The sequence below is a fragment of the Cognatiyoonia sp. IB215182 genome, assembly GCF_033963905.1.
Taxonomy (GTDB): domain Bacteria; phylum Pseudomonadota; class Alphaproteobacteria; order Rhodobacterales; family Rhodobacteraceae; genus Yoonia.
In genome coordinates this window covers 1-206735 of sequence record NZ_JAXBMB010000009.1, presented here as the reverse complement: position 1 = coordinate 206735, position 206735 = coordinate 1, and the positions used below count along the sequence as shown (strand labels likewise).

At 57.3% G+C, this 206735-nt stretch carries 216 protein-coding genes, 4 tRNA genes, 4 pseudogenes and 1 riboswitch; of the genes and pseudogenes, 85 read left to right on the top strand and 139 right to left on the bottom strand.

Going from position 1 to position 206735, the window contains the following annotated elements; all coding sequences use genetic code 11:
• A partial coding sequence (locus SLH47_RS19395; protein WP_320241845.1) for an RNA ligase occupies positions 1–929 on the top strand: 929 nt, incomplete at its 5' end.
• Between the two features lie 577 nt (positions 930–1506).
• Here SLH47_RS19395 and SLH47_RS19390 read toward each other — a convergent pair.
• The 7 genes and pseudogenes from SLH47_RS19390 to SLH47_RS19365 form a co-directional block, all read right to left on the bottom strand.
• Positions 1507–1791, bottom strand: a pseudogene (locus SLH47_RS19390) (transposase); the annotation flags it as partial.
• Between the two features lie 5 nt (positions 1792–1796).
• A complete protein-coding gene (locus tag SLH47_RS19385) occupies positions 1797–2156 on the bottom strand; it encodes a hypothetical protein (protein ID WP_320241843.1) in 360 nt (119 codons plus the stop codon).
• Positions 2153–5581, bottom strand: a complete 3429-nt coding sequence (locus tag SLH47_RS19380) for a DUF637 domain-containing protein (RefSeq protein ID WP_320241842.1) — start codon at positions 5579–5581, stop codon at positions 2153–2155. Before SLH47_RS19380 ends, SLH47_RS19385 begins: the two co-directional genes overlap by 4 nt.
• 519 nt (positions 5582–6100) lie before the next feature.
• Positions 6101–6256 (bottom strand): annotated as a pseudogene (locus SLH47_RS26395) (hypothetical protein); the annotation flags it as partial.
• On the bottom strand, positions 6237–8510 hold the full coding sequence (locus SLH47_RS19375; protein WP_320241841.1) for a filamentous hemagglutinin N-terminal domain-containing protein: 2274 nt from the start codon (positions 8508–8510) through the stop codon (positions 6237–6239). The pseudogene SLH47_RS26395 and the gene SLH47_RS19375, both read right to left, overlap by 20 nt.
• Positions 8511–8630: 120 nt before the next feature.
• Entirely contained in the window at positions 8631–10301 is a 1671-nt protein-coding gene (locus SLH47_RS19370) for a ShlB/FhaC/HecB family hemolysin secretion/activation protein (RefSeq protein WP_320241840.1), read from the bottom strand.
• A 44-nt stretch (positions 10302–10345) separates the two neighbouring features.
• Positions 10346–11002 carry an invasion associated locus B family protein gene (locus SLH47_RS19365; RefSeq protein WP_320241838.1) on the bottom strand — a complete coding sequence of 219 codons (657 nt, stop codon included), beginning with the start codon at positions 11000–11002 and terminating at the stop codon, positions 10346–10348.
• Between the two features lie 587 nt (positions 11003–11589).
• On the opposite strand from SLH47_RS19365, the gene SLH47_RS19360 reads away from it, so the two are divergent.
• A complete protein-coding gene (locus tag SLH47_RS19360; RefSeq protein WP_320241836.1) occupies positions 11590–12927 on the top strand; it encodes a P-loop NTPase fold protein in 1338 nt (445 codons plus the stop codon).
• 188 nt (positions 12928–13115) lie between these two features.
• Here the strand turns inward: SLH47_RS19360 and SLH47_RS19355 are convergent, their stop codons facing one another.
• Positions 13116–15572, bottom strand: coding sequence for a hypothetical protein (locus SLH47_RS19355; RefSeq protein ID WP_320241834.1), 2457 nt, complete (start codon positions 15570–15572; stop codon positions 13116–13118).
• A gap of 261 nt (positions 15573–15833) precedes the next feature.
• On the opposite strand from SLH47_RS19355, the gene SLH47_RS19350 reads away from it, so the two are divergent.
• Positions 15834–16058, top strand: a complete 225-nt coding sequence (locus SLH47_RS19350; protein ID WP_320241832.1) for a hypothetical protein — start codon at positions 15834–15836, stop codon at positions 16056–16058.
• A 4-nt stretch (positions 16059–16062) separates the two neighbouring features.
• Here the strand turns inward: SLH47_RS19350 and SLH47_RS19345 are convergent, their stop codons facing one another.
• From SLH47_RS19345 to SLH47_RS19310, 8 genes are all read right to left on the bottom strand, one after another.
• A complete protein-coding gene (locus SLH47_RS19345; protein WP_320241830.1) occupies positions 16063–16197 on the bottom strand; it encodes a hypothetical protein in 135 nt (44 codons plus the stop codon).
• A 15-nt stretch (positions 16198–16212) separates the two neighbouring features.
• The gene (locus tag SLH47_RS19340; protein WP_320241828.1) at positions 16213–17055 is read right to left on the bottom strand and encodes a hypothetical protein; all 843 of its coding nucleotides are present in this window, start codon (positions 17053–17055) and stop codon (positions 16213–16215) included.
• Entirely contained in the window at positions 17052–18410 is a 1359-nt protein-coding gene (locus SLH47_RS19335; protein ID WP_320241826.1) for a DNA methyltransferase, read from the bottom strand. The genes SLH47_RS19340 and SLH47_RS19335 overlap by 4 nt, the downstream gene beginning before the upstream one ends.
• Before the next feature lie 164 nt (positions 18411–18574).
• The gene (locus SLH47_RS19330; protein ID WP_320241824.1) at positions 18575–18763 is read right to left on the bottom strand and encodes a hypothetical protein; all 189 of its coding nucleotides are present in this window, start codon (positions 18761–18763) and stop codon (positions 18575–18577) included.
• Between the two features lie 359 nt (positions 18764–19122).
• Complete coding sequence (locus SLH47_RS19325) at positions 19123–19314, bottom strand: hypothetical protein (RefSeq protein ID WP_320241822.1); 192 nt, start codon at positions 19312–19314, stop codon at positions 19123–19125.
• A 138-nt stretch (positions 19315–19452) separates the two neighbouring features.
• Entirely contained in the window at positions 19453–21294 is a 1842-nt protein-coding gene (locus tag SLH47_RS19320) for a BCCT family transporter (protein WP_320241821.1), read from the bottom strand.
• 384 nt (positions 21295–21678) lie between these two features.
• Positions 21679–22245, bottom strand: coding sequence for an XRE family transcriptional regulator (locus SLH47_RS19315; RefSeq protein WP_320241819.1), 567 nt, complete (start codon positions 22243–22245; stop codon positions 21679–21681).
• 223 nt (positions 22246–22468) lie between these two features.
• Positions 22469–23053, bottom strand: coding sequence for a TetR/AcrR family transcriptional regulator (locus SLH47_RS19310; protein ID WP_320241817.1), 585 nt, complete (start codon positions 23051–23053; stop codon positions 22469–22471).
• 94 nt (positions 23054–23147) lie between these two features.
• On the opposite strand from SLH47_RS19310, the gene SLH47_RS19305 reads away from it, so the two are divergent.
• Both SLH47_RS19305 and SLH47_RS19300 read left to right on the top strand, forming a co-directional pair.
• Complete coding sequence (locus SLH47_RS19305; protein WP_320241815.1) at positions 23148–23540, top strand: RidA family protein; 393 nt, start codon at positions 23148–23150, stop codon at positions 23538–23540.
• 92 nt (positions 23541–23632) lie between these two features.
• The gene (locus SLH47_RS19300; protein WP_320241813.1) at positions 23633–24190 is read left to right on the top strand and encodes a hypothetical protein; all 558 of its coding nucleotides are present in this window, start codon (positions 23633–23635) and stop codon (positions 24188–24190) included.
• Between the two features lie 72 nt (positions 24191–24262).
• Here SLH47_RS19300 and SLH47_RS19295 read toward each other — a convergent pair whose 3' ends face one another.
• Both SLH47_RS19295 and SLH47_RS19290 read right to left on the bottom strand, forming a co-directional pair.
• Complete coding sequence (locus SLH47_RS19295; protein WP_320241811.1) at positions 24263–25072, bottom strand: hypothetical protein; 810 nt, start codon at positions 25070–25072, stop codon at positions 24263–24265.
• 2 nt (positions 25073–25074) lie between these two features.
• Positions 25075–25455, bottom strand: coding sequence for an MAPEG family protein (locus SLH47_RS19290; RefSeq protein WP_320241809.1), 381 nt, complete (start codon positions 25453–25455; stop codon positions 25075–25077).
• 110 nt (positions 25456–25565) lie between these two features.
• On the opposite strand from SLH47_RS19290, the gene SLH47_RS19285 reads away from it, so the two are divergent.
• Complete coding sequence (locus SLH47_RS19285) at positions 25566–26375, top strand: helix-turn-helix transcriptional regulator (RefSeq protein ID WP_320241807.1); 810 nt, start codon at positions 25566–25568, stop codon at positions 26373–26375.
• Between the two features lie 42 nt (positions 26376–26417).
• Here the strand turns inward: SLH47_RS19285 and SLH47_RS19280 are convergent, their stop codons facing one another.
• The 5 genes from SLH47_RS19280 to SLH47_RS19260 form a co-directional block, all read right to left on the bottom strand.
• Positions 26418–27539 carry a Gfo/Idh/MocA family oxidoreductase gene (locus tag SLH47_RS19280; RefSeq protein ID WP_320241806.1) on the bottom strand — a complete coding sequence of 374 codons (1122 nt, stop codon included), beginning with the start codon at positions 27537–27539 and terminating at the stop codon, positions 26418–26420.
• Positions 27536–28597, bottom strand: coding sequence for a sugar phosphate isomerase/epimerase (locus SLH47_RS19275; protein WP_320241804.1), 1062 nt, complete (start codon positions 28595–28597; stop codon positions 27536–27538). The genes SLH47_RS19280 and SLH47_RS19275 overlap by 4 nt, the downstream gene beginning before the upstream one ends.
• 81 nt (positions 28598–28678) lie before the next feature.
• A complete protein-coding gene (locus SLH47_RS19270) occupies positions 28679–29614 on the bottom strand; it encodes a substrate-binding domain-containing protein (protein WP_320241802.1) in 936 nt (311 codons plus the stop codon).
• Positions 29615–29641: 27 nt separating this feature from the next.
• Positions 29642–30649 carry an ABC transporter permease gene (locus SLH47_RS19265; RefSeq protein WP_320241800.1) on the bottom strand — a complete coding sequence of 336 codons (1008 nt, stop codon included), beginning with the start codon at positions 30647–30649 and terminating at the stop codon, positions 29642–29644.
• A 10-nt stretch (positions 30650–30659) separates the two neighbouring features.
• A complete protein-coding gene (locus tag SLH47_RS19260) occupies positions 30660–32186 on the bottom strand; it encodes a sugar ABC transporter ATP-binding protein (protein WP_320241799.1) in 1527 nt (508 codons plus the stop codon).
• A gap of 114 nt (positions 32187–32300) precedes the next feature.
• On the opposite strand from SLH47_RS19260, the gene SLH47_RS19255 reads away from it, so the two are divergent.
• The 5 genes from SLH47_RS19255 to SLH47_RS19235 all read left to right on the top strand — a co-directional run bounded on the left by SLH47_RS19255 (position 32301) and on the right by SLH47_RS19235 (position 37403).
• Positions 32301–33329 carry a LacI family DNA-binding transcriptional regulator gene (locus SLH47_RS19255; RefSeq protein ID WP_320241798.1) on the top strand — a complete coding sequence of 343 codons (1029 nt, stop codon included), beginning with the start codon at positions 32301–32303 and terminating at the stop codon, positions 33327–33329.
• Positions 33330–33470: 141 nt separating this feature from the next.
• Positions 33471–34895 carry a circularly permuted type 2 ATP-grasp protein gene (locus SLH47_RS19250; protein ID WP_320241796.1) on the top strand — a complete coding sequence of 475 codons (1425 nt, stop codon included), beginning with the start codon at positions 33471–33473 and terminating at the stop codon, positions 34893–34895.
• 1 nt (position 34896) lies between these two features.
• Positions 34897–35838 (top strand): alpha-E domain-containing protein, encoded by a 942-nt coding sequence (locus SLH47_RS19245; protein ID WP_320241794.1) that lies wholly within the window; start codon positions 34897–34899, stop codon positions 35836–35838.
• Complete coding sequence (locus SLH47_RS19240; RefSeq protein WP_320241792.1) at positions 35839–36636, top strand: transglutaminase family protein; 798 nt, start codon at positions 35839–35841, stop codon at positions 36634–36636.
• Between the two features lie 35 nt (positions 36637–36671).
• Positions 36672–37403 (top strand): peptidase, encoded by a 732-nt coding sequence (locus SLH47_RS19235; RefSeq protein ID WP_320241791.1) that lies wholly within the window; start codon positions 36672–36674, stop codon positions 37401–37403.
• 10 nt (positions 37404–37413) lie between these two features.
• Here the strand turns inward: SLH47_RS19235 and SLH47_RS19230 are convergent, their stop codons facing one another.
• Positions 37414–38028, bottom strand: a complete 615-nt coding sequence (locus SLH47_RS19230; RefSeq protein ID WP_320241789.1) for a TetR/AcrR family transcriptional regulator — start codon at positions 38026–38028, stop codon at positions 37414–37416.
• 130 nt (positions 38029–38158) lie between these two features.
• Here SLH47_RS19230 and SLH47_RS19225 point away from each other — a divergent pair, with 130 nt between their 5' ends.
• The 8 genes and pseudogenes from SLH47_RS19225 (at position 38159) to SLH47_RS19190 (ending at position 51413) form a co-directional block, all read left to right on the top strand.
• Entirely contained in the window at positions 38159–38623 is a 465-nt protein-coding gene (locus SLH47_RS19225; protein WP_320241787.1) for a (2Fe-2S)-binding protein, read from the top strand.
• Positions 38624–38625: 2 nt separating this feature from the next.
• Positions 38626–40788, top strand: coding sequence for a xanthine dehydrogenase family protein molybdopterin-binding subunit (locus SLH47_RS19220; RefSeq protein WP_320241786.1), 2163 nt, complete (start codon positions 38626–38628; stop codon positions 40786–40788).
• 1106 nt (positions 40789–41894) lie between these two features.
• Positions 41895–44243 (top strand): caspase family protein, encoded by a 2349-nt coding sequence (locus SLH47_RS19215; protein ID WP_320241783.1) that lies wholly within the window; start codon positions 41895–41897, stop codon positions 44241–44243.
• A gap of 386 nt (positions 44244–44629) precedes the next feature.
• Positions 44630–45844, top strand: a pseudogene (locus tag SLH47_RS19210) (IS3 family transposase).
• A 431-nt stretch (positions 45845–46275) separates the two neighbouring features.
• Entirely contained in the window at positions 46276–47616 is a 1341-nt protein-coding gene (locus tag SLH47_RS19205; RefSeq protein WP_320241781.1) for an HAD-IA family hydrolase, read from the top strand.
• Entirely contained in the window at positions 47613–49064 is a 1452-nt protein-coding gene (locus tag SLH47_RS19200; protein WP_320241779.1) for a hypothetical protein, read from the top strand. The genes SLH47_RS19205 and SLH47_RS19200 overlap by 4 nt, the downstream gene beginning before the upstream one ends.
• A 389-nt stretch (positions 49065–49453) precedes the next feature.
• Positions 49454–50383, top strand: coding sequence for a stealth family protein (locus tag SLH47_RS19195; protein WP_320241777.1), 930 nt, complete (start codon positions 49454–49456; stop codon positions 50381–50383).
• Positions 50384–50447: 64 nt separating this feature from the next.
• On the top strand, positions 50448–51413 hold the full coding sequence (locus SLH47_RS19190) for a glycosyltransferase family 8 protein (protein WP_320241776.1): 966 nt from the start codon (positions 50448–50450) through the stop codon (positions 51411–51413).
• Positions 51414–51968: 555 nt separating this feature from the next.
• Here SLH47_RS19190 and SLH47_RS19185 read toward each other — a convergent pair.
• A tRNA-Ser gene (locus tag SLH47_RS19185) sits at positions 51969–52058 on the bottom strand.
• Positions 52059–52449: 391 nt separating this feature from the next.
• A tRNA-Thr gene (locus SLH47_RS19180) sits at positions 52450–52525 on the bottom strand.
• 208 nt (positions 52526–52733) lie between these two features.
• Here SLH47_RS19180 and SLH47_RS19175 point away from each other — a divergent pair.
• On the top strand, positions 52734–53615 hold the full coding sequence (locus tag SLH47_RS19175) for a hypothetical protein (RefSeq protein WP_320241774.1): 882 nt from the start codon (positions 52734–52736) through the stop codon (positions 53613–53615).
• 2 nt (positions 53616–53617) lie between these two features.
• Here the strand turns inward: SLH47_RS19175 and SLH47_RS19170 are convergent, their stop codons facing one another.
• The gene (locus SLH47_RS19170; protein ID WP_320241772.1) at positions 53618–53875 is read right to left on the bottom strand and encodes a DUF2312 domain-containing protein; all 258 of its coding nucleotides are present in this window, start codon (positions 53873–53875) and stop codon (positions 53618–53620) included.
• A gap of 111 nt (positions 53876–53986) precedes the next feature.
• On the opposite strand from SLH47_RS19170, the gene SLH47_RS19165 reads away from it, so the two are divergent.
• Positions 53987–54202, top strand: coding sequence for a hypothetical protein (locus SLH47_RS19165; protein ID WP_320241770.1), 216 nt, complete (start codon positions 53987–53989; stop codon positions 54200–54202).
• Here SLH47_RS19165 and SLH47_RS19160 read toward each other — a convergent pair.
• Positions 54199–55248, bottom strand: coding sequence for a phosphotransferase family protein (locus SLH47_RS19160; protein WP_320241768.1), 1050 nt, complete (start codon positions 55246–55248; stop codon positions 54199–54201). The genes SLH47_RS19165 and SLH47_RS19160 overlap by 4 nt on opposite strands.
• Positions 55249–55344: 96 nt before the next feature.
• On the opposite strand from SLH47_RS19160, the gene SLH47_RS19155 reads away from it, so the two are divergent.
• Complete coding sequence (locus tag SLH47_RS19155; protein WP_320241766.1) at positions 55345–56574, top strand: acyl-CoA dehydrogenase family protein; 1230 nt, start codon at positions 55345–55347, stop codon at positions 56572–56574.
• Here the strand turns inward: SLH47_RS19155 and SLH47_RS19150 are convergent.
• A complete protein-coding gene (locus tag SLH47_RS19150; protein ID WP_320241764.1) occupies positions 56547–56864 on the bottom strand; it encodes a metalloregulator ArsR/SmtB family transcription factor in 318 nt (105 codons plus the stop codon). The genes SLH47_RS19155 and SLH47_RS19150 overlap by 28 nt on opposite strands.
• 87 nt (positions 56865–56951) lie before the next feature.
• Here SLH47_RS19150 and SLH47_RS19145 point away from each other — a divergent pair, with 87 nt between their 5' ends.
• The 4 genes from SLH47_RS19145 to SLH47_RS19130 are packed head-to-tail and all read left to right on the top strand — an operon-like array spanning position 56952 to position 59117.
• Positions 56952–57815 carry an MBL fold metallo-hydrolase gene (locus tag SLH47_RS19145; protein ID WP_320241763.1) on the top strand — a complete coding sequence of 288 codons (864 nt, stop codon included), beginning with the start codon at positions 56952–56954 and terminating at the stop codon, positions 57813–57815.
• A 9-nt stretch (positions 57816–57824) separates the two neighbouring features.
• A complete protein-coding gene (locus SLH47_RS19140) occupies positions 57825–58250 on the top strand; it encodes a YeeE/YedE family protein (protein ID WP_320241761.1) in 426 nt (141 codons plus the stop codon).
• Positions 58250–58681, top strand: a complete 432-nt coding sequence (locus SLH47_RS19135) for a DUF6691 family protein (protein ID WP_320241759.1) — start codon at positions 58250–58252, stop codon at positions 58679–58681. The genes SLH47_RS19140 and SLH47_RS19135 overlap by 1 nt, the downstream gene beginning before the upstream one ends.
• 10 nt (positions 58682–58691) lie before the next feature.
• Positions 58692–59117, top strand: coding sequence for a TIGR01244 family sulfur transferase (locus SLH47_RS19130; protein ID WP_320241757.1), 426 nt, complete (start codon positions 58692–58694; stop codon positions 59115–59117).
• Positions 59118–59277: 160 nt separating this feature from the next.
• On the opposite strand, the gene SLH47_RS19125 is transcribed toward SLH47_RS19130, so the two are convergent.
• From SLH47_RS19125 to SLH47_RS19105, 5 genes are all read right to left on the bottom strand, one after another.
• Positions 59278–60402 carry a FliM/FliN family flagellar motor switch protein gene (locus tag SLH47_RS19125; protein ID WP_320241755.1) on the bottom strand — a complete coding sequence of 375 codons (1125 nt, stop codon included), beginning with the start codon at positions 60400–60402 and terminating at the stop codon, positions 59278–59280.
• Positions 60403–60446: 44 nt separating this feature from the next.
• A complete protein-coding gene (locus tag SLH47_RS19120) occupies positions 60447–63143 on the bottom strand; it encodes an ATP-binding protein (protein ID WP_320241754.1) in 2697 nt (898 codons plus the stop codon).
• Complete coding sequence (locus tag SLH47_RS19115; protein ID WP_320241753.1) at positions 63143–63415, bottom strand: hypothetical protein; 273 nt, start codon at positions 63413–63415, stop codon at positions 63143–63145. The genes SLH47_RS19120 and SLH47_RS19115 overlap by 1 nt, the downstream gene beginning before the upstream one ends.
• Positions 63412–63780 (bottom strand): response regulator, encoded by a 369-nt coding sequence (locus SLH47_RS19110; RefSeq protein ID WP_320241752.1) that lies wholly within the window; start codon positions 63778–63780, stop codon positions 63412–63414. Before SLH47_RS19110 ends, SLH47_RS19115 begins: the two co-directional genes overlap by 4 nt.
• 77 nt (positions 63781–63857) lie before the next feature.
• Complete coding sequence (locus tag SLH47_RS19105) at positions 63858–65162, bottom strand: short-chain fatty acyl-CoA regulator family protein (RefSeq protein WP_320241750.1); 1305 nt, start codon at positions 65160–65162, stop codon at positions 63858–63860.
• Between the two features lie 220 nt (positions 65163–65382).
• On the opposite strand from SLH47_RS19105, the gene SLH47_RS19100 reads away from it, so the two are divergent.
• From SLH47_RS19100 to aat, 10 genes and pseudogenes are all read left to right on the top strand, one after another.
• A complete protein-coding gene (locus tag SLH47_RS19100) occupies positions 65383–66729 on the top strand; it encodes a substrate-binding protein (protein WP_320241748.1) in 1347 nt (448 codons plus the stop codon).
• Between the two features lie 122 nt (positions 66730–66851).
• Positions 66852–67883, top strand: a complete 1032-nt coding sequence (locus SLH47_RS19095; RefSeq protein ID WP_320241746.1) for a branched-chain amino acid ABC transporter permease — start codon at positions 66852–66854, stop codon at positions 67881–67883.
• Positions 67884–67886: 3 nt separating this feature from the next.
• Positions 67887–69086, top strand: a complete 1200-nt coding sequence (locus SLH47_RS19090; RefSeq protein WP_320241744.1) for a branched-chain amino acid ABC transporter permease — start codon at positions 67887–67889, stop codon at positions 69084–69086.
• Positions 69087–69097: 11 nt separating this feature from the next.
• Positions 69098–69616 (top strand): annotated as a pseudogene (locus tag SLH47_RS19085) (ABC transporter ATP-binding protein); the annotation flags it as partial.
• A 15-nt stretch (positions 69617–69631) separates the two neighbouring features.
• A complete protein-coding gene (locus SLH47_RS26390; protein WP_413785274.1) occupies positions 69632–69856 on the top strand; it encodes a hypothetical protein in 225 nt (74 codons plus the stop codon).
• Positions 69857–69925: 69 nt separating this feature from the next.
• Complete coding sequence (locus tag SLH47_RS19080; protein ID WP_320241740.1) at positions 69926–70675, top strand: ABC transporter ATP-binding protein; 750 nt, start codon at positions 69926–69928, stop codon at positions 70673–70675.
• Between the two features lie 112 nt (positions 70676–70787).
• Complete coding sequence (locus SLH47_RS19075; RefSeq protein ID WP_320241738.1) at positions 70788–71234, top strand: hypothetical protein; 447 nt, start codon at positions 70788–70790, stop codon at positions 71232–71234.
• 227 nt (positions 71235–71461) lie between these two features.
• A complete protein-coding gene (gene accB / locus SLH47_RS19070; protein ID WP_320241737.1) occupies positions 71462–71971 on the top strand; it encodes an acetyl-CoA carboxylase biotin carboxyl carrier protein in 510 nt (169 codons plus the stop codon).
• A gap of 11 nt (positions 71972–71982) precedes the next feature.
• A complete protein-coding gene (accC, locus tag SLH47_RS19065) occupies positions 71983–73329 on the top strand; it encodes an acetyl-CoA carboxylase biotin carboxylase subunit (RefSeq protein WP_320241735.1) in 1347 nt (448 codons plus the stop codon).
• Between the two features lie 5 nt (positions 73330–73334).
• Positions 73335–73994, top strand: a complete 660-nt coding sequence (gene aat / locus SLH47_RS19060; RefSeq protein WP_320241734.1) for a leucyl/phenylalanyl-tRNA--protein transferase — start codon at positions 73335–73337, stop codon at positions 73992–73994.
• On the opposite strand, the gene SLH47_RS19055 is transcribed toward aat, so the two are convergent.
• From SLH47_RS19055 to SLH47_RS19035, 5 genes are all read right to left on the bottom strand, one after another.
• Entirely contained in the window at positions 73949–74311 is a 363-nt protein-coding gene (locus tag SLH47_RS19055) for a DUF2155 domain-containing protein (RefSeq protein ID WP_320241733.1), read from the bottom strand. The genes aat and SLH47_RS19055 overlap by 46 nt on opposite strands.
• 9 nt (positions 74312–74320) lie before the next feature.
• Entirely contained in the window at positions 74321–74704 is a 384-nt protein-coding gene (locus tag SLH47_RS19050) for an NADH:ubiquinone oxidoreductase subunit NDUFA12 (RefSeq protein ID WP_320241732.1), read from the bottom strand.
• Between the two features lie 62 nt (positions 74705–74766).
• Positions 74767–75150 carry a RidA family protein gene (locus SLH47_RS19045; RefSeq protein WP_320241731.1) on the bottom strand — a complete coding sequence of 128 codons (384 nt, stop codon included), beginning with the start codon at positions 75148–75150 and terminating at the stop codon, positions 74767–74769.
• A gap of 24 nt (positions 75151–75174) precedes the next feature.
• Positions 75175–76440, bottom strand: coding sequence for an ATP-dependent Clp protease ATP-binding subunit ClpX (gene clpX, locus SLH47_RS19040; protein ID WP_320241729.1), 1266 nt, complete (start codon positions 76438–76440; stop codon positions 75175–75177).
• Between the two features lie 124 nt (positions 76441–76564).
• On the bottom strand, positions 76565–77185 hold the full coding sequence (locus SLH47_RS19035) for an ATP-dependent Clp protease proteolytic subunit (RefSeq protein WP_320241727.1): 621 nt from the start codon (positions 77183–77185) through the stop codon (positions 76565–76567).
• 132 nt (positions 77186–77317) lie between these two features.
• Here SLH47_RS19035 and SLH47_RS19030 point away from each other — a divergent pair, with 132 nt between their 5' ends.
• From SLH47_RS19030 to SLH47_RS19020, 3 genes are read left to right on the top strand one after another with little or no spacing between them, the layout of a single operon-like run.
• Entirely contained in the window at positions 77318–77635 is a 318-nt protein-coding gene (locus SLH47_RS19030) for a metalloregulator ArsR/SmtB family transcription factor (protein WP_320241726.1), read from the top strand.
• Positions 77632–78081: an SRPBCC family protein gene (locus SLH47_RS19025; protein WP_320241724.1), complete on the top strand. Its 450-nt coding sequence runs from the start codon at positions 77632–77634 to the stop codon at positions 78079–78081. The genes SLH47_RS19030 and SLH47_RS19025 overlap by 4 nt, the downstream gene beginning before the upstream one ends.
• A gap of 52 nt (positions 78082–78133) precedes the next feature.
• A complete protein-coding gene (locus tag SLH47_RS19020) occupies positions 78134–78913 on the top strand; it encodes a fumarylacetoacetate hydrolase family protein (protein WP_320241722.1) in 780 nt (259 codons plus the stop codon).
• A 1-nt stretch (position 78914) separates the two neighbouring features.
• On the opposite strand, the gene folE2 is transcribed toward SLH47_RS19020, so the two are convergent.
• Together folE2 and metZ are read right to left on the bottom strand one after the other, a co-directional pair.
• Entirely contained in the window at positions 78915–80018 is a 1104-nt protein-coding gene (gene folE2 / locus SLH47_RS19015; protein WP_320241720.1) for a GTP cyclohydrolase FolE2, read from the bottom strand.
• A 174-nt stretch (positions 80019–80192) separates the two neighbouring features.
• Entirely contained in the window at positions 80193–81368 is a 1176-nt protein-coding gene (metZ, locus tag SLH47_RS19010) for an O-succinylhomoserine sulfhydrylase (RefSeq protein WP_320241718.1), read from the bottom strand.
• A gap of 62 nt (positions 81369–81430) precedes the next feature.
• Positions 81431–81508, bottom strand: a riboswitch (SAM riboswitch).
• A gap of 84 nt (positions 81509–81592) precedes the next feature.
• Here metZ and SLH47_RS19005 point away from each other — a divergent pair.
• Both SLH47_RS19005 and SLH47_RS19000 read left to right on the top strand, forming a co-directional pair.
• Positions 81593–82300, top strand: a complete 708-nt coding sequence (locus tag SLH47_RS19005) for a glutathione S-transferase N-terminal domain-containing protein (protein WP_320241716.1) — start codon at positions 81593–81595, stop codon at positions 82298–82300.
• A 60-nt stretch (positions 82301–82360) separates the two neighbouring features.
• Positions 82361–82690 (top strand): hypothetical protein, encoded by a 330-nt coding sequence (locus tag SLH47_RS19000; RefSeq protein WP_320241714.1) that lies wholly within the window; start codon positions 82361–82363, stop codon positions 82688–82690.
• 114 nt (positions 82691–82804) lie between these two features.
• Here the strand turns inward: SLH47_RS19000 and SLH47_RS18995 are convergent, their stop codons facing one another.
• The 4 genes from SLH47_RS18995 to SLH47_RS18980 form a co-directional block, all read right to left on the bottom strand.
• Positions 82805–83416 (bottom strand): inner membrane-spanning protein YciB, encoded by a 612-nt coding sequence (locus SLH47_RS18995; protein WP_320241713.1) that lies wholly within the window; start codon positions 83414–83416, stop codon positions 82805–82807.
• Positions 83417–83503: 87 nt separating this feature from the next.
• On the bottom strand, positions 83504–84430 hold the full coding sequence (locus tag SLH47_RS18990; protein ID WP_320241712.1) for a hypothetical protein: 927 nt from the start codon (positions 84428–84430) through the stop codon (positions 83504–83506).
• Complete coding sequence (gene ftsY, locus SLH47_RS18985) at positions 84427–85641, bottom strand: signal recognition particle-docking protein FtsY (RefSeq protein WP_320241710.1); 1215 nt, start codon at positions 85639–85641, stop codon at positions 84427–84429. Before ftsY ends, SLH47_RS18990 begins: the two co-directional genes overlap by 4 nt.
• A gap of 79 nt (positions 85642–85720) precedes the next feature.
• Positions 85721–87406 carry an NAD(P)H-dependent oxidoreductase subunit E gene (locus tag SLH47_RS18980; protein ID WP_320241708.1) on the bottom strand — a complete coding sequence of 562 codons (1686 nt, stop codon included), beginning with the start codon at positions 87404–87406 and terminating at the stop codon, positions 85721–85723.
• Between the two features lie 153 nt (positions 87407–87559).
• Here SLH47_RS18980 and SLH47_RS18975 point away from each other — a divergent pair, with 153 nt between their 5' ends.
• The 4 genes from SLH47_RS18975 to SLH47_RS18960 are packed head-to-tail and all read left to right on the top strand — an operon-like array spanning position 87560 to position 90158.
• The gene (locus tag SLH47_RS18975; RefSeq protein WP_320241706.1) at positions 87560–88564 is read left to right on the top strand and encodes an alkane 1-monooxygenase; all 1005 of its coding nucleotides are present in this window, start codon (positions 87560–87562) and stop codon (positions 88562–88564) included.
• Positions 88557–88943: a hypothetical protein gene (locus tag SLH47_RS18970; RefSeq protein ID WP_320241704.1), complete on the top strand. Its 387-nt coding sequence runs from the start codon at positions 88557–88559 to the stop codon at positions 88941–88943. Before SLH47_RS18975 ends, SLH47_RS18970 begins: the two co-directional genes overlap by 8 nt.
• Positions 88940–89332 carry a hypothetical protein gene (locus SLH47_RS18965; RefSeq protein ID WP_320241702.1) on the top strand — a complete coding sequence of 131 codons (393 nt, stop codon included), beginning with the start codon at positions 88940–88942 and terminating at the stop codon, positions 89330–89332. The genes SLH47_RS18970 and SLH47_RS18965 overlap by 4 nt, the downstream gene beginning before the upstream one ends.
• On the top strand, positions 89316–90158 hold the full coding sequence (locus SLH47_RS18960) for an aminoglycoside phosphotransferase family protein (RefSeq protein ID WP_320241700.1): 843 nt from the start codon (positions 89316–89318) through the stop codon (positions 90156–90158). Before SLH47_RS18965 ends, SLH47_RS18960 begins: the two co-directional genes overlap by 17 nt.
• Here the strand turns inward: SLH47_RS18960 and xseA are convergent.
• Positions 90150–91652, bottom strand: coding sequence for an exodeoxyribonuclease VII large subunit (gene xseA / locus SLH47_RS18955; RefSeq protein WP_320241698.1), 1503 nt, complete (start codon positions 91650–91652; stop codon positions 90150–90152). The two genes, SLH47_RS18960 and xseA, sit on opposite strands and share 9 nt — an antisense overlap.
• Positions 91653–92243: a hypothetical protein gene (locus tag SLH47_RS18950; RefSeq protein WP_320241696.1), complete on the bottom strand. Its 591-nt coding sequence runs from the start codon at positions 92241–92243 to the stop codon at positions 91653–91655.
• 143 nt (positions 92244–92386) lie between these two features.
• On the opposite strand from SLH47_RS18950, the gene purD reads away from it, so the two are divergent.
• A complete protein-coding gene (purD, locus tag SLH47_RS18945) occupies positions 92387–93649 on the top strand; it encodes a phosphoribosylamine--glycine ligase (RefSeq protein WP_320241695.1) in 1263 nt (420 codons plus the stop codon).
• An 81-nt stretch (positions 93650–93730) separates the two neighbouring features.
• On the opposite strand, the gene SLH47_RS18940 is transcribed toward purD, so the two are convergent.
• The gene (locus SLH47_RS18940) at positions 93731–94237 is read right to left on the bottom strand and encodes a CarD family transcriptional regulator (protein ID WP_320241694.1); all 507 of its coding nucleotides are present in this window, start codon (positions 94235–94237) and stop codon (positions 93731–93733) included.
• A gap of 208 nt (positions 94238–94445) precedes the next feature.
• On the bottom strand, positions 94446–94781 hold the full coding sequence (gene fdxA, locus SLH47_RS18935; protein WP_320241693.1) for a ferredoxin FdxA: 336 nt from the start codon (positions 94779–94781) through the stop codon (positions 94446–94448).
• 200 nt (positions 94782–94981) lie between these two features.
• Here fdxA and SLH47_RS18930 point away from each other — a divergent pair, with 200 nt between their 5' ends.
• The 4 genes from SLH47_RS18930 to SLH47_RS18915 all read left to right on the top strand — a co-directional run bounded on the left by SLH47_RS18930 (position 94982) and on the right by SLH47_RS18915 (position 97974).
• On the top strand, positions 94982–96601 hold the full coding sequence (locus SLH47_RS18930) for a putative bifunctional diguanylate cyclase/phosphodiesterase (RefSeq protein WP_320241691.1): 1620 nt from the start codon (positions 94982–94984) through the stop codon (positions 96599–96601).
• A 122-nt stretch (positions 96602–96723) separates the two neighbouring features.
• Positions 96724–97446, top strand: a complete 723-nt coding sequence (locus SLH47_RS18925; RefSeq protein WP_320241689.1) for a DUF533 domain-containing protein — start codon at positions 96724–96726, stop codon at positions 97444–97446.
• Positions 97447–97521: 75 nt separating this feature from the next.
• Positions 97522–97857, top strand: a complete 336-nt coding sequence (locus tag SLH47_RS18920) for a DUF1905 domain-containing protein (protein ID WP_320241688.1) — start codon at positions 97522–97524, stop codon at positions 97855–97857.
• A gap of 6 nt (positions 97858–97863) precedes the next feature.
• The gene (locus tag SLH47_RS18915; protein WP_320241686.1) at positions 97864–97974 is read left to right on the top strand and encodes a YdeI/OmpD-associated family protein; all 111 of its coding nucleotides are present in this window, start codon (positions 97864–97866) and stop codon (positions 97972–97974) included.
• Here SLH47_RS18915 and SLH47_RS18910 read toward each other — a convergent pair.
• From SLH47_RS18910 to SLH47_RS18900, 3 genes are read right to left on the bottom strand one after another with little or no spacing between them, the layout of a single operon-like run.
• Positions 97971–98342 carry an RNA-binding S4 domain-containing protein gene (locus SLH47_RS18910; protein ID WP_320241683.1) on the bottom strand — a complete coding sequence of 124 codons (372 nt, stop codon included), beginning with the start codon at positions 98340–98342 and terminating at the stop codon, positions 97971–97973. The genes SLH47_RS18915 and SLH47_RS18910 overlap by 4 nt on opposite strands.
• The gene (locus tag SLH47_RS18905; protein WP_320241681.1) at positions 98339–101086 is read right to left on the bottom strand and encodes a helicase-related protein; all 2748 of its coding nucleotides are present in this window, start codon (positions 101084–101086) and stop codon (positions 98339–98341) included. The genes SLH47_RS18910 and SLH47_RS18905 overlap by 4 nt, the downstream gene beginning before the upstream one ends.
• Positions 101087–101113: 27 nt before the next feature.
• Positions 101114–101674, bottom strand: coding sequence for a tetratricopeptide repeat protein (locus SLH47_RS18900; protein ID WP_320241679.1), 561 nt, complete (start codon positions 101672–101674; stop codon positions 101114–101116).
• A 75-nt stretch (positions 101675–101749) separates the two neighbouring features.
• Here SLH47_RS18900 and SLH47_RS18895 point away from each other — a divergent pair, with 75 nt between their 5' ends.
• On the top strand, positions 101750–102040 hold the full coding sequence (locus SLH47_RS18895) for an SCP2 sterol-binding domain-containing protein (protein ID WP_320241677.1): 291 nt from the start codon (positions 101750–101752) through the stop codon (positions 102038–102040).
• A 6-nt stretch (positions 102041–102046) separates the two neighbouring features.
• Entirely contained in the window at positions 102047–103000 is a 954-nt protein-coding gene (locus SLH47_RS18890; RefSeq protein WP_320241676.1) for an alpha/beta hydrolase, read from the top strand.
• On the opposite strand, the gene SLH47_RS18885 is transcribed toward SLH47_RS18890, so the two are convergent.
• Both SLH47_RS18885 and SLH47_RS18880 read right to left on the bottom strand, forming a co-directional pair.
• Positions 102997–104115, bottom strand: a complete 1119-nt coding sequence (locus SLH47_RS18885) for an aminotransferase class I/II-fold pyridoxal phosphate-dependent enzyme (protein WP_320241675.1) — start codon at positions 104113–104115, stop codon at positions 102997–102999. The two genes, SLH47_RS18890 and SLH47_RS18885, sit on opposite strands and share 4 nt — an antisense overlap.
• A gap of 3 nt (positions 104116–104118) precedes the next feature.
• Complete coding sequence (locus SLH47_RS18880) at positions 104119–105450, bottom strand: threonine ammonia-lyase (RefSeq protein ID WP_320241673.1); 1332 nt, start codon at positions 105448–105450, stop codon at positions 104119–104121.
• Here SLH47_RS18880 and SLH47_RS18875 point away from each other — a divergent pair.
• Genes SLH47_RS18875 through SLH47_RS18865 form a run of 3 tightly spaced genes read left to right on the top strand, consistent with a single transcriptional unit; the run spans position 105449 to position 109917 of the window.
• Positions 105449–106462: a ligase-associated DNA damage response exonuclease gene (locus tag SLH47_RS18875; RefSeq protein ID WP_320241671.1), complete on the top strand. Its 1014-nt coding sequence runs from the start codon at positions 105449–105451 to the stop codon at positions 106460–106462. The two genes, SLH47_RS18880 and SLH47_RS18875, sit on opposite strands and share 2 nt — an antisense overlap.
• Positions 106459–108048 (top strand): ATP-dependent DNA ligase, encoded by a 1590-nt coding sequence (locus SLH47_RS18870; protein WP_320241670.1) that lies wholly within the window; start codon positions 106459–106461, stop codon positions 108046–108048. The genes SLH47_RS18875 and SLH47_RS18870 overlap by 4 nt, the downstream gene beginning before the upstream one ends.
• 51 nt (positions 108049–108099) lie before the next feature.
• Positions 108100–109917 (top strand): M3 family oligoendopeptidase, encoded by a 1818-nt coding sequence (locus SLH47_RS18865; RefSeq protein WP_320241668.1) that lies wholly within the window; start codon positions 108100–108102, stop codon positions 109915–109917.
• Here SLH47_RS18865 and SLH47_RS18860 read toward each other — a convergent pair.
• The 7 genes from SLH47_RS18860 to SLH47_RS18830 all read right to left on the bottom strand — a co-directional run bounded on the left by SLH47_RS18860 (position 109914) and on the right by SLH47_RS18830 (position 115149).
• The gene (locus SLH47_RS18860; protein WP_320241667.1) at positions 109914–110954 is read right to left on the bottom strand and encodes an alpha/beta hydrolase; all 1041 of its coding nucleotides are present in this window, start codon (positions 110952–110954) and stop codon (positions 109914–109916) included. The genes SLH47_RS18865 and SLH47_RS18860 overlap by 4 nt on opposite strands.
• Positions 110955–110994: 40 nt before the next feature.
• Positions 110995–111282: a DUF4389 domain-containing protein gene (locus SLH47_RS18855; protein ID WP_320241666.1), complete on the bottom strand. Its 288-nt coding sequence runs from the start codon at positions 111280–111282 to the stop codon at positions 110995–110997.
• 9 nt (positions 111283–111291) lie between these two features.
• On the bottom strand, positions 111292–112263 hold the full coding sequence (locus SLH47_RS18850; protein ID WP_320241664.1) for a Gfo/Idh/MocA family oxidoreductase: 972 nt from the start codon (positions 112261–112263) through the stop codon (positions 111292–111294).
• Positions 112264–112375: 112 nt separating this feature from the next.
• Positions 112376–113272, bottom strand: a complete 897-nt coding sequence (rpoH, locus tag SLH47_RS18845; protein WP_320241663.1) for an RNA polymerase sigma factor RpoH — start codon at positions 113270–113272, stop codon at positions 112376–112378.
• Positions 113273–113432: 160 nt separating this feature from the next.
• Positions 113433–114458: an RluA family pseudouridine synthase gene (locus tag SLH47_RS18840; RefSeq protein ID WP_320241662.1), complete on the bottom strand. Its 1026-nt coding sequence runs from the start codon at positions 114456–114458 to the stop codon at positions 113433–113435.
• 91 nt (positions 114459–114549) lie between these two features.
• Positions 114550–114626: transfer RNA gene (locus tag SLH47_RS18835), tRNA-His, on the bottom strand.
• Between the two features lie 43 nt (positions 114627–114669).
• Positions 114670–115149: a GNAT family N-acetyltransferase gene (locus SLH47_RS18830; protein WP_320241661.1), complete on the bottom strand. Its 480-nt coding sequence runs from the start codon at positions 115147–115149 to the stop codon at positions 114670–114672.
• A gap of 81 nt (positions 115150–115230) precedes the next feature.
• On the opposite strand from SLH47_RS18830, the gene SLH47_RS18825 reads away from it, so the two are divergent.
• The gene (locus SLH47_RS18825) at positions 115231–115422 is read left to right on the top strand and encodes a DUF6324 family protein (protein ID WP_320241660.1); all 192 of its coding nucleotides are present in this window, start codon (positions 115231–115233) and stop codon (positions 115420–115422) included.
• Here SLH47_RS18825 and SLH47_RS18820 read toward each other — a convergent pair.
• Positions 115409–115867 (bottom strand): MmcB family DNA repair protein, encoded by a 459-nt coding sequence (locus SLH47_RS18820; protein WP_320241659.1) that lies wholly within the window; start codon positions 115865–115867, stop codon positions 115409–115411. The genes SLH47_RS18825 and SLH47_RS18820 overlap by 14 nt on opposite strands.
• A 321-nt stretch (positions 115868–116188) precedes the next feature.
• Here SLH47_RS18820 and SLH47_RS18815 point away from each other — a divergent pair, with 321 nt between their 5' ends.
• Entirely contained in the window at positions 116189–116335 is a 147-nt protein-coding gene (locus SLH47_RS18815) for a hypothetical protein (RefSeq protein WP_320241658.1), read from the top strand.
• 216 nt (positions 116336–116551) lie between these two features.
• Here SLH47_RS18815 and SLH47_RS18810 read toward each other — a convergent pair whose 3' ends face one another.
• The 7 genes from SLH47_RS18810 to SLH47_RS18780 form a co-directional block, all read right to left on the bottom strand.
• Positions 116552–116743, bottom strand: coding sequence for a hypothetical protein (locus SLH47_RS18810; RefSeq protein WP_320241657.1), 192 nt, complete (start codon positions 116741–116743; stop codon positions 116552–116554).
• Between the two features lie 450 nt (positions 116744–117193).
• The gene (locus SLH47_RS18805) at positions 117194–117514 is read right to left on the bottom strand and encodes a hypothetical protein (RefSeq protein ID WP_320241656.1); all 321 of its coding nucleotides are present in this window, start codon (positions 117512–117514) and stop codon (positions 117194–117196) included.
• A 130-nt stretch (positions 117515–117644) separates the two neighbouring features.
• Positions 117645–118115 (bottom strand): transcription antitermination factor NusB, encoded by a 471-nt coding sequence (nusB, locus tag SLH47_RS18800; RefSeq protein ID WP_320241655.1) that lies wholly within the window; start codon positions 118113–118115, stop codon positions 117645–117647.
• Positions 118112–118651, bottom strand: a complete 540-nt coding sequence (locus SLH47_RS18795) for a 6,7-dimethyl-8-ribityllumazine synthase (RefSeq protein ID WP_320241654.1) — start codon at positions 118649–118651, stop codon at positions 118112–118114. The genes nusB and SLH47_RS18795 overlap by 4 nt, the downstream gene beginning before the upstream one ends.
• On the bottom strand, positions 118651–119781 hold the full coding sequence (ribB, locus tag SLH47_RS18790) for a 3,4-dihydroxy-2-butanone-4-phosphate synthase (RefSeq protein WP_320241653.1): 1131 nt from the start codon (positions 119779–119781) through the stop codon (positions 118651–118653). The genes SLH47_RS18795 and ribB overlap by 1 nt, the downstream gene beginning before the upstream one ends.
• 95 nt (positions 119782–119876) lie before the next feature.
• Positions 119877–120452 carry a hypothetical protein gene (locus SLH47_RS18785; protein WP_320241651.1) on the bottom strand — a complete coding sequence of 192 codons (576 nt, stop codon included), beginning with the start codon at positions 120450–120452 and terminating at the stop codon, positions 119877–119879.
• Positions 120453–120599: 147 nt separating this feature from the next.
• Positions 120600–120848 carry a hypothetical protein gene (locus tag SLH47_RS18780; protein ID WP_320241650.1) on the bottom strand — a complete coding sequence of 83 codons (249 nt, stop codon included), beginning with the start codon at positions 120846–120848 and terminating at the stop codon, positions 120600–120602.
• A 39-nt stretch (positions 120849–120887) separates the two neighbouring features.
• On the opposite strand from SLH47_RS18780, the gene SLH47_RS18775 reads away from it, so the two are divergent.
• Complete coding sequence (locus SLH47_RS18775; protein ID WP_320241648.1) at positions 120888–121556, top strand: FkbM family methyltransferase; 669 nt, start codon at positions 120888–120890, stop codon at positions 121554–121556.
• Positions 121557–121599: 43 nt separating this feature from the next.
• On the opposite strand, the gene SLH47_RS18770 is transcribed toward SLH47_RS18775, so the two are convergent.
• Both SLH47_RS18770 and SLH47_RS18765 read right to left on the bottom strand, forming a co-directional pair.
• A complete protein-coding gene (locus tag SLH47_RS18770; RefSeq protein WP_320241646.1) occupies positions 121600–121839 on the bottom strand; it encodes a hypothetical protein in 240 nt (79 codons plus the stop codon).
• The gene (locus tag SLH47_RS18765; RefSeq protein ID WP_320241644.1) at positions 121836–122432 is read right to left on the bottom strand and encodes a riboflavin synthase; all 597 of its coding nucleotides are present in this window, start codon (positions 122430–122432) and stop codon (positions 121836–121838) included. Before SLH47_RS18765 ends, SLH47_RS18770 begins: the two co-directional genes overlap by 4 nt.
• 141 nt (positions 122433–122573) lie before the next feature.
• Between SLH47_RS18765 and SLH47_RS18760 the strand changes: the two genes are divergently transcribed.
• Positions 122574–123845 (top strand): capsular biosynthesis protein, encoded by a 1272-nt coding sequence (locus tag SLH47_RS18760; protein ID WP_320241642.1) that lies wholly within the window; start codon positions 122574–122576, stop codon positions 123843–123845.
• 43 nt (positions 123846–123888) lie between these two features.
• Complete coding sequence (locus tag SLH47_RS18755) at positions 123889–125889, top strand: capsular polysaccharide biosynthesis protein (RefSeq protein WP_320241641.1); 2001 nt, start codon at positions 123889–123891, stop codon at positions 125887–125889.
• A 6-nt stretch (positions 125890–125895) separates the two neighbouring features.
• Here SLH47_RS18755 and ribD read toward each other — a convergent pair whose 3' ends face one another.
• The 5 genes from ribD to SLH47_RS18730 form a co-directional block, all read right to left on the bottom strand.
• A complete protein-coding gene (ribD, locus tag SLH47_RS18750; protein ID WP_320241638.1) occupies positions 125896–126996 on the bottom strand; it encodes a bifunctional diaminohydroxyphosphoribosylaminopyrimidine deaminase/5-amino-6-(5-phosphoribosylamino)uracil reductase RibD in 1101 nt (366 codons plus the stop codon).
• Positions 126993–127463 carry a transcriptional regulator NrdR gene (nrdR, locus tag SLH47_RS18745; protein ID WP_320241636.1) on the bottom strand — a complete coding sequence of 157 codons (471 nt, stop codon included), beginning with the start codon at positions 127461–127463 and terminating at the stop codon, positions 126993–126995. Before nrdR ends, ribD begins: the two co-directional genes overlap by 4 nt.
• A 150-nt stretch (positions 127464–127613) precedes the next feature.
• On the bottom strand, positions 127614–128105 hold the full coding sequence (locus tag SLH47_RS18740; protein ID WP_320241635.1) for a hypothetical protein: 492 nt from the start codon (positions 128103–128105) through the stop codon (positions 127614–127616).
• An 85-nt stretch (positions 128106–128190) separates the two neighbouring features.
• A complete protein-coding gene (locus SLH47_RS18735) occupies positions 128191–128598 on the bottom strand; it encodes a secondary thiamine-phosphate synthase enzyme YjbQ (protein WP_320241633.1) in 408 nt (135 codons plus the stop codon).
• Positions 128599–128638: 40 nt separating this feature from the next.
• Positions 128639–128905: a hypothetical protein gene (locus tag SLH47_RS18730; RefSeq protein WP_320241631.1), complete on the bottom strand. Its 267-nt coding sequence runs from the start codon at positions 128903–128905 to the stop codon at positions 128639–128641.
• 218 nt (positions 128906–129123) lie between these two features.
• Between SLH47_RS18730 and SLH47_RS18725 the strand changes: the two genes are divergently transcribed.
• Positions 129124–129546 (top strand): hypothetical protein, encoded by a 423-nt coding sequence (locus tag SLH47_RS18725; protein ID WP_320241629.1) that lies wholly within the window; start codon positions 129124–129126, stop codon positions 129544–129546.
• A 113-nt stretch (positions 129547–129659) separates the two neighbouring features.
• On the opposite strand, the gene SLH47_RS18720 is transcribed toward SLH47_RS18725, so the two are convergent.
• Positions 129660–129935 carry an HlyU family transcriptional regulator gene (locus tag SLH47_RS18720; RefSeq protein WP_320241627.1) on the bottom strand — a complete coding sequence of 92 codons (276 nt, stop codon included), beginning with the start codon at positions 129933–129935 and terminating at the stop codon, positions 129660–129662.
• Positions 129936–130142: 207 nt separating this feature from the next.
• Here SLH47_RS18720 and SLH47_RS18715 point away from each other — a divergent pair, with 207 nt between their 5' ends.
• Positions 130143–130931 carry a hypothetical protein gene (locus tag SLH47_RS18715; protein WP_320241625.1) on the top strand — a complete coding sequence of 263 codons (789 nt, stop codon included), beginning with the start codon at positions 130143–130145 and terminating at the stop codon, positions 130929–130931.
• Positions 130932–130980: 49 nt separating this feature from the next.
• Here the strand turns inward: SLH47_RS18715 and rpoD are convergent, their stop codons facing one another.
• The 6 genes from rpoD to SLH47_RS18685 form a co-directional block, all read right to left on the bottom strand.
• Entirely contained in the window at positions 130981–132972 is a 1992-nt protein-coding gene (gene rpoD, locus SLH47_RS18710; RefSeq protein ID WP_320241623.1) for an RNA polymerase sigma factor RpoD, read from the bottom strand.
• A 129-nt stretch (positions 132973–133101) separates the two neighbouring features.
• Positions 133102–135063 (bottom strand): DNA primase, encoded by a 1962-nt coding sequence (gene dnaG / locus SLH47_RS18705; protein ID WP_320241622.1) that lies wholly within the window; start codon positions 135061–135063, stop codon positions 133102–133104.
• A gap of 56 nt (positions 135064–135119) precedes the next feature.
• The gene (locus SLH47_RS18700; protein WP_320241621.1) at positions 135120–135644 is read right to left on the bottom strand and encodes a sarcosine oxidase subunit gamma; all 525 of its coding nucleotides are present in this window, start codon (positions 135642–135644) and stop codon (positions 135120–135122) included.
• Positions 135637–138543: a sarcosine oxidase subunit alpha family protein gene (locus tag SLH47_RS18695; RefSeq protein WP_320241619.1), complete on the bottom strand. Its 2907-nt coding sequence runs from the start codon at positions 138541–138543 to the stop codon at positions 135637–135639. Before SLH47_RS18695 ends, SLH47_RS18700 begins: the two co-directional genes overlap by 8 nt.
• Positions 138540–138803, bottom strand: coding sequence for a sarcosine oxidase subunit delta (locus tag SLH47_RS18690; RefSeq protein ID WP_320241617.1), 264 nt, complete (start codon positions 138801–138803; stop codon positions 138540–138542). Before SLH47_RS18690 ends, SLH47_RS18695 begins: the two co-directional genes overlap by 4 nt.
• Positions 138804–138811: 8 nt before the next feature.
• Positions 138812–140065 (bottom strand): sarcosine oxidase subunit beta family protein, encoded by a 1254-nt coding sequence (locus tag SLH47_RS18685; protein ID WP_320241615.1) that lies wholly within the window; start codon positions 140063–140065, stop codon positions 138812–138814.
• A 497-nt stretch (positions 140066–140562) separates the two neighbouring features.
• Here SLH47_RS18685 and SLH47_RS18680 point away from each other — a divergent pair, with 497 nt between their 5' ends.
• The 3 genes from SLH47_RS18680 to SLH47_RS18670 are packed head-to-tail and all read left to right on the top strand — an operon-like array spanning position 140563 to position 143362.
• Positions 140563–142170: a Tad domain-containing protein gene (locus tag SLH47_RS18680; protein WP_320241614.1), complete on the top strand. Its 1608-nt coding sequence runs from the start codon at positions 140563–140565 to the stop codon at positions 142168–142170.
• Positions 142167–142742, top strand: a complete 576-nt coding sequence (locus tag SLH47_RS18675; protein ID WP_320241613.1) for a TadE family protein — start codon at positions 142167–142169, stop codon at positions 142740–142742. The genes SLH47_RS18680 and SLH47_RS18675 overlap by 4 nt, the downstream gene beginning before the upstream one ends.
• Positions 142742–143362, top strand: a complete 621-nt coding sequence (locus tag SLH47_RS18670; protein ID WP_320241611.1) for a hypothetical protein — start codon at positions 142742–142744, stop codon at positions 143360–143362. The genes SLH47_RS18675 and SLH47_RS18670 overlap by 1 nt, the downstream gene beginning before the upstream one ends.
• Here SLH47_RS18670 and SLH47_RS18665 read toward each other — a convergent pair.
• On the bottom strand, positions 143359–143844 hold the full coding sequence (locus SLH47_RS18665; RefSeq protein WP_320241610.1) for a hypothetical protein: 486 nt from the start codon (positions 143842–143844) through the stop codon (positions 143359–143361). The genes SLH47_RS18670 and SLH47_RS18665 overlap by 4 nt on opposite strands.
• A 51-nt stretch (positions 143845–143895) precedes the next feature.
• Positions 143896–144483 (bottom strand): TetR/AcrR family transcriptional regulator, encoded by a 588-nt coding sequence (locus SLH47_RS18660; RefSeq protein WP_320241608.1) that lies wholly within the window; start codon positions 144481–144483, stop codon positions 143896–143898.
• 77 nt (positions 144484–144560) lie between these two features.
• Between SLH47_RS18660 and SLH47_RS18655 the strand changes: the two genes are divergently transcribed.
• The 9 genes from SLH47_RS18655 to SLH47_RS18615 all read left to right on the top strand — a co-directional run bounded on the left by SLH47_RS18655 (position 144561) and on the right by SLH47_RS18615 (position 151741).
• Positions 144561–144791: a hypothetical protein gene (locus SLH47_RS18655; RefSeq protein WP_320241607.1), complete on the top strand. Its 231-nt coding sequence runs from the start codon at positions 144561–144563 to the stop codon at positions 144789–144791.
• Positions 144792–144846: 55 nt separating this feature from the next.
• Positions 144847–146133, top strand: coding sequence for a homoserine dehydrogenase (locus SLH47_RS18650; protein ID WP_320241605.1), 1287 nt, complete (start codon positions 144847–144849; stop codon positions 146131–146133).
• Between the two features lie 68 nt (positions 146134–146201).
• Positions 146202–147167 carry a class II fructose-bisphosphatase gene (glpX, locus tag SLH47_RS18645; RefSeq protein ID WP_320241604.1) on the top strand — a complete coding sequence of 322 codons (966 nt, stop codon included), beginning with the start codon at positions 146202–146204 and terminating at the stop codon, positions 147165–147167.
• A 30-nt stretch (positions 147168–147197) separates the two neighbouring features.
• Positions 147198–148961: a single-stranded-DNA-specific exonuclease RecJ gene (recJ, locus tag SLH47_RS18640; RefSeq protein ID WP_320241602.1), complete on the top strand. Its 1764-nt coding sequence runs from the start codon at positions 147198–147200 to the stop codon at positions 148959–148961.
• 75 nt (positions 148962–149036) lie between these two features.
• Positions 149037–149111: transfer RNA gene (locus SLH47_RS18635), tRNA-Glu, on the top strand.
• A 105-nt stretch (positions 149112–149216) separates the two neighbouring features.
• Positions 149217–149645: a VOC family protein gene (locus SLH47_RS18630; RefSeq protein ID WP_320241601.1), complete on the top strand. Its 429-nt coding sequence runs from the start codon at positions 149217–149219 to the stop codon at positions 149643–149645.
• The gene (locus SLH47_RS18625) at positions 149639–150355 is read left to right on the top strand and encodes a DUF1194 domain-containing protein (protein ID WP_320241600.1); all 717 of its coding nucleotides are present in this window, start codon (positions 149639–149641) and stop codon (positions 150353–150355) included. Before SLH47_RS18630 ends, SLH47_RS18625 begins: the two co-directional genes overlap by 7 nt.
• On the top strand, positions 150352–151074 hold the full coding sequence (locus tag SLH47_RS18620) for a DUF1194 domain-containing protein (RefSeq protein WP_320241598.1): 723 nt from the start codon (positions 150352–150354) through the stop codon (positions 151072–151074). The genes SLH47_RS18625 and SLH47_RS18620 overlap by 4 nt, the downstream gene beginning before the upstream one ends.
• Before the next feature lie 40 nt (positions 151075–151114).
• A complete protein-coding gene (locus SLH47_RS18615) occupies positions 151115–151741 on the top strand; it encodes a YdcF family protein (protein ID WP_320241596.1) in 627 nt (208 codons plus the stop codon).
• 467 nt (positions 151742–152208) lie between these two features.
• Here the strand turns inward: SLH47_RS18615 and SLH47_RS18610 are convergent, their stop codons facing one another.
• From SLH47_RS18610 to SLH47_RS18600, 3 genes are all read right to left on the bottom strand, one after another.
• Positions 152209–152730 (bottom strand): MarR family winged helix-turn-helix transcriptional regulator, encoded by a 522-nt coding sequence (locus SLH47_RS18610; protein WP_413785657.1) that lies wholly within the window; start codon positions 152728–152730, stop codon positions 152209–152211.
• 91 nt (positions 152731–152821) lie between these two features.
• A complete protein-coding gene (locus tag SLH47_RS18605; RefSeq protein ID WP_320241594.1) occupies positions 152822–153094 on the bottom strand; it encodes a succinate dehydrogenase assembly factor 2 in 273 nt (90 codons plus the stop codon).
• Complete coding sequence (locus tag SLH47_RS18600; protein WP_320241592.1) at positions 153091–153486, bottom strand: helix-turn-helix transcriptional regulator; 396 nt, start codon at positions 153484–153486, stop codon at positions 153091–153093. Before SLH47_RS18600 ends, SLH47_RS18605 begins: the two co-directional genes overlap by 4 nt.
• Positions 153487–153567: 81 nt before the next feature.
• On the opposite strand from SLH47_RS18600, the gene SLH47_RS18595 reads away from it, so the two are divergent.
• Together SLH47_RS18595 and SLH47_RS18590 are read left to right on the top strand one after the other, a co-directional pair.
• A complete protein-coding gene (locus SLH47_RS18595) occupies positions 153568–154770 on the top strand; it encodes a pyridoxal phosphate-dependent aminotransferase (protein WP_320241590.1) in 1203 nt (400 codons plus the stop codon).
• Between the two features lie 36 nt (positions 154771–154806).
• On the top strand, positions 154807–156345 hold the full coding sequence (locus SLH47_RS18590) for a hypothetical protein (protein ID WP_320241588.1): 1539 nt from the start codon (positions 154807–154809) through the stop codon (positions 156343–156345).
• Positions 156346–156438: 93 nt separating this feature from the next.
• Here the strand turns inward: SLH47_RS18590 and SLH47_RS18585 are convergent, their stop codons facing one another.
• Entirely contained in the window at positions 156439–156633 is a 195-nt protein-coding gene (locus SLH47_RS18585; protein WP_320241586.1) for a hypothetical protein, read from the bottom strand.
• A 123-nt stretch (positions 156634–156756) separates the two neighbouring features.
• Between SLH47_RS18585 and SLH47_RS18580 the strand changes: the two genes are divergently transcribed.
• From SLH47_RS18580 to SLH47_RS18565, 4 genes are all read left to right on the top strand, one after another.
• Positions 156757–157905, top strand: a complete 1149-nt coding sequence (locus SLH47_RS18580; RefSeq protein ID WP_320241584.1) for an exo-alpha-sialidase — start codon at positions 156757–156759, stop codon at positions 157903–157905.
• Between the two features lie 65 nt (positions 157906–157970).
• Complete coding sequence (locus SLH47_RS18575; RefSeq protein WP_320241583.1) at positions 157971–158372, top strand: hypothetical protein; 402 nt, start codon at positions 157971–157973, stop codon at positions 158370–158372.
• Between the two features lie 106 nt (positions 158373–158478).
• A complete protein-coding gene (locus SLH47_RS18570) occupies positions 158479–159366 on the top strand; it encodes an AraC family transcriptional regulator (RefSeq protein ID WP_320241577.1) in 888 nt (295 codons plus the stop codon).
• 128 nt (positions 159367–159494) lie between these two features.
• Positions 159495–160472, top strand: coding sequence for an oxidoreductase (locus SLH47_RS18565; protein ID WP_320241575.1), 978 nt, complete (start codon positions 159495–159497; stop codon positions 160470–160472).
• Between the two features lie 4 nt (positions 160473–160476).
• Here SLH47_RS18565 and SLH47_RS18560 read toward each other — a convergent pair whose 3' ends face one another.
• The 24 genes from SLH47_RS18560 to SLH47_RS18445 all read right to left on the bottom strand — a co-directional run bounded on the left by SLH47_RS18560 (position 160477) and on the right by SLH47_RS18445 (position 179187).
• Positions 160477–160602, bottom strand: coding sequence for a hypothetical protein (locus tag SLH47_RS18560; RefSeq protein WP_320241573.1), 126 nt, complete (start codon positions 160600–160602; stop codon positions 160477–160479).
• Positions 160599–161807 (bottom strand): MFS transporter, encoded by a 1209-nt coding sequence (locus SLH47_RS18555; RefSeq protein WP_320241571.1) that lies wholly within the window; start codon positions 161805–161807, stop codon positions 160599–160601. Before SLH47_RS18555 ends, SLH47_RS18560 begins: the two co-directional genes overlap by 4 nt.
• Before the next feature lie 91 nt (positions 161808–161898).
• Complete coding sequence (locus tag SLH47_RS18550; RefSeq protein ID WP_320241569.1) at positions 161899–162306, bottom strand: universal stress protein; 408 nt, start codon at positions 162304–162306, stop codon at positions 161899–161901.
• 57 nt (positions 162307–162363) lie between these two features.
• Positions 162364–163314: a D-glycerate dehydrogenase gene (locus SLH47_RS18545; protein ID WP_320241567.1), complete on the bottom strand. Its 951-nt coding sequence runs from the start codon at positions 163312–163314 to the stop codon at positions 162364–162366.
• Entirely contained in the window at positions 163311–163649 is a 339-nt protein-coding gene (locus tag SLH47_RS18540) for a tRNA-binding protein (protein ID WP_320241566.1), read from the bottom strand. The genes SLH47_RS18545 and SLH47_RS18540 overlap by 4 nt, the downstream gene beginning before the upstream one ends.
• A complete protein-coding gene (gene proC, locus SLH47_RS18535) occupies positions 163642–164457 on the bottom strand; it encodes a pyrroline-5-carboxylate reductase (RefSeq protein ID WP_320241564.1) in 816 nt (271 codons plus the stop codon). The genes SLH47_RS18540 and proC overlap by 8 nt, the downstream gene beginning before the upstream one ends.
• A gap of 77 nt (positions 164458–164534) precedes the next feature.
• On the bottom strand, positions 164535–165038 hold the full coding sequence (locus SLH47_RS18530) for a YbjN domain-containing protein (protein ID WP_320241563.1): 504 nt from the start codon (positions 165036–165038) through the stop codon (positions 164535–164537).
• Positions 165039–165434: 396 nt separating this feature from the next.
• Entirely contained in the window at positions 165435–166847 is a 1413-nt protein-coding gene (locus tag SLH47_RS18525; protein ID WP_320241561.1) for a hypothetical protein, read from the bottom strand.
• Positions 166848–166943: 96 nt separating this feature from the next.
• On the bottom strand, positions 166944–169625 hold the full coding sequence (locus SLH47_RS18520) for a phage tail protein (RefSeq protein ID WP_320241560.1): 2682 nt from the start codon (positions 169623–169625) through the stop codon (positions 166944–166946).
• A gap of 4 nt (positions 169626–169629) precedes the next feature.
• Positions 169630–169806: a hypothetical protein gene (locus SLH47_RS18515; protein WP_320241558.1), complete on the bottom strand. Its 177-nt coding sequence runs from the start codon at positions 169804–169806 to the stop codon at positions 169630–169632.
• A complete protein-coding gene (locus SLH47_RS18510) occupies positions 169803–170240 on the bottom strand; it encodes a C40 family peptidase (protein WP_320241557.1) in 438 nt (145 codons plus the stop codon). Before SLH47_RS18510 ends, SLH47_RS18515 begins: the two co-directional genes overlap by 4 nt.
• Positions 170237–170746, bottom strand: coding sequence for a hypothetical protein (locus SLH47_RS18505; RefSeq protein ID WP_320241555.1), 510 nt, complete (start codon positions 170744–170746; stop codon positions 170237–170239). The genes SLH47_RS18510 and SLH47_RS18505 overlap by 4 nt, the downstream gene beginning before the upstream one ends.
• A gap of 11 nt (positions 170747–170757) precedes the next feature.
• Positions 170758–171180 carry a hypothetical protein gene (locus tag SLH47_RS18500; protein WP_320241554.1) on the bottom strand — a complete coding sequence of 141 codons (423 nt, stop codon included), beginning with the start codon at positions 171178–171180 and terminating at the stop codon, positions 170758–170760.
• Entirely contained in the window at positions 171177–173282 is a 2106-nt protein-coding gene (locus SLH47_RS18495; protein ID WP_320241552.1) for a phage tail length tape measure family protein, read from the bottom strand. The genes SLH47_RS18500 and SLH47_RS18495 overlap by 4 nt, the downstream gene beginning before the upstream one ends.
• Positions 173279–173458: a hypothetical protein gene (locus tag SLH47_RS18490; RefSeq protein WP_413785658.1), complete on the bottom strand. Its 180-nt coding sequence runs from the start codon at positions 173456–173458 to the stop codon at positions 173279–173281. Before SLH47_RS18490 ends, SLH47_RS18495 begins: the two co-directional genes overlap by 4 nt.
• A gap of 167 nt (positions 173459–173625) precedes the next feature.
• Entirely contained in the window at positions 173626–173955 is a 330-nt protein-coding gene (locus SLH47_RS18485; RefSeq protein WP_320241551.1) for a hypothetical protein, read from the bottom strand.
• Between the two features lie 21 nt (positions 173956–173976).
• A complete protein-coding gene (locus SLH47_RS18480; RefSeq protein WP_320241549.1) occupies positions 173977–174909 on the bottom strand; it encodes a phage tail tube protein in 933 nt (310 codons plus the stop codon).
• Position 174910: 1 nt separating this feature from the next.
• Positions 174911–175075, bottom strand: coding sequence for a hypothetical protein (locus tag SLH47_RS18475; protein ID WP_320241548.1), 165 nt, complete (start codon positions 175073–175075; stop codon positions 174911–174913).
• The gene (locus tag SLH47_RS18470; protein ID WP_320241546.1) at positions 175072–175503 is read right to left on the bottom strand and encodes a hypothetical protein; all 432 of its coding nucleotides are present in this window, start codon (positions 175501–175503) and stop codon (positions 175072–175074) included. Before SLH47_RS18470 ends, SLH47_RS18475 begins: the two co-directional genes overlap by 4 nt.
• Entirely contained in the window at positions 175503–175931 is a 429-nt protein-coding gene (locus SLH47_RS18465; protein WP_320241545.1) for a DUF1320 domain-containing protein, read from the bottom strand. The genes SLH47_RS18470 and SLH47_RS18465 overlap by 1 nt, the downstream gene beginning before the upstream one ends.
• Before the next feature lie 26 nt (positions 175932–175957).
• Positions 175958–176629, bottom strand: coding sequence for a hypothetical protein (locus tag SLH47_RS18460; protein ID WP_320241543.1), 672 nt, complete (start codon positions 176627–176629; stop codon positions 175958–175960).
• Positions 176630–176710: 81 nt separating this feature from the next.
• Positions 176711–177607 (bottom strand): Mu-like prophage major head subunit gpT family protein, encoded by an 897-nt coding sequence (locus tag SLH47_RS18455; RefSeq protein ID WP_320241541.1) that lies wholly within the window; start codon positions 177605–177607, stop codon positions 176711–176713.
• Positions 177608–177633: 26 nt separating this feature from the next.
• Positions 177634–178065 carry a hypothetical protein gene (locus tag SLH47_RS18450; protein WP_320241539.1) on the bottom strand — a complete coding sequence of 144 codons (432 nt, stop codon included), beginning with the start codon at positions 178063–178065 and terminating at the stop codon, positions 177634–177636.
• The gene (locus tag SLH47_RS18445; RefSeq protein ID WP_320241537.1) at positions 178066–179187 is read right to left on the bottom strand and encodes a phage protease; all 1122 of its coding nucleotides are present in this window, start codon (positions 179185–179187) and stop codon (positions 178066–178068) included.
• Between the two features lie 567 nt (positions 179188–179754).
• Between SLH47_RS18445 and SLH47_RS18440 the strand changes: the two genes are divergently transcribed.
• Positions 179755–180153: a hypothetical protein gene (locus SLH47_RS18440; protein WP_320241535.1), complete on the top strand. Its 399-nt coding sequence runs from the start codon at positions 179755–179757 to the stop codon at positions 180151–180153.
• A 388-nt stretch (positions 180154–180541) separates the two neighbouring features.
• On the opposite strand, the gene SLH47_RS18435 is transcribed toward SLH47_RS18440, so the two are convergent.
• From SLH47_RS18435 to SLH47_RS18315, 25 genes are all read right to left on the bottom strand, one after another.
• Positions 180542–181465, bottom strand: coding sequence for a DUF4435 domain-containing protein (locus SLH47_RS18435; protein ID WP_320241847.1), 924 nt, complete (start codon positions 181463–181465; stop codon positions 180542–180544).
• The gene (locus SLH47_RS18430; protein ID WP_320241533.1) at positions 181458–182972 is read right to left on the bottom strand and encodes an AAA family ATPase; all 1515 of its coding nucleotides are present in this window, start codon (positions 182970–182972) and stop codon (positions 181458–181460) included. The genes SLH47_RS18435 and SLH47_RS18430 overlap by 8 nt, the downstream gene beginning before the upstream one ends.
• A 789-nt stretch (positions 182973–183761) precedes the next feature.
• Entirely contained in the window at positions 183762–184412 is a 651-nt protein-coding gene (locus SLH47_RS18425; protein WP_320241531.1) for a leucine-rich repeat domain-containing protein, read from the bottom strand.
• A gap of 216 nt (positions 184413–184628) precedes the next feature.
• Complete coding sequence (locus SLH47_RS18420; RefSeq protein WP_320241530.1) at positions 184629–185096, bottom strand: phage virion morphogenesis protein; 468 nt, start codon at positions 185094–185096, stop codon at positions 184629–184631.
• Positions 185093–185908, bottom strand: coding sequence for a phage minor head protein (locus tag SLH47_RS18415; protein WP_320241528.1), 816 nt, complete (start codon positions 185906–185908; stop codon positions 185093–185095). The genes SLH47_RS18420 and SLH47_RS18415 overlap by 4 nt, the downstream gene beginning before the upstream one ends.
• A 5-nt stretch (positions 185909–185913) precedes the next feature.
• Positions 185914–187569: a DUF935 domain-containing protein gene (locus SLH47_RS18410; protein WP_320241526.1), complete on the bottom strand. Its 1656-nt coding sequence runs from the start codon at positions 187567–187569 to the stop codon at positions 185914–185916.
• 169 nt (positions 187570–187738) lie between these two features.
• A complete protein-coding gene (locus tag SLH47_RS18405) occupies positions 187739–189415 on the bottom strand; it encodes a hypothetical protein (protein ID WP_320241524.1) in 1677 nt (558 codons plus the stop codon).
• On the bottom strand, positions 189408–189566 hold the full coding sequence (locus SLH47_RS18400; protein WP_320241522.1) for a hypothetical protein: 159 nt from the start codon (positions 189564–189566) through the stop codon (positions 189408–189410). Before SLH47_RS18400 ends, SLH47_RS18405 begins: the two co-directional genes overlap by 8 nt.
• A 146-nt stretch (positions 189567–189712) precedes the next feature.
• Entirely contained in the window at positions 189713–190291 is a 579-nt protein-coding gene (locus SLH47_RS18395) for a DUF3486 family protein (protein ID WP_320241520.1), read from the bottom strand.
• A 1-nt stretch (position 190292) separates the two neighbouring features.
• Positions 190293–190592 carry a hypothetical protein gene (locus SLH47_RS18390; protein WP_320241518.1) on the bottom strand — a complete coding sequence of 100 codons (300 nt, stop codon included), beginning with the start codon at positions 190590–190592 and terminating at the stop codon, positions 190293–190295.
• A gap of 3 nt (positions 190593–190595) precedes the next feature.
• Positions 190596–191036, bottom strand: coding sequence for a hypothetical protein (locus tag SLH47_RS18385; protein WP_320241516.1), 441 nt, complete (start codon positions 191034–191036; stop codon positions 190596–190598).
• A 4-nt stretch (positions 191037–191040) separates the two neighbouring features.
• Positions 191041–191433 (bottom strand): hypothetical protein, encoded by a 393-nt coding sequence (locus tag SLH47_RS18380; protein ID WP_320241514.1) that lies wholly within the window; start codon positions 191431–191433, stop codon positions 191041–191043.
• Positions 191434–191466: 33 nt separating this feature from the next.
• Positions 191467–192357 carry an N-acetylmuramoyl-L-alanine amidase gene (locus SLH47_RS18375; protein ID WP_320241513.1) on the bottom strand — a complete coding sequence of 297 codons (891 nt, stop codon included), beginning with the start codon at positions 192355–192357 and terminating at the stop codon, positions 191467–191469.
• 96 nt (positions 192358–192453) lie between these two features.
• Entirely contained in the window at positions 192454–192849 is a 396-nt protein-coding gene (locus SLH47_RS18370) for a helix-turn-helix domain-containing protein (RefSeq protein ID WP_320241512.1), read from the bottom strand.
• A complete protein-coding gene (locus tag SLH47_RS18365; RefSeq protein ID WP_320241511.1) occupies positions 192849–193100 on the bottom strand; it encodes a hypothetical protein in 252 nt (83 codons plus the stop codon). Before SLH47_RS18365 ends, SLH47_RS18370 begins: the two co-directional genes overlap by 1 nt.
• Positions 193097–193546, bottom strand: coding sequence for a regulatory protein GemA (locus SLH47_RS18360; protein ID WP_320241510.1), 450 nt, complete (start codon positions 193544–193546; stop codon positions 193097–193099). The genes SLH47_RS18365 and SLH47_RS18360 overlap by 4 nt, the downstream gene beginning before the upstream one ends.
• A 40-nt stretch (positions 193547–193586) precedes the next feature.
• A complete protein-coding gene (locus tag SLH47_RS18355) occupies positions 193587–194120 on the bottom strand; it encodes a hypothetical protein (protein WP_320241509.1) in 534 nt (177 codons plus the stop codon).
• A 3-nt stretch (positions 194121–194123) separates the two neighbouring features.
• Complete coding sequence (locus SLH47_RS18350) at positions 194124–194786, bottom strand: DUF3164 family protein (RefSeq protein ID WP_320241507.1); 663 nt, start codon at positions 194784–194786, stop codon at positions 194124–194126.
• Positions 194783–195019, bottom strand: coding sequence for a hypothetical protein (locus SLH47_RS18345; protein ID WP_320241506.1), 237 nt, complete (start codon positions 195017–195019; stop codon positions 194783–194785). The genes SLH47_RS18350 and SLH47_RS18345 overlap by 4 nt, the downstream gene beginning before the upstream one ends.
• A complete protein-coding gene (locus SLH47_RS18340) occupies positions 195016–195384 on the bottom strand; it encodes a hypothetical protein (protein ID WP_320241504.1) in 369 nt (122 codons plus the stop codon). The genes SLH47_RS18345 and SLH47_RS18340 overlap by 4 nt, the downstream gene beginning before the upstream one ends.
• Positions 195384–195947 (bottom strand): hypothetical protein, encoded by a 564-nt coding sequence (locus tag SLH47_RS18335; protein ID WP_320241503.1) that lies wholly within the window; start codon positions 195945–195947, stop codon positions 195384–195386. Before SLH47_RS18335 ends, SLH47_RS18340 begins: the two co-directional genes overlap by 1 nt.
• Positions 195947–196687, bottom strand: a complete 741-nt coding sequence (locus SLH47_RS18330) for an ATP-binding protein (RefSeq protein WP_320241502.1) — start codon at positions 196685–196687, stop codon at positions 195947–195949. Before SLH47_RS18330 ends, SLH47_RS18335 begins: the two co-directional genes overlap by 1 nt.
• A gap of 57 nt (positions 196688–196744) precedes the next feature.
• The gene (locus tag SLH47_RS18325) at positions 196745–198880 is read right to left on the bottom strand and encodes a transposase domain-containing protein (RefSeq protein ID WP_320241501.1); all 2136 of its coding nucleotides are present in this window, start codon (positions 198878–198880) and stop codon (positions 196745–196747) included.
• Entirely contained in the window at positions 198877–199719 is an 843-nt protein-coding gene (locus SLH47_RS18320; protein WP_320241499.1) for a ParB/RepB/Spo0J family partition protein, read from the bottom strand. The genes SLH47_RS18325 and SLH47_RS18320 overlap by 4 nt, the downstream gene beginning before the upstream one ends.
• 739 nt (positions 199720–200458) lie before the next feature.
• Positions 200459–200710, bottom strand: coding sequence for a hypothetical protein (locus SLH47_RS18315; RefSeq protein WP_320241498.1), 252 nt, complete (start codon positions 200708–200710; stop codon positions 200459–200461).
• A gap of 65 nt (positions 200711–200775) precedes the next feature.
• Here SLH47_RS18315 and SLH47_RS18310 point away from each other — a divergent pair, with 65 nt between their 5' ends.
• The 4 genes from SLH47_RS18310 to SLH47_RS18295 all read left to right on the top strand — a co-directional run bounded on the left by SLH47_RS18310 (position 200776) and on the right by SLH47_RS18295 (position 203907).
• On the top strand, positions 200776–201531 hold the full coding sequence (locus SLH47_RS18310; RefSeq protein ID WP_320241496.1) for a helix-turn-helix transcriptional regulator: 756 nt from the start codon (positions 200776–200778) through the stop codon (positions 201529–201531).
• A gap of 382 nt (positions 201532–201913) precedes the next feature.
• Positions 201914–202531 carry an SOS response-associated peptidase gene (locus SLH47_RS18305; protein WP_320241494.1) on the top strand — a complete coding sequence of 206 codons (618 nt, stop codon included), beginning with the start codon at positions 201914–201916 and terminating at the stop codon, positions 202529–202531.
• Positions 202532–202709: 178 nt separating this feature from the next.
• Positions 202710–203234: a hypothetical protein gene (locus SLH47_RS18300; protein WP_320241492.1), complete on the top strand. Its 525-nt coding sequence runs from the start codon at positions 202710–202712 to the stop codon at positions 203232–203234.
• Positions 203235–203430: 196 nt separating this feature from the next.
• Positions 203431–203907: a GNAT family N-acetyltransferase gene (locus SLH47_RS18295; RefSeq protein WP_320241490.1), complete on the top strand. Its 477-nt coding sequence runs from the start codon at positions 203431–203433 to the stop codon at positions 203905–203907.
• A gap of 129 nt (positions 203908–204036) precedes the next feature.
• Here the strand turns inward: SLH47_RS18295 and SLH47_RS18290 are convergent, their stop codons facing one another.
• Positions 204037–206250: an EAL domain-containing protein gene (locus tag SLH47_RS18290; RefSeq protein WP_320241488.1), complete on the bottom strand. Its 2214-nt coding sequence runs from the start codon at positions 206248–206250 to the stop codon at positions 204037–204039.
• Positions 206251–206735: the final 485 nt, after the last annotated feature.

Here is a 206735-nt window from a genome sequence, read left to right as displayed (position 1 = left end):
CACGGCCGTTCCATAAATTCTTCAATCTGGGAGAGAAACGGCTGCCTCAGGATGAACCTTGGGACCAACCGCATCTGATCCTCGACAAGCTGGACGGGTCGATGATCCACCCGGCCCTTGTGGACGGGGAGATGGCGTTCATGACTCGGATGGGGATTACGGACCACGGGCGGACCGCTTTGACGTTGGCCTCTGGCGGGGTGCGGGCGGTCGCGCTCGAGATGCTGGAGGCCGGGTTTACTGCGATCTTCGAATATACTGGGCCCGAAAACCGGATCGTCGTGCTTTACGACAAACCTGAGCTGACGCTGCTGGCGATCCGGGAAATCCGTACTGGTTTCTATCTTTCGATGGAGGAGATCACGCGTATTGCGGCCAAGCATGATGTGCCGGTCGTGCAGTCCTTCGGGCAGGTCGAGGATGTGGCCAGCTTCATGCGGGACACCCGGGCACTTGAAGGGCTGGAAGGGTATGTGATTGCCTTTGAGGATGGTCACCGGATCAAGATTAAGGCGGACCTCTATGCGCTTCAGCACAAGGCTCTTTCCGATCTTTCGCAGGAAAAGAACCTTCTGGGCTTGATTGCCAAGGACTCCTTGGATGATGTGATGCCGCTCCTCGCGGAAGACATCGCAGCCGAAGTGCGGGGCTACAATGATCAGATAATGGCAAGCCTGAAGCGGCTGGAGGTCGAGATCACCGGTTTTGTCGAGGAGAACCGCCATCTTGAACGTCGCGACTTCGCAGCGAAAGCCAAGGCGGAGCTTGATCGCACCCTTCAAAGCGTCGCCTTCCGCGCCCTTGACGGGACCCCGCCCCGACGAGGACTGATGGAGATCCTGGAACGTGCATCAGCGTCTGAAAACAAGGTCGATGCAATACGGCCATTGTTCGGCATGGCTTGGTCCCCTTCGCATGCAATGAAGTGAGAATTAGCAAGGCCCCTTCGCACTTGGGGCCTTTCTTTTGAGCTTGGAGAGATCGGAACGGATGACCGTTTTGCCGCAATTGCTAGACTTTGGGAAAAGCTTTTGAATATCGGGTTTGTCCACTGTTCGATCAGTGCAGACCATAAATCGAATGCTCTGTGTGGATGGCGCCCGCATCGCAAGGGTTAAATGAGACAGTGTGCACCCTTTCAGAAGCACTCTAGCGTCCGGACTCGCATGATGATCTGTGCGTCAATTAGTTATTTCCGATTTCGGTGCCCGAGGTGAGCTCTCTTTCAGCAGACCCCTGTCTGAGAGTGTCCGGTCTTTTGTGTATGACTGATCCGGTTCATGCTTCACCGAAGGAAAGCATGAATGACAATCTCAAAGGGAACCCTGCACGAACTTCTGCAAGAGGTTAAGCGCCCGAAAGACTTGCTCGGCGGAAGTGACAAATCTTCACCAATCCTTGGAGCCAATTCACCGGTTGCGTCTCGCAGATCATCAAAATCTGCGACTTGAGCTAAATGCCAATCAACGCACTCTTGAGTACGGCAGGCGGCCAGCTTCGCATCGTTTTACGCAGGATCTCATTGGCCTGCTTAAACTCGCTGTTCTCGCGTTCCAACGCCTTCATCTTCGCAGCCATCTCGGTCGTGACACCAGCACGATCACCGCGATCAACCTCAGCCTTCTTGACCCATTCGTTCAGTGTTTGCGGCGCGCAGCCAATCTTCGAGGAAATCGACACAATCGCCGCCCAACGGCTCTCATGCTGCCCTGCGCCTTCCAAAACCATCCGTACAGCGCGCTCGCGCGCTTCTGGTGAAATCTGTTCGTCGTCTTTATCATGATGCTCCATCCTACTCATGAGTTGGAGCCTCCGGCAAACCCGGCGCGGTTCAGCATTTCTGATGGCATGAACGCATCATACTCAAAGTAGTATGTAGCAGCGGCACACTTAGCCGCCGTTGATGCATTAGTTTGGTAGTGGGCCAAATACTTCAAAACACCTTGCAAATCCTGTATCGACAAGAACTCTTTCATGCCCAGTCTTTCCGCCGCAAGTGGTGTGAAGTTATCAGAACCCAACTCCGCTTCGTTGGTATCGATTACCAAGCAGCGAGATGAAGACGATATTTTCTCTTCGATTTGGATGAAGACCCAATCTTTCCAAGAAAACCGATCAAGGTTTTCCATTATGTCGCCCAGTGTTGTGTCGATCATTCAGTACCCCAATCTGCGTATCCACCGGAACCACCTGGATGAAGTGTTTCTTGCACAGGACCCGGTGCCGTGTGCTGATCAAACGGAACTAACTGCATTTGACCCGGCTCAGTTCCATGGTGCCAAGTTACATCCGGTGTAGGTCTGTTATCTGGGAAAGCACCTCTTGGACCTGGTCTTACACCATCAACGATACCCGGATACAGATTTTCCATCTGCGCTGCGTAAGCTGGATCAGCCTCAAATGCCTCATGCAACGCTTGGTTTGAAATCTGGTTATGTCTACGACGTGAAACACCGGGATACGCGTTACTCGGCAATTGGACTTCAGTTGCTACTGAATAATTCGGACTATCAACCGACCTAACCAAAGCCCCGTTCGATGTCTCAATGGATGTTCTATTGGGAGCGTCACCGATCCTCGTCGTTGAGACACCTTCCATGCCGAGCGTCCGCATCACGACGGCGTTGGAGATAGCCAGACCCTGTAAGCTTTGCCCAAAGGCCTGCACGACCGCTGCGCCTTCTTCAGTACCGTCCCCAAAGTACAGATCATTCAGGCTCAACAAGCCATTTTGCCTACCAGCAACCATCGCATGTACATTCATGTTGCGGAAACCGGCGGACAGATCTTCTAGCTCGCTGATAAGATCCAGCGTTTCAGCAATTTGCTCGCGTGGGATTCTCCCAGACTGCACAGCATTGAGCAGCACACTAGCCTGCGCAGACATTGCGTCTGACATCCCTTTATTCGCAAGAATGAACTGCGTCAGATCCGATCGGCCATAGCTATCGAAGTATGCATAGAGATCGCCACCGATACCTTGCGCCGCCGTAAAGGTTGCGTAGCCAGGAGCGAGGCCAAACTGATCGACAAACGCGAGAGACTCGGCAATCGTGCCAAACTCACGCATGTTTATCGTAGAGTTCAGGTATTCTTCGGACTGTCCTTGAGACAAGTCGGCAAACAAGGATTGGCCATCCACCATCAATCCGCTCGGTGCCTGGGATGCAATGAACGCTGCTGCCGTTTCGTTTTCTGGTAACGACCGGAAGTCGTCACTAACTCGCCTGTTTAGCTCCAGCAGCAAAGCGGCCTGTGCTTCTTCACGAGATAAGCACTTACCTCCGCTCTGACAAAGCCATTGCTGATACTCTTCAGCATTGGCTTCCGCCCATTCAACTTCCTCAAGATGCATCTGACGGTTGTTTTCTTCGACTGATGCAGCAACCTCACCCGCAAAGCTTGCGGCATCTGCGTCACCATCACTTGCAATGAGGATGGCCGTTGTTCCGATGAGCCGTTGCAAGTCAGCCTGCCGATCGAGCGGCAACGTTGTATCCCCCACCAACGGCCCTGTTGCCTCTGCCAACGCGGCCGCCATCGCCCCATCGGCGAAGGATCTGCCCAATGCCTCGGACGCGAGACCACCTGCAACGGCATGTGCCAGCATTTTGGGCAGGCTGCCATCCGGCAACCCATGCGTATCACCGAAGTCACCGATTTTGTGTTGCACTCCGGCAAGCCCTGCCATGACCATGGCATTTGTCCAACCTGCAGTGAGGTTGTCACCAATATCACCGCCGCTGATTGCGGTGGAAACTGTTGCATTTACAGACGCACTAATGAGGCCTGTTTGCACGCGGTGGATGGTGTTTTCCATTGCGGTCACGGTCTGCGGATCAAAGTTTCCCAAACCAGCCGCGTTGTTGAGGTGTGCGGTGAAGCCAGCAGAGACCATCGCGGTGGCAAGGCTACGCAGGGCTTCATCGGAACCAAGCTGTTCGAGGGTCGCCGCCAGGTCTCCCTGGTTGTTCACGAGGGCCACGGATGACTGCGTGATCAGGTTGCTAATGCCAGCCTGTATCACAACTTGGCCTGTTGCACCCGCCCCTATGCTGGCGGCGATGCCTTCAGCCCAACCAGCGGTTAGGCCGCCTGTTGCGTAGGTCACGATAGCCGTTACCAGCAAGGCGCCCGCTTCTGTCAGACCCTGCTCTTCATAGTCCCATTCTTCAACCGTGGCTTTGATTCCAGTCCAATCCACACTTGGATCGGTACGCATGTTGCCCATCCACTCCAGACCCGGCTGCGCCGAGATTGTGGTGAGGGCATCGTCAAGATTTTCGTGGGTCTGATACTCAATGACGATCCCGGTACCAGCATTGATCGTAAAGCCACCATCAGCGTAAACTTCAACTATCTCAATGGTTTCAACGCTTTGACCTTCGTTTTCTTCGCTCCACCACAACAGATCTTCCTCACGCAGATAGTCCTGCTGGAATGTACTGTCAGTTTCTGCCAGGAGCCGCACTTCGCCTGCCGCCGTGAGGCGCGTTTCGCCACCGCTCTCCAAAATGGCAGCATCCACCGTCACATTGCTTGTGTTCGATGTGATCGTTAAACCACCACTGGCCGCAATTACCGTGCGTTGGGTTTCAACTGACACATCTTGCTGCCGGATGCTGGTATCAACCTCAAGCAACCCGCCATCAATTTCCAGACTGAAATCTGACTGATCAACATCCTGTACCGACGCAATCTCCACCGAACCCTCTGCTGTTAGGGCCGCGTCACCTCCAGCGCTGGCGTCAACGCCACGCAATGTAAGATCGCCACCGGTTGTTATGTTCAGGTCACCGCCCGCAGCAATGCTGGCAAGGGTATTGGTGCGGCTGAATTCATTGTCATAGCCGCCTCTGATTTCATCCTCCCGCTTGGTTTCAAGTGCCAATGCGGAAATCTCGACCCCATCACCTGCGCTAATAGTCAAGGCATCGCCAGCCACGAACTCTCCGCCGGTGGATTGTACACTACCGGTCACGTCGATCCGCAAATTGCCACCAGCTTGGATGCTGGCTATCTGCTGTACCCGATCATTGTACCCCGATGGCATATCGTCTCGTGACATCAGAGTATTGTGTATGACCTCGGCGGCGGCAATGTCGATGTCGCCATCACCGACAATCAAGCCGGATCGATTGGCAAAGATGGTACCGGCATTGATCGTTATATCGGCATTCGAAAATAAACTACCGCCATCGTTGGCAAAGACCGTGGCCGAACGTAAATCCAGTCTGTTTACACCCGAAATCCTACCAGAGTTGGCAATCGCACCTGCCAGAATATCCGTTTGACCACCCGTAATGCGCGCACTGTTCAGATCGATATTCGCCAGTGTCGCTTGCGAGAGATAAAGCCGAGGCACCAGAACCTCTTGACCCTCCACCAACTGCGTTTCCAACCATACAACATCATTCGTCAACGCTGCGATCTGGTCAGGGGTCAAAGCAACGCCGACGGTCAGGTTCAGATTGTGTTGTGCGTCGATGGCATTGTCATAGAGGGCGCGCATCTGCGCGACATCATCCAGTGATCCATTCAGATACCGCTCGCCTGTCAATCCAAAGATCTGTTCGCGCACTAACCGTGTCTCGATATAGCTGTCGCCAAAACGGCGCACGGTCCGGTCGGGGTTGTAGCCACTCACTTGGCCAAGGAAATAGTCTGAGCCCAAATAGAGACTTGGATCGATGAAGTCGGGACGGGTTTCAACCAGATATGGTGCGTTGGGGTCAGTCGTTGGATCGAAGAGCGCCTGGCGGCCCAGAACCGTATCAATGCTCAGATTCAGATCGGGTAAGCTATCGCCGTTCCTGCTTGCGGCATCGGCATCTGCGAGGGCACGGTCGCCAGAGGTCAAGCCGATCTGGTCTGCACCGTCGCGTGTTGCGTCGTTTGCAAGATAGCCGCTAACCAGTGCGTTCAGCGAACCACCCGCCTGGATGGTTGCATATTCAGCACTGATCGTCGCCGTTGTCTGATCTGTTCGGGTGGTTTCCCAGCGTCGGCTGTTGGTACCAACGCAAATGCCGAATACGTCATAGCGACACGAACGGCGCCAGTGATGTGTGACCGCCACTACATCAACCGTCTCAATCAAGTCACGCCCGGTATTGGTGACCGTCTCGGCAGCGATTGTCAGATCCCCGTTGGACATGATTTGACTGTAGTCATTGGTCACCGTGGTGGCGTCCAAAGTCAGATCACCACCCGCCAAGATACTCGCCGCAGCACCGTTATGCGCTGCGGTTTCCACGGGTCGTAGTTGTCGTCAGTGTCGCCCTGCGCGTACTCCCGCGGCTTGGCCGTCTTGGGCGATCAGAGCCAGTTACTTCAACAATGGGCGGCAGTGTTGTAATGGTTGGTGCAGGACGCGCATTAACGATACCCTCTGCGGCAATGAAAATATCGCCGCCAATGGCTTCAATCGTGCCCGAGTTGTTCAGAACTTCACCCGCCCGTGAACTCGTCAGCCCGATAATCGTCAAATCAGTTTCAGCAATCACATCAGCGTTCGTGTTGCGAAAATCACCATCCAGCCGATAGGTCGAGGACGTACTCGAATAGAGCAAGCCGGTGTTGATCAGGTCACCCGTCAAATCAGCAATTAAAGCCCCGGATGACGAGCCCGTTGAACCGGCGTTGTCCAGGGATGCAGCCTCAAGACGCAAACCGGCACCCCCGTTGATGAGACCACCGACTTCATTCGTAATAATGTCGGCTGCTGCGCCGTCCTTCCCTGTGATTGCAATCGAACCTTGGGCCACCACGTCGCCCGCATTCGTCACAGCACCGTTCGCGCGCAGGTTCAATGCAGACAAACCGACCAGGGCGCCCGTGTTGTCCAAATTGCCTTCCGTGGCCACAGCCAATGCACCCGTTTGTGATGCAATCAGTCCTCTGTTGTCCAACGACTGCGCGGTCACGTCGGCCACGGCACCAATAATCTGCCCTGTATCGCGGTTAGTAACAGCGCCACCGGCAGTTACAGAAACAGCTGTTTGCGACAGCACATCGCCAGTGTTGATGACATCTGTCTGCGCCGTTACGACGGTGCGGGCATCACCAGCCACACGGTTGTTGTTCGTGACAGAGCCGATTGTTGCATGCACCGCTGCTGTGCCTTTGGTCTTCAGTGTCGCGTTCGTTGCAATGCTTGCACCCGAAACGGTGAGCCCGCCTACAGATGCAAAATCACCACCTACAACAGTGAGATTGCCGTTGCTGACAATCGTCAGATTGTCGCCAGCACGAATTTGACCGTTCGTGGCGGTTAAATCATCCGTTGTAATAGTCAAATCGCTCAAAGCGCGCAGGTTGTCGTCAGCATCGGTTGCATCTCGTGACAGGTCAACAACACTTGCCTCCAGCGTAAGTGCGATCCCTGCCAGCAGGCGCCCTTCACCCGCATTGATGGTGTCGCCTACCAGCGACAGATTGCCTGACTGGGTCATTGCGCCGTCACGAGTGGTACCGGCGGCAACGATAGCGCCTTGCCCCAAGGAAATGCCGTTACCAAGAACACTCACATCGCCCTGCGAGGCCACAAGCGTATCCTCTGCAATCTCCACAGCCGTCATGCCCTGCAGAACAATCGCATTATCGGAAAAGATCGTCCGCTCGGCGCGCACAGTGGCGGACCGGGATGTTGCCCGCACAGGGCCAGCGGACTGCACTTGTGCCAGGATCAGTCTGCCATCGGCCGTCAGTGTCATCTCGCCTGCGTTTGATGCCATCTGACCTTGCATGTTTACGCCAGAGCCCGCTTCGGTCGACACAACAGATATCCGACCCGCGTACATGCCGCCCAAAAGCGAGCTATCAATCGCAATCGCCGGACCATCACCGTTGTCGGCAAGTGCGGTGGCATTGCGTGTCGCATAGTCAAAGCTGTTGCGACCCGCTGTCAGACCCAAGGTGCCGTCCACGGCAATCGGCCCCTCTACGGAAATACGCCGCGAGACGATATCGAAAATGGATGATCCACGCAGATCGGCACCGTTTTCCCCGATCAGCACATCGCCGCCGGTCACACGGAATGCGGCGAGTGCCCCATTGGCATCCAGTTCAGCGCTTCCGGTTGAGAGTGTCACGCGAGGGGTATTGATAAAGCCGCAGCCATCGCAGGTGATGCCGTTGGCATTGGCAATGATGACATCAGCAGAGGCGCCATGGACCTCGAGTGCACCCTCCAGAACAGACCGATTGCCGCTCGTAACCTCATTAAGAATGACACGTGCCGAACCGCTAGTGGCCAGATTGCCGTTGCCTTGCAACAGCCCGCCTAATTGCGATTGCGTGAGCGGTGCATCTGAGTTGTTCAGGATTGCGCCGCCATTGCCGACGCTGAAATCTGTGAATGTATTCTGGGACAGGCCAGCTGCGTTAGGCGTTGCAATATCAACTGTCGTGACACCATTTCCCGCTTCATAGACTGACGTGCCCGCACCGTCAGCCACGATGTTAGCTGTTTGTGCCATGATGGGTTGCGCCGCTACCAACAAGCTCATGAAGGCGCTCAGAGTATTGCGCGCAAACCGCGCAATACCCTTACGCTGTCTATAAGTGCCGTAGCTGTAAGTCTTGGAACGGGTTTTCGTAGGCTTGTTTTCCACGGTCTTCATGCTTTCTTATAACGAGATCGACAGTGAGGCTGCAAAGACACCGCTGTCGGGTCGTGCTGCGGGTAGGTTATCGGGCAAGTTGAGAACATCGGCATAGCTGATATCAAACGACATATGACCGCCTTGCGATCGCAGGCCAAAGGCAGTGCCGCTGAGGTTGCCGCCAGGAATACCGTACGGCGCCTGTGGGGCGACCCGTCCCAAATCAATCGCCAAGTAAGGCACGATCTGGCCAAAAGCTTGGGCGTATTTCTGGTGGTCAAAAAATGCCACAGGCATGGCAAATTCATTGCGCAGCGTCAAACCGCGATTCCCGAACAGTAAAGCTGATTCAGCACCCCGCACGCTCGAATGCCCGCCCAGCGACATCTGTTCTGATCCAAAAAGCAGATCGTCAGACCATTGTCCCGTGAGCCTCACGTTATACGTGACCGATTGGACCTGAATCGCAAAATTACGCGCATAGCCCAGGGCAAAGTCGTACTTGGTGAATTGTGCAACCGGCGCCCCATCTGGTGCATCATTGTCAACAATGGCGCCCAGGATGTCCAACCCGCGTGAAACTCCCAAAGACGCCAACCCCTGACCGCCCCAAATCTGGCGGCTGTGGGACACATCAAGGTTGAAGATGGACAATCTTCGGCTTGATACATCAATGCGGCTTCCGAGAATGAAGCTCTCGGTCTCTTTGGCTGTCAGCGTGCCGGCAGCCGTGGTCTTGGAAATCTGATCGCGGTGTACAATGCGCGAAACCCGCACGTTTTTGGTGCTTGAATTACCCGACGTCTCAATAGGGTCAATCGCACCATCAATCTGTGACTTGTACGCGTTACGATTGCCATCCAGCGCAAAGCTCCAATAACCATAAGGTACCTCGAACCTGGCGGTCCAGGTATCGCCATGCGGGCGGTTGTCAGAGAATGACAGTGGGCTGTCATCCATGGACCGCTGATAGGTCAGTGATAGTGTATCATTCAAGCCAAGGAGGTCGTCATAACCAAAGCTGAGACGGCTTTGATATTCACCCGTCGATGCGCTTCCCTGATCATCCAGACCCAATGACGCATGCCAGCGACGCCCAACCTGTCGGTTAACGGCCAACACTGACGCACCGCTCTCAGATCCCGCCGCCAGCTCCATTGTCGCGTTGACGGACCGCAAACGGCTGAGCTGATCAAGCCCCTGCTCAATATCGCGCAAATTGACCGGTGCGCCAACCATGCCGGGAAAGGCCGTCGCGCGCTGACGTGGGGCCACATCGGGATCACTATTGACGATAATCGCCTCAAGCGATCCTTCAACAACGACGACATCCAGTTGGCCATCAGATAAGTCTTGTTCAGGCAGAAAGGCACGAGCGGCGATATAGCCAGCCTCCACATAGGCAAAGGTAATGGCTTCCAGAACCGAATTGATCTCGGCCAGGCCCAAACACTGGCCTTGGACAGGCGCAACCACCCGTTGTACCCGATCAGACGAAATCAACGATACGCCAGCGACGTTTACGTCCGTGATGTCAATACAAGTCTGACCCACCGCACTGCGCACCAACGCAGGCGCTTGCGGACGTGCACCATCTGGCGCGTCAATAACAGGGTCCTGCTGCGCCTGTGCCTGCTCACGCTGAATAGCTGCCGCCTGCGCCGCGGCTTGTTCCTCGGCTGATTGGGCGTGCAAAGGTGCTGCACAAAGCATCAAACCAGTAAAGGCAAAAGGAAATCTCACTCGCCTGCCGACTGTGGTATCTGACCAGCAGCCAGCGCCTCAAACCCGGCAGTGAACCCACGCAATGAAAAGACAACGCTGACAACCTGTCCATTCAACAACCGGAAATTCGCGGCACCTTCAATGCCGCGCTTCATGGCGCTCAGTACAGCCTCATCGGCAGGAACAACGACCCAGCATCCGGCTTCATTACAGTTGCGATAGCGCGTCAAAAACGGTGCAGTATTGCCAAGCTTCAGACCAAAATCAGACGGCAAATGAACATCTCGTGGCGTCAGAACGACCAATGCCCAACCAACACTGCCTGCAGCATCATCGGCACGTGACAGTGCGATGTTCAAGACTTCGACAGATCGACCGTCTTGGTCGACCTGTACAGACTGGGACAATTCACAAGCGGCAGTTTGATCAGGTCTTTTATGCGAGATGCAACGATGCTGCCAGTCTTCAAATTGTTCTGCAACGACGGTTGTGGATTCACCGGACGCGGTCGCAGAAGTTGGCTGCGCAAACGCGGAGACCGGCAACATCAAGAAACCAAAAACGATTAAGCTGAAGCGCAACAAGATTAAGAGACCACCATTTCTATCCATAGACACGTTCATCGCTCTCTTCTGATCTTGTTCGCTGTGCTTCGACAGTTGTGGGTTCAATTGTGTAAGGCGGGTCTGTTACGGGAGCGGGGTAGACAGTTACGCTCAGACCGTAACTGGTCGCGGAACCGTTAGTTCACTTTGACCACACGTAACGGCGCGAAGGACGCTTGCTTGGATCGAGACGCCCAGAGGAAATCCAAAGTTGGGCTGCTAAGTTCGCCTTCCTTGTCAACGGTACTCCCCATCTGATCAGCGCGTCCGCCCTAACGAACACCGAATAATGTAAAGAAAGAGCTGCCGCCTGTTGTACTGAAAGAAGTAGTAGTGGCAGCGCAGATCAATTTCTCATTTGCTATAGCCAGACTAATCAGTGTTGGAAGTCGAAATAAAATACAAAAAAGAAATGGATCGATAGGATTTCACTATTCCCCGGCGCCCGTGGATCCGCAGCCGCATCGGATCAAGAACTACTTCATACCAATTTGGGGTGCGCCTCTTTTGGCAAAGGCAGCGCTCACAGCGGATGCAGCAAGACCGATTTCTGCCTCTTCGCATGATAGCAATTGTCTACTTGATTGAGTATTGAGTTGCGCGATCCGCGGGACACTATGGCCGCTGGCAAACATCGAGAGGAAGCCATCTAGATGCGACTAACGATCCCCGAGCCAACAATCGACCTGTACAAACAGGGTTTCGAAGGTACCGATAAGCTGCGGCGAAACGTCGATGGGAAACGCTTGTCAAAGCTGGTGGAGAATATCTCTGATCCAATGGTAATTGCTATTGATGCTCCATGGGGCGCGGGAAAGACTGTGTTTCTAAAGTGCTGGGTAGGCGCTCATACCCTTGAGAACGAAGGAACGGCCCAAACGGTATATTTTGACTCGTTTGCAAATGACTATTTCGACGATCCGTTGATCAGTATTCTTGAAGCTATCCAGAACCGATTCGAGAAACTTGGAGAGTCTGAACCTCAATCGGTAGCGAAGCTAAAGACATTTGGCTCAATCGTTGCCCGTAGTGCAGTACGAATAGCTGCCCGCTGGGTGACAGGGAACCTATCGGAACAGATTGTAGCGGAGCTTGGTGACGAAAACCTCGGCAATGCGGTTGGCGAAGACCTCAACGAAGGCGCAATTGCGAAAGCCAGCGCGCTATTCTCCGAGGCCACAAACGCATCTCAGGAAGCGTTTAGTAATTTCAGGACGGCTTTGGAGGAGTTATCTGCCACAGAAAAACTTGTCATCGTGGTTGATGAGTTGGATCGTTGCCGTCCAGACTATGCGCTCAGTCTTCTCGAAGTGATCAAACACTTTTTCAATGTTCCGAATGTTCATTTTGTACTTGGAACGAATCTTGATGCATTAGTGGACAGCGTTCGCGCACGCCATGGGAGTTCAATCAATGCACAGAAATACCTTCAAAAATTTATCAGTGTGACGATGCCACTTCGACGGAGACTGTCTCCGGTCAAAGGCGATACTGTCGAGGTCGCACATTTGCGTCACGTTGCTGGATGTGTCGATTTCGACAGTGTTTCGTTTTCATGGCTGGTCGAGGAGTACCTGTCGGTCTTGCAGCCGACGGCGCACATCACACTTCGCGACATTGAGCGCATTGTGACTAAGGCGATCGTTGCGCCGGAGCCGCCCACTTCTAACTCGCGCTTCAAAGATCATATGCTTGTAGGCGCAATTTTTCTCGGGGTCCTCGCTCCAGACGTCTTGGAAGCGGCGCGCAGGGGCGAAATGAAGAAGGCTGATTTCTATGCCATTTTTCGTCTAGATGCTGATAGAAACCTCTCCGCAGACGCACACGATGCGCATTGCGTTTGGGCAATGGTCTTCCGAGACCGAACCAAAGGGTTGCCTCAATATCTTGAGCGGTGGGAAACAAATGTATTCGGCAAGCGACATGCAAACGAACACCTTCGCGATGTCATTGCTGAGTTCCACGATCAGTTCCAGATAGAGGTTGGATAATGCCTGCCGAGAGGTTGCGAGCAGCTACCTGCAGTGAATGTCTCTTTAGACGGGCCGCGGAGAACCGAACTCTCAATTTCAGGTTAGGGCCGAGGTGATAGGGACGAACGAATGCTGTGCAACTACCGAAGTTGGCAAGGACAGCAACAAACAGTCAGGTCCGACGAACTCTCGGCATAGGTTTGCAGTCATTCGTCTGAATTCCGTGTGGGCTCGATCCATACGGGCAAACCAAGGTCGCCTTGCTCCAAGGTGACAACAAGCATGGACCGGACGAAGCTGTTCAAGCTCCCAACCTCATCAACGAGAGCCGAGTAATTCCTACAAATCCTTTCTCCTTGCTCATGGGCATTTCTCAAAGCGCGTTGCTCGTCTTCCGCGAAGCGCCAAAGCTCACACCCTGCCGTAAGTTCTTCTCTTTCGCGCTCACCGTTATCTGGTAGTACGGTTGCATTCGCTTGTCTAAGTCTCGCCTCCGGCATGTCCCAGCCCAACGGAATCTGAAGACCTTGCACGTCGTAGAAATGCTGAAGCAAGTATCCCTCCCGTAGGAACGCATCGACCTGATCTGACCTACAGGCCGGACAAAAAATCTGTAGAAAGCGTTCCTTTCCATTTCCAACGCGCGCCAGTCGGGCATTCATCATCGTGATCAAAGGATCGAGAAAATACCTCTGCAAAGTCAGTGGCTCTTCGCCTTGCGCCAATTGCCCACCTGTAAGGCTCGAGTCATCTAGTGGCTTTGAGCTATTGGCAGTCGAAAGCGAGATGAAGTGAAGGGTGAAACGTATGGTGCACGGATCTCGAGGGAAAACTTCATCGATAAATTCACGGCGGGCAATATCATTGATTGAAGTACCGATCTCGGTAGTTCCGCCGGAGCTATTCACGAATAGGAACGTGACTTCATCGCATTCCATAAGACGTGCCATGCCGACTTGGTAGCTGTCTGGCATAGTTTCTTGGTGCGTCAGCCTTGACGCGAACAGCCGTTCCACATCTTCCTTTCTTATTGAATTGAAGAAGGGCGCATAATCTGAGTATATTTTCAGCGCTGTTGTCAGCCCAGAGCCATCAAAGTACCCGCCGTCTACCAGCTTAAACGCCTTTGCTTCGTTACCTGAAGTATCAGGCAGGTTCAGTTGCAGCGCTGGAGTCACGTAAGGAAAGGCGGCACTCGCCAGAACGGCGTCAATAACTGAGATGTCGAAGGCACCGGGGTCATTGTTCAGCTCTCGCAACAAGGACAAAGACGGCGGCAGCGCCGCCACCGTCGGGCGAGAGCGACCGTGCCAAAGCGGGAATGGCGCCATCGCAAAATCATAGCCAGTCCGAACGTCCGTAGCAATCGGCACCTGAGCCGGTCGGCCGGAGACATCAATACCGCCATCGTCATTGAAATTCCAAAAGTGGCTGAATATGCCGACACTCGACGCATCTGGATCACCTGACGCCTCAACGAGAAGTTCACGAAAAGTATCAACTCTAGAAGAACTTGAAAGCATCCCAAAGAACAAACGGTTCGGGAAATCTGAAAACAGGAGCTTCATCACAAGTGGGGAGAGCATATCGCGATGGAGTACTTCGTCGACGATGTCTTCACTCTGAGACGTACCGTTGCATTTATCCACTATATTAGCTGGATTTACATGTTTCCTATTAGCATAAGAGGCAAGAAAGTTACCCACTGCCCCACCTGAAATCCCAATGGCTGCAAAAAGATGCTGTGTGAACATCGGGCAGATCTGCTGCGCTTTGACCTGAAAGGAGTAGGCGTGGGCTGCTGCGTACCCGCCTCCGCCAGAAGACATCAGGATAAGAACAGGATAGGGCCGGTCGCTGTCGATGTACCGAAAGAGATCGTTTCTGGTTAGCAACCACTTGTGCAGGCTGTTGTGCACGTCGCCTTGCCGCTCCCGCGAGATCGCCCTTTCCATTGAAACTTCGGCGCCCGACCGAGCTTCCGAAATGTGATGCCCATCGTTCCAAAAAAGTAGTGGAAGCGCCGCTAGTGCGAGGAGCAGCCCGCCTGTTCGGCCGAGCCGCAATAGCGCGGCAACGATTGACAAAAGCAGCGTCAGAAAAATCCCAGTGATCAAAACTACCCCGAGACTGCGGCCGATACCGATGGGGTCGATGGACGTTAGTATGAAAGCTATCAACCAGCCTGAGAAACAGAAGATGAGCGCAGCGCCCGTCTGGCCGATCCTAAATCGCAGAAGTTGGCTCGGAGGCATTGCCTTCCAAAGCGATTGAAGAAAGAGAATTAGAAAGCCAAATGAGGCGAGAAACAAAAATCCAACAAGTGCATAGACCCATGTTCCACGCGCACCAAAAAGACTAAAAAGTAGCGGGAGATATGTAAGCGTCGGCGCAATGACCACAACACCGGCAAGGAACCGCAGCGCGGGAACTTGAAGCAAAACCAAGCGGCGCGTCGAGTTACCAATCAGATAAAGAAAGCAGCCCGCTGCTAGCAAGAACATCGAATTCACGATCACTGCCATGAAGACGCTTTGTTCCCCTAGTGCGGACAGGAGTTGGCTATTACTGGGAAGGCCTTTAAGTACCGCCACACACACGAGAAAAACTAGATTTGGTAGCAGGGTGGCGATGAACCACGCAGTTCGCTTGAGCAGCTTCATTTCTGAAACCTTATGTATACTAGATGTGAAAATCCGATGCAAAATTCTATAACAAGTCGTCGATGAATTGGCGGAAAGATATCATTTTTTATTAGTTTTTGCACCAATTTTGTTTCGATAACAGACGCCTGTACGCATATCAGTATGCTGGCATTGATGTTCCAACACAACCAGCTACCACCGCTGGAATCACGCGTGATATACTTAAGTTCACAACACCAAATGGTGGGCTGGATATTGTAGTGAGACGGCAGTAAGCAGATGACAGAGATACGGTCGAGTTCAGAATTTGCAGAAGCGCTCTCCAGGCTTCTGGACGATAAGTCTTTCCCCGCAGAAAACGTTGATACGCCTAGATTTATTGAAGCCATGCAAGCTTGGCTTAAGGATGTAGAAGGCAACAACGGTTGGTTCGAATATCCAAATGATGCCCATATTACATGGTCAGATCTGTATAAACTTCTACAGGCAGCAGCGGTTTATTAATAGCTCATCTATTCAAATCACGCGCCACATTCATCAGCTCCAGTTCAATCGTCACACGCTCGACCAAATCGTGCAGTTCTTGGTGTGCAATGAACAATACCCCAAGCGGATCGGCCCTGTTGATTCCCGGCATGGTCACTTCAGGCCTCCCCGCTCAATCAGTGGCGCTTGCCATCCGCTGGCGGATCATGTCCTGCAGCGCCTGCATTTGCTGTTCGTCGTCGAGATCATCCGTGTCGCATATGCGTTTTGCGTCCGGAATCATGCGCAATATGCGCAGGATGTAACAGGATGACCGCAGTGTCGCTCCGCGCTTGATGATATAGCCCGCATCAAGCCAGGCCTGACGGGCCTTCGTGAGCAATTGCCGTTGCGACAGAGCCTCTCGCCGCATCATCCTGAACACGATGTCACCCCCACGCAGCTGTTCCCGCCGCGGCAAGGTCTGGTTGAGAAGCTCAGCCAGTAGCAGGCCCCCGCTTGGTGGGTCATCCTCCCGGTGCAAGCCATTCATCCGCCGCTCAAGCGCATCCTGCCAGAGACACGCATCAATGATGCGCTTGGTGTTCCGCATGGCGATGTATTCATCGTGATCATATGGGCCAAGGATCCGCACACCGGTGCGGTCATCAATCCAGATATCGTCGGGATGGGGAAAGTCCAAAGGTTCACACCCGTGGATCTTGCGGTAATCTGCATATTTGCGGAGCTGTGCCTTTTTAATCGCGCGCCACTCTGTCACAGATCTCTTGATGTCCAGTTGTTTGTTTTCTGCGGCCAGGCGCTGCAGTTCATTAAATTGCCGGATGCTTTGTACGCTCCCGTTCAGTGCCGATGAGGCTAGCTTCTGCAAAACAGCTGACTCTATTGAGGCCTCAGTCGGATGACCATCCATCAGGATGGTGACCTTGGTGCGCCCCACCGCCTCAACCAACTCCCAGAAGTCATTCATGCCACCATCGTCATCAATGGTGATCTTTGTGATTTTCTTTGTCATGCCGATTGGTCCTTACCGCGCGCCTCGGCGGCTTGGTCGCAGAAGCGCTCCCCATCCGCGTTGCGGACATCACGATCAGCGGTCAGCGCGATGTATCGTCGGATGATTGTGTCGCAATAATGCGGATCGATCTCGAGAAGCCTGGCTTTGCGGCCACAGCTTTCTGCCGCGATCAATGTGCTGCCAGCACCGCCAAAGCCATCCAGCACGATGCTGCCGCGCCGACTGCAATCCTTCAGGGCATCAACAATCAGTTCAACGGGTTTGACCGTGGGATGCATACCGAGTGCCTCGTCACGCGCAGCCCCCAACACATTGGCCCCGGCATAATCCCAGACATTCGTGCGGTAACGGCCGCTCTCGCCCAGACCAAAACTGTTGATATGAGCGGCCGTGCCAGTCTTGAAGACGAAGACCAGTTCATGTTTGGACCGGTAGAACGTGCCCATGCCAGCATTTGTCTTGTTCCAGACGCAGAGGTTCTTCAGCTCTGTTAAGGCTGTCTCTCCCGCAACAAGCAGTTCCTGCATGTGACGCCAATCCATGCAGACATAGGCAATTGCCCCATCAGCAGCGACCGACGCCATATTTGACAATGTACTGGTCAGGAATGCCGTAAAAGCCTCCCGGCTCATCTCGCCCGAGGCCACCGCAAACTCCCGATGCTTCTGCCGTCCAAGACCGGTGACGTTGCCATCAATCTTCACGTTGTAAGGCGGGTCGGTGAAGATAAGTGCAGCCCTGTCCTCCCCCATGAGCTGCGCCATTTCGCTGGCGGCGGAGGCATCTCCGCAAAGCAGACGATGTGCGCCCAGATGCCAGAGATCCCCGCGTCGCGTGACGGCAGGTCCAGGCGCCGGCTCATCCACCTTGTTCAGGGCCGGGTCGGGCTGCGCCTGCCCTGCCCCATCTAGTACCACTTCGATCTCGCCCAGTGAGAAGCCCGTCAGTGCGAGATCAAAGTCAATCTCGTTCAGCGCCTGCAATTCGATCGATAGAATTTCGGCATCCCAGCCGGCATTCTCGGCCAGCTTGTTATCCGCGATCACGTAGGCGCGGCGTTCCGCTTCGGTGAGATGCGACAAAGCCAGTGTCGGCACCTCGGACAATCCAAGTGCCGAGGCCGCGCGGACCCGACCGTGACCGGCAATGATCTCGCCATCATCAGAGACCAGAACCGGATTGGTAAAGCCAAACCGCTTGATGCTCTCTTCAATCTGCTTGATCTGCGCCTCAGAATGCGTGCGTGCGTTATTGCCATAGGGCGTCAGCGAAGCCGGATGCACATAGCGCAGGGCCGCGTGTTTGCAGGATTGGTCGCGAGGATGGTCGGGATGTGTGGTAGTCGAAGTCATGAGTAGGCCCTCTGTTCATGATGGAAATTGCGTCATGAACACGGGCTACCCCGTCAGAACGGTGGCTAATACACGCAAGGGCTTGCGGGTATAGCCTCAGCTATAGGCACCAAGCACACCTTGATGCGCGCGCATGCGAAGGGGACCACCAAGCCGTCCGGCACTTACCAAATCATGGCAAAAAGCCGGTACCGCGTGACAACAACACGCACCCGGCAAATGCCGCTGCCTTCCCACCAAACGACAATCCGATCCCAGATATCGACACTGCCGTCCCGCAAGACGACACCCACGTTGGCGGGTCGGATCGCAAAACCGCAACAAAGTGCCCGAAAGCGAACCCAAAACAGCAATCACATCCCGCCTATGGGACCCCAAAACACCCTTGGGAGATGGTCAGCAATAGAGCAGGAAAGCCATAAGCCTATGAAATATATATCTAATATCACATCCTGAGACCCGCCGGCCCACAAACAGAGACGAGTTCGAGAAAAAACCCCCGCTCCGCCACATTTAACCCTTTGTTTTTGAAATATTTTCTGGTGTTCCTTTCTCTCGACATTTTAAACCTGGTCGGATGCATTATCTGCACCTGAGACCGGATGAGCTGTGATCAAGTCGCCGTTTCGCCCGTCCGTCTCATTCGTCCGACAAGCCGGGTCCGTTTTGTGGCCTTGGGCAGAACGGCATTGAACCGTGATAAAATGGCGGTTTACAGCGCGTTGAAAAAGGCGCGTTGGGCATCCCAATTGGTGGGCAAATCGTGGGTCCTCAGCCATTCGGATGTGAAGCCAGAAGGCTGATGGCCGGCGGTGATCTGCGCGAGGAGATCTGGGGCGAGAAAGGCGAGGTTGAGATGGCGGCTGAGCCTGACGCGATGACTACGATCTTTCAGGGCATCCATGATCAGTTCAGCGGGTTTGACCTTGGGATGCGCCTGACGGTTGTCCAGTCACCGGTTCAGAGACTGTCTTCTTTAGAAAAGAGCTCCGGCGCTGGGATACCATGCGCCAGAGCCAGACTGCCTTGCTTCACCCGCCGACTATTCTGCGGGTTCCGCGACAACGAAACCTGATTTCTCGCGGCGGCTGTCATTGAAGAGCGCTTTCATCAGTGCAAATGCCATGATCACCATCACCATTGTGAAAGGAAGCGCGCCAACGATCATCGCGTCCTGCAGTGGTGCAAGTGGGTCGGCATTGTCCGGGTCCAAGGCGCCCGCCACCAGGAGGCTGCCGATCACGCCGGTCAGGATCAGGCCCCAGATAATCCGGTGTTTGATGCCGGTCTCGGTGGCACCGCCGGACATGATCGTGTTCATCACCAGGATGCCTGAGTCCGCCGAAGTCACCAAGAACGTCATGATCAGCACAACGCACATAATGATTACCGCACCGACCAACCATTCAGGCAGGATCATCTGCAACGAGACAAAGAGCTTGTTGGTGTTTGATGCGGCAATGATGGCACCTTCTGCGGCACCGCTTAGCTCTGCTTCGACGGCTGTGCCGCCAAGAATGGTCATCCAGGCAAAACAGACCAAGGCCGGCGCGACAACGCAGCCGAAGATGAATTCACGCACTGTGCGGCCTCTGGAGATACGCGCCAGGAACAGCCCTACAAAGGGGGAAAACGCGATCCACCACGCCCAGTAGAACGTTGTCCACCCGGCCTGCCAACCAAAGAGCCGACCTTGTGTCCCCGCATCGTATGCTGCTGCATGGAGGCTTGTATCAAGCGACGCAGCAGGGCCTTCGAGCCGGCTAACAAATCCATCAAAGCTGCCCCATGCATTCGTTGCACCCGAGTAGAGACCTCCTGCCGCGGCTTGCGCCTCTGCCGGTAATGCGGCCTCAAACCCCGTTTCCGAAAGCGGTCCATAGGCCTCAAAGCTCAGTGGGATGAAGTGCCAGATGTAGTCCGCTAGCGCGGTCGCGTACGTGGTCATGGAAAAGAGGAACGATCCAAACACAACGAAGGTGAGCAGCAACAGGAGTGACAAAACAAGATTGAGGTTTGACAGATACTTGATCCCGCGGCCTACGCCCGAGACCGCTGACAGAATTGACATGCCCATGATGATGCAAAGAGCCGTAATCAGGCCGACCGTGGACGGAAGTGGTGCCGCACCATCAACGGATGCCGCCATCAGCCATTCCATCCCTGTGACGTTGTAGACGCCATCGACAAACTGGCTGACGCCATAACCGATTGTCACCGCTACGCCGAGAATGGTGGCCACCACGCCCAGGACATCAACGATGTGACCAACAAACCCATTGGCGAACCGCCCCAAGACCGGGGTCAGCGCCGTGCGGATCGTCAGCGGCATGTCGCGGGTATAGGCGTAGTAGGCAAGGCTCAGCCCGGTCACCACATAAATCGCCCATGCGTGGAACCCGAAGTGCAGAAAGGTGTAGCGGAAGGCAGATTGCACCGCATCGGGTGAATTCGGCTCCGCTCCCTGTGCCACAATAATCGGGTTAGAGCCCCAAAGCCCGATAGGCTCGGCCGTGGCGAAAACCATCAGCCCGACACCCAGACCGGCGCCGAACATCATGGCAAACCAAGAGAAAGTCGAGAATTCGGGCTGCGTGTCGGCGCCGCCCAGTTTGCGCTTGCCCGTTGGCAGAACAGCGAGCGCAAAGAGGAAGAAGGCAAAAAAACCGACGGAGATGATGTAGAACGTATTAAAGCCGAGCAACGTGGCCCAGTTCCAACCGTCCAGCGTAGCAGTCGCGTTAATCGGCCAAATAATCGCCCACAGTACAAGACCAACCATGGTGGCCTTGGAAATCAGCGCAATGGGCAGGCTGTGCCCTTCGTAAAACCCCGCATCTTGCGTATTGATCTCGAGGTCGGTGAATGGTGCCTTCATTCTCATTGTCCTCTCCTATATCGTTGTTTTTATTGGTATTATTTATGATGTTGTGCATGACTGGTGGCGCCGAGAAGCAGGTGCGTGGGCAGCTCAGCCAGTTGGTTGACTGTTGCACTTCGTGTCTGGTCAGGGGTTTCGCCTGACGTGCACAAGTGTAACGCAATGGCGATTTTTGAAGCGTTGCCGCCAATTGCCGCATTTGGAGTGCCAAACCGGCAGAACGTGAAGACAACCTCCTGTCCATACAAGCCTTTTGGCTCGAACGAAGAAAGCGACTCTCTTGTTTGACACGGAAAACGGCTGAGCAACGGCGCCTCCACTTTTGTGGAGGCTATTCCGCAAAAGGGGATTCTGTCAAATGATGCGGTTCATCCGTGATAACGGAGGTTATCCCTCTCTGACGATCAGAAGCGCGCGGGCGGCAACAAGTGCATGGATTGCATGGTCCAGATCAGCAGCATAACGGATCGTGTCGCCTTCGGACACTTCTGCAGTTTCGTCACCGGACCTGACCGTCATCCGGCCTTCGAGAACAGTCAAATGTTCGACCGTGCCGGTCTTGTGTGGCGCGCTTTCAAGCGCCGCATCTGGTTGGAAGGTGATGTCGTAGATCTCAGTGCCTCCAACGTCCGACGCTGAACTCAGGATGCGGATGGAACAACCCGCCGCACGATTGTAGATTTGCGGTGTGGTATCGCCACGAACGATTTCGCGTATCGGATGTTGCGGCTCACTATCCTCATCCAGAAGCGTTGCGAAATCGACGTTCAGCGCTTTCGTAAGGTTCCAAAGGCTGGCAATGGTCGGACTACTTTCGCCCCGCTCCACCTGACTGAGCATCGAGCGCGAAACCCCCGAGAGATTGGCCAATGCATCAAGACTGAGCCCCTTGCTCTTGCGCTCTTCCTTCAAACGCGCGGCAAGTCTTGCGGTAATCTCAACGTTACGTGTCAACTATTCACTCGGCTCCTGTTTAGCGGACATGGTGCTACTATGCCGAATGCTGGAGCCGAAATACAGCCACGCTGCGCCGATGGAGCCACACAACCCGCTGTGACAATAGAGGTGAGGGACGCATGATCTAGCACCTGCCCGAATTCTGCGTCTCGTTCACGGAAAACACTGGCAAAGCTACCAAAGTTCGCCCCAATGCCAGCGCAACTCTTTTCAATCGGCTTCAGTCATCATCCCCTTTCTGCAGAAAGGAGCGCACGACGGCAGCCACTTGTTCCTGCGTGGGTGTCGTGCCTTGTCCGGTGGCATGCATCAAGCCGATGCCATCGATCAGACCGACACAGGTTGCAATCTCCACATCGCTATGGGTGCCCGCCATGAGTTTCAAAAAGAAGCCAATGGGCCGACGGGCCGCAGCAGTTAGGAGTTTACCAACCGAAGACAGGTCCTCTCGCCTAGCCGACGCCATAGTGAGTTCGACACGCGCAAGAAACAAAGACTTTGCCTCATCAGCATAGGACACAACCTCCCGTGCGACGTGATCAATAGCCGCCTTCATGCCCTGGCTGGCCGCTATTTCGGCAAAGCTGACCTGCAACGCATCGCAGTCTTTCTCAAGCAGCGCCGCAAGATGATGCGCCGTTGCCAGAAGAAGGGCACTCTTCTTTGGGAAATAGTATGTTGAAGATCCGACAGGCAGTTCTGCGGCCTGATCCACCGCACGATGGGTCACACCTTCAAGCCCACGCTCGGCAAGAACGCTGATTGTGGCATCCAGAATAGCTTTACGACGTTCAGGTTTTGCCATTGACACCAGTCCAATACATTTGCAGAGTTTTTCAATACATCTGTTGTGATTCCAGAATTTGGAGCATAGAAAAATGTCACAATCGTTGCAACGTATGAACCCGCCGACACTGCCGAATGCGGCCGAAATGGGGTATTCCCAAATATCTGTCGTCGAACCCGGTCGGTTGGCCTTTGTTTCGGGGCAAGTCGCCCAACCCGCGGGAGGCGGAGACGTTCCGTCCAGCCTCACTGATCAGGCAAAGCTTGTGGTGAAGAATGCGAAGGCTGCTCTTGATGCGCTCGGGGCAACGCCGCATGACGTTGCCATGGTGCGGATTTACATGGTGGACCTGACGGACGCCCGCCAACAAGAGATGTTCCCATACTTGATTGAAATGTTCGATGGTGCTCAGCCAAGTGTGACCGGGATTGGCGTTGCGGCACTGGCATCACCCGATTACCAAGTGGAAGTCGAGATGATCGCCAGACTACCCGACGGAACATAACCGCAAAGCACCGAAATCTCATGTTTCTAGGACATTATGGTGTCGCACTAGGTGCAAAGGCGGCCTTTCCAGAGACCCCTTTGCCGATGCTGATGCTGAGCACGCAATTGATTGACGTTGTGTGGTCGGGCCTGGTTCTGGCGAAAGTCGAAAAGGTCGAGATTGACAAGACGGCGACGCCAACCGTGCCATTGCGGCTTAGCTATATGCCCTATTCTCATGGGCTTTTCGGGGCGCTGACAATCAGTGGCCTCGCGTCTCTTCTTACATACGCCATCTATCCTGATGCCTCGTTGCAGGTTATATTTGTGATTTTTGCGGTCGGGTTCTCTCACTGGCTTTTGGATTTGATCGTCCATGACCATGATATGCCACTGATCGGAAACCGCTATCACGTCGGCTTTGGCCTTTGGCGCAATCGCCCGATCTCCATCGCGCTTGAAGTAGCAATCATCATTTGCGGGGCTGCTTTGCTACCCTTGTCGGGCGCGGTGGCGCCGGTGAAAGCACTGATTGTTGGCGGTGTCCTGACAATCATCCAGGTGGGCGTATTCTTCTCTTCACCGCCGGAAACACCAAACAAGCTGGCTGTTTCCATGCTTATGGTGTTCGCGCTGATGACAGTCGTTGGCATCTGGATGGACACCTGAGACCACATTTTCAGCCTTTTCGTCGTGGGTCCGCCTGGCCAAGCATATGCCGTGACTGATTTCGATCCATCGCTAAGCTTGCGCCTGCAGTATCGCACGTTCACCCCGAACCCAACGATAAGTGTCATACAGATCGAAGACGTTCGAGATGCCGATAATCACGAAATAGGCCCATGCGTAGACCGCGAGGCTGGGCGATAGGTCGCCCCAAACAAAGAGCCAGTAGCCTGCGTAGATTTGCAGCGGCACCCAAGGGATCAGATGCGGAAGCGATGTGATCTTCGAGATGCCTCGCTCATAAAGAACAATGGACATGTTGCTGAGCAGGACAAACATGAACCCTAAAGCGATCCAGCCAGGCAGAGGATGATTTGTGAACCCGTAAAAAACGAATGAGGCCATGTTAACGGGTGCCAAAAAGCTCCAAACCCAGATCTGGACCCAGATGGGCGCTGCGTTCAGCGACCGGAAAGCGTCCACCAAGCGGGACCAGAAATCGAAGGCCGCCTGAAAAAATGCTATCGCCAAGGCAAGGAAGAGGACGATCTCTCCCGGCATAAGGATCGCGATGGCCGAAAAGTCCTCATGAGCGGCAAGCGCGATCCACAGCCGCATCAACGACAGCGCAAGAAAACCTAGGCCCGTCCCCAATCCCACAGGCCCATGCAGATCAGTGCGCCGTGCTGTGAGCATCAGTATCGTACCCCACCCAATCATGACGGAGCCTGCCGTTGCGCCAAGATACAGCCCCATGGCATTGACGCCCGCTGCCGCGACCAGTTCTGTGCGCACTCCGCCAAGGTGTGCGCCCAGTGCAAGGAACAACGCTGTGCCAAGGCAGATCAGTAGAAGCCCAACAATCTGAAAAAGCGGCTTTGCCATGCCTACGTCGCCAAAATGGCGAGGGCCATTATGATCAGGCCGGCAATCCCGACCGTCCACAACGCGGACCGCAAGAGCGGGATACCAGCGATGTAGACCGGAACATAAGCTGCGCGTGAGAGGACAAAGAGCTGTGCGCCCAATACGGCCCCATCACTCGAAGCTCCCAAGACGGCAAGCGGCAGGAACATCATGTATTGTTCAATGCTGTTGGCCATGGCCCGCTCTGCCCGCGCGCCCAAGCGGGTCGTTTCAGGCGGGTCATCCCGCGCACCCAGCGTTGCCAAGATCTTTGGATCAGACCGCAGGATGTACCGAAATACGGGTGGAAGCAGCGTTTGCACAAAGAACAGCAGAAGGGAGAGTAGAATCCAGGTGATCACGTGGGAACCTCGTTTAGCGATACGTTTCTCGCAATTTGGGTCGCTGGCACCGAATGCTCAATTCCCTCGCAGGGAATGGTGCTGCCATACTTGCGTTGCTAGAGTGCAGTATGAATGTTGCAGCGCTTCCTTTGGACTTCGGTAATCTCCTGCGCTCCTGGCGGTCGGAAAGACGCCTTTCCCAGGCAGATCTCGCCAATGTCATTGAGACCCCGTCACGGCATGTCAGCTTCCTTGAAACCGGACGGGCCAAACCATCGCGCGAAATGGTCACCCGCCTTGCCACGGCGCTTCATGTACCCTTGCGCGATAGAAACCTCTTGCTTCGTGCCGCGGGCTTTGCAGACCTCTACGCAGAGCGTCACATGTCCGAGGAAGAGATGTCGATGCTTCGCAAAGCCGTTCTTCGTCTTATGACCGCGCATGATCCTTATCCGGCCTTTGTCGTTGACCGTGACTGGACCGTTCAGGATGCGAACGCGTCGGGTCGGATGATGCTGGCGCCAATCGCGGCGACCTTTCCGTTTGATGATCCCGAGAACCGGCCGAACATGCTCGACATCACGTTCAGCCCCGACGGTATCCGGCCTTTCATTGTCAATTGGGAGGATTATGCCCGCCAGGCCATTCAACGCATTCACCGCGAGGCGCTTGGACCGGCGGATGTCAGGCGCGCGCTTGACAGGATCGGCAGGCACCCGGATTTGCCGAAGGACTGGTGGGCATTTGACGTGCAGTACACACTTGACCCGATCTTCACCGTCCAATTGCGCAACGGTGATCGACGCCTCAACTTCTTTTCTGTTCTTGCCTCAATTGCCGTACCGACCGCAGCTTTGGCTCAGGAGCTTCGTGTTGAGACCTTGTTCCCTGCCGATCAAGAAACTGAAGACATCCTCTCAACTCTGGGAGAGGAATAGCATTTGGGGAGACTCCGCGGCGCAAGGCTCTAAACACATTCCTTAACGCGCAAGCGCTACCCATACGCCATCGTTCGATGATGAGGCGACGCAAGCTGCAATGAAGGCCATGCCTTCAAGTCCAGCGTCGAGGCCGGGAAGCAGGATTGCAGCATCTTCATCCCCACGAAGGCATTGGGCAATCTCGGAATAGAGCGTTGCAAAGGCCTCAAGATAGCCTTCGGGATGGCCTGCGGGCAGGCGCGTGGCTTGGCCGGATGTGCCGTCGCCCGCGCGTGTCATCCACACTGCCGGTTGCCCCAACCGGGTCAACCGCATCTGGTTGGGGTTCTCCTGCGCCCATTCGAGCCCGCCTTTTTCGCCATAGATGCGCAACCGAAGACCGTTTTCGCAGCCCACCGCCACTTGGCTCGCCCAAATTTGCCCGCGCGCGCCAGTCTCAAACCGCAAAGAGATATGGGCGTTATCGTCCAACGTCCGGCCCTCGCCAAAACATGTCAGTTCCGCCGACAACGCGTTGGGCTGCTTCCCGGTGACAAAGGTGATCAGGTTCAGCGCATGGGTCCCGATATCCCCAATCGCACCACCCGCACCTGAACGCGCAGGATCGGTGCGCCAGGCGGCCTGTTTCTGGCCATCACTCTCAATCGGCTCGGCCAGCCAGCCTTGCGCATACTCAGCCTGGATCACCCGCAAACGGCCCAGATCACCGCGCGCGATCATGGCGCGCGCCTCGCGGATCAGGGGATAGCCGGTATAGTTATGCGTCAGGAAAAAGGGCGTGCCCGTGCGCCGGACGACTGCGGCAAGCTCATCAGCCTGGTCTTGCGTCGCTGTGAGGGGTTTGTCGCAGATCACCGGGATCCCTGCCTCAAGAAAGGCGATGGCGGCAGGCGCATGCATGTGGTTCGGCGTGACGATGGCGACCGCATCGATCCGGTCATCGCGCGCGGCTTCTTTTCCGGCCATCGTCGCGAAGTCATCATAGCTGCGGGCGGGATCAACCCCAAGTTCGGCAGCAGATTTATGCGCCCGCGCCGGGTCAGAGGAGAAGGCCCCGGCGACCAAGTTCCAATGCCCATCAAGGCGGGCTGCCATACGATGGACCGCACCGATAAAGGCGCCTTGTCCGCCGCCCACCATCCCCAGCCTTAAAGGTGTCATTGCCCAATCCCCAAAATTGCATGATTGCGCGCGCGGTCTGTCTCTGCCCCGGCGAAATCGTCAAAGGCTTTTCCCGTCACCTCAATCAGGTGCCGCGCGATAAAGGGCGCGCCTTCGGCGGCCCCCTGTTCGGGTGATTTCAGGCAGCATTCCCATTCCAGCACCGCCCAACTGTCATACCCATATTGCGTGAGTTTTGAGAAAATACCGGAAAAATCAACCTGTCCATCGCCGAGAGAGCGGAATCGTCCGGCGCGGTCTGTCCAGGGCGCGTAGCCCGAATAGACCCCTTGTCGTCCCGTGGGGTTGAACTCGGCGTCCTTGACGTGAAAGGCGCGGACGCGGTCGGCGTAAAGGTCGATGAAGGCGAGATAATCCATCTGCTGGAGCAGGAAGTGGGACGGATCATAATTGATCGCAGCCGCTGCGTGACCGTCGACAGCATCAAGGAACCGCTCCCATGTCGCACCATCAAAGACGTCCTCGCCGGGATGAATTTCATAGGCAATCGCAACGCCTTCCTCCTGATAGGCATCCAGGATCGGTTTCCAGCGCCGGGCGAGTTCGGCAAATGCGTCCTCGATCAGCCCGGCGGGGCGTTGCGGCCAGGGATAGAGGTAAGGAAAGGCGAGCGAGCCGGTGAAGCTCACGGACACATCAAGGCCCAGACGTCGCGAGGCGCGGGCGGTAAGCTTCATCTGATCAACCGCCCAGGCCTGCCGCGCGGCGGGTTTGCCATGCATCTCAGCCGGGGCGAAGGCATCAAAGGCCAGATCATAGGCGGGGTGGACCGCGACGAGCTGGCCCTGCAGATGGGTGGAAAGCTCGGTGATCGCAACGCCTGCTTCCGCGCAGATCCCCGCGATTTCATCACAATAAGTCTGGCTTTCGGCGGCTTTGGCTAGATCAAAGAGCCGCGCATCGAAAGTGGGGATCTGAACACCCTTGTAGCCAAGGCCAGCCGCCCATTTGGTGATCTCGGCCAATGAATTGAATGGGGCCTGATCATCGGCAAACTGCGCGAGGAAAAGGCCCGGCCCTTTGATGGGACTTGGCATCGGGTCGTCCTTCAACAATATCTGATTGGGGCCCGTGGCGTGCAGGTCTGCCACCCGCCACAGGCTGGGAGGTCGCCTTGATTAGTAAGGCGAATCCGGAAAGTAGAATGCCGCCGCGTTGTCAGCGGTAATCAGTGGCGAGGCGAGGTTGAAAGTGCCTTCCACCGGGCCGTTGGACATAAACCGCGCCACGGTCAGATCGATTGCCGTGGCAATCATCGATGGCGGGTAAAGGACGGTGGCGGGGATCGCCTCATCCCCATCTGCGACGCCTTTGATGACAGCGGATGCTCCGCCGCCGCCGACCAGAAACATCTCATCCTCGCGGCCAGCTTCGCGGATCGCTTCCAGCGCGCCAAGCGCCATGTCATCATCAGCGGCCCAGACCGCGTCGATTTCGGGGAAGCGGACCAGATAGTCCTGCATCACCTCAAACGCCTTGTCGCGCGACCAATTGGCGTGCTCTGCCGCCATCAGGTCCACATCGGTGCCCGCAATCGCCTCTTCAAAGCCTTGCATACGCTGATCGTCGATCACGGTCGGGATGCCGCGCATCGCGACAACCTTGCCCGACCCCAGCTTGTCGACCATGTATTCACCGGCAGAGCGGCCAAAGCCCACATTGTCACCAGCGACATAGATGTTCTGGATCGTGGGGTCGGTTAAACCACGGTCGACCACGGTGATGAATGCACCACTTTCAGCGACCTGCGCGACCGGATCGGTCAGTGGATCGGATTCGAACGGCAGGATCACCAGCGCGTCGATGTTCTGGACGGCCACAAGATCTTCCAGCGCGTTGGCTTGCTCGGTCGCGGAATTCGCGGCTGAGATCACGATGTCCAGCCCTTCATGCGCAGCTTCCAGACGGCGCTCCGCCTCGGCGGCATGCCAGTTCAGGCCACCGGCCCAGCCATGGGTCGCGGCGGGGATTGAGACGCCGACGGTGATATCGTCAGCGATTGCTGCTGTTGCGGTGATCGCAAGCACAGCGGCTGTGGAAAACAAGCGTGTCATAAGTTCCTCCCTTGGGGTTGCTTGTGTTCAGGATTTGCGTGCCAGCCCGCGTTGCAGGAACACGGCGGCGATGATGATGACGCCTTGCACAGCGCCGTTGAGGTAGTTGGAAATCAGGTCGGTCAGGTTCAGGATGTTGCCGATCAGGGTGAGGATCAGCGCGCCCGCAATCGTGCCCCCGATGCGGCCATAACCGCCTTTGAGGAGCGTGCCGCCGATAATGACTGCGGCAATCGCTTCAAGCTCCCACAGCACGCCGGTGGTGGCAGAGGCCGAACCGAGGCGCGGGACATAGACAATGGTCGCAAGCGCGACGCACGCCCCCTGGATCATGAAGGCATAGACCTTGATCCGGTCGGTATTGATCGCTGAATAGCGGGCCACATCCTCGCTCGCGCCGACGGATTGCACATGCCGTCCAAAGGCTGTGTTATTCAGGATCACCCAGCCTGCCAGCGCTGTGAGCGCGAAAAGGATCACTGGCACCGCCAAGCCGAAGACATCGCCGTAGTAGACCGGCCGATAAAGCGCGCGCACGTCCCGGTCGAGGCTCAGCGTGCCGCCATCGGCGAGATAAGTCACAAGGCTACGATAGATGCCCATCGTGCCCAGCGTGACGATAAATGCCTCGATCCCGCCGCGCGTGATCAGGATACCGTTGAGCCACCCCGCCGCCGATCCGATCAGCGCGCCTGCCACGACCCCGGTAATGACGATCAGCCAGATCATGTCAGTCACGCCCAGCATCCAGTTCATTAGCATAATCATCACTCCCGCCGTGAAGGCGGCCATGGAGCCGACGCTCAGGTCGATCCCGCCGGCCGAGATCACAAAGGTCGCACCAATGGCGATGATCCCGATAAAGGCCGACCGCGTCAGGATGTTCAGCAAGTTGCCAGAGGACAGGAAGTTTTCATTCAGAAGCCCGCCGATGACCAACAGCAGCAAAAGCGCGGCCAGCGGCCCCAGGGTCTTCCAGTCTAACCGGCTGAAAAGGCCGGGATTTGCGCCTGAATTCGCGGATGTGTCTGTCATACTCTGTCCTCTATGCGGCGCGGTCACTGGCCAGGCCCGACGCGAAGCGCATGATTGTTTCTTCGTTGATATCTGTGCCGCTCAGGCAGCCGGCGACATGGCCGTCATGCATGACGACAACCCGGTGGCTGAGCCCGATGATTTCCGGCAATTCCGATGACAGCACGATAACCCCGCGCCCCTGCGCGGCCAGATCGGCGATAAAGCCATAGATTTGCGCCTTCGCGCCCACATCGATACCGCGCGTGGGCTCATCAATGATGATCACCTGCGGATCAGCCTCCAGCACCTTGGCCAAAAGCAGCTTCTGCTGGTTTCCCCCCGACAGGCTGCCTGCATTCAGCCGGGCAGAGGCGGCGCGCAAATCGACGGCTTTCGTGCGCGTATTGTAAGCTGCGCGTTCTGCCTTGCGATTAAGGAAAGGCCGCGCAAACTTTTCGAGCGAGAAAAGCGAGAAATTCCAGACCAGGTCATTGCCCAACAGCAGGCCCTTGCCCTTGCGATCTTTCGTCAGATAGGCGATCCCGGCCGCTTTGGCCTGCGCGACATCCGCGTAAGTCGCCGCGGCCCCGTCAAAGCGCACCTGCCCGCTTTGGATCGGTGCCAGGCCGATCAGCGCCTCCATCAGCGCGGTGCGCCCCGCACCCTGAAGCCCGGCAAAACCGATGACCTCACCTTTGCGCAGATCAAAGCTGGCATGCGTCACGCCCGGCGCGGCGAAATCCTGCACGGATAACAGCACCTCATCCTGTGGCGTGCCGAGATCGGGGTAGAAGTCAGAGAGTTCGCGCCCCACCATCATCCGCGCCATTTCATCCGGAGTCACGCCCGCGGCAGGAACAGTGGTCACATGCGTGCCGTCCCGCAAAACGGTGATCCGGTCGGCAATCTGCTCCACCTCATCCAGCTTGTGAGAGATGAAGACGATGCCAACGCCCTCTGCCTTCAGCCGCTCAACCAATGCGAAAAGCGATGCCGTCTCGGCCTTGGTCAGCACGGCAGTGGGCTCATCGAGAAACAGAACGCGCGCCTTGCGCGACATCGCCTTCGCAATCTCGACCATCTGCTTGTCAGCAACAGCCAATGAGGCGACTTGCGCAGTGGCGGGGGCGCCGCAGTTGAGTTGATCAAGCAGGTTGCGCGCCTCGGCCCGCATCGCGGACTTATCAAGGAAAGGCCCACGCTTGCGTTCGCGCCCCAGAAAGATGTTCTCCTCAACCGTCCGCAATTCGGCGAGGTTGAATTCCTGGTGGATCAGGACGATGCCCGCATCCTCGGCTGCGCGGACGGAGGCGAACTGGACAGGCGCGCCATCGACCAAAAGCTCCCCAGCGCTGGGGGCGACAAGGCCGGACAACATCTTGACCAAAGTCGATTTGCCCGCGCCGTTTTCGCCCAAGAGCGCATGGACCTCGCCCGCGCGGATATCGAAATCAACACCGTGAAGGACTTCGACAGGCCCATAGGATTTGCGCAAGCCTTGACCGGCCAGCACCACGCGCTTTGGTGTCTCCTCCGTCCCCATCTTGTCCTCCATCAGGCCATGTAAACCTTTACATACGAATGTAATCGTTTACAAAATGATTTGTAAAGAGCATTGTGCTCACCGACAACAACAGCGACAAAGCTATTGCGGGTCAAAGGGTTAGAGATGCAAAAGCGCGCCACAATCGAAGATGTCGCCCGGATCGCAGGTGTGTCGACCGCGACCGTCAGCCGGGCCATTCACACACCCGACGTTGTCTCTGATTCGACGCGGAAGGCCGTGAACGGAGCAATCGACGAAACGGGTTTCACGCTTAATCAGGCCGCGCGCAATCTGCGCCAGCAACGCGCGAATGCGATCATGGTGCTGGTCCCTGATATCGGGAACACGTTTTTCTCGGAGATTCTTGCGGGCATTGAACGCGTCGCTTCATCGGCTGGGCAGACCATTCTGATCGGCCACACCGCCAAAGATCCGTTGCGCGAAGAAAAATACCTCAATTCGCTCATTAACGGTCAGGCCGATGGGGCGCTTTTGCTAAACGGTCACCTGCCAAGTTCTTTTGTGCATCGCATCAAGGGCACGAGCCAAAAGCCGCTGCCAATCGTTTCGGTGTCCGAGGCGCTGGAAGATCAGATCGTTCCGCATGTGGGAACCGACAACGCACGGGCGGCAGAGACCGCTACGACATATCTACTCGAAAAAGGGCATCGCCATATTCTTCACCTGCGCGGCCCTTTGGACAACATTTTGACGCACCAGCGTATGGCCGGATTTCAGAACGCAATGGAAAAAGCCGGACAAATCGTTTCGCCGGCCTCATACATCGCTGGCGATTTCTCAATCGAAAGCGGCATCGCGGCGGCGGACCAGCTTCTGGCGGCAACTGAGCACCCAGACGCCGTCTTTTGCGCGAATGATGAGATGGCGATTGGCCTAATGTCCCAACTCGCGGCACATGGCGTGAAAGTCCCGCAACATATCTCGGTCATCGGATTTGACGACATTGCCTTCGCTGCGACGGCCTCCCCCGGACTGACGACGATAGCACAACCCCGCTCTGCGTTCGGGGAACGGTCAATGCACATTCTTCTGGATCTCATACAACAGGGTGGAGTTGCCACGAGGACTGAAGAAATTCTGGGCTTCCATCTGATCGAACGCGCGAGTGTCGAGACGCGCGGGAGGGACTAACCCGCGTCTCTAAGCACAACGCCCGGAAATTGGGATCGGCAGCAATGCCGCGATTAAAACTCGCGCACTTCCCGGGCTGGGTGCGACAGTCAGGCAAACGCGCTGACTTGCAAACCAATCAAGGGTCGTTATCGTCAGCCCATGGGTAAGGATGTGACGTTTTTCAACGAATTGCAGGTCAACGGGGCGGTACGAGAGCCCTATCGCAGCTACAACGACTGGTTTGCAGATCAGGACAATGTGCGCTTGCAGACCAAATCAAAAGAGGCCGAGGCCTTCTTTCGGCGCACCGGCATCACCTTCAATGTCTATGGACAGAGCGATGCAGAGGAACGCCTGATCCCGTTTGACCTGGTGCCCCGGATCCTCTCGAATACCGAGTGGAACCGTCTTGCCAAGGGGATCGCGCAGCGCGTGCGGGGCATCAATGCATTTCTGCACGACATATATAACCGGCAAGAGATCATCAGCGCCGGAATCTTGCCGAAGCGGCTGATCGCCGAAAACGATGCTTTCCTGCCGCAAATGATCGACTTCACGCCGCCGGGCGGTGTCTACACCCATATCGTCGGCACCGACATTGTCCGCACGGGCGAGAATGATTTCTTTGTCCTCGAAGACAATGCGCGCACGCCCTCAGGCGTGAGCTACATGCTCGAAAATCGCGAAACGATGCTGCAAATGTTTCCTGAGCTATTCAGCAAGATCAAAGTGCAGCGCGTCAGCGACTATCCCAAAAACCTGCGCCTCTCGCTTGAGGCGGCAGCACCCAGGCATTGTGAGGGCCGGCCCTGCGTAGTGGTGCTCACCCCCGGCATCCACAACTCCGCCTATTACGAGCACAGCTTTCTGGCCGATCAGATGGGGGTCGAACTTGTCGAGGGCCATGATTTGCGCGTGGTGGACGGGCATATCGCGATGCGGACCACCAAGGGCTACAAGGTGATTGATGTCATTTATCGTCGGGTGGATGACGATTTTCTCGACCCGCTCACCTTTAATCCGGACTCTATGCTGGGGGTGCCGGGCATCATGGATGTCTATCGCGCAGGCAATATCACCATCACCAATGCGCCCGGCACTGGTGTAGCCGATGACAAGGCGATCTACAGCTATATGCCTGAAATCGTTGAGTTCTACACAGGCGAAAAGCCGATCCTGAAAAACGTGGAAACCTATCGCTGTGCCGAACCGGAGGCGCTGCAATACGTGCTCGACAATCTGTCTGAACTCGTGGTGAAAGAGGTGCATGGCTCGGGCGGTTACGGGATGCTCGTAGGGCCGGCTGCGTCGAAAAAAGAGCTGGCCGCCTTTGAAAAGAAGCTGAAGGCAAAGCCCGCCAACTACATCGCCCAACCGACACTGGCACTATCGACCGTACCGATCTTTACCGAGACCGGGCTTGCCCCGCGCCATGTGGATTTGCGGCCTTTCGCACTGGTCTCGTCCAGTGGCGTTGACATTGTGCCGGGCGGTCTGACGCGCGTGGCCCTGACCGAGGGCAGCCTCGTCGTCAATTCCAGTCAGGGCGGCGGCACCAAGGACACCTGGGTTTTGGAAGACTGATATGCTGGGAAAAACCGCAGGTGGACTTTATTGGATGTTCCGGTTCCTTGAACGGGCCGAAAACACGGCGCGCCTGGTCGAGGCGGGCTTTCGCATCGCACTGACACGCTCAAGCGATCCGGTCTCAGAATGGAAGTCGGTCATTGTGACCTCGGCCGCGCAAATGGCCTATGAGGCGAAACATGACGGCTATGACAGCGCCCGCGTTATCGACTTTTTGCTGCGCGACACGGAAAACCCAAGTTCGGTTCAATCCGTCATCAAGGCGGCGCGAGACAATGCGCGGCTGGTGCGCACCGCCCTGACATCCGAAGTGTGGTCGGCAGTGAACGAAACCTGGATGCTGTTGACCGATCGGCTCAAGCACCCGGTGGCCGAGACGGATTTGCCAGAGGTCTTGGCCGCCATCCGCCAGCAATCGGCCCTCGTTCGGGGGGCTCTGCACGGGACAATGCTGCGCAACGACATCTACGACTTTTGCCGGATCGGCACCTTTGTCGAACGCATGGACAGCACGGCGCGCATTATCAATGTGAAATACTACACATTGCTCCCTTCCCCGTCGCTTGTGGGCAGCCGGATGGACAATGTGCAATGGGAAACGATCTTGCGTTCGGTCTCAGGACACCGGGCGTTTCGCTGGGCGATGGATGGTGAATATAACGCTGCCAATATCGCGCAGTTCCTAATCCTCGATGGGCGGATGCCAAGGTCGCTGGCCTTCTGTGCAGGCAAAATCGCCGACAATCTGACCTATCTGGCCAAACAATACGAGGATGAAAAGCAAAGCGTGACGCTTGCAAACGGCCTTCAACAGCGACTGCGTGATCGCAGCATTGATACGATTTTCGATGAAGGACTGCACGAATTTCTGACAACGGTCATCAACGACACTGCCCAACTCGGTCTGCAGATCGAGGATGATTACAGGTTCAACGCCTAGATGCTTCTCAAGATCAGCCACATTACCCGCTACGATTATGACCATCCGGTTGATTACGCGTTACAAAAGGTGCGGCTGCGCCCGCTGCCAAATCCACTGCAGGAGATCGAGGATTGGGATTTGACCGTTGAAGGCGGCAAGGTTGAGGCGACATACGCCGATCATTATGGCAACCATGTGGACCTAGTCAGCGCAACTCCGGGGACGCGGTCGGTAATCCTGACCGCGACCGGTACCGCGCTGACCCGCGACGCCGCGGGTATCCTTGGCCGCAATGCAGGACGCGCGCCACTTTGGCATTTTGCACAGACGACACCGGCAACGGTTGCGGGCGAAGGTGTCGAAGAATTGTCTCAGGTGATCGGACAACATGCGACACTGCTTGATGGATTGCATGCTTTGTCGGCGGCGATCCTTCAAAAAGTGCCCTACGAGATCGGCAAGACACATCCCAACACAAGCGCGGAAGAGGCGATCGCCATCGGCCACGGTGTCTGTCAGGATCACGCGACAATCTTTGTCGCCGCTGCCCGCAAGGCCGGTCTGCCCGCCCGCTACGTAAGCGGTTATCTCTTCATCCCCGACCGAGTCGATCAGGATGCTAGCCACGCCTGGGCCGAGGCGCATGTGGATGGTCTGGGCTGGGTCGGTTTTGATGTCTCGAACGGGGTATGCCCTGATGAAAAGTACCTGCGGCTTGCAATCGGTCGTGATGCAAAAGACGCAGCACCGATTTCAGGGCTTCGGATGGGAAGTGGACGCGAGGGCTTGATTGTATCTTTACAGGTCCAGCAGTAAGGCTTTCACATCGTGCAACCGACCAAAGGACTGATATGACATATTGCGTGGGCTTGCGCCTGAATACCGGGCTGGTCTTTATGTCAGACACGCGCACCAATGCGGGCGTTGATAACTTTTCGTCGGCCCGCAAGATGTTCACTTGGTCAATCCCGGGCGAGCGGTCGATCACGCTGATGACAGCCGGAAATCTGGCGACAACACAGGCCGTGGTTTCGCTGCTAGAGGAACGCTCCAAGGCGGTCGAGGATCGGGATCCCAGTATCCTGCGCCAATCGACAATGTTTCAGGTCGCGCGCCTTGTCGGCACAACCTTGAAAGAGGTGATTTCTTACAGCAGCCCGACCGGACAAACCGCCGATGACCGCTTTAGCGCGTCCGTCATCGTCGGCGGTCAGATCAAGGGTGGGCAGCCGACGATCTTCCTGGTCTATCCCGCGGGCAACTTCATTGAAATCACGGAAGACTCACCGTTCTTCCAGATTGGTGAGACAAAATACGGCAAACCCATTCTCGTTCGTGCCTATGATGCAGACATGCGCTTTGAAGAAGCGGTGCGTCTGCTGATGGTGTCCTTCGACTCAACAATCAAATCCAACCTCTCTGTTGGGTTGCCGCTCGATCTGCACATCTACGAAAACGACAGTTATCATACAGACCGTCAAAGGCGGATCGAAGAAGGCGATGTGGCTTATACAAAGACCACTGCCGCCTGGAGCAATGCGTTGAAATCAGCGCTGGAACAGCTGGAGACGTTCGAGATTTAGCAGAACGGCTTCAGCGGCGGTCTTGTTGACCATAGCGTCGCATCATCATCTCAACGCTACTGCTGACAATTTGCGCCATCTCCTTAACCGAGACCACAGGGGCGCCGAAAACCACCGGCCAGAATGCTTTGCCTTTCAGGAGCGAGATAAACTCTTCAGCAGCCTCTCGCGGGTCGTCGATACAAAGCTGGCCATCGGCTGCCGCCTCTCGCAGCATGGCCTCGAAAGACGCCTTGTAGTCGGTCTTTTCCTGATTTTCCTCGACCAGTTCGGGGCTACGCAACACCTCACTCATCACCAACCGGGTTGTCGCCATAATCTCGGGTGAGGTCATCAGGTGCCCTTCGGCCTCACCCAAAGCGGTCAATTGGTCGCGGATATCCCGCCCTTTCTCGTATCGCACATCAAGGGTTTCGGTGAACTTCGCCCAGTGACGGCGGATCAGTTCCTGAAAGAGTTTTTCCTTGCTTTCGAAATGCTTATAGACGGTCCGCTTTGAGGCCCCGGCCCGCGCCGATATCCGGTCCATGCTTGCGGCGCTGAACCCGTTTTCATGAAACTCGGCGACGGCGGCTTGAAAAATCTGCTCGCGCTTTACGTGTGTTGGGCAGACAGTGTCGTTCATGCGGTGCCTTCGGCTATCCTATTAGATTAATTGGTAAACGCACCGGTTTACAACTGTCAAACCGCGACGTAAGGTAAACTCACAAGTTTCCACCCACCTATAGCAATCACGCCAACAGGAAGGTTCAAACATGAGTCTCACACTCAAACTCAATGGCGTCGAACGTGTTGTCGACGCAGACCCGGATACCCCGCTTTTGTGGGTTCTCAGAGACGAGTTGCGAATGACCGGTACAAAGTTTGGCTGCGGTGTTGCATCCTGCGGATCCTGCACCGTGCATGTTGACGGTTTCCCAACCCGGTCGTGCCAGGCCTACGTGGGAGACCTCGATGGGGCCGAGATCACAACCATCGAGGCCATTGGCGAAACCAAAGAAGGTGCGGCTATTCAGCAAGCTTGGCAGGAACTGGACGTGGTGCAGTGCGGCTATTGCCAGTCGGGGCAGATCATGTCCGCCGTTGGCCTGCTGACCGAAAACCCCAAGCCGACGGTCGAAGAGATTAACGACTACATGCACGGCAATGCCTGCCGCTGCGCCACCTATCAACGCATCCGCGCCGGTATCCAGCGCGCATCAGAAATTCTGGAGGCTTGATCATGACTATCAACACGTCTCGTCGCGGTTTCCTGAAAGGCTCCGCTGCCGCCGGTGTTCTGCTCGTCATCGGCGCGCGTCCCGATGGCGCCTTGGCCGCGGGTGATGCCGCCGCACAATTGAACCCATTTGTGAAGATCGGCGCGGACGGCCGCGTCGTCGCCGTCATCAAGCACTTTGAAAAGGGGCAAGGACCAGCGACCGGTCTGTCAACGCTAATCGCCGAGGAAATTGGCGTCCGCATGGATCAGATCGATTATGAATTTGCGCCCTCCAATCCGGAACTCTACGCCAACCTCGCCTTCGGTCAGTTCCAGGGCACCGGCGGCTCAACGGCGATGGCCAATTCATTCATGCAATACAGGCAGGCCGGTGCGGCGGCACGGGCTGTGATCATTGACGCGGCCGCCACCGAATGGGGTGTTGACGCCGGATCGCTGGATATCGTTGACGGGGAAGTCACCGGCGCCGGCAACGCAGCTCCGCTGGGCGATTTCGTCGCCGCTGCAGCCGAGTTGACGGCTCCTGAGGAACCAGTGCTCAAAACACCGGATCAGTGGCGCCTGATCGGCAACCCGGATGTTCGGCGGCTGGACAGCGCGATCAAGGGTGACGGCACGGCGATGTTCGCAATGGACGTCTTTCTGCCGAACCAGATGATCGCCATGCTGGCCCGTCCGCCGCAAATGGGCGGTCTGGTGACAAGCTTTGACGACAGCGAGGCGCAGACAATCCCCGGTTTCATCCGTGCTGCGACATTGCCCAACAATGCCGCCGTGGCTGTCTACGCCGAAAACACTTGGGCCGCGATGCAGGCACGTGATCTGCTCACCGTCGAATGGGATCTGTCGAATGCCGAGGATCGCGACAGCGCCCAGATCAAGGACGAGATCATGGCGGCCCTTGATGCGGAAGAGGAATTCAACGTCCTCAAAAATGACCCCGCGCCGATAGATCAGGCCGCGACAGTCATTGAGGAAACTTTCTACTTCCCACTTCTGGCCCATGCGCCGATGGAGCCGCTGAACTGTACCATCGAAGCAAATGATGATGGCGGCATCACCTTGCACGATGGCGCGCAATTCCCGACCGGGCCGCATATGGCACTCGCGCAGATTTTTGAGCTGCCGATGGACAAGGTCCGCATCAACACGATGCTCGCCGGTGGGTCGTTCGGGCGGCGCGCTACGCCGACGGCAGATTATCAGGTCGAAGCCGGGCTGGCCTTTGCGATCACCGACCGGACCCGCCCCGTGAAGCTGGTGTGGAGCCGTGAGGACGATATCAAGGGCGGCTACTACCGCCCCGCCTTTGGCCACCGTGTGCGCGTGGGCCTCTCTGAAGCGGGTGAGATCGTCGCCTGGGATCACCGCATTGCGGGCCAGTCGATCATGAAGGGTACTGCCTTTGAGGCCTTCGCCGTGCATGACGGTGTCGATCATTCCTCGGTCGAAGGTGTCTCTGACACGCCCTACACGATCCCCGGCTTCCATGTGGGCCTGACTGATACCAGGAAGGCGACAAGCACGCTCTGGTGGCGCGCGGTTGGTCACACGCATACGGCTTATGCGATGGAAGTGATGATGGATAAGGCCGCCCGCGCCGCAGGCCGCGACCCCGTCGAATTCCGCCTCGCGCATTTGGGCGATAGCCTGGACGGTCAACGCAAGGCCGCCGTACTGCGACTGGCAGCGGAACAAGGCAATTGGGGTAATGCACCAGCAGGCCATACGCAGGGCATCGCGGTCCACAAGTCCTTCGGCAGTTTCGTCGCCGAGGTCATCGAGATCTCAGGCGATGCGGAGGCCGGCGTTCGTATCGAAAAGGTGACTTGTGCCGTCGATTGCGGGATCGCTGTGAACCCTGATGTGATCAAGGCCCAGATCGAAGGCGGTGTCGGTTATGGCCTTGGCCACGCGATGCGAGACGAGATCACACTGACCGGCGGTGTCGTTGATCAGTACAACTTCCCCGACTACGAGCCCTTGCGCATCGGCGATATCGGCGCGATCGAAACGCATATCGTTGCCTCAACCGAAGCCCCAACAGGCATCGGTGAACCAGGTACGCCCCCTGCCGCCCCAGCGCTGGCCAATGCCATCGCGAATGCTGGCACGCTGGTGGCGATTTTGCCAATGGTGAACGACGGCGTCGTGTTCGCTTGATTAAGTGGGATAGCTGCCGGCCATCCGGTCGGCGGCTTCCAACGCTATGCTTGTCCGACGTCCGGACAAGCCGGGAAAGCGGTCAAACCAGCCGCACGCCCCTCGCCATCGGGAGTGGCCAGTTTGCTGAGCTAAGCTTCCCTTAACGATCTCCAAAATTGACGCCATTCGATGCGCCTTCGGATAGATGGCGTCGACTCCCCGGCAGTCGAAACGCAGTTTCCATGAGAGGGGTTCATGACCGTCCTTAGCAGCCGAAACCTGATTGATGTGCCCGGATGACTGTGGCAGCGCAGGCCGGATGTTTGACACTGCAATGTGGATAACGCGCGCAAGGGGAGTATCGGATTGCCTGAAAGAACACAGTTTTCCGTATCTCTTGAGAGGCTAGGTCCAAGCGTCAAACTAACCATGCCCTGCCTCATCAAATTTGATCTTAGCTCAGAACCCAATGTCATGTGGGTTTGCTCCAAGAGCGCGCACAGCACGACAGCTGAGCGAGCAAAAATGTAAGGAATACCGTGCCTAGAACCAGTTGCCTCGATATGCTAGCCATGTCGGGACAACGCCATTCATGATGCAGCCGAGAGCTTATTACGATGAAACGTGTTTTTAGAAGTCGAGTTTACGTGAGTTTGTTGCTTTTGTCGGGGTGTGGCTATGCCTTTGACGCCGAAACTCTCACATTTGTCGAGGCACCAGGTACCTCGATGGGATTCAATGTCCAAGGTTGGGAATGGCCAGGCACAACAGCGCCAACACGTGTCGAATCGAGTGGCGAACAGGGCCAAGGTAATGGTCCCTCGTCTTCCGGATCGAATGAAAGCTCTGGAAGTGCTACGTCTGGCAGCAGCGACAGCTCGTCGTCGCAACCTCCGAGCAGTGACACCGATGATGACGATACGTCAAGCGGTGGGACAAGCCCTTCGCCAGCCGATGATGACAACTCGTCAGGCGGTGGCACAGGTCCTTCACTCCCTGGCGATGACAGGCCGGATCTTCCATCAATTCCGGGAGACATTGGCGGTCCCGGTCTTGGCGGAGGGGTCGATCCGGTGGGTGACCTACCCCCTGGTGGTGGCTTTAACGGGTTGTTCTAACGCATGATGCGGGCGGCGCTGTGCAGTTTTGCGATACTGGCTGCGGCACCCGTCTTTGCCCAACCTGAAACACCAAATTACCGGTATGCTATTGTTGTGGGCAATGCCGAATATGAGCATATGCCTGCACTGCCGAACCCGGACGCAGATGCAGACCTTGTTGCATCGTTTCTGGAAGATGCCGGATACATCGTCATTCAGCAGAACAATCTGACCCGTCAAGGCTTTGAACAGTTTTTTCGAAACGTGATCCATGGTCTGCCGGACGATTCTGAGGTCTTGTTCTATTACTCCGGCCACGGCTTCCAAATTGGGGCAAGTAACTACCTTATCCCAGTCGATGCGCAGATTTCGACCCAATACGATGTGCCGTTCCAGACGATGTCACTCGATACTTGGATTGCTGCGATTGCGGCCAAGGCTGATTTGAAGCTGTTTATTCTCGATAGCTGTCGGGATAATCCGTTTATCGGGACAAGTGTCGTTGATGGGCCGTTTTCGACGCAAGAAGTCGTTGAGACCGGGTTTTCCAGTCAGGTTGCGCCCACCAATTCAATAATCTCATTTTCAACATCTCCAGGTGCTGTTGCATATGACGGTATCGGCGACAATAGCCCCTATACCGGGGCGTTTATCACCGAGGCGCGCAGCAACCCCACCACGGCCATCGAAGCGATTTTTACAAGCGTGCGCGAAGAGGTTTCCTTTCGGACGGACGGAAGGCAGATCCCCTGGTCAAACTCTACGCTGGATGGGGATATCTACTTTTTCGTGGAAGATGTTCGGCCGCCGACTTTGGACGCTGACCGGCCAGCCATTGGCACAGGCGCAGGACTAGATCTGCCCGAAACTGTCAATATCTCAGAGGCTTGGGATCGCAATGTTCGCATCGGCACGCGCCTCGCTGACCTTGAAATCGACGCTGCACTCGACACTGTTACGCTGCTCAAGACACCGGAACACGGGCTGCTCACCTATACGGATGTCACGCGCGGCCTCCAACTGATTGGTGCAGAAATTGAGGTGGCACTGCGCGAAGGTGACACGGTGCCCGCAAGTGCGTTGGATCGCCTGAGCTATTCGCCCAGACTGTCAGATCTGACCGATATCAGCCAAGAGAACCCGGGACGCACGGACAACCTTGTTTTCGCCGCCGGCGACAATGAAATGAATGTCCAGGTCAACCTGACCGTCAACGCGTGCGACATAGAAGCCGGCGCACAGCTTGACCCACAAGGGGTGGGGATCGAAGTAACGGCTGAGGACATGCGCATCGATTTGGCATTGGAAGCCTGCCGCCAAGCTGTCGAGGATTTTCCAGAGACCGAACGATTTCACTACCAGTTCGCCCGCGCTCTTTTGGCGCACAAGCGTTATGATGACGCCAAAGAGCATCTGGAGAGAGCACGGGATCTGGGTCACATTCGCGCCTATACGGGGCTTGCGGGTTTGGAGACGATCCAGTCAGCCGTTGCGGGTGGCTTCCAGGTGGGCGAGGCGCCTGCCTCAGCACTGGCAAATTACGAAACGGCTGCGGCGAATGGCGATGCCTTGGGTGCTTATGGGCTGGGGCGGCAACTTCTTCGTTTTGGCGAAAGTGATGCTGCAAAAGACCGTGGGTATGAGCTGCTCTTGCGAGCTTTCGATGCGGGATATGTTCAGGCCTTGAATGAACTGGGTGCCTATCATTTCAATGAAAACGGCGGCGGTTACGAGCCGGAACGCGGACTGCGCTATTTTCAGGAGGCGGCGGGCCGTGGCAGCGCATTTGGCTTCAACAACCTTGGACTGATCTACACCAATGGTCTCGGCACCATTCCCCGTGATCTCCCTCTTGCGATCGAGAATCTCAAAGCGGCATCAGACAAAAGCCATCCGACGGCACCGACAAGTCTTGGGCGCATCTACGACGGTGCAGAAGGTTTTTCTGCAGATTATCAAGTCGCTATGGAGTGGTATGACCTCGGGCTCGCGCGCGGGGACCCTTGGGGCGGCGCGAACGGCGCCTGGATCATACTTAACCAAGCACCTGCCGGATACACCGAGGTTGATGCGGCAGTGCGTGCAGCAAAAGCCGCAGCCTTGCAAAATCGCGATGCGGCAGAGCAAGCCCGCAACCTATTGCAGCCACTTTCCAATCGCGTTCTTAACGCGGCCGCCCAAACGCTTTTGGCGGAGATGGGCTATCTGCAATCAGCCATTGATGGACAATTCGGCACCCTATCTCTTTCGGCCTATCGGCAAGCGTTAGATGGATATGCAGACATTGAGGCAGAGAACGAACCCCAAGCGCGGCTGGTTTCGATTGCACGTGCCTACTACAAAGATTCGAAGTTCAGGGTCGACACTTTCTAAGGTTGTCTTCGTTCTGGGCAGATCAGCATCTCTGGTGTTTTGGATGTGATCGACAACCGAATAAGGGCCAGCCTTCTTTGCCAATCGTCTATGCCACTCCCACAATTAAGGTCGATGTTTTGGGCAGCCCAAATTCATGTGTCGAAGACTGTTCGCACTTGAATTCTGATGTGTTCTCGGTATTTCCTCAACTGTACCCAGCGTACTGATCGACTGGAGTCTCCTCACGGTTTTTCCAAGACAAGACTTCGGCCTCGAAGCGAAAGAGGCTTTGGATGGGGGGTAGGTGTCGCTCGGATATCTGGTTGAGGGCCGCCCATTGTGACCCAGCTCCCTGAAATCAGGCCATTGAAGTGTTAGTGATCCGTCCGAGCAAAGGATGGACTATGAAACGTAGATTTAGTGACGAGCGGATCATTGGGATGATCAAAGAGTACGAGGCAGGGGTGAAAGCGCAGGAACTGTGCCGGAAGTACGGGATCAGCGACGCAACATTCTACAAGTACAAAGCCAAATTCGGCGGGATGAACGTGTCGGATGCCAAGAAGCTGCGGGCGCTTGAAGACGAGAACAATCGCCTGAAGCGTATGTTGGCAGATGCGATGCTCGACAATGCGGCACTGAAGGATCTCGCGACAAAAATTATTGACGGTTCGGCATGAGGCTGCCATCGGTCCGAGGACCATGCCGGACATGTGAAGCGAAGGGCCGTGTCAGACGTGATGGATCGGCATGGCCTCAGTGAGCGTCGGGCATGCGCGTTAGCTGATCTGCACCGTTCAGTCTTTCAGTACAAGAAGCAGGATCAGGGTGATGATGCTTTGCGCAAACGACTGCACGAACTGGCGAATGAGCGTCGCCGGTTCGGGTATCGCCGTCTGGGCATCTTGCTTGCCAGAGAGGGGTTCGAAGTGAACCACAAGAAGCTATTCCGGATATATTGCGAAGAAGGGCTGGCGGTGCGCCGGAGGCGGTCGCGCAAGCGTGCTTTGGGAACACGTCGGCCCATTCTGGTGCCGGATCGCGCCAATCAGCGTTGGTCGTTGGACTTTGTCTCTGACGCCTTTGAAGATGGGCAGCGGTTCCGCGTGCTGTGCATCGTGGATGATTGTACACGCGAAGCCTTGGCAACTGTCGTGGATCGTTCGTTGTCAGGTGCGCGGATGACCCGCGAACTGGACGATCTGATCCGGCGGCGCGGTCAGCCTGACATGATCGCCTCTGATAACGGAACCGAAATGACATCGCATGCCGTGCTCAGGTGGTGCCAGGACACGGGCGTCGGCTGGCACTACATCGCGCCCGGAAAGCCGATGCAGAATGCCTTTGTCGAGTCATTCAACGGCAGGCTCAGGGACGAATGCTTGAATGAACATATCTTCGGAAACCTCGCCGAAGCCCGGCAGATCATCGAAAACTGAAGGATAGATTACAACACACAAAGGCCACACACATCGCTTGGCGGACTGGCCCCGGCCGTCTACGCCAATCTCAACCGCGCCACCCGGCCCGCTTCGCTTGAGCTACGCAAGGGCTCCGCTCAGCAGGCCTTGACCGCAAACCGATCAACAGAAAGAAACAGGAACGGATTCTACACCTGAACGGCCCGGATCAGGGAGCTGGGTCAATTGGAAATCAACCCTGACATAGCTCTACGATCAAGCGCCTGGTGGCCCTGCATCATCAGTATAGAGGCATTCTTGTCGTCGCCAGATGCGTCGAGGAGGAGCCTGCGAAAACTATCTGTATTGTGGACAAACAATAGGTTTCAATTGCAAAACACCGCGGGATTGATTGACTGGAGTGATTTTGTTTTCAGTTGAAGTAATGTCTAATAATCTGTACCGGCTTCAACTGGGGCGATGCTAAACCGGACGCCATGCGCAGAATACGAAAAAATCTGAACCAACGATCTGCAACTGGAGTCTTCCAGCCATTTGCATTAGCGGTAAAGAATGATGACATGCTCAAGTTCTCTAAAAGTTGATCGGCAGAATGGCAGCAACACAGCACCTTCTGGCGGGCTCACGCAATGACACGCGTTGCCGCGCTTGTTCCGCTCAAACTCCATTCGAGACGACTTCCAAACAAGAACTTCTTGCGTTTGGGTGATCATCCGCTTGCGCGCCATGTCTTCGAAACTCTGACAGGGGTGGAGACACTCAACGAAGTATACTGCTACTGCAGCAAGCCGCAGGTGATGCAACTGCTTCCCGAATCGGTGCGGTTTCTCGCCCGACCCGAACGGCTCGATCAAGACACGGTCAAAGCGAACGAGCTCTTTCGTTATGCCGTCGAGCGTATCTCGGCCGAGGTTATTGTGCTGTGCCATGCGACGGCGCCCTTTATTAGCCGCGAAACAGTTCACGCCTGTGTCGAAGCCGTTAGCACTGGCCGCTACGATTCCGCTGCTTCGGTGATCAAGCTAAGAACCTATTGCTGGCATCGTGATGAACCGCTCAACTACGACCCCGCTGCAATGGCGCAGACGCAGGATCTCGCACCGGTCTACGCCGAAACAAGCGGGGTCTATGTCTTCCGAAAGGCGGACTACCTAACCACAAACACGCGCATTAATGGTCGGACATTCCTGGCGGATGTCGATGCGCGTGAAGCCGTCGACATCGACTATCCGGAGGATTTTGCGCTTGCGCAAGCGTTGTTGGATTTCGATCCGCGCGGGACCTTGAAGCAGAGTTCCGAGTACTTCGTGGGCCTGATGAACTCGACAGCACGAAATCGAGACATTAAGCTGGTCACCTTCGATTTAGACGGTGTCTTGATTGACTCCGTGCCTGCCATGAAAGTGGCATGGTCCGCCGCCTGCGAGGCGGCCGAGCTCAGTATTCCTTTCGAGCGCTATGCGAAAGGCATCGGCTTTCCTTTCCGCGAAATCCTGCGTCAGCTTGAGATCGACGACTCTCTGCACGCGACAATCGAACAGGTCTACAATGCGGCTGCAATCGCTGCTCAGGACAAGATCAAGACATATCCTGGTGTAAGCCATGCGCTTGCGCGCTTACAGAAGGCGGGTGTGAGGGTGGCGGTCGCAACGTCGAAGAACCGCGAACGTACGACCAAGATCTTGGCAGAATTGTTGCCCGATATCCAATTTGATCACGTCACGACCCCTGACGACGTCAAGTCCGGGCGCGGAAAGCCGCACCCCGATCAACTTATGTATTGCGCGCTTGAAGTCGGCATCGACCCGCAAAACACGATCTATGTGGGTGATATGGAAGTCGACAAAGAGGCATCTCAGCGCGCAGGATTCCGTTTCGTACATGCGGGTTGGGGATACGGGACCCTTGAGAATGTTAACGACGTCTGGTTTGCATCGATGAACGACTTCGTCGAGTTTCTGCTCGAATGACCCAGCCCCACATCACGGTTCATACAAAAGGTCGTATTTTCAAAAATGCACGCCGCTTCCGTTGGTGGGTGGCTGCCAAGCTTGCGAAGCGCAGGCTCAAGCGCGGGCCGCCGTCCATAGAGATCACGCAGGCCGATGCCAAACGCTTCCCGTTTCTAGAGTCGTATCTCAGTACCACCAAGTGCGATCTGCTAGAGGACTACCAGCAGGGCGGCGTCCAAAGGGTCAGCCCCGTGGATGGTCGTACGTATTCGCAGATCTTCGGCATTCTCATGAACAAGTACCACATGAATGTCCTAGCGCCCACCGACTGCAAAGACGTCAAGATCGGAGACTGTCTGTTTGAATTGATCTACTTTGGCGAAGTAATTGCGCTTTGTGACGCAGATGGGCGCCGAATGGCGATGCTTCGCCCATTTCTAAATCAAGAGCAGCTAAGTACAGTCGCTGCCGAGTTTCAGGTGGAGTTGGCGCGCTACCGCGCGACCCAACTGAAAGCACCCCGCCGGCCCGCTCTGTTAATGGGAAATACACGACCGCTGCACTACGTCGGGGAAGTGGTTGGATATCTGTATTTTAAGCATGCGGAACTTAAAGCTCTGAAAGAGCCACTTCAGGTGATCGAAACCCTGAACCAGTCCTATTTTGGACTTGAAAAAATCTTCGCACCTTACATCCAGTCCACGGTTATGCGGTACACAAAAGTAAACGCCTACTGCCGTCAGAACGACTTGATGCTTATCTCTGGGGCCCGTCCGAGCGGCGTCAGCCTTTCAAACCTCAGCGCTGCACTTCCCTGGTGCGCACCAATTCTTGCCAAGGAAGCCGCCAGCGCACAGCAGGCGAGACATGCGACGCTACCGCCCAACCCAATGGTCGTTGTTATCAGCATTGATGTGGAGAAAGATCGCTTCCCACAACAGCAAGAGCTCGCATCGATCCTGCTGACGCAACTGGTAGACTACGCCGCTGATAGAGGGCGCAGGTTGGTCGTTGCGTGGGACGGATGGACGATTAGAGCGCAGGGAGTTACTTCAAACGATCACATGATGTTCGAGCGTATCAGAGCCATCACTTCTGAATTTGAGCGCAGGTGGAGCGAAGAAATTACGTTCACTAGAATTTACGATCTTCCATTCGCTGAAAAGGTTGCGTTTTGCATGGAGATCGAATTCTTCAGCTCAACCCACGGGACGGCGGCGATGGTGGCGGGTGGGATGTGTGGTAAGCCCGGTTTCTGTTATCATAACCCTGTTGAACTGGCGACTGAGCTACCGCTGCGGTACAAGGCCGTTCATGTCTTGTCGCCAGAAAGGGCCTACTTTCTTGAACCTATCCCCGAGCATGAGCCGCAACACCACTGGCCGTTCGGTATTGACTTGGACGCCGTTCCATCGATACCCAATCTCTTAGGTAAGAAACTGGATTCAGCCGGGAGCGCGGACTGAAGCCCGGAAACTCTGGACTTCACAAGCAGTTGGACCTGTCCTAAACACAACTACGGCGCAAGGTCAGCTCAATCTCCTTGATGCGCTCAGACTTTTCCCGCCAGACTAAATGGTTTCCGCCGGCGTTCGTTTGCATACCTCAATCGCTGCATCTGCGTTTAGCGGAAGGGTACTTGGTCCGTCGACTTGAGTTGAACAAGATTAACATTGGTTATCTGTTTCGTGAAAAAAACGGACGTGGCAATACTCGACATTTGGGGATTGAGTTCGTCGACGAGATCAAGCAATTTCGCGACGCTGGCTCAAAAATGGCTCTAGCCTGTTCATGAGTATAGTTTTCAACCCAGTGTCACCGTCACTGAACTTGCTACAGAGGAAACTTGGATACAATGGTTGATGCAGTTATCGCTTGGGTAGACGGTGCGGACCCTGTGCACAGAGATAAGCGAGAGAAATATGCAAATCAGGAGAGTACACATCAATCAGACGCTTATGCTGCTACACGGTTCTCAGACAATGGCGAGTTACGCTTCTGTATTACTCTCATTAGAAAACATGCGCCCTGGATTGGCAGAATCTTTCTCATAACTGACGCACAACGACCGAAATGGCTAGATCCAGCGAAGCAGTCCGAACTTGGCGTTACAATCGTTGATCACAAAGTAATATTCCGTGGGCATGAAGACGCACTGCCGATATTCAACAGTATTTCTATAGAAACTGTATTACACAGAGTGCCGAATATAGCTGAAAGGTTCCTATACTTCAATGATGACTTCTTTATTGTCAAACCAGTTTCCGAGTCGGATTACTTTGAGGGATCCACTCCACTAGTACGCGGCTTCTATTTCTCAAAAAATAAGCTAATGCGAGAGTTACATCGTCTTGTTGCCCGTAAGAAGTTCAAAATGCGAGGTATGGTTGGAACGCGCTTCAGGCAGGAGGACGGGATACAATTGTCTCGCAGAGTAAAAATATGTCATACTCCACATCCGATTGTTAGAAGAGACTACGAAAATCTAATGGAAGATCGAGATAGAGTACGACGTAATATTAAATTCAGGTTCCGAGATCAATCTCAGTTTGGTCCAATTCCACTTTACGTGAGTAATGGCTTGAGTAATGGAACAGTTAGGGTTGTTCGCCGTGACGACTTATATTTGGATCCTGTGGATTGTAAGGATATTGATCGCTCAGATGTCATCTTGCAACTAAAAAAAGAGTGCATTCGACACATGTGCGTACAGAGTTGGGATGATTTTGACGATCGATCGCAGATAGCCATCCGAGAAATACTAGAAGAGCTTGTTTCCGCCTGACGTGTAGTTGATTTTGAACAGTTGCAAGTATTAAGTTAAAATAGAACAGGCAATTGCAACCGGAATGAATATGTCACCTAGTGTTGTTGCATCACATCCTGCATTGCATAAGAATGCAATTGTATTCTGTGCAGACGAAAACTACTTCCCTTACGCGCTGTTCGCAGCCGAACAGTTACGCCGTACTGTCACCGATACCGATTTCGACATCGTGATCTGCGCCCCAGGTGGCATGAAGGTTCCGGATCCATTGACCTATTTGGATATCAGATTGGCCGAGATCCGAACGAATGGTCTCTTCAATGGGCTTTATTTGGATGAAAGACGTACAGAAGCGGTCTATCATCGACTTGTTTTGCCTGAAGTGTTTTCTCAGGATTATGAGCGAATTCTGTACCTTGATTCTGACATCTTTGTGCATGGCGGGGAGTTCGCAAGACTCTTCAACGCTGACCTGCAAGGGCATGCAATTGCAGCAGTAAGAGACAATTATCAGTGGTTCAATCTAAAACGCCAGATGCCTGATTTTGCTAAAATGGGATTGAAGCCAGCAAAGTATTTCAACAGCGGCGTAATCTTGATGGATGTGGCAGCCTATGATGACCGAGGTATACTCGAGCGCTGCGTGTCGTTCGGGCGAACCCATAAAGACCGACTAAACCAACACGATCAAGAACTGTTGAACTGCGTGCTTCACGGAGCATGGACCGAACTCAGCCCCGTGTGGAACTGGCAGCAGCCAATCCGGTCGGCCTATTACGAGGTCATGCTCCCCGTTGTAATCACTCACTTTATTGGCCCGACGAAGCCTTGGCACGATCCAGCCGGGCTTGTACCGCCGCGATTTGATATTCCTCTACGTGCCTTTTTGTCACGGCACTTTCCTGACAAGCAGATGCGGCCAGTGATTAGGAGCGCAGATATGTCTACGTCCTACGTCCGGAAACTCACATTCAAAAATGTGATACGTGCGTCAAAGCTGGGGCATTATGTGCGGCGTTTTCCAGATGATCTGCTTGCCAACGACTAATGGCACCTAGAATTCTGAGCCGTTTTCTGATGGCGTAGGATTGCTGTGGCACATGTTTTTTGTATCTTTGAGGCCGTGCTGCACGGTCTGATGCCAGCTAGGGGTGTGTTTGAGATTGCCAAGGCCATGTTCGCCGACGCTTGGTGCAAGCTAAAAAAGCCGCAGATGTGCTACAAAGCAAGCTATCAGAGATTGAGACGAGAATTGGAAGCCTGCTGGGACGTATTCTGGATGCGTCCTACCCGCGCGTGATCTCAGCCTATGACGACAAGATCAGCGAGTTGGAGCAGCAAAGGCTGCTCACTCAGGATCGTGTCGAACAAAGCAGCGGTCACAAGTACCCATTCGAGAAGTCGTTCGAACTCGCTTATAGGTTTTTGGTGAATCCGTATGATCTTTGGAAAAACAATAACTTAGGTGGCCTTATTGCAAAGCATAGTGTGCTGCGCCTCGTCTTTTTGGAAGGTTTGACCTACTCCCGAAAAGAAGGCGTTCGAACCCCGCAAGTATCTGAACTATTTAAGTTTTTTCAGGTTTTTGGCCAAAATGGCAAGATGGCGGAGACGAAGGGATTCGAACCCTCGAGACGGTTTCCCGCCTACTCCCTTAGCAGGGGAGCGCCTTCGACCACTCGGCCACGTCTCCGCATTCGCTTCTATGTACCAACCCCCTTGCCTACAAGGGGAAAATCACATTTCGTAGAGAAATCGGCTGCAGTAGTGATTTTGTCCCTTGTCATTGGGTTGTTCCGCATCTGAAGACTTCAAAGTATTGGTACTCTGCTGACCCAGATACTTGCAGGGATTTTGCATCGGCGTCAGGCGCTTTCATTCCATTCTCTGAAGAGTAGGCAGAGGCAATTGGAGCCCCTCAGACTGCGCCTGCCGATGATGGAGCCGATGTTCTTTGCAGGTTGGCGCACAAAGCGATTGTTGCTTTCATGTATCAAAGGTCAAAACCAGACCAGGAACACAAACACTTGCAAGAAATCCGAACAGTAAACTTCTGAAGCCGTCGGCGCCTTAGTCTTCTTTGATGGTGCCCCCACACGGACTCGAACCGCGGACCTACTGATTACAAATCAGTTGCTCTACCAGCTGAGCTATAGGGGCACTGTGCATTGCTGCAATGCTGACTCGTCAGCTTGGCGGCGTATAGCAGGCGAAGAGTCGTTAGTGCAATGCCGATTGTTGTTCGTCTGAGAAAAAACGCGGCGTCCGCAGTACGTTCAATCTTGATGGCTTGCGCAAATCTGGTTTCGCTAACTTAGAAACCGATTATGTTGGCGCGAAGCTCACGAAGACAGGCCAAGCCCGCATCATGCAGATCGCATTTCATATTGGCGCTAACTGCACCGACGAGGACCGCCTGTTGAAGTCGATCCTTAGAAATGCCGATACGCTTTTGCAGCAGGGCATCTCGGTTCCCGGGCCAAGCCGTTATCGGCGCTTGCTGCGGGAAACAATCCAGAACCTCGGTACTGACCGCCCTGCCCCCGATACGCGCGACATTCTGATCGATGCCATTGTGGAAGACGACAGCGTCAGCCGCATCGTGCTGCGCAATGACAATTTCATCTGCATCCCGAAGCGCATTTTCGACCACGGAATGTTCTATCCGCAGGCTGAACATAAGGTGCGCGGGCTGCACCGCCTGTTTCCTGATGACGAGATCGCGCTGTTTCTCAGCATTCGGAACCCGGTCACCTTCCTGCAGGAAACCTTTCAGCGGGCTCAGGCCGCGGATCTCGAAACCTATCTGGGCTTCCTGCAACCCAGCGACTTGAACTGGTCGGACGTCATCGCCCGCATCAAGGCGGGCGCGCCAGACACACCGCTGACAGTCTGGTGCCACGAGGACAGCCCACTTCTGTGGGAGGATTTGATCCGCGCGCAGTCAGGTGTCGCCACCGAGACTCAGGTGCTTGGTGGGTTGGATCAGATTGGGGATCTGCTGAGCTCCCACGGACAGATGAAGTTGCGCGAAGCGCTCGGCGAAACCGCAATAACGGATCCAGCAGTACGGCACGACATCATCGCCACGATCTGGGAGCAGCATGAGCTCGATGAGTCCGCAGATTACGAAATTGACCTGCCCGGGTTCACCCCAGCGGTCATCACGGCGCTGACCGAGCAATACGAGCGCGATCTTGAAAAGATCGATGCGATGGAGGGCGTCGCGCTATTGCTGCCGTTTCGGTAGCGCTACATGCCCAAAGCCGCCTTGTACATGTCCAAGACCGCCTCTTCCTCGGCCAGATCATTGGCGTCGCGCTTGCGTAGAGCCACGACTTTGCGTAGCACCTTGGTGTCGTATCCACGCCCTTTCGCCTCGGCCATCACCTCTTTCTGAGCGTCGGTGATGTCTTTCTTTTCCGCCTCCAGCCGCTCAAACCGTTCAACAAATTGACGCAACTCCTGTGCTGCAACATTTGTTGGGGCGTCGGTGACGGAATCGGTCATGAAAGCTCTCCTGTTTGGGCGTGCCTTTCCCTATCGCCGGACCCTGGGGGCTGCAAGTCTTGCAGTTGCCGCTGCCGCAGGGTACGTCCCCGCGCGAAGTGGAGATATGTGATGGAAAGCGTTGTCTGGATTGGGGCGGGCCTGTCATTTCTGGGCCTGATCGGGATTGTCTACAGTATTGTCGCCGTCTCTCGGGCGAAGCGCGCCAACCTGTCTGATGAAGACTTACGCGCCCGCATTTCCGCCATTCTGCCGATCAATCTGGCCGCCCTTCTGGTCTCGGTCATTGGTCTGATGGCCGTCGTGATTGGCATCATGCTCGGCTAAGCGTCCGGACCTTCCTGAATAACGATCATGGCCATCGCGGCCAATGCGGGTACGGCCGCGCCGTATTTGCGGGCCATTTGCGGGTTTGATGCGTTCCCGGCAGCCGCGCGTGCGGCGACACCAGCCAGAATGGCCGCCAGCCGGAAGAAAGCAAAGACGAGATAGAACGGCCAGTGGTCGATCCCCGCAAGGCCGCGCCTGCGCGCATAATCGGCGATGTAATCCGCCTCACTTGGCAACCCAAACGCAGCGCGGTCGATGCCCGCAAGGCCCCGCATGTCGCCCTGATTGGGCAGGCGCCATTGCATGCATTGATAGGCGAGATCAGCCATCGGATGGCCCAAAGTGGATAACTCCCAGTCCAGAATTCCCGCAATTTCAGGCGCATCCGGTGCGAAGATCATGTTGTCCAAGCGCCAATCGCCGTGAACCAGAGACACGGCCCCGTCATCCGGGGGCATCTGGGCACCGAGCCAGTCCATGATCTCAACCATTGCATCCGAACGGGTATCGACCGAGGCAAGATACTGCTTGCTCCACCGGTCCAGTTGGCGGGCGAAATAATTACCCGGTTTGCCGAAATCGGACAATCCCACCGCATTGACATCAACATCATGCAAAGCGGCCAGTGCCGCGTTCATCGCATCGTAAATCGCCGTCCGCTCCTCCGCCTGCAGATCGGGCAAGGCGGGATCCCAGAAGATGCGGCCCGGCAGATAGCGCATCACAAAGAACGCGCGGCGGCTGGGTGAAGTTTGCGGCGCGGCCAGATGCAGGACTTCGGGCACGGGGACATTCGTGCCCGCCAGCGCCTGCATCACGCGAAACTCACGATCCACCGCATGGGCCGATGGCAGAAGCTTGCCGGGCGGTTTGCTGCGCAACACATAGGTCCCGCTTGTAGCGTCCAGCTGATATGTCGGGTTGGACTGGCCGGTGCCGAATTTGGTGACGCTTTGTAGCGTCTCAAACTCGGGGATGACGTCGGTCAGATACGCCTCAAGCGCGGCGCGGCTGACCCCTATTCCTGTCGCGGCTTCCTTCATGGCGCCATTAGTGGGCAACCAAGGACCGGGCGCAAGCCATTGATTGACATCCGCCAAACCCGATGCGCCAATGCGCCAAAATCAGGGAGGCACATGATGGATCTGGGACAAACCGTGCGGCTGAAACCGGTTCTCGACGCCGTGAAAACAATGATCGCGGATGAGATCGCGCCCCTTGATGATGAATTCCTGGCCGAGGTCTCGGTGGGCGACCGCTGGACCTTTACCGACCGGCAGATCGAGATACTGGAAGGTCTGAAAGGCAAAGCCAAGGCGCGGGGCCTCTGGAATTTCTGGGACACGTTTCGTGACGGACCACAGTTCAACACGGTCGAATATGCCTATCTGGCTGAAGAGATGGGCAAAAGCCATCTCGCTGCCGAGGTGTTCAATTGCAATGCGCCGGATACCGGAAATATGGAGGTCTTTGCCCGCTACGGCACAGAAGCCATGCAAAAGGACTGGTTGGCGCCTCTGATGGAAGGCACGATCCGCTCGGCCTATCTGATGACGGAACCGGACGTGGCGAGTTCTGATGCCACCAACATCGCGATGCGCTGCGAACGCGACGGTGACGGCTACGTGCTCAACGGGCAAAAGTGGTGGGCCACGGGTGCGGGCGACCCGCGCTGTGCGGTGCATATCGTGATGGCACGCACTGCCTATGACGGCCCGAAACATGGCCAGCATTCCATGATCGTCGTCCCTGCCGACACGCCCGGCATCCAGAAACTCCGCGCGATGGAGGTTTATGGCCATGACGACGCCCCGCACGGGCACATCCATTTCCGCTATGACAACGTGCGCGTTCCGGCTGAAAACTTGCTGCTGGGCGAGGGCCGCGGCTTTGAAATTGCGCAAGGTAGGCTGGGGCCGGGCCGCATCCATCATTGCATGCGCGCGATTGGCCAAGCAGAGAAAGCGCTTGAACTGCTCTGTCAGCGTGCTGTCAGCCGCGAGGCGTTCGGCAAGCCATTGGCGCAGTTGGGCGAAAACTTCGATTTGATCGCGGCTGCGCGGATGGAGATCGAACAGGCGCGCCTTTTGTGCCTGAAAGCGGCCTGGATGATGGATCAGGGCGACAAACGCGCTGCAGCGCCCTGGATCAGTCAGATCAAGGTTGTCGCCCCGCAAGTCGCGCTGAAGGTGACGGATATGGCGATCCAAATGCATGGGGCCGCGGGCGTCTCACAAGACACGCCGCTTGCGCGGCAATGGACGCATCTGCGCACCTTGCGGCTGGCCGATGGGCCAGATGCGGTGCATCGCAGGCAGGTCGCTAGGGCCGAATTGGCGCTCTACATGTCGGGGCAGAACAGCTCGTAAATCCGTTCCAGCAGCGGGCGCACCCGCGGGTCGGCCAGCGAATAGCGCATGCTGCGCCCTTGCCTGTCGCATTGCACCAACCCTTCATTGCGCAGGCGCAACAATTGACCGGACACGTAAGATTGGCTGGCACCCAGATGCGCCTCTAGCTCACCCACCGTTTTGTCGCCGGGAACGAGCGCGCATAAGAGCCGCAATCGACCGGGGTTCGAAAGTGCCTTGAGCAGTGCTGCCGCCTCGTTCGCGGCGGCATCCATCGGGTCGGGCACATTGGTTGCTTGTTCAGCCATGGCCTCACCATAGCAGGCAACCAAATACATTCCAATATTGAAATGTATTTCCGACTTCCCTATCTTTGATTGCAGAGGAGATTCGCCATGACACCTGATGTAAAAGCGTTCTTTGACCAAGCGACTAACACCGTCTCTTACGTGGTGCGCGAACCGCAAGGCCGCGCCTGCGCAATCATCGACAGCGTGCTTGACTACGATCCGGCCGCAGGACGCACGGATACCTCATCCGCTGACGCCATCATGGCCTGGGTGAAGGCTGAAGGTTTGCAAGTGGCTTGGATTCTCGAAAGTCACGTCCATGCAGACCATCTGTCGGCAGCGCCATATCTGCAAGAGCATCTGGGCGGCAAAATCGGCATCGGGAAGAACATCACGATCGTCCAGAACACCTTCGGCAAGATCTTCAACGAAGGCACCGAGTTTCAACGTGATGGATCGCAGTTCGATGCGCTTTTCGAAGACGGCGACAGCTTTCACATCGGGCAGATGCGCGCGGATGTGCTGCACACACCCGGTCACACGCCGGCCTGTTTGACCTACGTGATCGGCGATGCGGCCTTTGTTGGCGACACACTTTTCATGCCCGATTTTGGGACCGCCCGATGCGACTTTCCCGGCGGATCGGCCGAAGATCTCTACGCCTCGATCCAGAAAATCCTGTCCCTGCCGGATGAGACGCGGATTTTCGTGGGCCACGACTACAAGGCGCCCGGACGGGATGAATTCGCGTGGGAAACGACCGTGGGCGAGCAAAAGGCCCTGAATATCCATGTTGGCGCAGGGCGTCCGATGGAGGATTTTGTGACAATGCGCGAAAAGCGCGACGAAGGCCTCGGCATGCCCCGCCTGATCCTGCCTTCGCTCCAGACAAACATGCGCGCCGGCCACTTTCCCGCGCCAGAGGATAACGGCCAGCGCTATTTCAAGGTGCCGATCAACGGCCTGTAAGGAACATCTATGCAAAACGATTGGATCATGGGCCTTCTTGGCGGAGGGCTGATTGGGCTGGCCGGTGCGCTCCTGCTCTTGGTCAACGGGCGGATCATGGGCGCGTCGGGCATCATCGGCGGATTGGTTGATGGGTCGGGCCGGCATGACTGGACCGAGCGCGTTGCGTTTCTGGCAGGTTTGGCACTTCTTCCCGGTTTGGCTGCGTTGATGACGGGGGGTGCGGCGACGCATCTGACGGAAAACTGGATCACCATTGTTATCGCGGGGCTTCTTGTTGGTGTAGGCACACGGCTGGCAAATGGATGTACGTCGGGCCATGGAGTTTGCGGCATCTCACGTCTTTCGCCGCGCGGGATTGTCGCAAGCATCGTCTATATTCTGGCTGGCGCCGTCACGGTGCTGATCTTCAAACACCTGTTGGGGGCGATCTGATGCGGGCTTTGGTGTCATTCCTTGTCGGGTCGCTCTTCGGTGTGGGTTTGCTGGTATCCGGAATGACCAACACCACAAAGGTGCAAGGCTGGCTCGACCTTTTTGGCGACTGGGATCCGACGTTGGCCTTTGTTATGGGCGGTGCCATCGTGCCCATGGCAATCGCGTGGCAGGTGACGCGGGGGCGCAGACCGGTTCTGGCAGCAACGTTTCCCGTGAGACCCGACCCAAATCTGGACCGCCCCCTGATCATCGGTTCAACCCTGTTTGGCATGGGGTGGGGGCTGTCGGGGCTGTGCCCCGGCCCTGCCATCGCCTCGCTTGGCTTCGGCGGGTTTGGAGGCGCGCTTTTTGTGCTCGCGATGATCAGTGGCATGTTGATCGCACCAAAACTCCGGCCACGTCTGGACCAGCGCTCAGTCACTGTCTAAAAGTCCGATTATGGACATCAGACAGCTTAGCCCGACCCACGCCGTCTCACCGCAGATCGCGGTTGAGGACATCCCCGCGATTGCAGAGGCCGGTTTCACGACCATTATCTGCAACCGCCCCGATGCCGAAGTGCCGCCAAGCAACCAGGCCGCCGCGATTGAGACTGCTGCAAAGGCCGCCGGGTTGAATTTCGTGGTCAACCCGGTCACGCATCAAAGCCTGAATATGGACATGGTTGCAGCGCAGAAGGCGGCGATGGATGCGGCGGGCGGGCCGACGCTTGCCTATTGCGCGTCAGGCACTCGATGCTCGATTGTTTGGTCGCTGACGCAGGCCGGTTCGATACCCACCGACGAGATCATCAAAGCAACGGCGGCCGCCGGATATGATTTGGGCGGAATGCGCGAACAACTTGACGCGCTGGCTCAAGGTTAAGTGCAGGAGGCAATTCGCCTCGCAACTCAACGATGGGCCGCCGTCAAAGGCTAAGGGACTCGGACTACCACGCGGCATGAGCAACGCGTCCTTGCTTTAACCGTATCGCGCGGGTTCACCATAGCTGAGCATTCTTTCAGGCGCCGGATAGCAGGTCAGATCACCCCGCGATATCAATCATTGGCGCCTCTGCGGGTGCAAAATCCAGTTCATCTCCTTCGTCCAAGGCGGTCATCGCCATCTCTGGCATTTCGGTATCTTCCAACGGGCCGCCGAGTTCACCGTCAAGGTCCATTGCTGCATCCATAGGTGCGGCAAGCAAGGCATCTTCGCCAGCGATGTCGGCGGCAAAGTCGGGCGACTGATCAGCATGTATACCAACCGAAGCTGCAGACAATTCATGCATGTCCGACACCGGTGCAGTGGCGATGCGCACCGCACGTTTTCCATTGGATTGCCCAAGCCGCGCATGGCGGACGGATACACCGTCAAGCGACCGCAATTTGACGGAAGCCACCGTGCAGCCCGGTAAAGGAATAAGGTCGCCAATGACAAGGTTTTCGGCCTGACCGATTGGCATCTGAAACCGGCACAACTCAGCGTCAAATGCAGCTGGCGCATCCGAGACTGCCGCCCGAAACAGTTTGGGCCAATCCTCTACAGGTTCTGCCGTGGCTTGACGCGCGGCGTCGTCTGTGACGACGGGCAGTGCCAGTGCAATCATGCCCTCTCGCTCGCCCGTGCCCAGGCTGACCCGCATCCGCACGATCCGATAGCTCTGATCCCGCAACAAAAGCCCTACCGCGCGCGCCGAGGGCAGCAGATCGCCGGAAACGGTCCCATCAAGCCAACCCGAGAATTCCGTGCCGACCACGGCATGCGGCAAGGCCTTCAAGAGACTGACGAGAAGCGGATCACACATCCGCTTGTCAGTTTTCGTCGCATTGCGAAACTCAGCCGGTTTTTCGCCGACGATTTGCGCCGTTTGCATTTCCACAACTGCCGCGCGCAACTGCATGTCCACGCCCAAAAGCCCGGCAAGATCGCCGCCGCGAAGCACGCCAACAAGCATCAGCTCGTCCGACAGGCCCGTCAGCAGATCATCAAGTGGCAGCGTCTCTTCCTCGATTGCCTGAACCGTGATGGTAAGGCCAACACTGTCCTGCGCCACTTTGGTAAGCGCAATGCGCACGGCCCGCGACGATGTCAGCGGGCTATCCGCAACATCCGTTTGCGGCTGCCCCGCCATGCGGCGCAGGATATGCGTATGTTGTTGATCAGCCATTGATCTGTCACCCGAGCTACGGCCTGACTCTAGCGGCAGATTGGTTACGTTTCCGCTAATGCGCGACCGACTGCCGCCTTGGGCAAGGTCACGCGGAACGCCGCGCCGCCCTTCTGGCGGAGATAGGTCACGTCACCCCCCAAACGTTGCATGATCTCGCGGCAAATCGCGAGGCCAAGCCCCGCGCCACCCGCCTTGGCCTGATCGGAGACGCGCGAAAATTTCTCAAAGATCAGTTGCTCGTTCTCCGGCGCGATGCCGCTCCCGTTGTCCACAAAATCGATGTGGCAGGCCCCGCCCTGTTGGTTGACGGAAATGCGCAATTCGGGCTCTGGTGCGTCGCAGTATTTTCGGGCGTTTGAGATGAGGTTGATGAAGACCTGCACGAGCCGATCCAAATCGGCAAAAAGCGGCACAGCTTCGCTTTCGCGGTCGCGGATGACCTTCAGGCCCGCGTCATGCAAACCGGCCGCACCAACAGCACGATCCAACAGATCGCTCAGCGTTCCTTGCTGTTCATTCAGCACCACCTGACCGTTTTCCAGCACGGACAGGTCAAGCAAGTCGTCCAGCAGCCGCGTGAGGCGCAGCGCCTCGGCGTGGATGATTCCGGCATAGCGCCCCTGCTCATCACTCGACATATCGCCATCGCGGAGGATTTCCGAGAATGACCGGATCGAGGTCATGGGCGTACGCAATTCATGGCTGATCTGGCTCAGAAACGCGTCTTTCTGGATCGAAAGCGCGGTCAGTTTTGCATTGGCCTCGCGCAAGGCGCGCGCGGTCCGTTCCTGCTCGGCTGATTTGGCCTTGAGCCTGTTGGAATATTCGAGGATTTGCGCCGCCTCATCAGCCACGGCGATTAGGTCTTCAACGGACACGACGCTGCCGCCAGTCAATTGGCCTATCATCGCATGAGCAGTAGCTGCACCCACCGACCCGGCGAGTTCACGTTCCAGTTTCTCGATGAATTGTGGTGTGGCCTCCGGCAAGGCTCCGGGCGAGCCCTGCTGCGCTGCCTCGCGTTCAAAGATGGCCTGCGCCTCTCCGCTGCCCAAGATGCGCTGCGACATCACCAAGAGGTCTTCCGCGCCTGCCGCCGCACGCGTCCATGACGGTGCGGCGACCGAGCGTTCGAAGACATTGACAAACTGGGCGCCCTGCAGCCGCTCCAGCGGTGCGGGAAAGCTGCAAAGCGAGCCGAGGATGAACATGCCGGTATTCAGGATCATCGACCACAGGATGCCATGCACCAGCGGATCCATTCCCTCAATCCCGAAGAGCGCGTGTGGACGCAACCATGCGATGCCGTATGGACCGGCCTCCATCACGGTTTGGCTGATCACCGCTCCTGCACCAAAGCTGGGCAGGAAAAGCGTCCAGGTCCAGATGACAAGGCCGGTGACAAGGCCGCAAGCCGCCCCGATCCTTGTCGCGCCGCGCCAGAACATGCCGCCGATCAGCGCTGGCAGGACCTGAACCGTGCCCGTGAACGAGATCAGGCCGATGGCGGCCAGCGCCGTCCCCCCACCTGACATCCGGTAGTAGATGAAACCCAGCGCCAGCACCCCTGCAATGGACAGACGGCGCGCAAGCAGGATCACGTGGCGCACATCGCCTGACATCATGGCCCCTTGCCCCCCATTCAACCGCAACCAGATCGGGACGACGATATGGTTTGACACCATCGTCGCCAAAGCGATTGCAGCCACGATCACCATGGACGTTGCGGACGAAAATCCTCCCAAAAAGGACAGGACCGCCAGCCCATCCTGCCCTTGGGCAAGGGGCACCGTTAGAACGAAAAGATCGGGGTTACTGCCGGGTGGCAGCAGGTCAAGGCCCACGACCGCAATCGGTACGACAAAAAGGCTCATCAGGAAGAGGTAAAGCGGAAAGGCCCAGCTTGCGACGCGCAGGTGCCGTTCGTCGGCGTTCTCGACAACCAGTACCTGAAACATGCGCGGCAGGCAGAGAAACGCAGCCGCTGACAGAAAAATCAGGCTGATCCAGCGCCCATGATCCTGATCCCACAAGGTGATGTCAGAGCTCTCGATCCGGCTCAGCATCTCGGACGGGCCACCGGAGACACCCCAGACGACGAAGACGCCAACGGCAAGAAGGGCGAAAAGCTTGACGACGGCCTCGACGGCAATGGCCATGACGATCCCGTGGTGCCGCTCATTCACATCAAGGTTCCGCGTGCCAAAGAGAATAGTGAAGATAGCGAGGCCGACGGCCACCCACATGGCCGTTGCGTTGAAATCGGACCTGTCCCAGGCCTCTGCGCCGGATTGGGCGAAGACCGCAAACGACAATGTCACGGATTGAAGTTGCAAGGCAATATAAGGCGTTGCCGCGATGACGGAGATAACGGTGACCACGACGCCCAGCAAAGTCGATTTGCCAAAACGCGATGAGATCATGTCGGCAATTGATGTCAAACGTTGGGAGCGCCCAATCCGGACCATCCGCCGCAAGATCCACCACCAGCCGACCATTACAAGTGTCGGGCCAAGATAGATCGTTACGAATTCGAGGCCCGACCGCGCCGCATAGCCAACCGCGCCATAGAATGTCCAGGCGGTGCAATAGATGCTGAGCGACAGCGTGTAGATCAACGGTGATTGCAGCCAATCGGAATGGCCTGCCGCCGCGCGGCGCTCGGCCAGAAACGCCACGGCAAAGAGGATGGCCACATAACTGAGTGCGGCGAATATCAGGGCGTTGAAGGACAGCATTATTCGGGGTCTTCGACCGGTGGCGCCGCATTCTCGTCCCGGAGGCGCGGAACAATCAGCGCGGTCAGGGCTATCAGCGCAACCCAAACTCCAAAGACATAAAGCAGCGCGCCTGCATTCGACTTTGGCCCCGCCCCTTCCGCCCCCCACAAAAGCGGGATACCCCACAAGACCAGCCCAAGTACTGGCAATAGCCTGACCGCATCAGTCAGACGGCGCTGCCTGTAGCTGGCGCGTTCCAGAAAGACCGGGGGCTTTGTCGGGGTATTCATGCCCCGATCAGGCTGCGGACGTGATCACGGACATCCGCGTTTGAGAAAGGTTTGGTCAGAAAATGATTGGCGCCGAGACGGCGGGCGAGATCGCGATCTTTCTCCTGCCCGCGGGCGGTCAGCATCATCACGGGGATGTCTTTGGAGGCGCTGTGGCTGCGCAAATCGCGCAGGATATCAAAACCGCTGCGCCCTGGCAGCATCACATCCAGAATAATCATATCCGGCGGCATGCTCGCGATTTTTTCCATGGCGGTTTCGCCATCTTCATGGGTGTGCACGGTCCAGCCATCGCGCGACAAAATGAAACTGATCGCCTCGATGATGTTTGGCTCATCCTCGATCAGAAGGACACGCTTGCCCATCTCATCGTCTCCCTTCTCCCTTACCGCTTAACAAACGGCCTCCCTGAAAAGAACTATCAGGGCATTCTGGCGATCTGTCAAAGCGCTGGTTGTAGTGTGACCCCTTCAATCACGGGCTCGCGACGGCTTGAACAAGTTGTTCGCGGACAGATGCGGCAGGAAATGCCCACCTCAATTGGCGGGACATTACCCGGTGGTGGGTCCGGCAGCACCAGCATCGTGCTGCGCAAGACCGGTGGCGCATCAAATCGGGGCGCTGCAACCGGAACGGCAACGGCGTAGCACAGGAACCGCGCTGCGGGCACGTTGGGCAACGCGGCTTCAATGCGCAGCGGTTGGGTTGGGCGCGCCAACGCACCATAGACGGGCCATAGAGGGCACGCGCCGCCAGTACGGGGCAACCCGAAACCCGGCACTGGCTTGGACAACAACATGGCTCCTGAGCTGTCACATATCATAAGGCCGGTCGGCGGATGCCCATCATCTGGCGGCAGATGCGCCATACGACGTAACACGGCGTCAAACGGGACCTGGAACCGTGCAGCCAACTGCACAGGGTCGTAATCGCTTGTCTGGCAGGCTATGACGAATGCGGCGAGCGGCATCGCGGCGGCGTCTGCAATATATTGGTGTGCAAACCCCGTAAGCAGCTGCGCTGGCGACCCCGTAAGGCCAGATGAAGCAACAAATGCATCAATGTCGGCGGCCGTGTTTTCCAATGTGGCCAAATGAAAACCCGTCTGCGCCAGATACTTTTCCACCTTTTCGTGGGCCGTCAATCCGACGTCGTCATCAGCATCCGGTGCCTCAAGATAGGCGATCAGCGCCTCGCTGCTTGTGGCGAGCCTGACACTGTCATTGTGGATGTTCTGGTGAAAGCGCCGTTGCCAATCGTCGTCCAGATCCTCTTGGCCCACGAGGATGGAGGATGACGACCTGATCGCGGTCACGGCGGAGATCACTTCATGCAGTGCATTTGAGAGTTTAGGGTCATGCGCCATCCGGTCATTCAAGGCCTGCACCCGGTCTTCGAGCGCCGCTAGACGGCGGGCCTGCGCCGCGATCAGATGGCTCCAGCCCGGGTAACGTGCAGCCAGTTCATCCGCACGCGAGACCTCGGCCATATTGCCCGCAAGCGCCGCAGCCGCACGCATCTGATCCAAAAGATCGCTATCGGCCCCATCGGTCAAAAGCGCCGTCTCAACGCCCAGAACGCGGGCGAGGTCCGATAAGAGTTTTCCGCCGATTCTGCGGCGGTTATGCTCGATCAGGTTCAGATAGGAAGGTGAAATCCCAACGGCTTGTGCAACCGCAGCCTGTCTCAGACCTTGATCAAGTCGCTTTTCGCGGATACGCGACCCTGTCAGACGGCGATGAGGCAATTTGAATTCCCCTTGCAGTTTCAATCGCTTTCTGCGGGCGCAGGATAACTGATTTACACATTCACACGCCCACCTGTGCATTTTTTTACAAATAAGTCCAGCACTCTCAATGGCTTGTTGCTGATTTGCTTACGTGTCTCTGACACTGACCCTGCACTGGAGGGTGCAGGCCAGGCGGACGGAGGAGGTCCAAACGGCACAAACACTAGGGAGGATCATAATGTCCAATTCGAAATTCTCGCGCCGCGGCGTGTTGAAAACTGGCATGGTGGCCAGTGCTGGCCTGGCTTTGCCGCAATATCTGCGCGCGGATGCCCATGCCGGTTTCACAAATGCCCCGGGCGAGAGCGAAGTCATTCTTGGCTTTAACGTACCGCAGACGGGTCCTTATGCCGATGAAGGTGCGGACGAACTGCGCGCCTATGAGTTGGCCGTTGAGCACCTCAATGGCGGCGGCGATGGCGGCATGATGTCGACATTCTCGTCCAAGGCTTTGGACGGCACCGGTATTCTGGGCCGCGAGGTCAAATACGTGACCGGCGATACCCAGACCAAATCGGATGCCGCACGCGCCTCTGCCCGGTCGATGATCGAAAAAGACGGCGCTGTGATGATCACGGGTGGGTCATCTTCCGGCGTGGCCGTGGCCGTTCAGGCGCTGTGCCAGGAGGCTGGCATCATCTTCATGGCGGGCCTCACCCATTCCAACGACACAACCGGTAAGGACAAGCGGGCCAACGGCTTCCGCCACTTCTTCAACTCCTACATGTCCGGTGCTGCTTTGGCGCCAGTGCTTGAGGCCAATTACGGCAATGACCGCAAGGCCTATCACCTGACGGCGGACTACAACTGGGGCTACACGACCCAGGAGGCCGTGCAATCCTCGACCGAGGCCATGGGGTGGGAAACGGTCAACACTGTGCTGACGCCGCTGACACAGACCGACTTCTCATCCTACATTGCGCCTGTTCTGAACTCCGGCGCGGACGTTCTGGTCTTGAACCACTATGGCGGGAACATGGTGAACTCGCTGACTAACGCGGTGCAGTTCGGCCTGCGGGATGCCGAAGCCAACGGCAAGAACTTCGAAATCGTCGTGCCGCTTTACTCGCGTCTGATGGCAAAGGGTGCAGGTGCTAACGTGAAGGGCATCTTTGGGTCGACCAACTGGCACTGGTCGCTGCAGGATGCCGGTAGCCAGGCCTTCGTCCGGTCCTTCGGTACAAAGTATGGCTTCCCGCCCAGCCAGGCCGCGCATACCTGCTATGTGCAGACGCTGCTTTATGCGGATGCGGTGACGCGTGCCGGTTCGTTCAACCCATGCGCGGTTGTCGAAGCGCTCGAAGATTTCGAGTTTGACGGTCTGGGCAACGGTCCAACGCTTTACCGTGGCGACGACCACCAGTGTTTCAAGGATGTGCTGGTCGTGAAGGGCAAGGAAAACCCAGACAACGAATTCGACCTTCTCGAAATCGTTGAAGTCACGCCGGTCGAGCAGGTCACCTATGCACCTGATCATCCGCAATTCGCTGGTGGTGCACTGGGCTCCTGCAACCCGGGCGCCTAAGCCAAATCTGGGCCATCGGACATCCCGGTGGCCCGTACTACAATCCGATCATCTGTCGCAGTGGATTTGCGGCATGTGCAATGGGCTGTCTGCCCAGTCTCTAACCGATCAGAGGTCACAACATGGACCAGTTTATTCTGCAAATCCTGAACGGGCTTGATAAGGGCTCGGCCTATGCGCTGATCGCGTTGGGTCTGACACTCATCTTTGGCACGTTGGGTGTTGTGAACTTTGCGCATGGGGCGTTGTTCATGCTGGGCGCCTTTGTAGCCGTGACGCTCAGCAATGTGCTGACCCTCAGCCACAAGGTGGTGGATGAGACGCGGACAGACTTCCTGGGCAATCCCTTACAGGTGGATGTGCCTTATGTTTACGACTGGTTTGGTGAAGCCGCAGGTAATGTCATCATCGACTGGGCCGTGCCGCTCGCCATTCTCGTAGCGATCCCGATCATGGTCGGCATCGGTTTCATCATGGAACGCGGGCTGATCAAGCATTTCTACAAGCGCCCCCATGCCGACCAGATCCTTGTCACCTTTGGCCTTGCCATCGTGATCCAGGAGATCGTGAAGTATTTCTACGGCGCTAACCCGATCCCCACACCGGCACCAGAGGCTTTTGTTGGCAGTTTCGATTTCGGCGTCGCCTTCGGCTTTGATCCCAATGCGATCATTTATCCCTACTGGCGTCTGGTCTACTTCTTCTTTGCCATAACAATCATCGCCGCCGTCTTTGCCTTTCTGCAATTCACGACCTTCGGGATGGTGGTCCGGGCCGGGATGGCCGACCGCGAGACGGTGGGCATCCTAGGCATCGATATCGACAAGCGCTTTACGGTGATGTTCGGTATCGCCGCGGCGGTCGCGGGCCTTGCCGGGGTCATGTACGCACCGATCAGTTCGCCCAATTACCACATGGGGATGGATTTCCTTGTTCTAAGCTTTGTGGTGGTGGTTGTGGGCGGCATGGGATCCCTGCCCGGCGCTGTCGCTGCAGGCTTCCTGCTGGGCATTCTGGAAAGCTTTGCCTCGGTCCCTGCCGTGATCGACCTGCTGCCCGGCATCAACCAGATCATCATCTACCTCGTTGCCATCATCATTCTGTTGACGCGTCCGCGTGGCCTGATGGGCCGCAAAGGCGTGATGGAGGAATAAGCCATGCTCGGACTTGAGAAAAAAGACTTCCGCCTCCTGATAATCGTCATCGGACTGACGCTGTTTGCGCCCTTCATCCTGAATCCCTTCCCTGAAGGCTCGGAGATGGCGCAGTTCAACGCCGGTTACCCGGACCTGATGCAGCGTTTTGTGATCTTCGGGATCTTCGCAATCGGGTTCAACATCCTCTTCGGACTGACGGGTTATCTGTCCTTTGGACATGCCGCGTTCCTCGGTGTCGGATCATACGCCGCCGTCTGGATGTTCAAACTGCTCAGCATGAATGTGCTGCCCGCCATCATCCTGAGCGTCATCATCGCGGGGCTCTTCTCGCTCATCATCGGGTTCATCTCGCTGCGGCGGTCGGGCATCTACTTTTCGATCCTGACGCTTGCCTTTGCGCAGATGTCCTTCGCCCTCGCCTATTCGGTGCTGACACCAATCACGGGCGGCGAGACGGGGCTGCAACTCGCACTGGATGACCCACGCATCCTCGGCGTGTCCCAAACCGAAAGCGGAAACATCCCAGTGCCAGCACTCTTCGGGCTGGAAATGCGCTCAAGCTATGAGTTGGAAGTCGGCGCATGGCTCTTCACCTTTAACGCAGGCTATTATCTTGCTGCCTTCTTCATGATCCTGTCCTTCTATCTGGCGATCCGCATCTTCCGCTCTCCTTTCGGGATGATGCTGCGGGCCATCAAATCGAACCAGACGAGGATGAGCTACACAGGCCTCAACGCCAAACCGTACACGCTGGCCGCCTTCGTGATTTCCGGCATGTATGCGGGGCTCGCCGGCGGCCTCATGGCCTCCATGGACCCGCTGGCCGGTGCCGAACGGATGCAATGGACCGCCTCGGGCGAAGTTGTTCTGATGACCATTCTCGGCGGCGCAGGCACACTCATTGGGCCGGTTCTGGGCGCGGGTATGATCAAGTATTTTGAGAACATCTTCTCAAAGATCAACGAAACGATCCTGCATGGCTGGTTCGCCTTCCTGCCGGACGGGTTGGAGAACTTCGTGGTTGCGATGATCTATCCCTTCATCGGCAAAGGCTGGCACCTGACGCTGGGCATTGTCTTCATGCTTGTGGTGATCTTCCTGCCTGGCGGCCTTGTCCAAGGTGGGCAGAAAATCATCAGCCTCTTCCGGCGCAAGAAACCGGCGCCCGCCAAACCAAACGCCACCGAACCGGCTGAGTAAGGAGAAACGATATGGGTATCCTTGAAGTCAAAGGCATCAACAAACGGTTCGGCGGGCTGCAAGCGCTGGGGGATGTGAACCTCAGCGTGGCCGAGAACACTACGCATGCGATCATCGGGCCAAACGGGGCCGGAAAATCAACACTGCTGAATGTGCTTGTCGGCAAGCTGATCCCTGACAGCGGGTCGGTCATGTTCGACGGCCAATCGGTACTGGGGCGCAAACCGCATGAGATCAATCAGATGGGTATCAGCCGGGTATTCCAGACACCCGAGATCTTCGGCGATCTGAGCGTGCTGGAAAACGTGATGATCCCCTGTTTTGCCAAGCGCGACGGCGCGTTCCGCATGCACGCCATTGAGAGCATCTTTGCCGAACGCGGGATCCAGGAACAAGCCAAGACGATCCTGGACGACGTGAATATGCTTGAGAAACAGGACATGATGGCCTCAAGCCTCTCGCGTGGCGATAAAAGGCGGCTGGAGATGGCGATGTGCCTTGTGCAAGATCCGCGGCTTTTGCTGTTGGATGAACCCACCGCGGGGATGGCGCGGGCCGACACGCAGAACACGATCAGCCTGCTGAAGGAAATCCGCGAAAAGCGCGGGATTACGATGGCGATCATCGAACATGATATGAACGTTGTCTTCTCGCTTGCAGAACGGATCACCGTGCTCGCCCAGGGTACACCGCTTGTCGAAGATACGCCCGATAACATCAAAGGCCACCCGAAGGTCCGCGAAGCCTATCTGGGTGAAGCCCAAGTCTGACGCGCCAATTTTTGGCACAAAAATTGTCCCCAAACTTTCTGCGAAAGTTTGTCACCGCCGGAGGCAAAAATGAACGCACCTTTCAACAAGCACGCTAATAACGCGGCCACCCATCCGGCCTATCTAAGCATCTGGGAAATTGAGGCCTACTATGGCGAAAGCTACATCGTTCAGAACATCAGCTTTAACATCCACGAAGGTGAAATCCTTGCACTTTTGGGCCGGAACGGTGCGGGCAAGACGTCGACGCTGCGCACCATCGCGCGGCTTGACGACCCCAACTTGACGCATGGCGAAATCTGGCTGGACCACAAGCCACTCCACGAAATGAAGTCGCATGAGGCGGCACAAAATGGCATTGCACTTGTGCCAGAGGATCGGCGGATCATCCCCGGCCTGACAGTTGAGGAAAACCTGCAACTCGCGCAAATCGCGCCACCGCATGGCTGGTCACTCGACCGGCTTTATGATCTGTTCCCGCGCCTGGGCGAACGGCGCAAGCAAGAGGGTGTGACGCTTTCGGGTGGTGAACAGCAGATGCTATCCATCGCGCGCGCTTTGGCGCGCGATATCAAGGTTTTGCTGCTGGATGAGCCCTATGAAGGCCTGGCACCGGTCATCGTACAAGAGATTGCGCAGACCTTGGGCATGATCCGTGACCAGGGCATCACGACTGTCATTGTGGAACAGAACGCTGTCGCCGCGCTCAAATTGGCAGACCGCGCCGTTATCCTGGACACCGGCACTGTCGTATTCGATGGATCCGCGCAAGAGGTTCTCGATGATGAAGCGCTACGCGCGCAATATCTGGCAATCTGACCACTTCAAACTTAGCTAAAATCTAAGATGTTTCGCGGATGCGCCTTTACGAACTGTTAGGGCGTATTTGCGATTCTTAAGGCAAGTTAATCGTGGATTGGAGCTTGAGCAGATGGATACAACACTCACCTTCGCCCCAAAGACTGTTGCCGCTGTGCCTTATGTGGCAGAACGTGAAATTCCGCGGGACACGAAAGTTCCCGTGGTCAAAGGGTTCGAAGGGGCGGCGACCCTACCAGCGAACAAACCCTTCGTGGCGCAGGTTGTAAATGCGCGGCTGTCCGGAACCGATTTTCCTGAACAACCCGCTGAAATTGCACCATCCGAGCGGACATTGCGCCCCTATGGCACACCAATGCTGCCCTCGGAAGAGCGGCCTCAACCCGTCGCGGCGGAAGAGCCCGCTGACGTCGCAGCTGAACGCGTGGCGGCGGCTGAGGCGAGAGAGAAAGCTGACGAAACTGCACAGGCTGATAGGGCTGAAACCCGCAGTTCTGATCAATCCGATGATGAGAGATTTGTTGACGACAACGAAACTAAGGTGAATGACGACGCCTAGCATCGTATCGGCCTTGCCTCCAAGACAGGTTTTCTCGAGATCGATTGGGGTCGGCCTCTAGACTGTCATGAAATCTAAATGCCTGAGCCCGGTTTTCAGATTTCGATCAGGCGTCACTTTTCAATCCTCTGCTGCTTCCCACCCTCGCAGGCTTGCCCTATAAGCGAACGGCGTGTGTGACGTTGCGTCGCAAACGCCAGGCAAAAGGGCAACGGGCCGAGGACAAGATGAGCAAAACCACCCCCCACGACAGTGACGTCAGCTTTATTCAGGCTTTGGCAGAGCTGTTGCGCGAAAACGACCTGACCGAATTGCAGGTCAAGCGGGATTACGGCGAAAACGACAGCTTGAATGTGCGGGTAAGTCGGCAATCTCAGACGGTGGTTCACACAAACGTGCCCGCAGCCGCTCCCATCGCAGCCCCGGTGGCCGCCACGGCCGCCCCCGCGCCGTCAGCTACTCCCGCCTCCGCACCGAGTGAGCCTTCGGACCCCGCGAACCATCCCGGCGCTGTGACATCGCCGATGGTCGGCACGGTCTACGTGGCGCCTGAACCGGGCGCGCCACCCTTCATCACCACCGGCGCCACCGTCAAGGAAGGTGACACGCTGGTGATTATCGAAGCGATGAAAACCATGAACCATATCCCTGCCCCACGCGCAGGCACGATCAAAAGGATCATGGTTGAAGACGGTGGCGCCGTTGAATTCGGTGCGCCACTTGTGATCATCGAATAGGCGCGGGGCACATGTTCGAGAAGATCCTGATCGCAAACCGGGGCGAAATCGCCCTTCGCGTGGTGCGCGCCTGTCGCGAAATGGGCATCAAATCGGTGGCTGTCCATTCGACGGCGGACGCCGATGCGATGCATGTGCGCATGGCGGATGAGGCGATTTGTATTGGCCCACCCTCCTCCTCGCAAAGCTACCTGTCATTCCCGGCTATCATTTCGGCCTGCGAGATAACCGGGGCACAGGCGATCCATCCGGGCTATGGCTTTCTGTCGGAAAACGCGTCGTTCGTGCAGGTGGTCGAGGATCACGATATCACCTTTATCGGCCCCACCGCGGAACATATCCGCATCATGGGTGACAAGATCACCGCCAAGGACACGATGAAGGAACTGGGTGTGCCATGCGTGCCTGGATCCGATGGTGGCGTGCCGACGCTGGACGACGCAAAGCGTATCGGCGAAGAAATCGGTTATCCTGTGATCATCAAAGCCACAGCAGGCGGCGGTGGACGCGGCATGAAGGTCGCGCAGACGGCCGACGATATGGAACAGGCGTTCATGTCCGCGCGGGCCGAAGGCAAAGCCGCTTTTGGCAATGATGAAGTCTATATTGAGAAATACCTGACCACGCCGCGCCATATCGAAATTCAGGTCTTTGGCGATGGCAAGGGCAACGCAGTGCATCTGGGCGAACGCGACTGCTCGCTCCAACGGCGCCACCAGAAGGTGTTTGAAGAGGCCCCAGGCCCCTGCATCACACCCGAACTGCGCGCCAGGATCGGCAAGGTCTGCGCCGATGCCGTGGCCAAGATCAACTATATCGGCGCGGGTACCATCGAATTTCTGTTCGAAAACGGTGAGTTCTACTTCATCGAGATGAATACCCGCCTGCAGGTCGAACACCCGGTGACGGAGAGCATCTTTGGCGTCGATCTGGTGCGCGAGCAGTTGCGTGTGGCCTCAGGCCTGCCGATGTCATTCGCTCAAGATGACCTTCAGATCGACGGTCATTCGATTGAGGTGCGCATCAATGCGGAAAAGCTGCCGAATTTCGCGCCCTGCCCCGGCACGATCACGCAATACCATGCACCCGGCGGTTTGGGTGTGCGTATGGATAGCGCGCTTTATGACGGCTACCGCATTCCGCCCTATTACGACAGCCTGATCGGCAAACTGATCGTGCATGGCCGCGACCGGCCTGAGGCGCTGGCACGGCTGGGCCGCGCCTTGGGTGAGCTGATTGTCGATGGTGTGGATACCACCGTGCCTCTTTTTCATGCGCTGCTTGCGGAAGAGGCCGTCCAAACCGGGGACTACAATATTCACTGGCTTGAACACTGGCTGGAACAAAACCTAAGCTAAGTGGCGTGAAAGACCTTGATCCACCGCTGACGCCAGAGCTTTTGTTGCAGGCCTATCAGGTCGGCATCTTCCCCATGTCTGAGGGGCGCAACGACCCGGAAGTGTTCTGGGTCGACCCGAAGATGCGCGGGGTGTTCCCGCTTGACGGCTTCCGTATATCGCGCAGCCTGGCGAAAACCATGCGGCGGGGCCATTTCATGGTCACCGCTGATGCCGCATTTCTTGATGTGATGCGCGGCTGCGCGGATCGGGATGAGACCTGGATCAACGATACGATCATCGAGCTTTACTCGGCGCTTTTTGCCGAAGGATATGCCCATTCGGTTGAGGTCTGGGAAGACGGTGCGCTTGTCGGCGGCGTTTACGGTGTGTCGATCAAGGCCGCCTTCTTTGGTGAAAGCATGTTCAGCAAGGCGACCGATGCATCAAAAGTGGCGCTCGCCTATCTTGTCGACCGTCTGCGGGTTGGTGGGTTTCAGCTGTTCGATACTCAATTCCTGACACCTCATCTGGCCTCCTTGGGCGCGGTTGAGATACCGCGCGCGGCGTTCCAGAAACGTTTGCGTGAGGCATTGTCGGTCGAGGCGTCGTTTTCAGCGCAGGGTCTGACCCCCGCCGCTCAGGATGTCATACAGCGCAATGCCCAGATATCGTATCGGGGATGATCCATCGCCTCTAGCGCCGGCGATGAGGCCAGCATCCATCCGTTAAAGATCGGCGTGGGATCATCGCGATAGGTCACGAAAATCTCGACATAGGCGTCACCAGACGGGTTCGCCGCAGGGTAGCGGCATTGCCGCAAAGTCACCGATAGGAATCCAAGGCGGCTGGTTTCGCCGCTTTGCAGTGAAAGATCGGTCACCTCGCCCGTCAATTTGTCGAGCACGCGCAACTCGCCGCCCGGCGCGGTTACGGCCTCGTCTTGAGCCAAAGCGACTGTCGCAGTTCCCAGCGAAAGGATCAGCGCGAAAAAACGCAGCATCACTTGCCCCTATTCAGGTGACCATGCCTCGTAGTCGGACCGTTCGACAGGTGCCGCCTTGCGGATCGAGCCTGCGGGTGCATAGGCCGCCATCGTGCCGGTCAGGTTTTCCTGATGCGGCTGTTCCCAGGACTTACGGCGCAAGTTGCCTTCGGTCGGTGGTTCATCCCAAGTGTGGTGCAACCAGCCATGCCATTCAGGGCTCACACGCGAGGCTTCGTTCTCGCCGTCATAAATGACCCAGCGGCGCGTGTCGTCGGCATTGCGATAATAAACGTTTCCCTGATCATCCTCGCCCACCTTTTCACCATGGCGGCGGGTCCAGATCTGGGTGCCAAAGGATTGCCCATCCCACCATGTGAATATGCGTTTGATATTGTGACCAAGGCCCATGGCGCGTCTCCGATTATCGCTGGTTTATCCATGCACCAAAGGCTGCAAAAGGTCCATAGCGGTCACGGGGCGACGCGCGCGGTCACCTCAATCTCGATCTTCATTTCGAGGTTTTGCAGGCCGGCCGAAATCATCGTTGCTGCCGGCTTGGCTTTGGCAAAGGCTGTGGACGTGATCGGCCAGCATTTATGCCATTCAGAAGGATCCGGGACGATATAGTTCACCCTGACCACATGATCGAGCCCGCTTCCCGCTTCCTCAAGCGCCCCGGCAATCGTTGCCAGAGCATTCTCGCACTGCGTCTCGATGCTGTCAGGCATGATCATGGTAGCATAGTCATAACCGGTTGTCCCGGCGACAAACACCCAACCATCTGCCACAACGGCGCGGCTATAGCCGATCTGCTCTTCAAACGGGGAACCGGTTGAGATGTGGCGGACGCTCATGAGGTGTCACACGAAAGCTCTGACCTAGCTTGCGGTCGCAGGCTCTTTCTTCTTGCCATCATCGTGGATCATCAGCGGCGCGACGTCAGAGGTCACAGCCTCTTCATTCACGACAACTTCGGTCACCGTATCCATACCCGGCAGATCGAACATCGTATCAAGTAGGATGTCTTCCATGATCGACCGTAGGCCTCGTGCACCGGTTTTGCGCTCAATCGCGCGTTTGGCAATCGCGCCCAATGCATCGTCGGTGAATGTCAGTTTGGTATCTTCCAGCTCAAACAGACGCTGATACTGCTTGACCAACGCATTCTTTGGTTGGGTCAGGATCGTGATCAGCGCCTCTTCATCCAGATCGGTCAAGGTCGCGATCACTGGCAGACGACCCACAAATTCGGGGATGAGGCCGAATTTCAGCAGATCCTCCGGCTCCAGATCCGTGAAAATCTCACCAATGCCGCGCTCGTCATCCTCGCGCACGTCCGCGCCAAAGCCCATGGCAGAGCCCTTGCCGCGCTGCGCGATGATCTTGTCGAGGCCCGCAAAAGCACCGCCACAAATAAACAAGATGTTCGTCGTATCCACTTGCAGGAATTCCTGCTGGGGATGCTTGCGACCACCTTGCGGCGGTACGGACGCAACTGTGCCTTCCATGATCTTCAAAAGCGCCTGCTGCACGCCCTCACCCGAGACATCGCGTGTGATGGACGGGTTGTCGGACTTCCGAGTGATCTTGTCGACCTCGTCGATATAGACGATGCCGCGCTGTGCACGTTCGACATTGTATTCAGAGGCCTGCAGCAGTTTGAGGATAATGTTCTCAACATCCTCCCCCACATAGCCTGCTTCGGTCAGGGTCGTGGCATCCGCCATGGTGAAAGGCACATCAAGGATACGTGCGAGCGTCTGCGCCAGCAAAGTCTTGCCGCAACCTGTCGGCCCGATCAGCATGATGTTCGATTTCGCCAACTCTATATCGGACTTATCGGCGTGGTTCAGGCGCTTGTAATGGTTATGCACCGCAACAGAGAGCACGCGCTTGGCATGCAGCTGACCGATCACATAATCGTCAAGCACGTGACAAATCTCGGTTGGGGTCGGCACGCCATCGCCAGATTTCAGGCCGGCGGTCTTTGTCTCTTCGCGGATGATGTCCATACAAAGCTCAACACATTCATCGCAGATGAACACTGTTGGCCCGGCAATGAGCTTGCGCACCTCGTGCTGGCTTTTGCCACAAAAGCTGCAATACAAGGTGTTCTTGCTGTCGTTACCGGATGTATTCGCCATCTAAAACCTCTTCGCCAATTTGGCGGGTCAAACATAATTCGGGCTGCCCTGCCGTAACACTAGGACAGCCCGCCGAGGTCCACAATGTCAAAATGATTATGTGGACGGGGCGTAAATAAACCGTTTACTCATCAGATTTCGGACGATTTTCGACGATTTCGTCGATAAGGCCCCATTCTTTGGCTTCTTCAGGCGACATGAAGTTGTCGCGTTCCAACCCGGCTTCGACCTTTTTGAGGGTATTTCCGGTATGTTTGACGTAGATTTCGTTCAGCCGCGTCTTGAGTTTTTGCGTCTCAGCAGCGTGGATCATGATGTCAGTCGCCTGACCCTGATAGCCGCCGGACGGCTGGTGCACCATCACTCGCGAATTGGGCAACGAAAACCGCATGCCAGGCTCGCCTGCAGTCAACAAAAGCGAGCCCATTGAGGCCGCCTGCCCGATCACCAGCGTGCTGACCTTTGGTTTGATGTATTGCATCGTGTCATAAATCGACAGGCCCGAAGTTACGACACCGCCGGGGCTGTTGATATACATGCTGATCTCTTTCTTCGGATTCTCCGATTCCAGGTGCAGCAGCTGGGCCACGATCAACTGGCTCATCCCGTCATGGACGGGGCCATTGACGAACACGATCCGCTCTTTGAGCAGTCTTGAGAAAATATCATATGCCCGCTCACCACGTGCGGTCTGCTCAACCACCATGGGAACAAGGTTCATATAGGTTTCGGCGGGATCTTGCATATTTACTGCCTCACATTTGGACGAGTGCCGTCCTACTTCAAATATCCTGACAGAGTCTTAGTGTTGGGGGTCAGGGGCTTCAAGGGGACACGAAACCTTTGACGAATCGTAAGTCACAGCTTACGGTAAGTCATGGCTTATCAAGATGCAATCACCGCACTCGCCGATCCGACCCGCCGCGTGATAATCGAAAAACTGCGCCGCGGGCCATTGCCCGTTGGCGCGATTGCAGCGGGCATGGAGGTCAGTCGCCCCGCCGTCAGTCAGCATTTACGTGTCCTTTCGGATGCGGGCCTGCTTGCCGTGAGACCCGAAGGGAACCGGCGGCTTTATGCAATCGCGCCGGATGGGGTCGATGAGTTGCGGCGGTATCTGGACACATTATGGGATGACGCGCTGGCCGGGTTCGCCCGCGCGGCCGAGGAAAAAGCGAAAGGAAACGCCAAATGAAAGACCCGATCAAGAAGACCTTGACCGTGCCGCTCAGTGCTGCGGACGCATTCGCACTTTTCACCACCGAGATGGACACCTGGTGGCCGAAAGATCCGTTTTCCGTCAAGGGGGCGAAGTCCACAGTAACTTTCCCTGATCACAAGAACGGCGACATTGTCGAAACGGGCGAAGATGGGTCCAAGAATGTCTGGGGCACGCTCATCGCTTATGAGCCGGGCAAGTACCTCGCCTTCTCATGGCATCCCGGTCGCGCGCCTGAAGAGGCGACGATGGTCACCGTCTCATTCACCGAAACAGAGGATGGCACGCGCTGTGATCTGACCCATGGCGGGTTTAATATTCTGGGCGACACCGCCGATGCCGTCAGTACCAGCTACCTGCGCGGATGGGACATGGTGCTTGGCTGCTATGCCAGCGCGGCCAAGATACCTGCCGTCGCGTAAGCATCAGCCCTTGCGGCGGTTTCGCTAAAGTTGCACGTTCCCGGCCAAAAGCATGGCTGGGAGACAACAGATGGAATGGGCGCGCATTCGGGCTGACAATGGCACTGAAGTAACAGGTGTTGTTGAGGATGGTATGCTCCATCCTCGCGCGGCCTTAGGATCGGCTGAAAGTGCCGGCGGCCCAATTCCGCTGGCAGGTGCAACACTCCTGCCCCCTTGCATTCCCGGCAAATTCATTGGCCTCTGGAACAATTTCAAAGCGGCTGCAGAGCGTAATGGCTGGGACACCCCCGAACACCCGCTTTACTTCCTCAAACCGCTGTCATCGCTTGCAGGCCCCGGAGCGACGGTCACGCTTGCACCCGATCTCGGCCGCGTCCTGTTCGAGGGTGAGTTGGGCATTGTCATCGGCAAAACCTGCAGCCATGTCAGCGTGGAAGAGGCCGCAGAGGCCATCTTTGGCTATACCTGCGTCAACGACATCACTGCCCTGGACATTCTGAACGCCGACCCATCCTTCCCGCAATGGACGCGTGCGAAAGGCTTCGACGGTTTCGGCGTGATCGGTCCGGTGATCCAGACAGATGTGAACTGGGAAGACCTCACCGTCAAAGTCATGGTGGGCGAGCGGGAGCGTCAGTCTTATCCTGCCAATGACATGATCATGTCACCTGCCCAGATCGTTAGCAAACTGTCCGCCGACATGACCCTTGAGCCCAGTGACATAATCGCCTGCGGCACATCTATCGGCGCCCGCCCGATCAAGGCCGGGCAAGAGGTGACTGTCGTTGTCGACGGGATCGGCGCATTACCGGTCACCATCGCAGACTGACTTATCCGACGTGGAACAGTGACTGGAACAGTCGCGGATCAAGGCTTTCTGCGGCGAAGGTTTCGCCTTCGGTCAGTACAGATACGGCGTCATGACTATGCAGGCTTTCCTGATGGCTCGCGATCACACGGAAATCCGATATCCGGGTATCCAGCTGTAGTTGCTCGGTAAACAGACGCGCTGCATCCTCAACAAAGATGGGGTTCGCGGCATTCAGTTCGGCAAAGGCCTGTTCATCCTCGCGCTTGACCATCACTTGCGTTTCAGTGGGAACAGCGGCCCGTGCGCGATCAATCAGGTCCTCGAACCACAGCACTTCGGCGCCCTCTTCAAGCAATACCGAAATCCGCGCGACGGAGCGCTGCGAATGCGGCGTAGCGAGCTGACCGCGGAACTGGCGCGCATGCTCGGATAGCTCCAGTGAACACGGGCAGGTTGATGAATAGACATAGTCGAGATGCACGATCTTCTTGCGGACGCCCGCGCTCTCCACCAGTTCAAGTGCGATGTCATAATACTGGTAGCCTGACAGGCCGGACCGCAGGCTTTCGACTTTCATCGGAAAGCTGAACCGCATCTGGATGCGCGCATCGAAGCTCTCAAGATCGCTCTTGTAGGCATCTAGCGCCTTTTCGATCACCGCAAAGCTGAACGTCTCTTCCGCGTGTTTGTAGAAAGTCCGCATGATCCGGGACATGTTGATGCCCTTCTTCTCCGCCTCAAGCGACACCGTCCCGGTCACCGAAGTCTCAAGCGTCAGATCACCGTTGTCGCGCGTGTGAAAGCGGATCGGCAGGCGGAAATTCGAGATGCCGACGTGCTGGATTTGCTGTTGAGCACCGCGGATCAAGCTTGCCGGTCCGTTCTGCAGGTCGGGCATCGACGCTTTGTAAGCGTCATCGACCTCAAAATCCTCTGGGTACGCCCGCGCCAAAGCAGGATAGTTCGACACTTCCTGTCCAGGGATCAAACGAGAGACCAGCGGGTCAAGCGTTGCAACCTCCTCAGCGGTTACATCAACAGCCCAGCGCCGCAGCAAGGCGAGCGCCGCCTCAGCCTCGGCCCGGGTTGGCTCGCGGTCCATATCAGGTGCGTGGATGTTCATCTCTGGCCCCCCAGTCGGTGCGTTAGAACACGCTAGATGGGGCGCCTCTTCGGTATTTCCAATGATATCTTTGTAAATACGCAATAATTCAGGGCGAGGGTCGCTCATCTTTACCACCCGTTCCGGCGTTAAGTTACTTTTCTTTAACCACTTTCCCGCCCCGAGGTCACCCGGTCAAAGTGCGCTGATCGCCCCACGCAAATCCGCCAAAAGGTCTTCAGGATCCTCCAACCCAACGCTGAGGCGGATCAGACCCGGTGTGATGCCAAGCTTTGCCTTCACATCCTCGGCCAGACGCTGATGCGTCGTCGTGGCAGGATGGGTAGCGATGGATTTTGCATCCCCAAGATTGTTGGAGATCGTCACAATCTCCAAAGCATTTAGCAGTTTGAACGCCGCCTCTTGCGACACGGCATCCAGCGCCAGCACCGTACCACCGACGCCCATCTGGCGCATCGTCAACGCATGCTGGGGATGGTCAGGCAGGCCCGGGTAGATCACGTTCTGCAGTTGGCCATCCGCGTTCAGAGCTTGCGCCAGATGCAGCGCAGTTGCCGCCTGCGCCCTGACCCGCAAATCCATTGTTTCTAACCCTTTGAGCATGATCCACGCATTGAATGGCGACATCGCCCCACCTGTATGCTTCAGATAGGGCTCAACCGTGCCACGGATGAACTCCCGCGTGCCAAGGATCACCCCACCCAAGACACGGCCTTGCCCATCGATATGCTTTGTCGCTGAGTAGACAACAACATCCGCACCCTGTGCGACCGCATCCGAAAAGACCGGCGTTGCAAAGACATTGTCCACCACGACTGTCGCTCCAACAGCATGGGCCAGCTTCGACACTGCCGCGATATCAATCACCTCAAGCGTGGGGTTCGAGATGCTTTCAAAGAACACCGCCTTCGTGTCGGGTCTGATCGCCGCCTCCCATTCCGCAAGATCGGTTCCGTCGACAAATGTCACCTCAACACCGTAGCGGGTCAGCACTTCTTCAAGGATGTAGAGACAGGATCCAAACAGCGCCCGCGCCGAGACCACGTGATCACCCGCGCGCAACATCGACGTCAGCGCGCCATTGACCGCCGCCATGCCGGATGCGGTGGCAAAGCCGTCCTCGGTCCCCTCCAAGGCTGCGATCCTGTCTTCGAACATCGCAACGGTTGGATTTCCGTAGCGGGCATAGATGAACTCGTCCTCACCCGCCTTGATAAATCGCGCTTCGGCATCCTCGGCAGTGTCGTAGACGAACCCTTGGGTCAGATAGATTGCCTCGCTGACCTCATTATACTGACTGCGGCGGGTGCCCGCATGAACGGCCTTCGTGCGCTTGTTCCACGTCTTCATTCTCATTCCCTCGCGCGCCATCGCGCATCAAAAAACCCCGATACCGGGCAAAGGTATCGAGGTTCAAAAACCTGCAATCCTCTTTAGCGGCATCTTTAACGTGGCCCGCAATCCGGTAACAAATCGCCACGCACACTGGATAGGCCCGCCCTGCGCCAAGGTCAAGTATTCGGACTTGCGCTTTGGTCGATCATCGCGATGCTGATCTGAAAGAGGAGGCTGGCATGGCACAACCCATTGATCTGTATTTCTGGCCGACACCCAACGGCTGGAAGGTTTCTATCGCGCTGGAAGAGATGGAATTGCCTTATCAGCTTCACCTCGTAGACATTGGCGCGGGCGATCAGTTCAAACCGGATTTTCTGAAAATCGCGCCGAATAATCGCATGCCCGCCATTGTGGATCATGAGGGCCCGGATGGCGCCCCGATCTCGATCTTTGAATCGGGCGCAATCCTTCAATACCTCGCTCGTAAGACTGGGCGGTTTTATGGTGAGACGGAGCGTGATCGCGTCAGCGTTGATCAATGGCTGATGTGGCAAATGGGCGGTTTAGGCCCCATGGCGGGACAGGCACACCATTTCCTGAAATATGCCCCGGCAATGGACCCGCCGAACGACTTGCCCTATGCCAAGGATCGGTATCGCAACGAAACAGCGCGCCTTTATGGGGTTCTGGATAGGCAACTAGCCAATCATGAATGGGTTGCGGGCGATTTCTTTTCGATTGCGGACATGTCGATCTGGGGTTGGGCATCGCTTTGGGAAGGTCAGCAGCAGACGCTTGACGACAAGCCGCACATGGCACGCTGGCTTGAGGCGATGGGCGCACGTCCCGGCGTGCAACGCGGGCGGGCGCTGGCGGCAGAAAAGCGGGGTGATTTTCGCAAAGACAGTGCGGCACAGAACGTGCTCTTCTCGAAAAAATCGTAACGATTTATTAGCGTTGCATTTCTAAGCTTCACGCGTTGAGCATGCGTGAAGGTTTGTAAGATGCAGTACCGTCCACATCGTTATCTGACGCAATATCCCGCAAATCTGCGGACACCCACGGGGCCGCAAAAGGGAAATGTAATTGACGTCAACAATGCCGGAGCGCGTATGCAAGGCCTTCGCGATTTGCGCAGAGGCGACAAGGTGGAGATCGAGATCCTCAATGGCCGCGCCGCCGCGGTCGTACAATGGGCGGCGAATGGCTATATCGGCATCACCTTCCGCCCGCAGATTACAGATGATCAGGTCGATACCTTGCGCTACCGCCGCGACGCGCGCGCCGGTCGCCGCCCCTCATCCCATATGCATGGGTTCGCGGAGATGCGCTAAGCTGTCGGTTGCGCCGCTCTCGCCCTTATTAGCTAGACCCTCACAGAGCACGGACCAGACGCTTGGATCGGTTTACACCGCGAGCGCCGCGCTTTTTGCTTGGTGAAGGTACGGCTAGTCTTTGGCTGTATCTGGCTCTTCGATCAGGTATTTTTGCAGGCCAATGATCTGCACCCACAGGAACACAAAAAGTACCGCCGGAAAGGCGAAGGTTTCCAGCTTCACCCATGTCTCGGTGCTTTGCGTGCGCCAAATGACCTCATTTGCAATCGCGAGACCCGCAAACATCAGAGTCAGCCGCCGAGTGAAAATCATCCAACCTTCGGGCTGCATGGGCAGGAATTCCTCCATCACATATTGCAGGTAACTCTGCCCCCGCACGAGGCCGATGCCCAAGAGCGTCGCCATGAACCCGTAAACGATCGTGGTCTTCATCTTGAAAAACCGCTCATCGTTGAAGTAGGCCGTCAGCGCCCCGAAAAAGATGACCATGAAGGCGGTGAACACCTGCATCCGGCTGAGCTTGCCAGTCATCATCCACAAGATCCCCATCGCCGCCAGCAGGATCGGTACAAAGATCAAAGCCGCGATGATGAACCCGGTATACTCGGTGCCACCAATCGTGAACGTGTTATCCTTGATCCGCAGGTAGATCAGGAAAAAAGCCAGCGTTGGCCCAAGCTCAAGGACCTGTTTCAGAACCGGACTGATCTGTCTCTCCGCCACACGGATCTCCTCATATTTTGGCGGTCACCAAACCGCTCAGTTCCCACTGATATAGGCGAAAACTGCCGCAGTACCACGGAAGCCGCCTCACAAGGGCCCCTTCTCGTAATTCAACGCCACTTCAAGATCCGGCAGGGAGTCCCAAAGATCCGACATCATGTTCGGACCACTGAGCACAGCAAAACCAAAAAGGTTCAAAGGACCGATCCCGCTTTCGCTACGCGCGGCCATGCTGATCCGCCCTTGGGGATGCGGCATGTCACGGATCAATGCCGCCAGGTTAGCGGCACTTTGCGCATCCAGAATCCGTTCTGGCACAGAATCGATAATCGCCATGCCCTCTTGCTTGAGCCGTTCGACTGCTGCGGCGGGGTCTTGTGCGCCATCGAGGAGGCCGAAGATGATTGCTGGCACCACATATTCTTCGAACAAACCATAAGTCTGGATAGTGGCGTTAACTTCGGTGACCTTTCCGCTGCCCAGCGATTGCGCCAGTGCGACCTCATCACTTAGGTCGACATCTTCAAAGGTGCCTGACAAAGCAACCATATTGCCGTAGGCAAACCCCAAACGTGCTTCAATCAATGACACACGCCTCTCGGCGGCATCCCAGTAAGCATCAAAGGTGATATCAACTTGTCGGTTTACCGATTGAACCCGCATCAAATACTCGAGAAGTGGATCACCAATCAGATCCAGATATTGCAGATCTGTGATCTGCATCTGTAGAGCCGTTGGCGGAAGTCCCTCATCCAGGCGCGCATGACCTGCGCTGCGCCAGCGTAATTCTTCAATGCGAATTTCCGTCGAGTTCTCGACCTGAACCTGCAAACCCGTGACTTCGCACCAACCGTCGATGGCGACGGGCCCCTCCTGCAATGCGATGGGCATGATGGAAAATGCCGATGCAGATGCATAGCTGGCAGCGCAGGCCACATCATCCATCGCCGGTGCCGGCTGCGCAAATGCGTGAAAAGGCAGTAGGGCCAGCGCCGCGCAATAAAGCCGTATCACGTGTCTATCCCCACCAAAGCCGCGGCAAACTCGTCGGGGTCGAAAGGCGCCAAATCATCGATCTGCTCGCCCACACCAATCGCATGGATCGGCAAGCCAAATTTATCCGCAAGAGCAACCAGCACACCGCCCTTTGCTGTACCATCCAGCTTGGTCATAACCAGCCCCGACACATCGGCCAATTCCTGAAAGACCTTCACCTGGTTCAGCGCGTTCTGACCTGTCGTCGCATCGAGTACCAACAAGGTGTTGTGCGGCGCATCGGGGTCCTTCTTGCGAATGACACGAACGATCTTAGCCAGCTCCTCCATCAAGTCAGCACGGTTTTGCAGCCGTCCGGCGGTATCAATCATCAAAAGGTCGGCGTTTTCCTCTTGCGCCTGCGTCATCGCGTCAAAGGCAAGGCTCGCCGGATCAGACCCTTCTGGCGCTGTCAAAACGGGTACACCCGCGCGATCACCCCAGACCTGCAATTGTTCCACGGCGGCGGCGCGAAAGGTGTCACCGGCGGCAATCACGACTTTCTTGCCAGCCGCGCGAAACTGACTGGCCAGCTTGCCAATGGTGGTGGTCTTGCCCGCCCCGTTGACCCCGACAACCAGCACCACTTGCGGCTTTTTCGCATATAGCGGCATTGGCTTGGCCACCGCCTCCATGATCTGTGCAACCTCACGTGCCATCAGCGTCTTGATCTCTGCCACAGAGAGTTTCCGCCCCAAGCGTCCTTCGGCCATATTGGCCGTCACGCGCAAGGCCGTATCAACACCCATGTCTGCTGTGATCAGCAGTTCCTCCAACTGTTCGAGCATGTCATCGTCAAGCGTACGTCGCGCGACTGCTTGACCTTCCGAGCGGCCAAACATCCGACCCAGAAGGCCACCCTTTTCAGGTGCCGGAGGGGGCGCCTCTGACAACGGGGCCGCCAAATCGACATCCAGCTTCACGGGTTCAGTCGGCGTCGGAGCGGCCTCTTCTGGTGGCTCTTCGTCTGAAAGCGACGTTTTCGCCGCCTCGTCCACCTCCTCGCGCATCACCTCCGGGGCTGGTTCGGGCTCCGGCGGCGTTTCAAACGTCTCACCCGTGTCTTCGACAATGCTACCAAGATCGGTCTCCGTTTCGTCAGCACCATCCTGCACGATCGCATCCAAGCCTTCATCAATTTTGGATGAAGATCGGAACATCCGTTCTTTGAGCTTTCTGAAAAACGCCATATGCGACCGCCTTAGATCATTGTCACAAATGACCTAATCGCTGGTTGGCCAATTGAAAAGGCCGTAGCATGTGTCGCCGTCAAACCTCATCCTTGAAATGCTGCATGACAAGTTTGATAGGGTTGGGGGCCGCCTGTCCAAGACCGCAGATCGAAGCGTCGGCCATTGCGGCGCACAAATCCTCAAGCAACGGCTGATCCCAGCGATCCGCCTGCATCAGTTTCACAGCCTTTTCGCAACCCACCCGGCACGGCGTGCATTGGCCGCAGCTTTCATCCTCGAAAAACCGCAACATGTTCAGCGCCGCATCCCGCGCGCGATCCTGATCTGACAAAACGACAACGGCAGCAGACCCGATAAACGTCCCCAAAGACTGCAGCGTGTCGAAATCAAGTGGCACGTCATCAATTGATGCAGGCAAAAGACCCGATGATGGTCCGCCGGGCTGGTAGGCCTTGAAGATATGGCCCGCAGCCATACCGCCAGCGGCTTCGATGACATCAAGAATGGTCGATCCCGCAGGCAAAAGATAGACACCGGGCTTGGCCACGCGGCCGGACACGGAGTAAGAGCGCAAGCCAACACGCCCGTTCCTTTCAGTCGTATTCAGCACGTCCGGCCCTTCACGACAGACCCGGGCCACCCAAAGAAGTGTTTCGACATTGTGCACCAGGGTCGGTTGCCCAAAGACACCAACCTGCGCCACAAAGGGTGGGCGATGGCGGGGAATACCGCGCTTTCCTTCGATGCTTTCGATCATCGCGGATTCTTCCCCGCAGATGTAAGCACCCGCACCGCGACGCAGATCGATATAGCCTTCGGCAACGATCCCTGCATCCTCTAATGCCTTGATTTCACGCCGTAAAATCTCAAGCACTGCTGGATATTCGTCACGCATATAGATGTAACAGGTCTCGGCCTCGACAGCCCAAGCAGCGATCAGCATACCTTCAAGGAACAGATGCGGTGTGCGTTCCAGATAGTAGCGGTCCTTGAACGTGCCGGGCTCCCCCTCATCGCCGTTCACCGCAAGATACCGTGGTCCGGGATTGGCACGCACAAAGCCCCATTTCTTGCCGGACGGGAAGCCCGCACCGCCGAGCCCCCGCAAGCCGGACGCAAGCACCTGCTCCTGCACCGCTTCCCAATCTCCACCCGCACGCAGAGAGGCAAGGGTGGCATAGCCACCTGCCGCCCGATAAGCACCGAGATCCTCATAGTCCGGGATCTGCGCATGGGTCGCACCCGCTGCAATTGCTGCATCGACCTTTTCCGGTGTGGCGTGGTCGATATGATTATGCCCAAGCTCCAAAACCGGCGCTGTATCACACCGCCCCATGCAGGGTGCGCGCAACACACGTACTTGTGCCGGATCAAGACCGTTGTCCAAAGCAGCTTTGAGCTCTTGCGCTCCCGCCAATTCACATGAAAGAGAATCGCAAACCCGGATCGTCAGCGCAGGTGGCGGCGTTTCCCCCTCCTTGACCACGTCAAAATGGGCATAGAAGGTCGCGACCTCGTAGACCTCTGCCTGGCTCAGCCGCATCTCTTCCGCCAGTGCCCGCAGATGGGCGGCTGACAAACACCCATACTTGTCCTGGATCAGGTGGAGAAACTCTATCAACAGGTCCCGCCTGCGCGGCGCGTCACCCAGCAAGGCCTGCACCTCGCCCCAGGCCGCATCCTCCAATTGGCGGCCCTTGGGCGTGTGTCGGCCCTTGCCCTTGCCCGATTTCCAGATGCCGTCACGATTGTCCAACGCCATGATGCGCCCCTATGAAAAACACCGCCAAACTATCGCGCGCACAGGCGACAAACCAATCAAAAGCGACACGTTGCGCCGCCAATGCGTTTCTCATCGCATTTGGTCTTATCAATCGCGAAACCAATGCTAACTATACGAAACATGAGATCGGGCATGCCTCTTTTTGCGGTAACAACAATCACACCTGCCGCGTTGATCGGTATCGGCGCTTTCGCTGGCAGCGCATGGATTGTGCTGGCGATCATCTCTCTGACAATCCTGGTCACTTTGCTCGACCGAGTTATTCCTACTGGCGGAATACAGGACGAATCTTCGCGTGGCACATCGCTCAATTTCGCGCTTGCTATCATTCACCTCATCCTCTTGCCGCTTTGCGTGGCGGCATTGGCGGGGGGCTGGTTGACGACGCTGGAAAAGGTGGGGCTCTTCTTTGCTGCTGGCCTCTATTTCGGACAGGTCGGCAATGCGAATGCGCATGAACTGATCCATCGCAGCGGGCGTGGATTGCATCGCTTGGGCATGTGGGTGTACATCTCGCTTTTGTTCGGTCACCACACCTCGGCCCATGTGCTTGTTCACCACCAGCATGTGGCCACGCGAGCCGATCCCAACACATCGCGTAAGGGCGAGAGCCTTTACCGTTACATTCCACGCGCATGGATCGGTTCTTTCCGCGCAGGCTACAGGGCCGAAGCGGCGCGCCTTGCCAAGATCAATCGACCCGCATGGCGCAACCCATATGTGGTTTATGTGGGTGGGGCGGTCGCTTTCATCGTGCTGGCGCTACTCCTGGGCGGCCTCGAAGCGGGCATCGCCTATGTCACCCTTGCCGCCTACGCCCAGATACAGCTTTTGATGTCAGATTACGTGCAGCATTATGGGCTTGAGAGACCTGCAAGGCCCGGCGGCAAACCAGTGACTGTCGGTAATGAACACAGCTGGAACAGCCCGCATTTTCTGTCGTCTGCACTGATGCTGAATGCGACAAGGCATTCAGATCACCACGCGCATCCGTCTCGGGCTTATCCGGCCCTCAGCCTGCCCGACGACGCACCGATGCTGCCCAAGCCATTGCCTCTGATGGCAAGCATCGCGCTCATCCCGCCACTATGGAGACGGATGATGGATCCGCTTGTCGACCGGTGGCGCCATGCGTAGCGTGCTGGCCCTATGTCTCATCGCGAGCACCGCACAGGCGCAAGACGCCATGAACGCAAACGAGTTCGAGGACTACGCCGAAGGCCGCACATTGGGCTACAGCGTGGGTCGCGCAGCACCCTACGGCACCGAACGATACCTGCCGAACCGCCGTGTGATTTGGACAACGATTGACGGGCGCTGCAGCACCGGGTCCTGGTATCCGATCGAGGATCAAATCTGCTTTCTCTACGATGATGACCCAGACGAGAAATGCTGGCACTTCTTTCCCAATGGTGACGATCTGATGGGCATCTTTGAGCAAGGGATCGGTCAACCCTACCGCGTCAGCGTCATAGACCCCAATGATCTATTTGCCTGTGACAGGTTCACCTCATGAGAGCTTGGCTTGTGGCCGTAATCGCAGTGCTTTGCCTGCCCGCCATGGCGCAAGAACCGATGAATGCCGCCGAATTTGATGCTTATGTCACCGGCCGCACGATAACATTTCGCACCGATCTCAATCCGACCTACGGCGTTGAGCAATATCTTCCGGGTCGGCGTGTGATGTGGTCCGCCTTTGACGGGACCTGCCAATATGGTGTGTGGTTCGAAAGCAAGGGCGACATCTGCTTTCGCTATGACCATGATCCCGAACACAAATGCTGGACCATCTTTCTTGATCCAGATGGGCTGCGCGGCGTTTACACAACGCGCGAACCCTATACCGTGATCTTTGAAGTGCCCGACCGGACTGATCCACTGATCTGTGATGACCTTTTCTCCTGAACCTGCAGCGTCAGTTCTGGAAGCATTTAGCGTCGATCAGCCGGTCTTCATTACGCAGACCACGCTGGCCACGATCTGGAAAGTCACGCGCAAAAACCAGGAACGAGCTGCACTGAAAATCTACCACGACCCGACCATTCCCGATGAACGAGCCGGTTTTGACCTGCTTGATGTCTGGCACGGCCAGGGTGCCGCACAGCTTTTTGGGGTCAGGAACGGGGCCGCTTTGCTGGAATGGCTAGACGGGCCAACCTTGGGTGATCTGGCGCGAAATGGGCAACTGGAACAGGCGGATGCGCGCCTTGTCGCTGCGGCGGTTCGACTGCATGAGACGCCTGCGCAGGCAAAACAAGACATGCCTGATCTGGACCGATGGTGCCGCGCCTTGCGCAGAAATGAGCTTCCATCCGCGCTGCCCGAACATGCCCGTCACATTATGCAGCGCGCACGTAAGTTGGCCGATGCGTTGATCACCGAACAAACCGACGTTCGCCCCCTTCATGGCGATTTGCATCACGACAACATCATCTGCAGCCCACGCGGCGATCTGGCATTTGACCCCAAGGGCATTGTGGGGGATAGAGCCTACGAGCTTGCGACCGGTTTTCTCAACCCGGTTGGCGCGCCAGAAACTGTCCGTAACCCGGCTCGTGTCCTTCGACGTTCCGCCATGTGGGGTCAAGCCTTTGATGTAGCGCCTGAGCGGCTGCTTGATTGGGCCGCCATGCATGTGGCACTTTCAGCGGCCTGGCAACTGGATGATGGTCGCATTCCAGATTTTGACATGCTTCATCTACTTTGGGCCGTGCGCGACGGATCAGAATAGGCGGCCTTGCGGATCGGCATTCACCCCAAGGCGACCATCGGCAAATTCGATCTCAAGGTCCCGCGCCACCTTTGCGTCCGCAACATTGGTCACAACCGCCTCGTCGCCGCGTACCACGGCGTATCCGCGTTTGAGCGTTGCGACATATCCCAATGTCTCACGCAGACGATCAAGCGCTGCGAGGCGGGCCACGCGCTCTTGCTGGTCACGAACGGCCTGATCTGCCAGACGGCGGGAGGCCTCGGTGAAGGTCTGCCTTTTCCGCTCCATGGGCGCGCGCAGAATTGTGCTGCGCAGACCGCGCGCCGCACTTTCCAAATCTCTCGCTGCATCTCGCGATCGGCGCTGTAGTGCTGGTGTCAAGCGCCCCGCCAACCCGTCCAGACGGCGACGATCCTCTGCCAGTTTTCGGGTAAGCATATTCGGACGCAAAGCGGCTTCCGACAGCTGCAGCCGCTTTTGCGCCGCGGCTGCGCGCAACGCGTTGGGCAGCCGCTCGCCCAAGTAATCAAGCCTTTGGCGCGGCACGTCGACAAGCGTCTCGGCCTGCGGCAGCGCACGGCCCAGATCGCGCAGGCGCTGCCCACGCTGGGAAATGCCGGAAGACAAGGCTCGGCTCAACCGTGCCCCCTGCCCATCGACCCACGCCAAAAGCTCCATCCGTACTGGCACGGCCAGTTCAGCAGCCGCGGTCGGCGTTGGGGCACGTTGATCGGCAACGTAATCGATCAGCGTTGTATCCGTCTCATGCCCGACAGCCGAGATCAGCGGGATGTCAGAGGCAGCCGCTGCCCGAGCCACGATCTCTTCGTTGAAGCCCCACAGATCCTCCAATGAGCCACCGCCGCGTGCCACAATCAAGAGATCAGGTCGCGGCAAGGCGCCTCCGGGCGTGAGGCGATTGAAGCCCTCAATAGCAGCGGCAACTTCAGGCGCGCATTTCTGCCCCTGAACGGCGACAGGCCAAACAAGCACCTTGCGCGGGAACCGGTCCCGCAGCCGGTGCAGAATGTCACGGATCACTGCCCCCGAAGGAGAGGTCACAACCCCGATGATCTCTGGCAAGTAAGGCAGCGGTTTTTTGCGTTCCGGCGCGAACAGGCCCTCAGCCGCCAATTGCGCCTTGCGCTTTTCCAGCATCGCCATCAAGGCGCCCGCGCCTGCAGGGGCGATATCCTCGATCACCATCTGATACTTTGATTGCCCCGGAAATGTGGTCAGCTTGCCAGTGGCGACCACTTCCATACCCTCTTCCGGGCGGTGGGCGAGGCTTTGCGCACGGCCTTTCCAGATGACACCGGCCAGGACCGCGCGGTCATCTTTCAGATCAAGATAAAGATGCCCCGATGCGGGCCGTGATACACGGCCCACTTCACCGCGCACGCGCACATGGGAAAAACCGCCCTCAATCGCCTTCTTGACCGCTCCAGAGATTTCGGCGACCGTGAATTCCGGCGTATTGTCTGCCGGTTCATCCTCAAAAAGGTCGTTCAATCACTCTGCCTCGACTTTCAGGTTTTGCAGCGGCAGGGACGAGAATTTCCAACGCAGAAACAGCCCGCCGCCCACCACAAATGCCCCAAAAGCCGCAAAAAGGACAGAGCCCATCAGGAACGCGAGCGCGAAAGCCGCCATCCCAACACTCCACATCATGAATTTTGAGACTGTCACCGCCGAGACGTCAGGATCGGGCCAGAATTGCACGTTCGGTCGGCCAAATTCCTGCGCATAATACTCCAGTGTACGTTCATAGGCGGGGTCTTCCTCAACAGGATCGGGTACCGGTGTATGATGGATCGTCCGGCCGATGATACGTGGGCAGAAATCTTCGAAATAGGCGCGCTCATCCTGAATATGAAGTTGCCAGACCAAATCGACGATGGGCGAAGGTGCCAGCGTCTCGCCCGTGCTGCCCACAAGATACATGTAGCGACGATATTCCTCGACCAGCGTATAGCACACATCCACCGAGTGCCCGGTTTCCTCTCCGAGCCGGTCAACCAACGAGCGGGTCAATGGCCGCTCGTGAAAACTATACCCTTCCAGCCGGTGCCAAAGCCGCCGATCCGTCTTCGTACGTTTCATGCCGTGATCTCGCGTTATCACGCCCCCGCGCGCCAGTTTATGCGGAACTCTTCAAATCACCAAGCACCCCATGGCAAAAAACACGCGCTTGTGGTCCTAGAACCGCAAGCCTAGAACGCGTGCAATCAATTGGCGGAGGCGGCATGAATATTCTCATCTTGGGCGGTGGCGGGCGGGAACACAGCCTGGCATGGGCTGTGAAGCAAAACCCCAAATGTGACAGGTTGATCGTGGCGCCCGGGAACGCGGGGATAGCAGCCATTGCTGACTGCGCCGACATCAACATTCTCGATGGTGGAGCCGTCGCTGTTTTTGCTGAGGAAAACGCAATTGATTTCGTGATCGTGGGGCCGGAGGCGCCTCTGGCTTCCGGTGTCGCCGACCGATTGCGTGCTGCCGGGCTTCTGGTGCTTGGCCCAAGCCAGGCTGCCGCCGAACTCGAAGCGTCGAAATCCTTTACCAAAGCGATCTGCGATGCGGCGGGCGCGCCCACCGCCGCCTATGCCCGTTTCACAGATGCCGATGCAGCACGCGCACATATCCGTGAGCAAGGCGCGCCAATTGTCGTGAAGGCCGATGGTTTGGCCGCCGGCAAGGGCGTCACCGTCGCGATGACCGAGGCCGAGGCTCTGGCGGCCATCGATCACATGTTCGATGCGAGCAACGACATGGCCGGGACGACCGTGGTCATCGAAGAATACATGGATGGTGAAGAGGCCTCTTTCTTCGTGCTCTGTGATGGCAAGACATTGTTGCCCATCGGGACTGCACAGGACCACAAACGCGCCTTTGACGGTGATACCGGCCCAAATACTGGCGGCATGGGCGCCTACTCCCCCGCCCCCGTCATGAGTGACGCGGTCACGCAAAAGGCCCTGGATGAGATCGTGGCCCCCACCATGGACGAGATGTCCAAGCGCGGAATACCTTTTCAGGGCGTCTTGTTCTGCGGTTTGATGATCAAAGAGGGCCAGCCGCGTCTGGTGGAATACAATGTCCGCTTTGGTGATCCCGAATGCCAATGCCTGATGATGCGCTTGGGCGGACAGATCCTCGACCTCATGCAGGCTTGCGCCGAAGAGCGTCTGGATGAGATCCAGGTCAATTGGGCCGATGACCATGCGCTGACCATCGTGATGGCGACGAAAGGCTATCCGGGTTCTTACGAAAAAGGCAGCGTGATCAACGGATTGGATAGTCAGCCCGAAGACAGTTTTCACATGGTCTTTCACGCGGGCACCACTGAAAAGGACGGTCAAATCACCGCAACGGGTGGGCGTGTCCTGAACGTCACGGCGCGTGGCGCGACTTTGGCAGAGGCCCATGAAAAGGCCTACGCAATGGCGCAGGGCATTGATTGGGACGAAGGCTTCTACCGTTCTGACATCGGTTGGCGCGCGCTGTAGCGCAAACTGAAAGATCAGTCAGCGCAAACAAAAAGGCCGCGTCTAGATCGACGCGGCCAATTTGTATTGATGCGTCGGGGCTTAAGCCGCCCGGCTCACCAACACGCTGTCAATCTCGGCGGCAGCAGCGGTTTCGTCGTTGCCGGCAACAGCCGCAATCTCACGCGTCAAACGCTCCAAAGCCGCTTCATAAAGCTGGCGCTCAGAATAGCTCTGCTCGCGCTGGTCGTCCTGGCGGTGCAGGTCGCGGACCACTTCGGCAATCGCAATCAGATCGCCTGAATTGATCTTTTGCTCATATTCCTGTGCCCTGCGCGACCACATGGCCTTTTTCACCTTGGCCTTGCCGCGCAGTGTTTTCATCGCATGGCTGACCACATCAGGGGTCGCCAGCGCGCGCATACCCACTTCCACAGCTTTGTGCGTTGGCACGCGGAGCGTCATCTTGTCCTTCTCGAACGCGATGACAAACAGCTCTAGTTCAAAGCCTGCAACCTCTTGTGTTTCGACCGAAACAATCTTGCCTACCCCATGTGCGGGGTAGACGACAAACTGCTCTGGGCTGAATTCGTTTTTCTTCTTACTCATGATCGTCCTTTCATCGCGACCCCCTCACCAAGCGACAAAAAACCGGCGGCAACAAATGTCACCGTCGGGCCGAAGCTGTAATGGACAAGGTCAACTCGTTCGCGTCATTGCGCACAGTATATCATAAAAACGCCACGTTCGAAAGTCAGCCTCTGCACCGCAGCAAGCATCTGAAAACATTGGGTTTACCGCGCTGGTTGGCGACGAATCAACCACCCTCGCCAGGCGCTTCCGAGAAGAGCTCCATCTTACCCTCTTTCCCGTCCATCTCTTCAGCGGTGGGCAGCGGGTCCTTCTTGGTGATGATGACCGGCCACATTTCGGAATACTTGCGGTTGAACTCGACCCACTTTTCCATGTCCGGCTCGGTATCCGGGCGAATGGCGTCAGCGGGGCATTCCGGTTCACACACACCACAATCAATGCATTCATCGGGATGAATGACCAACATGTTCTCGCCCTCATAGAAACAATCGACGGGGCAAACCTCGACGCAGTCGGTGTATTTGCAGGCGATGCAGTTGTCGTTGACGATGTAGGTCATGAAGTGATCCGGCTGTTTAACGACCGTTAGCTATGACAGACATCAGAAACGTTCAAGGTCGAATGGATCACCTTGACGCAACTGCGGCAACGTTGCCCAGATCACGTTTTTCCCGGCCCTTTGGAACACCAGACCACATTCACAATTTCTAAGGTCTTTGGACGCAATGTGATGCCCGGACGAAGAGAATGGGCCGCATCATGACAAATTCCTGGACAAAGCTGCGCAGACGCGTCTCCGCCACATGGGTCATTCACATCGGCTTTTTTGTTTCTGCCATCATTGCTTGGCCAATCATGGCCGAGATGGAGCTCTTTGAGCGGTTCTATGACTACAGCCGCGCCCATGAGGACTGGGATCTGGACGAATTTGCACTGCTCGTTGTGAACCTGACGATTGCGCTATTGCTTTCATCGATTTTCCAAAGCACACGATTGCGAAAACTCGTCCGTCAACGTGATTTTGAACGTGATCGCGCGGAAAAGAATGCACGACACGACCCGTTGACCGGGCTGATGAACCGCCGGGCCTTTGGAACCGTGCTTGAGCAGACTGCCGACACGGTGCGCGCCAACGCGCCGCGCTACATTGCGATGCTCGACCTCGACAGGTTCAAGCCGGTCAATGACATACACGGACATGCGGCAGGTGACGCCGCCATCCGCAAGGTGGCGCAACGGCTCAAAGCGGAAGTGGGTGAGTTCGCCCAGGTTGGTCGCCTTGGAGGGGACGAGTTTGCGATCATCTTTGACGTCGGCACGGATGTACAGCAGGTCGAAAGATGCGCAAGGCGTCTGATACATGAGGTGGAAAAGCCTGTGCGGTTTCACGGAACACCACTGCATGTAAGCTGCAGCATCGGTTTGATGCAATGGAGTGAAGAAATCAGCACGACCGAAGCCCTGCGCAGGGCTGACAAGTCGCTCTATGCAGCCAAGGATGGCGGTCGCGCCCGTTTTGCCTGGTATGACGCTGAGCTTGACCAGAAGTCGCACGAACGTGCCCAGCTGGAGGTAGACCTGACAAAGGCCATCGCGGACCGCGCAATTGAGGCGTGGTTTCAACCGGTTGTGAACATTGAGACCCAAGGCCTGATTGGCTTTGAAGTTCTGGCGCGCTGGACCCATCCCACGAGAGGCGCCATCGCGCCAAGTGTCTTCATCGAGATTGCTGAAGATAGCGGCCAGATAGGCAATCTCGGGCTCAGCATTCTACGTCAAGCCTGCGAGGCCGCAGCGTCATGGGACCCGAAACTGACAATCGCATTCAACGTCTCTCCGCTGCAATTTCATGATGCTCTTCTTGTTGAACAAATCAAACAGGTCCTTGACGATTGCGGATTCGATGCGAAGCGTTTGACCATCGAAGTGACTGAGAGCTCTATCATCCATGACTTCGGGATCGCCCGCGCCAAACTAGATGCGCTCAAGGAACTTGGGGTTGCCGTGGCGCTTGATGATTTCGGTACCGGCTATTCGAGCCTCGCAAGCTTGCGCCAATTGCCCTTCGACCGAATCAAGATTGACCGCAGTTTTGTGACCAATATTGCAGCAGAACCGCAAAACCAGAAGATCGTCGCTGGCATTATGGCGCTGGCCAAGGGGCTGGATCTTGATGTGACTGCGGAAGGGATCGAAACCAAAGATGATCTTTCCTACCTGCAAGACCTAAGCTGTTCACTTGGCCAGGGCTTCTTGTTCGAGCGTGCAGTCCCGGAAAAGCATGTACCGTGGTTGATGGAGAGCCAGTTGAAGGAATGGCCCCTGAACGCGCAAGAGGCAGGTGACTTTCAAAAGAAGTCGCTCAAAACCGCCTCCTGAGGGAGCATTTACGCTGGCGACCAGACGATCGCCTTTGAACCAAATGCTGGACTGGAGGCTGAGTTCGACCCATCATTGACCTCATATTTGCAACTGCATGTTGTACCAAATGGGGGAAAACGATGTCACTGATGAACACCGTAACGAAGATGGCAATGGGCTTTGCCATGGCCAAGGGCATGGATGCAATCCAGAAAAATGGTGGTTTGGGTAATGTCCTGTCTGGACTGACGGGCAGTGCCGGCGGAACCCAACAGGCTGGTTTGGGTGGGCTGGGCGACATGCTGGGCCAGCTGTCGGCACCCGGTGCGGCCGGTGGTGGTCTGGGCGGCATGCTGGGGCAATTATCCGGTGGTGGCGGGATGGCCGCCGTAGGCGGATTGGGCGGCCTGGGTGCGCTTTTGGGCGGTCTGGCTGGCGCGCGCGGTGGCGAGGCGGGCGGAGGGCTTGAAGCGCTTTTGAACCAGGACAATCCCGCCGAAGAACCCGATGAAGATGACGTCGCCAAACTGATGCTGCGGGCCATGACACAGGCCGCCCGTGCCGATGGAGACCTTGATCAAGGCGAAAAGACAAAGCTGATCGACATTGTCCGCGAAGGCGACCCCGGCACGACGGAAACTCTGCAATCCATCCTGGATGAACCGGTTGACGCTGCCAGACTTGCCGCCGACACGCCGAAAGGGCTGGAGACCCAAGTCTATACAATGTCGGTCAATGCGATCACACCCGACAATCAGGCAGAAGCACAGTATCTGCATGCTCTCGCGTCCGGTCTGGGCCTGCAGCCGCAAACGGCCAATGCAATTCACGACAGTCTGGGCGCGCCTAGGCTCTACAATTGAGGGAAGGCGGGACAGACACTGACTCCGCCAATCCGACACACTGACGTACGCGACATGATTGATTTCTAACCCGACATGTTCGAGACGAATTTGACCCAGGAACTGAACGGAAAGCACCTGATGTCGGCTGCCATTGTGCTAAAGCCCGATCTTGCAGCCGAACTCCCTTTTGGTCGCTATCCCAAGTTGCGCGTTGATGCCGAAATCAACGGCTTCGCTCATGAGGGCGCCTTCGTGCCAATCCACAGCGGGCACTACATGATGGTATCAAAGCGGCTGCGCAAAGTCATTAGCCGCGATTTGGGCGATCCCGTCATCGTACGTTTCAAAGTGGCCGATCAGGAAGCAATCAACTTGCCAGGCATCTTGCGCGACGCCTTTGAGGATGCCCCTGACGCCCGTGATATCTGAGATGCCATGCCCATCGGGAAACGGCGTAGCCGGTGCCACCAGATCAGTCGCGCGAAAGCGGCCGAAACCAAGCAGAACCGGATCGGCAAGCTTTTCGACCTGCTTTATGACAGTTAGTCCAGCCCCATATCCCGCCGATCCTTTTTGGTAGGGCGGCCGCCCTTCTCATATTTCGGGTTGGCGCCCTCGACTGAGGCGGGGCGTTCCTGCGGAACCGGTGTGAGGTCTTCATAAAGCGCTTGCGCCTCGGGCGCAGGACCGCGCCGTTCGCCACAGGCCAGAATACGGACAACGCGGGTTTCGCGCGCTTGGATAAATGTCAGCACATCACCGGGGCCGACGGTACGGGCGGGTTTGCTCACAGGCTGTCGGTCGACCCGCACCTTGCCTGCGCTGACAACTCCGGCCGCAAGACTGCGGGATTTGAAAAACCGCGCGTGCCACAACCACTTATCCAAGCGAATTGTCGGGCGCGGTTCGGTCAATCCTTCTTGAACCCGGCTAATGCAGCAGCAAACGGATTGTCGGGATCAATCGTCTTTTCTTTCTTCGGCTTTGCCTGATAGCTTTGCGGCTTGTTGCGATCACCCTGCGGCTTACCACGTGCCTTTGGTTTGCCTTTGCCACGTGGCTTGTGCTGGCCTTGCGAGCGCTGGTTCTGACGCGCGCCGCGCCCGCCCCAGGTGAAGGTAAAAAATACCTCCATCTCGGGGCCGGTATCTGGCGCCTCTAGCGTGGTTTCGTCGGGTGCGGCATCTGTGACAGCGGGCACCTCGACCGGCACTTCCGTCGGTACCTCAGTTGGTACCGTCTCTTCGACAGACGTCGCCGTCACGGCATCAGACGCGACCGCGCGGACCTTCTCGCGTTCACCTTTTTCAGCCTTGTAGCCCAGACCGGTCATAAGGTCGGCAAACTGCTCCAGTGTCATGCCGGTGATCGAGAGCATGTCTGCAGTCGCCTCAAACCCGGCCCGACTGTCTTTATCGCGCAACATGTCTGCAAGCCGTTCAAGCATATCGATCCGGATAGCGCGTTCGCCCGCCGCACGGTAACCTGCCATCGCGTAATAGCCCGGTAACGCATCTTTCGCAGCGGGGACGGTCACAAGGCCTGGTGGCGGGCTTTCGGGAAATTCTTGCAAGCCTTTTGCAAGTGCCCAAAGCACCAATCGCAGCCGTGTGGGCGCAGGCTTCAGCAGCAGGGGTTGAAAGATCGTAAACTGGCCAAACCGCACGCCATGTTTGCGCAGCGATCCACGCGCATCCTGATCCAGCGCCTTGACGATGTCCGCAACTTCACCGCGCGGCAGAATGCCGAACCCTTCGGCAAGCTGGTAGGCAAAGCCCTTGGCTGCCCCCGTCAACGTCTCATCATTTTTCAGCGCAAGTAGGCCCTCAAAACCAGTGGCAATCTTGCGGTCGATGAAGTGTTGCAGACGGCGCTGCACCTTCGCAGCGACATCGGGCCCGGCTTCCTCATCGACAAATGCTTCAACCCCGGGCTTGAATGGGTCCGCGCCAGAGGTCAGCTTACCCACCGCCTGATCACCCCACATCAGCCCGCCTTGTTCGGTGAAATCGATTTCTGGATCCGGTGCGTTGTAAAACCGATCAGCCAGCAGGTGAAAATGTGGAACCAGTGCCGCGACCGAGGCCTGGCGCAGCGTCTTCGCCTCATCTGGGCTTCCGGCCTTGTCCATGCGAAACCGGAACCCCTCCAGCCGTCCGACAAACTCGCCTTCGACGGTCACTTCGCCCTTGTCATTCACCTCGGCCACAAGGCTCTCCTTCTGTTTGAGCCGGCGAAGCAGAATGCTGGTCCGCCGGTCCACAAATCTTTGCGTCAATGCGCCATGTAGCGCATCTGATAATCGGTCTTCTACAGCGCGCGTTTCCTCGCGCCAACGAGATTCGTCAACTAGCCAACCCTTGCGTTGCGCCACATATGTCCACGTGCGGATATAGGCGAGCCGTTTGGATAGCGTATCAATATCGCCATCATCGCGGTCAATGCGTTTCACCTGCAAGGCGAACCAATTGGCATCAACATGCCCAAACTGGTGCAGATCGGTATAGATATGCGTCAGAAGCGATGCATGTTCTGCCGGTGAAATCCCACGAAAATCGGGGACGCGGCAGACATCCCACAAAAGCTTCACCGACGGCCCGTCGGTCGCGCGTGCAATCACTTCGGCGTCTTCGGCCAATGTCTTGAGCGCACGCAGATCGTCGCTTTCGCGCACCCGCGTCAGCCATTGATCTTCGGTCCGCTGTTCAAGCCCGGCAATCAGACGCTTGAGCGATCCGAATTGCAGATCGCTATTGCGCCACTGCAATTTCTTGACCGGGGCAAACCTATGCGCACAGATCGCCTCGGCTACATGTTCATCGAGCGGTTCGGCCTCTCCGGTCACCCCGAATGTGCCGTTGTCCTTGTACCGCCCTGCCCTGCCCGCGATCTGCGCGAGCTCCTGCGGCTGCAAGTGACGCATGCGTCGGCCGTCGAACTTGCTGAGCGATGAGAATGCGACATGCGAGATATCGAGGTTCAATCCCATCCCAATCGCATCGGTGGCAACCAGATAATCCACATCACCGTTTTGGTACATCGCCACCTGCGCATTGCGCGTCCGCGGGCTGAGCGCGCCCATGACCACGGCAGCACCCCCTTTGGTTCGCCGCAAAAGCTCTGCAATCGCATAGACATTTTCAACCGAGAACCCCACGATGGCTGATCTTGCGGGCATCCGGCTTATCTTTTTCGAACCTGAATAGGTGAGCTGCGACATCCGCTCACGACGCAAGAACTGTGCCTCCGGGACTATCGCTGCAATGGCGCCGCGCATCGTCTCGGCGCCCAGAAACAACGTCTCATGCATACCGCGCGCATGGAGCAGCCTGTCAGTGAAAACATGGCCACGTTCTGGATCGGCGCAAAGCTGTATCTCATCAATGGCCAGAAAATCACAGCCCATGCCTTCGGGCATCGCCTCAACAGTGCAGACCCAGTAGGCCGCGCGGGGCGGCACGATGCGCTCCTCGCCCGTCACCAAGGCCACGACCGATGGGCCGCGTATCGCCACGATCCTGTCATAAACCTCGCGCGCCAACAAACGCAGTGGCAGCCCGATCACACCGGTACGATAGGACAACATACGCTCAATCGCGTAATGCGTCTTGCCGGTATTGGTCGGGCCCAATACAGCCGTAATCCGGGCGGGTGTCATAGCGGTCCCCGATCAGAGCAGAAACGCTTAGAGCGCCTGCCCCTCAAGCTGCATTTCCAGAACATTCAGCGCCTCTTGCGCCTCGATCGCATGCGGATTGATTGTCAGGATCAATTCATAAAGCGTGCGTGCATCCTCATCGCGCTCCAACTCCAGCATAATGGTCGCCAGGCCACGCATCGCCTCGAAATGGCGCGGGTTCAGGCGCAGGGTTTGCTGGATATCATCCAAGGCGGGTCCGGTCTTGCCCAGAAGGTAATAAGCTGATGCGCGGCCATAATACCCTTCGGCAAATTCCGGCGCATGGTCTACGAGCGCCGTAAAATGCTCGGCCGCAACATCCGGTTGACCTTCCTCCAACGCCTCTTTGCCGCGACGCAAGAGCAGATCCATCGCCGGAGAGCCGCTGCGCTCCCACTCGGTCACAATCTGGCGCTCGATCCGGGCATAGTCTTGCTCACCAGCATCCAAAAGCTGTTGATATAAATCGTCCAAGCGGCTTTCCTGGGCAAATGCAGGTAGGGAAATCCCCACTGCCACAAAAAGTGCCGCAACGATATATTTGATGGGATGTCTCAACGTAACCATATTCGGCAATGTAGCGCACTGTGCAGCCAACACCAACAGGCGGCACAGTCACATCACTGACAAAGGACGAAAAACATGAGTGACGTTGTGACCGAGGCCGTAGCTGCCCTGAACGCAAAAATGGATGGGGCAGGCTTTGACGGCTCTGCCAAATTCGACATTGAGGGCGAAGGCGCGATCATTATTGACGCAGACGGCGCGCGCGCGGGTGATGACGAAGCTGACGTCACGCTGACCGCCAGCACCGAGACGTTCAAGGCGATCCTTGACGGCGAGCTGAACCCGACAACCGCATTCATGACCGGCAAGCTGACCGTCGATGGCGATATGGGCCAGGCGATGAAGCTGTCAGGCGTTCTGGGCTAAGCGTTGATGGAGCCCGCACCCTTTCATAGCGATATCGCCGGCGGGCCCGACGGGGGTGCGGCCTATTGGTTGAAAACGGCAGATGGCCTGCGCATTCGCGTGGGCCATTGGACCATTCCTGATGCCAAGGGAACGATCCTGATCTTTCCCGGTCGCACGGAATTTATCGAAAAGTATGGTCGCGCCGCCAGGGCCTTTGCCGAGCGCGGCTATGCAAGCCTTGCGATTGACTGGCGCGGTCAGGGGATCGCCGACCGGATGATGGCAAATCGTGCCATCGGCCATGTGGGGCATTTTGATGATTATCAGCGGGACGTTGAGGCGACGCTGGCGCATGCCGCTGCACTTGACCTTCCGAAGCCCTATTTCCTGATAGGGCATTCCATGGGTGGGTGTATCGGCCTGCGGTCGCTGATGAACGGGCTCGATGTGAACGCAGCGATGTTTTCGGCACCGATGTGGGGTGTACAGATGAACCCCGCGCTACGGCCCGTGGCATGGGGGCTTTCAGCGGTGAGCAAACCGTTTGGATTTGACCAGACTCTGGCACCTGGCCAATCAGAAGAATCCTACGTCCTGCGCACGACGCTTGAGGAAAACGCGCTGACCGGCGACGCTGAGATGTTCGACATGCTGCAAGAACAGCTAGCGAAACATCCTGATCTTGGCCTTGGCGGGCCATCCTTGCGCTGGCTGAACATGTCATTGCGCGAGATGTTCCAGCTCAGCACCCTGCCCTCACCCGCTGTTCCCTGTCTCACTTTTCTCGGCACCGACGAGGCGATTGTGGACCCGGGCCGCATTCGTGATCGTATGCGCAAGTGGCCGGGCGGCCAATTGCGGGTCATTGATGGTGGACGGCACGAGATGCTGATGGACGCGCCTCAGATGCGCACGGCGATCATCGACGAAACGGTAGCGCTTTTTGACGCTAACAAGACGCTGACCAACGCGGCCTAAGCGCGCGCCAGAAACGCGGACACCTCTGCCAGACCTGCCTGCAAGTCAGCCTTTGGGTTGGCAAAACCGATCCGCACCGTGCCCTCCACCTCAAACACCGCGCCGGGTGCAAGCAGCACGCCCGTCTCTGTCATAAGGCGGGTGCAAAGCTCTTCGGATCCCAGCGGCAGATCGTAATCAAGCAAGGTTACCGTCCCCGATTGCGGCTGCACCCAGCTAATGCCGTGCGTTTGAGACACCCAATCGGCCAAGTACGTCAGGTTTTCCTGCGTAATCTGTCGCGACCGAGCAAGAACGCGGCCCTTGTTTTCCAACGCAAGCGTCGCAAAGTGATCATCCAGTTTGCCGACCGAGATCGTGTCGTAGTCGCGATGATGGGCGACGGCCGAGATAACGTCTTCAGGACCGGCCACCCACCCAAGCCGCAGACCAGCGAGGGCAAATGCCTTGGACATGCCGGCAGTCGAGATACCCTTTTCGTAGATATCGGCAATTGACGCAGTTGTGCCGTCACCCTCCTGATCGGTGCCCCGATAGACCTCATCACACAGGATGTAGGCGCCCACCTCGCGGGCGATTGCGGCAATGCCCTCCAGCACACTGCGATCCATCAAAGCGCCTGTTGGATTGTTTGGATTGGTCAGGGCTATCATCTTCGTGCCCGGTGTCACCGCATCGCGCAGGGCGTCTAGGTCAAGCTGATAATCATCCGCGCGCCGCAGCGGCAGCTTGACGACTTCAGCACCAAGGCTTGCAGGGATTGCGAAATGCTGCTGATAGGTCGGCACAACCGTCACAACCCGGTCACCAGCGCCAATCAGCGCCTTGTACACCAGCATGTTGGCACCGATTGTGCCATGGGTCACGATAATATTCGCGGGATCCTGCCGCTCATAAAGCGCTGAAATCGCATGTAAAAGCCGCGCAGAGCCGCGAATATCGCCATAGGTCATCTTTATCTGCGACAACGCCAAAAGATCGCCGGGCTCCTGACCGGCCAACGCAAGCAAATCGGCAATTGTCAGGCTTTCCACGCACGTCTCGGCCAGGTTGTAGCTGCAGCGCGTCTCCCACGCGTCCATCCAAAGCTCGATCCCGAAAGGTTCAATATACATCGTCTATCCCAGTTCACTGTCAGCGCGGACCTTGAAACCGGCATCGCGCAATTCCTGCACGGTTTCAGCGACATGAGCCTTGTCGCGCGCCTCGATCACGATCTCCAGTTCCGCCTGTTTAAGCGACACCGATTGCATCATGCGCTGGTGGATCACCTCAACCACATTTGCGCCTGCCTCACCAATGATCCGTGAGATTTCGGACAATTGGCCGGGCGTGTCGTCAATCTCAAAGGTCAGGCGGGTGATCCGCCCGTCCCGCACCAGCCCGCGCAGGATCAGGGTGGAGAGCAAGCGCGAGTCGATATTGCCGCCGCAGATGACGAGGCCGACCTTCTTGCCCTTCAACTCCGGCGCCAGCTTTTCGATCACCGCAAGACCTGCGCCCGGAGCCCCTTCGGCCACGATCTTTTCGTAAGACAAGAGGTCAAAGACAGCCGCTTCAATCTCCTGCTCACTCGCGGTCTCAACGCGATCTACAAATTCTTTGATAACCGCCATATTTGTCAGTGAGGGTTCACGCACCGCAATGCCTTCGGCCAGCGTCGCGCCGCCGAAATTGGTGGCCACTGCGTCAAATTGGGCTTTGACCGCGTCGAACCGTTCAGCCTGTGCCCCGATGATTTCGACGGTAGGTTTGGCGGATCTCGCCGCCACCGCCATGCCCGCGATCAGGCCGCCGCCACCGATTGGGATGACGATGCAATCGAGATCGGGCTGATCCTCCAGCATTTCAAGCGCCACACTGCCCTGCCCCGCAGCCACAACCGGATCGTCAAACGGGTGGATAAAGGTCAGGCCCTTCTCCGCCGCCAAGTCGAGCGTGAATTGCACGCTTTCATCGAAACCTTGCCCGTGCAGCACGACCTCAGCCCCGAAATCCTGGGTGCGCTTGATTTTGTTGAAGGGCGTCCCTTCGGGCATCACAATCGTCGCGGGGATGCCCAACCGGCTGGCGTGATAGGCCACGCCCTGCGCATGGTTGCCCGCGCTACAGGCTATGACCCCCGCTGACCTTTCGGCGTCAGACAACGTCAACAGCTTCGCCAAGGCACCGCGCGCCTTGAAGGCGTTGGTGTGCTGCAGGTTCTCCAGTTTCAGATACAGATCAATGCCGAGATGCAGCGACAACCGCGCCGCATGCACGGTCGGCGTCCGCATCGTGGCGGGCCTGATCGCCTCATAAGTCTGGCGGATCAACGCCGGGTCAAGCGTCATCGGCCCCCTCATTCTCGTGTCCACCGCCCAGTCTATCCCGCCGATGGGGCGCGCGAAACCCACGTCTTCGCACCCGACCATTGGCGGGGGCGGCCGGCGGTCTATACTCGTTTTCATGGCAGACGTCCTGACCTTCACCGACCGCGGCATCTACTGCCCGGCGGGCGATTTCTACATCGATCCCTGGCAGCCGGTGGATCGCGCGCTGATCACCCACGGCCACAGCGACCATGCGCGCCCCGGTATGGGCCGCTATCTGGCGACAAAAGGCACCGCCCCGGTGATGCGCCACCGGCTGGGCGAGATTGCGCTGGAGACTATCGATTTTGGCGAAGAGAGGCAGATTGGCGATGCGCTGGTCTCTTTCCATCCGGCGGGTCATGTGCCGGGTTCCGCGCAAATCCGCGTCGCAGTGAAGGGAGAGATTTGGGTCGTCTCTGGCGATTACAAGACCGTGGATGACGGCCTGTCAGAGCCGTTTGAGCCAGTAAAATGCCACGCCTTTATCACCGAATGCACCTTTGGTCTGCCGATCTTCAAATGGACCCCGCAGGATATCCTGACGAGCCAAATCAATGACTGGTGGGCAAGCAATGCCGCTGCCGGACGCACCTCCATCCTCGGCGCCTATGCATTGGGAAAGGCACAGCGGCTGCTGGCGCAGGTCAACCCCGATATCGGGCCCATCATCACCCATGGTGCCATCGAAAACACAAATGAAGTTCTTCGCAGTCAGGGGTTTACCCTGCCCGAGACGGTCTACGCCACGCCGGAGATCACGGCCAAAACACATCCTGGCGCGCTAGTTCTTGCGACGCCAAGCGCGCTTGGCACCACATGGACGCGCCGCTTCGGCCCGGCCTCCACCGCCTTCGCCAGCGGGTGGATGGCCTTGCGCGGGGTACGGCGCAGGCGGGCGGCTGACAGAGGCTTTATCGTCTCAGACCATGCCGATTGGGACGGCTTGAATGATGCAATCAAGGCCACGGGCGCGACCAAGGTTTTCGCCACACACGGCTACACCTCTGCCTTTCAACGATGGCTTTCTGAGCAGGGTTATGACGCGCATATCGTCAGCACGGATTATCACGGCGAAAACCTCGATCAGGCGGAAGAGGTCGAGGCATGAAGGACTTTGCCACCCTTTTCACCCGCATCGACGAAAGTACCAAAACGACGGTCAAAACGGCCGCGCTTGCCGATTACTTCCGCACCGCTGAGCCCAGCGACAAGCTGTGGACCATCGCCCTGTTCACCGGGCGGCGCCCCAAGCGCACGATCACGGCCACCCGCCTGCGCGAATGGGCGGCAGAGGTTGCGGGCCTGCCCGATTGGTTGTTCGAAGAGAGTTACAGCATCGTCGGCGATCTGGCCGAGACCATCGCGCTGGTGCTTCCCCCTGCCGAAGGGGACGATGACCAGTCCCTCACCTACTGGATCAACCGGATCAAAGCGCTTTCCGCCATGGAAGAGGAGGAGCGAAAGGCAGGCATTCTGCAGGCCTGGAACAGCCTACCCACGACGCAGCGCTTTCTGTTTACGAAGCTCCTGACCGGTGGCTTCCGCATCGGTGTCAGTGCCAAGCTCATCACCCGCGCGCTGGCGCAGGCCACAGGCCAGCCAGAGGCGGAACTGACCCATAAGCTGATGGGCAATTGGACTCCCGACACCGCCACATGGGAAGACCTGATTGAGGCGGACGACCCAACGGCTGACCTTTCACGCCCCTATCCGTTTTACTTGGCGTATCAGTTGGACAGCCTTGATGACCTTGGCGAACCGGGCGACTGGAACGCCGAACGCAAGTGGGACGGCATCCGTGGCCAGTTGATCATCCGCGGTGGCGAGCATCACCTTTGGTCGCGTGGCGAGGACCTGATGACCGACCGCTTCCCGGAGCTTGCACAGCTGAAAGACTATCTGCCCGATGGCACGGTCATCGACGGTGAAATCCTCGCCTTCGCCGATGGGAAGCCTTTGTCTTTCAATGCGCTACAAAAACGTATCGGGCGCAAAACCGTGCCGAAAAAGCTGTTGAAAGAAGCGCCAGTTATCCTGATGGCCTATGACCTTTTGGAATATGGAGGTCAGGATATCCGCGACACCGCGCTCAGCGAACGCCGCAACCAATTGAAGGCGCTGATCAACGACGCGCCACCAGAGGCGCCTATTCGCCTTTCCGAAGCTGTCGATTTCACAAGCTGGGACGACCTTGCCAAAGCCCGCGAACAATCCCGCGAGATCGGGGCGGAGGGGCTGATGCTCAAACGACTCGACAGCCCTTACTTGTCTGGCCGTAAACGCGGCGATTGGTGGAAATGGAAGATCGACCCGCTGACCATCGATGCGGTGATGATCTATGCCCAAGCGGGCCACGGACGCCGCGCGAACCTCTTTACCGACTACACATTCGCCGTCCGCGCGGGCAACGATCTGGTCCCCTTCACCAAGGCCTATTCCGGCCTGACCGATGCCGAATTCCGCGAAATCACCGCCTGGGTGCGGAAGAACACGCTGCAAAAGTTCGGCCCCGTCCGGCAGGTGCCACCAACCCATGTGTTTGAGATTGCCTTTGAAGGTATCCAAGCCAGCCCCCGCCATAAATCCGGCGTCGCACTACGTTTTCCCCGGATGTCCCGCTGGCGTAAAGACAAACCGGTGGATGAGGCGAATACGCTCGACGATCTCAAGGAAATGTTGGCGACATACGGCTAGCAACCAGTGGGCGAGAGGCCTATGAAGGGCCAAACAACTGGGGGTTAAGACATGCATTTTCCACAAGCGGTTTTCGACGCAAACGCAACGGGGGGCAAAGACCTCGGCAACCTGCCCGAATGGGATCTGAGCGATCTGTACACCGGCACCGACGCGCCAGAACTGCAACGCGATCTGGACTGGCTGGAAAAGGAATGTGCCGGTTTTGCAAAAAGCTACGCTGGCAAACTCGCTGCTCTCAACGCCGCTGAATTGCTGAAAGCCGTTCAGCGGTATGAACAGATTGAGGTTATCGCGGGCCGCATCATGTCATTCGCGGGTTTGCGCTACTATCAGATCACAACCGATGCGGATCGTGCGAAATTCATGTCCGATTGCCAGGACAAGATCACGACCTTTACCACACAGCTTGTCTTTTACAGCCTTGAATTCAACCGGCTAGAAGATGATCACCTCAACGCGCTGCTGGCTGAGAACGCGGATCTCGCTCGCTACAAGCCGGTCTTTGACCGGCTGCGGGCGATGAAGCCGCATCAGCTATCCGATGAGTTGGAGCGGTTTCTGCACGACCAGTCTACCGTTGGTGCAGCGGCGTGGAACCGGCTTTTTGATGAAACAATGGCAGGGCTGGAATTTGACTTGGATGGTGAGACGCTCCCGCTTGAGGCCACGCTTGATCTTTTGACTGACCCTGATCGCACAAAACGTGAGACTGCAAATCGCGCTTTGGCAGCGGTCTTTCAGGACAATCTCAAAACCTTCACCCGGATCCACAACACGCTTGCCAAACAAAAAGAAATCGAAGACCGCTGGCGCAAGATGCCGACGCCGCAGACCGCGCGGCATCTGGCCAATCACGTCGAACCAGAAGTGGTGAATGCGTTGCGCGACGCGGTTGTCGCCGCTTATCCGCGCCTGTCGCATCGGTATTACGCGCTCAAGGCCAAATGGCTGGGCGTTGAGAAACTGCAAGTCTGGGACCGCAACGCGCCGCTGCCGATGGAAAGCGACAAAACCGTCGATTGGGATACCGCAAGGGATAAAGTGCTGAGCGCCTACAGCGAGTTTGACCCCCAGATGGCCGACTTAGCGAAACCGTTTTTTTCGAAGGGCTGGATCGATGCGGCCGTCAAACCGGGGAAAGCCCCCGGTGCCTTCGCCCACCCCACTGTGACGACCGTGCACCCTTATGTGATGCTCAACTATCTTGGAAAACCGCGCGATGTCATGGTGCTGGCCCACGAACTGGGGCACGGCGTCCATCAGGTTCTGGCGGCTGGACAGGGAGAAATGCTCTCTTCAACACCTTTGACGCTGGCGGAAACGGCGTCTGTGTTCGGTGAGATGCTGACATTCCGCAAATTACTGGATGAGGCTGAGAGTGCGGAAGAACGCAAGGTCCTGCTCGCCAACAAGGTCGAGGACATGATCAACACGGTCGTCCGCCAGATTGCGTTCTACGATTTCGAATGCAAGCTGCATGCCGCCCGCGCCAAGGGTGAGCTGACGCCGGAGGATATCAATGCAATCTGGCTCGATGTGCAATCGGAAAGCCTTGGCCCGGCCTTTGAATTTGCCGATGGGTACGAGACTTTTTGGACCTACATCCCGCATTTCATCCATTCGCCATTTTACGTCTATGCCTATGCGTTTGGCGACGGATTGGTGAACGCGCTTTATGCCGTCTATCGCGAGGGCGACGCAGATTTCCGCACCAAGTATTTCGACATGCTGCGTGCGGGCGGGTCGAAACATCACAAGGACCTGCTCGCGCCCTTCGGCCTTGACGCCTCTGACCCCAAGTTCTGGGACAAGGGACTATCCATGATCGAAGGCTTCATTGATGAACTCGAGGCGATGGAAGCCTAGTTGGACAGGATCGACCCGTCGCGATTCAGTACCAGGAATTGGGACAATTCGGACTCGCGCAGGGCATCCTGATCCATCATCTGTCGCAGCACGTCGATGGCCACCGGGGATGTGAAGGCAACCATATGATCAAGGCTGCTGCCATCGCGGAGGTTGGTGATATCAACGAACGTGACATTCAGGCCCTCCACATCGGCGGCACTACTGATTGCACCTACTCTTTCGCGCCCGCCGCTCAGCAATGACGACAGACGCAGCGCACGGTCGGTCTGGCTGTTCAGTATGACAAAAGGTTCCGGTAACTCCCCTATAGCGCTGGCCTGTGCGCGAAAAATATCAGGGTCAAGGTCGGGTGACAGAAAGGTCACCGAGTCCATTCGCCGCAACACATCGCGATTGCCGGAAACGGCGAGCTGACGCATCGCCTCCATCGTCAACAAGGCCCCCATTGAGTGAGCCATCACGTTGATGTTCTTGTCGGTCTTCCGGGCGATATCGGTCAGCAAATCCACCAGATCATCCCGAGCGAAAAGCACGCTGTCACGGTCATAGACATAGGCGCCCGGCACACCGGCGGATGCCCAGGAAAACATCAAACGCGCATCAGGCAGATCGAAGTCATGTGCGATCTGGGCAAAACGATAAAGCGCCTCGGAACTGGTCGTGTTGTAGCCATGAACAAACAGATAGACCGCATCGCCCTCTGTCTCGGCAATGGCTCGTTCAAGCGCGGTCTCATTTTCAAGCAACACGAAATCGACGACAGCAAAATCTGTCAGCGGGTCAGTCGGGCCATCTGGCCAGGCAATCTGGCCCTGAACATGGGTTGGTGGGATTGAGACCGAAAGCTGCGCACGCCGCGCGACGGTCGAGCGGTCGCTTCGAAACGCGTCACGACCCAAGGCAACATTTTGCTGCGTGACAACAAAGATATCTTCAACTGTTGCGGCGGGATTGGGTGCAGCAAAACTGATCGTATCGGGCGGGCTGCAGGCGGCAACAAGGATCGCAATCGCCATGAATATCGATTTGCGCATCTTGTGTCTCGTATCAGGAAGAGCTCAGTGAAAAGGCAGGCTAGTCCAGTTCCGTCCAAGGCCACGGTTTGACCTCGCTCGCCGCTGTCTGATAGCGCGCTGCCTTGGCCATCCAGACACCCATTGTCGTCCCGATCTCTGCCAATTGTTCGTTCGGCTCGCGCTGGTTGAACAGCATGATGAGGAACTGTGCGACTGTCAGAATGCCCAAAAGGCTGCTCGCCATGCTCATCAGCACCGCGATGATCACCATGTTCAGAAGGCGCAGCCAGATCGATTCCAGATCGTCGGTCGCGTCGGATTCTACAGTTTCATGATCCTTGGCCATTGTCCCCTCCTATTGGGCTCTGCCAGCGGTGAACACCATGTCCATCATGTGCTGCGTTCCGCGCGAGAATTCAAGCGGGCATGGATATGCCGCGCCAGTTTGCACCGATTTGCCGAAGTTTTCCACCTGCAGCACATAATGGTTCGTGGCTGGCCAGCGCTCTGTCACCACGGATCCGGTGTCGGTTTCGAGCGTCAGGGCGGCCAGGTCGAAGACATTTGCGTTGAACGGGCAGGTCAGCCGCAGCACGCCCTTTTCACCAAAGAAATTGATGCCCTGATGTGGAAACATCCGCATGGAGACAACGGCGGCATAGCTGAAATCCGGGAAGTCGGCGGCGACCTGTGCAAAGATATCCACATCGTTCTCAAAGCGCAGTTTTGCGTAAGGGATGCGTTCCGGCTCTTGCCCCGTCACAAAGCGCGCCGCGCCAAAGGTGTAGACCCCGATATCGCGCAAACCGCCACCACCCGCAGCGGCGCGGTTGCGGATATTGGTCGCATCGTCATTGAAATAGCTGAAAAACGCATCGACATGCACCAGTCGCCCAATTGCACCCCCCTGCACTAACTCACGTGCCCGATTGAATTGCGGGTGATGGACGATCATGAAGGCCTCTGCCGCCAATTTGCCCGACGCATCACGGGCCGCGATGAGCCGGTCAAAGTCCGATGCGGCCATCGCCATCGGTTTTTCACACAGGACGTGTTTGCCTGCCTCAAGCGCCTTGATCGTCCACTCGACATGCAGATGGTTAGGGAGCGGAATGTAGACGGCGTCAATACTTGGATCCGCAAGCAGCGCGTCATAGCTGTCATGGACCGTTATTCCCGGCGCAAACGCTTCGAAACCCGCCGCCTTGGCCGGGAGTGTTGTGGCAAGTGCGGCGAGTTCGGCACCTTTCGCCACCTGGATCGCAGGCGCCATCTGCTCGCGCGCGAAATTTGCCGCCCCTAACACACCCCAACGCAGTGGTTCCATGGTGATGCCTTCCCTACCGTGATCCGCGCCAACTAAGAACCGCGCCGCAGGCGGTTGCAACAAAAATCCCCGCCGGGACGGGCGGGGATCTGAGGCATTGACCGCGGGAGGCTTACGCAGTCGTCAGCATGCCCTTTTGCCGTGCAAGTTCCTGCATCTTCTTCTGCAGCTTCTCGAACGCGCGTACTTCGATCTGGCGAATACGTTCGCGGCTAACATCATACTGGCTGCTCAGGTCTTCCAGCGTGACGCTTTCCTCGGAAAGGCGGCGTTGCACCAGAATGTCCTTTTCCCGGTCATTCAGCACATCCATCGCTTCAGCCAGAAGGGCGCGACGCGCGTCAAGCTCATCATGCTCTTCATAATGCTCAGCTGTATTGGCGGTTTCATCCTCCAGCCAATCCTGCCATTGCATCGACCCTTCACCGTCAGAGCCGACCTGCGCATTCAGAGACGCATCACCGCCCGACAGGCGCCGGTTCATCGAGATCACTTCATCCTCGGTCACGCCCAGATCAGTGGCAATCCGCTTCACATTTTCAGGACGTAAATCGCCATCTTCCAAAGCACCGATCCGGTTCTTGGCCTTACGCAGGTTGAAGAACAGCTTCTTCTGGGCTGAGGTCGTCCCAAGCTTCACGAGGCTCCATGACCGCAAGATGTATTCCTGAATCGACGCGCGGATCCACCACATCGCATAAGTGGCCAGACGGAAACCCTTTTCGGGGTCAAAGCGTTTGACGGCTTGCATCAGGCCGACATTGGCCTCGGAAATCACCTCTGCCTGCGGAAGACCATAACCGCGATAGCCCATGGCGATTTTAGCAGCAAGACGCAGGTGTGACGTGACCATCTTGTGCGCAGCGTCAGTGTCCTCATGGTCCACCCAGCGCTTGGCCAACATGTATTCCTCCTCAGGTTCCAGCATGGGGAACTTGCGGATTTCCTGCATATAACGGTTCAGCCCACCCTCTGGTGATGGGGCTGGCAAATTCTGGTAGTTACTCACTGTTGTGCCCTCCTATGTTTAAAGGCTTAACATGGATATGGGGACGTTGACGTAACGTTTCAAGAGACGATTAATCAATTTCCGTGAAACAAATATGAACTAGTCGGTTTAGTTTGGCGAGACACATTTTTGTGCGTTCACGCACATGGCATCGTGTATTTCAGTTTCTCTCGCGCATGGCGCGCAAGAGATTGCCTATATCGGCGGGCATTTCCGCTTCAAACGCCAGTTTTGCCCCCGAAACCGGGTGTTCGAACCCCAAAGTCGCTGCATGCAGCGCTTGGCGATTGAATTGCGCAGCAGCCACTGCACCCGCTTCCCCCACGGACTTTGGAGAGAGCTTGCGTCGCCCGCCATAGACCGGATCGCCGATCAGGGCATGTCCGCAATGGGCCATGTGAACACGAATCTGGTGCGTACGCCCAGTTTCGAGCCAGCATTCGATCAGTGCGGCTGCCGGTGGCTCGCCCAAAGGTTCGATCACCCTTGCGCGGGTCACCGCGTGACGCCCTTCGGTAAACGAAACAGCTTGCCGCTGCCGGTCGGTTTTGTGGCGGCCCAGAAAGGTCTGGACCTTGAGGATATTGCCCGGCTCGAAAGACGCACCCTTGATCCCGCGCAGGCGTGGATCGTTCGAAGCGGGCACACCATAGCAGATCGCCAGATACCGCCGCTCGACATCATGCGCCGCAAATTGCGCGGCGAGGTGGTGATGCGCACGGTCAGTCTTGGCCGCCATCAGCAGACCTGACGTCTCTTTATCGATCCGGTGCACGATGCCGGGGCGCTTCATCCCGCCCACCCCGGACAGCGTATCGCCGCAATGGTGGATCAGCGCATTGACCAGCGTGCCACTGGGTGTACCGGGGGCCGGATGCACAACCATGCCTGCTGGTTTGTTCACGACAATCAGGTCGGCGTCTTCGAATACAACATCCAGCGGGATGTCTTCGGGGCCGATATGACTGTCCTCGGCTGCGGCAATTGTAACCGTCACCTCCGCACCCTCCGAGATGCGACAGCGCGGGTCAGTGATGACTGTGCCGTCGATGATGACAGCGCCATCAGCGATCAGTTTCGCAAGGCGCGAGCGGCTAAGTGCCGAGTCCGCGGGCACGTCGCGGCCAAGGGCCTTGTCTAGCCGTGGCGGTGGGTTGGAGCCGATTGTGAAGGTGACGGTGGTCATCGATTTGCGCTCCAATGGCGGCCGGGTGTGGCCGCAATTGGCTGCGCCAATCGCTTACCCACACACTTTCAAAATTCTTGAATTCTGAAAGTGGTACCACCTCCTGGTCTCGAACCAGGGACCTCTTGATCCACAATCAAGCGCTCTAACCAACTGAGCTAAGGCGGCACTGGCAGCGGATTTAGCCCTATGAAGCTGCGATTGCAACCCTTCAAAAGCTGATCTCCCACGTCTCTTCGATCAGGTCGCGACCGAAGGAATGGACAGGTTTTGCGTCGGTCCGCAGAAACCCGTTGCGCTTGTAAATGCGGCCTGCGGCCACGTGTTGTTCATGGGTCCACAGCGTCATGCCGCGATAGCCCGTGTCACGCGCGAAGGACAGACATCTATCAAGCAAAGCCTGCCCTGCCCCACTACCACGGGCCTCTGGTATCAGGTAAAACAGGCGCAGCTTTGCGACCTCATCCGACAGGCGCACACAGAAAATCGTGCCCCAGCGAACAGCCCCCTCATGCGCCATCCACCCTGCCTCGCGGGCCGGATCATGATCAGCAAGGAAATCCGCAACGATCTGCGCGACCAGCGGGCCGAATGTGTCATCGAAACCTTCGACACGCGCATAATGATTTGCATGCTGGTCGAGCAGCCAGTCGGCATCATCGGCGGCAAAGGGACGGATGGCAAAACCCATGGCCTGCAGCCTGCCTTGCCCACCCTTGCCAATCAAGCAATTTGCGCTGTAGGACAAAGGGCTGAAGCGAAAGGGGTGATCATGGGTATCAACACGGAAAGCGACATCACCGCGAATATCCAAATCGGGCCGACCGATCTGGGGATGGTGAGGATCTTTGTCGAGGCGGACGGCATTGAGATTCCGATGGATTTTGACCCAGAAGAGGCCGAGGAAATCGCGGAAGAGATCAAGGCTGCGGCGATCGCGGCACGCGCCCTTAAAACGGGGTGACGAAATCCGGGTCACGCGCTGATTGTGCCCGAATGGCTGCATGACGCGCAAATTTCTGCATCATGACCTTGCGCCGTGCCGCAGGTAGACGCGTCTCTGCAGGCATGCGAATAATCTCGGCATCATAGGCATCCGCCAGGATCAGGCCTGTGTCATCCGGCAATAACTCCGTCGGGAAATCGCCATCCACCGCCCAGAAGAAGCGGTCGCACCATTCCAGATAGCCCCGCCATTTATGATCGGACAGAAAATCGGCGCGGCAGGATTTGCATTCGACAATCCAGATCTCGCCCTTGGGGCCCAGCGCCATAACGTCGACACGCAGACCGGATGTCGGCACCAACTCTTCAACGCTGACAAAGTCATGACTGCGCATCGCGCGCGAGACACCGCGAGCGAGAAGCTGGCCGGGAAGAAGTGTGGAGGTGGTCAACTCAACGGTCATGGCAAAACCATGAACAATACATGAACAAAATGCAAGGGAAGCGGTGGCGCTATCGCGAGTCGCATTATTGGCCGGGTTGCGACACGCAAGTTAAGACTTCGGTAAGGTCAAAAATCCGTCGTTCATCTTTCGGATGCGATTTTCTATATTGTTTTCAACTACTCAGCGAAAAGGCGCTCTGATCCGTTCATCGAAAACGCGCATCTTTGTGACATGAATCGGGCGATTGACCCTAGTTAATAGCCCTGAAAACCACGCCAGCGTCACGATTTCGGCAGCTTTCATCCACATAATAAATCCAACGGAATGAGGAGTAGCCCTATGTCATTGTTGGCTGGTATCACGTTTTACGAAGTCTGTATGGCGCTGCTGATGGTTGGGATGACAGAGCGTGTCTTGCTGGCCTATGCCCCCGTCGAAATGGTTGGTCGCAACGGTTGGCTGATCAAAGGCGACGTCGAAGAATAAACCGCGAAAGCACTTGTCCAAATGCCCGCCACCCCCTACCTCTAGCGGCGGCGGGCTTCTGCTCTTCTAGTCATTCCGGGGTTACATTCCAGTGGCCTTAAGCAAATCCGAGGGAGCTGGCTCTGTCTGAGCCCTGGTTCAGTTATCTGGCGCCCACCTGTATATACAGGTCCTCGGGAATAAACCTCTGACGGTCGCTGCGGTTCCCGCCACCTGCTACGGCACTGGCCGGCGAAACATGGTGCGGAACAACGCTTCTGTTTTGGTGCTTATAGAATTTGGCTCTATCAGATCGGACTGCTTTGCCTTCGATGCGCGTTGCAGGGCTTCATTCAAAGTCATGACTTCCGCCTTCTGATCGAGGGCAACCGCATCAATAGGTGCAAATTTGTTCTGTGAAGGGCCCATTTCGCATTCCCACAAATCTATAGTCAGACCAAGTAGCAGTCCGGTGTATCTCAGCTAAGCCCTTCCATCCCGATTTTGTCTGCAAACCAAAGGTTTAGCGGCATATAACTTTGGTTTATGCGCACCGTTCCACACGCGAATTACCTTTGCCCTGAAGCCAAACAACCTAGCCGCGTACGCTGACTAGGCACGATTTGCAGGACACTCTCCCGCTTCTTACCTGCGCTGCGGGCTTGGGTTTGAACGAATGGAACGCAGGCACGAAATTGCAAAATCCGTCACCAACACGATCAGGGTATTGCCCTTGCGTGACGAACTCCAGGTTCCCCATAGCAGAAAGCATACGCTGGAATGTATCCGTCGGAAAAGGAAATACCGATTTCCGCGCCTTGTGCCAGGCACTATTCACAACGCTAAAGGACCGACCTCCATGGCACCACGCGTCACACCCTAAAGCTGGCGCTGCTCCGATCCATCTTGTGCCAATACGCGGACCGGAACTGCCAGACCGCCGCCCGGCTTATCGTTGTCATCCTTCTCGGCGTTCAGCATGAGCGAAACGGCGAACTGGACGCTACCGAAGACCGTGCCATTAAAAAACCAAAGCAAGAACACCGCCAAGAAACCCGCATCGGTGTGCTGGACCAGATAGCCAAGGTTAGCGACGTTCATCCAAAGGATCATCGCGACAAACACAGCCGACAGGACAAATCCAACGGCACAATGGCGCAGATAAAGACGCATCAGATCCGGTTCGTTATGCGATCGCATATCATATCTCCTTGAAGAGTATCATAGGCTGATCCAGCAAGCTGGCAAACACTGTTCGGCAAACTGGCGCCTCAGTGGTTGAAAATCAGCTAACCCGCTCGGTGAGACTGAGCAGAATGTCGGACGAAATTCAGGAAAACGCCTCTGGCTGTGCTTCGCGCGCCATGTGGTCGAGCACCGCGTTCACGAATTTCGGCTCTTTGCCATCAGAAGAGAATGCCTCGGCGATACCGACAAATTCGCTGATCACGACCTTTGGAGGCGTCTCTTTCAAGGTCATTTCGGCACCAGCAGCGCGGAAAAGCGCCCGCCATGTAGGATCAATCCGTGCGATAGGCCATTTGGCGACAAGCGCACGATCCGTCATCTGGTCGATCAGGGCCTGATCATTCACAGCCTTGTCCATGAGCGCGCGGAACATGTCCACATCACCCTCGACCATCTCACCTTCTTCATAGCTTGCGCCGAAGCGGTGATCTTCGAATTCGTGGATGATCGCATCGACGGTCTGTCCGGATGACTCCATCTGAAACAAGGCCTGCACGGCATAGAGCCGCGCCGCGGATTTCATCTTACGTTTCTGATTGTTCGAAAGGGTCATGCTGTGGTTTTGCCGCTCTCATCACCGGCCATCAGGATCTCACGCGTAAACCCAACCGCCTTTTCGGCTTTGCCCCACTTTCGAGCGAGCGCGATCAGGTGCAAGGCTGCCGCCGCCGCACCGCCGCCCTTGTTCATCTGGGCAGGGTCAGCACGCACCGCGGCCTGTTCATAGTTCTCGACCGTCAGGATGCCGTTGCCGATGCAAAGCCCTTGCAGACCAAGCAGTTGCACCGCGCGACTGCTGTCGTTGCAGACCGTGTCGTAGTGCGTCGTCTCACCCCGGATCACGCAGCCGAGGGCGACATAGCCGTCGAAATTGCTCATCCGTTCCGCGATGCCGATGGCCGTCGGGATTTCGAGTGCGCCGGGGACATTGACAACCTCGCAGGTGGCTCCTGCCTTTTCGATTTCTGCCTTGGCGCCGGCGATCTGATGGTCGCTGATATCCTTGTAGTAGGGCGAGGCGACGATGAGGATTTTCACCGGCTTGTCGAACTCCGGCAGTGGCATGATGTGATGAGCGGGTCCGGCCATTATCCGATCTCCGAAATTTTGCGTGTGCCCACGATCTCCAGCCCATAGGCGTCGAGACCCACGACTTTTGGTTTGGGCGAGTTGGTCAAGAGTTCGATTTCGTGGATACCGAGCGAGCTAAGGATTTGGGCACCCAGCCCATATTGGCGCAAGGTCTGGGGAGAGGTTTCCTCATCCGTCTCCAATTTCATATGCACGTCGCGCAAAAGAACCAGCGCCCCACGACCTTCTTGTGCAATCAGTTCCATCGCGTCGCCAAACTCATCGCGGCGGCCCTTGGGGCCGACACCGACGACATCCAGCATCGGGTCCATCGCATGCATCCGCACCAGCACGGGCTCTGGCGTCGAAATATCGCCTTTTATCAGAGCGATATGTTCCGCGCCTTGGGTCTCGTCGGTGTAGATGCGCAGTTCCCATTCACCGCCAAATTCAGAGGTTATCATGCTGGTTTCGCGAACGCGGACGAGGTTGTCGTGCCGCCGCCGATAGGCGATCAGGTCGCTGATCGTGCCGATTTTCAGGCCGTGCAATTGCGCAAAGGCGATGAGGTCCGGCAAGCGGGCCATTTCGCCGTCTTCCTTCATGATCTCGCAGATCACGCCTGACGGGTTAAGACCCGCTAGGCGCGAGATATCCGTCGCCGCCTCGGTATGGCCTGCGCGGACGAGTACGCCGCCGTCGCGCGCGCGCAAGGGAAAGACGTGACCCGGCGTGGCGATATCTGCGGCACCTTTGGTGGCATCGATAGCGGTGGCCACGGTCAGGGCACGGTCGGCGGCGGAGATGCCAGTGCTGACGCCTTCGCGCGCTTCGATGCTAACGGTGAAGGCGGTTTCGTGCCGGGACGAGTTGTGCGACGCCATCAGCGGCAGGCCAAGCGCATCAATGCGCTCACCTGGAAGTGTAAGGCAGATCAACCCGCGCCCGTTCTTGGCCATGAAATTGATGGCATCAGGTGTTGCCATCTGGGCTGGGATGACCAGATCACCCTCGTTCTCACGGTCTTCATGATCGACAAGGATGAACATCCGACCGTTGCGAGCATCTTCGATGATGTCTTCGATCTTGCTGATCGCATCCGACCAGTCACGCTCGACCGGGCCCGGCGTTTCGAATTTCTGGTTCATCTGCATCCCCGATCACGTGTTGCCCGCCAGATAGCCCAGCACCACGCCTTTGAAAAGGGTGCGGAAGCGGGACGTGGCGTGCCGCGCGGGATGCATCAGGTGTGGCTTGACGTGCTATCAAAGAAATCGCCGGCAGACAGATATCCCGCCATGCGCGCCGCCTCGGCCCATTCACGCTCAAAAGCGGTATCACCGACCATGACAAACCGATCGGCGGGCTGTCCTTGCGATGTCACGATGGCGCGTATTTGATCACGCATGACCGACCAACTATCGCTAAATCGGGGGGCCGCAAAGGCGCGCGCCAGCCCCCGCAAATTGGCGAGATGCATCGGCGTCACAGGGCGGTGCGCGATGCCGGTGCAATCGGTCCGGACGAGGTTGGCAAGCTTGCCTGCCCTGGCCAAAGGCATCACCTCACCATCGCGCAGCACCAAAAGCGCATTGTTCGAAAACAGAAAACCGATCAGGTCGTGCCCCGAACTTGCGCGAAACCCGGCATAGGTCTTGTAGGGTAAACCCAGCTCTTTCGCGCGTCTGACCCGCAACCGCACAACCTCTACCGGAAGCGTGCCGATCAGGTTCTTGCGCGCCTTGGTCCACACATGGCGGCGCCAGCTTTTGCCTGGCTCATTCACCCGGCCCGAGTTATGCCCGATCTTTGCGTTCACTTGCCCATCTTTTCTCATCACCGGCGAGGCAGCTTCACTTTCTGCGTCGCACTATTCCACGCGCAAATCCTTCAAAGATGCCGTCAGCTACTTCAACCCAAAATGCACAAACCGGCGCTCACGATCAGAAAATCTCACCCTTTTGCCCTATTTTTGCAAGGTTTGCACCGGTTCTTCATTGCGCAATCCCCCGTTCTGACGCTTGCTGATGGGACAGATTTTTGTCGCAAACTCATTTTCCACTTGGGAGATCATATGCGGATCAAGGAGATAAGCTTTCGGGTCCTCAATGCCAGCCTGTTGTTTTTGCATCGCACATTGCTGCGCGCCTACGGGGTTGGAACCGCTTACACCACGCAAAAATCCCGGATATCGGTCGACTTTGAGGGTAGTCATTTTCACTACGACCTTCGACGTTTTGGTGCGACAGGAAACTTGGATTTCACTGAGGCTGATGAAACGGCCACACGATCAGCATTGATTGAACGATTGCGACCGGACGACGTGTTCTACGACATCGGCGCCCATGGTGGCGTCTTCACGATTACGACACAGCACCAGGTCCATGGGCTTACGGTCGTATCTTTTGAACCACAGCCAACAGAGTTGCTATTGAACCTGAAACTGAACGATATGCCAACGGAGCAGGTTTATGCCGTTGCGGTGGGTGAGCAAGCCGACAGAGTGCGCATGACGTCTGGAAAGAGGTCGTCAAACCATCTCAGTGCATCAGGTGACGTGGAAGTAGATTGCGTCAGACTGGATGATTTTCGACGTGACAAGGGGCTGCCTGTGCCAAGTTGGGTCAAGATCGATATCGAAGGCATGGAGCTGCCCGCATTGAAAGGTTTTGCCGAGACGCTCAGCATCTCGAAACCGGTCGTAATCTGCGAGATCAATCACGTCTTCGACCGGTTTGGCACACGCCTGCAAGATCTTATCGGCTTCTTTGCAGAGATGGACTATGAGGTCCTTGCGCAACATGCTTCTGGCTTTCATCACGCCAAGGCCGAGGCAACCACATTGGAAGCCCTCGGGCATTCGGCAGACGACAATTTCTGGTTTGTGCCCAAGGAAAGGCTGCCGCTGTTTGTTGCGACCTAGGCGGTGTTAGGTCTAAATCTGTATGGACCGGAAACGGCGTCCCTTACATGCCGCCATCACGATCGGTCTGCATCCACCCGATCTCTGCCAAAGCCGCTGCGCGCGCGGCTTCCGCAGTGTCAAATGTCGCGGGTTGCGCACCTGAAAGATGGCGCCAGCCATGGCTGTCCTCTGGGTCGTGGCGGCATTCGCGGAAGGTGAATTGCCCATCTGGAAGGCGGATGATGTCAACGCAGCGGTCGCCGGTCGCATGCTCAATGGATTGAATTACGAGCGATTTCACCCGTATTCGCGCAGCCGCGCCACGTAGCGTGCCATTGTGTCGATTTCGAGGTTGATCAGATCACCAACCGCGACGTCGCCCCAAGTCGTCGCCGCCTTTGTATGAGGGATGAAGTTGATCCCGAAATTACGGCCATCGACCTCGTTGACCGTCAGGGACGTCCCATCCAGTGCCACCGACCCTTTAGGCGCGATGAATTTGGCGAGCGCGTCGGGCGCGCGGAAGGTGACGCGGGTGCTGTCGCCTTCATCGCGCATGCCGACAACTTCGGCCACGCCGTCGACATGGCCAGAGACGATATGCCCACCCAGTTCATCGCCGACCTTCAGCGCGCGTTCCAGGTTCAGCCGTTTGCCGACACCCCAGTTGCTGACATTGGTCGCGCTGACGGTTTCGGCCGACATCTCCACATCGAACCAATTCTGTGGCTCCCGCCCCAGCGCAATCACGGTCAGGCAAACGCCGTTGCAGGCAATGGATGCACCAATATCGATCCCATCCACGTCATAACCCGTGCCAATCCGCGCGCGCAGGTCACCTCGCTGCTCCAGTTGCAGAATAGTGCCGATATCCGTGACGATCCCGGTGAACATGCCTCATCCCTTTTCGATGGCCTCGCGATGACCTAACGGCTGGAACCCGCGCAGGCAAGCGCCCGGTCTTGTCAGGCGGCTTTTCTGACGCCACCATGAGGTGTTAACAAAAAACAAGCGACCCACTGGCAGACTGCGCTGATGAGTAACCGACGCACCTTTTTGTTCCTGCAAGGTCCTCATGGGCCTTTCTATCGCAAACTGGGACACATGCTGCGCAAGGCAGGCGCCAAAGTGTGGCGTGTGGGCTTTAATGCAGGCGACGCTGCGTTCTGGTGGCCTGAACCCGGATACATTCCTTTTCAGGGCCAACCATCGGACTGGCCCGACGCCTTGGCGGCACTGTTGCGTGAACGCCAAATCACCGACATCGTGGTTTATGGGGACACAAGGCCCGTCCATGCCGAGGCCGTGCGTCAAGCGAAAGCGGCAGGTTTGCGTGTGCACGTTTTTGAGGAAGGGTATCTGCGGCCCTACTGGGTGACCTATGAACGCGACGGCAGCAACGGTCATTCCCGCTTGATTGACCTGTCGGTGGCAGAGATGCTGGCGACAGATGGTGTCGAGATCCCGACCCCACCGTCCCATTGGGGCGACATGCGCCAGCATGTGTTTTGGGGTGCTGCTTATCATTGGTTCGTGATGTTTCGGAACGGGCGCTATCCCGCTTTCAAACCGCATCGGGCATTGCCGGTACGGCGCGAGGCCCTGCTTTATTCTAGGCGCCTCGCCTTGATGCCATTCCTCGCGCTCGGGCGGATGATCACCACAAGGCGGGTCTTGCGCGGTGGCTACCCCTATCACCTGGCGCTGCTTCAGTTGGAACATGACGCCAGCTTTCAGGCGCATTCGCCTTTTGAGTCCATGCGCGACTTTCTGGATGTGGTGATTGACGGGTTCGCCAAAGGGGCGCCGCGTCACCATCATCTCGTGTTCAAGGCGCACCCCCTTGAAAGCGGCCAATCACCCTTGCGCCGCCTGATTAGGGACCGTGCAAAAGCATGTGGCATCAGCGATCGCGTGCATTATCTGCGCGGCGGCAAGCTGGCCCATATTCTTGATCATGCGCAAACCGCGGTCACTGTAAACTCGACATCCGGGCAGCAGGCGCTCTGGCGTGGCATTCCACTGCGCCTGTTTGGAACGGCCATTTATGCAAAACCCGAATTTGTGTCCGAACAGCCCCTGCCCGCATTCTTCTCACGCCCTCAAAAGCCCGACACGGCGGCCTATCGTGCATTTCGACAATTCCTGCTGGAGACGAGCCAGGTCCCAGGTGGCTATTATTCGGCGCGCGGGCGTGGCCAATTGTTGCGTCAATTGCCGGACATGATGCTCGCTGCAGATGATCCCTATGATGCACGCCTGTCACCGACACTTGGCGCTGCCCAGGCCGTGCGCGTGGTCAAATAAGGCTCGGCTGGCTATCCGGCAAGCCCTCGCATAGCTTGCGGCCATGACCGAGACAGCACGCCAACCACTCTACGTCTATAACGGTGGCTTCCTGACCGAGCGGCGCGTGCGCCGGATCCTTGATCTGGCTGGTTACGACATTCGCCTGGGCGCACCGGGGGAAGGTGATATGGTCGGCGTCTGGGGCCGGAGCCCCACCGCCCAACGGGGTGAGGCCGTGGCCGCAAAGCGTGCAGCACCCGTGGTGCGTGTTGAAGACAGCTTTCTCCGTTCCGTGAGGTTAGGGCGCGACGGGGATGTTCCCATTGGGCTCAACATCGACAGACGCGGCGTGCATTTCGACCCAGAGACACCGTCGGACTTGGAAACGCTGCTGACGGAAAACCCGCTTGATGACACGGCCCTGTTGAACCGGGCCAAGGCGGGGATCGCGGCGCTGAAGAGCGCGCATTTGTCAAAGTACAACGCCTTTGATCCCATGCTGGAACTTCCGGCGCCCGGCTACGTTCTGGTGATCGACCAAACCCGGAAAGATGCGTCCATCAAAGCGAGCGGCGCGGACAGCAACACGTTTCGCGAGATGCTTTTTTACGCGATGACAGAGCATCCCGGCGCACGGATCGTGATCAAAACACATCCCGAGACGAGGGCAGGCCACCGGGACGGGTATTTCACCAAAGAGGATGTGACGGGGCTGATCAGCCTTTGTGATGCGCCAGTATCGCCGTGGTCGCTGATGGAAGGGGCGATTGCCGTCTACACCGTCAGTTCGCAGATGGGTTTTGAGGCGATCCTGGCCGGTCATCGCCCGGTCGTCTTCGGCCAGCCGTTCTACATGGGCTGGGGCCTGACGGATGACCGCAAACCCCTACAACGTCGTCAGCGCAAACTGACACAGGCGCAGCTCTTTGCGGCGGCCATGATCCTTTACCCAACCTGGTACGATCCATTTCACGACCGGCTCTGTAGCTTTGAAGAGGCGGCAGCAACGCTAACCGAACTTGCCCGCGCTTGGCGTGACGATTACCTGGGCTGGGTCGCTGTCGATATGCGCATCTGGAAGCGGGCACCGCTGCAAAAGGTGTTTGGCGGGCCAAAGCGCGTGCAGTTTGCGAAACCCGCGCAGGCGGAAGCGGCAGCCAAGGCAACGGGCTGCCGCATCATGCAATGGGCGAGCAAGGCGACGCGAGAAGGGCCGGTTCTGGTAGAGGACGGGTTCTTGCGTTCAAAGGGGTTGGGCGCCGATCTGATTGCCCCGCTCAGCCTCGTTCTGGATGATCTTGGCATCTATTATGATGCCACCCGCCCCAGCAGGCTTGAGACGCTGATCAATGCAAGCGATCAGCTTGAAGCCGGTGCGCGCATGCGGGCCGAGGCCTTAATCGCGCGGATTGTGGAGGCTGGCCTTTCCAAATACAACCTGTCGGATCAGGCGGACCTTGAAACGCTGCCACCGGGTCGTCGCATCCTTGTGCCGGGTCAGGTAGAGGATGACGCTTCAATCCGGCTCGGCACAACCGATATCAAGACCAACCGGGATTTGCTGCAAGCGGTGCGCGCAGCAAACCCTGCAGCTGTGATCGCCTACAAGCCCCACCCGGATGTGGAGATTGGTTTGCGCCCGGGCACCGTCCCTGATGCGGACAGCATTGCTGATGCTATTCTTTACCGGACGGACCCGATTGCGGCCCTGTCACAGGTAGATGAGGTCTGGACGATGACCTCGCTTTTGGGATTTGAGGCGCTGCTGCGCGGCAAGCGCGTGACCTGTCTTGGCTCTCCCTTTTATGCGCATTGGGGACTGACGGATGACCGGGCGATGCCGATTCCGCGCCGCACAGCGCGGGTTGACCTGGCTGGATTGGTGCATGCCACATTGATCAGCTACCCGCGGTACTACGATCCAGTAACGGGCCTTGCCTGCCCGGTTGAGGTGATTGTGGATCGGCTGGAGAATGACGATGTCCCTCGGCCGGGTCGCATGAACCGGACTGTTGCAAAACTGCAGGGCGCGCTGGCCAGCTTTGCATATCTCTGGCGATGACCTCGCCTAATCTGCCGCGCTTTTGCGACGCCAAGTATGGCAGATATCGGCACCAATTGCCTGCACATCATGCAATTCGAAACGCGGCGCATTCTGCAAACGGTCAACCCCCATGGCCGCCAGAGCGGGCGTCCCCTCTGCCCCGATGGCCATGCCTGCGGAGAATACCACCAGTTCATCCACCAGACCTGCATGCAAAAGCGAGGCCGCCAGCATTCCGCCACCTTCGCAGAAGACCCGCGTGAGCCCCGCCTTGCCTAATTCCTGCATCATCGCATGCGGATCAACCTGGCCCGCGTTGATACTGCAGGGCAAACTCCGCGCGCCCGTCGCGACCCAGGCGTCAGCCTGTGCCTCCGGCCCATGGCACAGCCAGACCGGCACATCGCCCGCACTCTCGGCCAGATTGCTGTGCAGTGGGATTTTCAACGCCCGTGAGACCACGACACGGACCGGCTGATGGTTGAGGCCGAGCCCGCGCGCGGTCAGGGACGGGTTGTCAGCCCGCACAGTGCCGGCGCCCACCATCACCGCATCGTGGCGGGCGCGCATCATATGGACCGCGCGCCGCGCTTCAGGCCCCGTGATCCACTGGCTTTCACCGGTCGCGGTCGCGATGCGCCCGTCAAGCGTGCCAGCAAGCTTCAGCGTCAAGAAAGGCCGCCCCTCCTGCAGGCGCAAGAGAAAGCCAGCATGGTCGCGACGAGCCTCTTCAGCGAGGACATTCTGTGTCACCTCGATGCCAGCTTCTTCAAGCATCGCAATGCCACGGCCCGACACGCGTGGGTCAGGGTCACCAATCGCAATGACGACACGGGCGACCTGCGCCTTGATCAACGCCAGCGTGCAGGGCGGCGTCTTGCCATAATGGGCACAAGGCTCAAGCGTGACATACACAGTGGCACCGGCGGCTCGCTCACCCGCTTGCGCCAATGCGATCGCCTCTGCATGCGGGCGCCCGCCAACAGCGGTATGCGCACGCGCGATGATCCGCCCTTCCTTGACAATCACGCAGCCCACCGCAGGGTTTGGCCAGACACGCCCCATGCCGCGCCGCCCCAGCATCAGGGCAAGCGCCATGAAGCGTTCATCGCTGGTGCCGGTCACCCTTCGTCTTTGGGCGCTTCTGGGCGCAACTCACTGACAAATTTATCGAAATCGTCTGCCGCCTGGAAATTCTTGTACACACTGGCGAACCGCACATAGGCCACCGTATCGATACGCGCGAGGCTTTCCATCACGATCTCACCGATTGTGCCAGAGGGGATATCGGTCTCGCCCATACTCTCAAGCCGCCGCACAATGCCGCTGATCATCTGATCCATCCGCTCGGGCTCAACGGGGCGCTTTTGCAGCGCAATCCGGATCGAGCGTTCTAGCTTTGGCCGGTCGAAATCCTCGCGCCGCCCGTTGGATTTGATCACAACCAGATCGCGCAATTGCACCCGTTCATATGTGGTGAACCGCCCGCCACAGGCTGGGCAGAACCGCCGCCGCCGGATGGCCACATGGTCTTCGGCTGGGCGGCTGTCTTTGACTTGGGTATCGACATTTCCACAAAAGGGGCAACGCATATCTTGTCCTTGTTTACCTGTGCCGGGGTCTATGCCTTGTGATCGGCGCCCCCTTTTTCACAGGCACTATAGGGGCACCCCCCGGTCTTGGGTAGTGGGCAAATCAAGCCGCAAGATGATGGGCGATGACCGTTGCGCCGAGGACTCGCCCTATTCCCGATAGAGCCAGATGCGACGGCTATGGTCGTAGGTTTGACCCGTCGCCTCTTTCGCACGAAAAAGCGCATCATCCCACGGTGCTTCAACGGTGCCTGCGGTGCATTCCAGTTCGGCAATTGTCGTGCCTGCGCGCCTCACAACCACGCCGCCAAAATGTGGATCGGGAAGATCAGCATCGCTCATTTCACCAAAGAGCCGTTCAAAACCGGCGAAGACCGTGTACCCGTAATCTCCGTTCTGAAACGTCACATTTTCCCAGATCGCGCGGCCCACGCCGGGCCATGGTGTGTAGTCGATGTTGGCGACCGTCTCTGTCAGCAGAAGTTCCGGCGCGCCAACGGGACCAAAGCTGTATGTCACGATCTGATCGTCGTAGCAGACATCAAGCGCCTTGCGCTTTGCACCAACCTCGCAAGTCAGAAAGGTAGTGAGCCCTGTCGCGCAACCTGCATGAGCAGCACCAGTGCTCAGGCAAAGAAGCATGACAAGATGCAAACGCATCTAAGATGCGCCCATAGACTGCATAGAGGTTTCGTGGAACTCTTGTGCCTGAACTCCAGTCACCATGTCAGGGGCTCAGATGTACGACGATCTGGCGTTGTTGAGGTTTGTCGCGATGTTCGAACAGATAAACACCCTGCCAGGTCCCCAAAGCCAGTTGGCCGTCTGTCACCGGGATCGACAGGTGCGTGGGCAGCAACGCCGCCTTGATATGCGCGGGCATATCATCCGGCCCCTCCGCAGTGTGGGTTAGATAGTCCATTGACGGATCGGTTGCGCGCGGCACCAGACGCACGAAATAGTTCTGCAGATCTACCTGCACATCCGGGTCGGCATTTTCCTGAATCAAAAGGCTGGCAGAAGTGTGCTGCACGGAAACCGTCAACAGGCCCGTCCCTGTCACCCAATGGCGCAAATGTGTGGTAAACTCATAAAGCCCCGGGCCGTTTGTCGCGATATCAAAACGTGTCTGCATGGGCCGACACTGCGCAACTCAAGCCCCGAGCGCAAGATACTTACTGCGCCCCGCTACATGCCACATCCACTTGGTCATTCTGCGCGTCACCGCGCCAATCGGCAGGCAACGCAAGCATCTGTGCCATGGCCGGTGTGAGCTTCATCTGGCAAGTTCCCTCGGCTTTGACCTGAGATGGCAATTCAAGACCAATCTGCAGAATGTCCTGCAAGGCGTCCGCAGACGGATCAGTGCCGTAGGCATGAGCGGTTGGTGTTAACGTCATTGTTAACAATGCGGCAGCGAATGAGATTGAAAGACGGGTCATCGCGGGGTCCTTTCGATGTCTCACAGATGACAGCGATGCCCTTGAAATCAATGTGCTGAAACGCAACCTCACCCGTTTGTAAACGCACATCAGCGGATGTGAGGTTTTGTTTCAATTGCCTCAATTCCGTTAACCAATTCGAAAACAAGTCAATTTAGGACCTTATTCCAACCAAATTTGATGCGTAGTTGGTGCAAAATTTTTGAGTGGAGCGTCTTATGCGGTATCTTATCCGGTCAGTTATGACCGCAACTTTATTGGCAGGTTTGGGCCTGAATCTATTGACCCAATGGGATGGCGGCAGGGCCGAAGCTGCGGTGCTTCCAACGTTGACCCATGCAGCGAACAGCTTTGCCAATCAATGCGCGCAGACGCTGGATCTTCATGAACACGACTTTGCGCCCCAAGTCAGCGTCGCCCAAGGCTGCACCTGTCTGGCGCAAGAGATGTCGCGCGGGCATGCCACTGATCTTGCCGCTGCGAGTATTGTTCTGGCGGGCATCGTGGCCCACCCTGTCGAAGGGGCTGCAATTGAACCGGATTGGCGCGGTATCGCGATGCAGGCGGGTATCAGCGACGCGCATCTGGGGGCTTTGCTGCAGGCAAGCTATACTGCCGTCGGTGTTTGTAGTCGGACGTGAGGCGACTGCCTCAAACGGGTCCACCGCCAAATCGGTCGGTTGTGTCCTGGATTGCAGGAACTCAAGATAATGGCGGTCTGAGGTTTTGCGCCATTGCCCTTCAACGGGTTGCACTAGTCAAACAAGCGTTCGCCCTGTTCGTCTATCATCTGCTTGGCCTTTGTGATCGCCGCAGCGATGGCCGCGTCACGGTCCTGAAAAGTGTCCGCACGGATCAGAACATGCTCATTGCTCTGACCGTCTTTGTCCTGGGTTATGCGCGCGCGAAGACGATAGACATTACCTTCGGCCATAGGCTCCGGCAGGATTTGCATGTCCTGATAAGTCTCCCTGACATCAGCGGTCGTTTTGGCCTGACCCCCACCAAATAGGCGTGAAAGCAGTGACATGACGCGATCCCCCATCCCGATCCAACAATCGTTTCGCCGCAAGTTACAGGAATATGGCAACCGGCAAAAGCGGCATTCCCGCGGCGCCGCGAGACAACGTGATGCTCATCGGCCGTGGCCCAAGTACGGCATCGATGATTTCACGCGTGAAGAAAAACTGGGAAGGCCATGTGTTCCCATGAGAATGAATAGAAGGGACTTCGTAACATGCGCTCGATCTCTCTCAGCATGACCGTCTTGGTTACGCTCGCGGCCTGCAGCGGCACTAACAGTGAAGAAGACACAAGCAGCATCGAAGAGCTTGCCGCAGCAACATCGGCACTCACAGGTACGCCAGAAGATGATTTTGCGTTTGACGAGGCCGACAACACAATCAGCATCGCAGGCGATGACGCACTTTCGCCGACAACCAACACGTCCATCTCTGTGCCTGCCAGCTTCGTCGCTTATTCGGATGATATGGACAGCATTCTCGCCATCCGGGGCGTCACGGCCTCCGGAGATGGCGAAGTCGCGATCTACTCTGACGGCAGTGCCGCCCTGACAGGCGCTTTTGCGGCGCGATTGGAGGACACGACAGTGCCAACCGCCGGACGGTTGGTCTATGACGGCGACTATGTCGGCATTCTACGCGACACGGGAACGGGAGATATCACCCATACGGTCACGGGTGTCGCACAACTGGTCGCACACTTTGATGATGGCAACATCTCGGGAAACATCTCGATCAGACGTGCCAGCGAACTGGATGAGACCGAGACGCGCCCGTTGGACACGCTGTTCCTCGATTCTACCGCACTGACAAATGGCGCCTTTGCGGGCACGACTGGTGGCGGCGGGTTCTCCACCAGCGCAGCAGGCGCAGAGGATGGGGTCTATTCCGGCTTGATTGTCGGCAGTGACGGTGATGAGTTGGTAGGCAATATCAATATCAACCACACCACGAATGGCATTGTCACCGGGCAAGAGGTGGGCGCGATCATCGCGGCCGAATGAAAAAAGGCGCGACTGTCCGGTCGCGCCCCTGTCAGATTATCAGATCAGCCTATTGATCGAGGAACGACCGCAGCTTGCGTGACCGGCTGGGATGTTTCAGCTTCCGCAGCGCCTTCGCCTCGATCTGGCGGATACGTTCGCGGGTCACGCTGAATTGCTGACCAACTTCTTCCAGCGTGTGGTCGGTGTTCATACCGATGCCGAAACGCATGCGCAGCACCCGCTCCTCCCGCGGCGTCAGCGAGGCCAGAACACGCGTTGTTGTCTCCTTCAGGTTCTCCTGAATGGCCGAGTCGAGCGGCAGGATGGCGTTCTTGTCTTCGATGAAATCGCCAAGCTGGCTGTCCTCTTCATCACCAATCGGCGTTTCCAAGGAAATTGGCTCCTTGGCGATCTTCATCACCTTGCGGACCTTTTCCAAAGGCATCTGCAGCTTCTCTGCCAATTCCTCTGGTGTCGGTTCGCGACCAATCTCGTGCAGCATCTGGCGCCCGGTGCGCACCAGCTTGTTGATCGTCTCGATCATGTGGACGGGGATACGGATCGTGCGGGCTTGGTCGGCAATGGACCGGGTGATGGCCTGACGGATCCACCAGGTCGCATAGGTCGAGAATTTGTAGCCGCGGCGATATTCGAATTTGTCGACCGCCTTCATCAGGCCGATGTTGCCTTCCTGAATAAGATCAAGGAATTGTAGGCCGCGGTTCGTGTACTTTTTCGCAATCGAAATCACCAGGCGCAGGTTCGCCTCGACCATTTCCTTTTTGGCTTGCCGCGCCTCTTTCTCGCCCTTTTGAACCTGTTGGACGATGCGGCGGAATTCGGTGATATCGACGCCGACATACTGACCGACCTGCGCCATATCGCTGCGCAGTTCTTCGATCTTGGCGGTCGAGCGTTCGATCAGCATCTGCCAGCCGCGCCCCGTCTTCTCGGACATTTCGTCCAGCCAGTTGGGGTCCAACTCGCGCCCACGGTAGGCATCGATGAACTCACGACGGTTGATCCGGGCCTGATCAGCAAGCTTCACCATGCTGGAATCAATCGACATGATCCGGCGGTTGATCCCGTAAAGCTGGTCGATCAGCGCCTCGATCCGGTTGTTATGCAGGTGTAGCGAATTCACCAACTCGACGATTTCTGAGCGCAGTTGCTGGTATTTCTTTTCCTGCTTGTCGGTGAACGATGAATCCTCGTTCAGCGTGGCCGACATCCGCGCGTCCTGCATATCGGACAGGTCGGCAAAGTCGCGGGCGATGATTTCGAGCGTCTCCAGCACGCGCGGCTTTAGCGCCGCCTCCATCGCGGCCAAAGACATATTGGCCTGATCGTCGTCATCGTCGTCTTCATCCTTGGCAATCGGATTGCCGTCGGCATCAAGCTCTTGCGCTTCTTCCTCTTTCGCGGCGGGTGCGGGTGCGGCGCCAGTAACGGGGGCGACAACCGCTTCTTCCTCGCCATCCTCGCCCATCTGGTTACCAAACGTGGTTTCCAGATCGATAACATCGCGCAGTAGGATGTCTTCGTTCAAAAGCTCGTCGCGCCAGATCGTGATCGCCTGGAAGGTCAGTGGGCTTTCGCAAAGACCGAGGATCATCGTATTCCGACCCGCCTCGATCCGCTTTGCGATGGCAATCTCGCCCTCTCGGCTGAGGAGTTCAACCGACCCCATCTCGCGCAGATACATCCGCACCGGGTCATCGGTACGGTCGAGCTTTTCCTGCTCGGCCCCGCCCAGCGCCACTTCGCGTGATCCCGCGACAGTGGCAACCTCGGTACTGCCTTTATTCTCGTCTTCGGTTTCCTCGGATTCTTCTTCCTCGGTCACCTGAATGCCCATTTCGGACAGCATCGACATCACATCTTCGATCTGATCCGACGACACCTGATCGGGCGGCAGCACCGCGTTCAACTGATCATAGGTGATGTAACCGCGTTCCCGCGCGTCGGCGATCATCTTTTTGACCGCGGTCTGGCTCATATCAAGGCTGATATCGCCGTCCTGGTCGCCGTCTTTGCGATCGTCGGTGTCTTTTGCCATGCGTGGCCTCTCATTCAGGTGATCTGCAGCGCCGAAATGATTCGGCTGATTCGATTAAAGACGAATCAACCTATCATTCAGGTGATTCGCAAGAAGGTGGCGATCGCTTTTTACGTTGTGTTGCTTACGTTATGACTTAGGGCGAGCCGTCTTTTTGGCAAAATCGATCTCGCCCAAGAGCTGGTCGAATGCACTCCGCTCTTCCTTTTTCATCCGAGCGCCGTTTTCGCCCACAGCGTATTCGGCCTTATCTTCGTTATCGCCCCGCCCTGCCCGGTCAACGGCGGCAGAGGCTTGTGCAAGTCGCCACGTAACCCCTTCATCTGCAATGCCAGAGAGGTCATCAACCGCATCTTCGATCTCGCGCACCTGCCCGCGCCGCGCGACGATCTTGGCGAATTCTTCTGCCAGACACTGGCGCGCGATTTCCGCATCTCCCGCACGTCGCACGCCCGGACTGATGCGCACATGGTTCTGCGCCAGGAGTTTTTCAAGAGGCGCCGCTCCAAGGGCCTCTTTGACATGGGCTTGCAGATCCGCTGTGCCCATATGCCGCAGGATCAAACGCTGAACATCCGCATGCAATGGGTCAGCGCTGTCGAGTTGTTCAATTGCGGTTTCAAATTCCGGCGCAACATCGGGGTTGAAGATCAGCGTGGCGAGGATCACGGCCTCGCGCAGATGGTCTTCGCTGGCAGCGCCTGTTCCCAACGCCGATGCCTTGCTGCTGGCGGCAGGTTGGATCGTCTTTTTCCAAGGATCACGCCCCGCGCCATATCCGTTTTTCGCGCGCGCGGGTCCTGTCTTCGGACGAGCAAAGAGCGCCCAGCGCATGTCCTTGAGCGTCTGGTCATAGTAGGCGCGGATCGACGGGTCCTTGATCAGCGTCGTTCGGTCGCGCAGCGCTTTTTCCAGCGCGGCCTTGCGCTCAGGGCTGTCAAAGCTGCGCCCTTCAGTCTCGCGCCGCCACAACAGCGCGACAAGCGGGATCGCTTGATCAAGCAGCTTGTGCATGGCCGCTGCACCCTGGCTCTTGATCAGGTCATCGGGGTCGAGCCCCTCCGGCATCAGCGCAAAGCGCAAGGATTTGCCCGCCTCAAGCATGGGCAGCGCGATATCGATCACCCGCATCGCCGCGCGCAGACCCGCCGTATCGCCATCAAGCGCGATGATCGGCTCATCCGCCATCCGCCAAAGCAGGCGTAGCTGATCCTCGGTGATCGCTGTGCCCAAAGGGGCAACAGTGGCGGGAAAGCCCGCCTCGGAGAGCGCGATCACATCCATATAGCCTTCGGCCACGATCAGCGGTGCTTCCTTGCCAGCTGCCGCGCGCGCGGGGCCGTGGTTGTAGAGGCTACGGCCCTTATCGAAGAGCGGCGTTTCAGGCGAGTTGTAGTATTTCGCCGGGTGGTTGGGATCCATCGCGCGACCGCCAAAACCAATGGCACGGCCCCTTGCGTCGCGGATCGGGAACATGATCCGCCCCCGGAACCGGTCATAAGGCGCACCACCCCGGTCGCTTTCAGCGGCAAGACCCGCAGCGATCACATGTTCCCGCGGCACGCCTTTGCCTGTCAACGCAGCTAGCACCCCACCCTGCGCCGGGGCAAAGCCAATCTGCCAGCGCGCTTGTGCCTCTGCGTTCAAACCACGCCGCACAAGATAAGCGCGCGCCTCGGACGCCGCGCTCGTCTGCAATTGCAATTGATGCCATTTAACCGCCTGTTCCATCACCTCAGCCAGCATCGTGCGGTGATCCGCCTTGGCCTGGGCTTGTGGGTCGCGTTCAGGCATTTGCATACCTGCCTCGGCGGCGAGGATTTTCACGGCTTCCATGAAGTCCACATTCTCGGTCTCACGCACAAAGGTGATCGCGTCACCCTTCGCGTGGCAGCCAAAGCAGTAGTAGTAGCCTTTCCGGTCATCGACGTGAAAACTCGCCGTCTTTTCCTGATGAAACGGGCATGGCGCCCATAGATCGCCCTTGGCCTGGTTGGACTTGCGGCTGTCCCATATCACCTTGCGCCCCGCGACCTGCCCTAAGGACAGCCGAGAGCGCAATTCATCAAGAAAACCGGGTGGGAGACTCATGGTGGAGTGAGTTGTACAACAATTGTGGTGCCGACACTATCGGCGATCATATTGTGTCACCCGCGGCGCGCCGCAACCCCGCGTGCTGCGATTTCCAGCTCATGCACCAGCGTGCCAGCCATGGATCGCATAGCCATGATCTCGAACGCGTGCTTTCCGGTTCGGCTGATCGCCACATGCATATGCCCCAAAAGAGTGCGGGCGATCTGACCTTCGCTGAAATGCGCCCCGCGCAGATCGATGGGGACAAGCCGCGCAAGGACATCCTCCGCATCTTCGCCCGAAATCGTCACGATGGCCCAGGCATCCGTTTGATCCGTCACCGCCGCTCCATCCAGCGTGACTGCAGCCATAACCAGCCATTGATTGTGACCGAACCACAAAACGGGGCCAGCGCGTTGATTAACTGACGTAAGTAGCGCCCCGACCTGCGATTTGAGTTGATTGGAAACAGGGGCCTCCTGTCCCGCAAAAGGCGCGACGGATGTGATGGTGTCGGCGACAACTTCGGAGATCTCAACGCCGCCAACGGCCAGCGGCAACCGCGTGTCACACGGGGTTTTCGCAATCAAACTAACCACGTGCGCGCCCTCCACTGGGGTCAAAGAAGACCGGATCACAGACCTCCGCCAGCGTCTCAACCTCACGCAGGTGATCGACCATGCGCACCGTCTCGCCATGGCGGCTGCGCCCGTGGGACAGGAAGCCCAGGCCCAGATGCGTCTCCAGCGTCGGAGAGTAGCAGACCGAGGTCAGATACCCCTCACTATTAATCCGGATCGCGCGTGCGCTCTGCTGGAACAGATGCCCGCCTGCCATCAGTGGCTCGGACGGCGTGATCGGCTTGAGCCCGACAAGCTGTTCGCGGGCCGGATCAATCAGACCGGGGCGCGCAGCGGCGGCCTGCCCGATGCAATCCTTCTTGCGGCTGATCATCCTGTCCATGCCGATATCAAAGGCCGTCGTGCGCCCATGGATTTCCGCATGGGTGATGAAGCCTTTTTCAATGCGCAGCACATTCAGCGCCTCCATCCCGTAAACACCGCCGCCCATGCTCTGCGCTTGCGCGCTCAGCAGCCGGAACAGGCTTTCGCCATAGCGGGAAGGTACGGCGATCTCATAGGCATGTTCGCCAGAGAACGAGATCCGGAAGAGCCGCCCCTGCACCCCGCCAACCGCAATGGCGCCACACGCCATAAAGGGCCAATCGTCGTCTCCGATGGACTGATCCACTAAAGTGTTGAGCAAATCCCGCGCGCGCGGCCCTGCGACCGCAAACTGCGCCCATTGCTCCGTCACCGAGATCACGCGCGCATTCAGGTCGGGGCGCAAAACCTGCAGCACAAATTCCAGATGGCGCATGACTTGTCCTGCAGCCGCTGTCGTGGTCGTCATGACAAAATGCTGCTCGCCCAGCCGCGCGGTCGTGCCGTCATCCATGACATGCCCATCTTCGCGCAGCATCAAACCATAGCGGACACGCCCCACCTTCAGCGTCGAGAACGTGTTGGCATAGACGAAATCCAAAAGGGCCGCGGCATCCGGCCCCTGAATGTCGATTTTACCCAGCGTAGAAACATCACAAATGCCAACGGCATTCCGCACGTAGCCCACTTCGCGGTCGCAGGATTCGCGCCAATGCGTTTCTCCCGGCTGTGGGAAATAGCTTGGCCGATACCACAGCCCGGCTTCAATCATCGGCGCGCCTTGGGCAACACTCGCGGCATGCGAGGTTGTCAGCCGCTCCGGCGCAAAACCCTTGCCCTGGCCGCCCGCGCCCATCGCGGCAATCGGGACCGGTACATATGGTGGGCGGAATGTGGTCGTGCCAGTCTCGGGGATGCCGCGCCCGGTTGCGTCGGCGAGCACCGCCAAGGCGACAACATTCGACGACTTCCCCTGATCCGGCGCCATACCCTGGGTTGTGTAGCGTTTCATATGCTCGACAGAGCGATAGTTCTCTTGCGCGGCCAGCTTGATGTCCTTGACATGGACATCGTTCTGGAAATCGATCCATTTCCGCCCCTTGCCCGGCACCGCCCAAAGCGGGCTGATCGCATAGGCATCATCATCTGCAGCCGGAAGATCAACCTTGGGCTTGAACCCCAGTTCACTCGCAGCTTCTGAGCCTGCCTCAGCCCCCTCCTTCAGACAGCCTGCGGTGCTGAATGTCCCGCGACAGGCACCCGCGGTGAGCATTCCGGGAATACTGTCGGGCGTTGGGACAAAAGATGCAATGCTCTCATCCCATACTGGCCGCCCGTTCATATGGCAGGTCAGGTGCAAGGTCGGGTTCCAACCGCCTGAGACGGCGAGGCAATCGGTCAGTATCCTGCGTGTACCACTCGCCTGCGAAATTGTAATGCTTTCAAGCGCATGCCGCCCTTTTGTCGCTACAACCGTTGCACCTGTATAGACCGGAAAATCGCCTTCGACTTTCACGTCCCCTCGACTGTCGATCAAGGCAACCACGCGTATGCCGGCGGCATCCAGATCGCGCGCGGTGCGGTGGGCGTCATCATTGTTACCAAAGACCGCAACGCGCCGCCCCGGCACGACCCCCCAGCGGTTGACATAAGACCGCACGGCGCTTGCCATCATGATCCCGGGCCGGTCATTGTTGGGAAAGGCAATGGGGCGCTCAAGCGCACCAGCACACAAGATCGCATGTTTGGCCACAATGCGCCAGAAACAGACCTGCGGTTTCCCTTCATCAGACGGCCCCGCAACACGCTCAAGCGCGCCATAGGTGCCCTGATCATAGGCTCCCGTCACAGTTGTGCGTGTCATGATGCGAACATTCGGCAGCGTCGAAAGTGCCGCGAGGACATCGGCAACCCAGTCGGCACCGGGCTTGCCGCCAACATCCTCCACCTCGCGCAAAAGCCGTCCGCCAGGTGCCGTGTCCTCGTCAACCAGGATCACATCGGCACCAGCGCGCCCGGCGGTCAGCGCGGCCATCAGGCCTGCGGGGCCACCACCGATAACCAGTACATCACAAAAAGCGAACGCCTTTTCATAGTGATCCGCGTTACTCTCGCCGCTCAGCGCGCCCAGACCCGCCGATCGGCGAATAACGGGCTCGTAGAGCTTCTCCCAAAACGCGCGCGGCCACATGAATGTCTTGTAGTAAAAGCCCGCTGCTAGGAATGGCGATAACAGGTCATTCACCGCCATCAGGTCATAGCGCAGGCTGGGCCAGGCATTCTGGCTGAACACCTCCAACCCTTCCGATACCTCCAGGGTGGTCGCCCGTACATTCGGTTCCTGTGCGGCACCGCGGCCTGCGGTCACCAGCGCATTCGGCTCTTCTGATCCCGCCGACATGATCCCGCGCGGGCGGTGATACTTGAATGAGCGCGCCACCAGCTTGATGCCGTTGGCGAGAAGTGCTGCGGCAACAGGCTCTCCCGGCACGCCCTTGACGGGTCGGCCATCAAAGGTGAAGGTCACTGTCTTTTCGGGTTTCTGTAATCTCATCGCGCAACCTTCTCGGCCAGTTGCACATCATGGATTTCATGCGTCACGGTATCGCGCTCAACCACAAGCCAGGCGCCACAGCCACCTTCGTGACACCACAGGTCGCGGGTGCGGCCCGCCGGATTGTCGCGGTTGTGCAGATAGTCATCCCAAGCCTCCGCGCCGGCATCAACCGTGGGCCGCTGCAAAGCAATCGCATTACCGACATAGTAGAATTCCCGCCGGTCGCGTTCACCGCAATTGGGGCATTTGATCCGCATGTCTGTCCCTAGTGCAAATTGTGCTGAGAGCCGGTGCCCTCTTCATCCAATAGCCCCCCCCCTGTGCGGAACCGATCGAGCCGGAAACGCGCCGCCGGTTCATGATGCTGCCCCGTCGCCATCAGATGCGCGAAGCTGAAGCCAGAGCCGGGCACCGCCTTGAACCCGCCATAACACCAGCCGCAATCGATAAAGAGCCCATCGATGTGGGTCTTGTCGATGATGGGCGAGCCATCCGGCGTCATATCCATGATCCCACCCCAGGACCGCAGCACCCGCGCCTTGCCAATCATGGGCATCAGGGTCATGGCCGCTTCCATCACATGTTCCTTCATCGGCAGGTTCCCACGTGCCGCGTACGAGGCGTAGAAATCGAGATCACCACCAAAAACCAGCCCGCCCTTGTCAGACTGACTGATATAGAAATGCCCCATGCCAAAGGTCACCACATGGTCGATGACCGGTTTCAGCCCTTCGGTGACAAAGGCCTGCAGCACATGGCTTTCAATCGGCAGCCGCATGCCCGCCATCGCTGCCACCTGACCGGACCGGCCCGCGACGACAATGCCCACCTTCTTGGCCCGGATCGCACCGCGCGTTGTTTGAACGCCCTTGACCACGCCACCTTCGATATCAATGCCGGTGACCTCGCAATTCTGGATGATATCGACGCCGCGCTGATCCGCGCCCCGCGCATAGCCCCAGGCCACCGCATCGTGCCGGGCCGTGCCACCGCGCGGATGATAGAGGCCCCCATAGATCGGGAACCGCAGATTGTCGAAGTCGAGATAGGGCAGTATGCGGCGCACGCCGGCGGTGTCGAGCAGGATCGCGTCGTCACCCTGATTGATCATCGCGTTGCCCCGTCGCGCAAAAGCATCGCGCTGCGCGTCAGAGTGGAACAGGTTGATGATGCCACGCTGAGAATGCATGGCGTTATAGTTCAGGTCCTGCTCCATCCCTTCCCATAGTTTCAGAGAATGGGAATAGAATTCGGAGTTGCCCGGCAGAAAATAGTTGGCGCGCACGATGGTCGTGTTTCGCCCCACATTGCCGCCACCGATATAGCTCTTTTCGAGTACCGCTATATTCGTCAGCCCATGCTCCTTGGCGAGGTAATAGGCTGTCGCCAGCCCATGCCCGCCGCCGCCGATGATGACGGCGTCATACTCGGCCTTTGGCTCTGGATCACGCCAGGCTTGTTGCCACCCCTTCTGGCCGAACAGCCCCTCTTTGATCACCCGAAAGCCGGAATACCGCATTGCCCGTCCTCTTGCCTGACTGGACCGTAACAGGGCGCAGGGTGGTTTGCATGGTCACTTTTCGACAAACAACGGATAGCCGACGACCTTTGCTGGCACGATGCAGTTGCCGTAGCAGATCACTGCCGGATCGAAACAGTGAGGCTTCAACGGCAGAATCAAGGTACAGATTCGCACCTCAAAACCCGTCGTTCGCCTTCAAGTTGCCGCAATGCCGATTCTATCGCGTCATGATCGGCGAGTTATTGCCTAAAAAAATGCAAGGATTTGAGTGAATTAGCCGCCGTTTTAGATGAACGCAGGATGAATTTGTTTCCGTTTCACCAACAATTATTGGTATGACTGCAAAAATGTTTGGCAATTTAGTTACAAAGCGCGGTAACGCCACGGTAGCTGCCTAATTTTTGCCACAGCAAACTGGTTTTCATGATACATCGTTTTGCACGATTATTAGGCGTTCAGCCTGCGCTGCTAAATCGCTGCCATGGGGTAATATGATGAAAAGACGGATGTCTGTGCATATCTCGAACAACGATCGGCCCAGTTTGCGGGTAAGATACCTGCGTCAGTTTGGACGCGATGAAGAAGGCGGCGTGATCGTTCTCACGCTGCTGCTTCTCGTGCTCATGCTGGTGATGGGTGGCATGGCCGTCGACTTCATGCGCTTTGAATCGCGGCGCGTTGTTTTGCAGAATGTGACGGACCGTGCCGTGTTGGCAGCAGCGGAACTTGACCAGCAGCTTGACGGTGAGGAGGTCATTCGGGGCTACTTCCGCTCAGAAGGCCTCGAGGACACGTTAAAAAAGCCGATTCAGATAAACAACACGCCCGGCAGCCGGACTGTAACGGTCGAGTCCGAGCTCGACATGAGCACCTTCTACACGAAGTTCATCGGCCTGGAAGAGTTGACCGCGCCTGGTTTTGCGCGCGCGATCGAAGGAACAGGCAACGTTGAGATTTCTCTCGTTCTGGATATTTCCGGCTCGATGGGAACAAGTGTCTCGCAGGTAGACGGTTCAAGTGGTACGCGCATGAGTTTGCTCCGCGACGCTGCCGAGAACTTCGTAGCAACGCTTCTCATCCCCGAATACCAAGACGAGATATCATTGTCGCTGGTGCAATACTCTGCAAACGTCAATATCGGCGAAGGTATTTATCGCGCACTCAATACGACCCCCGACAGTATTCTCAGCAACGATGAGTTAATCGATACATCTGATATTCCTGCGCTTCAGGATCTCGCAGACGACAGCAGCAACGACTTCGATCAGGGTGATCTCGACACGCTGCTCGACGGCATCGTTACGAACCCTTGGCGGTGCGTGGAAATTCTGCCGTCTGAATTCGCGACGACGGTCTTTGACACACAGCGAACATACACCCAGTTGGCACGCCTGGATGACCGCAGTTCGACATCAGAATTCACAGGTCCTCTCTGCCCTGAAGCGGATCCGGTAAACAACCGGGACCCAAGTATCATTGCACTCACACAAAATGCTGCTGAACTCACACAGGTAATCCGTAATCTTCAGCCCACACGGACCACGTCTATTCACCTTGGCATGAAATGGGGTGTGTCGTTGCTTGATCCGTCCATGCGTTCACTCTTGGCGAACGTACCAGGGGTTGATCCCGCGTTTGCTGGCATCCGTCCATTGGACTACGAACAGACCGCAGCGGCCGAGGATTCCAAAAAGTATGTCATCCTGATGACTGACGGTGAAAACGTGGCGACACGTCATGTCAAGGATGACACTTGGGCTGATCCATTTTGGCGCCGGACATTTACAAATTATCCTTACAGATATTGGTACAACAATGTGAATGATCACCCCGAGGGCCTACGCCCTGGCTGGAGCGGTGTGACAGAGTACCCAAACAACGCCTCGCAGCAGGATGTTTGGCTGCAGCAGATCTGTTCTGCCGCGCGCGACCGCAACATCGTTGTATACACGATCTCTATGGGCGCTCCGGACAATGGCGCGAACCAAATGAAACAGTGCGCGTTTACGGAAAATTACTACTTCGATGCTGAAGAAACAGCGATCGATGACATCTTCCAGAACATCGCGCGGCAAATCACGGCATTGCGGTTGAGCCAATGAGGGCATGGGCTGCGCACATATCACATGCGTGGCGTCGCTACCGCGCGGCCGAAGACGGGACCGTTACACTTTCCTTCGTGCTCGTGTTCCCCGTCTTCATGTTCATCTTTTTCATGACCGTGGAAAACGGCATCATCAACTTGCGCAAGTTCATGGTTGAGCACGCCGTTGACCGCGCGGTCCGGGAAGTGCGTGTCGGCACGATGATTGATCCCGATGCCGACGATCTGCGTGACCGTATTTGCGAAATCATCGAAGTGATTCCGAATTGCCAAACGAATCTACGGATCGAAATGACGCGCAACGATGTACGCAACTGGCAACCCATCGGCAACGCAGCGCGCTGTGTGAACCGCGAAGATCCGAACGATGGCGACGACATCTTTTTTGACGAATTTGGCAACAACGAACTGATGTATCTGCGGATCTGCGCGCGTGTCGATCCCTTTCTGCCGACGACAGGTATCGGTCTGCGACTTGTCGAAGATGCCGATGCTGCAGCTGGGCGTTCCTACGCGATCGTCACCAGCGCTGCTTTTGTGATTGAACCATTCAGAGCGGAAGATGAATGATGAGAACGCCTGAGTTTTTGAACCGTTTTCGTCGCGACGAAGACGGCATCATCTCAATTGAACTGCTGTTTGCAGTGCCGATACTTCTTTGGACATTGATGTCGACCATGATCTATTTCGACGCGTTCAAGGCACAGACAGTCAGCACACGTGCGGCATTGACTGTTGCAGACATGATCAGTCGTGAAGAACAGTCGCTTTCGCCAGCATATCTGAATGGTACCCGCAACCTTCTGAGGACATTGTCATCGGTCGATGACGACCCTGATTTTAGGCTCACCATTTTCCGTTTTCGTGACGCGCAAAACGACGTCGTAATCAACTGGGGCGAGCGTCGTGGTTACAATCAAGACTTAACGCAGAACGAACTTGATCAGTTGTTCAACGATGGCCGGATCCCGCCGATGTCCGATGGCGAAGTGGGTATTCTACTTGAGACGAGCACAATGTACCGCCCCATCGCAAACACAGCATTCCTTGGGCCTTTGTCGAATGGTGGCACGGATGCAAATGATGAAATTGAGTTCACGACGTTCACAATCATCAAGCCACGTTATTCGCCGGCCGTTTGCTTCGACCCGACACCGAACGATCTCGATAACGGTGATACTGTCTGCTAATTGCTTCGTTGATTTAGCCGAAAGGCAATCTGTTCGGCCATGAATTTGGCTTGACCTGCAGATGTGACGCCACCGACACCAACACGGCGACCCAAACGCCACCAAAGCCCCGGTGCCCAGCCCCGGGGCATTTTTGTATCCATGACCAACGTAAAGCCATTCGACGGTTTGAAAGCAAAAACGCCACGGTCGACCGCCCTAATCTCGTCCATTGTAGCCAGCACAGTACCAGCGCTATCGCGGATATCGGTCGCCGTTAGATCGATGCGCAATAGCGTCGCTCGGCGCAGTCGTTCAGCGAGCCAAAGCGCCCCAATCCCAAAAGCCAGCAAGAAAACAAGCCATCCAATGGAAGGCGGGTGCGCAAGCGCGGTGTAGAGAACCAGAATTCCCAGCGCAAAGAGTACTGCATAGGCGAAGATGCGTCGCGCTGGCGAGGCATGAACACTGGCATAGACGCCGTTTTCGTCAGGTTGAAACATCTTGTCCCGATCTTGCCGCTCTCTGCAAACCCCACTCGCCCCGCATGCGCTCTACGCGGCAACTGACTTGCGCACCATGTCCCAATAGATTGCTTCGATTGCAGTGATATCCAACGCGCCGCCATCCCGGTACCAATGGCTGAGCCCGGTCAGCATGGCAATGATCGCCCGCGTCGCCACGCGCGTATCAGCAACCGCAAAGACGCCTTCGGCTTCGCCCTGCCGTAGGATCGCCTCAAGCGCGTCTTCATAGTCGCGACGCATCCGCTCAATCACCGAGAAATTCTCGGGCGAAAGGCTGCGTAACTCCATGTAAGACACAAAAACCTGATCCGGGCGCGGCAAATGAAAACGGATATGAAAACGGGTAAACGTCTCAAGCTGGCTAACCGCGTCGCCCTGCAGATCGACCGATTGAAGTGCTGCCAGCAACTCCGCCATATGCGCCCGCATCATGTCAAACAACAGGCTCTGTTTGTCGGGCGTGTAGTTGTAAAGCGCACCCGCCTGGACCCCAACCTCCGACGCAATCTGCCGCATCGAAACCGCTGCAAAGCCATGTTCCGCAATCAGCCGTAGCGCTGTGTCCAGCACCCGGGGGCCAGTAATATCGGAATGTGAACCTTGTTTGCGCGCCATGACTTTCACTTAACTGAACAATTGTTCAATTGAAAACCCCCTTGCCCCTTCTGCACAGCACTGCGTACCTTGCCGCCATGCGATACGTCTTGATCTCATTGCTGGCGCTGGCAGCCTGTGCGACCTTCCCTGACCTTGACGACAGCATCACCGATGCGGCGCGTGAGGCCCCCTACCCCTCATTGGAACCCCTACCATCAGAACCCTTTCTGGACCCTGCCACAGACGTTTCACTGGAAGACAGGATCGCCGCGTTAGAGGCACGCGCAGCCCGTCTGCGTGAGGTCGAGATCGGCGCGTTGCAGTAACCCCGCCTATTCGATACTACCCAAGCGGAATGCATGACAGGAATAGGACGGCCGGATGACTTCACCACTTCGCCTTGGGATCGCGGGTCTTGGCACTGTGGGTGTCGGCGTCGTCCGCATCGTGCAAAAACATGCCGAACTTTTGGAAGCGCGTGGCGGTCGCCCCATCGCCATTTCGGCAGTATCCGCCCGGTCCAAGACCAAGAACCGCGACGTTGATCTGTCTGACTACGCGTGGGAAGATGACCCGGTGAGCCTCGCGCAACGCGATGATGTCGATCTCTTCATCGAAGTGATGGGCGGTCACGAAGGTCCAGCCAAAGACGCAACCGAGGCAGCCATCGCTGCTGGCAAGGATGTGGTGAGTGCCAACAAGGCGCTGCTGGCTATCCACGGACAATCATTGGCAGAAATGGCCGAGGCGGCGGGCCATTTGATCCGGTTTGAAGCAGCGGTGGCCGGGGGCATCCCCGTCGTGAAAGCTCTGACTGAGGGACTGGCTGGAAATGACATCACCCGCGTCATGGGCGTCATGAATGGCAGTTGTAACTATATCCTGACGCGCATGCAGGATGCGGGCCTCAGCTACGAAGCAGTTTTCGAAGAAGCCAATCAGCTTGGCTACCTTGAGGCGGACCCCGAACTTGACGTGGGCGGGATCGATGCGGGGCACAAACTGGCGTTGCTGTCCTCCATTGCCTTCGGCACGCAGGTTGATTTTGACGCGGTCGAACTGGAAGGGATCGGGTCTGTCACAATCGAAGACATCAACCAGGCCGCTGATATGGGCTACAAGATCAAACTGCTGGGCGTGGCTCAGTTGACCGGGCGCGGCCTAGAACAACGCATGTCGCCCTGTCTCGTACCCGCCACCTCTCCTTTGGGCCAGTTGGACGGTGGCACGAACATGGTTGTCCTAGAAGGCGATGCCGTCGGCCAAATCGTATTGCGTGGCGCGGGCGCGGGCGAAGGCCCAACCGCCAGCGCGATCATGGGTGATGTCATGGACATTGCCCGTGGCTTGCGCATCTCGACCTTCGGCCAACCTGCCGCACAACTGCGCAAGGCCCGTGCCGCCCGTGCCGCCGTACCGGCACCCTATTATCTGCGCATGCAGCTTTTGGACAAACCTGGTGCGCTGGCCAAAGTCGCCCAAGCGCTGGGAGAGGCGGGTATTTCCATCGACCGGATGCGCCAATACGGCCATGATGACACGATGGCCCCGGTTTTGATCGTGACCCATAAGACCACCCGCACCGCCCTTGATGAGGCGCTTGCCGCATTTGCTGGCACTGGTGTTGTCACCGGCCAACCTGTCGCCATCCGGATTGAGGCGGTTTAGCGCAAACAGTCTTGTGACTGTCATGTGGACAGGTTTTAGGGTGAAGAACGTCAAAAAAGGACCAATCCATGTCAAAGCCCCACGACTTTAACGACCGCAGCCTGTCACTGGGCCTGGCCCGCGTCTCCGAGGCCGCCGCCATTGCCTGTGCCTCGCTCATCGGACGCGGCGACGAAAAGGCCGCAGACCAGGCCGCGGTGGACGCGATGCGCAACCAGTTGAACCAGTTGGATATTGCCGGGGTGGTTGTTATCGGGGAGGGTGAGCGCGACGAGGCCCCGATGCTGTACATCGGCGAGGAAGTCGGAACCGGCACTGGCCCCGGCGTTGATATTGCGCTCGACCCTCTTGAGGGGACGACACTCACCGCCAAGGACATGCCGAATGCGTTGGCAGTCATCGCGATGGGGCCACGCGGCTCGATGCTGCATGCCCCTGATGTCTATATGGAAAAGTTGGCGATTGGCCCCGGCTTTCGCCCCGGCGTCGTGACACTCGATATGTCCCCGGCAGAGCGTGTGTCGGCCCTTGCCGCGGCCAAGGGCTGTTCAACGAACGATATCACCGTTTGCGCCCTTGAACGGCCAAGGCATGAAGACATGATCGCGGAAATCCGCAGTACCGGTGCCGCGATCCGACTCATCACCGATGGCGACGTGGCGGGTGTGATGCATTGCGCGGAACCGGATCTGACCGGCATCGACATGTATATGGGCTCGGGTGGCGCGCCGGAGGGTGTGTTGGCCGCCGCTGCGCTGAAATGCATGGGCGGGCAGATTTTTGGTCGCCTGATGTTCCGCAACGATGATGAGCGTGGGCGCGCCAAGAAGGCGGGGATCACCAATTTTGACCGTGTTTATACACGCGATGATATGGTCACGGCGGACGTCATCTTTGCGGCCACCGGCGTGACGGACGGTTCTCTTGTGCCGGGGATCAAGCGCGAGGTTGGTTTCGTGACGGCTGAGACGATCCTGATGCGTTCCAAAACCGGTTCGGTCCGGCGCATGATCTATCGCAACCCCACTAGCTAAACCGCGAACAGCAGCATATTGTGGCGGGCAATGAACGCCCTACAAGATAAACCCGCCTTTCTGAATGTCAGCGCCTCGGCGACCGGGCGCCGCTGGGTCGGCCCGTCGGTGGAAGAGGATCGCCTGTCTGAGGCGATGGCGCAGGAAACCGGCCTCCCCGGTTCACTATGCCGCACGCTGGTCCGGCGTGGCGTGGCTGCGGCGGACGCCCCCGCCTTTCTGGCGCCGACCTTGCGCGACCTGTTGCCCGATCCACATGGTCTGAAAGATATGGAAAAGGCCGCCACGCGTTTCTTGCGCGCGGTGGAAGGCAATCAGCGCATCGCCATTTTCGCCGATTACGACGTTGACGGTGGTGCGTCTGCAGCACTTCTGATCACGTGGCTGCGCGACCTAGGCGTGAGCGTCACACTCTATATCCCTGACCGCATTGATGAGGGTTACGGCCCGAATGACGCCGCAATGTCCGCGCTCGCGGCTGAGCATGATTTAATCATCTGCGTCGATTGCGGGACGCTGTCGCATGGTCCCATCGCGGCCGCGAAAGGCGCGGATGTCATCGTGCTTGACCACCATCTGGGCGGAGAAACGCTTCCCCCTGCCCTTGCTATCGTAAACCCCAATCGGCAGGACGAAACCGGAGATCTGGGGCATCTCTGCGCGGCAAGCGTTGTGTTTTTGATGCTGGTTGAAGCGAACAGGCAATTGCGCAGCGCCGACAAGACGGGCCCCGATCTCATGGCGCTGCTTGATCTTGTCGCATTGGCCACGGTGGCCGATGTGGCCCCACTCACGGGCGTGAACCGTGCATTTGTCCGTCAGGGCCTGACCGTTATGGCGCGCAGGGAAAGGATCGGCCTCACCGCTTTGGCCGATGTGGCAGGTCTGGATCAGGCGCCAACCAGCTATCATCTCGGCTTTCTTTTGGGGCCGCGCGTTAATGCGGGCGGGCGCATTGGCAAAGCTGATCTGGGTGGCCGCCTGCTGGCCACAGCCGACCGGCACGAGGCGGAGGCGCTGGCCAGCAAGCTTGACCAACTTAACACCGAACGGCGCGAGGTGGAGGCGCAAGTGCGTGATGCAGCGTTGGAGCAAGCCACCGCGCGCGGTCTTGACGGACCGCTTGTCTGGGCGGCAGGCGAAGGCTGGCATCCGGGTGTCGTGGGAATCGTCGCCGCGCGGCTGAAAGAGGCGACCAACCGCCCCTCCATCGTCATCGGCTTTGAGGGCGATATCGGCAAGGGCTCCGGCCGCTCCGTCGCCGGGGTCGATCTGGGGGCCGCCATTCAGCGTTTGGCGGCAGATGAACTGCTGCTCAAGGGTGGCGGGCACAAGATGGCCGCTGGCTTGACAGTTACGCGCGATCAACTTGAACCGGCGATGGAACGGTTGGGCGATCTTTTAGCAAAACAAGGGGCCGATGCGATCGGGCCCGCCGACCTGCGCCTTGATGGTATCCTGATGCCCAGTGCCGCGAGCGTAGAGCTTGTGCATCAGATCGAAGATGCAGGTCCCTTCGGCGCGGGTGCCCCTGCCCCACGCTTTGCCTTTCCCGACGTGCTGATCCACTTTGCCAAACAGGTTGGCGCGAACCATCTGAAAATCAGCTTTGGTGACGGGATCAACGCCCGCATCGATGCAATCTGTTTTGGCGCGATGGACGGGCCAGTCGGGCCCATGCTTTTGGGCCATAACGGGGCGCGGTTTCACCTGGCCGGACGGCTGGACATCAACACCTGGCAGGGGCGACAATCGGTGCAGCTACGGCTCGAAGATGCGGCCCCGGCCTACTGACGCAGGCCCACAAAAAACCGCAAAAACCCTCTTGCGCCATACGCGCAGTTTCCATAAAAGCAGCGCACCAAGCGCGGTCCCTTCGTCTATCGGTTAGGACGCCAGGTTTTCAACCTGGAAAGAGGGGTTCGATTCCCCTAGGGACTGCCATTGGTTTCCTCCATCACACTTTGCTGCGATACCCGATTGGGGATTTACTGTCGCGTTTCTACAGCTACCCTTTCCTGCAAACATGCACCGAAAGGAAACGCTGCCATGCCGCTGACATATCTGCACACGATGGTTCGGGTCAAAGACCTCGACAAATCCATCGCCTTCTATGAACTCTTGGGTCTCAAAGAGACGCGCAGGTTCGAAAATGAAGGCGGGCGCTTCACCCTCGTGTTCATGGCACCACCGGGGCAAGAGGAATGCCCGGTTGAGCTTACCTATAACTGGGACGGCGACGATGCGCTGCCATCTGATAGCCGACATTTCGGCCACCTCGCCTACCGCGTCGATAACATCTACGAGACGTGCCAGCACCTGATGGACAACGGCGTGACGATCAACCGTCCCCCACGGGACGGGCATATGGCCTTCGTGCGTTCGCCCGACAATATTTCGGTCGAGCTTCTGCAGGCGGGCGACAACCTGCCCCCGGCAGAACCTTGGGCTAGCATGCAGAATACCGGCCATTGGTAAGGGCTGCGCTGATCGCGGGGCTGTGTGTTGCGGCAGCCCCGGCACAGGCCTGCAGGCTTGCGCTTGTCCTGGCGATGGATGTGTCTGCCTCGGTCGATCCGCTTGAGGATCGGCTGCAACGGGGCGGGTTGGCGGCCGCCCTTCTGGCCCCTGACGTTCAGGCCGCGTTTTTTGCCAGCGCCGATCCCGTCGCACTGCTCGTCTTTGAATGGAGCGGGCGGTACAACCAGCAGGATCTGACGCCATGGATCATGATCGAGAGCCCGGCAGACCTGCTCCATGTCTCGGAAATAATTGCGAGCAGCAAACGCAGCCACAACGATTTTCCCACAGCGATGGGTCACGCGCTGGGACATGCGGCGATCCGGCTGCAGGAAGGGCCTGACTGTCTGTTTCAGACCATTGATGTTGCGGGTGATGGCCAAAATAACGATGGTTTCGGACCGGAAGAGGCCTACACCGCCTTCCCATTCGACAATGTTGTCGTCAACGGGCTGGTCATCAATGCGGGGGAGTATGAGGCCGAAATCCACTTGATCCCCTTTTATCGCAACAAGGTCATCCGCGGCCCCGGTTCGTTTCTGGAGGTCGCTAACGGTTTCGAAGACTACCAAAACGCCATGGAGCGCAAACTGATCCGCGAGCTCTCGTCCCAGATCATGGGTGAGTTGGCGCCGCCCGACGGCCGCAATGCGGCCTCGCCCGGATGATCCGCGCATTAGCCTGCCTGCTGATCTGGTCGGGCGCAGCACACGCCGCATGTCGCCAAGCCCTCGCACTTGGGCTCGACATGTCTACCTCCGTCGATGCCGTGGAGTATCGGTTACAGCTTGAAGGGCTGGCCAGTGCGCTCCAAAGCGATGCCGTGCAAGAGGTGCTTTTTGCGCAGCCGGACGCGCCCATTCGAATCGCCGTCTTTGAGTGGAGCGGGCCACCCAACCAGACTCTGGTATTGCCCTGGACCGAATTGCAAACACCGGCGGACCTTGCCGACGCGGTTCGCACGATCCGAGGTCATCAGCGGATCACTGCTGCGCCAACCACCGCGATTGGTGCCGCGCTTCTTTACGGGTTCGCGCTGCTTGACGCGCAACCCGATTGCTGGAAACGCACGCTGGATCTCTCCGGTGATGGGGAAACCAATACAGGGCCGCGCCCGGAAGATATTCCTTCGGATCGGACACCGCCGGGCGTCACGGTTAACGGGTTGGTCATCGGGTCAGGTAATGCCCGCGGTGACGACCACCGGTTTGCCGATATCAAGGCGCTTTCCGCTTATTACCGGCGTAACGTGGTGCGTGGCCCCGGCGCATTTGTCGAGGTCGCGCTGGGGTTCGAGGATTATGCAGCCGCCATGGAACGCAAACTTTTGCGCGAGTTGGCGAGTATCGCGATTGGTCAGCTTGGCGATGTTGCCGCTTTCAGATGACAGGTCAGCCCTCTCCGCGACAAAGTGCAACATCCGAATGATGGAGATTCGCACCGCCGCACGGATTCTTTGGGGTTTTCATTGCGTTTACGACGATCTTCAGCGTTCTGATGTTATTATCGGTCTCGGGTCTTACGATATGCGCGTCGCGACGCGTTGCGCCGAGTTGTTTCATGCTGGCCTTTCCGAAAGGATCATCTTTTCGGGCGCATCGGGCAACTGGACATCCGCGTTGTACCAGGTAACCGAGGCGGAAGCGTTCAAAGATCAGGCGATCAAGGACGGGGTTCCGGAAGACGCGATCATGCTTGAACGTTGTGCGACACATATCGGCGAAAACATCAGCTTCAGCGCCAAGTTGGTCCCAACGGCACGGCGGGTCATCATCGTTACAAAACCGCAGACACAGTTGCGGTGCAAGGCGACAGTGCTGCGCCAATGGCCGTGCGTCACAGCTCTGATCACAGCACCAGCAACGTCTTTTGACGCCCAGCCATTGCCACATCACGACGAACGCGCCTTATTCTGTGAGATGGTCGGGGATGTTGCACGCATGAAGAGTTATGCAGAGCGCGGCTTTCAGGTGCCGATTGAAATACCGGATGCCGTGCAGTCAGCTTTCGATAGATTGGTCAATGCAGGCTTTACTGATCATCTGCCCACGTAACTTGGAGCCAAACACCCCGGAAGCAAGTGCAGCGTCAAAGGTGAAGACCGCGCAAATATCGATGCGCGTTTGCCTCATGTCCATGAACTGGCCAACGCAAATTGCCCTCGAACGAATGCCAGAAGGGACTCTACTCAGCCTTCCTTTCTGAAAGCTTGGCATTCACTTTCTACGACAGAGGCCATCACCAACGCAAAGGCGCGTACGGATGGTCGAACCCATCGCGCGCCGTGTAAGGTTTGAGATATCAACGAAGCAGGTCCGTCACAACAGCACCATCTGCGACCCGCGATCAGCATCACTGAAAACCCGCAGGGTCGCCGACGATCCGAGACGAAATGAAGGACGGTGAATATGTTCAATGCCCGCCGTTACATTCCTCAAAATGGATGCGGGCCAGCGGCATTTCCGGCCGGCCCGCTTGAACGATTCACCTCATCAACCACACATTGCCGCGCAGTCGCGCGTCAATAGATATATCTGATTTGCTCGGTCCAGTACCGCTCCACACGCCGCAAGGATCCAGTGATGTCCTCGATCCCGGACTGGTCCAGCACACCGCGCTCAACAAGACCGTCAGCATGCGTAGAGAACAATTGCGCCACAATCTCACGCACATCCCGACCCTTCTCGGTCAAACGGACACGGACGGATCGGCGATCAATCTCACTGCGCTGGTGATGCATGTAGCCCATCTCAACCAGCTTCTTGAGATTGTAGGACACGTTCGAGCCCTGATAGTAACCGCGTGTCTTCAGCTCGCCTGCAGTCACTTCATTGTCGCCTACATTAAACAGCAATAGCGCCTGGACCGGATTGATCTCTAACAGACCAACTCGTTCGAATTCGTCCTTGATCACATCCAGCAGCAACCGGTGCAGCCGTTCAACCAGTGTCAGCGCATCCAGGTACGATGCCATGAAAGCCGCACTGCGCGCAGCTGACATCCCGGTTTTCGCCTCTCCATCAAGGTCAGTATGAATGCTCATTTCGTCACTCCATCGTCTGCTCGGCGATCTGCTTAAGACGAAACAAAAAACATTCAGTTAAATGATAAAATTGAAGCTACTTTCGCGAAAATCAGGCGGGGCGCGTGACGCCTTCCGCCAGCGCGGAAATCTGTGCAATCAATGCACGATAGCGCTCCGGCACTGCAAACTGGCCGCCGATCCAACCGTAGAGGTCGTGATCATTCTCGGTCAGCAAAGTGTCATACAGCGTCAGATCTGCGTCAGACAATCCGTCAAGCTTTGCCTCTGCAAAAGCCGACAGGATCAAATCCATCTCTTTGATCCCCCGACGCATGGACCGCATGCGCAACCGTTTGATCATCATGACGCGGTCTTCGGTCATAACTGCTCCTTGATGGCAGTGCGCAGGCGTTTTTCAAGTTGCCCCAGCTTTTCTCCAGATTGGGTGATCTGTGCTCGCAGACCACGTATCTCGGCCAGCAGATCCAAGAGATCAGCGGCGACGGGGCCGTCCTCGCCCGGCGCCTCTGGCCCATCGCCTTCTCCGGTCAAAAGCCAGCTGAGCGACACACCCAAGATGCCCGCGACGATCTGCAAACGGTTCGCTCGCGGCTCCTTGATATCATCTTCCCAGCCCGTGATCACGACGGGCTTCACCCCAAGCTTCGCGGCAAGCTCTTTTTGGGTCAGCCCCGCAGCCTCGCGGGCACCGGCAAGGCGATCTCCGAATGTCGCAGCTTCCGGACTAAACCAATCGACGTCTGAAACGGTCATTCTGCACTCCTTGCCGCTTGCGCTTATCCGCGGCCCCAGCCTATGTCATCATTGATCGCAAATAACCACCGGATGAGGCTGATGACTTTCCTTTCTGCGACGCTTGACCGCGTAAAACCATCACCGACGATCGCCGTGACGACAAAAGCGGCGGAATTGAAGGCGGCGGGTCGCGATGTGATCGGCCTTGGTGCGGGTGAGCCGGATTTTGATACGCCGCAAAACATCAAGGATGCGGCCGTTGCCGCAATTGCGGCAGGCAAGACGAAATATACGGCAGTTGACGGCATCCCGGAGCTGAAAGAGGCGATCAGCGCGAAGTTCAAGCGTGACAATGCGCTCGACTATTCATCCGCGCAGATAACTGTGGGAACCGGTGGCAAACAGGTTCTCTACAACGCGTTTATGGCGACATTGAACCCGGGCGATGAGGTGATCATCCCGGCGCCTTACTGGGTCAGCTATCCCGATATGGTGTTGCTGGCTGGCGGCACGCCCGTTCCTGTCGAAGCCACTTTGGACAAGGGTTTCAAGATCACGGCGGAACAGCTTGAGGCGGCGATCACGCCCAAGACAAAGTGGTTTCTGTTCAATTCCCCGTCAAACCCGACAGGCGCGGGTTATTCGTGGAGCGAACTGAAAGAGCTGACCGACGTTCTGATGCGCCACCCCCATGTCTGGGTGATGACGGATGATATGTACGAACACCTCGCCTACGGCAATTTCAAGTTCTGCACGCCAGCACAAGTCGAACCGGGGCTTTACGACCGGACGCTGACGGTGAACGGCGTATCCAAAGCCTATGCGATGACCGGCTGGCGCATCGGTTATGCGGGCGGGCCGGAGCATTTGATCAAGGCCATGCGGAAGGTACAGTCACAATCCACGTCGAACCCTTGCTCGGTCAGTCAATACGCAGCACTTGAGGCACTCAACGGCACGCAGGATTTCATCGCCCCGAACAATGCATTGTTCGAGCGGCGGCGTGACCTTGTGGTTGACATGCTGAACAAGGCGCCGGGGATCGTCTGCCCCAAGCCCGAAGGCGCGTTCTACGTCTATCCTTCCATCGCGGGCTGTATCGGGAAGACCACGGCAGGCGGGACGAAGATCGAAAACGATGAGATCTTCGCGACCGCATTGCTGGAAGAAACTGGTGTTGCAGTGGTCTTTGGTGCCGCCTTCGGCCTAAGCCCCAATTTCCGTGTGAGCTATGCAACGTCGGATGAGGCGCTGAAAGAAGCGTGTCAGCGTATCATCAAATTCTGCGAAGGGCTGATCTGAGAAATCGCTTGGGTTTAAGGAGGTCAAGGTTACATTGTGAGCAGGACCCTGCCCCGCAAACCGATCATTGGCGGCATCTATGCCTTCCAAGGCTGGTTCGGTGGTCCATGGGGGGCTTATCAGGTTTGCACCCCGAGGCCCTCGTCAGAAGCTGACTTTGGTTGGGTCGCGCTTGACTGGTCTGGAAATAGCCTTGCAGCAGCGCGGGAAATTGTACCGCTGCCGCATGCGCATATGGGCCGTAGTACTGATCAGCAGGTTCCCATGGGGCATCATCATATCCGCACCGAAGCACCACTTGTCGACGTGCCGACGACCAATGTGGGGTACAGCGGCTTTCCGCACGAGCCAGCGTGGCTTCTCCCGCAAAAGCGTCGAAACCGACTCAGTGACGCAGAGGTTGTGCGCAAAGCAAATGAAGGTGGCTTCGCGTTCATGTATCGCGGCAGGAAAGCAACGTTTGACCCGCAAGCAAAGCACCATGACTGGTCGATACTGAAAGCGACGCCACAACTGACCGACTTTGTCATGACGGGGCCGCCGCAAGACTTTTTCGACACCATGGACGCTCTATCGCTCGCAGCATTAAGCCTACACAAACATGACCAATCTGTCCTGGACCTAACGGAGAAATCGCTGGTACGAGTTGGAGCGGATGTTCAGGGATTGAAGCAGCTCAAGCTGCCGAGCAGTATCGAACAGCTGGTCCTGTATGGTCCTCGCGATGATAACGATGGGGCCTGTGCCATTGCGCATGACGGCATGGGGCATCGTCTGCATCTGACCTTGCAGAACCTCGATTTCCAGCTGCCAGTTATCAGCGGCCTTGCCGAACTCTCCTCTTTGACGATCAACCATGGCGCCGTAGACTTGGCCTTTGTCGCGAGCAGCTTTCCCGCACTGGTCAGTCTGGCCATTCGGGGTGGGCCGACCGTACTCAAGAATGCGGATGCGCTTCAGCGGTTTCCAAAGCTGCGGCGTTTGTTGCTGGTCGATTGTTTTGGTATCGGCGGCGACGATCTGCCGACGAGGTCATCTTCCCCACTTCTGGACGACATCCACCTCTCTTCTATTCCCGCGGATGTGGCCCGACAGGCGCGCAAACGACGGTCTGAATTCGGACGCTTCCACGTAGCACAAGCGCGCAACGCCGACTGGCTGGAGCGGAATCTGGAAAATCCTTTCCGGTCATGGGACGGGCGAAGCGGCGTGACACCAAAAGGCTCCAAGAAGGCAAAAGACGCTTACGCAAGGGCGCTTCGCGCCATCGCCAAGATCAAGAAAAACAATGCAGTCCCGGATCACGGGGAGAGCTTGCAAATCCTAACCGACTTCTTGATGGCATTTGCGAAGATGAAAAGTTCGCTTGCGACACTCGAACGTGAGGAAGTGGCGGATGTCGTTCACAGTTTGTCGCAAAAACTCAGTCTTGCGCTAAAGGAGGCGATGTCGAAAAGGCGTTCTCTGAAATCATCGACTTCTGACCTAACCACCGCTCAGGCAAGATGGATTACGCTTTTGAGACGCCCGGCTAAGCAAAACCCAACACTCGCCGATCTCAGGCGTCATTCATAAGCGCAGCCCCAATATTCGGGTCAGTTATCCAACGTCGGATGAGGCGATGAAAGAGACCTGCGAGCGGCTCTTAACTCTCTGGGAAGCGCTAAACTAGGCAGGGTCCACAATTTCGAAGTTGACCTGTTGTGAGAGCTCGTCCGGTATGACCTGTATCGCGCAATGCTCCGGCTTTTGGTCGTCAGGCACCGCTTCATAGGCGGTGTATTCACTTTCGGTCATCATCACGACATCGCAAACGTTCGGGTCTGACCGCTCGCAGGCGGTGGCTGCTAACAGTATTGGCATAGCAAGGTATTTCATGGCTTAGTCTTTCAATTGCACAGGAAGACGCTGATATCGCTAGCCGATAATTTTCACGAAACGGCCACACTATGCTACCCTCCCCGGCAAGTAAGGGGGGAACATACCATGCAAACCACGATCCTTGTTGGCACGACAAAGGGCGCTTTCCTCGTCACGAGCGAAAAGAACCGCGACAACTGGCGCGTCAGCGGCCCTTTCTGTGACGGTTGGTCCATCAACCACATGATTGGCGAAGGTGACACAATCTGGGCGGGCGGTGGTGGCGACTGGTCCGGCGCGGGTGTCTGGCGCTCGGATGACAGGGGCGAGACCTGGAGCTGCGCCAAGCTTACCAAGGGGGAGATGGATGAGTGGGCGGCAAACGATCCGGACTTCGCAGCAATGATCGGCTGGACCGACACGCCGCCGCCCTTTGGTGAGGAATTCAGCCAGATCTGGTCGCTCGGGCACCATCACGGCACGCTCTATGCTGGCACGAAACCGGCCAATTTCCTCGCCAGCACAGACAATGGCGAGACATGGGACAAGCTGGAAGCGCTCGCCAACCACCCGTCCGCCGACACGTGGAACCCCGGTGCCGCCGGGCTGACGCTTCATACGATCGTGGGGGACCCGGCCAACAAGGACAAGCTCTGGATTGGCATTTCAGCGGCTGGCGTCTTTGCCACGGAAGACGGTGGACAAAGCTGGGAACGGCGGAACAGGCTGTCGAATGCGGAAGCCTGCGAAGGACACCATCATCCCGCAGCCCCGGCAAACGGCGAGACGGGGCACTGCGTCCACAACATGATGCGGGCGCCCGGAAGCGTTGATCGGCTTTATCAGCAGAACCACCACGGTGTCTGGCGGTCAAACGATGGCGGGCGGTCTTGGGACGATATTAATGACGGCCTGCCCTCTACCTTCGGCTTCCCGATCCGTGTCCACCCGCATGATCCGGACACGATCTGGACGATCCCGCTAAACGGCGACAGCGCCGGGCGCTACCCGCCCGATGCGGCCGCCGCCGTTTGGCGCTCTCGCGATGCCGGGGAAAGCTGGGAAGCCTTGCGCGAGGGACTGCCGCAGGAGGCCTGCTATTTCACCGTTCTGCGGCAAGCCATGGCGGGGGACAGCCAGAACCAGGCGGGCATTTATTTCGGTACCAATAGCGGGTCGGTTTTCGCCAGTGTTGACGAAGGCGATCACTGGACCGAAATCGCCCGGCATCTGCCAACGATCCTGGCCGTTGAAGTGCTTGAAAACCCACATTAAACCGACTGGTCGCGTGCGGCGCGCAGTGATAGGTTGCCGCGCAGACTGCACAAGGACTTACCGCCATGGCAAGCGCACTTCCCCCCTATTACTTCCGCATTCGCGACAACGGGGCCGCAGTTTTTCGGATCAACACCGAGAACCGGCAGGGCCGCATCGACATGGAGCAGATCGCAATCGTGAACACCAACCGGGGCGATTTCAAGCCACATGGCGATCATGAGCTGAGCCAGGATGAGGAGATCGCGATCAATGATTGGATCAACGCGCGACAGGCGCAGCTTGCCGCCCGTGATCTTGATGAGATGCGGCGTACGCGCGATCAGTTGAATCTGATGACGCAATGGGCACTGTCACGGGCAACGGATGCGCAACTCGAAGAGCTGACCGATGACATCCTGCTTGCCATTCACGATCTACGCGCCGTGCTGGTACGCAAAAAGGCGGATCGGCTGGGCAAGCCCTAACAATCTTCCACCACTATGGGCCACAATTCTCCGATTGTTTTGCCCGATCCTCTGACCCTGCGGGATGTACGTTTCCCAAAGCAGCGGCATGCGATAGGGTGAAACGATGAGTTTAGAAGCCTTATTGCAAGACGTGACCCACTGGCGCGAGGCGCAAGGGAACGACGATGCTTTGATTGCAACCGGTGTGCGCAATATGGGCGTGATCACCGGCTGCCACGAAACACTTCGGGATTGTACAATCATCGACCCGGCCATCAGCCTGGTCCTGCAAGGTCAGAAAGAGGCCTATTACGGCGACCGCAAGATCGCTTATGGCGCGGGTGATCTGCTGATCGCCGGTCAGGCCATGCCGCTTTTGTCCTCGGTCATTACCGCCAGCCCCGAGCGGCCCTTCATGGCGCTTGGCATTCTGATTGATATGGAGATGCTCCGTTCGCTTTACAGCGATGTCGATGCCTCGGCATGGATGGGTGAAGCGTCGCACGGGCTCGATGCGGGCAAGGCCGAGCCGGAGGTGATCGACGCCATGGCGCGCCTGTTTCGGTTGGGGGATGATCCGGTCGCGGAACGGGCCCTCGCCTCTTCGGTCACGCGCGAGGTCTATTTCCGCGTCTTGCGCAGCCAGCACGCCGGCGCGCTGCGCCAATTGATGAACCATGACAGCAAGGCCAGCCGCATCGCCAAGGCCATCGCCCATATCCGGCAGGAGTATCGCCACACGATCCGTGCCGCCGATCTCGCCGCCATCGCGTGCATGAGCGCATCTGTATTTTACGAGCACTTCAAAGAAGCCACGGCCCGTAGCCCGCTGCAATTCCAGAAGGATTTGCGCCTGATGGATGCACATCGGATGCTGCAGCATGGCGACGCCCCGATCGCCTCCGTCGCCCTTCATGTCGGGTACGAAAGCCCGGCCCAGTTCAGCCGCGAATTCTCACGCAAGTTCGGTGCACCTCCCAAAAGCTTTGTCGGTGCACGAAAGGCGGGGTGAGGCGTTCGCTTTTCCGAAGGATCAGAGGATCAGGCAAGTGTGAAGGAGGATACCACCTGTCGTAGAGGTTAACTTGTTCATATCTTTGAAGTCTGACGCAAACCCACTTTCGCCAAATGGAGCATGACATGAGCCTGGCCGATCAGATCCCGCAAGACACCGCATTCCACGCCAAAAGCACCGGCGCCGAGGTTTTGGCCGATATCGACCTGACCGGAACGACAACCATCGTCACAGGCGGCTATAGCGGCATCGGCAAGGAGACCGTGCGCGCTATGGCCGATCGCGGGGCGCGGATCATTGTCCCTGTGCGCTCTGCCGAGAAGGCAAAGGAACAACTCGCCGATCTGACGGGCGACATCACAACGGCACCGCTTGATCTGGCCGACCTCAGTTCGGTCCGGCAATTTGCGGACAGGATTACCGACGCGCTGTCGCATCTTGATCTCCTGATCAACAATGCGGGGATCATGGCGACCCCCGAAACACGGGTTGGCCCCGGCTGGGAAAGCCAGTTTGGGGTCAACCATATGGGTCATTTTGCCTTAACCAAGGCCTTGATGCCGCTTCTGGAAAAAGCGAGCGCGCCACGGGTTGTGGCCTTGTCTTCAACCGGCCACAAGATCACCGATATCCACTGGGACGACATCCAGTTCACGCAAACCCCTTACGACAAATGGCAGGCTTATGGTCAGGCCAAGACTGCGAATGCGCTCTTTGCAAATGCCCTGTCGCGCCGCATGTCATCTTTTGGCGGCACGGCATTTTCGGTTCACCCGGGTGGTATCTTTACACCGTTGCAACGACACCTGCCGAAAGAAGAGATGATCGCGCTTGGCTGGCTGGGCGAAGACGGTGAACCTTCCGAACTGGCCAAGCAGGGGTTCAAATCCCCCGAACAGGGGTGTTCGACCACGTTGTGGGCGGCAACTTCACCGCTTTTGGCCGGCAAGGCAGGTGTTTATTGCGAGGATTGCAATATCGCCGCCCCCACCAAACAGAATGAGCCAACGGCCCGCTATTTCGGTGTGGACGCGCATGCTTGCGACGATGACAGCGCGGAACGGCTTTGGCAGATCAGCGAGGACTTGTTGGCCGCAGCATAGCGGCTCAACAAAGGCCCCATTCAATCAGATAAAGTTCAAAAAGCGGGTTTTGGTAGAGCGTGAAGAGCCCTGCCAAAACCACCCCTGCCAGCAGGGTGCATGCAAAGGGGATAAGCCAGCGCGCCTTCATGCGGTGGCCCGCCGCTCTGCCAATGTCCGCTCGGTGATCGGCCAGTTCAACAAAGCCGCAATCAGGCTGAGCCCGATGGCGATGCCCCAGGCCGCGTCATAATTCCCGGTTCGGTCATAAAGCCAGCCGCCCATCCACCCCCCGGCGAATGAGCCCAGTTGATGCGCGAAAAAGACGATCCCGCCCAACATCGACATGTGTTTGACCCCAAAGACCGAGGCGACCGTGCCATTGGTAAGCGGCACTGTGGATAACCAGAAGAGCCCCATCACCGCCCCAAAAAGGTAAGCCGACCAGGCCGAAAGCGGCAGAAACAGAAACGCCGCGATGACCACACCGCGCGCCAGATAAATCCACGATAGCAGCATCGGCTTGCGATACCGGCCGCCCCAAAAACCCGCGAAATAAGCGCCCGCGATGTTCACCAACCCGATCAGCGCCAGCACCGTGGTGGCAACACCGCCACCAATCCCTTCATCCGCAAGATATGCAGGCAGGTGGATCGCGATGAACACCACCTGAAACCCGCAGGCGAAAAAGCCGAGCGACAAAAGCCAGAAATCCCTTTCGCCTGCCGCATCGCGCAAGGCCTGCACAAAACTGACATCTTCAACCGCACTCGTCACCGGGGCAGGCGCAGTGCGGATGCCAAAACCCAAGGGCAGCATCAGCAGTGCCAGAATGGACAAGGCGACTAACGCGCCCTGCCAGTCAAACCCGACGATCAGACCAAGAGAGATCGGCAGCATCGCAAACTGCCCGAAGGAGCCGACGGCCATCGTTATGCCCATCGCCAAGGACCGTTGTTCGGGCGCCACCAACCGACTGATCGCAGCAAAGATCACCGGGAAGGTCGTCCCCGACAGGCCCAACCCAATGAGAACGCCAGCGCCAAGGATAAACAGCGTCTCGCCGCCCACCTGGCTCATCATCCAAAGGCCTGCGGCGTAAAGCAGGGCACCAATCGCGATGACGGGCTTGGCCCCGTATCTGTCGGCGATCATGCCCGTGATCGGCTGGCTCGCGCCCCAGACAAGGTTCTGCAGCGCCATAGCAAAGGCAAAGGATTCGCGTCCCCAGCCCTGCGCCATGCTGACGGGTTGCAGAAACAGCCCAAAGCCGTGCCGCACGCCGAGCGAGATCAGCAGGATCAGCGATCCGCAAATCAGCGCAACGCCCGCGCCATGCCATCTGGATTGTGCCACTGTGATTGATCCGCCCAACTTGTGTAAAACGCAGCCTGCGCAATCACGGGGGCCGGGTCAATATCAGGTCAGCATTTCGCCCAATCGTCTGTCAGCGCAGCACATGCACCGCGCATTTGGCATGCCGCACGACTTTGGCGGCGGTCGAGCCCAACAGGTAATCCTGCATACCCGGCTGGTGGCTAGCGATGATGATCAAGTCATTCGCCTGATCGCCTGCATATTCGAGGATCGTACGTGCAGAATGACCGTTCACCACCATCGTTTCAGCATTGGGCACATCCGCCACAAGGCCGCCAAGGCTTTCAACAATGTCGGCCTTTGCCCGCTCCAGATGATCCGACGGAAGGTACTCGGTCGCGTATTTTGGCAGGCTTTCCATCACGTGAAGGCAGGTGATCTTGCCACCTTCTGCGCGCAAGGCCTTGGCGATCTCCATCGCGCCCTGAGCGTTACGATCCGCCTCAAACGAAACCGGAACAAGGATATTGGTATACATGGGACTTTCCTTTGTTGTTGGAAAAGTCTTAGCAGGTCCTCATACCCTCACTTTGATCTAGGTCACTTGTTGCGGCAACGGGCGCCCTTCTTCCCAGGCCACGATATTATCAAGCGCCATTTGCCCCATTGCCGTGCGCACTTCGAGCGCGGCGGTACCCAGATGCGGCAAAAGCACCACGTTTTCCATCACGCAAAGCGCATCTGGAACGATGGGCTCACGTTCAAAAACATCCAGGCCCGCACCTGCAATCTGACCTGATTGCAAAGCCGCGATCAGAGCCTCTTCATCGACCACATCGCCACGTGCGATATTCACGAAGATGCCCGTGGGTTTCATGGCTGCGAGTGCTGCGGCATCAATCAGATGCGTATTCGCGCCACCGCCGGGAACAGTGACAACGATGATATCCGATTGCGCCATTAGCTCTGCCAGTGTTGCGACTTGCCGGGCGGGCAGATCAACGGCCTTTTGTGAGCGATTATAGTAGAGCACCGGCATTTCAAATCCATAATGGCAGCGCCGTGCAACCGCCTGCCCGATCCGGCCCATGCCGACAATACCCACGGTTTTTCCTGTCACATGGGTGCCCAGCATCTGCGTTGGCCCCCAACCTGTCCATTGCCCGGCACGCACCAGACGTTCCCCTTCGACCGCGCGACGGCAGGTAGAGAGGATCAAGGTCAATCCGATATCCGCCGTGGCATCCGTGACCACATCAGGCGTGTTGGTGACCGCCACACCCGCCGTGGTCGCCGCACCCACATCGATGTGGTTATAGCCAACCCCGAAATTGGCCAAGATACCGCAGCGGATGTCACCGCCAAACGCCTCCGCAGTGAACTGATCCCCCAATGTGGGCAGGATTGCATCGTAATCGGCCAAAGCCGCTGACGCCTCCGCCACGCTCATCCCATCAGCCGTATCGCGCAGCGTCACATCATAACGGTTGCGGGCAAAGGTGAGGTTGGAATCGGGCAGGACCCGTGTGATCAAAAGCCGCTTCAATGCAAACGTCCCCCGATAGGCACCGTATCGTCAGGGCCGACCAACACGACCTCGCCATTTTCATCCGGCATGCCCAACACCAGAACCTCCGACATGAACTTGCCGATCTGGCGGGGTGGAAAATTGACAACGGCCAGGACCTGACGCCCTACCAGGTCATCTGGCGTATAATGCGCGGTGATTTGGGCGGAGGTCTTTTTCTCACCAATCTCACCTCCAAAATCGATCCAGAGCTTGATCGCCGGTTTGCGCGCCTCCGGATAGGGTTCGGCCCGCAAGACCGTACCCACGCGCACGTCCACCTTCAGAAAATCGTCAAACGAAATCTCACTCATCCGCCAACTCCCGCGACCGGGCCGCTGCCGCATCCACCGCGCGGCGCAAAAGCGGACGGAACCCAGTCTCTTCATCCATGAGCACGCCTAAAGCCGCTTCCGTCGTACCACCGGGAGAAGTCACATTAACCCGCAACTGCGCGGGTGTCTCATCGACATCCTCCGCCAATTCACCAGCACCGCCAACCGTTGCGGTGGCCAATTGCATCGCGAGAACGGGCGACAATCCTTGCGCAACACCCGCATCTGCCATCGCCTCGATCAAGTGAAAGACATAGGCCGGTCCTGACCCGGACAGCGCCGTGACCGCATCCATCTGATCCTCACTGTCCAGTCGAACAGTTTGGCCGATAGACCAGAGCAGCGCCTCTGCCATGTCCATATGATCTGTGCGCGTCTGACTGTTGCCAATCAGCGCTGTGATCCCCCTGCCGATGGCAGCGGGCGTGTTCGGCATGGCGCGGATGATCGGCGTGCCACCGCCCAAAACACGCTCAAAAGTCTTAATCGGCGTGCCTGCGGCGATGGAGATCACCAGGGTCTCACCATTGCCCAAGGCCCGCACATCCGGCAGCGCCGTTTCCATCATCTGCGGTTTCACCGCAATGATCGCAATGGCAGGATGCGCGGGTAGATCACCGCCGATATGCACCCCCTGCTCTTTCAGCCAATCGGATGGATAAGGGTCAATGACCCAAACGGCCTCTGGCGGCAGGCCATTGCGCAGCCAGCCAGCCAGCATCGCCGATCCCATCTTGCCGCAGCCCAGAAGCACCAGACCACGCGCGGCGACCTCATTCATATCCATTGCACGTCCCTCGCCCGATGTTTACGCAAAGGTTAAGCAATGGAAGTGACAGAGAAAAGCCTTTTGGTCGTCGCGGGTTAGGCGCGCCCGTAGGCGCCGCCAATTGCGGCCTGTACCGCCTCTTCCGCAGTGCGGTCCGACCAGGTCACCAACTGGATCGCCGGATAGTATTGTTCGCATGCAGAAACGGCGGCATTGATCATCGTATCCACCTGATCAGGCCCCGCCATCTGGTCACCTGTCAACATCAGCCCGTAACGATAGACCATCAGCTTCTGCTCACCCCACCACGTGAATGACCCGGCCCAGCAGCGATCATTGATTGTGTTGAGCGCCTCAAACAAGGCGGGCATCCGTTCTTCCGGGGGCTCCATCTCATAGGTGCAGATCAGCCGCAGCGTTTCGTCATAAGGTGACCAGGCCAGCGTGATAGAATAGGTGCGCCACTGACCCTCAACCGCCATGGCGATTTGGTCGTCATGGATGCGGTCAAATTCCCACGCATGATGTTCGGCGATATGCTCCACCAGGTCGATCGGGTGCAGATCGTCAGCCTCAAGATACTGTTCGGACAATGCCATATGCTCGGCCTCACTCTTTTTGGCGCAAGGGTCATGGCAGTGCCCAAGCGCTAGGTGCCTGCTCTAGGGGAGGTGTTGTTCACATTATTCCCCTACAACATATCGTGAGGCCTGTCTTGGCACCTGTAAAGCGATTTCTTGGCCAAAACCGCCCTGTCGCAAAAGATTCATGTGGATATTGTAGCGCGACAGTAAGTTTTGCAGCGCGAAACAGTTAAAGTTGCAGCCAGCGATTTTTTGTTAACGGGGCTTTAAAGTGGCCTTTAACGATCTGCGGACCTCTTGTCAGCCCCACGCTCTGAGCGGCGAGTCGCGACACGGATCGGAGCCGTTGTGTCACCGCTGTCATGGGTGCGATCCTCATCTCGCACCAGGATCATCGCGGTGTCTCCCGCACTAAGGGTTCAAAGACCGGGCCGGTTGGATCGTCACGCGTGGTCTGAAGACCTGGAAAGTGTGGCTTGCGTTGCTGAAGAATGATCCCTGGGAGAAACCCACTTTCACAGTTCTTGCCTCATTCAATTTCAGAATTGCCGTGCAATAGAGCAGTCCCGTCGTCAGATTGGAGAGCATACGCTGCTCGAACGCACCACTGCCAAAATCATCAAAATCGATGAGATTGGCGTTGCTGAACTGATCAAAACATACGGGATCAACGGATTGCTGCGACCCGCCGGGACCTGAGTAGGTGAATGCGCCGTGAACCTCGATAAGATAGGTCCCCGGCTCCAACGCGAGATTCTCGATAATGAACACCCTGCTGATCGGATCTGCGCCCGTGTAAGGCGGGTTGTTGAACTTGTGCTGCGTGATTGGAAAGGATTGCTCGGTTACAACCTTCTGCCCATCCAGGCGCAACCCGTCTGCATCCAGCACCAGTTTCTCCTCGCCATCGGCATAGAAACGCTGCGACTGCGCCCGAAATCGCGCCGAGATCACGGTGTCGGTGTTTGTGTTAAAACCGATGGTGCCATCGTTGTTCACCGGATCGTGGCACAGGGCGATCTGGGCCGCGTCTCCCTTGATCAGGCTCTGGCCCGCATTAACGCTGCGATCAACCAGACAGATGCCAGGCTCGAATGCTTCAATGGTCAGCCCGTAGTCCCGCCCGCCATCAGACACGTGGCCGCCTGTTGCAATGGAGAGGGTGTTCAATTGCGCACTGGTCGCTGCCCGGTCCCCCACCTTGAATACCGGTGGATCAATCAGGGCCGCCGCAACAACCTCCGAATAGTCCGCGCGTGTCCAGTTGCCTGCAAATATGGCCGTCGCGGGGGTGGTCACCAGCGCAATCAGCCAATCTCCAACTGCAAAGGTCTGCCCGTCCACCGTGCCCGCTATGCTGACCACGTAGAATGTGCCCTCAGCCGCGTCAGCCGGAAAAGCCCCGCTGGAGGCATCCCAGGCACCGGCGGGCGACAACCCGACAGCAAGGGCCGCGACATCTGCCCGCAATGCCGCAAGGTCTGTTTCATTGGCCTTGGTCTTCAACAACGCTGCGCCCAGCGTGGTCAGGGGTAATGGTCGCACCCACCCCCAGGCCCCGGTGCTGGATGCACCGAATTTTTGATAGATACCGTTCAGCGAGTCATCCGTCTCACCCCAGACCGTCGCCAGCACACCGTCCGCCCAAACCAGATCGGCGTCCAGATCCGCCAGAAGCGCGTAGGTCGGGCCGGTCGTGGCATTGATCAGCGCGACGAGCGTGGCAAAGGGTATTGTGCCTGTGGTCCCCGCGCTGTTTGCGATCACATCATCCGCAGCGTTGAGTGCGGGCAAGTCCGTTGTTCTGACGCCATTCAAAGCCATTGAAACATCCTCTTTTGCTGGTCACTCCAACATCGCGTGCGCGCGACTCCCGATAAACACGCAAGCGCTTGCGGGGTAAGCGTCCGCATTGCCCCGTCAGGAAGCCGGTGAGGGCGCGTTTGGCATCGCAAGCGTGAACACGGCGGAGGCAGTTGTCTCTTCCCCTGCGAACGCGCGCGCCCGCAACTCGACCGTGTCGCCCAGGGCATAGTCGGGAATGATGGCCGAGTCAGATGGCGCCTCGATGACAATGGTCGTCCAGTTCGGGTCGCCTTGAAGCCTGTGGTCCAGCTCATACCGTTCCGGAAGCGTAACGTTGGGAATGGCACGCGGCACCGCCAATGTGATGTCGATAGTGCTGGGCGTACCACCCTCAACCGTGCCCACGGATATCGCGGAGAAGAAGGGATTTGGCAGCGGCTTGGGCGGCAGCACAATGGGTGTCCCCGTGCTCCCGTCCCAAACAGGCGGCTGTTCGGCATCTGTCAGCTCATCGATGACGGGTGCGGCTGCCACCATCAGCAATCGCGCGGTCAGATCCTGACCCGGCTCAATGCCGCGAATGCGCAAGGCAAGGCTCTCGGTCTGGCGCGGCCCCAGATGCACCAGATCGCCAATGCGTGGCAGCTGTCCGTTTCCATGCAAGACAACGAGAGAAGTCGTCGATGCGCCTGGCACGAGTGGTTGTACAACCGAAGCCCCGATCACATCGTCTGCATCCGCAAAGACCCGGAACCGGATCCCCCAATCTTCGCCAACACGCACGCTCTCATCGATCTGAACAGCATTGCCCTGAACCGCCTTCACCCGTGCCGCAATCTGCGTGCGCTCCAGCGTATCAAAGCTCGCCATGACCTGGTCGCCGCGCGTCGCGACACGGGAGGCCCCGTCCTGCAGCACTGAGAACTGGTCGGGGCGGTGGATCAGCTCGTACATGCGCCGCCGCGCTTCAATCCAGATCTCGTCTGGATCGGTCTTGCCCGGCAGATCGAGCGCCTCGGTCAGATTGACCGGTCCAAAATGTCCCGGCCAGGGAATGACGCGCTCGGCCTCCTGGTAATCGTTGGTCTCATCAAGGAACCGTACCCGCATGCCGTCGGGTGGTGCGAAGTAGGTCCGTCCCCATTCGAAGTCGCTGCTGTTGCGCGGGTTCACGTGATCCACAACCAGCTCTTCGGGGCGATCAATGACAACACCCCAGCGGACCCCGTCATGGCGCGGCGTGGCGCGTCCTGCCGCACAGATCAGGGCCAGCATCTCGGCCAGGCTTTCGGTCTGATCATGCGGCCGGTCATATTTGAGGTTCCTGGCCAGGCACCAATCGTGCCACTCCGCGATCAGATCCATATCGATCTCGGCCTCGGTCACCGGATAGGGATTGGATGGCCCCATCAAGGCAAAGAGAAAGGCCGAGGCGGGCGTCCGACTATAACCGGCAATCCACTGACCCCCATCCCGTGTCAGACCTTCGCGCTCCACAATGCAGTTCACATTGTCCAGAGCGCCGCTGAGCTGGTTTGAGGCCCTGATGCGCAGCGCAATCAGTGCCAGTGGCTTTGCGACGTTGATCGGGTATTCCGACCGGATCGTCTGGATCGCGGCGAGATAAGCCCGGTCTGATCGCGCCGGATCCAGGCTGTTGATCGTGATGCGGGTCACTTCGACCTCACAGCGCCCGCGCGCGGGGGCATCAAAGGTGAACTGGCGGACAAAACTCTCGCGCTTTTGCTCGCGCACAGTCAGGTTCCCGACGTCCGTCCAGTTCACATCACCCTGGAGCCGTGCCCGGATCCGAAACCTCACGCTGTGCGGTCGCAAATCACCGTCGCTGTTCACCCGAAAGAGACCACCGGTGAAGGCAATCAGCACCGAAATCTGCTCGGCATTCGAACCAGTCGCGCGGACAACAGGCTGCTCCGGTCCGGCATTGGGGCTGCCACGGCCGTAGAGCGCCCCGCGAATGGCGTCCCGGATTGTTGCATTGTTGTCGAGCAGGACCGGCCGCGTCAGCTCAATACCAAAGGTCTCCTCGTAGACCTGCTGGCTGTAGAGCGTGACAGGCTGATCGCTCTCGCGCCCCTCCCGGATCTCGATATCAACGTCATCAAAGGCATCAATTGACGTGTCACCGATGCGGATATCGCTGATGCGGACCGGACCGTAACCGACGCAAAGCAGTGCGTGCACATATTGATCATTGCCAACGATCTCCGTGAACGGTGGTGCGGCAAAGGGTGGCGCATAACGATGCCTGCCGAGGACAAGCGGCACGGGCTGGCCAGGGCGCTGCTCATTGCGGAACCCGCTGATCTCATAGACGTTGCGGCGTGTCCCATCGTCCGGCACCGGCGGCGGGATCAGCGCATTGACCAGCAAGGTGCCGGTGACGGTCAGACCAGCGGCAATCAGGCCTGTTGCGAATGCGCTGCCACCCAGGCCAATCGCACCCGCCAGAGGCGGTGCAAACACCAGAGCCGCGACTGAAACCGCCACGAGCAAAATGGACCGCACCGTCTGGTCATCACCGGGCACACCCCGGATCACAACCTGGACACCCGCATTGGGCCGCACTCGCTCCCAGAGATGCTGCGGGATCAATGCGGCGCCCTCCGTGGACACGAGCGTTACTCGCATCCGGGAGAGGGTCAGGCCAGCGCCCGGCAGGACACGCTGCACAATCTGCGCAATCGTCAGCCCGGTCGGGACGTTCAGCGTGATGCGGAAGCGCTCCGGGCCGATCAAGGGTGCGGCAAGAACAGGGACAAGGGGCTGGGTCATGACGTCACCCTCGCGCTGGTCGTTCAATTTTTGGGCCAATCTCGCGAATTGCCCCCGGTTTCAGAGGCCATTTACTGCCCCAGCGCCACCAGATTGCACCCTTTTCCCCCGCAACAGTGGCGCCAATCTCCCAATGATCCTCGATCTTGATCCAGAAAAAGTCGGGAAGAAGCTGGGTCATAACGACCCCTTTAAAGGGTCGTTTAATGGCGTGCGTCTGGCGACGTGGCGATACGCGCCGAGATACCGATTGCCCCATCGGACCCCATGAATGTCCTCGATCTTCGCCTGCTCGCCGCGCGCCATGTGCAGCATCTTGGTCGCGTTGATCTGGATCCCGACATGGCTCCCGAGGCGGCCTTGCCGAAACAACAGCACGTCAAAGGGCTCCGGCGCTTCGGTGCGCCTCCATGGACCCATATCGATCTCGCGATTGATCAACGCGGCGATCTCGGCATGCTCAGCCGCGCTGGTATAGGCAGTCTGGTAATCGAGCAGATCAATGTCGAGCTTCTCAGCATAAACGAGACGCACCAGGCCCCAGCAGTCACAACCTGTCCAATCGCGGCCCTGATCAACAAAGGGCATGCCGACATAGGCGTTGGCCCAGCTCATCGAAACAGCCCCGGAAAGCGGTCCTTGGTGAACCGATCCATCGGTACGTTTTCATCCTCAATCGGTGCGCGGGACACTTGGATGCTGACCTCTCCGACTGCTCCATCAGAGGATATCATGACCATGCCACGATACTCCACCTCGATCACATCCGGCGAGCTGGCCAGGACAACGGCCAACTGGACACTCGGTCTGTCAATGAAGCTGCGCAGCACGGCGGTGATGTCCTGGCTCACATTCTCCAGGACAAAGGTGGCGGCCGCCGGGGCATCCTCCAGATCACCGGGAATGTCGGCCGCCATCAGCATGAAGAGAAACGGCTCCGTTGCGGGATTTGCGCCGAGCCATGTGGACCGCGTGCCGTAGATCAGCGGGTCGGTGGAGATACGCTCTGTCGGATCGGTGGACAGCCGGATGGGCGTTGGAAGATCGGGATGGTCAATCTGGATCAGGACCACCTCGACCTCGCTGGAGGTAGCTGCATCCAGCGCAGTGCGTGCATTCATCGATACGCGTCTCATGGCAACACCGCGACGCTAAAGGCGATATCAAACCGCACACCAGAGATTGTCTCGACGGGCGGCTGATCGCCGAAAAGGCAGAGCCATTGCGCGCTCAAAAGCACCGGTCTGTGATCGCCCTGCAAGATGGATTGTCCGTCAGGACCCAGAAGGGGCCAGCCGTCGGTCACGGGATCCGGCATCAGGAACGGCAACACGCCATCCGCCGTGGTCAGCCTGTAGAAATTGTCAAACACCTCCTTGAGGGCGCGCGGCACGTCAATGAGGCTGAGGCTCACCAGCTCCGGCGCACTGGAAAACCGTCTCCGATAGCCCGGTACCGGACCTCCCGAGCGCCGCGCCCGCGCATCAACGCGTTGCGCCTGGTACCCTTCCCGGCTTGGCTTCGGCAGTTCTGCTGGCCAGATCGCGACGCTCATCGTCGGCTCCCCCGCTGCCGCACCCCGTAAGTCTGCTGCAGCGTCCGACGCGCGCCACCACCGCGTGTGACCAAAGCGGCACCCACCTGATCCGCCAGAACGAGTGTGTATTTGCGCCCTCCCGATCCATCTGGCTGCTCCTCAACCTCGCCCGTGACCGGGGTGGAGCTGTGGTTCTCGATGGATATGTTCACGCCTCCAAAGACGGGCTGAGACGTGGAAGATGCTGCAATGCGCCCGCCGTCCCGAAAGCCAGGCACCACGGCATCGCCATTCATTGCATCGAGGAGCGGCCCATAGCGCCTTGTGGCGCGCGCATTCATAATCGTCTCGCCCGATGAGCCCCACATCAACACATCGTCCGATCTCCCGTCGCCGGGACCGACGATCCGGCCGCCGGTCGCACCGGCTGGCAGGATCGCACCAAAGAACTGATCCAAAGCCCCACCCCCTCCGGCCGTACCGAACGCCCCCGCCAACGGTCCGGTTCCCAGAAGAGCCGCCTGCTGGATCATCTGCACGAGCAAGCCGCTGAGATTGCTCAAGACGCTTTCCAGATTGCCGCCCGACTGGATCAGGTCATCGAGCAGGTCAGCCGTCAGATCGCGCCATTCTGCCAGATTCTCGCGCGCCAACTCCATCGCCTCGGCTTCACGTGCGCGGGTGGCAATCAGCTCTTCGACCTTTTCCCGCTCAGCATCCGTCGCGGCGCCCAGTGTCTCGCGATGCCGGATCATTTCCTGCTGGACGGGATCCAGCTCCCGCTGAATGGCCAGCTCCTGTTCCAGCGATGCGATCAGATCCGTGACGGCCCGGCGTTGCCGATCCGCTTCGGACGTGGCTGCACCCCGGCCACGCGACGTTCGGTTTGTCCTGCCACTGTCAAAAGTCTGCGTCGAGACAACGCCGCGCAAACCATTGCGCACCGGTCCCCGCGCCTGGTCGAGCTGCGCAATCGCGGCATCAGGACCAGAGACCCCTTCCGCATTGAGCGCGATGATGTCGGATGCCGTCTGGAACGAGATCCCCAGTTCAGAGGCGAGCTTCGCGGCTTCGGCAACGGCTTCCGCAATGGGGCTTGCGATATCGATGCCCGCCAGCTCCATCTGCTGGATGACATTGGCCTTGATACCCTCCTGCATCAGGCGAACCAGGGCTTCGTTCTCGGCAAGCTGCGCGGCCGTCACGCCCATCTGATCGCCAAGTTCTCTTTCGATGTCAGCTAACGTATCCGTGCTGGCGATGAACTCATCTAAAGAGCGCTGACGTTCCTGGAGCGTCGCAAGTTGCGCCTGAAAAGCATCCCTTTCGGCAATCGCGTCTTTCAGGTTTTGCTGCGCCACGCGGCGCCTGTGGCCTTGGGTGTCTCGGATCCTTTCCTGAAGCTGAGCAATCTCACGATTCTTCGCGCTGATGCCGTCCAATAACGTCAGCTCTTCTTCGGTTGCGCCGTAACGCGCCTGCCGCGCCTCCGCGTTCAAGGCCGCCATGGATTGCGTCACGCCATCAAGGCGTTCTTCGAACGCCGAGGCTTCTTCACCAGCCGAGAGAGCGCGCGCGGCCCATTGCACAAGGGCCGCGCCACCCGCGATTATGCCAAGCGTTGCCAAAGACAGCGGATTGATCATGCCCAGAAAGGCGCCGCCCAGTGCTTTCGCGGCCCCCGCCGCGCCCATCGGGCCAATCACTTGCGTGATCTGCGTCCCCTGTTGCACCGCCAGAAGCAGTGGGCTTTGACCCGATGCCAGCATCACGCCGATATCGTTGAACTGGGCGATGAGATTGCCGGTGTGACCTGCCGCAATCTGCTTCTCGCGACCGACTGTTCTGGCAGACGTGGCAGCACGCCGATTTGCTGCCGCCAATGCACGGCTTGCCGCCGCTGCCCGTTCTTCGGCCTGGCTGAGCTCGCGCGTCTCCCGCGCGGTCTTGTCTGCCTCGCGGCCGAGGCGCTGCGTCTCGGTACCGGCGCGCCGCGTCTCCTGTCCCATCGCGCGGGCGGAGCGTCCCGCTTTGTCCAGCGCAGCATCTGTCCGATTGAGTGCCTGCTCGCCGCTTGCACTATCACCCTCGATGCGCAGGCCAACCCGGTAATCCGTCATGCCCTTACCTCCGCTACGGCAGCAAGGGCTCCTCTCTCAATGAGTTGAACATCACGCCAAAGCGCGGGCGTGACATCGATGCCTGCCAGTCTCAAACCGACATCAACGCCGCTGTAATTGAGGCCGGTTGGGATGACACCGATCATAGTCACCACATGATCCCATTGCGTGTGAATGGCAGCGAAGGCATGTACGGCTTCGGCGTTAGACGCCCAGATTGTCTCACCGCCGGGTTCAGCCAGATCGGGCAGTGCGATGCCCCAAAGCTCTGCATCGTTTTGCGCCTCATCTTTGACTGCGGAGCCGCCGAGCGTGCCCGTCGCCCAGGCACGCCCGACGGCTTCTAGTTTCCCGCGCGGGCCTTGTGCATCGCGCGCATATAGGCGGTGGTCAGACCCATGCGGATATAGGGCCTGTCCAGAAGCTGATCCCGCACCGCATCGGTGTAAGCGATCTTCCTGTCTTCCAGATCGACCAGGTTCTCGAAGCTGACGATGATCCGCTGCAGATAGGCGGTTGTGCCCTCTTTGGTGCTCAGATCGTAAGCCTCACCATCCGAGAGCGAGATCGCGCGAAACCGCGTCCGCAAAATCTGTTCGCTGTGCCCGTCATCGTCCGGCACCTGGATCGGCACGTCATGGGTGAATTCCGGCTCTTCTACGACCTTGAACATCACTCTCTCCTCTTAACGGGTTTACGTCAGCACCAGCGTCCACTGGTCGTCGCCAGCGGTCGGTAATGGCACCATGCGCAGCGGCCATTCCACGATGTTCTGCGTACTCTCCAAGCCCTGGGGACGCTGGATCTGGGCTGTCGGGATGTTGAGTGTCGAAATCAGACCGGCCTCCCGGCCATGCGACAGTGCAACCGGCACCGTGGTCTGATCACGCGCCAGCGTAAACGGATCGAAGTCCGTCAGCGGTACAGCTTCGACGGTCGTTTCGAGGACATCGGATCGATCCGTAATCAGGATGCTTTCCGCATTGATCAGAAAACGCGGCTCGACCTGGTTGCCGAGGTTCAGCATGCAACTGCGCATCACAAAATCAGCGCCGTTTATCGTGAAGGTCGGGGTATTGAAATCCGATGCGACCAGCGGCTTTTGGAAGGCCGAGAGATCCGGCTGCACACGCGGCGTCTCCGTTGCCTTGCTGTAGAGCCCGATGAACTGGAACTCCAGGTAAGGGATGCCCTGGGCGGTGTAGTTCATGGTGACGGTGCCACGGCTGCCGGACAGCCTGAAGAGCGTGCTGTCGATCCAGATATAGAACGTCCCGCTCTCGTGATCGTCGCTGACCGGATTGTAGGTCACCGAAGCGTTCGGCACGACGGTTTCGGCGCAACCACAGGCGCGCAGAATGGGTCCCCAGCCGGGTGCTGTGCCCTCGGTCCCGGAGCCTACCAGCTCAACCTTGAATGACAGCCGCTGGTGCAGCTCTGTCGGGGTTGTGGGTTGCGGTCCCAGGTAAGGCGTCTCCAGCTCGCGGCTAACATCATTGCCTTCCATCGGGCTGAGCTGAACGTCCGTCGCCAGAAACGCGTCGTTTGCGCCGGTTGGGTTGGGATCGACGCCATAGGCAGCCTCGATCAGAAACAGCAGGATCTTTCTGCGCCATTTAAGGGCCATCTCAGCGCTCCCCTTTTTTCTCGACAGCAGGCGTCTTTTTGGACCTGCCGGATTTTGGTTTCGGGGCAAGCGCCGGACCAGCGGTCTGGATCAGCTTGCCGTCCTTGTCGCGCAGGAAGCTGCCACCGCGACGGGGCATCTCTTCTGTCTTGGACGTTTGGGTCATTGGGCAATCCTCAACTGGTCCTGGATGGAGAAATCGATCTGGTAGATGAACAGGCCCTGCGCCATCGACACGACACGCCCGCCCACAAGGCGGAACACGCCGACCTCATCGTTCGGCGCCCAGCCGACAATGGCATTGATGATGGCGAAGAGATTGTCTTCGAGATTGGTGAGTGCCGCGCGGCCATTCCGGTCATTGCTGCGGATCGACAGGATGACGGAAACAGAGCGATCAAAGCTCTGCCGAAACATGCCCGTAGCGGCATCGGCTGCACCGCCGCGCAGCGTCAACGGAATCACATGCGCGATGGTGCTGTAGCTAGAGGCCTTGCGGGTGGCGACGAGGTTCGTGAAGTCTGCCGCCCCCTCGACGCGTTCCTGCAGAAACCCAACTTGGGCTTTCAGCCGGGTGATCACCGCCTCAATCATCAGATGAAGCCTTTCAGGTTCTGCTCTGTGAGAGGGCGTTCACGATCCGTAAGACGTGCCCCGCTGCTGCCAGATCCCGCTGCAGGCTTGCCCGCAATCGTCAGCGTGATGCGGCCGTCGGCGATCTCGCGCAGCATGCGCATCGCCTCGCGATACTCGTCCTCGATTTTCTGGTCGGGCTGAAACACATGCAGTTTGTAGATCGCAATCGCTTGGCCAATGTCGGCGAGCATGGGCGGTACGTCCGTGACTGGCAGCGCATAGCGCTTCTCCAGATAGCCATCGATGACGGCATCCGTATCCGCCAGAACCCGGTCAATCACAGCCTGGTTGATCACGCCCGCTGGTATCTCGGCCCGATCCGTGAGGTTGATCAGCACGGGGGTGCCATACCGGTCGATAAGCTGATCAAGGGTCGCGTAGGGCATCGATGAAAGCCACCTTTAATGGGCCGTTAAACGGTCTGTTCAAAAGCCGCTGGATCCGTGCCGCCCTGCATCGGATCGGTGAGCGGCTCACCGTCCTGGAAGAGCTGAAGTGTCAGCTTCGGATCACCTTGCAGCGCCAAGCGCTCGGCGTAGTCCAGATCATCGAGCGGAATATCGACGGGCTGTCTGTCAAACTGGTACTCAGCCCGCCGCCGCCCCTTCTTGGGTCCGGTCACGCGGAGCATCACCCCTGTTGCGGGTTGCTGCGGGGGCACGGCGGTTTCCGTGCCCCCGGCTTTGCCATCACTGCTCTGGGGTGCATCGCTGGATGAGGCCGACGCCACGTCCGAGGGCGCAGCAGATTCTGCACCCTCGGTTGCGTGAGTGGCGCGCGGGGTATTCTGTGGCGCCGCGCCGGACTCTGACGTCCCGGTCGCGGCGCATGGCTGCATTGTCTGCTCATCAGTCGCAGCATCTGCCGCCCTAGGCCCAACCGCATCTGCGGCGCTCTCACCTGGTGGCGGTGTGGCCGCGCCGATCTGGCCACTGTCATTCTCGCCAGTGCTGGCGACGGCGCCGGTATCTCTTGCGGCTTCAGCCTCTTTGATGAGTTCTTCAAGCGCATCGTTGCTGATATTGCCTTTGAAGCTCAGACCAAGTTCCCTGGCCCGCTTCTTCATGTCGTCGCGATTGGACATCTCGCTCTCCTTTGGATCGGCTGAAGAAAGCGGTCCGGTCACATCGGACCGCTCAATCAATCGATGTCGCTCAGGTCAGGCTCAGGCGGCAAGCCAGGGCACAACGAACAGCTCAGCCGTGCCTTTCCATTCATTGGTCTCGCCACCGGCACCCAACTCGTTGTTCAAGAGCTTCAGCCCAGCGCTTTCCATGCTTGGTGGGACGACCAGAAGATCCGGCATCAGGCCAAGCGGCCGTCCGTAATCACCCTTGCGCTCCATGATGTTCGTCCGCGCCGCAGAATAGTTGGCCGCGTTGAGGGGCTGTCGAGACGCATAGGCCATCTGCCAGAAGCCGAAACCCACATTCCAGCGCCCGTCAGAGCCGTAGAGGAACTCCTTGTTCTTGAAGACGTGCTCGTCATTGGGGTTATCCAGCGCAACAAACTGCGCCTTTTCCCGCTCCTGAAAGATGAGCGGCTTCAATGCGCGCCGCGTCGACATCAAGTACCAGGGCGTTCCCGCGCCGCCTCCGGTGTTGGACGCAGAAATGATCTCACCATTCTCGTCCAGGACAGGGTGGTCGGTGTCAAAGAAGGGCTGGCCATCGTAGCACTCCTCGGTGAACCCGTTCCTCAGCAAACCGAAGGTCAATTGATCTGGGAGGGCCGAAACGCTCTCCCCCATCTCGACCATCATGGGATCGTAGGTACCCAGATTGTCGTCCTTGATGTCATCGCGATCCACGCCAATCGTCAGCTCGTAGCTTTCGTTCTTGATCGAATAGTCGTGCTCGGCGATGCCATGAACGGTGCGCTCACCGACCCACTTGGACATGTTGGGCAGCTTGCCCAGCCAGCCATAGCGGTTTTCCTTTGTCGTCGAAGGCACCGTTGTGGCAATCCGTTGATACATTGGCTCCGCCTGGTCGAGACCGCGCTGATAGGCAGCGCTGAACCCGACGCGGATCGCTTCCAGAGAGGTGGTGTTGATAAGCATTGTCAGCTTTCCTTGTTGAGCGAATGTTAGGAGGCGTTGGTCAGCGCTTCGTCCAGGCGCACCCAGACACCTTGCGCATCGACATCGGCGATCACACCGGCGGGCGAGCGTGCGCCAGCGCCGTTGGTCGCCGCGACCGTCTGATCATCCACAACGAAACAGAGGGTGCCGATATCGCGCAGAACGACCGCATCGTCGCCCGCTGAATTTGCATAGCGAAACACGCCGGGGCGGTACCTGACCGTGAGGTCGCCGAACTCCCCGCCAGTGTTATCAACGGCTTCCTCGGCGCGCCCGACGCCAACAAGGCCTACTGCCGGGACGCCCGGCTGGACGTATCCAGACGGAGTGCGCACCAGAAGCGCGCCCTGGAAAATGACCGCACCGGCAGGAACCGGACCGCTCTGAATGTCACCAAGGCGTTGCGGGGTGTTACGACCTTTCGTCAACGGCGCCATTTACACGTCCTCCTTTTGGTCAAGCTCAAGCTGCTTGACATAGTCTTCGGTCGTCATGCCGAGCTGTCGCGCGACGGAGATCTGTTCGGCATTGAGTGAAATCCTGCCGCCGGTTGCGGTGGGCGGCACGATGGATGTTGGGGTGGCACCGAGGACCGGCATCGCCTCGATGAGCGCCTTGCACTCGGCGGGATCCTTCATGTGCAGCGCGATGTAGCGCTCGCGTACCGGCTTCAGACCCGCGCGGCCGCGTTTGATTTCCGCATCGACATAAGTCTCTGCGGTCGTGCGTGCGCTGCCCTCTTGCATCGTGTTGATCGTCTTGGTCAGCGTGGCAATCTCGCTTTGCAGCGCGACAATCTCGGCAGGAGCCGCTTTGTCCGATTGCGCGGCTTGTGTTGCCGCTTCCAGGATGGCGTCACCATCGGCCTCTTCTGCCAGACCGAGCGCCACACCGATCTTTGACATTTGCGACTGCATGGCGGCCGTATCCTCGGCCATGGTTTCGGTTTTGCCGATTGCAGACGTCAAAGCTGATTTGATCTCGTCTTCTGTGGCTGTCGCAGGGCGGCCGAGCGTGTCGGCCAGGAATGTCATCCAGTCCATTGTGGTGTCCTGTTGCTGGTGAAGCGTGGCCATCCCACGCAGGTTGGGTTTGTTGGTCAGGCTGGCGCGCAAGATGCGGTGCACCGCCTTTGCGTTGTCGTGAAGAATGACGGGCGAAATGCCGCGATAGGCGCGACTGGCGACCAGCTGACGACCGCTTTCGGTCCATTCGACTTTGCCCCAGATGCCGTTGTTGCGCGCCTCCATAGCCACGATCCAGCCATGCGCGGGCGCAGGCTCGCCACGCGGGGCGGCGAGATCGGTGGAGTGGTTTTCGTCGATGGGGAGGCGGTCGTCCTGGGCAAAGGATGCCGCAATGACATCATCGGATGAGGTGACATGGTAAGGACCACGCGCATCACCTGTTTCGATGCTTGCACCGCCAGGCAACAGATGGATCCACTCAGGCGCATCATTGTCGCCCAAAACGGGTGGTAGGGCTTGCGAAGCACACAAACCCACCTGATGGGTGGCTTGTGCGGCGCAAAGGGCGATGAGGAGTGGTAAGTGGCTCATGGTAGGGCGAACCTATCTGCGCCAGATACCCACAAATACACGCAAGGGTTTGTGTGGTTTGAAGGGAAAATGCCTACGCGAGCATGCGGTGCACGACGTGGTCCGTCAATCAGGTCGTTAACCACGGTGTAATGCAGTTAACCGAAATTTAATGCCTTGGGCTGGTTTGCGGCAAGCCTATCCAAAAGGACAGGCTGCCAAGGCCAAATGCGGTCACAATTCAGGGCGATCACCGCGTCGTCACGAGTGCAGTAACGAGTAATTAGCCCCGCATCGAGTGACGCGTACTGAGTGTGTTGTTAGACGGCAGCGACGTAGCATTTAGACGTCCGCTGCCGTCGACGCGTTGAACCACCAAGGAATCAAGACATCAGTGTTTGCCACTCGGGATGTAGCGCCGTTCGCTCCGAAATGATGCTGAAAAGCCGAACGCAATCGATCCAGCATTTATGGCAACTGTGAATCAGCGCAGGAAGCCGACTTTGCAAAGTCCAGCTGACGGTCTAAACCCGGCTTAATGGCACCTTTTTTCAGCGAAGCACACTCGCCACACAGGAGACGATGCTGATGACCGACGTGGAAAAGGATGAGTATTGGCGGCTGGTCGCCCTATGGAAGTTCTACCTAGACTTGGTTGTCAAAGTGAACCTGTTTTTTGTTGCGATTGCTTCCGGGGTTCTTGCATATCTACTCGACAGCTACAGTGAGAATTTTGAAGTAACAAGGTTCGCACTCTGGCCACTCATTCTGCTGTCAGGGGGATTCACAGTAATGGCGGGTGCAGGCGTCAGGCAATCGCGAGAGTTATCACAGGCAATGATGAGTCTAGCTAGTCGGGTTAGCATTGAAAGGCCTGTTCACTCTCATCTTCTTATTTTGGCAATGGCATTGACTTCGATGTTTTACTTGTTGGTCACGTTCGGTCTTGTGCTCCTGTACTTCTTCGACCTTTCATTAACTTCGTAGGACTTCCGGTATTGGATTTGAGGCCAAGGTTTCGGGCGCGTCGCGAAGCTCGGATAGCCGTCTTGCGCAGGAAGCAGACACTGCAAAGCCGCAAAGTCATATCTAGTTATGGTTGTCGGCCGGCCACGGAGCCTACCTTGAACACAATCTCAGGGTAATGCAGGGGTAGCCCGCGTTGCTTCCGTTCTCCTGTGCAGCAAATTGCTCGATATCTGGTGCTTAGTCGCAGCTTCACATATCGATTGTAGTCGATGACCTTTGCAGGATTAACCCTAGTGGATAGGAACTACTTCTTTGGTAGCAAAAATTCGTCATTACTAAAGAGAAAAAGTCATCAAACCAAAACATGAGCCATTCTTGCGTCGCATCAAAAAAATAAAGATAACTTCTATGCAGCGATTCTTGTAATAAATGCATTCAGACAAGAGGGGGGATCAATCATCGAACTCAAAACCCTCAGAATTGACGAATTAGGATTAAATGTAACTTTGCGCCTCTCTTTAAATCTCTTGGGTTCAAATGAACAACGATCCTCTCGAAGCTGCGTCAGAAACTCCACGAAGAAAAAAAGGGTGAACTTCCCACGCCAGTCGTCGGCAGGATCAAATTCTGTAAATTTCGCAGTAGTATCGTCACAATCAAAAATGTCGAACCCTTCCGGGATTCCAATTAATCGCTCGAGATCATCTATTCCATACCTTGAAGTGACAGCATCCAGTGTTACCGAGACGTATTGCTTAATGCGGTTGTCAACAGAACCACACCGAATGCCCTTTACCCTACAGTAGTGCAACGCCCTGTTAGCCAGTCCAATTGCATCGAAGAACTCGTCCAAACGCTCTCCGAACAGCGCCTTCAGTTCGGCAATCTCATCTTCACCCGCCGCACATTTGTACTCTCCAACCAATAACTCTTCGAACACACTAGAAGTCACAAGAAGGTTTTCAATGGAGTAACCAGGTGTGCAATAGAGGTTTGGGCCAGGTACATGTCCCTTCAGGTGATCATAGTCCCTATCGATCATATAATAGGTTTTCGAAGCATCCTCATCTGTGTTTCGCTCCAACAACACGCGCAGAGCTAGGACGTTGTCTTTACCGCGACATACGAGCGGAACCCATTTGAAGCTTGAGTCTATGTTTCTGATGCAGGTCTTATAGAAAATTGGATCATCGTCACCCTCCAGAGCGATTATGACATCGCGAGGGTGTTTAGACCGAAGTGTATTATAACCTTGTAAGGCTACTACACCTTTCTGTCTTGCCGCCCTCATACGCTCGGTCAGGCCGCTGCGCTTAACTTCTTCATTCACTGTCAACAGTCTTCTTTCCCTCATCCGATCTACGGTTTGTAATCTTCAAGGGCCCCGCATATGGATCGAGCTCATTGTCAAAAACGAATGGAGAATGAGTGATAGCCACCATCTGAGCACAACTTGGAGACCGCAAGATATCTGGTAAGAACCGCATTTGCCAATCCATGGAAAGAGATAATTCAGGTTCGTCAATGAGCACAATAAACTGCTTTAGCTCACTCAAATAAAGTCGTGCGAAAATGCTAACAATCTGTTTTTCACCTGAGGAGAGAGCATTCAAAGGGAGAGAGTTTCCTGTGAACTTGTTCTCCACACGTGTCGAGACAGAAAGTTTGTCAAATATGAATCGCTTCTCATCAAAGTCATTTTCCCAATATGAATTTATGACTCCAACGAAAGCTTCAATCGCCTGTTCTTGCTCCTTGTTCGACGCATAGACCTCCAAAAGCTGGCTAAGAAAACTTCGCAGGTAACGGTGTTGAGGTTTATTGATCTCTCCGTTGTTGATCAATGCGGCGATCCGAGCTTCAACTTCACCGTCTGCCTTGCCTAACCTTGCTAGAACTACGCCCAATTCCGCGGTATCAATATTCTCCGGGTCACCTTGTAGATTTCCCGGTCCAGACAGCAGCTCCTCTAGCGTTCGACCACCAATTCTGGTGTACGCATCAAATGTTCCAGATCTAATTAGTTCTGCAATATCTCGGAGGCGAGTTTCTACATCCTCTAAACCGAAGTAAATTAGCTGATCCATCTCCCACGACGAACGAGAACGACGCCCCATCACCCTACGGCTCGGATGCTTCGGACGGGGATTAAAGTAGTATCTGTCGGATCGCTTCGACTGCATTATGTCGCTAGGCATCTCAGCTTCGATCCGCCGATAGGTAGGCAGATAAAGGACTGTCGCGCCTCCCAAACCAGTCCTGACATACTCCTCAATTTCAGAAAACCGACTGTCACTGTCAGGAAGGCCGCTAATCAATTCCTCACACATAGTTGAAATATCGTCCCTGTCGAAAGGACTCATTCGATAAAAGCGATCAAACCAGTCTGACTTAAAGAACTCATCTGTTTGGCCAAGCGCAAGCTTTGTCAATGCTTCCAGAATGGCACTATCATCTCGCCCAAACTCTCTCAGTTGTGGAAAACTGTCATCGATCACGTCGATGATATCAGCTGGCAAAGGTGTCAGCTCACCCTTCGAGACCCTAAGTTCATCTTGTTCGCGTAGTTTTATCGCAAACTGATCGAATTGCACCTTATGGAGCTGCGCCGGTTTCCCCGCCAAAATCCCGTACAGAGCATTTAGCAGAGTTGTCTTTCCCGATCCATTTTCGGCGGAAACGATCTTCGCCGACGCAGAACAATCAAGTTGAATGGTCTTATATCCATTGACGCCCTCCAACCTGAAGTACTCAATTATAGGTTCGCCTATCTCATCAACTAAACTGCTCACGCGTGGGCCCTTGCTCTGCTCTGCGCTTTTCAACGAATTTCCCATCAGTTATTCCAGATAGACCTCATCATGGGTGAAATGATAGTATTATTGCTTCCCCACAGGAGCCAAGCTATCCTCCCTCAACCGTCGTGTCACCTGATTCAGTGCATTATCGAAGACGGTCGGTTTTGAATGCCTCGATTGGGTTTGCCACAGCTGTTCGTGAACCGTCAGAAAGAGGTCTTTGAGACCGCAATTCATGTGGCATACCTTCTACAAGTCCAAACCCTTGTCGCAGAGCTTTCGTGCAATGTCATGGACACGGTAACGTGCACGGGATGGCAATTTCCTGGCGGTGCAAGCCCCGGCAAACGTATCTGGTAGATCGATTAGATGCGTTAAGCGGGCATAGGATAGAACTGAGCCAACGTCCGCGTCGTCCTGGCAGCGGTCAATCCCATCGAAGTGACGTGTTTACGTCCTAGGCCAAACGGTGGCGGGCCTGTCCCAAGGGACAGGTGAGTGCACCGCAATGAAGCCTTATTAATCCGACATAAACCAAAAGCCGCTAATTTGCTGTGAGTGAGTGGTTATGCGGCTGTTTGGCTGCTCTAGAGCAAGGCGATGGTCTGCCAGTCTGTTTTACGTAGCACCATCGCCAACGTTTCGTCATCGTTACAAAGTGGGTTGGGTTCACCGTGATAGTAACAGGGTGAGTGTTAACAGACAGTGAATGCTGATGTGGACCAACCGAATCCCATATCCGAGCAGCCTAGGTCAATGTTAGTTTGGGCTGCCCGCCGACCTTAGAGTCCGGCGCAGCCAAGGGAAGCGATGAACCCATAGCCGAAGTCATTGATCTTTTTCTTCGAACCAATCCGTAGCGTGAAGCGATCGGGCTTTAGGCACGCTGACGCCCTCGTTTATTGCCCTCGAGCGTTTTGCCGGGACATCTATCGCGACCCAAGAAAAGGCTTTCAAATTTGGCATATTGTTAATCGGTTTGAGGTCATCAGGTCCCGCTGGGACTTCCTTCATAAGTTGGATCTCTTCGAGTTGCTGGGCTTTCCAAATAGGGTCCAAGCTCTGCAGACCCTTCATTTGTCCGACCTCAACCCTCCTCAGGCTTGATAGATCACTGAGTTCAGGGAGTGTTTCAACCTTTGAAAGACCATAGAGTGACAAGTATTCGAGTTTTTTCAGTGATGAGATGTCGCTTAGGTCCTCTAAGCCCCTTATCTGATTGATACAAAGGTAACGTAGGCCTTGCGCTGTTGCCAAAGACTGAAAGTTCTTGACCGTACCGCCCCTAACATCCAGCCACCAAAGCCGAGGCATACGAGCGAACAAGTCTACTGGGTACGCCACATTCCAAAGGGTCAATTTTTCGACGGCTTCAAATCTTGCTACATCGTCGGAAAATATGTCGGCATGATCAATCCACACGTCAACTGAAGAACGCCATTTTGCGACGTCAATTGCCGAAGGGCGCTTAGTTGCCATGCTTCAATCCCCATCTAGATCACACGATCCTATTAGCACTTCATCTCAGCACACAAAACTAAAGGTCGACGGTATCTTAAAGAGACAAAGGGTAATCTAAGCCAATGACCCTATTGACCGCTTCACCGGCCAGCATGATCCTATATCCAGAGTCTTGAAGGGACTTTGCCCCCTCATTGGCGACCGTCAATCCTTTTCACCGGGTGTCTTGCCGAGTTAGCTGGCCAACCCATCCAGCCACTCGATGCTCACGCCCATCATCTCACTCTCGTCCTGATCTGATAGCCCGATGAACGGCCGCGCCGGGATGTCGCCCCACGGGGCACCAGATCCGAGGCTCCCCTTCTCCGCTCCGAAATGCATGACCGCCGCCTGGATCGCATTGGAGCCCATCGCGACGTAATCGGATCCATAGTTGTACGCCATTTGCTGGCGCATAGTGCCAGACTGATTAAGGGGCTGACCAAAAGGCAAGTCATCAGCAATATAGCGATCAATGGTCGTTTCACTGCGCAGCGCGAATGGCTGGCCATCGGGCTGTTCGCCACGCTGCACACGGTCCTGATGCGCCACAAGCATGTAATTACCCAGATCATTCATCAGATCCGACATATCGGACAGACCAACCGCAAGCTGGCGCAGCACGCGATCAAGCTCAGCGGCATCGAGTTCAACAGTGATCATGAATTGCCCCCACTCTGGCGAAGCGCGGCTTCAAACAAGTCGCGGAGATCGTCCGGCAGCGATGCCAGAAACGCGCGGCCGACCGGATCCGGCCATTGCTCGAACTTGCGCGCCAAGCTGTTGACCAAATCGGCGATGCTGGCACCTGGTGCGTAGTCCCAGCCTTTGTCGAGGCCGGGAGGTGTACCTGTTCTGGGTTCGATGGTGTCCCATCCATCCTCAAGCTGTAGCTCCGGCTTTCCTCCCAGCCGTCGTGCGCCTTCGCGCGACCGGGCCCCAAAGACGCGACAGGAACAGCCCCAGCCATTGGGTGGGAAATGCGTCGCCCAGAACGGATGGTCAGATGGCAGGATCAATCCGTCCCAGGCAAGATGCTGGGGACGCGGCTCAAGCGATCCACCATGGCGATAGACCCAGAACGGATAATTGCCATTCACGAGCTGGGCATAGCGACCGGACATGTAAGAGGTACGCAGGTTGGTCTGATAGATGACGCGCATGCGCCATTCTTCGCCCCGCCGCGTGCCCTCGCCCGTCCAGCCATGCCAGCCGCGTCTCTCAACGATGTCGCGAAAGTCCTTCTTAAACGTCTCGAACGTGGTGCCTTGCGCGATGGCTTTCTCAACGGCTTCGGCCAGATCGGTGAGCAGATCCGCCTTCGTCGCACCCGCAACGACAAAGGCGCGGTCGTGTTCGCCGCGTAAAAGATCATCCCAGGCCGATGTGGGCACCAGATCCAGCATGCGGATCCGCAACGCTGTTAATTGGGCGTTAAATGGCTTCCGAAACGTCGCGCGCAGCGGTTCAGTCATGCGGCTCACCCATCGCTGACATCAGCGCCAGAGAGATACCCGCCCGCATGCGCCGCTGTCATCGCATCCGCGATCACTTGCTCCAGCTCTTGGGCATCAACACCGTCAAATCCGGCCAAGAGCATTTCGCGGAACTCTTCGAAGCTTGAGGCCACCTCCAGCATACCTTCGATCTGTGCCAACATGGCCCGCATCCCGGGATTTCCGGCGTCAGCAAGGCGATCCGCCAAAACGGTCAAATCCTCTGCCTCGCTCAGCGCCTCGCTCAGCGCCTCCTCGGTCTGACGGGCAGTCTTCCCCGGAAATTCCCGTCGCGGCGTTTGTACCCGTTTAAAAATCGCGCTCAGGTGTTTAAAAACTTCATCGCTCGACCTCGCATTCAGCGATTGCCGTTCGGCAGGCGGATTTTGCGGGTTTTGACCAAAAATCGCGTCCTTGGGACCGGGTTCTTCCCAGCCAAACCTGTCATAGACCTGAGATGCCTTCACCCGGAGGCCACCAGCGGTCAATTTGACCAGGATTTCGGACTCGCGTTGCAGGTCTTCCTGTTCCGGCCGTGCGATGATGATCCGTGGATAGTGCTGCAGACGCCCAAATTCGAGCTGCATCCATGGACGCACCAGATCGCGGTTGATGACGGCGCTCAGATCTTTCGCGTCGGCCGTCTCGATGTCTTCCTGCACCTCGCGATGCTCTTTACCGGATCCCAAGCCGCCGGTTTCGGCATCGGTGGTGGCGGTCTGACCGATGACCGCCTTGGAGATCTGCTTGTCGAGATATTCCGCGCGATCCAGATAGAGCGAGGACGACGCGCTGACATTGCTCGTCTCAACGAAATCAATCGACATGCTCTCGGGAATGATGGCTGCGCAATCACCCGCGATGTTGGCAACGGCATTAAAAAGCGTGTCCTTGTCATCCTCTGATGCGCCCGCCCCCCATTTGCCAACCCTTAGTGGCTGCCCATAGGTTTGCGTGAAGATCGCCCAGTCGCGCTGGGTGAATGCCTTGAACATCCAACCCCAGGTGGCGACGCGCGCCAATCCGGATCGCAGTGGCAGGCCGGACTTGGCCTTGATGTTTGCGAAGATGAACTTGAATCCGGGCAGTTCCTGCTCCTGGCCGTTTTCATCGAGCATCATCGGGCGCTTCAGGCTGACACGATCAAACCGGAACCAACGCGGATCCCGATATTCCAGATACGCGGGCTGCCATTGCCCTTCGGACGTATCCCACATGATCTCGGTCAGGCTGTAGCCCTTGCCGATTGTGTCCAGGATGTCGAAGAGCTCGCTTTGCAATTCGTCACGCTTGAGCCAGTCCCTTACAAGTTCGGCGCGGGTGACATCCAATGGATCGTCGCTCGCCGCTTCAACCGTGATATCGATCTGGCTGACGGATCGACGGCGGGTACCCAGGACACCCAGATAATGCGGATCACGTTCTTCAATGGTCTCCGCAAGTTCCAGATACTGGACAGGATCACCCCGATCTGCCGCGCGCAGGATATTGGCAAGCCGTACCGGATTGAGACCGTCGCCCGGATAGGTCGTCAAAGGCGACCGCACGCCACCAAGTGTTGCCGCCGCCTGCTCCTTGCGCAGTTCGCGGCGCTGGACCGGGCGTCCGTATTGATCAACAAGTGCTGGTTTGCGGGTCATCTTGCGTCTCGTACCTTTGACATCGTGGAGAGACTCGCCTTAGCCTCTCCTTTCCCGCTCGGGACAGAGGCGGCCATATGTTTTCCCTGGTCGGCGGGGCATTGCAGAAGGTGTCCCCGTGTTGAGAGCTGTTCCCGTAGCTCTTGACCCTCTGCGGTGCGGCACATCATCAGATACCGCCCCGCAAACCAGCACCCAGCGGGCTGTCCCACCAGTTGCGGCGTTTCGTGTCTGTTTGTGTGTTCACACGCTGCTGCAGCTTGCGGCTGCCGTCGGGCGGTGGATCTTGCGGTTTGACACCGCGATAGCCGTATTCGACCCAGCGCATCCGTGAGGCAAAATGCGCCAGGGCAAGACCAATCGCAAAATCCCCGTGCCGCGTCTTGCCCTTGTCGCCTTCGCGGGTGTCCGGCACGCGTGGAATGCCGCGAATGATCTTCACAACCCGCAGATCGGAGACGTGATCATCATCGGGAATGAGCGCAAGTGTGTCTTCCTCAAACGCGGCCTTCAGAGGCGGCATGTTGATCCGGTACCAGTCCTGGCTGAGCTTGATCGACCAGACGAGACCGGACCCCTCTTCGTCTTCGCGGATGCCAAACTTGCGACCGAGGTTCTCCGCAATCATGTCGCCAATGCCGGTCGCATCGATGGCGGCCCCAACAAGGCGCGCCTGGACATGCTGCAGGACCAAATCAACCGCCGCCTGTTGCTCCGCATAGGGCACCTTGCGCATCTCAAGACAGAGCGCCTCAAAGCGATTGAGCTTCTGATCGATGGCGAGCAACGGCACGACGGACAGGTCAGCGATGCGGCCGACGTCAAAGCCAAGCGCATAGCGCAGGTCCATATCCAGTGCACCAAGCGCCTCCTCGATCTCCTCCATGAACGGGGCGACAAGGGAGCGCTGTTCAAGATGGCTGCGATGCAGGAAGTCGTCAGGCAGATCGAGCCGGATGATTGGGCGATCCATTGTCATCCGCGCTTCAATCAGCGGTGACGGCAGCCATGTCCCGGACGAGGCACTGGGGACACAAAAGAGCTCCTGATCCGCGCTGTCCTTGTAGAAGTCGATGATGCTTTGTCGCCATGTAGCTTCCGCTTCCGGCGTCCAGGGATCGCCTTTCACCAGGCAAATGCGTTCGAAGAGCCCTTGTTCCAAGGCCTGGTCCAGATCGATCCGCATGTGATCGCCGGGCGCCCGTCCAGCCAGCACGTCCTGAATGGCCAGATTGAAGTCATTGTCGACGCCGTAATGGGTGGAGCAGACGACAACCTGCCCGCCCCACATCAGGAATGCCATCGCCGCCTCAATCAGCGTGTCCAGGCTGTCGACAAAGGCGGCCTCGTCGATGATCACGACACCCTGCTTGCCACGCAGGCCACGTGGTGCAGAGCTGAGCGCCATGATCTCAAAGCCGGAGGCGAAGGGAATACGGAAGGCCTGGATGGCCTTGTCGCCCTTGTCATCACCCTGCTCGAAGAGCAGCTCCTCCTCGGCCAATGCCGCAATCGAGAAGGCCCGTGCCCACATCGCGCAGGCATCAATGAACTCGCGCGTCATGTCGCGGCTATAGGAGATGTACATGACATCCATGCCGTCGGCCGCCCTTTGTTTCCCGGCCCGAAGCACCGCATAGGCGGCCAGCCCCCACGTCAGCCCAATCCGGCGGGACTTTTCGATGAAGAGGACTTGCGTGGCGGTACTGTCTAGCAACGACACCGCGCGCTGCTGATAAGGCAGCAACACGGCAGGCAGGCCGACCTGATCAATGACATCGGGCATGACGGCCGTGGCCAGGCGGCGCTGCTCTTCCCATTGCTCTTTGGTCAGGAGCTCAGTCATCCTGCAGCTCGCTGGCTTGGAACATGTCAATCGTGAGGTCACAGCGTGGCTCAACGGGCAAGGTCTCTGTAAATGCAGAGCAGATCGGGACGCCGCCGTTGGAGAACTGCCATTCTCCGGGATACTCTGGATCATCGATCCGATGTGCCATCGCTCGCAGATTGATACTGCAGGTTCGGTCAGGATCATCGACGTTGAAAGCCGCACATTTTGCGCACCACTCCGCCTGGAAGATTTCACCTTCCGTCCCGTTACTTGGTCGGTACGGTCTGTATATCGCTGCGTGAGCTACCGACATCAAATCTCAACGCCAAGGATCTTGGCCTTGACCAGCTCGGCGGTTTCTACGGTCATGCCTTTGACTTTGGCGACGGCGTCGACTGCGTCAGAAACTTGCTTGGTGTACTGTTTTTCGTGCTTGATGCGACGATCCGTTGATATGTTTTGCGCTTGTGAGATTTGCCGCACGGCGGATGAGAGCTGCATGAGCTCTTTGGGCAGCATTTTTTCGCCACCTTCGGCGATCAAATGCAGCACAAGCGACTTGATCGTCTCGGCGGTAATGATCGTCAGATCATCACTCTCCTTGGCATCGAAGGTTTCAGAGATCGCCGCAACGATGTCACGGGTCTGGCTGCGGAGACGTGTCAGCCGGGCCTGTCTGAGGCTGTAGCGATTGAACGCAGAGAAACTGGGAATGCAGAACTCCAGCTCACCACGATGCTCCTTCATGAGCTGCTCGCACTTTGTCACGAACTCCTCGTAGATGTCGGTCTGTGTCCGATCACGACTGGACAGCTCGGACGCTGCCCAGGCAATGATCGCGTCCGCCTGCGATGGCATAGTGTCAAAGGCGGAAAGGCGGCCCCGTCCCATCTCAACCTCCAGGGCGGGAAGGTCGCTTCACGCCTTCAATCTGGATCTCGCGCATCAGATGCCGGTGACCCTTTTCCGTCAGGATGGCTACCTTGACACTGTTGGCCTCGATCAGCGTGATGGCACCCATGTCCTTGAGGTAGTCCAGCTCGCCATGCAGCCACGCGCGGTCCTTGCGGATCCCGAAGCTCTTGACGATGGGCAACAGGTTGCCGCTATTGAGCGTTTCCGTGTCCTCGGCCGCAAGCGCCTTCAGCACAATCAGGCGCGCATCCTCACGGATGATCTGGTCCATATCCATCGGTTAGTCCTTGCTTCCGCGCATCAGCAACTCCTGCATGCGCTCCATGATCGACGCGATGGGTTTCAGGCGTTCTTCAAACTTGGCGTCGAGACGTTCGATATTGCCTTCGCTGCGCTGCATCGCCAGCGTGAGATTGTGGATGTCGTCGCGGGTGGGCATCGTCCGCATGGCACTGCCCATGTTTTCCAGGCTGTTCTGGACATCACCCATCTGGCGCTCGAGGCTCTCGATCTTGCGCGCGTTGCGGCGCATGTCGTCATCAAGTGCGTCGATCTTCTCCTCGCTGGCCTCTTGTGCTGTGGCGACGTCGCTGACCTCTTCGGCAGCAACGGCACGGACAGAGCGGCGCGTCCAAAGAACCGCGCCAACCATGGCCGTGACGATGGACACAACAAGGGTGAAGACGAGCCGTGTCGTTTCGATAGCGTTAATCACGTCCACGTTTTCAGTCCTGCCGATCTGCGCCCGGAAGTGGAAGTTGCAGCGCCAGGTTGGTGCCCACTTCCATCAGCTTTGCTTCAGCAAGGCTCCGCAGCGCGGATTGGGAGACATTCAGGCGATGCACCGCCTGACCGGCCCCTTCGCCCGCCACATGCGCCAGAAGGATCCGGATAAGTTCATTCATGTCTGGCGGATCAATCCGGTTGCTGACACGAGACCATGCCAGATGCGCGCCGGTGTTCAGAGCAGAATGCAGAGTCTCACGGGCACGCGCATCCAGATCAATGCCCCAGCGAGCCCGTAGCGCTGGCGCAAGCCAACCGACAAAGCCGGTAACGGCGACACTGGTGAGCGCGAGGAGCGCGTTGATGAGTTCGGGTGTGAGGAAAGCCTGCATATCTGCCTCTCTTTTTGGGTGTTAAAGGAGCCGTTAAACGACCCGTTGAAAGCCTGCTGATGTTGTCGTGACGGCGCTCGTGTAGTTCGCCACAACCCACCCCTCCTGGCCCGCATACTGGACCTTGAACCAGCAGCGACCGTCGAAGATGCCCTGCCGGATGACCGGGACCACAACTTCGTCGGGGATCTGGGTGATCACATTGGGATTGAAGGACGGCCAGCGCCGCATGTTGAGGTGATCGCCGGGCACCGCGATCTGCACCAGATCGTCATCTTCCGGTGATAGCTCGGACAGATCATCCGCCTCATCTGCAACCGGATCGTCCCGGCCGAGAATCCGGGCCTTGATGCTCTCCAGGGGAAATAGCGGGTTCGTGTCGACCTTGCGCCCTGGCGAGATGTACCAATGGGTGACGATGTCCTTGAGGGTCGGCACATAATCAAAGAGCGCCTCGAGCAGATGCATCAGCGCATCAAGCTGTTCAGTCGTGTAATCCATCCACCATGCCGCGCCATGCTCGGGTGTCTTGATGAACTGGATGCCGTATTCCGCGATGTCGAACTCCGTCTTGAACCATGCACGCGCCGTGTTGGGCCGCGCGCCCTTGGTCATGCGGCCCGCATTGACGAGCTCAATGCCAATGGAGAAGTCGTTCGCGCCGTCGAGGCCGTGGTAGTGGGACCGGCCCGCATGGTTCGCACCGACATTGGTGGGCACCTGTTGTTCCACGCCACCGTTACGCTCGATGATGAAGTGAACTGATGTTTTGGCGCTGTTGTCCTCTAGATACCGGGCGGCATTGCCATGGCCGAGTGAACTGCCCGTGTCATGAATGACCACAATGATGGGTGTGATCTTGCCACGGCGGTGGCGTGCCAGATTGAACGGGACGCCTTGCAATTTGTGACACAGGAATTTCATGATGAGCCTCTGCAGAAAGTGCGCCTGACGTTGCGCGCGTGCTGGTCATCATGCTGATTTTTGGGAGATCTTAACCACGCAAGCCCTTGCGTGGTTTCAGAGCAGACGCAGCTGCCGGTCCTCTTTGAGTGGCTTGTGGGGGGGCATCTGGCCTTTCCAGGCACCCTGCTTTTTGAGCATCGTACGGACCGTCACATCGCTCGTGTGCAGTCTGCGCGCGATCTCATCAATCGGCACGCCTCGGCTTTTCCAGACGGCGGCAATCCACGGCTTCGCCGTCGGGATCCGGCTTGGCAGATGTTCACAGGCCTCAGCAAGCGCTATGGTCTTGTCGATCCCCACCAGTTTCACAAGCCGTGAATGCGGACGTGGGTTACGGGATATGGTTAACTGCGCGCCGCCAAAGGTCAGCAGGAACTCGATGGCCAGATCTACACCGAGGACTCGTACAAAGGGCTCAACCTGAGCAATGGGACGCACGCTGTCTTTCATCAGGACGACGGCCACTTTGCCTTGGACTTGTGGCCTGCCGCCCGCGTGATGCGGCGGATGGTGACAAGCGTGTCACCCACCAGGACATAGCGAAATCCGTCCTTGGTAACAGCAATGCAGGTTGGGTGTTCATCCGCGACCGCAATTGTCGCAGCAATGCTGGATCGGACCGCATCCACATCGATCTCCATCACGCGCTCGATATAGCGCAGGATCGCGTGATCAGTGATATTGATGCGGCTGCGCTTCATGCACGGTACCGCGAGAAATCAAAGTCGATGTTTTCGCGCTTGCCCCAGGCCATCAGGGCGCTGATGACAGCCGCGATCTTGTCGTGGTCGCGCAGCATATCGACATCAGCCGGAACAACGCCCCAGCTCTGCGCGAAACTAGACCGAATAAACGCGTTCAGGCCATCTCGGCCGGGGCGTTTCAGGGCACCGGCATCGCCAAGCTTGCGCCAAAGCACATGGATGAGCTTGAGGTCCTTGCGCGGAGCGGCGGGGCGACGACCGGAACGCTTGACGCGAAACCCGTCCGCTTTCAGCCGGTCCAGCACCAGTGTCAGTTCAGTCTCGGTCATATCCGACATGCTGGACTTGCCCGTCGCTGCCAGCTGCAGCGCCCGGCGGCCATCAGCATCAAGCCCCAGTTCACGGCAACCGACATGGATCAGCTTCTGCAAAGCACGGGTCATGATGCCATGCCTTGCGTTTGCTGACCGCCGCGCGTGACCATCAGTCCTTTGCCCCGATCTGAAAGGTCAGTCCGAACGCCAGGACTGCCGTGACAGTCTCCATATCTCCCGGCATGACCTTCATAAAGGCATTCGCAACTCTGATCTGAAAGCCACCAATCGGGACAAGATCACCGTAATGAACGACTTGCCAATCGGCATATTCCGGATATCGCGCCACCCCCGCAAAAGGACCCATTTCAAGCCAGGGCTTCACAACGACGGGATACGTCACCATGGCGGCAACGGAGACATTCTCGTAACTATTTTCGTAGGCACCTGCGGTGACATCCACCTCCCCACAATTCCACGTCAGAAACGCCCCGGGATTGCGCTCGTTTAGCGGAGCAATGGCGTGCAAGTGGTGCGATCCCAGCAGAGCAGAGATCCGGTCAGGATGCCCGTCACAATCCGCGCGCGCTCCCGCTGGTGTGAGTGCGAGACCGGCAATCAGGAGCGCCCGGAGCCAGCGCGTACCGCCGCCCCACCGGGTATTGGAAATGCACTCTGGCCATTTGGTTCCGTAAGTGTTCATCGATTACGCCTTTGCCAGATCAATGGTGATCGCCTGCCAAGCGGCATCATGGCTGTCGCGGCGGTAGCAACGGACATAGGTCTTTGAGCCGACCACCCGCATGGCATCACGCACAGCATCCATCGCACGCACCCAGCGCGGATCGTCGATGTTCTGGCGCAGGAGCATGAAGATCTCGGACCGGTTGATCTTGCCTTCCTTGTCTGTGTTGAAGGCGTTGGTCACGATGCTGCGCAGTTCAGGGCCAGCTTCGGCTGCCCATTCATTCAGGCATTCATCCAGCAGGCTTTTGGCCGTCTGCAATTCGGGGCCAAAATCGACATAATCAGAGACCTGCACCTGGACCCGGAAGAGTGCATCGACAGTCATCAGGGTCATGTTGCCCCTCTTTCCGCCAAGCCTGGCTTCGTATTCCTGCGCGAGCAGCGCCTCCAGTGCGCCGATGTCGTCGAAGGTATGTTCCTTGAACCGACTGACCTGATCGGACAGAGGCACCGCATAGCCGATGATCTTGCGGACCGTGTCATCCTGAAGCAGGTGCTGGGGCTTGATCGTCGCAATTGGCTGCAGGCGACCCTTGGCGTCCTTCATGTAGGTTTCCCCGTACAGCTCGTGGCGGCCATCCGGCATGTCAAAGTGTTGGGGTTCGGCACTCAGGGACGTCATGACTTCATTCCTTTGGGTGTGAGATTTGGGTTCTTTGGCGGCGTCCGTTCTGACAACGGCGGTATGCTGCCGCTGGCCGCAACGAGGACGGTCAAGGCGATGATTTCGTTCTGGGTGCAGAGGGTTGCACCCCGCTCGCCCAGGAGATCGACCTTCGTGACTGCATTTGCGGCAAGACTGATGATCTCATCCTGTGTGAACCGGTCGACAGCGGCGCTTTTCCGATGGGTCATGCGCCGTCCTCCCGGTTGTTCGGACAGCGTTTGCAAGCGCGATACATCATCACCCGCTGGTGGTTTGCGTTGGAGAAAATCCGGGACTTCTGTCTCCAGAGCTGACATTCATGGATGGGCAGTTCGCCCAAGGCAGGGCAGATCAGCGTGGTGCCCATCAGAATGCCTTCGACACGATGTTGGACATTCACCATGTTGCCTGGGTAGCGGTTGCGCAGGACTTGGCTGACAACCGCCCCGTTATAGCCAAGCTTCCTGGCAACCTTGTTCTGCGAAGAGCGGTCGCAGGCCTTTGCGAGCTGCAACACCCATTCCGGCATGTCGACGGTCCATGCGTCCTGCGCGATCCTGAGACGGTCTCCCATCACGTCGGCTCCGGCAGATGGGTGAATGTGCCCAGATTGTCGTCATAGGTCGCGCGGACACGGACCTCGCGCGGGTGAGAACGGCCGGTATTGCGGATCAGCTGATAGGCGGCCTCCTGTTCATGCGGGATCGCCTTTCTGCGGACACGCAGATAGGGTTCATCACCTTTCAGCAGGAACCGGCAAAAGGCCCTTGCATCATCAATGCTGATCTCGACCTCTTTCGTGGACGCGGTCAGGGCGACATCACGCGGCGTGAACTCTTTGAGTTGACGCATCGCCGTCCACATATTGGCTCTTGGCGACTGCGTCGGCGGTGTCAGCCGGTTCATCAGCGCCTGACGACCGGTTGCCGTCAACTGATAGTGCAGCCTATTCTTTTTCCCTTTGCCCAGGCTTTTGGTGAGGCCATTGCGTTCCCATGCTTTGACAATGACCTGCACCCGGTTTGTGTCGGTATGGACGGCCGCAGCGAGGTCGAAATAGCTGAAGGCGTCCATGCCAAGCACAGCCGGGATGCAACGCAGCTCAAGACGCTCGAAAAACGCTTTGGTTGCCGCCATCAGACAGCCTTCCGGGGCGTGGGCGCAGTGCCGGTGAAGAACGTTCGGCGCCCCCAGTCGTCGGCTTTGACCTCTCTGAGCCCCTTCTTCTTGGCGAGTTCGAGGACATGATCGAGATTGACGCGGATCCGGCGGATCGAGCCGTGAGAGGCCTTCAGCAGCACATCAAGCACCTCTTCGGCGATCTTGATGCCGGGCACATAAAGCCTTGCAAGGTGTTTGACGTCGCTCATGTCGCCGGGTTCAGCGGCAACCCAATCCAGCATTCTGCCATGCACGCGTTCCCATTCGCGCAGCTTCTGGGGCAGTTGCTCCTCGCCGATCAGGATCACCGGCGCACCGGACCCTTCATGGATATCACGGACGATCTCGACCATCTTGCGTTGCACAAGGAAGTCCGCCTCATCGATCAGGAGTGGCTGATCATGGACCGCAAGGTGCTGACTGATGTCGTCCACCATGTCGCTGACAGTCTTCGGGTGCGAGATACCGATTTCGGTCAGGATTGCCTGACACAGTTTCTTCTGCGTCCAGGTTGATTTGACCTGGATGGACACGGCCTGGAAGCGGTTGGTCGTATGGATCGCCGCAAAGGTCTTCCCAAACCCGCTCGGCCCGTAAAACGTGGCCATTCCCGGCAGATTAAATGAGCGGTTCTGGACCCGGTCCACCAGCTCAACCAGGGCCGCGACATTGCGCAGGGGAGCGACGCTGTTGCTATGTGGCTGTTCTTCGTTCATCATTGCGATACCTTTTTGCTTCTGCCGTCGCTTGAGTTCCCGCTCAGCGGCGGTTTTTTATTTGGAGAGGACGTCTTCCCCGAAATCCTCCACCATGCCCGACCAGGTCCTGTATTCAGCGGTGGTCTGGTACCCGGCGAGCCAGACCTGCTGTTGTTTCGTGAGTGGTGCGCCAGAGGCCTGTCGCTGCTCGAGATCCCGCGCCCGGATAAACGTGTCGCGGCTGTCCTCTTCCTCCTGCTCGGAGCGCTTCGTGAAGCGCGCCGTATCGAGATCGGCAACCAGCGCGGACTGCACGGCGGCGACCTCGTCGCTGGCGGGAGCCGGAGCGGGCGTCTTCGGCGCATCAAAGAGTGGGCGGACAACCTTGGCCTCAATCGGCACATCGACAGGCTGGGGCGCCGTGTCTTCGAGTGCCGCCGCAACATCGCTTGCGGTCAGGCGGCGATAGGCGTCCAGTTCTGCCTTGCGCGCTTTTGCCCAGGCTTTCTTCGCTTTCGCGGTGGCGCGGGCATCATCCATGTCGAAAAACCCGGCCTTGATCATGCAGGGGGCAAATCCGAGATAGGCGTCTGCGGTGCTGTAGACATGCACGCCCTCCCAGAGCGCCTGCCGATCAAACCGGACGACCACTTTCTGACCAGTGATCTCACTCATCCAGTCCGCCCAATAACGGTTGCCCATGAAATTGATCTGGCCGGTCGTGCTGTTGGTGCGGATACCTTCCGCTCCCATCAGCCAGAGGCGGCGTTGTTCGGCCGTGGCCTTCCGAATTGGTGCCTGCGCATAGCTTTCCTCGAACACGCTCTGAAAGCTGCGGCCATAAGCAACTTCGGAGCGCCGATCTGGACGTGCATTGTGTGCCGCGATCTCTTCATCAAGGATGGTCTTGAACAGATCCAACGGGATTGCCTTCTCGCCGTAATTCTCCGGCTGCGCGTCAGGCCGGTTGCCGGTATAGGCCCCGGCAAAGGCCGGGTGCTTGGCGATCCGGTCACACATGTCGCGGAAAGCGCGTTCGATGGGTTTGGATTGGCCGCTATAGGGCAGCGCCCAGTGGATTTCGCAGCCAAGGCTGGTCAAGAGCCCGGACGGATCATCCTCTTTCACCTTGAACCGGTAGCGGGTCTTGCTCCCGCCAGTGATCAGCTTGGCAGCAAACTCGCGGCCATTATCGAGCAATACATGTTCAGGGATGCCCCATTTCTCGATCAGATCGCCGATAGTGAGTTGCACGCAATGGCTGTTGGGCGTGCGGTCGATCCGGTACGACAGGATCATGCCGGAATGGATGTCCTGAAAGGCGCACATCTGCGGCCTGATCACCTCTTCCGGCTGACCGTCAGAGCTTGCTGGAAAGCGCACAAAGACATCGAAACGATGAAAGTCGCCATTCACGCCCTCAAGTGCATGCATCGCCGTCTTGTCGCGGCTCTGAGCCGGGCGCATGCGCTTGAGCGCCTCATAGCCTTTGCGGGCATAAACCAATGCTGTTGGCGAGACGGCGCGTTTGATCCAGCGCTGCGCAGTGTGTACCGGAACAACGTCGAGGCCTTCTTTTGCGGCGATCCGCACGCAGCGGTCATAGACCGACTTGAACGACGGTTGTTCAGGGCGCAGGAAGTCCGCTTTGAGCAAGTCGCCAAAGCGGGGGTCGATGGCGGTGGCCCGCTTGGAGCTTTTGCCGGTGCGGTGACGTGGGGCGAGATATGGCAACCGATCATCGGCGCGAACACCGGACACCAGATCGAGCCAGTTCCAGATCGTGCGTGGCGCCACGCCGCTGATCTGAGCTACGTCGACGACCGCCAGGCGCCGAGTAGACCCGCCAGCCTCGAAAGCATCAACCTTCTGCAGAATGGCGAGGCGCCGCGCCGCCTCTGCTTTTGGCTTGTTTGGTAATTGATCGTACCACGTCCAGGCCTCATCGCGCTCCGGACGTGTGGCTGCGGATTTTGGCTTGTTCTTCAGCTGTGCCAAGAGCAGCCCCTGGGCACGCGATGGTAGCAACGTCCAGTGGTACTCCCAACCGCCGCCCCGACCTGCCCGGCGGCGCGCGCGGTGGAGATCCTCGCCCCACCGCAAGCGAGCGGCCATATCGTTTATCCGACGCTTTGTCGTCGGCATGTCAGGTAGCCGCGCCTCCGCGATCTCAGCGGCGCTCCACCATTCCTGGACCGGGGTGACACTCACTGGATCATGCCCTCCGCAATCAGAAAGTCGTAGATGTCAGACGCATGGTGGCTCAGGAAACGCTTGCGTGCTGCCTTTGGAGCGCGATCCCAAGCGCGCCGCAGAGATGTGAACGCCTGTTCAACGGGGTCTTTATCGGGTGTTTCAGAAGGCGCGCGCAGTCGCTTGATGGCGGCCGCAGCGCTTTTGGCTTCACCATTGTTCAGCGCAATGCAGACCTTGGATCGCTGGCTATCGTCGCCAGTCTTTGCCAGGGTCTGGAGATCGGCCATGGTGACTTGCTTCGGTGCGTTTCGCAGCCAACGTATTTGGTCGCTCGTCAGCTGGTCCCCGGCGGAGATAATCCGCTCGATATGGCGCTTCGTAACGCCATGTAAGTCTGCCATCCATGATGCAAACGACATTTCTGTCGTTTGCACTTTGTGAGACCAACGCGCCGCTGCTCCTGCATGACCACGACGGGTTTCCGGATGCAGTTTTTCATAGGTTTTCTTGCGGGCAGCGAGGCTGACGGCCAGCTCTAGGGGTGGAAGGTGTGTCGTGGAGATATTGGCATCGCTTTCCATCAGCTCAGCTTGATCCGCAGTGCATTGCCATACCTTCGTCGGAACCGAGGACCACCCAAGTTTTTTTACAGCGGCGACGCGGTGCGCGCCATCTATCAAGCGATAGCCATTCTTGATCTTGCGGACATGGATTGGGTCAGTCAGCACCGCCAAATCTTCAATGGACATGGCAATGACGTTGACTGCGCTGGGTGAAACCATCCGGATACGATTGCCGACTTCAATCTCATCAAGCGATATGTCGACGACCTTGATCTCCTTCACCGGTTTCATCAGTCTCCTGATGCCTCCGCGAAGGCCCTAAACGGTCTAATGGGCTGTCGATGTGGGGTGTTCATAGCCGGAAGACCACCAGCAACAGCGCGTAGATGATCCACACGGCAAAGCACATGCCGACGAGCCTGACCTCCCACGACAAAGGTTCGGCAATGGCATAAAGGATGCGACGGATCATGATGCAGCCCGCCGCAATTCTGCGTCCCGCTCAATCGCCAGACGCGCTGCACGTGCCACCGTCTCGGCGCATCTCAACTGAAGCCGAGAACTATGCGATGTCGCTGCGTTCAACAGTTCAGTGGCAAACGCTAAGCGCTGTTCTTCAAGCATGCATTCGCAGGCTTTGCGTGCTATCTCGACTGCATCCAAACCCCTACCAGTCATGGAGTCGCCGCCTGCGATGTGTTGGTAGGGGTTGGACGGGGGATACTTGATGGCCATTCAAGGTCTTGATCAGGCCAGTTGTCTGAAAGCCACTGAACGACCCTGATCGTCGTATCTAAAGTGCAGCCCTTGCCAGTTTGTAGACGGCGAAACAGTCTGCTGTCATTCTGGGCATAGTTGGAGATCGTCGACAGTGACCGACCTGTGTAATCTGAGTACAACTCAGCCAACGCGATGAGTGCTGTGGAATCCAAATCGACCAAAGCGATAGCGGAGTTGCTCGACGTACTTTCCGTCTTTGGCTTGGCTAACTCTGGACACAACCAGAGCGCTATGCGACGGCGGAGATCCATCATTTGATAACTCGCTCGACACTCGGACGAGGGATTTCAGACGGCCATTCTAGATCGCCTGGCCAGTTGTCATCGAACCACTGTAGTACCTGCGATGCAGTCTTGAGCGTGCAGCCGCTACCATTCTTCAGTCGAGAAAAGAACTGGCCATCCCCTCGGGACAGAAATGACACCCGCCAATGACTTAAGTTCTGATGCGCGCCATAGCGCTCACTAAGAACAATCATGTTTTTTTGAATATCGCTGCTCATAAACGCATTAAGATACATATGCCTCATATGGTCAAGACACAATTATCTTATCGCGATATTTTAAGATGCGTTTATCTTACCACCGCGATATGAATTCTTCCGATATGATTCTTAGCGAAGAGAAATCCAAACTGTTCAACGACAATATGTTGGACACCATCAACTCCGCTCTTCAGGCGAAGGGGATATCTGCGCGTCAAGCATCAATCGCAGTTGTCGGTCATGATGGACTAATACGAGATATTCGGGCGGGACGAGTGCCGAGCGCTGATAGGATCGCCGCTCTTTATGAGTATCTGGGCCTCGAAGCATACTTTGGAATTCCACGGGAAACCGGAGACGCCAAACACACGATCATCGAGGGCGACACCTACGCGATAGTTCCTTATCTTGGTATCGATGCTTTTTCCGGTGCAAAAGTGCGAGCCAAAGATGATCAGTTGGCAATGAGCTACGCATTTCGTCGGGATTGGTTTGCCAAGCGAGGTATTGCGCCTCAAGACGCTCGTATGTTTTTTGCTCCAGATAACAGCATGGCACCACTTATTCGGGAGGGTGATGTGCTAGTGCTTGACGCAACACATCGCCCCCCTCCCGTCACCCCGCGCGGAAAGAAAGGACAACGCCGCGCAAAAATCTACGTGGTCGACGTCGATGGTGAGACTTCCGTTAAATGGGTCGAACGCCCTGACATGAAGCAAATCATCTTGTTTTCAGAGAACCACGCGAACAACCCGCCCGACGCTTTTGCTGGCAAGGATCAAAACCGACTAGTCTTTCGTGGCAAGGTGATTTGGTGGAGCCACACAATTGAAACCTAAAGCACTGCTTTAGGCGTTCGCGAAGCCCTCGACGTCGTTATCTGTATGACTTAGGGGCAACTGCGAAGAGAACAGCTTGCCAGCACAATGATGTTCTTCTTATGTTCTCCTTGTGCCTTATGAACCATTGACGCTGGGTTTAAAATTCAACACGAGAGTCCGCGACCTGACAGCGCGTGATGTCATGGTCGTCGTGTGCCGCTACTGCGGCAAAGACTACCGGATCGCACCCCACCAGTTGCATGCCAAGTACCGTGAGATGACGCCGCTCTACACGCTGGAAAAGAGCTTCCAATGCAAGGTTTGCGGAACGAAGGGCTCCATGCGATGGTACCTGGAGCGTGCAGTGAGTAGCGAGTATCCTAGGTCAGTTTAGAGTTTAATGTGTAATCTGTATTCGATGACGACAGCCCAAGCGGCTATGCGTGCCGTTTTCCCAAAGCTTCTCGATGAAACCGGCAACCTGGCATCGGGCGATATCTACCCCGACAACCCAGCACCAGTCATTCTGCGCCGAAACGGCGATCTGGTGATGAAGAAGATGCGTTGGGGGATGCCGACGCCTCCGAAGTATCTGGAAGGTAAGAACCACGACCGAGGCGTTACAAACGTTCGAAACACCAGCTCGCAGCATTGGAGACGCTGGATGGGACCACAAAGCCGCTGTGTCGTGCCCTTCAACGCATTTTCTGAGTTCCAGCGCGGACACGGCCTGAGGTGGTTCGCATTATCAACTGAGCGTCCGATGGCCTTCTTCGCGGGGATCTGGACGAACTGGACAAGTGTTCGGAAGGTCAAAGAGGGCGAGGTGACGACGGACATATTTGCTTTCCTGACGACAGACGCCAATGTGGTAGTCGCGCCTTTTCATCCCAAAGCCATGCCCGTGATTCTGACGAGCACAGCGCAGGTTGATCAATGGCTGAATTTGCCATCGCAAGAAGCTCTTCGTCTGCAGCGCCCGCTGGATGACGACAATCTGGTCTTGTTGGACGACTAGGCCGCTTGCGCGCACCGCTCGGCGAAAGGCTATTCTCTACGAACGTCAACTTTGAGCCCAAAACGACTGATATTGCGATCTCGATGATTGTCTGGTTACTGTTGAGAACGGCACTGCCTTGACGAATGTCGGGAGAAGACCGAATGGGGCAATACTGTCAGAGACTAGAGACTACCTCGTGAAAAAACTTCAAATCCTGATATCACTTGTTTCTCTGTCGATCTTGCCGGTAGCCGCGATTGGCGATGAACTTATCTCTGAGGCGCGGGGTAGTTTTTGGGTCAACCTTTCAGACTACACTGAAACCCGGGCGCAAGAGTTTCAGTTCGGAAAGACCTATCTCAGTGGTTGTAGTTTTGATCAGACGCAGTTTTTAGTCACTGAATCGAAGAGTTGGTGGCGTCCAAAGGTCTACTTTACTCTGGCAATTGATGAAGACAACATCGTCCTGCGCGATCTCTTTGTGAGCCAAGGTTCCGTGGGCCTTGAGAAGGATCTGTCGCCGGAGATGAACAATAGCAGCGGCATACTGCGACGCGATGATCTCGGCGATGATCGACAGTCGATGTACGTAGCTGTGAAAGCCGACATCGCCGGTGATGACGCTCAATTCAAATCGGTAGAAATCTGGCTGGACGGGACTTTTTCCCGCCTTTCAGTGGATGAAGATTTTACAACTCGACCCTGTTCAGAGGGAAGATAAGACTGATTTGAGCGTATTCCGCTCATTCATGGCATTGCAGTTGATGTCAGGTTTGTCCGCTACCCGCTCGCTCTAGCATCCCGATCCAATAACGGGCCTTGGGCTGGCTCCAGTCAATTGGTCGAGGCCCCCTGATGCAATAGGCGGGTCGATGAGGGCAGTTGTTCAAAGAGCCCCGGGAACATAGCATTAGCTCATGAAACACTTTGTCGGGTCGGCAACAGAAACCCACATTGAACAGATTTTTTCGATTTGGGAGGCTGGGTGGCATGAAGCTCATGCCGAAATCGTACCACCCAGTCTACGGGACCTGCGCACAAGGGCGAGCTTCAAAGAACGCGCACTTCAGAACGTCGCTGACACGTACGTTGCGGTTGGCGATGATGTCGTTCTGGGGTTCTGCATGGTTAAAGAGAATGAAGTCTACCAGATGTATGTCTCGCAGCATGCGCGTGGTTTGGGTGTAGCACAATCACTGATGAGCGAAGCAGAGAGCCGCATTCATTCGAACGGTCACCATACCGCCTGGCTCGCTTGTGCTGTCGGGAACGAAAGGGCTGCACGCTTCTATGAAAAGTCGGGGTGGGTTAACGCGGGCAAACAAGTTGTCGACCTGGACACCTCAGCGGGCACGTTCCCTTTGGAGGTATGGCGATTTGAAAAGAGCCTGTAGTGCAGCTCTGCTGTCCAAATCAGTGACAGTCGGTTACGGCCCTACAAGCAATGTCCAGTTTGGGGCTAAGAGTCGACATCGGTGCGCACAGCTGTGAGCTGCCTCTCAAAGCTCGTCCAGACTCAAGTCTTACGCGGACCGATAGGCCTTCATTTCATCGTACGCGATAACCCATGACAAAACGTCATCTGCACTCATGGGCTCAGAAAGGAGGTAACCCTGGATCTGGTCGCAGCCCAGATCTTTCAAGATGTTCATCTGTGATTGCGTCTCCACACCTTCGGCTATCGTTTTGATACCAAGGGTGCGCGCAATGCCCACAACCGACCCGATCAGATCACGCGATGCAGCATCTTCCACGACGTTTTGCGTCAGTCGCGTGTCGATTTTTAGAGTGTCAGGCTTGATCTCCAACAGACCGAGGATTGACGCATGACCCGACCCAAAATCGTCCACTTCGATTTGGATACCGTTATCCTTCATCAGATCAAGATTGAGCCTTACGGGCTCGTCCTGTTCCTCGAGAAGGATGGATTCCAGCAACTCAAACGAAACCGTTACGCCAGCCTGCTGGAGGCCTTTGACTGCGGCTACGATATCACTCTCCTGCAGCCGTTCAGCACTAACATTGAAACTCAGTTTTTCAGGATGGAAGCCCTTTGATTGCCAATCTGCAACGAGTTGGTTCACTCCTTCGACCATCGCTCTATCGATCAATGAAGCGACCCTGATCTGTTCTGCAACAGGCAAAAAGCGGTTTGGTGTCAACAAGCCATGGTCGTTTGATTGCCACCGAGCGAGCACTTCAAGCCCAGTTAACTCACCGGTTTTCGCGCATACCTGTGGCTGGAAAAATGGAACAAACTCTTTCTTCTCAATCCCGGCCTCGATCTGGCCAGCTAAGCGCCTGGCGTCGATAATGCTCCGGTGGAGCGAGTTGTCAAAGACTTCAAGGCGATTTCTACCGCGCTGTTTGGCACGATACAGAGCGGCATCTGCAAACGACATCAGGTCTCCAGATCCAATCGAACCGTTTTCTGTCGTCGCAATCCCAAAACTTGCGCCAAATCGACATATCTTTCCTTCAAAAAGAAACGGATCACGCAACCCTGTCTGTATCTTGCCAACGACGCCTTTGGCGTCTTCAACGGAAAGCCCGTTGCGCAAGACAATCGAGAACTCGTCTCCGCCAGTTCGAGCGGCAAGTCCGTTACAGGCTGTCGCCTCTCTGAGCAAGTTGGAGACGTGACAGAGTACGGCATCACCAGCCTCGTGGCCCAACGTGTCGTTGACGTTCTTAAAACGATCCAAATCGACCCGGATCAGCACAGCCGCAGGCGTACCGGACACTTTAGGGCTCTCCGATTGCCGGACCTTGATATGTGTGTCGAAGGATCTGCGGTTGGGCAGCCCCGTCAGGCCGTCAACCAGCGCCAATTCCCGCATCTGGGCCTCAAGCGCGAGTGCGGCATCCCGCGCGCTTGCCAACGCATCCTCGCGTTCAACTTCTTTGGTTACATCATAGATCGAACCAAACCACGTCGTGCCTCCGTCCTCCAGCCGCTTCGGCAAAGAGTTCGCACGGATCCAACGCACCCCGCCGCCCTTCAGCTTAACGCGATAACGTTGATGAAAAGGGGACAGTTCCCGCATGGAGAGGTCAATTGCGGCTTGGACGTCCGGCAGATCGTCTTCGTGGATGTTACGAAAAATCTCCGCGCCATCCAAATTCACATCCTGCTCTTCGACAGCGAGCAATTCGAGCACACCGGCGGTGATATAGGGGAACGTCACCGATCCATCCGCACAGATCCTGAATTCAAACAGTGAAGCCGGTGAGTTGTTGGCCAGAACTGTCAATCGTTCTTTGGCTTCTTCTGCTTCCCGTGCCGCTCGGGCGAGTTCCTGTTCGGCTTCCTTTCGCCAGCTAATGTCCAGCTGCATCCCGCAGATCAAGTATGGAAGCCCTTCGCGCGCGCGTTCGGTCTTAGCGCCTGAAGCCCCAATCCAGCGCCAACTGCCATTTGCACAACGCAATCGAAAATCTGCACGATAAACCTCAGTTCGGCCGTCTACGTGCGCCTGAAAGGCTGCAACGGTCTGCGGCCTATCGTCAGGATGCATCATCTCCAAAAACACATCAAAAGAGGGCGTGAAGGCGCCAACCTCATACCCAAGGTTGGTATACCACTCATCACTGAACCAGGTCTCGCCGGTCTCGGGGCAAATGTTCCACATGGCCACATTGGCGGCGCTCAACGATGCGGCGACAAACCGCTCTGTATTGGCGAGCTTACCAAGGTCCGACGGCTCTTTGCTCGCACGAGATCTTCTTTCTTTCATGAACGCCTGCGCAACTCTTCAACGATCATACAACCGCACCTCAACTCGAAACCCCCGGACGCCTTGGGTATCGGTCGGAAGTTGAGAATCTGTTAACCAGCCCGCTTGGGATTTGGTGATCGGTCTCTGAGCTCTTCTAGGCGCAAAGGACGAAAATTGCGTCCCAGTTTAGGATCGGTAAGAATTGACGTCCGGAACGCCAACCGACTGAATTCAATAGATTAATCGCTATCTGGGACGCAAAACCCGAACTGGGCGCCCAACGTCCCAGTTCCGGAGGCCTGTTTTTGGTCTTTGGCGGCTTCAATGATGCTTTCACGCCGCGTTTAAACCCTGTTTTAAAAGGGGCCTGAAGGCCTTTCGTGGTCGTAACCTCAGTGGACGCCAAAATTTAACATAAGGGCACTTATCGCACCCTTTTGTGTAGCTGCAAAGCGATAATGTCACCCATGAGCAAAGCAGAAGTGTCACTCTCCTCGCAAAAC

Bases quoted from the DNA above. Each gene is read 5' to 3' on its own strand.
- SLH47_RS19385 (WP_320241843.1), bottom strand. From the start codon at position 2,156: ATGATCGACACAACACTGGGCGACATAATGGAAAACCTTGATCGGTTT.
- SLH47_RS19375 (WP_320241841.1), bottom strand. From the start codon at position 8,510: ATGAGCTTGTTGGTAGCGGCGCAACCCATCATGGCACAAACAGCTAAC.
- SLH47_RS19360 (WP_320241836.1), top strand. From the start codon at position 11,590: ATGCGACTAACGATCCCCGAGCCAACAATCGACCTGTACAAACAGGGT.
- SLH47_RS19355 (WP_320241834.1), bottom strand. From the start codon at position 15,572: ATGAAGCTGCTCAAGCGAACTGCGTGGTTCATCGCCACCCTGCTACCA.
- SLH47_RS19350 (WP_320241832.1), top strand. From the start codon at position 15,834: ATGACAGAGATACGGTCGAGTTCAGAATTTGCAGAAGCGCTCTCCAGG.
- SLH47_RS19340 (WP_320241828.1), bottom strand. From the start codon at position 17,055: ATGACAAAGAAAATCACAAAGATCACCATTGATGACGATGGTGGCATG.
- SLH47_RS19335 (WP_320241826.1), bottom strand. From the start codon at position 18,410: ATGACTTCGACTACCACACATCCCGACCATCCTCGCGACCAATCCTGC.
- SLH47_RS19325 (WP_320241822.1), bottom strand. From the start codon at position 19,314: ATGGATGCCCTGAAAGATCGTAGTCATCGCGTCAGGCTCAGCCGCCAT.
- SLH47_RS19320 (WP_320241821.1), bottom strand. From the start codon at position 21,294: ATGAGAATGAAGGCACCATTCACCGACCTCGAGATCAATACGCAAGAT.
- SLH47_RS19310 (WP_320241817.1), bottom strand. From the start codon at position 23,053: ATGGCAAAACCTGAACGTCGTAAAGCTATTCTGGATGCCACAATCAGC.
- SLH47_RS19305 (WP_320241815.1), top strand. From the start codon at position 23,148: ATGAACCCGCCGACACTGCCGAATGCGGCCGAAATGGGGTATTCCCAA.
- SLH47_RS19300 (WP_320241813.1), top strand. From the start codon at position 23,633: ATGCTGAGCACGCAATTGATTGACGTTGTGTGGTCGGGCCTGGTTCTG.
- SLH47_RS19295 (WP_320241811.1), bottom strand. From the start codon at position 25,072: ATGGCAAAGCCGCTTTTTCAGATTGTTGGGCTTCTACTGATCTGCCTT.
- SLH47_RS19285 (WP_320241807.1), top strand. From the start codon at position 25,566: ATGAATGTTGCAGCGCTTCCTTTGGACTTCGGTAATCTCCTGCGCTCC.
- SLH47_RS19280 (WP_320241806.1), bottom strand. From the start codon at position 27,539: ATGACACCTTTAAGGCTGGGGATGGTGGGCGGCGGACAAGGCGCCTTT.
- SLH47_RS19275 (WP_320241804.1), bottom strand. From the start codon at position 28,597: ATGCCAAGTCCCATCAAAGGGCCGGGCCTTTTCCTCGCGCAGTTTGCC.
- SLH47_RS19270 (WP_320241802.1), bottom strand. From the start codon at position 29,614: ATGACACGCTTGTTTTCCACAGCCGCTGTGCTTGCGATCACCGCAACA.
- SLH47_RS19265 (WP_320241800.1), bottom strand. From the start codon at position 30,649: ATGACAGACACATCCGCGAATTCAGGCGCAAATCCCGGCCTTTTCAGC.
- SLH47_RS19260 (WP_320241799.1), bottom strand. From the start codon at position 32,186: ATGGAGGACAAGATGGGGACGGAGGAGACACCAAAGCGCGTGGTGCTG.
- SLH47_RS19255 (WP_320241798.1), top strand. From the start codon at position 32,301: ATGCAAAAGCGCGCCACAATCGAAGATGTCGCCCGGATCGCAGGTGTG.
- SLH47_RS19250 (WP_320241796.1), top strand. From the start codon at position 33,471: ATGGGTAAGGATGTGACGTTTTTCAACGAATTGCAGGTCAACGGGGCG.
- SLH47_RS19245 (WP_320241794.1), top strand. From the start codon at position 34,897: ATGCTGGGAAAAACCGCAGGTGGACTTTATTGGATGTTCCGGTTCCTT.
- SLH47_RS19240 (WP_320241792.1), top strand. From the start codon at position 35,839: ATGCTTCTCAAGATCAGCCACATTACCCGCTACGATTATGACCATCCG.
- SLH47_RS19235 (WP_320241791.1), top strand. From the start codon at position 36,672: ATGACATATTGCGTGGGCTTGCGCCTGAATACCGGGCTGGTCTTTATG.
- SLH47_RS19230 (WP_320241789.1), bottom strand. From the start codon at position 38,028: ATGAACGACACTGTCTGCCCAACACACGTAAAGCGCGAGCAGATTTTT.
- SLH47_RS19225 (WP_320241787.1), top strand. From the start codon at position 38,159: ATGAGTCTCACACTCAAACTCAATGGCGTCGAACGTGTTGTCGACGCA.
- SLH47_RS19220 (WP_320241786.1), top strand. From the start codon at position 38,626: ATGACTATCAACACGTCTCGTCGCGGTTTCCTGAAAGGCTCCGCTGCC.
- SLH47_RS19215 (WP_320241783.1), top strand. From the start codon at position 41,895: ATGCGGGCGGCGCTGTGCAGTTTTGCGATACTGGCTGCGGCACCCGTC.
- SLH47_RS19205 (WP_320241781.1), top strand. From the start codon at position 46,276: ATGACACGCGTTGCCGCGCTTGTTCCGCTCAAACTCCATTCGAGACGA.
- SLH47_RS19200 (WP_320241779.1), top strand. From the start codon at position 47,613: ATGACCCAGCCCCACATCACGGTTCATACAAAAGGTCGTATTTTCAAA.
- SLH47_RS19195 (WP_320241777.1), top strand. From the start codon at position 49,454: ATGGTTGATGCAGTTATCGCTTGGGTAGACGGTGCGGACCCTGTGCAC.
- SLH47_RS19190 (WP_320241776.1), top strand. From the start codon at position 50,448: ATGAATATGTCACCTAGTGTTGTTGCATCACATCCTGCATTGCATAAG.
- SLH47_RS19175 (WP_320241774.1), top strand. From the start codon at position 52,734: ATGCAGATCGCATTTCATATTGGCGCTAACTGCACCGACGAGGACCGC.
- SLH47_RS19170 (WP_320241772.1), bottom strand. From the start codon at position 53,875: ATGACCGATTCCGTCACCGACGCCCCAACAAATGTTGCAGCACAGGAG.
- SLH47_RS19165 (WP_320241770.1), top strand. From the start codon at position 53,987: ATGGAAAGCGTTGTCTGGATTGGGGCGGGCCTGTCATTTCTGGGCCTG.
- SLH47_RS19160 (WP_320241768.1), bottom strand. From the start codon at position 55,248: ATGAAGGAAGCCGCGACAGGAATAGGGGTCAGCCGCGCCGCGCTTGAG.
- SLH47_RS19155 (WP_320241766.1), top strand. From the start codon at position 55,345: ATGGATCTGGGACAAACCGTGCGGCTGAAACCGGTTCTCGACGCCGTG.
- SLH47_RS19150 (WP_320241764.1), bottom strand. From the start codon at position 56,864: ATGGCTGAACAAGCAACCAATGTGCCCGACCCGATGGATGCCGCCGCG.
- SLH47_RS19145 (WP_320241763.1), top strand. From the start codon at position 56,952: ATGACACCTGATGTAAAAGCGTTCTTTGACCAAGCGACTAACACCGTC.
- SLH47_RS19140 (WP_320241761.1), top strand. From the start codon at position 57,825: ATGCAAAACGATTGGATCATGGGCCTTCTTGGCGGAGGGCTGATTGGG.
- SLH47_RS19135 (WP_320241759.1), top strand. From the start codon at position 58,250: ATGCGGGCTTTGGTGTCATTCCTTGTCGGGTCGCTCTTCGGTGTGGGT.
- SLH47_RS19130 (WP_320241757.1), top strand. From the start codon at position 58,692: ATGGACATCAGACAGCTTAGCCCGACCCACGCCGTCTCACCGCAGATC.
- SLH47_RS19125 (WP_320241755.1), bottom strand. From the start codon at position 60,402: ATGGCTGATCAACAACATACGCATATCCTGCGCCGCATGGCGGGGCAG.
- SLH47_RS19120 (WP_320241754.1), bottom strand. From the start codon at position 63,143: ATGCTGTCCTTCAACGCCCTGATATTCGCCGCACTCAGTTATGTGGCC.
- SLH47_RS19115 (WP_320241753.1), bottom strand. From the start codon at position 63,415: ATGAATACCCCGACAAAGCCCCCGGTCTTTCTGGAACGCGCCAGCTAC.
- SLH47_RS19110 (WP_320241752.1), bottom strand. From the start codon at position 63,780: ATGGGCAAGCGTGTCCTTCTGATCGAGGATGAGCCAAACATCATCGAG.
- SLH47_RS19100 (WP_320241748.1), top strand. From the start codon at position 65,383: ATGTCCAATTCGAAATTCTCGCGCCGCGGCGTGTTGAAAACTGGCATG.
- SLH47_RS19095 (WP_320241746.1), top strand. From the start codon at position 66,852: ATGGACCAGTTTATTCTGCAAATCCTGAACGGGCTTGATAAGGGCTCG.
- SLH47_RS19090 (WP_320241744.1), top strand. From the start codon at position 67,887: ATGCTCGGACTTGAGAAAAAAGACTTCCGCCTCCTGATAATCGTCATC.
- SLH47_RS26390 (WP_413785274.1), top strand. From the start codon at position 69,632: ATGGCGCGGGCCGACACGCAGAACACGATCAGCCTGCTGAAGGAAATC.
- SLH47_RS19080 (WP_320241740.1), top strand. From the start codon at position 69,926: ATGAACGCACCTTTCAACAAGCACGCTAATAACGCGGCCACCCATCCG.
- SLH47_RS19075 (WP_320241738.1), top strand. From the start codon at position 70,788: ATGGATACAACACTCACCTTCGCCCCAAAGACTGTTGCCGCTGTGCCT.
- accB (WP_320241737.1), top strand. From the start codon at position 71,462: ATGAGCAAAACCACCCCCCACGACAGTGACGTCAGCTTTATTCAGGCT.
- accC (WP_320241735.1), top strand. From the start codon at position 71,983: ATGTTCGAGAAGATCCTGATCGCAAACCGGGGCGAAATCGCCCTTCGC.
- SLH47_RS19055 (WP_320241733.1), bottom strand. From the start codon at position 74,311: ATGCTGCGTTTTTTCGCGCTGATCCTTTCGCTGGGAACTGCGACAGTC.
- SLH47_RS19050 (WP_320241732.1), bottom strand. From the start codon at position 74,704: ATGGGCCTTGGTCACAATATCAAACGCATATTCACATGGTGGGATGGG.
- SLH47_RS19045 (WP_320241731.1), bottom strand. From the start codon at position 75,150: ATGAGCGTCCGCCACATCTCAACCGGTTCCCCGTTTGAAGAGCAGATC.
- clpX (WP_320241729.1), bottom strand. From the start codon at position 76,440: ATGGCGAATACATCCGGTAACGACAGCAAGAACACCTTGTATTGCAGC.
- SLH47_RS19035 (WP_320241727.1), bottom strand. From the start codon at position 77,185: ATGCAAGATCCCGCCGAAACCTATATGAACCTTGTTCCCATGGTGGTT.
- SLH47_RS19030 (WP_320241726.1), top strand. From the start codon at position 77,318: ATGGCTTATCAAGATGCAATCACCGCACTCGCCGATCCGACCCGCCGC.
- SLH47_RS19025 (WP_320241724.1), top strand. From the start codon at position 77,632: ATGAAAGACCCGATCAAGAAGACCTTGACCGTGCCGCTCAGTGCTGCG.
- SLH47_RS19020 (WP_320241722.1), top strand. From the start codon at position 78,134: ATGGCTGGGAGACAACAGATGGAATGGGCGCGCATTCGGGCTGACAAT.
- folE2 (WP_320241720.1), bottom strand. From the start codon at position 80,018: ATGAACATCCACGCACCTGATATGGACCGCGAGCCAACCCGGGCCGAG.
- metZ (WP_320241718.1), bottom strand. From the start codon at position 81,368: ATGAAGACGTGGAACAAGCGCACGAAGGCCGTTCATGCGGGCACCCGC.
- SLH47_RS19005 (WP_320241716.1), top strand. From the start codon at position 81,593: ATGGCACAACCCATTGATCTGTATTTCTGGCCGACACCCAACGGCTGG.
- SLH47_RS19000 (WP_320241714.1), top strand. From the start codon at position 82,361: ATGCAGTACCGTCCACATCGTTATCTGACGCAATATCCCGCAAATCTG.
- ftsY (WP_320241710.1), bottom strand. From the start codon at position 85,641: ATGGCGTTTTTCAGAAAGCTCAAAGAACGGATGTTCCGATCTTCATCC.
- SLH47_RS18980 (WP_320241708.1), bottom strand. From the start codon at position 87,406: ATGGCGTTGGACAATCGTGACGGCATCTGGAAATCGGGCAAGGGCAAG.
- SLH47_RS18975 (WP_320241706.1), top strand. From the start codon at position 87,560: ATGCCTCTTTTTGCGGTAACAACAATCACACCTGCCGCGTTGATCGGT.
- SLH47_RS18970 (WP_320241704.1), top strand. From the start codon at position 88,557: ATGCGTAGCGTGCTGGCCCTATGTCTCATCGCGAGCACCGCACAGGCG.
- SLH47_RS18965 (WP_320241702.1), top strand. From the start codon at position 88,940: ATGAGAGCTTGGCTTGTGGCCGTAATCGCAGTGCTTTGCCTGCCCGCC.
- SLH47_RS18960 (WP_320241700.1), top strand. From the start codon at position 89,316: ATGACCTTTTCTCCTGAACCTGCAGCGTCAGTTCTGGAAGCATTTAGC.
- SLH47_RS18950 (WP_320241696.1), bottom strand. From the start codon at position 92,243: ATGAAACGTACGAAGACGGATCGGCGGCTTTGGCACCGGCTGGAAGGG.
- purD (WP_320241695.1), top strand. From the start codon at position 92,387: ATGAATATTCTCATCTTGGGCGGTGGCGGGCGGGAACACAGCCTGGCA.
- SLH47_RS18940 (WP_320241694.1), bottom strand. From the start codon at position 94,237: ATGAGTAAGAAGAAAAACGAATTCAGCCCAGAGCAGTTTGTCGTCTAC.
- fdxA (WP_320241693.1), bottom strand. From the start codon at position 94,781: ATGACCTACATCGTCAACGACAACTGCATCGCCTGCAAATACACCGAC.
- SLH47_RS18930 (WP_320241691.1), top strand. From the start codon at position 94,982: ATGACAAATTCCTGGACAAAGCTGCGCAGACGCGTCTCCGCCACATGG.
- SLH47_RS18925 (WP_320241689.1), top strand. From the start codon at position 96,724: ATGTCACTGATGAACACCGTAACGAAGATGGCAATGGGCTTTGCCATG.
- SLH47_RS18920 (WP_320241688.1), top strand. From the start codon at position 97,522: ATGTTCGAGACGAATTTGACCCAGGAACTGAACGGAAAGCACCTGATG.
- SLH47_RS18915 (WP_320241686.1), top strand. From the start codon at position 97,864: ATGCCCATCGGGAAACGGCGTAGCCGGTGCCACCAGATCAGTCGCGCG.
- SLH47_RS18905 (WP_320241681.1), bottom strand. From the start codon at position 101,086: ATGACACCCGCCCGGATTACGGCTGTATTGGGCCCGACCAATACCGGC.
- SLH47_RS18900 (WP_320241679.1), bottom strand. From the start codon at position 101,674: ATGGTTACGTTGAGACATCCCATCAAATATATCGTTGCGGCACTTTTT.
- SLH47_RS18895 (WP_320241677.1), top strand. From the start codon at position 101,750: ATGAGTGACGTTGTGACCGAGGCCGTAGCTGCCCTGAACGCAAAAATG.
- SLH47_RS18890 (WP_320241676.1), top strand. From the start codon at position 102,047: ATGGAGCCCGCACCCTTTCATAGCGATATCGCCGGCGGGCCCGACGGG.
- SLH47_RS18885 (WP_320241675.1), bottom strand. From the start codon at position 104,115: ATGTATATTGAACCTTTCGGGATCGAGCTTTGGATGGACGCGTGGGAG.
- SLH47_RS18875 (WP_320241671.1), top strand. From the start codon at position 105,449: ATGGCAGACGTCCTGACCTTCACCGACCGCGGCATCTACTGCCCGGCG.
- SLH47_RS18880 (WP_320241673.1), bottom strand. From the start codon at position 105,450: ATGAAAACGAGTATAGACCGCCGGCCGCCCCCGCCAATGGTCGGGTGC.
- SLH47_RS18870 (WP_320241670.1), top strand. From the start codon at position 106,459: ATGAAGGACTTTGCCACCCTTTTCACCCGCATCGACGAAAGTACCAAA.
- SLH47_RS18865 (WP_320241668.1), top strand. From the start codon at position 108,100: ATGCATTTTCCACAAGCGGTTTTCGACGCAAACGCAACGGGGGGCAAA.
- SLH47_RS18860 (WP_320241667.1), bottom strand. From the start codon at position 110,954: ATGCGCAAATCGATATTCATGGCGATTGCGATCCTTGTTGCCGCCTGC.
- SLH47_RS18855 (WP_320241666.1), bottom strand. From the start codon at position 111,282: ATGGCCAAGGATCATGAAACTGTAGAATCCGACGCGACCGACGATCTG.
- SLH47_RS18850 (WP_320241664.1), bottom strand. From the start codon at position 112,263: ATGGAACCACTGCGTTGGGGTGTGTTAGGGGCGGCAAATTTCGCGCGC.
- SLH47_RS18840 (WP_320241662.1), bottom strand. From the start codon at position 114,458: ATGACCACCGTCACCTTCACAATCGGCTCCAACCCACCGCCACGGCTA.
- SLH47_RS18830 (WP_320241661.1), bottom strand. From the start codon at position 115,149: ATGGGTTTTGCCATCCGTCCCTTTGCCGCCGATGATGCCGACTGGCTG.
- SLH47_RS18825 (WP_320241660.1), top strand. From the start codon at position 115,231: ATGGGTATCAACACGGAAAGCGACATCACCGCGAATATCCAAATCGGG.
- SLH47_RS18820 (WP_320241659.1), bottom strand. From the start codon at position 115,867: ATGACCGTTGAGTTGACCACCTCCACACTTCTTCCCGGCCAGCTTCTC.
- SLH47_RS18815 (WP_320241658.1), top strand. From the start codon at position 116,189: ATGTCATTGTTGGCTGGTATCACGTTTTACGAAGTCTGTATGGCGCTG.
- SLH47_RS18810 (WP_320241657.1), bottom strand. From the start codon at position 116,743: ATGGGCCCTTCACAGAACAAATTTGCACCTATTGATGCGGTTGCCCTC.
- SLH47_RS18805 (WP_320241656.1), bottom strand. From the start codon at position 117,514: ATGCGATCGCATAACGAACCGGATCTGATGCGTCTTTATCTGCGCCAT.
- nusB (WP_320241655.1), bottom strand. From the start codon at position 118,115: ATGACCCTTTCGAACAATCAGAAACGTAAGATGAAATCCGCGGCGCGG.
- SLH47_RS18795 (WP_320241654.1), bottom strand. From the start codon at position 118,651: ATGGCCGGACCCGCTCATCACATCATGCCACTGCCGGAGTTCGACAAG.
- ribB (WP_320241653.1), bottom strand. From the start codon at position 119,781: ATGAACCAGAAATTCGAAACGCCGGGCCCGGTCGAGCGTGACTGGTCG.
- SLH47_RS18780 (WP_320241650.1), bottom strand. From the start codon at position 120,848: ATGACTACCCTCAAAGTCGACCGATATCCGGGATTTTTGCGTGGTGTA.
- SLH47_RS18765 (WP_320241644.1), bottom strand. From the start codon at position 122,432: ATGTTCACCGGGATCGTCACGGATATCGGCACTATTCTGCAACTGGAG.
- SLH47_RS18760 (WP_320241642.1), top strand. From the start codon at position 122,574: ATGAGTAACCGACGCACCTTTTTGTTCCTGCAAGGTCCTCATGGGCCT.
- SLH47_RS18755 (WP_320241641.1), top strand. From the start codon at position 123,889: ATGACCGAGACAGCACGCCAACCACTCTACGTCTATAACGGTGGCTTC.
- nrdR (WP_320241636.1), bottom strand. From the start codon at position 127,463: ATGCGTTGCCCCTTTTGTGGAAATGTCGATACCCAAGTCAAAGACAGC.
- SLH47_RS18740 (WP_320241635.1), bottom strand. From the start codon at position 128,105: ATGCTTCTTTGCCTGAGCACTGGTGCTGCTCATGCAGGTTGCGCGACA.
- SLH47_RS18735 (WP_320241633.1), bottom strand. From the start codon at position 128,598: ATGCAGACACGTTTTGATATCGCGACAAACGGCCCGGGGCTTTATGAG.
- SLH47_RS18730 (WP_320241631.1), bottom strand. From the start codon at position 128,905: ATGACCCGTCTTTCAATCTCATTCGCTGCCGCATTGTTAACAATGACG.
- SLH47_RS18725 (WP_320241629.1), top strand. From the start codon at position 129,124: ATGCGGTATCTTATCCGGTCAGTTATGACCGCAACTTTATTGGCAGGT.
- SLH47_RS18720 (WP_320241627.1), bottom strand. From the start codon at position 129,935: ATGTCACTGCTTTCACGCCTATTTGGTGGGGGTCAGGCCAAAACGACC.
- SLH47_RS18715 (WP_320241625.1), top strand. From the start codon at position 130,143: ATGCGCTCGATCTCTCTCAGCATGACCGTCTTGGTTACGCTCGCGGCC.
- rpoD (WP_320241623.1), bottom strand. From the start codon at position 132,972: ATGGCAAAAGACACCGACGATCGCAAAGACGGCGACCAGGACGGCGAT.
- dnaG (WP_320241622.1), bottom strand. From the start codon at position 135,063: ATGAGTCTCCCACCCGGTTTTCTTGATGAATTGCGCTCTCGGCTGTCC.
- SLH47_RS18695 (WP_320241619.1), bottom strand. From the start codon at position 138,543: ATGAGATTACAGAAACCCGAAAAGACAGTGACCTTCACCTTTGATGGC.
- SLH47_RS18690 (WP_320241617.1), bottom strand. From the start codon at position 138,803: ATGCGGATCAAATGCCCCAATTGCGGTGAACGCGACCGGCGGGAATTC.
- SLH47_RS18685 (WP_320241615.1), bottom strand. From the start codon at position 140,065: ATGCGGTATTCCGGCTTTCGGGTGATCAAAGAGGGGCTGTTCGGCCAG.
- SLH47_RS18680 (WP_320241614.1), top strand. From the start codon at position 140,563: ATGAAAAGACGGATGTCTGTGCATATCTCGAACAACGATCGGCCCAGT.
- SLH47_RS18675 (WP_320241613.1), top strand. From the start codon at position 142,167: ATGAGGGCATGGGCTGCGCACATATCACATGCGTGGCGTCGCTACCGC.
- SLH47_RS18670 (WP_320241611.1), top strand. From the start codon at position 142,742: ATGAGAACGCCTGAGTTTTTGAACCGTTTTCGTCGCGACGAAGACGGC.
- SLH47_RS18665 (WP_320241610.1), bottom strand. From the start codon at position 143,844: ATGTTTCAACCTGACGAAAACGGCGTCTATGCCAGTGTTCATGCCTCG.
- SLH47_RS18660 (WP_320241608.1), bottom strand. From the start codon at position 144,483: ATGGCGCGCAAACAAGGTTCACATTCCGATATTACTGGCCCCCGGGTG.
- SLH47_RS18655 (WP_320241607.1), top strand. From the start codon at position 144,561: ATGCGATACGTCTTGATCTCATTGCTGGCGCTGGCAGCCTGTGCGACC.
- SLH47_RS18650 (WP_320241605.1), top strand. From the start codon at position 144,847: ATGACTTCACCACTTCGCCTTGGGATCGCGGGTCTTGGCACTGTGGGT.
- glpX (WP_320241604.1), top strand. From the start codon at position 146,202: ATGTCAAAGCCCCACGACTTTAACGACCGCAGCCTGTCACTGGGCCTG.
- recJ (WP_320241602.1), top strand. From the start codon at position 147,198: ATGAACGCCCTACAAGATAAACCCGCCTTTCTGAATGTCAGCGCCTCG.
- SLH47_RS18630 (WP_320241601.1), top strand. From the start codon at position 149,217: ATGCCGCTGACATATCTGCACACGATGGTTCGGGTCAAAGACCTCGAC.
- SLH47_RS18620 (WP_320241598.1), top strand. From the start codon at position 150,352: ATGATCCGCGCATTAGCCTGCCTGCTGATCTGGTCGGGCGCAGCACAC.
- SLH47_RS18615 (WP_320241596.1), top strand. From the start codon at position 151,115: ATGGAGATTCGCACCGCCGCACGGATTCTTTGGGGTTTTCATTGCGTT.
- SLH47_RS18610 (WP_413785657.1), bottom strand. From the start codon at position 152,730: ATGAGCATTCATACTGACCTTGATGGAGAGGCGAAAACCGGGATGTCA.
- SLH47_RS18605 (WP_320241594.1), bottom strand. From the start codon at position 153,094: ATGACCGAAGACCGCGTCATGATGATCAAACGGTTGCGCATGCGGTCC.
- SLH47_RS18600 (WP_320241592.1), bottom strand. From the start codon at position 153,486: ATGACCGTTTCAGACGTCGATTGGTTTAGTCCGGAAGCTGCGACATTC.
- SLH47_RS18595 (WP_320241590.1), top strand. From the start codon at position 153,568: ATGACTTTCCTTTCTGCGACGCTTGACCGCGTAAAACCATCACCGACG.
- SLH47_RS18585 (WP_320241586.1), bottom strand. From the start codon at position 156,633: ATGCCAATACTGTTAGCAGCCACCGCCTGCGAGCGGTCAGACCCGAAC.
- SLH47_RS18580 (WP_320241584.1), top strand. From the start codon at position 156,757: ATGCAAACCACGATCCTTGTTGGCACGACAAAGGGCGCTTTCCTCGTC.
- SLH47_RS18575 (WP_320241583.1), top strand. From the start codon at position 157,971: ATGGCAAGCGCACTTCCCCCCTATTACTTCCGCATTCGCGACAACGGG.
- SLH47_RS18570 (WP_320241577.1), top strand. From the start codon at position 158,479: ATGAGTTTAGAAGCCTTATTGCAAGACGTGACCCACTGGCGCGAGGCG.
- SLH47_RS18565 (WP_320241575.1), top strand. From the start codon at position 159,495: ATGAGCCTGGCCGATCAGATCCCGCAAGACACCGCATTCCACGCCAAA.
- SLH47_RS18560 (WP_320241573.1), bottom strand. From the start codon at position 160,602: ATGAAGGCGCGCTGGCTTATCCCCTTTGCATGCACCCTGCTGGCAGGG.
- SLH47_RS18550 (WP_320241569.1), bottom strand. From the start codon at position 162,306: ATGTATACCAATATCCTTGTTCCGGTTTCGTTTGAGGCGGATCGTAAC.
- SLH47_RS18540 (WP_320241566.1), bottom strand. From the start codon at position 163,649: ATGAGTGAGATTTCGTTTGACGATTTTCTGAAGGTGGACGTGCGCGTG.
- proC (WP_320241564.1), bottom strand. From the start codon at position 164,457: ATGGATATGAATGAGGTCGCCGCGCGTGGTCTGGTGCTTCTGGGCTGC.
- SLH47_RS18530 (WP_320241563.1), bottom strand. From the start codon at position 165,038: ATGGCATTGTCCGAACAGTATCTTGAGGCTGACGATCTGCACCCGATC.
- SLH47_RS18525 (WP_320241561.1), bottom strand. From the start codon at position 166,847: ATGGCTTTGAATGGCGTCAGAACAACGGACTTGCCCGCACTCAACGCT.
- SLH47_RS18520 (WP_320241560.1), bottom strand. From the start codon at position 169,625: ATGACCCAGCCCCTTGTCCCTGTTCTTGCCGCACCCTTGATCGGCCCG.
- SLH47_RS18515 (WP_320241558.1), bottom strand. From the start codon at position 169,806: ATGACCCAGCTTCTTCCCGACTTTTTCTGGATCAAGATCGAGGATCAT.
- SLH47_RS18510 (WP_320241557.1), bottom strand. From the start codon at position 170,240: ATGAGCTGGGCCAACGCCTATGTCGGCATGCCCTTTGTTGATCAGGGC.
- SLH47_RS18505 (WP_320241555.1), bottom strand. From the start codon at position 170,746: ATGAATGCACGCACTGCGCTGGATGCAGCTACCTCCAGCGAGGTCGAG.
- SLH47_RS18500 (WP_320241554.1), bottom strand. From the start codon at position 171,180: ATGAGCGTCGCGATCTGGCCAGCAGAACTGCCGAAGCCAAGCCGGGAA.
- SLH47_RS18495 (WP_320241552.1), bottom strand. From the start codon at position 173,282: ATGACGGATTACCGGGTTGGCCTGCGCATCGAGGGTGATAGTGCAAGC.
- SLH47_RS18485 (WP_320241551.1), bottom strand. From the start codon at position 173,955: ATGTTCAAGGTCGTAGAAGAGCCGGAATTCACCCATGACGTGCCGATC.
- SLH47_RS18480 (WP_320241549.1), bottom strand. From the start codon at position 174,909: ATGGCCCTTAAATGGCGCAGAAAGATCCTGCTGTTTCTGATCGAGGCT.
- SLH47_RS18475 (WP_320241548.1), bottom strand. From the start codon at position 175,075: ATGACCCAAACGTCCAAGACAGAAGAGATGCCCCGTCGCGGTGGCAGC.
- SLH47_RS18470 (WP_320241546.1), bottom strand. From the start codon at position 175,503: ATGATTGAGGCGGTGATCACCCGGCTGAAAGCCCAAGTTGGGTTTCTG.
- SLH47_RS18465 (WP_320241545.1), bottom strand. From the start codon at position 175,931: ATGCCCTACGCGACCCTTGATCAGCTTATCGACCGGTATGGCACCCCC.
- SLH47_RS18460 (WP_320241543.1), bottom strand. From the start codon at position 176,629: ATGTCCAATCGCGACGACATGAAGAAGCGGGCCAGGGAACTTGGTCTG.
- SLH47_RS18455 (WP_320241541.1), bottom strand. From the start codon at position 177,607: ATGCTTATCAACACCACCTCTCTGGAAGCGATCCGCGTCGGGTTCAGC.
- SLH47_RS18450 (WP_320241539.1), bottom strand. From the start codon at position 178,065: ATGGCGCCGTTGACGAAAGGTCGTAACACCCCGCAACGCCTTGGTGAC.
- SLH47_RS18445 (WP_320241537.1), bottom strand. From the start codon at position 179,187: ATGAGCCACTTACCACTCCTCATCGCCCTTTGCGCCGCACAAGCCACC.
- SLH47_RS18440 (WP_320241535.1), top strand. From the start codon at position 179,755: ATGACCGACGTGGAAAAGGATGAGTATTGGCGGCTGGTCGCCCTATGG.
- SLH47_RS18430 (WP_320241533.1), bottom strand. From the start codon at position 182,972: ATGGGAAATTCGTTGAAAAGCGCAGAGCAGAGCAAGGGCCCACGCGTG.
- SLH47_RS18425 (WP_320241531.1), bottom strand. From the start codon at position 184,412: ATGGCAACTAAGCGCCCTTCGGCAATTGACGTCGCAAAATGGCGTTCT.
- SLH47_RS18420 (WP_320241530.1), bottom strand. From the start codon at position 185,096: ATGATCACTGTTGAACTCGATGCCGCTGAGCTTGATCGCGTGCTGCGC.
- SLH47_RS18415 (WP_320241528.1), bottom strand. From the start codon at position 185,908: ATGACTGAACCGCTGCGCGCGACGTTTCGGAAGCCATTTAACGCCCAA.
- SLH47_RS18410 (WP_320241526.1), bottom strand. From the start codon at position 187,569: ATGACCCGCAAACCAGCACTTGTTGATCAATACGGACGCCCGGTCCAG.
- SLH47_RS18405 (WP_320241524.1), bottom strand. From the start codon at position 189,415: ATGACTGAGCTCCTGACCAAAGAGCAATGGGAAGAGCAGCGCCGCCTG.
- SLH47_RS18400 (WP_320241522.1), bottom strand. From the start codon at position 189,566: ATGGCACATCGGATCGATGATCCAGAGTATCCCGGAGAATGGCAGTTC.
- SLH47_RS18395 (WP_320241520.1), bottom strand. From the start codon at position 190,291: ATGGGACGGGGCCGCCTTTCCGCCTTTGACACTATGCCATCGCAGGCG.
- SLH47_RS18390 (WP_320241518.1), bottom strand. From the start codon at position 190,592: ATGGATATGGACCAGATCATCCGTGAGGATGCGCGCCTGATTGTGCTG.
- SLH47_RS18380 (WP_320241514.1), bottom strand. From the start codon at position 191,433: ATGCAGGCTTTCCTCACACCCGAACTCATCAACGCGCTCCTCGCGCTC.
- SLH47_RS18375 (WP_320241513.1), bottom strand. From the start codon at position 192,357: ATGAAATTCCTGTGTCACAAATTGCAAGGCGTCCCGTTCAATCTGGCA.
- SLH47_RS18370 (WP_320241512.1), bottom strand. From the start codon at position 192,849: ATGAAAGACAGCGTGCGTCCCATTGCTCAGGTTGAGCCCTTTGTACGA.
- SLH47_RS18365 (WP_320241511.1), bottom strand. From the start codon at position 193,100: ATGAAGCGCAGCCGCATCAATATCACTGATCACGCGATCCTGCGCTAT.
- SLH47_RS18360 (WP_320241510.1), bottom strand. From the start codon at position 193,546: ATGACCCGTGCTTTGCAGAAGCTGATCCATGTCGGTTGCCGTGAACTG.
- SLH47_RS18355 (WP_320241509.1), bottom strand. From the start codon at position 194,120: ATGAACACTTACGGAACCAAATGGCCAGAGTGCATTTCCAATACCCGG.
- SLH47_RS18350 (WP_320241507.1), bottom strand. From the start codon at position 194,786: ATGACGTCCCTGAGTGCCGAACCCCAACACTTTGACATGCCGGATGGC.
- SLH47_RS18345 (WP_320241506.1), bottom strand. From the start codon at position 195,019: ATGACCCATCGGAAAAGCGCCGCTGTCGACCGGTTCACACAGGATGAG.
- SLH47_RS18340 (WP_320241504.1), bottom strand. From the start codon at position 195,384: ATGGGAGACCGTCTCAGGATCGCGCAGGACGCATGGACCGTCGACATG.
- SLH47_RS18335 (WP_320241503.1), bottom strand. From the start codon at position 195,947: ATGGCGGCAACCAAAGCGTTTTTCGAGCGTCTTGAGCTGCGTTGCATC.
- SLH47_RS18330 (WP_320241502.1), bottom strand. From the start codon at position 196,687: ATGAACGAAGAACAGCCACATAGCAACAGCGTCGCTCCCCTGCGCAAT.
- SLH47_RS18320 (WP_320241499.1), bottom strand. From the start codon at position 199,719: ATGAAACCGGTGAAGGAGATCAAGGTCGTCGACATATCGCTTGATGAG.
- SLH47_RS18315 (WP_320241498.1), bottom strand. From the start codon at position 200,710: ATGAGCAGCGATATTCAAAAAAACATGATTGTTCTTAGTGAGCGCTAT.
- SLH47_RS18310 (WP_320241496.1), top strand. From the start codon at position 200,776: ATGCGTTTATCTTACCACCGCGATATGAATTCTTCCGATATGATTCTT.
- SLH47_RS18305 (WP_320241494.1), top strand. From the start codon at position 201,914: ATGTGTAATCTGTATTCGATGACGACAGCCCAAGCGGCTATGCGTGCC.
- SLH47_RS18295 (WP_320241490.1), top strand. From the start codon at position 203,431: ATGAAACACTTTGTCGGGTCGGCAACAGAAACCCACATTGAACAGATT.
- SLH47_RS18290 (WP_320241488.1), bottom strand. From the start codon at position 206,250: ATGAAAGAAAGAAGATCTCGTGCGAGCAAAGAGCCGTCGGACCTTGGT.